Annotated in this window: 220 protein-coding genes, 1 pseudogene and 3 riboswitches (2 of these 224 only partly in view); of the genes and pseudogenes, 137 read left to right on the top strand and 84 right to left on the bottom strand. The window is 72.1% G+C overall.

Annotated elements, in window-relative coordinates; genetic code table 11:
* A protein-coding gene (locus AB0J97_RS22240; RefSeq protein ID WP_364091479.1) for a serine/threonine dehydratase crosses the window boundary here: on the top strand, positions 1–597 show its 3' portion. The gene continues 339 nt to the left of window position 1, outside the view; 597 of the gene's 936 nt are visible here — the last part of the coding sequence; the start codon falls outside the window, past its left edge; it ends in the stop codon at positions 595–597.
* 13 nt (positions 598–610) lie between these two features.
* Here AB0J97_RS22240 and panB read toward each other — a convergent pair whose 3' ends face one another.
* On the bottom strand, positions 611–1,438 hold the full coding sequence (gene panB, locus AB0J97_RS22235; protein ID WP_357700782.1) for a 3-methyl-2-oxobutanoate hydroxymethyltransferase: 828 nt from the start codon (positions 1,436–1,438) through the stop codon (positions 611–613).
* Positions 1,439–1,571: 133 nt separating this feature from the next.
* Here panB and AB0J97_RS22230 point away from each other — a divergent pair, with 133 nt between their 5' ends.
* The 3 genes from AB0J97_RS22230 to AB0J97_RS22220 all read left to right on the top strand — a co-directional run bounded on the left by AB0J97_RS22230 (position 1,572) and on the right by AB0J97_RS22220 (position 5,217).
* Positions 1,572–2,798, top strand: a complete 1,227-nt coding sequence (locus tag AB0J97_RS22230) for an MFS transporter (protein WP_364091476.1) — start codon at positions 1,572–1,574, stop codon at positions 2,796–2,798.
* 252 nt (positions 2,799–3,050) lie between these two features.
* Positions 3,051–4,592: an MFS transporter gene (locus tag AB0J97_RS22225; RefSeq protein ID WP_364091474.1), complete on the top strand. Its 1,542-nt coding sequence runs from the start codon at positions 3,051–3,053 to the stop codon at positions 4,590–4,592.
* Positions 4,593–4,599: 7 nt separating this feature from the next.
* Positions 4,600–5,217: a TetR/AcrR family transcriptional regulator gene (locus tag AB0J97_RS22220; protein WP_364091472.1), complete on the top strand. Its 618-nt coding sequence runs from the start codon at positions 4,600–4,602 to the stop codon at positions 5,215–5,217.
* Positions 5,218–5,255: 38 nt separating this feature from the next.
* Here the strand turns inward: AB0J97_RS22220 and AB0J97_RS22215 are convergent, their stop codons facing one another.
* The 5 genes from AB0J97_RS22215 to AB0J97_RS22195 form a co-directional block, all read right to left on the bottom strand.
* Positions 5,256–6,365: a DNA alkylation repair protein gene (locus AB0J97_RS22215; RefSeq protein ID WP_364091471.1), complete on the bottom strand. Its 1,110-nt coding sequence runs from the start codon at positions 6,363–6,365 to the stop codon at positions 5,256–5,258.
* Positions 6,366–6,449: 84 nt separating this feature from the next.
* Positions 6,450–8,219, bottom strand: coding sequence for an NAD+ synthase (locus AB0J97_RS22210; RefSeq protein ID WP_364091469.1), 1,770 nt, complete (start codon positions 8,217–8,219; stop codon positions 6,450–6,452).
* A gap of 32 nt (positions 8,220–8,251) precedes the next feature.
* Positions 8,252–9,718 (bottom strand): BTAD domain-containing putative transcriptional regulator, encoded by a 1,467-nt coding sequence (locus AB0J97_RS22205; protein WP_364091467.1) that lies wholly within the window; start codon positions 9,716–9,718, stop codon positions 8,252–8,254.
* A gap of 49 nt (positions 9,719–9,767) precedes the next feature.
* Positions 9,768–11,648 carry an ATP-binding protein gene (locus AB0J97_RS22200; RefSeq protein ID WP_364091465.1) on the bottom strand — a complete coding sequence of 627 codons (1,881 nt, stop codon included), beginning with the start codon at positions 11,646–11,648 and terminating at the stop codon, positions 9,768–9,770.
* Positions 11,649–11,753: 105 nt separating this feature from the next.
* Positions 11,754–12,956 (bottom strand): MFS transporter, encoded by a 1,203-nt coding sequence (locus tag AB0J97_RS22195; RefSeq protein ID WP_364091464.1) that lies wholly within the window; start codon positions 12,954–12,956, stop codon positions 11,754–11,756.
* Between the two features lie 58 nt (positions 12,957–13,014).
* On the opposite strand from AB0J97_RS22195, the gene AB0J97_RS22190 reads away from it, so the two are divergent.
* Positions 13,015–13,980 (top strand): DUF5937 family protein, encoded by a 966-nt coding sequence (locus tag AB0J97_RS22190; protein WP_364091462.1) that lies wholly within the window; start codon positions 13,015–13,017, stop codon positions 13,978–13,980.
* 27 nt (positions 13,981–14,007) lie between these two features.
* On the opposite strand, the gene AB0J97_RS22185 is transcribed toward AB0J97_RS22190, so the two are convergent.
* Both AB0J97_RS22185 and AB0J97_RS22180 read right to left on the bottom strand, forming a co-directional pair.
* Positions 14,008–14,988: a terpene synthase family protein gene (locus AB0J97_RS22185; protein WP_357700762.1), complete on the bottom strand. Its 981-nt coding sequence runs from the start codon at positions 14,986–14,988 to the stop codon at positions 14,008–14,010.
* An 8-nt stretch (positions 14,989–14,996) separates the two neighbouring features.
* Positions 14,997–15,542, bottom strand: coding sequence for a hypothetical protein (locus AB0J97_RS22180; RefSeq protein WP_364091460.1), 546 nt, complete (start codon positions 15,540–15,542; stop codon positions 14,997–14,999).
* Between the two features lie 152 nt (positions 15,543–15,694).
* Here AB0J97_RS22180 and AB0J97_RS22175 point away from each other — a divergent pair, with 152 nt between their 5' ends.
* Positions 15,695–17,056 (top strand): glutamine synthetase family protein, encoded by a 1,362-nt coding sequence (locus tag AB0J97_RS22175; protein ID WP_357700758.1) that lies wholly within the window; start codon positions 15,695–15,697, stop codon positions 17,054–17,056.
* A 23-nt stretch (positions 17,057–17,079) separates the two neighbouring features.
* Here AB0J97_RS22175 and AB0J97_RS22170 read toward each other — a convergent pair whose 3' ends face one another.
* Both AB0J97_RS22170 and AB0J97_RS22165 read right to left on the bottom strand, forming a co-directional pair.
* The gene (locus tag AB0J97_RS22170) at positions 17,080–17,424 is read right to left on the bottom strand and encodes a YciI family protein (protein ID WP_357700756.1); all 345 of its coding nucleotides are present in this window, start codon (positions 17,422–17,424) and stop codon (positions 17,080–17,082) included.
* A gap of 184 nt (positions 17,425–17,608) precedes the next feature.
* A complete protein-coding gene (locus AB0J97_RS22165; protein WP_364091456.1) occupies positions 17,609–18,202 on the bottom strand; it encodes an AAA family ATPase in 594 nt (197 codons plus the stop codon).
* Between the two features lie 444 nt (positions 18,203–18,646).
* Between AB0J97_RS22165 and AB0J97_RS22160 the strand changes: the two genes are divergently transcribed.
* Positions 18,647–19,360 (top strand): hypothetical protein, encoded by a 714-nt coding sequence (locus AB0J97_RS22160; protein ID WP_364091454.1) that lies wholly within the window; start codon positions 18,647–18,649, stop codon positions 19,358–19,360.
* 82 nt (positions 19,361–19,442) lie between these two features.
* Here the strand turns inward: AB0J97_RS22160 and AB0J97_RS22155 are convergent, their stop codons facing one another.
* A complete protein-coding gene (locus AB0J97_RS22155) occupies positions 19,443–20,291 on the bottom strand; it encodes an alpha/beta hydrolase (protein WP_357700750.1) in 849 nt (282 codons plus the stop codon).
* Positions 20,292–20,398: 107 nt separating this feature from the next.
* On the opposite strand from AB0J97_RS22155, the gene AB0J97_RS22150 reads away from it, so the two are divergent.
* On the top strand, positions 20,399–21,085 hold the full coding sequence (locus tag AB0J97_RS22150) for a type 1 glutamine amidotransferase (RefSeq protein WP_364091452.1): 687 nt from the start codon (positions 20,399–20,401) through the stop codon (positions 21,083–21,085).
* Positions 21,086–21,180: 95 nt separating this feature from the next.
* On the opposite strand, the gene AB0J97_RS22145 is transcribed toward AB0J97_RS22150, so the two are convergent.
* Positions 21,181–21,744: an HXXEE domain-containing protein gene (locus AB0J97_RS22145; protein WP_364091450.1), complete on the bottom strand. Its 564-nt coding sequence runs from the start codon at positions 21,742–21,744 to the stop codon at positions 21,181–21,183.
* 82 nt (positions 21,745–21,826) lie between these two features.
* Between AB0J97_RS22145 and AB0J97_RS22140 the strand changes: the two genes are divergently transcribed.
* The gene (locus AB0J97_RS22140; RefSeq protein WP_364091449.1) at positions 21,827–24,748 is read left to right on the top strand and encodes a bifunctional [glutamine synthetase] adenylyltransferase/[glutamine synthetase]-adenylyl-L-tyrosine phosphorylase; all 2,922 of its coding nucleotides are present in this window, start codon (positions 21,827–21,829) and stop codon (positions 24,746–24,748) included.
* A gap of 33 nt (positions 24,749–24,781) precedes the next feature.
* A complete protein-coding gene (locus AB0J97_RS22135; protein WP_364091447.1) occupies positions 24,782–25,825 on the top strand; it encodes a hypothetical protein in 1,044 nt (347 codons plus the stop codon).
* Positions 25,826–25,838: 13 nt separating this feature from the next.
* Here the strand turns inward: AB0J97_RS22135 and AB0J97_RS22130 are convergent, their stop codons facing one another.
* The gene (locus AB0J97_RS22130; RefSeq protein WP_364091445.1) at positions 25,839–26,666 is read right to left on the bottom strand and encodes a LysR family transcriptional regulator; all 828 of its coding nucleotides are present in this window, start codon (positions 26,664–26,666) and stop codon (positions 25,839–25,841) included.
* Positions 26,667–26,749: 83 nt separating this feature from the next.
* On the opposite strand from AB0J97_RS22130, the gene AB0J97_RS22125 reads away from it, so the two are divergent.
* Positions 26,750–28,024, top strand: coding sequence for an MFS transporter (locus AB0J97_RS22125; protein ID WP_364091443.1), 1,275 nt, complete (start codon positions 26,750–26,752; stop codon positions 28,022–28,024).
* A 43-nt stretch (positions 28,025–28,067) separates the two neighbouring features.
* On the top strand, positions 28,068–28,754 hold the full coding sequence (locus AB0J97_RS22120; protein WP_364091441.1) for a phenylalanine--tRNA ligase beta subunit-related protein: 687 nt from the start codon (positions 28,068–28,070) through the stop codon (positions 28,752–28,754).
* Positions 28,755–28,784: 30 nt separating this feature from the next.
* On the opposite strand, the gene AB0J97_RS22115 is transcribed toward AB0J97_RS22120, so the two are convergent.
* From AB0J97_RS22115 to AB0J97_RS22105, 3 genes are all read right to left on the bottom strand, one after another.
* Positions 28,785–29,018, bottom strand: coding sequence for a hypothetical protein (locus AB0J97_RS22115; protein ID WP_357700734.1), 234 nt, complete (start codon positions 29,016–29,018; stop codon positions 28,785–28,787).
* 181 nt (positions 29,019–29,199) lie between these two features.
* Entirely contained in the window at positions 29,200–30,624 is a 1,425-nt protein-coding gene (glnA, locus tag AB0J97_RS22110) for a type I glutamate--ammonia ligase (RefSeq protein ID WP_357700733.1), read from the bottom strand.
* Between the two features lie 95 nt (positions 30,625–30,719).
* Positions 30,720–31,736 carry a hypothetical protein gene (locus AB0J97_RS22105; RefSeq protein ID WP_364091438.1) on the bottom strand — a complete coding sequence of 339 codons (1,017 nt, stop codon included), beginning with the start codon at positions 31,734–31,736 and terminating at the stop codon, positions 30,720–30,722.
* 77 nt (positions 31,737–31,813) lie between these two features.
* Here AB0J97_RS22105 and AB0J97_RS22100 point away from each other — a divergent pair, with 77 nt between their 5' ends.
* From AB0J97_RS22100 to AB0J97_RS22085, 4 genes are read left to right on the top strand one after another with little or no spacing between them, the layout of a single operon-like run.
* Positions 31,814–32,275: an RDD family protein gene (locus AB0J97_RS22100; protein ID WP_357700729.1), complete on the top strand. Its 462-nt coding sequence runs from the start codon at positions 31,814–31,816 to the stop codon at positions 32,273–32,275.
* Positions 32,272–33,447 carry an MFS transporter gene (locus AB0J97_RS22095; protein ID WP_364091435.1) on the top strand — a complete coding sequence of 392 codons (1,176 nt, stop codon included), beginning with the start codon at positions 32,272–32,274 and terminating at the stop codon, positions 33,445–33,447. The genes AB0J97_RS22100 and AB0J97_RS22095 overlap by 4 nt, the downstream gene beginning before the upstream one ends.
* A 48-nt stretch (positions 33,448–33,495) precedes the next feature.
* On the top strand, positions 33,496–34,122 hold the full coding sequence (locus AB0J97_RS22090) for a helix-turn-helix domain-containing protein (RefSeq protein WP_364091434.1): 627 nt from the start codon (positions 33,496–33,498) through the stop codon (positions 34,120–34,122).
* The gene (locus AB0J97_RS22085) at positions 34,119–35,057 is read left to right on the top strand and encodes a hypothetical protein (protein ID WP_364091432.1); all 939 of its coding nucleotides are present in this window, start codon (positions 34,119–34,121) and stop codon (positions 35,055–35,057) included. The genes AB0J97_RS22090 and AB0J97_RS22085 overlap by 4 nt, the downstream gene beginning before the upstream one ends.
* Here AB0J97_RS22085 and AB0J97_RS22080 read toward each other — a convergent pair.
* The 14 genes from AB0J97_RS22080 to AB0J97_RS22015 all read right to left on the bottom strand — a co-directional run bounded on the left by AB0J97_RS22080 (position 35,038) and on the right by AB0J97_RS22015 (position 50,120).
* The gene (locus AB0J97_RS22080; protein ID WP_364091430.1) at positions 35,038–35,802 is read right to left on the bottom strand and encodes a class I SAM-dependent methyltransferase; all 765 of its coding nucleotides are present in this window, start codon (positions 35,800–35,802) and stop codon (positions 35,038–35,040) included. The two genes, AB0J97_RS22085 and AB0J97_RS22080, sit on opposite strands and share 20 nt — an antisense overlap.
* Positions 35,802–36,482 carry a DUF4191 domain-containing protein gene (locus AB0J97_RS22075; protein WP_352323051.1) on the bottom strand — a complete coding sequence of 227 codons (681 nt, stop codon included), beginning with the start codon at positions 36,480–36,482 and terminating at the stop codon, positions 35,802–35,804. Before AB0J97_RS22075 ends, AB0J97_RS22080 begins: the two co-directional genes overlap by 1 nt.
* A gap of 57 nt (positions 36,483–36,539) precedes the next feature.
* Positions 36,540–38,882 carry a glycoside hydrolase family 3 C-terminal domain-containing protein gene (locus AB0J97_RS22070; RefSeq protein ID WP_364091426.1) on the bottom strand — a complete coding sequence of 781 codons (2,343 nt, stop codon included), beginning with the start codon at positions 38,880–38,882 and terminating at the stop codon, positions 36,540–36,542.
* Positions 38,883–38,949: 67 nt separating this feature from the next.
* Positions 38,950–39,759, bottom strand: coding sequence for an alpha/beta hydrolase (locus AB0J97_RS22065; RefSeq protein WP_364091424.1), 810 nt, complete (start codon positions 39,757–39,759; stop codon positions 38,950–38,952).
* Positions 39,738–40,121 (bottom strand): VOC family protein, encoded by a 384-nt coding sequence (locus AB0J97_RS22060; protein ID WP_357700714.1) that lies wholly within the window; start codon positions 40,119–40,121, stop codon positions 39,738–39,740. The genes AB0J97_RS22065 and AB0J97_RS22060 overlap by 22 nt, the downstream gene beginning before the upstream one ends.
* 97 nt (positions 40,122–40,218) lie before the next feature.
* Positions 40,219–41,175: a helix-turn-helix domain-containing protein gene (locus AB0J97_RS22055; protein ID WP_364091422.1), complete on the bottom strand. Its 957-nt coding sequence runs from the start codon at positions 41,173–41,175 to the stop codon at positions 40,219–40,221.
* Between the two features lie 87 nt (positions 41,176–41,262).
* Positions 41,263–42,192, bottom strand: coding sequence for a lipoyl synthase (gene lipA / locus AB0J97_RS22050; protein WP_357700710.1), 930 nt, complete (start codon positions 42,190–42,192; stop codon positions 41,263–41,265).
* Positions 42,193–42,234: 42 nt separating this feature from the next.
* The gene (locus AB0J97_RS22045) at positions 42,235–43,218 is read right to left on the bottom strand and encodes a M48 family metallopeptidase (RefSeq protein WP_364091419.1); all 984 of its coding nucleotides are present in this window, start codon (positions 43,216–43,218) and stop codon (positions 42,235–42,237) included.
* Between the two features lie 58 nt (positions 43,219–43,276).
* Entirely contained in the window at positions 43,277–43,969 is a 693-nt protein-coding gene (lipB, locus tag AB0J97_RS22040; RefSeq protein WP_364091417.1) for a lipoyl(octanoyl) transferase LipB, read from the bottom strand.
* Positions 43,970–44,006: 37 nt separating this feature from the next.
* Positions 44,007–44,744 (bottom strand): peptidase E, encoded by a 738-nt coding sequence (locus AB0J97_RS22035; RefSeq protein WP_364091415.1) that lies wholly within the window; start codon positions 44,742–44,744, stop codon positions 44,007–44,009.
* Between the two features lie 36 nt (positions 44,745–44,780).
* Positions 44,781–45,674 carry a TIGR01777 family oxidoreductase gene (locus tag AB0J97_RS22030; protein WP_364091413.1) on the bottom strand — a complete coding sequence of 298 codons (894 nt, stop codon included), beginning with the start codon at positions 45,672–45,674 and terminating at the stop codon, positions 44,781–44,783.
* A gap of 67 nt (positions 45,675–45,741) precedes the next feature.
* Positions 45,742–47,196: a 2-oxoglutarate dehydrogenase, E2 component, dihydrolipoamide succinyltransferase gene (gene sucB, locus AB0J97_RS22025; RefSeq protein ID WP_364091411.1), complete on the bottom strand. Its 1,455-nt coding sequence runs from the start codon at positions 47,194–47,196 to the stop codon at positions 45,742–45,744.
* A gap of 38 nt (positions 47,197–47,234) precedes the next feature.
* Positions 47,235–48,599, bottom strand: a complete 1,365-nt coding sequence (gene lpdA, locus AB0J97_RS22020) for a dihydrolipoyl dehydrogenase (protein WP_357700698.1) — start codon at positions 48,597–48,599, stop codon at positions 47,235–47,237.
* 51 nt (positions 48,600–48,650) lie between these two features.
* Entirely contained in the window at positions 48,651–50,120 is a 1,470-nt protein-coding gene (locus AB0J97_RS22015) for a leucyl aminopeptidase (RefSeq protein ID WP_357700697.1), read from the bottom strand.
* A 105-nt stretch (positions 50,121–50,225) separates the two neighbouring features.
* On the opposite strand from AB0J97_RS22015, the gene AB0J97_RS22010 reads away from it, so the two are divergent.
* The 3 genes from AB0J97_RS22010 to AB0J97_RS22000 are packed head-to-tail and all read left to right on the top strand — an operon-like array spanning position 50,226 to position 52,419.
* Positions 50,226–50,573: a GntR family transcriptional regulator gene (locus AB0J97_RS22010; protein WP_357700696.1), complete on the top strand. Its 348-nt coding sequence runs from the start codon at positions 50,226–50,228 to the stop codon at positions 50,571–50,573.
* Positions 50,570–51,535: a hypothetical protein gene (locus AB0J97_RS22005; RefSeq protein ID WP_364091409.1), complete on the top strand. Its 966-nt coding sequence runs from the start codon at positions 50,570–50,572 to the stop codon at positions 51,533–51,535. The genes AB0J97_RS22010 and AB0J97_RS22005 overlap by 4 nt, the downstream gene beginning before the upstream one ends.
* The gene (locus AB0J97_RS22000) at positions 51,532–52,419 is read left to right on the top strand and encodes a CPBP family intramembrane glutamic endopeptidase (RefSeq protein ID WP_364091407.1); all 888 of its coding nucleotides are present in this window, start codon (positions 51,532–51,534) and stop codon (positions 52,417–52,419) included. Before AB0J97_RS22005 ends, AB0J97_RS22000 begins: the two co-directional genes overlap by 4 nt.
* A gap of 42 nt (positions 52,420–52,461) precedes the next feature.
* Here AB0J97_RS22000 and AB0J97_RS21995 read toward each other — a convergent pair whose 3' ends face one another.
* Positions 52,462–53,205 carry an adenosylcobinamide-GDP ribazoletransferase gene (locus AB0J97_RS21995; RefSeq protein ID WP_364091405.1) on the bottom strand — a complete coding sequence of 248 codons (744 nt, stop codon included), beginning with the start codon at positions 53,203–53,205 and terminating at the stop codon, positions 52,462–52,464.
* 35 nt (positions 53,206–53,240) lie between these two features.
* Between AB0J97_RS21995 and AB0J97_RS21990 the strand changes: the two genes are divergently transcribed.
* Positions 53,241–54,041, top strand: coding sequence for an ATP-binding cassette domain-containing protein (locus tag AB0J97_RS21990; RefSeq protein WP_357700688.1), 801 nt, complete (start codon positions 53,241–53,243; stop codon positions 54,039–54,041).
* Between the two features lie 39 nt (positions 54,042–54,080).
* On the opposite strand, the gene AB0J97_RS21985 is transcribed toward AB0J97_RS21990, so the two are convergent.
* Positions 54,081–55,064, bottom strand: a complete 984-nt coding sequence (locus AB0J97_RS21985) for a bifunctional adenosylcobinamide kinase/adenosylcobinamide-phosphate guanylyltransferase (protein WP_364091403.1) — start codon at positions 55,062–55,064, stop codon at positions 54,081–54,083.
* Positions 55,065–55,268: 204 nt separating this feature from the next.
* Here AB0J97_RS21985 and AB0J97_RS21980 point away from each other — a divergent pair, with 204 nt between their 5' ends.
* A complete protein-coding gene (locus AB0J97_RS21980; protein WP_357700684.1) occupies positions 55,269–55,475 on the top strand; it encodes a hypothetical protein in 207 nt (68 codons plus the stop codon).
* A gap of 61 nt (positions 55,476–55,536) precedes the next feature.
* Here the strand turns inward: AB0J97_RS21980 and AB0J97_RS21975 are convergent, their stop codons facing one another.
* Positions 55,537–56,535 (bottom strand): aldo/keto reductase family protein, encoded by a 999-nt coding sequence (locus AB0J97_RS21975; protein WP_364091400.1) that lies wholly within the window; start codon positions 56,533–56,535, stop codon positions 55,537–55,539.
* A gap of 56 nt (positions 56,536–56,591) precedes the next feature.
* Here AB0J97_RS21975 and AB0J97_RS21970 point away from each other — a divergent pair, with 56 nt between their 5' ends.
* Complete coding sequence (locus tag AB0J97_RS21970; RefSeq protein ID WP_364091397.1) at positions 56,592–57,530, top strand: hypothetical protein; 939 nt, start codon at positions 56,592–56,594, stop codon at positions 57,528–57,530.
* A 110-nt stretch (positions 57,531–57,640) separates the two neighbouring features.
* Here the strand turns inward: AB0J97_RS21970 and AB0J97_RS21965 are convergent, their stop codons facing one another.
* Positions 57,641–58,225: a DUF3043 domain-containing protein gene (locus AB0J97_RS21965; RefSeq protein WP_357700678.1), complete on the bottom strand. Its 585-nt coding sequence runs from the start codon at positions 58,223–58,225 to the stop codon at positions 57,641–57,643.
* Between the two features lie 151 nt (positions 58,226–58,376).
* Here AB0J97_RS21965 and AB0J97_RS21960 point away from each other — a divergent pair, with 151 nt between their 5' ends.
* From AB0J97_RS21960 to AB0J97_RS21935, 6 genes are all read left to right on the top strand, one after another.
* Positions 58,377–59,180: a PspA/IM30 family protein gene (locus AB0J97_RS21960; RefSeq protein ID WP_357700676.1), complete on the top strand. Its 804-nt coding sequence runs from the start codon at positions 58,377–58,379 to the stop codon at positions 59,178–59,180.
* Positions 59,177–59,455 carry a hypothetical protein gene (locus AB0J97_RS21955; RefSeq protein ID WP_357700674.1) on the top strand — a complete coding sequence of 93 codons (279 nt, stop codon included), beginning with the start codon at positions 59,177–59,179 and terminating at the stop codon, positions 59,453–59,455. The genes AB0J97_RS21960 and AB0J97_RS21955 overlap by 4 nt, the downstream gene beginning before the upstream one ends.
* 5 nt (positions 59,456–59,460) lie before the next feature.
* Entirely contained in the window at positions 59,461–60,360 is a 900-nt protein-coding gene (htpX, locus tag AB0J97_RS21950; protein WP_357700672.1) for a zinc metalloprotease HtpX, read from the top strand.
* A 6-nt stretch (positions 60,361–60,366) separates the two neighbouring features.
* Positions 60,367–60,924, top strand: coding sequence for a hypothetical protein (locus AB0J97_RS21945; protein WP_357700670.1), 558 nt, complete (start codon positions 60,367–60,369; stop codon positions 60,922–60,924).
* Between the two features lie 25 nt (positions 60,925–60,949).
* Positions 60,950–62,293, top strand: coding sequence for an alpha/beta fold hydrolase (locus AB0J97_RS21940; protein ID WP_357700668.1), 1,344 nt, complete (start codon positions 60,950–60,952; stop codon positions 62,291–62,293).
* A gap of 66 nt (positions 62,294–62,359) precedes the next feature.
* The gene (locus tag AB0J97_RS21935; RefSeq protein WP_364091393.1) at positions 62,360–62,962 is read left to right on the top strand and encodes an SIMPL domain-containing protein; all 603 of its coding nucleotides are present in this window, start codon (positions 62,360–62,362) and stop codon (positions 62,960–62,962) included.
* Between the two features lie 81 nt (positions 62,963–63,043).
* Here AB0J97_RS21935 and nadA read toward each other — a convergent pair whose 3' ends face one another.
* Complete coding sequence (gene nadA / locus AB0J97_RS21930) at positions 63,044–64,201, bottom strand: quinolinate synthase NadA (RefSeq protein ID WP_364091391.1); 1,158 nt, start codon at positions 64,199–64,201, stop codon at positions 63,044–63,046.
* Positions 64,202–64,358: 157 nt separating this feature from the next.
* On the opposite strand from nadA, the gene erpA reads away from it, so the two are divergent.
* Positions 64,359–64,712 carry an iron-sulfur cluster insertion protein ErpA gene (erpA, locus tag AB0J97_RS21925; protein WP_125630793.1) on the top strand — a complete coding sequence of 118 codons (354 nt, stop codon included), beginning with the start codon at positions 64,359–64,361 and terminating at the stop codon, positions 64,710–64,712.
* 108 nt (positions 64,713–64,820) lie between these two features.
* The gene (locus tag AB0J97_RS21920; protein WP_357700662.1) at positions 64,821–65,807 is read left to right on the top strand and encodes a carbohydrate kinase family protein; all 987 of its coding nucleotides are present in this window, start codon (positions 64,821–64,823) and stop codon (positions 65,805–65,807) included.
* A 53-nt stretch (positions 65,808–65,860) separates the two neighbouring features.
* Here the strand turns inward: AB0J97_RS21920 and AB0J97_RS21915 are convergent, their stop codons facing one another.
* Genes AB0J97_RS21915 through AB0J97_RS21905 form a run of 3 tightly spaced genes read right to left on the bottom strand, consistent with a single transcriptional unit; the run spans position 65,861 to position 67,727 of the window.
* Positions 65,861–66,289 (bottom strand): CBS domain-containing protein, encoded by a 429-nt coding sequence (locus AB0J97_RS21915; protein ID WP_364091388.1) that lies wholly within the window; start codon positions 66,287–66,289, stop codon positions 65,861–65,863.
* 53 nt (positions 66,290–66,342) lie between these two features.
* The gene (locus tag AB0J97_RS21910; RefSeq protein WP_352353344.1) at positions 66,343–66,588 is read right to left on the bottom strand and encodes a sulfurtransferase TusA family protein; all 246 of its coding nucleotides are present in this window, start codon (positions 66,586–66,588) and stop codon (positions 66,343–66,345) included.
* Entirely contained in the window at positions 66,585–67,727 is a 1,143-nt protein-coding gene (locus AB0J97_RS21905) for an aminotransferase class V-fold PLP-dependent enzyme (protein ID WP_364091386.1), read from the bottom strand. Before AB0J97_RS21905 ends, AB0J97_RS21910 begins: the two co-directional genes overlap by 4 nt.
* Positions 67,728–67,868: 141 nt before the next feature.
* On the opposite strand from AB0J97_RS21905, the gene AB0J97_RS21900 reads away from it, so the two are divergent.
* The 4 genes from AB0J97_RS21900 to AB0J97_RS21885 all read left to right on the top strand — a co-directional run bounded on the left by AB0J97_RS21900 (position 67,869) and on the right by AB0J97_RS21885 (position 72,121).
* The gene (locus tag AB0J97_RS21900; RefSeq protein WP_364091384.1) at positions 67,869–68,702 is read left to right on the top strand and encodes a cytochrome c oxidase subunit II; all 834 of its coding nucleotides are present in this window, start codon (positions 67,869–67,871) and stop codon (positions 68,700–68,702) included.
* On the top strand, positions 68,699–70,360 hold the full coding sequence (gene ctaD, locus AB0J97_RS21895) for a cytochrome c oxidase subunit I (protein ID WP_364091382.1): 1,662 nt from the start codon (positions 68,699–68,701) through the stop codon (positions 70,358–70,360). Before AB0J97_RS21900 ends, ctaD begins: the two co-directional genes overlap by 4 nt.
* Positions 70,360–70,773 carry a cytochrome c oxidase subunit 4 gene (locus tag AB0J97_RS21890; protein WP_352353336.1) on the top strand — a complete coding sequence of 138 codons (414 nt, stop codon included), beginning with the start codon at positions 70,360–70,362 and terminating at the stop codon, positions 70,771–70,773. The genes ctaD and AB0J97_RS21890 overlap by 1 nt, the downstream gene beginning before the upstream one ends.
* A 178-nt stretch (positions 70,774–70,951) precedes the next feature.
* Positions 70,952–72,121 (top strand): Ig-like domain-containing protein, encoded by a 1,170-nt coding sequence (locus AB0J97_RS21885; RefSeq protein WP_357700651.1) that lies wholly within the window; start codon positions 70,952–70,954, stop codon positions 72,119–72,121.
* A gap of 109 nt (positions 72,122–72,230) precedes the next feature.
* Here the strand turns inward: AB0J97_RS21885 and trpD are convergent, their stop codons facing one another.
* Both trpD and AB0J97_RS21875 read right to left on the bottom strand, forming a co-directional pair.
* Entirely contained in the window at positions 72,231–73,277 is a 1,047-nt protein-coding gene (gene trpD, locus AB0J97_RS21880; RefSeq protein WP_357700648.1) for an anthranilate phosphoribosyltransferase, read from the bottom strand.
* Between the two features lie 6 nt (positions 73,278–73,283).
* Complete coding sequence (locus tag AB0J97_RS21875) at positions 73,284–73,682, bottom strand: hypothetical protein (protein WP_364091499.1); 399 nt, start codon at positions 73,680–73,682, stop codon at positions 73,284–73,286.
* A gap of 207 nt (positions 73,683–73,889) precedes the next feature.
* Between AB0J97_RS21875 and AB0J97_RS21870 the strand changes: the two genes are divergently transcribed.
* The 4 genes from AB0J97_RS21870 to AB0J97_RS21855 are packed head-to-tail and all read left to right on the top strand — an operon-like array spanning position 73,890 to position 78,122.
* Entirely contained in the window at positions 73,890–74,540 is a 651-nt protein-coding gene (locus AB0J97_RS21870) for a heme-copper oxidase subunit III (protein WP_357700646.1), read from the top strand.
* Positions 74,541–74,554: 14 nt separating this feature from the next.
* Positions 74,555–75,364 (top strand): c-type cytochrome, encoded by an 810-nt coding sequence (locus AB0J97_RS21865; protein ID WP_357700645.1) that lies wholly within the window; start codon positions 74,555–74,557, stop codon positions 75,362–75,364.
* On the top strand, positions 75,361–76,476 hold the full coding sequence (locus tag AB0J97_RS21860; RefSeq protein WP_364091378.1) for a Rieske 2Fe-2S domain-containing protein: 1,116 nt from the start codon (positions 75,361–75,363) through the stop codon (positions 76,474–76,476). Before AB0J97_RS21865 ends, AB0J97_RS21860 begins: the two co-directional genes overlap by 4 nt.
* Positions 76,473–78,122: a ubiquinol-cytochrome c reductase cytochrome b subunit gene (locus AB0J97_RS21855; RefSeq protein ID WP_364091376.1), complete on the top strand. Its 1,650-nt coding sequence runs from the start codon at positions 76,473–76,475 to the stop codon at positions 78,120–78,122. Before AB0J97_RS21860 ends, AB0J97_RS21855 begins: the two co-directional genes overlap by 4 nt.
* 228 nt (positions 78,123–78,350) lie before the next feature.
* Here AB0J97_RS21855 and AB0J97_RS21850 read toward each other — a convergent pair whose 3' ends face one another.
* Positions 78,351–78,638 (bottom strand): Lrp/AsnC ligand binding domain-containing protein, encoded by a 288-nt coding sequence (locus AB0J97_RS21850; protein ID WP_357700639.1) that lies wholly within the window; start codon positions 78,636–78,638, stop codon positions 78,351–78,353.
* A 17-nt stretch (positions 78,639–78,655) separates the two neighbouring features.
* The gene (locus tag AB0J97_RS21845; RefSeq protein ID WP_357700637.1) at positions 78,656–80,380 is read right to left on the bottom strand and encodes a DEDD exonuclease domain-containing protein; all 1,725 of its coding nucleotides are present in this window, start codon (positions 80,378–80,380) and stop codon (positions 78,656–78,658) included.
* Positions 80,381–80,561: 181 nt separating this feature from the next.
* On the opposite strand from AB0J97_RS21845, the gene AB0J97_RS21840 reads away from it, so the two are divergent.
* The 3 genes from AB0J97_RS21840 to AB0J97_RS21830 all read left to right on the top strand — a co-directional run bounded on the left by AB0J97_RS21840 (position 80,562) and on the right by AB0J97_RS21830 (position 85,212).
* Complete coding sequence (locus AB0J97_RS21840) at positions 80,562–82,070, top strand: serine/threonine-protein kinase (RefSeq protein ID WP_364091373.1); 1,509 nt, start codon at positions 80,562–80,564, stop codon at positions 82,068–82,070.
* On the top strand, positions 82,060–83,499 hold the full coding sequence (locus AB0J97_RS21835; RefSeq protein WP_364091371.1) for a serine/threonine-protein kinase: 1,440 nt from the start codon (positions 82,060–82,062) through the stop codon (positions 83,497–83,499). The genes AB0J97_RS21840 and AB0J97_RS21835 overlap by 11 nt, the downstream gene beginning before the upstream one ends.
* Positions 83,500–83,568: 69 nt before the next feature.
* Positions 83,569–85,212 carry a hypothetical protein gene (locus AB0J97_RS21830; protein ID WP_364091369.1) on the top strand — a complete coding sequence of 548 codons (1,644 nt, stop codon included), beginning with the start codon at positions 83,569–83,571 and terminating at the stop codon, positions 85,210–85,212.
* Between the two features lie 192 nt (positions 85,213–85,404).
* Here AB0J97_RS21830 and AB0J97_RS21825 read toward each other — a convergent pair whose 3' ends face one another.
* From AB0J97_RS21825 to AB0J97_RS21815, 3 genes are read right to left on the bottom strand one after another with little or no spacing between them, the layout of a single operon-like run.
* The gene (locus AB0J97_RS21825; RefSeq protein WP_364091367.1) at positions 85,405–86,913 is read right to left on the bottom strand and encodes a PH domain-containing protein; all 1,509 of its coding nucleotides are present in this window, start codon (positions 86,911–86,913) and stop codon (positions 85,405–85,407) included.
* The gene (locus AB0J97_RS21820; protein ID WP_364091365.1) at positions 86,910–87,401 is read right to left on the bottom strand and encodes a PH domain-containing protein; all 492 of its coding nucleotides are present in this window, start codon (positions 87,399–87,401) and stop codon (positions 86,910–86,912) included. The genes AB0J97_RS21825 and AB0J97_RS21820 overlap by 4 nt, the downstream gene beginning before the upstream one ends.
* Complete coding sequence (locus AB0J97_RS21815; RefSeq protein ID WP_364091363.1) at positions 87,398–87,637, bottom strand: hypothetical protein; 240 nt, start codon at positions 87,635–87,637, stop codon at positions 87,398–87,400. The genes AB0J97_RS21820 and AB0J97_RS21815 overlap by 4 nt, the downstream gene beginning before the upstream one ends.
* Positions 87,638–87,747: 110 nt before the next feature.
* On the opposite strand from AB0J97_RS21815, the gene AB0J97_RS21810 reads away from it, so the two are divergent.
* Both AB0J97_RS21810 and AB0J97_RS21805 read left to right on the top strand, forming a co-directional pair.
* Positions 87,748–88,971, top strand: a complete 1,224-nt coding sequence (locus AB0J97_RS21810) for a histidine kinase (protein WP_357700623.1) — start codon at positions 87,748–87,750, stop codon at positions 88,969–88,971.
* A 14-nt stretch (positions 88,972–88,985) separates the two neighbouring features.
* Entirely contained in the window at positions 88,986–89,642 is a 657-nt protein-coding gene (locus AB0J97_RS21805; RefSeq protein ID WP_364091361.1) for a response regulator transcription factor, read from the top strand.
* Here the strand turns inward: AB0J97_RS21805 and AB0J97_RS21800 are convergent.
* Positions 89,632–90,711, bottom strand: a complete 1,080-nt coding sequence (locus tag AB0J97_RS21800) for a phosphotransferase family protein (protein WP_364091359.1) — start codon at positions 90,709–90,711, stop codon at positions 89,632–89,634. The two genes, AB0J97_RS21805 and AB0J97_RS21800, sit on opposite strands and share 11 nt — an antisense overlap.
* A gap of 144 nt (positions 90,712–90,855) precedes the next feature.
* Here AB0J97_RS21800 and AB0J97_RS21795 point away from each other — a divergent pair, with 144 nt between their 5' ends.
* From AB0J97_RS21795 to AB0J97_RS21770, 6 genes are all read left to right on the top strand, one after another.
* The gene (locus tag AB0J97_RS21795; protein WP_364091357.1) at positions 90,856–92,178 is read left to right on the top strand and encodes an NYN domain-containing protein; all 1,323 of its coding nucleotides are present in this window, start codon (positions 90,856–90,858) and stop codon (positions 92,176–92,178) included.
* A 132-nt stretch (positions 92,179–92,310) separates the two neighbouring features.
* Positions 92,311–93,237: an NlpC/P60 family protein gene (locus AB0J97_RS21790; RefSeq protein WP_364091355.1), complete on the top strand. Its 927-nt coding sequence runs from the start codon at positions 92,311–92,313 to the stop codon at positions 93,235–93,237.
* A gap of 395 nt (positions 93,238–93,632) precedes the next feature.
* Positions 93,633–93,795, top strand: a riboswitch (cyclic di-AMP (ydaO/yuaA leader).
* Positions 93,796–93,925: 130 nt separating this feature from the next.
* Positions 93,926–94,408: a C40 family peptidase gene (locus AB0J97_RS21785; protein ID WP_364091353.1), complete on the top strand. Its 483-nt coding sequence runs from the start codon at positions 93,926–93,928 to the stop codon at positions 94,406–94,408.
* A gap of 153 nt (positions 94,409–94,561) precedes the next feature.
* Positions 94,562–95,392 (top strand): hypothetical protein, encoded by an 831-nt coding sequence (locus AB0J97_RS21780; protein ID WP_364091351.1) that lies wholly within the window; start codon positions 94,562–94,564, stop codon positions 95,390–95,392.
* A gap of 11 nt (positions 95,393–95,403) precedes the next feature.
* On the top strand, positions 95,404–97,278 hold the full coding sequence (locus AB0J97_RS21775; RefSeq protein WP_364091349.1) for a M48 family metalloprotease: 1,875 nt from the start codon (positions 95,404–95,406) through the stop codon (positions 97,276–97,278).
* On the top strand, positions 97,275–98,360 hold the full coding sequence (locus AB0J97_RS21770) for a glycosyltransferase family 4 protein (RefSeq protein WP_364091347.1): 1,086 nt from the start codon (positions 97,275–97,277) through the stop codon (positions 98,358–98,360). The genes AB0J97_RS21775 and AB0J97_RS21770 overlap by 4 nt, the downstream gene beginning before the upstream one ends.
* Before the next feature lie 8 nt (positions 98,361–98,368).
* On the opposite strand, the gene AB0J97_RS21765 is transcribed toward AB0J97_RS21770, so the two are convergent.
* Genes AB0J97_RS21765 through AB0J97_RS21755 form a run of 3 tightly spaced genes read right to left on the bottom strand, consistent with a single transcriptional unit; the run spans position 98,369 to position 101,441 of the window.
* On the bottom strand, positions 98,369–99,286 hold the full coding sequence (locus AB0J97_RS21765) for a carbohydrate ABC transporter permease (protein ID WP_364091345.1): 918 nt from the start codon (positions 99,284–99,286) through the stop codon (positions 98,369–98,371).
* Positions 99,283–100,155: a sugar ABC transporter permease gene (locus AB0J97_RS21760; RefSeq protein ID WP_364091343.1), complete on the bottom strand. Its 873-nt coding sequence runs from the start codon at positions 100,153–100,155 to the stop codon at positions 99,283–99,285. Before AB0J97_RS21760 ends, AB0J97_RS21765 begins: the two co-directional genes overlap by 4 nt.
* Positions 100,155–101,441 carry an ABC transporter substrate-binding protein gene (locus AB0J97_RS21755; RefSeq protein WP_364091341.1) on the bottom strand — a complete coding sequence of 429 codons (1,287 nt, stop codon included), beginning with the start codon at positions 101,439–101,441 and terminating at the stop codon, positions 100,155–100,157. Before AB0J97_RS21755 ends, AB0J97_RS21760 begins: the two co-directional genes overlap by 1 nt.
* A 183-nt stretch (positions 101,442–101,624) precedes the next feature.
* Here AB0J97_RS21755 and AB0J97_RS21750 point away from each other — a divergent pair, with 183 nt between their 5' ends.
* Positions 101,625–102,407 carry a DeoR/GlpR family DNA-binding transcription regulator gene (locus tag AB0J97_RS21750; protein WP_364091339.1) on the top strand — a complete coding sequence of 261 codons (783 nt, stop codon included), beginning with the start codon at positions 101,625–101,627 and terminating at the stop codon, positions 102,405–102,407.
* Positions 102,408–102,450: 43 nt separating this feature from the next.
* Here the strand turns inward: AB0J97_RS21750 and AB0J97_RS21745 are convergent, their stop codons facing one another.
* A complete protein-coding gene (locus AB0J97_RS21745; protein ID WP_364091337.1) occupies positions 102,451–103,344 on the bottom strand; it encodes an aldo/keto reductase in 894 nt (297 codons plus the stop codon).
* Between the two features lie 59 nt (positions 103,345–103,403).
* Here AB0J97_RS21745 and AB0J97_RS21740 point away from each other — a divergent pair, with 59 nt between their 5' ends.
* Positions 103,404–103,772, top strand: a complete 369-nt coding sequence (locus AB0J97_RS21740; protein WP_364091335.1) for a MerR family transcriptional regulator — start codon at positions 103,404–103,406, stop codon at positions 103,770–103,772.
* A gap of 4 nt (positions 103,773–103,776) precedes the next feature.
* Here AB0J97_RS21740 and AB0J97_RS21735 read toward each other — a convergent pair whose 3' ends face one another.
* Complete coding sequence (locus AB0J97_RS21735) at positions 103,777–105,522, bottom strand: AMP-dependent synthetase/ligase (RefSeq protein ID WP_364091333.1); 1,746 nt, start codon at positions 105,520–105,522, stop codon at positions 103,777–103,779.
* 128 nt (positions 105,523–105,650) lie between these two features.
* Here AB0J97_RS21735 and AB0J97_RS21730 point away from each other — a divergent pair, with 128 nt between their 5' ends.
* From AB0J97_RS21730 to AB0J97_RS21700, 7 genes are all read left to right on the top strand, one after another.
* Complete coding sequence (locus tag AB0J97_RS21730; protein ID WP_357700594.1) at positions 105,651–106,418, top strand: metallophosphoesterase; 768 nt, start codon at positions 105,651–105,653, stop codon at positions 106,416–106,418.
* 61 nt (positions 106,419–106,479) lie between these two features.
* Positions 106,480–106,923, top strand: coding sequence for an SRPBCC family protein (locus tag AB0J97_RS21725; protein WP_357700592.1), 444 nt, complete (start codon positions 106,480–106,482; stop codon positions 106,921–106,923).
* Positions 106,920–108,083 carry an ArsA family ATPase gene (locus AB0J97_RS21720; RefSeq protein WP_357700590.1) on the top strand — a complete coding sequence of 388 codons (1,164 nt, stop codon included), beginning with the start codon at positions 106,920–106,922 and terminating at the stop codon, positions 108,081–108,083. Before AB0J97_RS21725 ends, AB0J97_RS21720 begins: the two co-directional genes overlap by 4 nt.
* Positions 108,084–108,122: 39 nt before the next feature.
* Complete coding sequence (locus AB0J97_RS21715) at positions 108,123–108,518, top strand: DUF5304 family protein (protein WP_364091330.1); 396 nt, start codon at positions 108,123–108,125, stop codon at positions 108,516–108,518.
* Between the two features lie 13 nt (positions 108,519–108,531).
* A complete protein-coding gene (locus AB0J97_RS21710; RefSeq protein WP_357700588.1) occupies positions 108,532–109,464 on the top strand; it encodes an ROK family glucokinase in 933 nt (310 codons plus the stop codon).
* Between the two features lie 39 nt (positions 109,465–109,503).
* Positions 109,504–110,163 (top strand): endonuclease/exonuclease/phosphatase family protein, encoded by a 660-nt coding sequence (locus AB0J97_RS21705; protein ID WP_364091328.1) that lies wholly within the window; start codon positions 109,504–109,506, stop codon positions 110,161–110,163.
* Positions 110,164–110,200: 37 nt separating this feature from the next.
* Positions 110,201–111,307, top strand: coding sequence for a hypothetical protein (locus AB0J97_RS21700; RefSeq protein ID WP_364091326.1), 1,107 nt, complete (start codon positions 110,201–110,203; stop codon positions 111,305–111,307).
* A 36-nt stretch (positions 111,308–111,343) separates the two neighbouring features.
* Here the strand turns inward: AB0J97_RS21700 and AB0J97_RS21695 are convergent, their stop codons facing one another.
* Together AB0J97_RS21695 and AB0J97_RS21690 are read right to left on the bottom strand one after the other, a co-directional pair.
* A complete protein-coding gene (locus tag AB0J97_RS21695; protein WP_364091324.1) occupies positions 111,344–111,820 on the bottom strand; it encodes a hypothetical protein in 477 nt (158 codons plus the stop codon).
* A 46-nt stretch (positions 111,821–111,866) separates the two neighbouring features.
* The gene (locus AB0J97_RS21690; RefSeq protein WP_357700581.1) at positions 111,867–112,625 is read right to left on the bottom strand and encodes an alpha/beta fold hydrolase; all 759 of its coding nucleotides are present in this window, start codon (positions 112,623–112,625) and stop codon (positions 111,867–111,869) included.
* A 147-nt stretch (positions 112,626–112,772) separates the two neighbouring features.
* Here AB0J97_RS21690 and AB0J97_RS21685 point away from each other — a divergent pair, with 147 nt between their 5' ends.
* Entirely contained in the window at positions 112,773–113,480 is a 708-nt protein-coding gene (locus AB0J97_RS21685; RefSeq protein WP_357700579.1) for a lysophospholipid acyltransferase family protein, read from the top strand.
* 20 nt (positions 113,481–113,500) lie between these two features.
* Here the strand turns inward: AB0J97_RS21685 and AB0J97_RS21680 are convergent, their stop codons facing one another.
* Entirely contained in the window at positions 113,501–113,956 is a 456-nt protein-coding gene (locus tag AB0J97_RS21680) for a MarR family transcriptional regulator (protein ID WP_364091320.1), read from the bottom strand.
* An 81-nt stretch (positions 113,957–114,037) separates the two neighbouring features.
* Here AB0J97_RS21680 and AB0J97_RS21675 point away from each other — a divergent pair, with 81 nt between their 5' ends.
* Positions 114,038–114,466, top strand: coding sequence for a DoxX family protein (locus AB0J97_RS21675; protein WP_357700575.1), 429 nt, complete (start codon positions 114,038–114,040; stop codon positions 114,464–114,466).
* A 77-nt stretch (positions 114,467–114,543) separates the two neighbouring features.
* Here AB0J97_RS21675 and mmuM read toward each other — a convergent pair whose 3' ends face one another.
* From mmuM to AB0J97_RS21660, 3 genes are all read right to left on the bottom strand, one after another.
* Positions 114,544–115,410, bottom strand: coding sequence for a homocysteine S-methyltransferase (gene mmuM, locus AB0J97_RS21670; RefSeq protein WP_364091318.1), 867 nt, complete (start codon positions 115,408–115,410; stop codon positions 114,544–114,546).
* Positions 115,411–115,815: 405 nt separating this feature from the next.
* The gene (locus AB0J97_RS21665) at positions 115,816–118,212 is read right to left on the bottom strand and encodes a VIT domain-containing protein (RefSeq protein ID WP_364091316.1); all 2,397 of its coding nucleotides are present in this window, start codon (positions 118,210–118,212) and stop codon (positions 115,816–115,818) included.
* Positions 118,209–118,853, bottom strand: coding sequence for a helix-turn-helix domain-containing protein (locus tag AB0J97_RS21660; protein WP_364091314.1), 645 nt, complete (start codon positions 118,851–118,853; stop codon positions 118,209–118,211). The genes AB0J97_RS21665 and AB0J97_RS21660 overlap by 4 nt, the downstream gene beginning before the upstream one ends.
* A gap of 116 nt (positions 118,854–118,969) precedes the next feature.
* On the opposite strand from AB0J97_RS21660, the gene AB0J97_RS21655 reads away from it, so the two are divergent.
* Both AB0J97_RS21655 and AB0J97_RS21650 read left to right on the top strand, forming a co-directional pair.
* Positions 118,970–119,437, top strand: coding sequence for a DNA starvation/stationary phase protection protein (locus AB0J97_RS21655; RefSeq protein WP_357700567.1), 468 nt, complete (start codon positions 118,970–118,972; stop codon positions 119,435–119,437).
* A 269-nt stretch (positions 119,438–119,706) separates the two neighbouring features.
* On the top strand, positions 119,707–120,729 hold the full coding sequence (locus AB0J97_RS21650) for an alkaline phosphatase PhoX (RefSeq protein ID WP_364091311.1): 1,023 nt from the start codon (positions 119,707–119,709) through the stop codon (positions 120,727–120,729).
* Positions 120,730–120,744: 15 nt separating this feature from the next.
* Here the strand turns inward: AB0J97_RS21650 and AB0J97_RS21645 are convergent, their stop codons facing one another.
* Entirely contained in the window at positions 120,745–121,338 is a 594-nt protein-coding gene (locus AB0J97_RS21645; RefSeq protein ID WP_364091309.1) for a TetR/AcrR family transcriptional regulator, read from the bottom strand.
* A gap of 135 nt (positions 121,339–121,473) precedes the next feature.
* Between AB0J97_RS21645 and AB0J97_RS21640 the strand changes: the two genes are divergently transcribed.
* On the top strand, positions 121,474–123,708 hold the full coding sequence (locus tag AB0J97_RS21640; protein ID WP_364091307.1) for an MMPL family transporter: 2,235 nt from the start codon (positions 121,474–121,476) through the stop codon (positions 123,706–123,708).
* Here AB0J97_RS21640 and AB0J97_RS21635 read toward each other — a convergent pair.
* Entirely contained in the window at positions 123,668–124,549 is an 882-nt protein-coding gene (locus AB0J97_RS21635; protein WP_364091306.1) for a helix-turn-helix domain-containing GNAT family N-acetyltransferase, read from the bottom strand. The two genes, AB0J97_RS21640 and AB0J97_RS21635, sit on opposite strands and share 41 nt — an antisense overlap.
* 94 nt (positions 124,550–124,643) lie before the next feature.
* Between AB0J97_RS21635 and AB0J97_RS21630 the strand changes: the two genes are divergently transcribed.
* Entirely contained in the window at positions 124,644–125,543 is a 900-nt protein-coding gene (locus tag AB0J97_RS21630; RefSeq protein ID WP_364091304.1) for a beta-propeller fold lactonase family protein, read from the top strand.
* A gap of 204 nt (positions 125,544–125,747) precedes the next feature.
* Positions 125,748–127,205 carry a N,N-dimethylformamidase beta subunit family domain-containing protein gene (locus AB0J97_RS21625; RefSeq protein ID WP_364091302.1) on the top strand — a complete coding sequence of 486 codons (1,458 nt, stop codon included), beginning with the start codon at positions 125,748–125,750 and terminating at the stop codon, positions 127,203–127,205.
* On the opposite strand, the gene AB0J97_RS21620 is transcribed toward AB0J97_RS21625, so the two are convergent.
* On the bottom strand, positions 127,162–127,887 hold the full coding sequence (locus AB0J97_RS21620) for a Clp protease N-terminal domain-containing protein (protein WP_364091300.1): 726 nt from the start codon (positions 127,885–127,887) through the stop codon (positions 127,162–127,164). The two genes, AB0J97_RS21625 and AB0J97_RS21620, sit on opposite strands and share 44 nt — an antisense overlap.
* Positions 127,888–128,060: 173 nt before the next feature.
* Here AB0J97_RS21620 and AB0J97_RS21615 point away from each other — a divergent pair, with 173 nt between their 5' ends.
* Positions 128,061–129,086 carry a 6-phosphofructokinase gene (locus AB0J97_RS21615; RefSeq protein ID WP_357705286.1) on the top strand — a complete coding sequence of 342 codons (1,026 nt, stop codon included), beginning with the start codon at positions 128,061–128,063 and terminating at the stop codon, positions 129,084–129,086.
* Between the two features lie 223 nt (positions 129,087–129,309).
* Here the strand turns inward: AB0J97_RS21615 and AB0J97_RS21610 are convergent, their stop codons facing one another.
* A complete protein-coding gene (locus tag AB0J97_RS21610) occupies positions 129,310–130,170 on the bottom strand; it encodes an MHYT domain-containing protein (RefSeq protein ID WP_364091298.1) in 861 nt (286 codons plus the stop codon).
* A gap of 114 nt (positions 130,171–130,284) precedes the next feature.
* Here AB0J97_RS21610 and AB0J97_RS21605 point away from each other — a divergent pair, with 114 nt between their 5' ends.
* The 3 genes from AB0J97_RS21605 (at position 130,285) to thiI (ending at position 133,341) form a co-directional block, all read left to right on the top strand.
* Entirely contained in the window at positions 130,285–131,412 is a 1,128-nt protein-coding gene (locus tag AB0J97_RS21605; RefSeq protein ID WP_364091296.1) for a DUF5931 domain-containing protein, read from the top strand.
* 9 nt (positions 131,413–131,421) lie between these two features.
* A complete protein-coding gene (locus tag AB0J97_RS21600; protein ID WP_364091294.1) occupies positions 131,422–132,078 on the top strand; it encodes a response regulator transcription factor in 657 nt (218 codons plus the stop codon).
* Positions 132,079–132,144: 66 nt separating this feature from the next.
* A complete protein-coding gene (gene thiI / locus AB0J97_RS21595) occupies positions 132,145–133,341 on the top strand; it encodes a tRNA uracil 4-sulfurtransferase ThiI (RefSeq protein WP_357705293.1) in 1,197 nt (398 codons plus the stop codon).
* Between the two features lies 1 nt (position 133,342).
* Here the strand turns inward: thiI and AB0J97_RS21590 are convergent, their stop codons facing one another.
* Positions 133,343–133,633 carry a YiaA/YiaB family inner membrane protein gene (locus AB0J97_RS21590; protein ID WP_364091291.1) on the bottom strand — a complete coding sequence of 97 codons (291 nt, stop codon included), beginning with the start codon at positions 133,631–133,633 and terminating at the stop codon, positions 133,343–133,345.
* Between the two features lie 156 nt (positions 133,634–133,789).
* Here AB0J97_RS21590 and AB0J97_RS21585 point away from each other — a divergent pair, with 156 nt between their 5' ends.
* From AB0J97_RS21585 to AB0J97_RS21575, 3 genes are all read left to right on the top strand, one after another.
* Positions 133,790–134,386: a molybdopterin-dependent oxidoreductase gene (locus AB0J97_RS21585; RefSeq protein WP_364091289.1), complete on the top strand. Its 597-nt coding sequence runs from the start codon at positions 133,790–133,792 to the stop codon at positions 134,384–134,386.
* Positions 134,387–134,441: 55 nt separating this feature from the next.
* Positions 134,442–135,581, top strand: coding sequence for a histidine kinase (locus AB0J97_RS21580; RefSeq protein ID WP_357705296.1), 1,140 nt, complete (start codon positions 134,442–134,444; stop codon positions 135,579–135,581).
* Positions 135,582–135,647: 66 nt separating this feature from the next.
* Positions 135,648–136,388, top strand: a complete 741-nt coding sequence (locus tag AB0J97_RS21575) for a LytTR family DNA-binding domain-containing protein (protein WP_357705297.1) — start codon at positions 135,648–135,650, stop codon at positions 136,386–136,388.
* A 583-nt stretch (positions 136,389–136,971) separates the two neighbouring features.
* On the opposite strand, the gene AB0J97_RS21570 is transcribed toward AB0J97_RS21575, so the two are convergent.
* Positions 136,972–137,814 carry a deoxyribonuclease IV gene (locus tag AB0J97_RS21570; RefSeq protein ID WP_364091286.1) on the bottom strand — a complete coding sequence of 281 codons (843 nt, stop codon included), beginning with the start codon at positions 137,812–137,814 and terminating at the stop codon, positions 136,972–136,974.
* Positions 137,815–137,959: 145 nt separating this feature from the next.
* Here AB0J97_RS21570 and uraD point away from each other — a divergent pair, with 145 nt between their 5' ends.
* Genes uraD through AB0J97_RS21535 form a run of 7 tightly spaced genes read left to right on the top strand, consistent with a single transcriptional unit; the run spans position 137,960 to position 142,618 of the window.
* The gene (gene uraD, locus AB0J97_RS21565) at positions 137,960–138,484 is read left to right on the top strand and encodes a 2-oxo-4-hydroxy-4-carboxy-5-ureidoimidazoline decarboxylase (RefSeq protein ID WP_364091284.1); all 525 of its coding nucleotides are present in this window, start codon (positions 137,960–137,962) and stop codon (positions 138,482–138,484) included.
* On the top strand, positions 138,481–138,780 hold the full coding sequence (gene uraH, locus AB0J97_RS21560; RefSeq protein WP_364091282.1) for a hydroxyisourate hydrolase: 300 nt from the start codon (positions 138,481–138,483) through the stop codon (positions 138,778–138,780). The genes uraD and uraH overlap by 4 nt, the downstream gene beginning before the upstream one ends.
* On the top strand, positions 138,781–139,644 hold the full coding sequence (pucL, locus tag AB0J97_RS21555; protein ID WP_357705301.1) for a factor-independent urate hydroxylase: 864 nt from the start codon (positions 138,781–138,783) through the stop codon (positions 139,642–139,644).
* 5 nt (positions 139,645–139,649) lie between these two features.
* On the top strand, positions 139,650–140,510 hold the full coding sequence (locus AB0J97_RS21550; protein WP_364091280.1) for an FAD binding domain-containing protein: 861 nt from the start codon (positions 139,650–139,652) through the stop codon (positions 140,508–140,510).
* Positions 140,510–140,980, top strand: coding sequence for a (2Fe-2S)-binding protein (locus AB0J97_RS21545; RefSeq protein ID WP_364091278.1), 471 nt, complete (start codon positions 140,510–140,512; stop codon positions 140,978–140,980). Before AB0J97_RS21550 ends, AB0J97_RS21545 begins: the two co-directional genes overlap by 1 nt.
* Positions 140,977–142,359 (top strand): 8-oxoguanine deaminase, encoded by a 1,383-nt coding sequence (locus tag AB0J97_RS21540; RefSeq protein WP_364091276.1) that lies wholly within the window; start codon positions 140,977–140,979, stop codon positions 142,357–142,359. Before AB0J97_RS21545 ends, AB0J97_RS21540 begins: the two co-directional genes overlap by 4 nt.
* Before the next feature lie 46 nt (positions 142,360–142,405).
* Positions 142,406–142,618: an EF-hand domain-containing protein gene (locus AB0J97_RS21535; RefSeq protein WP_357705305.1), complete on the top strand. Its 213-nt coding sequence runs from the start codon at positions 142,406–142,408 to the stop codon at positions 142,616–142,618.
* Positions 142,619–142,696: 78 nt separating this feature from the next.
* Here the strand turns inward: AB0J97_RS21535 and AB0J97_RS21530 are convergent, their stop codons facing one another.
* Positions 142,697–143,848: a winged helix DNA-binding domain-containing protein gene (locus AB0J97_RS21530; protein ID WP_364091274.1), complete on the bottom strand. Its 1,152-nt coding sequence runs from the start codon at positions 143,846–143,848 to the stop codon at positions 142,697–142,699.
* Between the two features lie 247 nt (positions 143,849–144,095).
* Here AB0J97_RS21530 and AB0J97_RS21525 point away from each other — a divergent pair, with 247 nt between their 5' ends.
* Genes AB0J97_RS21525 through alc form a run of 3 tightly spaced genes read left to right on the top strand, consistent with a single transcriptional unit; the run spans position 144,096 to position 147,493 of the window.
* The gene (locus tag AB0J97_RS21525; RefSeq protein ID WP_364091272.1) at positions 144,096–145,238 is read left to right on the top strand and encodes a glycerate kinase; all 1,143 of its coding nucleotides are present in this window, start codon (positions 144,096–144,098) and stop codon (positions 145,236–145,238) included.
* Positions 145,235–146,545, top strand: a complete 1,311-nt coding sequence (gene allB, locus AB0J97_RS21520) for an allantoinase AllB (protein WP_364091270.1) — start codon at positions 145,235–145,237, stop codon at positions 146,543–146,545. The genes AB0J97_RS21525 and allB overlap by 4 nt, the downstream gene beginning before the upstream one ends.
* The gene (alc, locus tag AB0J97_RS21515) at positions 146,546–147,493 is read left to right on the top strand and encodes an allantoicase (protein ID WP_364091268.1); all 948 of its coding nucleotides are present in this window, start codon (positions 146,546–146,548) and stop codon (positions 147,491–147,493) included.
* Positions 147,494–147,499: 6 nt separating this feature from the next.
* Here alc and pknB read toward each other — a convergent pair whose 3' ends face one another.
* From pknB to AB0J97_RS21495, 4 genes are all read right to left on the bottom strand, one after another.
* A complete protein-coding gene (pknB, locus tag AB0J97_RS21510; RefSeq protein ID WP_364091266.1) occupies positions 147,500–149,434 on the bottom strand; it encodes a Stk1 family PASTA domain-containing Ser/Thr kinase in 1,935 nt (644 codons plus the stop codon).
* Positions 149,435–149,602: 168 nt separating this feature from the next.
* A complete protein-coding gene (locus AB0J97_RS21505) occupies positions 149,603–150,358 on the bottom strand; it encodes a thiazole synthase (RefSeq protein WP_364091264.1) in 756 nt (251 codons plus the stop codon).
* A complete protein-coding gene (gene thiS, locus AB0J97_RS21500) occupies positions 150,351–150,551 on the bottom strand; it encodes a sulfur carrier protein ThiS (RefSeq protein ID WP_352331034.1) in 201 nt (66 codons plus the stop codon). Before thiS ends, AB0J97_RS21505 begins: the two co-directional genes overlap by 8 nt.
* Positions 150,548–152,167, bottom strand: coding sequence for an FAD-dependent oxidoreductase (locus AB0J97_RS21495; protein ID WP_364091262.1), 1,620 nt, complete (start codon positions 152,165–152,167; stop codon positions 150,548–150,550). Before AB0J97_RS21495 ends, thiS begins: the two co-directional genes overlap by 4 nt.
* Positions 152,157–152,273: riboswitch (TPP riboswitch) on the bottom strand. It overlaps the preceding gene by 11 nt.
* Positions 152,274–152,325: 52 nt before the next feature.
* On the opposite strand from AB0J97_RS21495, the gene AB0J97_RS21490 reads away from it, so the two are divergent.
* The 3 genes from AB0J97_RS21490 to thiE are packed head-to-tail and all read left to right on the top strand — an operon-like array spanning position 152,326 to position 154,531.
* Entirely contained in the window at positions 152,326–153,495 is a 1,170-nt protein-coding gene (locus tag AB0J97_RS21490; RefSeq protein ID WP_364091260.1) for an FAD-dependent oxidoreductase, read from the top strand.
* Positions 153,496–153,525: 30 nt separating this feature from the next.
* Entirely contained in the window at positions 153,526–153,900 is a 375-nt protein-coding gene (locus AB0J97_RS21485) for an Rv2175c family DNA-binding protein (protein ID WP_357705314.1), read from the top strand.
* Positions 153,878–154,531 (top strand): thiamine phosphate synthase, encoded by a 654-nt coding sequence (thiE, locus tag AB0J97_RS21480; RefSeq protein WP_364091258.1) that lies wholly within the window; start codon positions 153,878–153,880, stop codon positions 154,529–154,531. Before AB0J97_RS21485 ends, thiE begins: the two co-directional genes overlap by 23 nt.
* A 62-nt stretch (positions 154,532–154,593) precedes the next feature.
* On the opposite strand, the gene AB0J97_RS21475 is transcribed toward thiE, so the two are convergent.
* Positions 154,594–155,661: a polyprenyl synthetase family protein gene (locus AB0J97_RS21475; protein WP_364091256.1), complete on the bottom strand. Its 1,068-nt coding sequence runs from the start codon at positions 155,659–155,661 to the stop codon at positions 154,594–154,596.
* Positions 155,662–155,746: 85 nt separating this feature from the next.
* Between AB0J97_RS21475 and metF the strand changes: the two genes are divergently transcribed.
* Positions 155,747–156,667 (top strand): methylenetetrahydrofolate reductase [NAD(P)H], encoded by a 921-nt coding sequence (gene metF, locus AB0J97_RS21470; protein ID WP_357705317.1) that lies wholly within the window; start codon positions 155,747–155,749, stop codon positions 156,665–156,667.
* Positions 156,668–156,854: 187 nt separating this feature from the next.
* Here metF and AB0J97_RS21465 read toward each other — a convergent pair whose 3' ends face one another.
* Together AB0J97_RS21465 and AB0J97_RS21460 are read right to left on the bottom strand one after the other, a co-directional pair.
* Entirely contained in the window at positions 156,855–157,418 is a 564-nt protein-coding gene (locus AB0J97_RS21465; protein WP_357705318.1) for a GNAT family N-acetyltransferase, read from the bottom strand.
* A 10-nt stretch (positions 157,419–157,428) separates the two neighbouring features.
* Positions 157,429–157,905 (bottom strand): YbaK/EbsC family protein, encoded by a 477-nt coding sequence (locus tag AB0J97_RS21460; RefSeq protein WP_364091253.1) that lies wholly within the window; start codon positions 157,903–157,905, stop codon positions 157,429–157,431.
* A 99-nt stretch (positions 157,906–158,004) separates the two neighbouring features.
* Between AB0J97_RS21460 and AB0J97_RS21455 the strand changes: the two genes are divergently transcribed.
* Complete coding sequence (locus tag AB0J97_RS21455; protein ID WP_364091251.1) at positions 158,005–158,844, top strand: L,D-transpeptidase family protein; 840 nt, start codon at positions 158,005–158,007, stop codon at positions 158,842–158,844.
* A 158-nt stretch (positions 158,845–159,002) separates the two neighbouring features.
* A complete protein-coding gene (locus tag AB0J97_RS21450; RefSeq protein ID WP_364091249.1) occupies positions 159,003–160,631 on the top strand; it encodes a hypothetical protein in 1,629 nt (542 codons plus the stop codon).
* Here AB0J97_RS21450 and AB0J97_RS21445 read toward each other — a convergent pair.
* Together AB0J97_RS21445 and AB0J97_RS21440 are read right to left on the bottom strand one after the other, a co-directional pair.
* Positions 160,614–161,117: a hypothetical protein gene (locus tag AB0J97_RS21445; RefSeq protein WP_364091247.1), complete on the bottom strand. Its 504-nt coding sequence runs from the start codon at positions 161,115–161,117 to the stop codon at positions 160,614–160,616. The two genes, AB0J97_RS21450 and AB0J97_RS21445, sit on opposite strands and share 18 nt — an antisense overlap.
* Positions 161,118–161,240: 123 nt before the next feature.
* Positions 161,241–161,840 carry a helix-turn-helix domain-containing protein gene (locus tag AB0J97_RS21440; protein WP_364091245.1) on the bottom strand — a complete coding sequence of 200 codons (600 nt, stop codon included), beginning with the start codon at positions 161,838–161,840 and terminating at the stop codon, positions 161,241–161,243.
* Between the two features lie 90 nt (positions 161,841–161,930).
* Here AB0J97_RS21440 and AB0J97_RS21435 point away from each other — a divergent pair, with 90 nt between their 5' ends.
* The 3 genes from AB0J97_RS21435 to AB0J97_RS21425 all read left to right on the top strand — a co-directional run bounded on the left by AB0J97_RS21435 (position 161,931) and on the right by AB0J97_RS21425 (position 164,239).
* Entirely contained in the window at positions 161,931–163,103 is a 1,173-nt protein-coding gene (locus tag AB0J97_RS21435; RefSeq protein ID WP_364091242.1) for a cytochrome P450, read from the top strand.
* A gap of 6 nt (positions 163,104–163,109) precedes the next feature.
* Positions 163,110–163,301, top strand: coding sequence for a (4Fe-4S)-binding protein (locus AB0J97_RS21430; protein ID WP_357705325.1), 192 nt, complete (start codon positions 163,110–163,112; stop codon positions 163,299–163,301).
* A 551-nt stretch (positions 163,302–163,852) separates the two neighbouring features.
* Positions 163,853–164,239, top strand: coding sequence for an SAV_6107 family HEPN domain-containing protein (locus AB0J97_RS21425; protein ID WP_357705326.1), 387 nt, complete (start codon positions 163,853–163,855; stop codon positions 164,237–164,239).
* A gap of 290 nt (positions 164,240–164,529) precedes the next feature.
* On the opposite strand, the gene AB0J97_RS21420 is transcribed toward AB0J97_RS21425, so the two are convergent.
* The 8 genes from AB0J97_RS21420 to AB0J97_RS21385 form a co-directional block, all read right to left on the bottom strand.
* A complete protein-coding gene (locus tag AB0J97_RS21420) occupies positions 164,530–165,024 on the bottom strand; it encodes a transcriptional regulator (RefSeq protein WP_026214021.1) in 495 nt (164 codons plus the stop codon).
* Between the two features lie 300 nt (positions 165,025–165,324).
* Positions 165,325–166,191 (bottom strand): universal stress protein, encoded by an 867-nt coding sequence (locus AB0J97_RS21415; protein WP_364091238.1) that lies wholly within the window; start codon positions 166,189–166,191, stop codon positions 165,325–165,327.
* Position 166,192: 1 nt separating this feature from the next.
* The gene (locus AB0J97_RS21410) at positions 166,193–167,614 is read right to left on the bottom strand and encodes an amino acid permease (protein ID WP_364091234.1); all 1,422 of its coding nucleotides are present in this window, start codon (positions 167,612–167,614) and stop codon (positions 166,193–166,195) included.
* Positions 167,615–167,623: 9 nt separating this feature from the next.
* Entirely contained in the window at positions 167,624–168,559 is a 936-nt protein-coding gene (arcC, locus tag AB0J97_RS21405) for a carbamate kinase (protein WP_357705329.1), read from the bottom strand.
* Positions 168,560–169,564, bottom strand: coding sequence for an ornithine carbamoyltransferase (gene argF / locus AB0J97_RS21400; RefSeq protein WP_364091230.1), 1,005 nt, complete (start codon positions 169,562–169,564; stop codon positions 168,560–168,562). It abuts the gene before it with no gap.
* A 22-nt stretch (positions 169,565–169,586) separates the two neighbouring features.
* A complete protein-coding gene (locus tag AB0J97_RS21395) occupies positions 169,587–170,831 on the bottom strand; it encodes an arginine deiminase (RefSeq protein ID WP_364091227.1) in 1,245 nt (414 codons plus the stop codon).
* The gene (locus tag AB0J97_RS21390) at positions 170,828–172,243 is read right to left on the bottom strand and encodes an amino acid permease (protein WP_364091223.1); all 1,416 of its coding nucleotides are present in this window, start codon (positions 172,241–172,243) and stop codon (positions 170,828–170,830) included. Before AB0J97_RS21390 ends, AB0J97_RS21395 begins: the two co-directional genes overlap by 4 nt.
* A 104-nt stretch (positions 172,244–172,347) precedes the next feature.
* Positions 172,348–172,563, bottom strand: coding sequence for a DUF3040 domain-containing protein (locus AB0J97_RS21385; protein ID WP_364091220.1), 216 nt, complete (start codon positions 172,561–172,563; stop codon positions 172,348–172,350).
* A gap of 225 nt (positions 172,564–172,788) precedes the next feature.
* Between AB0J97_RS21385 and pyrR the strand changes: the two genes are divergently transcribed.
* The 36 genes from pyrR to AB0J97_RS21205 all read left to right on the top strand — a co-directional run bounded on the left by pyrR (position 172,789) and on the right by AB0J97_RS21205 (position 212,667).
* A complete protein-coding gene (gene pyrR, locus AB0J97_RS21380) occupies positions 172,789–173,334 on the top strand; it encodes a bifunctional pyr operon transcriptional regulator/uracil phosphoribosyltransferase PyrR (protein ID WP_357705334.1) in 546 nt (181 codons plus the stop codon).
* Entirely contained in the window at positions 173,331–174,248 is a 918-nt protein-coding gene (locus AB0J97_RS21375) for an aspartate carbamoyltransferase catalytic subunit (protein WP_352353188.1), read from the top strand. The genes pyrR and AB0J97_RS21375 overlap by 4 nt, the downstream gene beginning before the upstream one ends.
* A gap of 67 nt (positions 174,249–174,315) precedes the next feature.
* Positions 174,316–175,611: a dihydroorotase gene (locus tag AB0J97_RS21370; RefSeq protein WP_364091216.1), complete on the top strand. Its 1,296-nt coding sequence runs from the start codon at positions 174,316–174,318 to the stop codon at positions 175,609–175,611.
* Positions 175,608–176,714, top strand: a complete 1,107-nt coding sequence (gene carA, locus AB0J97_RS21365; RefSeq protein ID WP_364091214.1) for a glutamine-hydrolyzing carbamoyl-phosphate synthase small subunit — start codon at positions 175,608–175,610, stop codon at positions 176,712–176,714. Before AB0J97_RS21370 ends, carA begins: the two co-directional genes overlap by 4 nt.
* A complete protein-coding gene (gene carB / locus AB0J97_RS21360) occupies positions 176,701–179,988 on the top strand; it encodes a carbamoyl-phosphate synthase large subunit (protein ID WP_364091211.1) in 3,288 nt (1,095 codons plus the stop codon). The genes carA and carB overlap by 14 nt, the downstream gene beginning before the upstream one ends.
* A 22-nt stretch (positions 179,989–180,010) precedes the next feature.
* The gene (locus AB0J97_RS21355) at positions 180,011–180,877 is read left to right on the top strand and encodes a dihydroorotate dehydrogenase electron transfer subunit (RefSeq protein WP_364091497.1); all 867 of its coding nucleotides are present in this window, start codon (positions 180,011–180,013) and stop codon (positions 180,875–180,877) included.
* Positions 180,867–181,844, top strand: coding sequence for a dihydroorotate dehydrogenase (locus tag AB0J97_RS21350; RefSeq protein WP_357705340.1), 978 nt, complete (start codon positions 180,867–180,869; stop codon positions 181,842–181,844). Before AB0J97_RS21355 ends, AB0J97_RS21350 begins: the two co-directional genes overlap by 11 nt.
* Positions 181,841–182,539 carry an orotidine-5'-phosphate decarboxylase gene (pyrF, locus tag AB0J97_RS21345; RefSeq protein ID WP_357705341.1) on the top strand — a complete coding sequence of 233 codons (699 nt, stop codon included), beginning with the start codon at positions 181,841–181,843 and terminating at the stop codon, positions 182,537–182,539. Before AB0J97_RS21350 ends, pyrF begins: the two co-directional genes overlap by 4 nt.
* A gap of 424 nt (positions 182,540–182,963) precedes the next feature.
* The gene (mihF, locus tag AB0J97_RS21340) at positions 182,964–183,287 is read left to right on the top strand and encodes an integration host factor, actinobacterial type (protein ID WP_020541698.1); all 324 of its coding nucleotides are present in this window, start codon (positions 182,964–182,966) and stop codon (positions 183,285–183,287) included.
* A gap of 121 nt (positions 183,288–183,408) precedes the next feature.
* Positions 183,409–183,996, top strand: a complete 588-nt coding sequence (gmk, locus tag AB0J97_RS21335) for a guanylate kinase (protein ID WP_364091495.1) — start codon at positions 183,409–183,411, stop codon at positions 183,994–183,996.
* 5 nt (positions 183,997–184,001) lie between these two features.
* Positions 184,002–184,271, top strand: coding sequence for a DNA-directed RNA polymerase subunit omega (gene rpoZ / locus AB0J97_RS21330; RefSeq protein ID WP_043638590.1), 270 nt, complete (start codon positions 184,002–184,004; stop codon positions 184,269–184,271).
* A gap of 8 nt (positions 184,272–184,279) precedes the next feature.
* Positions 184,280–185,503: a bifunctional phosphopantothenoylcysteine decarboxylase/phosphopantothenate--cysteine ligase CoaBC gene (coaBC, locus tag AB0J97_RS21325; protein WP_364091206.1), complete on the top strand. Its 1,224-nt coding sequence runs from the start codon at positions 184,280–184,282 to the stop codon at positions 185,501–185,503.
* A 95-nt stretch (positions 185,504–185,598) separates the two neighbouring features.
* Entirely contained in the window at positions 185,599–185,922 is a 324-nt protein-coding gene (locus AB0J97_RS21320; protein ID WP_352322592.1) for a hypothetical protein, read from the top strand.
* 128 nt (positions 185,923–186,050) lie between these two features.
* Positions 186,051–187,241, top strand: a complete 1,191-nt coding sequence (metK, locus tag AB0J97_RS21315; RefSeq protein ID WP_357705344.1) for a methionine adenosyltransferase — start codon at positions 186,051–186,053, stop codon at positions 187,239–187,241.
* Between the two features lie 334 nt (positions 187,242–187,575).
* The gene (locus tag AB0J97_RS21310) at positions 187,576–189,999 is read left to right on the top strand and encodes a primosomal protein N' (protein WP_364091493.1); all 2,424 of its coding nucleotides are present in this window, start codon (positions 187,576–187,578) and stop codon (positions 189,997–189,999) included.
* Between the two features lie 49 nt (positions 190,000–190,048).
* Complete coding sequence (locus AB0J97_RS21305) at positions 190,049–191,536, top strand: hypothetical protein (protein WP_364091200.1); 1,488 nt, start codon at positions 190,049–190,051, stop codon at positions 191,534–191,536.
* Positions 191,537–191,573: 37 nt separating this feature from the next.
* A complete protein-coding gene (locus AB0J97_RS21300; RefSeq protein WP_357705346.1) occupies positions 191,574–192,929 on the top strand; it encodes a hypothetical protein in 1,356 nt (451 codons plus the stop codon).
* 28 nt (positions 192,930–192,957) lie between these two features.
* Positions 192,958–193,506 carry a peptide deformylase gene (def, locus tag AB0J97_RS21295; protein WP_357705347.1) on the top strand — a complete coding sequence of 183 codons (549 nt, stop codon included), beginning with the start codon at positions 192,958–192,960 and terminating at the stop codon, positions 193,504–193,506.
* A 2-nt stretch (positions 193,507–193,508) separates the two neighbouring features.
* Complete coding sequence (gene fmt / locus AB0J97_RS21290) at positions 193,509–194,438, top strand: methionyl-tRNA formyltransferase (protein WP_357705348.1); 930 nt, start codon at positions 193,509–193,511, stop codon at positions 194,436–194,438.
* Positions 194,425–195,882: a transcription antitermination factor NusB gene (locus AB0J97_RS21285; protein WP_364091195.1), complete on the top strand. Its 1,458-nt coding sequence runs from the start codon at positions 194,425–194,427 to the stop codon at positions 195,880–195,882. The genes fmt and AB0J97_RS21285 overlap by 14 nt, the downstream gene beginning before the upstream one ends.
* A gap of 120 nt (positions 195,883–196,002) precedes the next feature.
* Entirely contained in the window at positions 196,003–196,656 is a 654-nt protein-coding gene (rpe, locus tag AB0J97_RS21280; protein ID WP_357705349.1) for a ribulose-phosphate 3-epimerase, read from the top strand.
* A gap of 939 nt (positions 196,657–197,595) precedes the next feature.
* Positions 197,596–198,573 (top strand): ABC transporter permease, encoded by a 978-nt coding sequence (locus tag AB0J97_RS21275; RefSeq protein ID WP_357705350.1) that lies wholly within the window; start codon positions 197,596–197,598, stop codon positions 198,571–198,573.
* Positions 198,574–199,413 (top strand): ABC transporter permease, encoded by an 840-nt coding sequence (locus tag AB0J97_RS21270; protein WP_357705351.1) that lies wholly within the window; start codon positions 198,574–198,576, stop codon positions 199,411–199,413.
* Positions 199,410–201,479 (top strand): ABC transporter ATP-binding protein, encoded by a 2,070-nt coding sequence (locus AB0J97_RS21265; RefSeq protein ID WP_357705352.1) that lies wholly within the window; start codon positions 199,410–199,412, stop codon positions 201,477–201,479. The genes AB0J97_RS21270 and AB0J97_RS21265 overlap by 4 nt, the downstream gene beginning before the upstream one ends.
* Entirely contained in the window at positions 201,476–203,185 is a 1,710-nt protein-coding gene (locus tag AB0J97_RS21260; protein ID WP_357705353.1) for an ABC transporter family substrate-binding protein, read from the top strand. Before AB0J97_RS21265 ends, AB0J97_RS21260 begins: the two co-directional genes overlap by 4 nt.
* A gap of 95 nt (positions 203,186–203,280) precedes the next feature.
* Positions 203,281–204,090, top strand: coding sequence for an oxygenase MpaB family protein (locus AB0J97_RS21255; RefSeq protein WP_357705354.1), 810 nt, complete (start codon positions 203,281–203,283; stop codon positions 204,088–204,090).
* 77 nt (positions 204,091–204,167) lie between these two features.
* Positions 204,168–204,298, top strand: a riboswitch (FMN riboswitch).
* 105 nt (positions 204,299–204,403) lie between these two features.
* Positions 204,404–205,576, top strand: coding sequence for a bifunctional diaminohydroxyphosphoribosylaminopyrimidine deaminase/5-amino-6-(5-phosphoribosylamino)uracil reductase RibD (gene ribD, locus AB0J97_RS21250; RefSeq protein ID WP_357705355.1), 1,173 nt, complete (start codon positions 204,404–204,406; stop codon positions 205,574–205,576).
* Positions 205,576–206,166 carry a riboflavin synthase gene (locus AB0J97_RS21245; protein WP_364091187.1) on the top strand — a complete coding sequence of 197 codons (591 nt, stop codon included), beginning with the start codon at positions 205,576–205,578 and terminating at the stop codon, positions 206,164–206,166. Before ribD ends, AB0J97_RS21245 begins: the two co-directional genes overlap by 1 nt.
* Positions 206,163–206,807 carry a nicotinamide mononucleotide transporter family protein gene (locus AB0J97_RS21240; RefSeq protein ID WP_364091184.1) on the top strand — a complete coding sequence of 215 codons (645 nt, stop codon included), beginning with the start codon at positions 206,163–206,165 and terminating at the stop codon, positions 206,805–206,807. Before AB0J97_RS21245 ends, AB0J97_RS21240 begins: the two co-directional genes overlap by 4 nt.
* Positions 206,804–208,057 (top strand): bifunctional 3,4-dihydroxy-2-butanone-4-phosphate synthase/GTP cyclohydrolase II, encoded by a 1,254-nt coding sequence (locus AB0J97_RS21235; RefSeq protein ID WP_364091181.1) that lies wholly within the window; start codon positions 206,804–206,806, stop codon positions 208,055–208,057. The genes AB0J97_RS21240 and AB0J97_RS21235 overlap by 4 nt, the downstream gene beginning before the upstream one ends.
* Positions 208,054–208,521, top strand: coding sequence for a 6,7-dimethyl-8-ribityllumazine synthase (ribH, locus tag AB0J97_RS21230; RefSeq protein ID WP_357705359.1), 468 nt, complete (start codon positions 208,054–208,056; stop codon positions 208,519–208,521). The genes AB0J97_RS21235 and ribH overlap by 4 nt, the downstream gene beginning before the upstream one ends.
* 19 nt (positions 208,522–208,540) lie before the next feature.
* Positions 208,541–208,999: a PH domain-containing protein gene (locus AB0J97_RS21225; RefSeq protein WP_364091177.1), complete on the top strand. Its 459-nt coding sequence runs from the start codon at positions 208,541–208,543 to the stop codon at positions 208,997–208,999.
* Between the two features lie 100 nt (positions 209,000–209,099).
* Positions 209,100–209,966: a MoxR family ATPase gene (locus tag AB0J97_RS21220; RefSeq protein ID WP_357705361.1), complete on the top strand. Its 867-nt coding sequence runs from the start codon at positions 209,100–209,102 to the stop codon at positions 209,964–209,966.
* Entirely contained in the window at positions 209,959–211,032 is a 1,074-nt protein-coding gene (locus AB0J97_RS21215; RefSeq protein WP_364091174.1) for a VWA domain-containing protein, read from the top strand. The genes AB0J97_RS21220 and AB0J97_RS21215 overlap by 8 nt, the downstream gene beginning before the upstream one ends.
* Complete coding sequence (locus AB0J97_RS21210; protein WP_357705363.1) at positions 211,025–212,116, top strand: XdhC/CoxI family protein; 1,092 nt, start codon at positions 211,025–211,027, stop codon at positions 212,114–212,116. The genes AB0J97_RS21215 and AB0J97_RS21210 overlap by 8 nt, the downstream gene beginning before the upstream one ends.
* On the top strand, positions 212,113–212,667 hold the full coding sequence (locus tag AB0J97_RS21205; protein WP_357705364.1) for a nucleotidyltransferase family protein: 555 nt from the start codon (positions 212,113–212,115) through the stop codon (positions 212,665–212,667). The genes AB0J97_RS21210 and AB0J97_RS21205 overlap by 4 nt, the downstream gene beginning before the upstream one ends.
* A gap of 34 nt (positions 212,668–212,701) precedes the next feature.
* Here AB0J97_RS21205 and AB0J97_RS21200 read toward each other — a convergent pair whose 3' ends face one another.
* Positions 212,702–213,589: an endonuclease/exonuclease/phosphatase family protein gene (locus AB0J97_RS21200; RefSeq protein WP_364091170.1), complete on the bottom strand. Its 888-nt coding sequence runs from the start codon at positions 213,587–213,589 to the stop codon at positions 212,702–212,704.
* A 93-nt stretch (positions 213,590–213,682) separates the two neighbouring features.
* Here AB0J97_RS21200 and AB0J97_RS21195 point away from each other — a divergent pair, with 93 nt between their 5' ends.
* Together AB0J97_RS21195 and AB0J97_RS21190 are read left to right on the top strand one after the other, a co-directional pair.
* On the top strand, positions 213,683–214,723 hold the full coding sequence (locus tag AB0J97_RS21195; RefSeq protein ID WP_364091167.1) for an LLM class F420-dependent oxidoreductase: 1,041 nt from the start codon (positions 213,683–213,685) through the stop codon (positions 214,721–214,723).
* A 249-nt stretch (positions 214,724–214,972) separates the two neighbouring features.
* Complete coding sequence (locus AB0J97_RS21190; RefSeq protein WP_357705367.1) at positions 214,973–216,271, top strand: dicarboxylate/amino acid:cation symporter; 1,299 nt, start codon at positions 214,973–214,975, stop codon at positions 216,269–216,271.
* A gap of 43 nt (positions 216,272–216,314) precedes the next feature.
* On the opposite strand, the gene AB0J97_RS21185 is transcribed toward AB0J97_RS21190, so the two are convergent.
* Both AB0J97_RS21185 and AB0J97_RS21180 read right to left on the bottom strand, forming a co-directional pair.
* Positions 216,315–216,524, bottom strand: a complete 210-nt coding sequence (locus AB0J97_RS21185) for a helix-turn-helix transcriptional regulator (RefSeq protein ID WP_357705368.1) — start codon at positions 216,522–216,524, stop codon at positions 216,315–216,317.
* A complete protein-coding gene (locus AB0J97_RS21180; protein WP_364091163.1) occupies positions 216,524–216,820 on the bottom strand; it encodes a hypothetical protein in 297 nt (98 codons plus the stop codon). The genes AB0J97_RS21185 and AB0J97_RS21180 overlap by 1 nt, the downstream gene beginning before the upstream one ends.
* Before the next feature lie 357 nt (positions 216,821–217,177).
* Between AB0J97_RS21180 and AB0J97_RS21175 the strand changes: the two genes are divergently transcribed.
* From AB0J97_RS21175 to AB0J97_RS21140, 8 genes and pseudogenes are all read left to right on the top strand, one after another.
* A complete protein-coding gene (locus AB0J97_RS21175) occupies positions 217,178–218,860 on the top strand; it encodes a protein kinase (RefSeq protein ID WP_364091160.1) in 1,683 nt (560 codons plus the stop codon).
* Positions 218,861–219,079: 219 nt separating this feature from the next.
* Positions 219,080–220,159: an aminopeptidase P family protein gene (locus tag AB0J97_RS21170; RefSeq protein ID WP_364091157.1), complete on the top strand. Its 1,080-nt coding sequence runs from the start codon at positions 219,080–219,082 to the stop codon at positions 220,157–220,159.
* 25 nt (positions 220,160–220,184) lie between these two features.
* Positions 220,185–220,745 carry an elongation factor P gene (gene efp, locus AB0J97_RS21165; RefSeq protein ID WP_357705372.1) on the top strand — a complete coding sequence of 187 codons (561 nt, stop codon included), beginning with the start codon at positions 220,185–220,187 and terminating at the stop codon, positions 220,743–220,745.
* A 1-nt stretch (position 220,746) separates the two neighbouring features.
* On the top strand, positions 220,747–221,157 hold the full coding sequence (gene nusB / locus AB0J97_RS21160; RefSeq protein WP_357968019.1) for a transcription antitermination factor NusB: 411 nt from the start codon (positions 220,747–220,749) through the stop codon (positions 221,155–221,157).
* A gap of 219 nt (positions 221,158–221,376) precedes the next feature.
* Positions 221,377–221,664, top strand: a pseudogene (locus tag AB0J97_RS21155) (MmcQ/YjbR family DNA-binding protein); the annotation flags it as partial.
* Positions 221,665–221,808: 144 nt separating this feature from the next.
* Complete coding sequence (locus AB0J97_RS21150; RefSeq protein ID WP_357705420.1) at positions 221,809–222,564, top strand: methyltransferase domain-containing protein; 756 nt, start codon at positions 221,809–221,811, stop codon at positions 222,562–222,564.
* 32 nt (positions 222,565–222,596) lie between these two features.
* A complete protein-coding gene (gene dinB, locus AB0J97_RS21145; RefSeq protein WP_357705374.1) occupies positions 222,597–223,838 on the top strand; it encodes a DNA polymerase IV in 1,242 nt (413 codons plus the stop codon).
* 240 nt (positions 223,839–224,078) lie between these two features.
* Positions 224,079–224,418, top strand: the 5' portion of a protein-coding gene (locus AB0J97_RS21140) for a DUF3040 domain-containing protein (RefSeq protein WP_357705375.1). 56 nt of this gene lie beyond the right edge of the window; only the first 340 of its 396 coding nucleotides appear in the window; the start codon lies at positions 224,079–224,081; its stop codon lies beyond the right edge, outside the window.

The following is a 224,418-nucleotide window of genomic DNA, read 5'->3' as shown; positions in this document are numbered from 1 at the left end:
ACCGGGGCCATCTACTCCGAGGCCGCGGACGCCGCCGCCAAGCGCGCCGCCGAGACGGGCGCGCTGCCCGTGCACGCCTACGACCAGCCCGAGGTGCTGGCCGGGCAGGGCACGACCGGGCTGGAGATCATGGAGCAGACCGGGGGCGTGGACACGGTGGTGGTGGCCGTGGGCGGCGGCGGGCTCGCGGGCGGGATCACCCTGGGGGCCCGCGCCGGGGGTGACGCGCCGCGGATCGTGGCGGTGGAGCCGTACGCCATCCCGACGCTGCACGAGGCCCTGCGCGCGGGCCGTCCGGTGCCGGTGCAGGTGGGGGGCGTGGCGGCCGACGCGCTCGGCGCCACGCGGCTCGGCGCGCTGGCGTACGAGGTGCTGTCGGGGAGCGGGGTGGAGAGCGTCCTGGTGGAGGACGACGCGATCGTCGCGGCCCGCCGGACGTTGTGGGAGCGGCACCGGCTGGTGGCCGAGCCCGCCGGCGCGGCGGCGTACGCGGCGCTGCTGTCGGGCGCCTATCGGCCGTCGGAGGGGGAGCGGGTGGCCGTCGTGGTCTGCGGCTCCAACACCGACCCCGCCACGCTCTTCGGCGCGGCGGGGTGAATCGGTCCCGGGGTCAGCTGTAGGTGTGCTCGGGTGCCGGGAAGGCGCCCGAGGTTACCTCGTCGGCGAAGGCCCGCACCGCGCGGTCCATCTCCGAGGCCAGGTCGGAGTACTGCTTGACGAACTTGGCCGGACGCGGCGTCAGCCCCATCAGGTCCTGCCACACCAGCACCTGCGCGTCCGTGGACGGCCCGGCCCCGATGCCGACCGTGGGGACCGACAGCGACGTGGTCACCCGATGCGCCAGATCGGCCGGCACGCACTCCAGCACCACCGCGAACGCCCCCGCCCGCTCCAGGTCCTTGGCGTCGGCCATCAGCTCGTCGCCCGACTGGCCGCGCCCCTGCACCCGGTAGCCGCCGAACGCGTTGACCGACTGCGGCGTGAGCCCGAGGTGGGCCATGACCGGCACGCCCGCCGAGACCAGCGCCTCGACCTGCGGCAGCACCCGCCGCCCGCCCTCCAGCTTGACCGCGTGCGCCCCCGCCTCCTTCATGAACCTGGCCGCCGACTCCAGCGCCTGCTGCGGCGACCCCTGGTACGACCCGAACGGCAGGTCGGCCACCACGAGCGCCCGCGACGACCCCCGCACCACGGCCGCGGTGAGCGGGACGAGGTGGTCGAGGGTGACCGGCAGAGTGGAGTCGAAGCCGTAGACGACCATGGCCGCGGAGTCGCCGACCAGCAGGACGGGCACGCCCGCCTGGTCGAACACCCTGGCCGTCATGGCGTCGTAGGCGGTGACCATGGGCCACCGCTCCCCGCGCTCCTTGGCCGCCGCGAGGTCGCGGACGGTGACCCTGCGCCCTGATGCGCCGCCGTACAGCGTGGTCGAAGACATGGACACCTCCAGAAACGTCTCGAGGCGTCCCAGTGACGTCCCCGGACTCCTTCGATGATGTCATGGAGGGAAATCCAGTGGCGAAACTGTCGGTGCCTCTTGACACAATCGACGCGGAGGTAAACGACACACCATGGCTCTCGACCAATACCGCCGGCTCTTCCGGCTCCCAGGCGTCCGCACCCTGCTCCTGGTGGGGATGCTCGCGCGCGTCCCGGCCACCGCCATGGGGATGGCGCTCACCCTGCACGTGGTCTTCGGGCTGCGCCTGGGCTACGTCGAGGCGGGCGTGGTGACGATGGCCAGCACGGTCGGCATGGCGATCGGCTCGCCGTTGTCGGGCCGGTTCGTCGACCGCCACGGGGTGCGTCCCGTGCTCGTCGTCACCACCCTGGCCCAGGCGGTGTTCTGGTCGTGCGCCTGGGCGCTGCCGCTGCCCGCGCTGGCCGTGGCGGCGGCGGTCGCGGGCCTGCTCAACCTGCCGGTGTTCAGCCTGACCCGGCAGTCGCTGGCCGCGCTGGTCCCGCCGGAGCAGCGGCGCACCGGGTTCACGCTCGACTCGATGCTGGTCGAGCTGTCGTACATGACCGGTCCCGCGCTCGCCGCGGCCGGCATCACCACGCTGGGCAGCACGACCACGCTCGTCGTCATCGGCGTCGGCATCACGGCGGCGGGCATCGGCCTGATCGTCTTCAACCCGCCCACCCGGTCGGCGGTCGAGCTGGAGGAGCCGGTGGTGAAGGTGCCGCGCCGGCAGTGGCTCACGCCGGGGTTCGTCGCGCTGCTCGGCACGACGGCGGCGGCCACGTTCATCCTCACCGCGACCGAGCTGGGGCTGGTGGCCACCATCAACACCGCGGGCGAGACGCAGTGGGTCGGCCTCGCCGTGGCGATCTGGTGCCTCTACTCGCTGGTCGGCGGCTTCGTCTACGGCGGGCTGTCGCGTGGTTTCTCGCCCCTGGTGCTCATCGCGGGCATGGGCCTGCTGACCATCCCCGTGGGCCTGGCCGGGGCCGACTGGCGGTGGCTGATCCTGGCGATGCTGCCGGCCGGCCTGCTGTGCGCCCCGGCCCTGTCGTCCACGGTCGACGTGCTCAGCCGCTGGGTGCCCGCCGCGGCCAGGGGCGAGGCGATGGGCCTCCACGGCACCGCCCTGCTCATCGGCGGGGCCGCGTCCTCGCCCATCGCGGGGGCGATCATCGACGGCAGCGGGCCCACGTGGGCGTTCGTGGTGGCGGGGCTGGTCGGGGTGGTCATGGTGGTGGTCGCGCTGCCGATGTGGCGGCGGCGTCCGCCGGTCGCGGTCCTGTCGGCCCCGGTCGAGGAGCACGCCGTGCCTCCGGTGGTGACCAAGAGCTGACCCGGGGTGGTTCGAGCCCGCCGGCCTGAGGCCGGCGGGTCTGGTCAGCAGTGCCCGCGGCGACCGTTCGCGGGTCTGTCAGCAAGGTTCGCGAGGGCCTGTGCCGGGGTGCATCGGGGTTTCCCCGCTGTTTCCCTCCGCGCACTCCCTCCGTCAGGCGGAAGTTACGAAACGGGACCGTTGCGTATCGGAATCTCTTGCGATACGGTGTCGTTGCGAAACTCAGGCGTATCGAAATTAAGGACGATTTCCATGGACCCGAACGCAGGGCATCCACGCAGGTGGGGGATCCTGGGAGTGCTGGTGTTCAGCCTCCTGGCGGTCGTGCTGGACAACACGATCCTCAACGTGGCGATGAAGACCATCGCCGACCCCCGTGTCGGATTGGGCGCGACGCAGGGCCAGCTGGAGTGGGCGATCAACTCCTACACGCTGGTGTTCGCCGGGCTGTTGTTCACCTTCGGCGTGATCGGCGACCGTACCGGTCGCAAGCGCATGTTGTTCATCGGCATGGCGCTGTTCGGCCTGGCCTCGCTGGCCAGTGCCTACTCCCAGGACCCGATGCAGCTGATCTTCGCGCGGGCGGCGATGGGCATCGGCGGCGCGGCGATCATGCCGGCCACGCTGGCGATCATCTCCAACGTGTTCCCGCCCGGTGAGCGTGGCAAGGCGATCGGCATCTGGGCCGGTGGCGTGGGGCTCGCCGTGGCGATCGGCCCGATCACCGGCGGCCTGCTCATCGAGCACTTCTGGTGGGGCTCGGTCTTCCTGGTCAACGTGCCGATCGTGGTGATCAGCATGATCCTCATCGGCGTCGTCGTGCCCGAGTCGCGTGACCCGAAGCCGTCCAAGCTCGACCCGGTGGGCGTGGTGCTGTCGATCATCGGTCTGGTGGCGCTCGTCTACGGCATCATCCGCGGCGGCGACCTGGGCACCCTGGCGAGCGCGGAAGTGATCGTCCCGACGCTGCTCGGCCTGGTCGTGCTGGGCGTGTTCGTGTGGTGGGAGCGGCGCATCGACAACCCGGTGTTCGACGTGCGCAACTTCAGCAACGTACGGTTCAGCTCGGCCATCGGCATGATGGGCATCGTCTTCTTCGCGATGATGGGCGGGATGTTCTTCCTGACCTTCTACCTGCAGATCGTGCTGGGCTTCAGCCCGATCCAGGCGGGGGCCCTGATGATCCCGTTCGCCGCCGCGCAGCTCATCTTCGCGCCGCTCAGCCAGCGGGTGCACCAGCTCTTCGGCGCCAAGCTGTCGGCCACGGTCAGCATGCTCGTGGTGACCGCCGCGCTGGGCAGCTACGCCCTGATGGACGTGGACACGCCCGTGGTGCTGATCGAGATCATCTTCTTCGTCCAGGGCGCGGCGATGGCGAACATCATGCCGCCGGCGACCACCGCCATCATGGAGGCGCTGCCCAGGGAGAAGGCCGGCGTCGGCTCGGCCATGAGCAACACCGTCCGCCAGGTCGCCGGCGCGCTCGGCGTGGCCGTGCTCGGCTCGGTCCTGTCGAGCAGCTACCGCGGCGAGATCGCCTCGGCGCTGCCGGCCGGCGCCCCGCACGCCGCCGGTGAGTCCATCATGGCCACGATGGCCTTCGCCAGGCAGCTCGGCGAGCACGGCCAGGCGCTGATCAAGCCCGCCTTCACCGCGTTCGTCGACGGCATGCACGTCACGGCGATGGTCTCGGCCGTGATCGCCCTGGTGGGCGTCGCGGTGGTGGCCAAGTGGATGCCGGGCAAGGCGCGCCCGGTCCAGCAGGCGGAACAGAAGGAACCAGCGGTAGTGTGAGGCCGCGATGACGATCCAGGATTCAGGGGCTGCCCGCCCGGCGGGCCGTCCGCGCAGCGAGAAGGCCGAGAAGGCGATCATCGACGCGACCCTCGACCTGATCGGTGAGGGCATGGGGGTGTCGGAGCTGTCGATCGAGGCCATCGCGTCGAGGGCGGGCGTCGGGAAGACCACCATCTACCGGCGCTGGTCCAACAAGGAGGACCTGGTCGTCGACGCGCTCTCCACGCTGAAGGCGCCGCTCCCGCCGCTGTCCGGCACCTCCGTGCGCGACGACCTGATCTCCCTGCTCGACGCGATGCGCAGGGAGGCGGGCCAGGCCCGCACCCGCTGCGTGATGAACATCGCGATGAGCGAGGCCGATCGTTATCCGCGACTGATGGAACGCTTCGTGAAGCGGGCCGTCGAGCCGCGCAGGCAGGCACTGCGCTCGGTGATCGAGCGCGGCGTCGCCACCGGCGAGCTCAGGCCCGACCTCGACGTCGAGCTGGCGATGGCCCTGTTCTCCGGCACGATGATGTGGCAGTCGAAGTGGGGGCCGGCCGGAGACCTCCCGGCCGACCTGGCCGAACGCGTGGTCGACACGGTCCTGCTCGGACTGGCCGGAGACCGCGTCAGGCGCTGAGACGTCCGGGGTCTCCGGGTCTTCGTACCGGTGGTCCGCTACCCGATCGGCGAGGTGACCCCGCCGGGGGCGGCGGTCAGGGTGAAGGGCACGGTGGCCGCCACCCGGCCGTTGACGATGACGTCGAGCTCGCGCGGCCCGGGCGGCTCGTTGCGGGTGGTGACCGGGCGGAAGGAATGGCTCTTGCGCAGCGTGAACGCCGCCCCCTCGGCGGCGGCCACGCGCTCGCCCAGGTGGAAGACGCGACGCGAGCCCGCCCGGCGGACGGCGTACTTGAGCAGCAGCGGGCCCGGCGCGCCCGCCGTGACCGTGACGGTGAACGTCAGCCTGCCACCGACGGCGACCGTGTCGGACTCCAGGACGAGGGCCCGCGCCGAGCCGTTGCCCGGGGTGGCGCCCAGCAGTTCCAGCGCCTCGGGGTGCCCGGCACGCAGCAGCCCGCGGGCCGCGTGGCGCACGACCCGCTCGATGTGAGAGCCGCCGCCCGCGCGCCAGCGGGCCAGCACCGCGAGCGCCGTGTCGGGGTGGTCCTTGGCCAGGTCGTTGACGTGGTTGGCGACCGAGCGGCGGACGTATTCGCTCGGGTCGTCGCGCAGCAGGTCGAGCAGGGGCAGGGTGGGGCCGGGCGTCATCAGCCAGCCGACCCGGGAGGCCCACGGCAGGCGCGGCCGGGTGCCTTCCGAGGCCAGGCGGCGCAGGTGCTCGTCGGGGGACTCCGCCCAGCCGTACATGATCTTGAGGGCGTCGTCGCGGTGGCGGTCGAGAAGGGGGCGTACGGCGAACTCGCCCGTCGAGTACGGCGTGAGCGCCGCCAGCGTGGCCATCGCCGCCTCCAGATGGTCGAGCCCGTGGACGGCGGTGTGGTCGGTGACCGGCCAGCCGCTCCACAGGTCGAGCTCCCCGCGCGCGGCGCAGGCCCGCACCAGCTCGGCGGCCTGGGGGTAGGGCATCGGGAGGGCATGCTGGAAGGCGTCGTGGAGGGCGGCGGAGACGTGCCTGACGCGGTCCTTCAGCTCCAGCGGGGCGAGCCCGGCCAGGGCGCGCTCGGTGAACCGGGCCTGCGGGAACGAGGGCCACACGGCGGCCAGGCCGTCGGCGAGCACCGACACGGACCGGGCGTTGATCAGGTCTTTCAGCGGTTGTGCCACGGCCCCACCCTGCCAGCCGCCACCGACAATCCCACCGCCAGGCGCGACCCGCCCCCCTCGCGATGAGAGGGGCGGCCGGACGGGTCAGGTCGTCTCGCGCCAGCGGTTGGTGATGGGGAGGCGGCGGTCGCGGCCGAAGTTCTTCGGCGTGATCTTGGGGCCCGGCGGGTACTGGCGGCGCTTGTACTCCGCCAGGTCCACCAGCCGGATCACCCGCGTGACCAGCGCGGGGTCGTGCCCGGCCGCGATGAGCTCCTGCGAGCCCATGTCCTTCTCCACATAGTCGTCCAGCAGCCGGTCCAGCACCTCGTACGGCGGCAGCGAGTCGGTGTCGCGCTGGTCGGGGCGCAGCTCGGCGCTGGGCTCCTTGGTGATCGAGTTCTCCGGGATCGGCCGCTCGACGGACATGAGGAAGCCCTCGCAGGCGTGCGCGTTGCGCCACCTGGACAGCTCCCACACCATCGTCTTGGGCACGTCCTTGATCGGGGCGAAGCCGCCGGCGGAGTCGCCGTAGAGGGTGGAGTAGCCGGTGGCCAGCTCGCTCTTGTTCCCGGTGGTGAGCACCAGGTGGCCGTTCTGGTTCGACAGGCCCATGAGGATCATGCCGCGCACCCTGGCCTGGAGGTTCTCCGCGGCCAGGCCGGACAGCTCGATCTCCTTCTCGAAGGCCGTGACGATCTCGGCGATCGGCGCGATCCTGGAGTTGATGCCCTGCCTGGCCACCAGGTCCTCGGCGTCGGCCAGCGAGTGGTCGGAGGAGTGGCGCGAGGGCATGAGCACGACGTTCACCCGGGACGGGCCGATCGCGTCGGAGGCGATGGCCGCCGTCAGGGCCGAGTCGATGCCGCCCGACAGGCCCAGGATGACCGACTGGAAGCCGTTCTTGGCCACGTAGTCGCGTACCGCCAGCACCAGGGCCGAGTACACCTCGGCGTGCAGGTCGAGCCGCTCGGCGACGGGGGCGGGCTGCGCCGGGTAGGGCTCGACGGGCTCCTGCGACAGGACCCGGCGCTCGACGGTGATCGTGGTGCCGTCGAGCGCGTCGTGGGGGAACGTGCCGGGCTCGGCGTCGGAGACCGGCAGGTCGAGGTCGGCGACCAGCAGCTCCTCGCGGAACTGGCCGGCCCGCGCCACCAGCTCCCCCGAGGCGTCCACGATGATCGAGTCGCCGTCGAAGACCAGCTCGTCCTGCCCGCCGACCTGGTTGACGTAGGCGAGCGCGCAGCCGGCCTCGCGCGCCCTGCGGGCGACCAGCTCCAGCCGTACGTCGTCCTTCTCCTTCTCGTACGGCGAGGCGTTCGGCACGACCAGCAGCCCGGCGCCCGCCTGGCCGACGACGGACACCGGCCCGCCCTCCTGCCAGAGGTCCTCGCAGACCGCGATCGCCACGTCCACGCCGTGCAGCCGGACGATCGGCAGCCGGTCGCCGCGCACGAAGTAGCGGTACTCGTCGAACACGCCGTAGTTGGGCAGGTGGTGCTTGGCCGTGCGGACGACGACCTCGCCCTTGTGCAGCAGCGCGGCCGCGTCCAGCGGCGCGCCCTTGGGCTGGCCCACCCGGGGCGCCAGGCCGGCGCGGTCGACGTAGCCGACGACCACAGGGAGGTCGCCCAGTCCCTCGCGGTCGAGCCTGCGCGCCACCTCCTCCAGGGTCCTGATGCTCGCGTCCACGAAGGACGTGCGCAGCACCAGGTCCTCGACGGGGTAGCCGGTGAGGAACATCTCGGTGAAGACGACCAGGTGAGCGCCGCGCTCGGCGGCGTCACGGGTCCACGCGACCAGCCGCTCGGCGTTGGCGGCCAGGTCGCCGACGGTCGGGTTCGTCTGTGCCAGGGCTATGCGCAGTTGTGCCACGTCATTAGCCTAGTACGACCCGATTTTTATCGTCAAAGCGACGAAAAGTGTCCCTTGTCCCCTGGAGTGACCAGACCGGACTCGTAGGCCGCCATGACGAGCTGCGCCCGGTCGAACAGCCCCAGGTGGTCCAGCAGCGACTTCACCAGCACCGACACCTCCTCCTCGGGCAGCGCCAGCGTCTGGCCGATCTGCCGGTTCGTCAGCCCGCGTGCGACGAGTTTGAGCACGTCGAGCCGGGCGTCGGAGAGTCCGGCCAGCGCCGGCGGCGAGGCCGGGTCGGTGCGGCCGGCGAACGCCGAGATCAGCCGGGTGGTGACCGCCGGGTCGATGAGCGCGTCCCCGACGGCGGCGGCCCTGATCGCGGCCAGGAACTGCTCGGGGGCCGAGGTCTTCAGCACGAAGCCGCTGACGCCCGCGCGCAGCGCCGCGTACAGGTTCTCGTCGCTGCCGAACGTGGTCATCATGACGACCTTGGGCGGGCGTTCCCCGGCCAGGATGCGGCGGGCGGCGGCCAGGCCGTCCAGGTGCGGCATCTGGATGTCGAGCAGCACGACGTCCGGACGGTGCTCGCGTACGCCCGCGATGGCCTCCTCGCCGTTGGCCGCCTCGCCGGCCAGCGCCACGCCGTCCTCGCTGTCGAGCATGGCGCGCAGCCCCGCCCGTACGAGCGCCTGGTCGTCGGCCACCAGCACGCGCAGCACCCGCTCCCCGGCGGCGGCCGGAGCTGGGGTGGTGGACGGCGGGGGCGGCGGCTCCTCCAGCCGCTGGGCCAGCATGTCGGCCTCCAGCCGGCGCAGCCCGGCCGACAGGTCGAGCCCCAGCTCGTCCCGCCACACCGCGCGGGCCCGGCGCAGCGCGGCCAGCGCGTCACCCTGGCGGCCCATCCGGTACAGGGCGAGGGCCAGCAGCCGCCACGCCTCCTCGCGCAGCGGGTGGGCCGAGGCGTGCGCCTCCAGGTCGGCCACCAGGGAGGTGGCCCGGCCCAGCGTGAGCCCGGCGTCGGCGCGCCGCTCGACGGCGATCAGCCGCAGCTCCTCCAGCCTGCCCGCCTCGGTCGCCGCCCAGGTCAGTTCGGCGAACTCGGCCAGCGCCGGCCCGCGCCACAGCCCGAGCGCGCTCTCCATGGCGGCCCACACCTGCGGAGGTGGGCCCTCGGTCTTCACCAGGCTCTCGAACCGCCACGAGTCGACCTGCTCGGTCGCGGCCCGCAGCGCGTAGCCGGGCGCGGCCGAGACCAGCACCTCGGCCTCCTCGCGCGGCGCGCGGCCGGGCTCCAGCGCGCGCCGCAGCCGCGAGACGTAGCCCTGGATGGTGGACAGGGCCTGCGCGGGCGGATCGCCCGGCCACAGCTCGTCGATGAGCGTGTGCACGGGCACGGCCCGGCCGCCCGCCACGAGCAGACGGGCGAGCACCGCCCGCTGCCGTTGGCCGCCGAGGTCGAGGGGGACGCCGTCGCTCCAGGCGTGGAACGGTCCCAGTGCGGTGAATGTCAGCATGTCAGGGGTAAGCGTAGAGGGATAACACGTCCGGGGATATGGCGAATTGTCACAGGGGGAGTTCGGCGTGGACAACCGTGCCACCTCCCGGTCCCGTTCGTACGGCGCAGGTGCCCCCGAGTTCGGCCGCCCGTTCGCGCATCGAGCCCAGCCCGACGCCGGGCCGCGCGTCCGGCGGCAGGCCGATCCCGTCGTCGGCGACCGTGACGCGCAGGCGGTCGTCGCGGCGCAACGTCACCGTGATCCGCGAGGCGCGGGCGTGCTTGCGCGCGTTGGTGAGCGCCTCCTGCACGATGCGGTAGGCCGCGACCTCGACCGCGGCGGGCAGGCCGGTCAGCTCGCCCGACGTCTCGACCGGCGTCCCGGCCAGGTCCTCGATCGCGCCGGCCAGGCCCAGCTCGTCCAGGGCGGGCGGGCGCAGGCCGTAGACGAGCTGCCTGATGTCGCCGGTCACGGCGTCCATGCCGGCGCGCAGCCCGGCCAGCAGCCGGTCGGCCTGCTCGGGAGCGCTGTGCATGGTCAGCCGGGCGGCGTTGATCGACATGGCCATGCCGCTGAGCGACTGGCCGAGCCCGTCGTGCAGGTCGCGGCGCAGCCGCCGCCGTTCCTCCTCCCGCGCGGTCAGGATGCGCTCGCGTGAGCGTTGCAGCGCCGCCGTCAGCCGTACGGCGTGCGCGGCGTCGGCGATGTACGGCGTGATCGTGGCGATCACCCGCTCGTCGTGGGCCGCGGGGAACCTGCGCCGGTCCGTCGGCCCGATCAGCAGCAGCCCGACCGGTTCGCCGTGCCACACCAGCGGGACGGTCCTGGCCGCCGCGCCCACCACGCCGGACGTGGTGACCGCGCCGTCGGCCTCGACCGCGACGCCGGTCACCGACAGGCCCTCGCGCAGCACGTCGAGCGTGGCCAGCAGGCCGTGCACGGGGTCGGTGTGCTGGAGCCGGTGCCGCAGCCGCCGGGCCAGCGTGCCGGGCACGCCGGTGCTGCCGTACAGCAGGCGGTCCACGCCGCGTTGCAGGCCGCGGCGCATCGGCTGAAAGAACGCCCCGGCGAACAGGGCCGCGGGGATGCCGGCGATCCGGTCCACCTCCGACAGGAACACGCTGAGGGCCGCGCTGACCGCGACGTACACGAGGGTGATCACCATGGCCAGGCCGGTGCCCACCAGCGCCCTGCTGATCAGCGTGTCGATGCCGAACAGCCGGTAGCGCAGCACCGCCACGGCGATGGCCGCCGGGATCAGCGGGATGGCCAGCGAGGCCACCCACCAGACGTCCGCGCCGAGCATCCACGGCACCAGCAGGCCGGGCAGCGCCACCAGCAGCCACAGGAGCTGCCGCCGCTCGACCGCGTCGCCGCGCCGGAAACGCACGACCAGCGAGGCGAAGGCCAGCACCATGCTCGCCGAGAGCGTGGCGTGCCCGGCCTCCCGCAGTCCGGGCCGGTCGGCCAGCAGCCCGGCCCAGTCCAGCGCCTGCCCGGCCACGGCCAGCGCGATCACCGGCCGCCACCGCCGCGACGGCAGCCTGCCCACCGGGTACAGCAGGGGCAGCAGGACGCCGAGGGTCAGCTCGCAGACGTTCCAGGTCAGGTTGACGATCGGCCAGCGCGGGCCCGGCCCGCCGTCGAGCAGCTGGTAGAGGTTGGCCGACAGGATGTTGGCCGCCGCGCTCGTCCCGCCGAGGCACAGCAGCCAGCCGATGACCAGCCGCGGCCTGCTGTGCACGAGGATCGCGCCGAAGACGGGGAACGCCGTGCCCGCCATGTCCTCGGGCGCGAACGGCAGCGGCGTGTACGGCGACGGCGGCAACTGCGCGGTCACCCAGATGTCGGCCAGCTCCAGCACGACGGCGAACGTGGCGATCCCGATCGCGACGCGGGGCGTGGCCAGCCTCGTGCACGCCCGGCGCGCCCATCCTGCGTGGCGCATCCCACCATTTCCTTCCGTGATCGGCAGGAAATTATCGGGAATCAGCCAACATCCGATCAAAATTCTCTCAACGGCGGCGGATTCCGTGGACCGCCGCCCGCGACCTCAGGCCGCCGCCCGCCGCCGGATCGCCGGGCCGAGGGCCAGCATGCCCGCCGCCGAGACCAGCGCGACGCCGCCCACGCTGAACCACAACGTCTGCGACCCGGCCGCGAGCAGCGGCCCGCCCATCAGCGGCGCCAGCACCGAGGCCAGCGACCAGGCGAACCCGAACAGCCCCGAGTACCGGCCCCGCAGGTGCTCGGGGGCCAGCGCGGCCACGATCGTCCCGGAGATGCCCGCGGTGATGATCTCGCCCACGGTCCACACCCCGATCGTGACGGCCAGCCAGAACGTGGTGGTGACGAAGGCCGTCATCGCGAACCCGGCCCCCATGACCGCCAGGCCGAGCGCGAACGTGCGGGAGGCGTCCCTGCGTCCGAGCCAGCCGGAGACCAGCGGCTGCACGACGACGATGAGCACCCCGTTCAGGGCCATGGCCAGGCCGAACTGCGCCGGCGTCAGCTTCACCACCGACGTCATCGCGACCGGCAGCATGGTCACGGTCTGCAGGTAGACCAGCGCGTTGCCGAGCACCACTAGCGTGAAGGCGACCATCGCCCGGTCGCGCAGCACGACGCCGAACCCGCCGGACGACTCACGCGCCTGCGGCCTGGTCTCGGGCACCGCCCGCCACACCAGCGCGGCGAAGACCAGGCAGGAGACCGCGTCGATCCAGAACAGCCAGAGGAACCCGACGCTCGCCAGCCAGCCACCTGCCGTCATGCCGACCGCGTACCCCAGGTTGATCGCCCAGAACAGCAGCCCGTACGCGCGGGCCCGCTCCGCCGGGGACACCAGGTCGGCCACCAGGGCGCTGGACGCCGGCCGGTAGATGTCGATCACCAGCCCGAGCACGAACATGGACGCGACGATCGCCGGCAGCGAGCTGCTGTAGCCCAGCGCCAGCATGGTGGCGGCGGTGGCCAGCATGCCGCCCGACAGCGTGACCCGGCGGCCGACGCGGTCGGTGAGCACGCCCGCGAGGATCTGCGACAGCAGCGAGCCCGCGCCGTAGACGCCCATGACCAGGCCCACGGCGGTCACCGACATGCCGCGCGAGTGGGTCAGGTAGACGCCGGTGAACGGCATGACGAGGGTGCCCAGACGGTTGACCAGGGTGCCGCTCCACAGGGCCCAGAAGGGGCGCGGCAGTCCGCCGATCTGGGAACGGAGGAAGGAAGGCTTCTCAGCGACAGTGCTAGACACGGGTACAGGGTCAGGTCCCCGCGCTCGACGCGCCAACGATTTAGTGCACACTAAAAGCATGGCCGTCACCTGGGTCCTGAAGCCGGAGGACGTCGCGCGCATCCGGTTCGCGTTCTCGCCCATGTGGGAGCTGGTCGCGAGCCTGCGCACCCTCCAGGACCCCTCCAGGCAGTCGATCCACCTGCCGTGGATCAAGGCCGTGCGTCCCCGGCTGGCCCGGCTCGACCTGGACGAGCTGTTCGCGCTGGTGCCGCCGTCCGGCTACCTGGCCGACTTCATCACCCCGCCCCCGGAGACGCCGCTGCCCGATTTCGCGGCCGAGCTGGCGCTGGTCCGCGGCACGCCCCCCGAACGCGCCCGCTCGGAGGTCGCGACCATCGCCGGCACCGACCGGGCGCTGCTCGACCGGTTCACGGCCGACCCGGCGGCGGGCGTGGCCCGGGTGGCCGACGCGCTGGAGACGTACTGGCGGGAGTGCTTCGAGGAGTTCTGGCCGCGCGTCTACGGGCTGCTCGAACGCGACGTGCTGCGCCGCTCCCGCCAGCTCGCCCAGGGCGGGGCCAGGGAGCTGTTCGCCGGGCTCGGCCCCGCCGTGGAGTGGACGGGGGAGCAGCTGCTCATCGACCGGCCGTGGTGCCACGCGGGCGGCCTGCACGGCGACGGGCTGCTGCTGGTGCCGAGCGCGTTCTACTGGCCGTCGGTGGCCGTGATGTCAGCTCCGTACCAGTCGATGCTCGTCTACCCGGTGCTCGGCGTGGGCACGTTGTGGGAGCAGGGCCCGCCGCCCGCCCCCGGCGCGCTGGCCGCGCTCATCGGGCGCAGCCGGGCGCAGATCCTGCTCGCGCTGGCCGAGCCGAGCACCACCTCGGCGCTGGCCGCCCGGATGTCGCTCACCCCGGGCGCGGTCAGCCAGCACCTCGGGGTGCTCAGCGACGGCGGGCTGACGGTGGGCCTGCGCCTCGGCAAGCAGGTCGTCTACCGCAGGACGGCGGCGGGCGACATGCTCGCCGCAGCCTCACCCTGATCGGCTCCTGATCGGCTCCTGATCGGCTCACGTGTACCGGGACGTCTCCAGCAGCCAGTCCAGGTGGGCGCGGGGCGCGGCCAGGTAGGCGCAGGCGACCTTGCTGACGTCCCTGGCCGCCTTGGGCGGCAGGTCGTCCAGCGGCAGCCGCCGGGCCGCCCGGTTCATGTCCTGACATCGTCCGACGATCCGGTCGAGCACCCACGCGACGGCCTCGCGCTCGCCCAGCCCGAGCTGCCGGACCGCCAGCACGACCAGGTTGTGCACGTCGCCGCGCTCCTTGGGCCGCGAGGCCACGTCGTTGCACCAGGCCGTGACGTCGTTGCAGGCGTCCACCAGCTCGCGCCACGGCTCGCACTCGACCATCCAGGCCGGCACCTCGACCCGCAGGCACGGCTCGACCAGGTCGTACAGGTAGGGGCCGACCGTCCCCCTGCGCAGCGCCGGGTACTCCTCCAGCGTCGGCATGCGCCCGGCGGCCCGGTTGTCGGCCTCGGTGCGGCACGCGTCCGCCTGGCGTCGCAGGTTGACCGCGAACCTGGCCCGCCAGTGGTCGCTCATCCGCGCGCTGGTCACCCGCCACAGGTCGGCGAAGGCCGCCTCCAGCGGGTGCCGGGACGCGCCCTGGAGCATGCCGCCGAAGATGTCCAGCGTGCACGACCCCTCGTCCAGCTCGTCGTCGAGGTGGAACAGCCAGGTCAGCCATTGCGCGAACAGCGCGGCGGCGGCCGCGTCGAACTCGGCGAAGGCGCGCCCGGCCATCCGGTGGAAGCCCACCCCGGCGTCGGCGCGCAGGCCCGTCCGCCTGGCCCAGTCGATGACCGCGGCCTCGATGGCGTACACGGCGGGGTGCATCCGGCAGGGCGCCCCCATCGCCGGCACCCGCTCGACCAGCGGCAGCAGCGCCAGCGCGGGCGAGCCGCCCTTGCGCGGCAGCGGCAGCATCGGCTTCCAGTGCAGGACCGAGCGGAGCGCGGTGCGCACCGTGGCGAACACGGTGGTGCTCACGGCGGTGTTCACAGCGGTCCGAAGAGCCAGTTGCCCGCGGCGTTCGGGTCTGAGCTGCGGTAGTAGTCCTCGGCCGCGAGGACCAGCCCCTCGACGGTGAGCGCGCCTCTGCCCTCGCGGTCGAGCCGGTCGAAGGCCTCGTCCACGTCGTCGTAGGCGGTGCCGAACGCGCTCAGCATCGTACGGAACTCGCCCGGCCCGATCAGGCCGTCGCCGTCGCCGTCGCAGAGCTGGGCCACGGCCAGCGTCGCCGGCCGGAACACCGGCTTGTAGCGGTCGCCCGTGACGAACGCGGCCGTCATCCCGCCGCGGAAGTCGGTGCGGGCGATGCCGGAGTCGCCGTCGCGGTCGAGCGCCCGTGACAACGTCGACCAGATGCCGTCGAAGCTGTCGACGAGCCGGTTGCCGGTGACCGAGGTGGGGGACTCCCCGAAACCCACCAGCAGGCGCGCGCCCAGCCCCAGCAGGTCCTCCCGCTCGACGACGCCGTTGCCGTTCGCGTCGATGTGGTCGAACGCCCGATCGAGCTTGTGATTGAGCAGGTCGATAGCCACCAATGCCTCCCCCGAGACTCACTGCGTGATCACAGTAGATCTGGGCGGCCCCTTTGTCAGTGAGGCTCGCACCGGCACCCCCTGTAACGTGTGCGAAACACGGGCACGGCATGCTGGTAGAAGACCCGCACTGTCTTCAACGAGGGGACACCTTGGACCGCCAGCAGGAGTTCGTGCTCCGCACGCTAGAGGAACGCGACATCCGGTTCATCCGGCTCTGGTTCACCGACGTCCTCGGCTTCCTCAAGTCCGTCGCGATCGCGCCCGCCGAGCTGGAAGGCGCCTTCGCCGAGGGCATCGGCTTCGACGGCTCGGCGATCGAGGGCTTCGCCCGCGTCTACGAGTCCGACATGCTGGCCAAGCCCGACCCCTCCACGTTCCAGATCCTGCCCTGGCGCAGCGAGACGCCGGGCGCGGCGCGCATCTTCTGCGACATCCTCATGCCCGACGGCACCCCCTCGCACGCCGACCCGCGCTGGGTGCTCAAGCGCACGCTCGCCAAGTGCGCCGACATGGGCTTCACCTTCTACACCCACCCCGAGATCGAGTTCTTCCTGCTGAAGAACCGTCCCGAGGCCGGTCAGAAGCCCGAGCCGATCGACTCCGGCGGCTACTTCGACCACACGCCCCACAGCTCCGGCCACGACTTCCGGCGCCAGGCGATCATGATGCTGGAGTCGATGGGCATCTCCGTCGAGTTCAGCCACCACGAGGGCGCCCCCGGCCAGCAGGAGATCGACCTGCGCTACGCCGACGCGCTCACCACGGCCGACAACATCATGACGTTCCGGCTGATCATGAAGGAGGTGGCCCTGGAGCAGGGCATCTGGGCCTCGTTCATGCCCAAGCCGTTCACCGAGCACCCGGGCTCGGGCATGCACACGCACATGTCGCTGTTCGAGGGCGACCGCAACGCCTTCCACGAGGCCGGCACCGACTACCGGCTGTCGAAGATCGGCCGCTCGTTCATCGCCGGCCTGCTGCGGCACGCCGCCGAGATCACCGCCATCACCAACCAGTGGGTCAACTCCTACAAGCGGCTGTGGGGCGGCGCCGAGGCCATCGCGGGGCAGGGCGGCGAGGCGCCCTCCTACGTGTGCTGGGGGCACAACAACCGCTCGGCGCTGGTCCGGGTGCCCATGTACAAGCCGCACAAGGGCGGCTCGACCCGCATCGAGTTCCGGTCGCTCGACTCGGCGTGCAACCCGTACCTGGCCTTCGCGCTGGTGCTGGCCGCCGGGCTCAAGGGCATCGAGGAGAGCTACGAGCTGCCCCCGGCCGCCGAGGACAACGTCTGGACCCTGACCAGCGCCGAGCGCCGGGCGCTGGGCATCCAGCCGCTGCCCGGCTCGCTCGACGAGGCCATCGCCGTCATGGAGCGCAGCGAGCTGGTCGCCGAGACGCTGGGCGAGCACGTCTTCGACTTCTTCCTGCGCAACAAGCGGGCCGAGTGGCGCGAATACCGCCGTACGGTCACCGAGTTCGAGCTGGGCCGCTACCTGCCGGTGCTGTGAGGCCGGCCGGGGGAGACCCCGGCTCAGCCCTTGAACTCGCGCACCTCGACCGGGAGCACGCCCACGGCGCGCGCGAGCCGGCGCCCCCACTCCAGCGCGCCGTCCAGGTCGGGCGCCCGGATGACGGTGAACCCGCCGACGTGCTCCTTGCCCTCGGTGTAGGGGCCGTCGGTGGTGAACGTCTCGCCGGCGCGCATCCGGACCACCGACGCCTGCTCCGCCGGTGCCAGGCCGCCGGAGAAGACCCACACGCCGGCCGCGCGCATCTCCGACTCGACCGCGCCGATGTCGCGCATGATCGGCTCCAGGACCTCGGGCTCGGGCGGCGGGCCGTCGGGCTCGAACAGGGTCAGCAGGTACTGCTTCATGGCGGGTCCTCCCTCGATGTCCCCTCGATGTCCCCTCGATGTCCCCTCGATGTCCCCTCGATGTCCCCTCGATGTCCCCTCGATGTCCCCTCGGTGTCCCCTCGGTGTCCCCTCGGTGTCCCCTCGGTGTCCCCTCGGTGTCCCCTTGGCGTCTCCGCGGTGTCCCCTCGGCGGGACGTCGTCGTCAGTCGGCGGGGGCGCGGTCGGCGCTGTCGAAGACGATGTGCTCCAGCAGGTCGGCCTCGGCGCGGGTGACGACGTGCGCGCTGACGGCCGGGGCCGGGTCGCCGCCGGCCACCCGGGCCAGCAGGCTGTCCCAGTTGCGGCGGTGGCGGGCGAACGTGCGGGGCGCGACCACCCGTCCCCTGGCGTGCTGGCCGGCGACCGCCGCCGCCGGAGGCGCGTCGAGCAGCAGCAGGTGGAAGCTCGCCCGCTGCCTGCGGGCCAGCCAGGCGAACCCTTTCAGCACGTACGTGGCGCAGCCCCGGTTGTGCGCGAGGACCGCCTGCCCCTTGGCCAGCGCCTGGCTGACCCGGCTCACGTGGGTGGCGAACACCACCGCGCGGCGGACCGGCCGGGGAGCCCAGGTGATGCGGCCGGCCCAGTGGAGCCGCGACTGCCCCGAGTCGATCACCACGACCGCGTCGGCGACGACGGGCGCGCTCTCGGAGCCGTGAAGGCCGTAGAGGCGGCGCAGCAGCGTGGTCTTGCCGGCGCCGGGCAGCCCGGTCAGCACGACCAGCGACCCGGGCGGAAAACGTAACGTCGCCCGCTGCACAGACCCACCCCGCCCGATCGGTTCGCTTCGACCCCTGTCGCGCCAGCATAGGGCGCGCGGGCGGGCAGTGGGCGGGCACAGCGGCCGGAACGGTCCGACGGGATTCACCGGGAATGGGCTCGGGGCGGGGAAATCACGGGATAAGGTACTGCCGACGCCTTGATCGGCCTCACCCCGGAAACGCATCCGACTCCGGGTTGGGGCCGATTTTCGTTGTTCCTCACCCCCGAGTCACATCCGTGCCATGGACGGCGCCGACCCAGGGTGGGGATGGCAGGGGGTAGCCGGGGAAGTTTCGGCCACGCCTGTGGCGTTATGGCATGAGTCGGTCGGCGCTCAGGGGACCCCCAACATCGTGGTAATCCGGGAGTCCAGTAAAATCGGCCTACTCTTTACGATATTTCCGGACTTCTCGCCTGGTGGGGCGATATTGGAGGGTGTGGCATGACGACGGCTGCCCTGCAGACCGTGTTGACCGTTCCCGAGCGTTTCCGGGGCCCGGTGGGAGTCGCCAACGGCGGCTGGATCGCGGGCACCATGGCAGAGGCGCTGAACGGCGGCCGATCAGCGGTCGAGGTCACGCTGCACGCGCCCACGCCCCTGGAGACCGAGCTGCGCCTTGAGCACGTCGCCAACAGCGTCTCGCTGTCCGACGGCGACAAGGTCCTGGTCGAGGCCATCCCCGTCGCCGAGACCCTGACCGGGCCCGGCTTCGTGCCGTTCACCGACGCCGCCCGCGCCGAGGCCGGGTTCGTCGGCCTGAAGGCCCACCCGTTCGCCGAGTGCTTCGCCTGCGGCCTGCGCGAGCCGGGCGACGGCCTGCGCATCTTCCCCGGCCCGGTGGAGGGCTCCGACCTGGTGGCCGCCGGGTGGCGGGTGCCGTTCACGGTGAGCGGCGAGGACGGCGTCCCCGCCTCGATCGTGGGCGCGGTGCTCGACTGCATCACCGGCTGGGCGCACTTCGGCCCCGGTGAGTCGGCCCTGCTCGGCCGTCTGGTCGTGCAGATCAACGGCCCGGTGCTGCCGGGTGGCCGCTACTCCGTCGTGGCCCGTCCGACCGGCCGCGAGGGCCGCAAGATGTACGGCGAGAGCGGCATCTACGAGGGCGACGGCACCTTGGTGGCCGCCGCCCGCGCCACGTGGATCGCTCCACGCTGACCTGTGCCGACGACGGCCCTCCGAGCTCGGCTCGGGGGGCCGTTTCTCGTCCGAGGCGAAGACGGACGGCTCGCCGCAGCGGTCAGGACCCGGTGATCCGGGCCAGGACGGTCGTCACCGGCTCCTCGTCGAACAGGATCGTGTAGTGGTTGCAGTCGGGCACCAGCTCGTCGCGCAGGCCGGGCACGCGGGCCGTCCACGTCCGGGCGACCTCGTCGGGCAGCATGCCGGTGTCCTGGTCGAGCAGGCCGCGCGGCGCCCTGAGCAGGTGCAGCGGCGCCTTGATCGCGGCCAGCGCGGCGCCGATCTCGGCCGTCTCGGTGCGCATCCAGCGCCCGTCCGCCATCACGGCCTCGCCGACGGCCCGTGAGCGCATCGCGCCCTCGGGGCCGGTGAGGTCGTAGCGCACGTACGCCTCGACGTCCGGGCTCCAGTGGGCGGCGAAGGCCGGATGGGCCTTGAAGAAGTCCACGTACTCCTGGGGGGAGGCGAACGTCCGGCGCAGGCGGGCGAGCGCGGGCCCGAGCGTGGCCTCCAGGGCGGCGTCGGGGTCGACGCCCTCGGGCAGCGGGAGCGGGAGGCCGCCGTCCACCAGGACGACCCGGGCGAAGTCGCGGGCGGCCCCGGCCAGCACGGCCACGTACGCGCCCATCGAGTGGCCGGCCAGCACCGCGTCCGGGCCCGCGCCGACGTGCTCGGCGACGCGCAGGACGTCCTCGGCGTGCCGGGGCAGCCCGTACGGGCCGGGCAGGGAGGCGCTGTGCCCGCGGCCGCGCAGGTCCATCGCGATCAGTGACCACTCCTCGGGCAGCCGCCGCCCGACCGCGCCCCAGGCCATGAGCGAGGCGCTGATGCCGTGGACCGCGATGACCTTGCGGGGGCCGGTGCCGAACGTGGCGACGCGCAGCCCGTCCACTTCGTCGAATCTCATAGCCGGATCCTAGGGACCCGCCCGGCGCCGGGCACCCACCGCCCGCGGCTGTCCCGGCAACGGACGGATAGCCGCTTTTACGAAAAAAGGCGGATAAATTACCCGATATGCGCATCACCGTGATCGAGCACGAGGCCGGCGCCGGGCTCGGCCACCTGGCGGACTGGCTCGGCCCCACCTGCGACGTCGTCCGCCCCTACCTCGGCGACCCGGTCCCCTCACGGGCCGCCGACGGCCTGATCGTGCTCGGCGGCGCCGCGGCCGCCTGGGAGGACGAGCGCAGCCCCTGGCAGCCCGCCACCCGCGCCCTCCTGCGCCGCGCCGTGGACGAGGGCACCCCCACGCTCGGCATCTGCCTCGGCGCGCAGCTTCTCACCATGGCACTCGGCGGCACGGTCGAGCGCGGCGGGAACGGCCTGGAGGTGGGGGCGTGCGAGGTGGTCGCGCTGCCCGCCGCCGCCTCCGACCCGCTGCTGTCCGGCGTCCCGGCCAGGGCCACCGCCGTCCAGTACCACCAGGACGCCATGACGCGGCTGCCGGCGGGCGCGGTGCCGCTGATGACCGGCGCCCAGTACCCGAACCAGGCCTACCGGGTCGGCGAGCGCGCCTGGGCGTTGCAGTTCCACCCCGAGGCCACCCCGGAGATCTTCACCGCCTGGACGGCGGAGTCGGACCTGGAGTCGGCCGAGGACCTGAACGCCGCCGTCAAGGCCGCCGAGCCCGCCCTCGTCGCGACCTGGCGACCGGTCGCGCAGGCGTTCGCCCAGGTGGTCGAAGCCTCCCGCCCGGCCTGACAGCCACCCCGGGACCCACCGCCCCCACCCTGGAGCCCCCCACGCGGCCTGGCCGCCCGGCGCGGCTCGGGCCGGGGGCGAGCCGCCGGTGCGGGTCAGAACCAGCGGTCGCGGCCGAGACCGTCCGTGGGCGAGGACTCGGCGGCCCGGTCGTGGTGGCGGGTGAGCAGATGGGCGATCGCGTGCACGCCGCCCACCGTCAGAGGCAGCGCCGCGAGCCCGTACGCGGCAGACCGCCCCGGCGCCGCCACCACCCCCGCCCGCCGCAGCCGCCGCCACGCCCAGGCCGAGAACGGGATCACCACCAGCGGCGCCGTCACCACCCCCGGCGTGTACCCCCGCGTGGCGACGGCCTGCGCCACGTGGACGACCCCGTGCAGCCCGAACCCCGCCAGCACCGCCTGGAACGCCGGGCTGCGGCCCCCGCTGCGCGCCCCGAGCGCAGCGGCCCCCGCCACCACGCCGCCCATCAGCCCGATCGCCACGTTCACCCGCGCCTGCGACACCTCCAGCCGCTCCCACGGCACCCCCGGGTACAGCCGCTCCAGCCGGGGACGGGCCCGCCGCACCCATCCGGCCATGGTCGCCAGCTCCTCCGCGTCGTGCACGGCCCAGGCCGCCAGCATTCCCCAGGTCACCGCCGCGGACATCCGGCCCATGTCATCACCTCTCCGACAAAACGCAACGCTACGTTGCGTTGCACTCTACGGCTTCCGGGCCGCCACCTGTCAAGATGAGCAGGTGCCCAGGATCGAATCGACCGCCGCACGCCTCGCCAAGCTCGGCTTCGCCGACGGGGCCAGGGCCGCCCAGCTCCTCGACCGCACCCCGGCCGACCTCGACGACCTTCTGGAGTTCCTGGTCGCCGTGGCCGATCCCGACCTGGCCCTGGTCTCGCTGACCCGCCTGGCCGAGCGCGAGCCCGCCGTCCTCGACGCCGTGCGCGCCGACGACCGGCTCAGGGCGCGCCTGTTCGCCGTCCTCGGCGTCAGCGCCGCGCTCGGCGAGCACCTGGTGCGCCACCCCGGCCAGACGGCCCTGCTGGCCGAACCCGACCTGGGCGAGGCGCGGGCCGCGCTGCTGCGCGCCGTCGGCGCCGAGCCCGACGAGCCCGAGCCGCGCGCCGACGGCCCCGACCCGCTGGTGGCGCTGCGGGTGGCCTACCGGGGCCGCCTCATGCACCTGGCCGCCCGCGACCTCACCGGCCAGGCCACGCTCGCCGAGGTCATGGCCGAGCTGTCCGACCTGGCCGCCGCGGCGCTGGAGGCGGCCCTGGCGGTCGCCCGCGCCGAGGTCGACGACTCCGAGGCGCGCCTGGCGGTCATCGGCATGGGCAAGTGCGGCGCCCGGGAGCTCAACTACATCAGCGACGTCGACGTCGTCTTCGTCGCCGAGCCGCGCGAGGGCGCCGACGAGACCAAGGCGCTGCGCTCGGCCACCAGGCTGGCCCAGGCCATGATGCGGGCCTGCACGGCGGCCACCCAGGAGGGCCCGCTGTGGGAGGTCGACGCCGGCCTGCGCCCCGAGGGCCGGTCCGGCCCGCTGGTCCGCACCCTGGGCAGCCACCTGGCCTACTACCGCCGCTGGGCCAAGACCTGGGAGTTCCAGGCGCTGCTCAAGGCCAGGCCGGTGGCGGGCGACCCGGAGCTCGGCGAGTCCTACGTCCAGGCGGTCAACGACCTCGTCTGGACGGCCGCCACCCGCGAGCACTTCGTGGAGGACGTGCAGGCCATGCGCCGGCGCGTCGAGTCGCACGTGCGCGCCGAGGGGGAGCGGCAGCTCAAGCTGGGGCCCGGCGGGCTGCGCGATATCGAGTTCGCTGTCCAGCTGCTGCAACTCGTGCACGGCAGGCTCGACCCGCTGCTGCGCCGCCGGGCGACCCTCCCGGCCCTGGCCGCGCTCTCCCGCGGCGGCTACGTGGGCCGCGACGACTCACGCGGCCTCGCCGAGGCGTACACGTTCCTGCGCCAGGTCGAGCACCTGTTGCAGCTCCACCGGCTGCGGCGTACGCACCTGCTGCCCACCGACGAGGCCGACCTGCGCAGGCTCGGCCGCGCGCTGGGCATGCAGACCGACCCGGTGGGGGAGTTCACCGCCCGGTGGCGGCGGCACGCCATGGAGGCGCGGCGGCTGCACGAGAAGCTGTTCTACCGGCCGCTGCTCCAGGCCGTGGCCCGGCTGCCTGAGTCGGAGGCGCGGCTGTCCACGGCCGCGGCGGCGGCCCGGCTGGAGGCGCTGGGCTACGTCGATCCCAACGGCGCGCTGCGGCACATCGCGGCGCTGTCCACGGGCGTGTCCAGGCGCGCTGCCATCCAGCGCACGCTGCTGCCCGTCATGCTCGGCTGGTTCGCCGACACGCCCGACCCCGACGCGGCGCTGCTCGGCTTCCGGCAGGTCAGCGACAAGCTCGGCAGCACCCCGTGGTACCTGCGGCTGCTGCGCGACGAGACCGCGGTGGCCGCGCGGATGGCGCGGGTGCTCGGCACCGGCCGCTACGCCACCGGCCTGCTCATGCACGCCCCCGACGCGGTCGCGATGCTCGGCTCCGACCAGGAGCTGGCCGTCCGGCCGCCCGGGGCGCTGCGCGGCGAGGCGTCGGCGGCGGTGTCCCGGCACGCAGGAGAGCCGGAGACGGCGGTGGCGGCCGTGCGGGGGCTGCGCCGCAGGGAGCTGTTCCGCACCGCCGTCGCCGACATCTCGCAGCTCCTCGACATCGAGACCGTCGGCACGGCGCTGTCGTCGCTCAACGACGTGACCCTGCAGGCCGCGCTCGACGCCGCGCTGGCCAAGGCCCCGGACGTGACCCGGTTCGCGGTCATCGCCATGGGCCGGCTCGGCGGCATGGAGTGCTCGTACGCCAGCGACGCCGACGTGATGTTCGTGCACTCGCCGCTGCCCGGCGTCGAGGAGCGGGAGGCCACCGACGCCGCCTTCGCCGTGGCCAACGAGCTGCGCCGGCTGCTGTCGCTGCCCGCCCCCGACCCGCCGCTGCTCATCGACCCCGACCTGCGTCCGGAGGGCCGCCAGGGGCCGCTGGTGCGCACGCTGGCCTCCTACCGCGCCTACTACGCCCGCTGGTCGGCGCCGTGGGAGGCGCAGGCGCTGCTGCGCGCCCGCTTCTCGGCCGGCGACGCCGCGCTCGGCGACGCGTTCATCTCCATGATCGACGAGCTGCGCTACCCGTCCGAGGGGTTGCGCGAGGACGCGATCAGGGAGATCAGGCGGCTCAAGGCGCGCATGGAGGCCGAACGGCTGCCGCGCGGCGCCGATCCCGCCCTGCACACCAAGCTCGGCCCCGGCGGGTTGTCGGACGTGGAGTGGGTGGCCCAGCTCCTCCAGCTCTGCCACGCGGGCGGCGTGCCGGCCCTGCGCACCACCCGGACGATCGGGGCGCTGCGCGCGGCGGCGGCCGAGGGGCTGCTCGACCCGGCCGACGAGCTGGTGCTGGCCGAGGCGTGGCGCTTCGCCTCGCGCGTCCGCGACGCGATCATGCTGGTCAGGGGCAGGCCCGGCGACAGCGTGCCGGCCGACGCGGGGGAGCGCAGGCTCATCGCCCGTACGCTCGGCTACCCGCCGGACGGCTCGGAGGACTTCCTCGACGACTACCGCCGCGTCACCCGCCGCGCCCGCCGGGTCGTGGACCGCGTCTTCTACGGGGGTTGATCCCGGTCCTCGCCGGGGTGTATCAAGGCGCAGGTGTTATCCGTTTACGTGGACCTGGCCCTCGGCCTGGTGGTGTCGTTCCTGCTGCTTTCGCTGCTGGTGAGCGGGGTCAACGAGGCGTTCGTGCGCCTGCTCGCCATCCGCAGCAAGTTCCTGTGGGCCTACCTCAGGGACACCCTCGACGGCGCCGACGCGCAGGGCAGGTCGTGGCTGCCCGCCAAGCTGCGCGACGTGTTCGCCGCACTGCCGTTCACCCGCGATCCCCGGCCGGCCCACAGCGACCAGCCCGCGCCCGCCGAGCCCGGCACGCTGCCGGTCGCCGAGCCAAAGGCGCAGGACGCCATGGTCAAGCTGCTGTACGAGCGCGTCCAGGAGATCGACCATCCGACCAAGGGCCGTACGAGCATCGCGAACATCCCGCCGGGGCGCTTCGCCGTCGCCCTGATGGAGATGGCGGCCGCCGAGCCCGGGGGCGTCGAGGGCCTCCTGGCCAAGCTCAAGGAGATGGGCAGCCCCCTGTACGGCCACCTGCGCGGCGTCTGGGAGACCGCGCAGCGCGACCTCGACCGGTTCAGGCAGGGCGTCGAGACCTGGTTCGACGGCGAGATGGAACGCCTGTCGATGTTGTACAAGCGCTACGTCAAGTGGGTGGTGGCCGTCCTCGGCCTCCTGGTGACCCTGCTGTTCACCATGGACGGCCTGGAGTACGGCAAGACGCTGCTGCGCGACAACGCCTTCCGCGCCTCGGTGACCGCCGTGGCCGAGGCGGGCCCGGCGGCGTACGACGAGCTCAAGGCCCGATGCGGCCGGTCCGACCCGGTGCCGTGCATCACCGAGACGCTCAGCGAGCCCGCGATGGTCCAGATGCTCCAGCACGCGCTGGTCAGCATCGCCATCCCGGCCGAGGGCGACCCCACGCTCCACTGGAACGGCGCCGCCTGGTGGAACCGGCTCACCACCCCCAGCCACTGGCCCGGCTTCCTGCTGACGTACGTGGCCCTGCTGTTCGGCGCCCCCTTCTGGTGGGACGTGTTCCGCCGCATCACCGGCATCAGGTCCCGGCGCAAGGACCAGTGAGGGGAGCGGCGGGTCAGGCGCTCATGGCGTACAGCACGTCGCGCAGGGACTCCTCGCGGCCGCGCAGCCAGACCAGGCGCAGGGCCAGCGCGGGCGCCCGGCAGTCGAGCTCGACCAGCGCGCCGGAGTCGAGGTCGGAGCCCAGGGCGAAGTCGGGCAGCAGCGCCTGCCCGAAGCCCTGCCTGGCCCACTCGCGGGCGGTGGCGATGCTGGTCAGCTCCCGGCGCGGCACGGCCGGGCCGAACGTCTGGTCGGCCGCGAGCCGGATCGAGCAGCCGGGCGGGCTCACCAGCAGCGGCTCGCGCTCGCCGTCGGGCGCGGCGACCAGCGACAGCGCGACCTCGCCGACGTCGAGGAAGTCCATGCCGGGCGGCGGGGTGAACCCGAGGCCGCCGATCCGGGGGCCGAGGTCCAGCAGCAGCGCCGCGTCCAGGTCGCCGGAGGCCACCTGGGCCAGCAGGTCGCGCCGCATCAGGGAGCGTACGTCCACGTCCAGGTCGGGGCGGCGTTCGGACAGGCGGCGCAGCACGGAGGGCAGCCGGGCGGCGGCCAGCATCTCCAGCGCGCCGACGCGCACCCGGCGGCGCCGGCCGGTGACCGCGCGGCGCACCTCCTCGGCGTGGTCGAGCAGGCCCTGCGCGCGGCCGAGCAGGGTGGCGCCGGCGTCGGTCAGCCGCATGCCCTGCGGTGTGCGCTCGAACAGCGCCACGCCGAGGCTGTCCTCCAGCCTGCGCACCTGCTCCGACACCGACGCGGGGGCCAGGCCGAGCGTGTTCGCCGCCCCGGTGACGGTGCCCGCGCCCGCCACCGCGACGAAGCCCCTCAACTGCCGCAAGTCCATATAAAGCAGCATAAGGTTTTCCCGAATGCCCCGTGCGGCGGCGCCTGTTGAGGGGAGAAGTCGCGTTTCAGCAGGCTGTGGGCATGCGAATGTTCGGCTTCTCCCTCGCCTACTTCCTGGTGATCCTCGACACGACCGTGCTGACGATCGCGCTGCCGGACCTGCGCGCCTCGCTCGGCGGCTCGCTGGCCGGGCAGCAGTGGGCGGTCAACGCCTACACCGTCGCCTTCGCCGCGTCGCTGCTCACCGGGGGCGCGGTGGCCGACCGGTTCGGCGCGGCCCGCGTCTTCAAGGCCGGGGTGGCGCTGTTCGGCGTGCTGTCGCTGCTCAGCGCGGCGGCGCCGGACCTGGGCGTGCTGGTCGCGCTGCGCGCCCTGCTCGGGGTGGCCGCGGCGCTGTGCACGGGCGGCTCGCTCGGCCTGCTCGCCGAGATGTACCCGGCGCCCGCCGTCCGCGCCCGCGCCACCGGCCTGTGGGCGGCGATCACCGGCTCGGCGCTCGCCGCCGGTCCCCTGCTCGGCGGTCTCCTGGTCGGCCTGTCCGGCTGGCGCGCCGTCTTCCTGGTCAACGTGCCCTTCGCCGTGACCAGCCTGCTGATCATGCGCGGCGTCGCCTCGCCGCGCGGCTCCCGCCGGATCGACTGGCAGGTCCAGGCGTTGGCCTGCGTGCTGCTCGGCCTGGTCGCCGAAGCCCTGATCGACTCCTCCGCGCTCGCCGCCGCGCTGGCCGTGGCCGTCCTGGTGGTCCTGGTGCTGGTGGAGCGCCGCAGCCACGCCCCCGCCCTGCCCGGCGGCCTGCTCGCCGCCACCTGGCCCGAGCTGCTGGCCGGTACGGTCGCCAACTTCGCCTTCTCCGGCGCGCTGTTCGTGCTCACCCTCCTCCTCCAGGACACCCGCCACCTGTCCCCGGTCGCCGCCGGGCTCGCCTTCCTGCCGCTCACGCTGCCCATGACGGTCAACCCGCTGCTCACCGGCCGCCTGGTGGCCCGCCACGGCCCGCGTCCGCCGATCCTGGGCGGCCTCGCCCTCCTCGCGACCGGCCTGGCCGGGGTCGCGCTCACCGACGTGTTGTGGCCCTGGCTGGTGGTCATGGGGTTCGGGCTGTCGTTCGTGCTCCCGGCGCTGATGGCGGGCATGGTGAACGCCGCCCCCGCGGGCACGGCGGGCACCGCGGGCGGCGTGCTGAACGCCTCCCGCCAGGTCGGCGCCACCCTCGGCGTCGCGGTGCTGGGCGTCGTCGGACGGCCCCTGCTCGTCGCGGCCGTCGTGACGGCGCTGGCGTTCGCCTGCTACGCCCTGGCCGCCGCCCGCGCCCGGCACGCCGCGAACGGGCGACGGGAGGCCGCCGCAGTATCGTGAGGCGCACCAGCGTGACGACCTGCGAGGTGACAGTGAGGTGACAGTGCGTTTCCAGCATTCCGACGACATCTGGCGGGACTTCCCCGACCTGGTGCCCTTCGCGCTCCACGTGGAGGGGGTCGACGCCGCCGCCCGCGTCGACGACCAGGTGGCCCGCTACTGCGACCTGGCCGCGCGGCGGGCCGGCCCCGAGAGCGAGCTGCCCGAGATCCAGGCGTGGCGGCGGGCGTTCACGCGGATGGGGCTCAAGCCGACGCAGTACCGGTGCGCGTCGGAGTCGCTGCTGCGCCGCTTCAGGAAGGAGGGCGCCCTGCCGCGCCTGCATCCCCTGATCGACCTGTGCAACGCGGTCTCGATCGCCTTCGCCGTCCCGGTGGCGGTGTTCGACGTCTCCCGGATCTCCGGCTTCGTGGAGGTGCGGTACGCCACGGGCGAGGAGACGTACCAGACCTTCTCCGGCGAGACGGAACATCCGGCCCCCGGAGAAGTGATCTTCGCTGACGCGGACGGCCGGGCGCACGCGCGCCGCTGGACCAACCGGCAGAGCGGCCTGTCGGCGGTCGGCGACACCACCACCGACGTGCTCATCGTGGCCGAGGCCCTGCACGAGACGGCCCGCGCCGACGTCGAACGCCTGGCCGCGGCCCTCTACGACGAGCTGACCGCCCTGTGGCCGGTGTCGCCGAAGTCGGAGATCCTCACGCCGTCGGCGCCGCGCTTCGACTTCTGACCACCGCCGGCCACGGGCGGTCTCCCCGGATCAGCAGGGCGTGAAGTAGACCTTCTGGGTGCCCGACAGGATGCCCCACTCACCGGCGGGCTGGCCGCAGCCGAACCAGCGCTGGCCGACGAGCTGGTCGCCGCTGAAGTAGGCGAAGACGACGAGGAGGTCGCCGCCGGGCGGGGGCGGCGGAATGGCGTGAGCCGGGGTGGAACCGAGACAGAGCGCGCCGGCGGCCAGCACCGCGGCTAACACCCCTCGTGTGATCCTCATGACGGTCCTCCAGACCGTTCGGGCGCGTTCGGCCGATGGCCGGTTGCGTGATCTGGGATCAAGGTAACCGCGTTCGGGGACGGCCGCCAGAGCCCTCCTGGCGCTGCCCCGGCCCCCGCACACGGAACGGCCCGGCGTCGCGAACGATCGCGGCCGGGCCGTCTCCGTCAAGCCTTCGACGTCACACGTCGTAGTACAGCTCGAACTCGTGCGGGTGCGGCCGCAGGCGGATCGGGTCGACCTCGTTCTCCCGCTTGTACGACACCCACGTCTCGATCAGGTCGGGCGTGAACACGCCGCCTTCGAGCAGGTAGTCGTGGTCGGCCTCCAGCGCGGCGAGCACCTCGGGCAGCGAGCCGGGCACCTGCGGAACCTGGCGGGCCTCCTCCGGCGGCAGCTCGTAGAGGTCCTTGTCGACCGGCTCCGGCGGCTCGATCTTGTTGCGGATGCCGTCGATCCCCGCCATCAGCATCGCCGCGAAGGCGAAGTACGGGTTGCACGACGGGTCGGGCACGCGGAACTCGATGCGCTTGGCCTTCGGGTTGGACCCCGTGATCGGGATGCGCACGCAGGCCGAGCGGTTGCGCTGGGAGTAGACCAGGTTGACCGGCGCCTCGTAGCCCGGGACCAGGCGGTGGTAGGAGTTGACCGTCGGGTTGGTGAAGGCCAGCAGCGACGGCGCGTGCCGCAGCAGGCCGCCGATGTAGTAGCGGGCGGTGTCGGACAGGCCCGCGTAGCCGACCTCGTCGTAGAACAGCGGCGAGCCGTCCTTCCACAGCGACTGGTGGCAGTGCATGCCGGAGCCGTTGTCACCGAAGATCGGCTTGGGCATGAACGTGACGGTGTGGCCGTACTCCAGGGCGGTGCTCTTGATGACGTACTTGTAGAGCATCAGGTTGTCGGCCGTCTTGAGCAGCGTGCCGAACTTGAAGTCGATCTCGGCCTGGCCCGCCGTGCCGACCTCGTGGTGCTGCATCTCGACGTCGATGCCGCACTCGATGAGGTTGCGCACCATCTCCGAGCGCAGGTCGGTGAAGTGGTCCATCGGCGGGACCGGGAAGTAGCCGCCCTTGTAGCGCGGCTTGTAGCCCAGGTTGCCGCCCTCGGCCCGCTTGCCGGTGTTCCAGGCGCCCTCGATGGAGTCGATGTAGTAGTAGCCGGCGTTCGCCTTCGTCTCGAAGCGCACGTCGTCGAAGATGTAGAACTCGGCCTCCGGCCCGAAGTAGGCCGTGTCGGCGATGCCGGTGCCCTTGAGGTACTCCTCGGCCTTGCGCGCCACGTTGCGCGGGTCGCGGCTGTAGGCCTCGCCGGTCAGCGGGTCGTGCACGAAGAAGTTGAGGTTGAGCGTCTTGTGCTGGCGGAACGGGTCGAGCACCGCGCTGGACGGGTCGGGCAGCAGCAGCATGTCCGACTCGTGGATCGCCTGGAAGCCGCGGATGGACGAGCCGTCGAACATGAGCCCGTCGGTGAAGACGTTCGCGCCGAAGTTCTCAACCGGGAAGGTGAAGTGGTGCGTCGTCCCCGGCAGGTCGGTGAACCTGACATCGACGAACTGCACCCCTTCGTCACTGATGAACTTCAGGACGTCGTCGGCGGAGTTGAACACTCTCGAACCTCCCTGAGGGACTGGCCATCATGCCGACGCTAGGTCGCGGCCGTTTCCGTACGGTGTCTCGATTGTTTCGCATGTGTTACGCAGGGTCACGTCTCCTCGGACGTGTCGCAGCCCCCGTCGGAAACCGATCGTTCCTCCAGCTCGTAGGGGTCGGTGGCCGGGCCGCTCGGCGCGACGGAACCGGGCGGGTCGTCCTCGTAGACGGGATGGACGAAGCCGTCTTTGGTGCCGCACCTGGCCGGGGTGTGACTCATGCCCCACTCCACGTACGCGGCCGTCCGGCCCTCCGAGCGGTACAACCGCACCTCGCCGGTGAGGTGCGAGACCAGCCGCATGGTGGTGGACGGCTCGCCGGGACGGCGCACGGCGTAGACGGCCAGGTAGTTCACCGCGACCTTGACGCCGCGCAGGCCGTCCTCCCGGAAGGTGCCCAGGCGGGCGGTGCCGTTGACCTTGATCACGTCGCCGACCGGCTCGGCGCTGCCGGGGGCGAAGCTGTTGACCAGGTCGCGGCTGTCGTACTTCTTGCCGCCCAGCTCCTCGTAGAACAACTCGCGCTGGTCGGCGTCGAGCAGCCCGGCGAACGCCTTGGGCCTGCCTCCCAGCAGCGTCTCGCGGTCGAGGAGGGCCGCCGCGAGCAGGGCGCGGGTGCGCTTCAGCCCCTTGGCCACGTCCGCCTTCGACAGGCCGCCCAGCGCCTTGGCCTCCGGCATCACGAAGCCCGCGGCGCCGTCGGCGTAGCGCTCGGCGGGCGAGCCGGCGAAGGGGTTGTCGGTCCGTGCGGGATTCGCGAGGACCGGCAGGCCCTCCAGGCCCGGGTTCGCGCCGAGCCGGTCGGGGCGATAGATGATCATGAGGCCCGCGGCGCTCACGACCACGCCCAGCACGATCAGCGCGACCGACATGCGTCCGAGCCTGCGCGAACCGGGGCCGGCGGGTAAGCGCTCCGGCCGCGGCGGGCGTGGCGCGCGTTGTGGCGGGGCGCCCGCCCTGGCCTCCCTGGCCTGCCTGGCGGCCGACGAGCGCATCCTGCGGCGCTCGCCCTCGTCGATCTGCGCGACCACCTCGTTGAAGCGCGCGTCAAGGTCATCCCCGTGTGGCATGGCGACCATGATGGCGGGGGCAGGGCGCGGTTGGGTCACGACGCCGACCGGCCCGGGGGCCGGATACCGTTGAAGGCATGAGCAGCAATGAGCCTCGGTGGACGCAGACCTGGCTGGGCGGCGTCCGGTCCGCCGGGATCGACCTCGGATACCCGGGTGAGCGTCTCGGGCTGCCCGAGGAGGGCAGCGGATCGGTCGCCGGGTGGGGGCGCAGGATCGCCGCGCTCGCGATCGACTGGATGATCTGCACCTGGTTCGTCGTGCAGCTGCTGCTCAGGATGAACCCGGCCGAGTCCCCGTGGGCGCCCGTGGCGGTGTTCGCGCTGCAATACCTGCTGCTCGTCGGCTTCATGGGCCAGACGTTCGGCCACCGGCTGGCCGGCATCCGCGTCGCCGCCATGGACGGCGGCGCACCGCGCCTGCTGCCCGTGCTGGTGCGCACCGTGCTGCTGGGCCTGGCCCTGCCGGCCCTGATCTGGGACCGCGACCACCGCGGGGTGCACGACCGGGTGTCCAACACCGTGGTCGTCCGGATGTGACGACCTCCGGGGCGGGCCGGTGGTTCGGCCCGCTCATGGTGGCGGCGGTGTGCGTGCAGGCGGCGACGTTCGCGGCCCGTCCGATGGTGAGCTACCGGGCCATCGAGATCGGCGCCGGCAACCTCGGCATCGGGCTCGTCACCGCCGGTTTCTCGCTGCTCCCGCTCTTCGCGGCCGTCTCCGTGGGCCGCTGGGTGGACGCCTCCGGCGAGCGTGGCGCGGCCCTGCTGGGCGCCGCGCTGATCACCGGCAGCGCCCTGGCGCTGGCCGTGGCCCGTTCGCTGTGGGCGCTGGTGCTGCTCAACGCGGTGTTCGGGCTCGGGCACCTGCTGTCCGTCGTCGCCCAGCAGGCCGTCATCGCCAACCGGGTCGCCGCCGGAGGCCACGACCGCGCCTATGCGCGCTTCACCGTCTTCACCTCGCTCGGCCAGCTCGCCGGGCCGTCCGCCGCGGCCCTGGTGGCGGGCCGCACCGCTTCCGGGGGCGCGGCCCAGGTGGGGCCCGCCCTCGCCGTGGCGGCCGGGTTCGGGCTGGTGGCGGGGCTGGCGAGCCTGCGCACCGGCGGTCCCGGCCCGGCCCGGGGGCGGGCCGCCGTCCGGCGCTTCCCGCTGCGGGGCACGCTCGGCCAGGAGGGCATGTGGCAGGCCCTGATGACGAGCCTGGCCACCGTGTCCACGCTCGACCTGGTGCTGGCGTACCTGCCGGCCTGGGGGGAGAGCCGCGGCGCCGGGGTGGTCGCGGTCGGCGCGCTGCTGGCGCTGCGGGCCGCCGCCACCATGGCGAGCAGGCTCGCCATGGAACGCCTGGTCCTGCGGTACGGCCGCCGCGCCGTCCTGGTGACCAGCACCGTCGTGGCCGCGGTCACCGTCGCCGCGCTGCCCCTGTGCGGGCCGGCCGCCGCGGTGCCGGTCGTCGCGCTGATGGGGCTCGCGCTGGGGCTGGGCCAGCCGCTGACGTTGTCGTGGGTGGCCGGACGCGCGCGGGCGGGCGAGCGCGGCACGGCGCTCGCGCTGCGCCTGACCGGCAGCCGGCTGGGCCAGGTGCTGGTGCCGGCCCTGGCGGGCGTGGTGGCGGGCGCGACCGGCGTGCTCGGCGTCTTCACGCTCAGCGCCGCCATGCTGGCCGCCACCGCCGGTCTGGCCGCCCGCGCGCCGATGAGCACCGCGGAGTAGAAACCATACCGGGTTGGAAAACGTACCGGGTATGGTTATGGTGGTCCCATGATGGCGGGGCTCAGGGAGCGCAAGAAGGAGCAGACCCGGCGGCGCATCGCGGAGACGGCTCTGCGGCTGTTCGCCGAGCGCGGCTACGACGCGGTGACGGTCAACGAGATCGCCGAGGCGGCCGGGGTCGCGAAGGTCACGCTGTTCGCGTACTTCCCCAGCAAGGAGTGCCTGGCGCTCGACGGCGTGTCGGAGGACCCGGCCGCGATCGTGGCGGGCCGCGGGCCGGGCCGCTCGCCGCTCGGCGCGCTGCGCGAGCACTACCGGTCGATGGCCGCCCGGGGCGCCGGGGAGGTCGACGTGGAGGGGCTGCTGACCCGGGTCCGGGTGATCGCGGCCACCCCGGCGCTGCTGGCCGCCGTCCAGCAGGTGCACGCGGGGGAGCGGTACGAGCTGGCCGCGGCGCTGGCCGAGGCCGCGGGCGCGCCCGCGGACGACCTGACCGCCCGGCTCATGGCGGCCCAGATCACCGGCGCGATCACCACGTTGCAGGAGGCGTTCTTCCACCGGCTCGTCTCGGGGGCCTCGCTGGAGGAGGCGGGCCGGCTGCTGGCCGGTGACGTCGAGACGGCCTTCGACCTCCTCGAACACGGCTTTTCATCCACTAAAAGGGGAAAATCATGAAAAAAGGGATTAACTATGACACCGGGTTCTTGAACGGCCCCCAGCTCACCCGTCGCACCCTCGACCCCGACGTCGTCGCCCGCGAGATGCGGGTGATCGCCGACGAGCTCCACTGCACGGCCGTCCGCGTGTCCGGCGGCGACCCCGAACGGCTGTCCGTCGCGGCCGAGCGGGCGGCGGCGGCCGGCCTGGAGGTGTGGTTCGCGCCCTTCCCCGTCGACGCCACCCCGGAGGAGGCCGTCGCCCTCTACGCCGACTGCGCGGCCCGCGCCGAGGACCTGCGCCGCGGCGGCGCGGAGGTCGTGCTGGTCGCCGGGTGCGAGACCAGCGCGTTCTGCCACGGCTTCATCCCCGGCGCCACGTACGGCGAGCGCCTGGCGGCCATGACGACGGCCGACCTCGCCTGGTGGCAGTCGCTGGCCGAGATCGTGCCCCGCTTCAACGTCTTCCTGGCCGAGGCCGCCGCGACGGTCAGGGCCGGGTTCGGCGGCCGGCTCACGTACGCGTCGGGCCCCTGGGAGCTGATCGACTGGACGCCGTTCGACATCGTCGGCGTCGACGCCTACCGCGCCGCCTACAACGCCGCGGACTTCCCCGCGGAGCTGCGCGCCCACTTCACCCACGGCAAGCCGGTGGCCGCCACCGAGTTCGGCACCTGCGCCTACAAGGGCGCGGGGGAGCGCGGCGGCTCGGCGTACATGGTGCCCGAGGGGGCCGTCCCGGACGAGGGCGAGCAGGTCCGCTACCTGACCGAGCTGCTCGACGTCTTCGAGGCCGAGGGCCTGGACGCCGCGTTCTGGTTCACCTTCGCCGCCTACCACCGGCGCGGCGCCGACGACCTCGGCTCCTACGGCGTGGTCAGGATGCTCGACGAGACCCGCTGGGAGCCCAAGGAGGTCTTCGCCGCGATGGCGGCTAGGTATTCGCGCACGTGAAGATGGCCGTGCCGGGCAGGTGACGGCCGCGCAGCGGGCTCCAGCCGCCCCACGCCCGCTCGTGACCCTGCGGCCACTCCGGCTCCAGCAGGCCGGTGAGGGTCAGCCCGGAGGCGGCCAGCAGGCCGATCCAGTCGCCCATCGTGCGGTGGTGCTCGACGTAGGAGGCGGAGCCGTCGTCGTCCCGCTCGACGTAGGGCGAGCGGTCGAAGTAGGAGCGGTCGGAGGTGAGCCCGCGCGGGCCGGGGTCGTCGGGGAAGGCCCACCGGATCGGGTGGCTCACCGAGAACACGAACCGGCCGCCCGGCCTCAGCACCCTGCGCACCTCGCGGAAGACCGCCAGCGGGTCGGCCACGAACGGCAGCGCCCCGTACGCCGAGCACGCCAGGTCGAAGGCGCCGGACGCGAACGGCAGCGACTCGGCGTCGGCCTGGGCCACGGGGACGCGCAGGCCGGTGTCGAGGTCGATGCGCCGGGAGTGGCGCAACTGCCGGTGGGAGATGTCGAAGGCGGCCACCCGTGCCCCCTGCGTCACCAGCCACCGCGCGCACTGCGCCGCGCCGCAGCCGATCTCCAGCACGTGCCGGCCGCGCACCTCGCCCAGGAGGTGCGCGTCGGCCTCGTCGACGCCCTCGGGACACCAGACGAACCCGGTGTCCCGCAGGAAGCCGCCGTGCTCGACCTGGTAGTCGTCGGCGTTGCCGTCCCACCAGAGGCGGTTGGCCCGCGAGGAGACCGACAGCACTAGCGCATCTTCGGGCCGCGCGGCATGCGGGCCCCCTTGGGCATCGGGCCCTTCGGCATCGGCAGGTTCTTCGGCAGCGAGCGCAGCCGGTCCTTGACCTCGTTGACCGAGGGCTTCTTCAGGTTGCGCGGCAGCTTCATGATGTGCCGCTGGAGCTTGGCGATCGGCACCTGGCCCTCGCCGTCGCCGCACTGGATGTCGTAGATCTCGACGCCCAGCACCACGCGCGCGACCCGCTTCTTCTCGGCCGCGAGCATCTTGGCCACCCGGTTGCCGGGGCCCTCGGAGACCAGCACGACCCCCGGGAAGCCGACGACGAGGTGCACCAGGTCCTGGTCACGGTTGACGGCGATGGCCGGGGTGACCTGCCAGTTGCCCCGCATGCCCTGCAGCACCGCGGCGGCGGCGCCGGTCTGGCCGTGCAGGATCGAGTACTGGGCCTTCTGGGCGAGCTGGCCGAAGACGACCAGCCCGACGGTGAGCGCGGCCAGGACGCCGATGAACACCGAATACCACAGGTAGTCCGTGACCAGGCCGATCACGACGACCACAGCCAGCGTGCCCACCGCCGAGAGGAAGACGATGGGCATCCCCTTGGGATTGGCCTGCTTGATGATCTGCGCGATCATGCGGAGCTGCTTGATGCGCCCCGGCTTCTCTGGATCCTCGGACTTTGCCATGCTCAGAAGGATACAAACCAACTGGTGCACTATGGAAAACGCGACCGGCCTTTGTCGCTAGATCTTCACCGTGATCGACAGCCTGGGGTCCGCGACGTGGTGCGACGCCTGGAGCGTGTACTCGCCCTCGACCGTGCGCCAGCCGTCCCGCCACACCTGGAAGGCGCGTTCGGGCAGGAAGACGGTCGTGATCACGGTCTCTCCCGGCCCGGCCTCGACCACGTCGAACCCGGCCAGACAGCGTTCGGCGCCCTGGCCGAGATAGATCTGCACGACCTCGCGGCCGAAGCGGTCGCCGGTGTTGGTCAGCGCGACGGTCACGGTGCCGCCCTCGGCGGCGATCGAGTCGTAGCTCCAGGTCGTGTAGCCGAGCCCGTGGCCGAACCAGAAGGCCGGAACCCGCCCTGACCGCTCCCAGGCCCGGTACCCGATGGACGTGCCCTCGTCGTAGGCCACAGCGCCGTCCACGGGGGTGACGTCGGTGACGGGGGCGTCCTGGAGCGTCCGCGGCCACGTGGTGGGCAGGCGTCCGCCGGGCTCGGCGTGGCCGGACAGCACGTCGGCCAGCGCCGACCCGGCCTCCTGCCCGGGGAACCAGGTCAGCAGCACGGCCGCGACCTCGTCCGCCCATGGCATCTCCACCGGTGAGCCCGCGTTGACCACGACCACCGTGCGCGGGTTGGCCGCGGCCACGGCGCGGATCAGCTCGTCCTGGCGGCCGGGGAGCGCGAGGTCCGCGCGGTCGAAGCCCTCGCTCTCGACCTCGGGCGTCGTCGAGGCCACGACCACCGCCACGTCACTGTCCGCCGCCAGCCGCACGGCCTCGGCGATCAGCTCGTCCGGGCCCGGCGCCGGGTCGGCGTGGCCCAGCGTGTACGCCACGAACGCCATGCCACCGAAGGCCCCCGCCGGATGCGTCACGCTCAGCTCGTACGGCTCGCCCGCGGCCATCTCGACGGCGAACCGCCGCTCCGGCGGCGCCAGGAACGCGGCCGCCGGATCGCCGCCCTCCAGCTCGATCGCCGCGTCGAAGACGGTCTCGCCGTTCACCGTGACGGTGAAGTGGCCCACGCCCGCCACCGACAGCTCGTGCCGGCCCGACCTGCCCGGCGTGTACGCCGCCCGCAGCCGTACCGCCCCGAGCCGCTCGCCGTCCACGTCCGGCGGCAACTGGCCGATCCACCGCGCCTCGGCCGCCGCCAGCGGATGCTCGGCCAGCAGGCCGCCGTCGCCGTCGAGGAACTGCGCCACGACCGGGCAGGCCAGCGGGGCCAGCCGGATGCGCGGGTCGGTCCCGACGGCGTGGCGGACCTCGACGCCCTCCAGCGCGCCCAGCCCCGCCAGCGGGGAGACGACCCGGTCGGGGAAGACCTGGGCGCTGCCGCCGCCCATGACCCGGGCCTCGTCCGCGGCCGAGCCGATGAGCGCCAGCGTGCGCACGTCCCGCAGCGGCAGCACGCCGTCGTTGGTGAGCAGCGTGAACCCGCGCACGGCCACCTCGCGGGCCAGCGCGACGCCGTCGATCACGCCGGGCTCGGGCCGGTCGCCGCCGCCGAGCGCGCCGGTGCGCCGGGCGAGCCGCAGGATGCGCCGCACCTTGTCGTCGATCACCGACTCGGGCACCCGCCCCTCCCGTACGGCGGCCTCCAGCTTCTCCCCCCAAGGGCCGAACGGTCCGGGCATGGCCACGTCGGTCCCGCCCAGGGCGGCGGCCTCGGTGCTGCGCACGGCCGTCCAGTCGGACACGACGAGCCCGTCGAACCCCCACTCGTCCTTGAGCACGCCGTTGACCAGGTCGGAGTGCTCGGTCATGGTGGTGCCGTTCACCGAGTTGTAAGCCGTCATCAGCCCCCAGGCGCCGGCCCGCACGACCCGCTCGAACGGCTGCAGGTAGACCTCGCGCAACGCCTTCTCGCCGACCTCGACGTTCACGGTGAAGCGGTCGGTCTCGAAGTCGTTGGCCACGAAGTGCTTGGGCGTGGTGGCCACGCCGCCCTCCTGCACGCCCTCGACGTAGGCCGCGCCGATCTCGCCCGTCAGGTACGGGTCCTCCGAGAAGCACTCGAAGTGCCGGCCGCCCAGCGGGGAGCGGTGCAGGTTGATCGTGGGCGCGAGCAGCACGTGCACGCCCTTGCGCCGGGCCTCCTGGGCCAGCAGCGCGCCGGCCCGCCGGACGAGGCCCACGTCCCAGGTGGCCGCGAGCGCGGTCGGGCTCGGCAGCGCGATCGACGGGTCGGCGGAGGTCCACTGCTCGCCGCGGACGCCGATCGGGCCGTCGCTCATCACGAGCCGGTCCAGGCCGATCTCGGGGATCGCCGGAAGGGACCACATGCCGGCGCCGGTGAGCAGGCGGATCTTGGTGGGGAGGTCGAGCCGGTTGATCAGTTCGTCGAGTTCCACGGCATCAGTGTTTCCCAGAAAACCGAGTGACCGATAGGTTTGTGACCTTTACGTTACGCAAAGGCTGTCATCGGGCGAAGAACTCCAGCAACTCGGGCACCAGCGCCTCCGGCGTCACGGCGTGGGCCTGATCCTCCAGCACCCGGTGCCGCGCCCCCGGCACGGCCGCCGTGACCGCCCGCGCCGCGGCCGCCATCCACCGGGGGCTGCGCTCGCCGCTCAGGACGAGCAGCGGCTGCGCGATCGCGGCCAGCGCGGCGGCCGGCAGCCGGTTGCCCGGCCCGAGGACGGCGGCCTCGTAGGCCAGCGTGCGGGCCACGCCCTTGAGGTGCGCCCACGACGCGTCGGCCCGCATCGCGGCCACGGCCTCGGCCGGCACCTCGGCCGCCTCCACCATGAACCGCTCGACCGCCTCCTCCCACCGGCCGGCGTCGACCAGCGACTCAAGCTGCGCGGCGAAGTCGTCCGGCAGCGGGGGAGCGTCGTCGTCCACGTGGTAGGGCGGCTCCCACACCGCCACCCGGGTGATCCCGAGGCCCCGCGCGGCGGCCTCCAGCACGAGCGCCGCGCCGGACGAGCCCCCGAACACCATGGCCGTCCCGCCCGCCGCGCCGATCACCGCCGCCAGGTCCTCGATCTCCCGCTCTACCGCGTACGGACGGGTGTCGCCGCTGCCGCCCCGGCCCCTGCGGTCGTAGTCGAGGACCCTGAACCAGGGCGACAGGGCGGCGGCCACGCCCGCCAGTGTCGGGTGCGACCGGTCGCCGAACGCGCCGTTGACCAGCACGACCGCCGGCCCGGCGCCGTAGCCGTCGAAGGCGAGGACGGTGCCGTCCGCCGAGGTGACCCGGCCGCTCACGCGGGCTGGACCAGGCACAGGGCCTCCCAGTGGTGCCCGTCGAGGTCGGCGAAGCCGCGCTGGTAGCGGAACCCGGCCTCCTGCGGCACGCCGGCCGGGGTGGCGCCGAGCGCGAGCGCCTTGTCCACCAGTTCGTCCACCTGGGCCGGGTTCTCCATGCCGAGCACCACGATGGCCTCGGTGCTGGTGGCGGCGTCGGCGATCTCCTTGCTGACGTACGTGGCGAACGTCGGCTCGGTGAGCAGCATCACCTGCGTCTGCTCGTTGATCAGGATCGAGGCCATGCCCTCGGCCATGCCGTACATGGTGAAGCCGAGCTCGGTGAAGAACTTCTGCGACCGGTCCAGGTCCTTCACCGGCAGGTTGAGGAAGAGCTGCATGTCGTGGTCCTTAGCGTTCTGAGGTGTTTTGCGACACCCTCAGTCTGCTCACCGCGCCCCCGCGCGTCTTGGATCCCAGCGCCAGGGAAGTTGACGATCAGCGCACGGGATCGGCGCGCCGGAACTCGGCGGGCGGCATCCCGTACGCCCGCTTGAACAGCCTGCTGAAGTGCGCCGAGTCGGGCAGCCCCCACCGGGCCCCGACCTCGCTCACCGGCACGTGGCGGGCGGCGAGCAGGTCGGCGCGGCAGCGCTCCAGCCGCCGGTGCCTGATCCAGGCGGCCACCGTCGTGTTCTCGGACTGGAACAGCCGGTGCAGGTGACGCACCGAGACGTGGTGCGCCTCGGCCACCATGGCCGGGTCGAGGTCGGGCCACCCCAGACGCTGGTCGATGAAGGCGCGCACGCGCACCAGCAGCGCGCGGCGGCGGGCGTCCTCGGGCACCGCGTCGGCCCGCTCCGCGCGCTCGGCCAGGGCCGTGGTGACCAGGTCCATCACCACCGTCGCCAGCCTGGCCGCGCTGGCCGGGGTGTAGTCGTCGTAGTCCTGGGTGACCCGGCGCAGCAGCGGCACGGCCAGCGCGCCGGCGCCGTCACGCGCCGAGACGGGCACCGCGGTCAGCCGGGCCATGTCGTCGTACGGCAGCGGCAGCAGCTCGTGCGGGAAGCTGAACACCGCGAGCTGCACGGCCGAGTCGTAGGCCACCTCGTAGGGCCGAGTGAAGTCGTAGACGGCGAACTCGCCCTTGCCCAAACGGATCTCGCGGCCGTCCTGGCGCAACACCGGGTTGCCAGAGACGGCCAGCACGGCCCGGTAGAGCTCGGGGTTGTCACGGTGGATCAGCCGCGCGGTGCGGTGGACGCTGTGCGGCGTGGACGTGCGCACCCGGCCCACGCCCACCGGGCCTAATTGCCCCAGCTCGATCTCGCCCCGCAGCGGCGCGCCGGAGTCGATGCGCAGGTCGAGCGGGCCGAGCGTGTCGCAGACGATGCCGCGCCAGGCGTCGTGGCGGCTGCGCGCGGGCAGATCGCTCGTGCGGATCACGGTCGCCATCGCCTCGCCCCTTCCTCGGCCGCCCTGCCATGCTAGGGACGCGAAAAGCCCCGGGCAAACCGCCCGGGGCTCCGCTCGCGGCGTGGATCAGGTGGTCTGACGGGCCGCGATGGCCTGCTGGTAGAGCCTGCCCGCGCGGTAGGACGAGCGCACCAGCGGGCCGGACAGCACGCCGGCGAACCCGATCGCCTCGGCCTCGGCCTGCAGCTCGACGAACTCCTCCGGCTTGACCCAGCGCTCCACCGGGTGGTGGCGCGGCGTGGGACGCAGGTATTGAGTGATCGTCAGCAGGTCGGTGCCGGCGGCGTGCAGGTCGCGCATCGCCTCGACGACCTCTTCGCGGGTCTCGCCCATGCCCAGGATCAGGTTGGACTTGGTGACCAGCCCGGCCTCGCGGGCCGTCGTGATCACCCCGAGCGAGCGCTCGTAGCGGAAGGCCGGGCGGATGCGCTTGAAGATGCGCGGCACCGTCTCCACGTTGTGGGCGAACACCTCGGGCTTGCTGGAGAAGACCTCCTCCAGCTGGTCGCGGTTGCCGTTGAAGTCGGGCACCAGCAGCTCGACGCCGCAGCCGGGCAGCAGGGTGTGGATCTGCCGCGCGGTCTCGGCGTAGAGCCAGGCGCCGCCGTCGGGCAGGTCGTCGCGGGCCACGCCGGTCACGGTCGCGTAGCGCAGGCCCATCTGCTGGACGGACTCGGCGACCCGGCGCGGCTCGTCGCGGTCGTATTCCTTGGGCTTGCCCGTGTCGATCTGGCAGAAGTCGCACCGGCGCGTGCACTGGTCGCCGCCGATGAGGAAGGTCGCCTCGCGATCTTCCCAGCACTCGTAGATGTTGGGACAGCCCGCCTCTTCACAGACCGTGTGCAGGCCCTCCCGGCGCACGAGCGATTTCAGCTCGGTGTATTCGGGGCCCGTCTTCAGCTTGGTCTTGATCCACGGGGGCTTGCGCTCGATAGGGGTCTCGGCGTTACGCACCTCCAGGCGGAGGAGCTTTCTGCCATCAGGAGCAACGGTCACCCGTCCAGCTTACGTCCGCCGCCGAACCGGACCGGTCGAGGGTCAGGTGATCAGGCCGAAGCCGCGGATCGCCCTGGTGTAGTGGCGCGTCAGCTCCTCGTCGATCAGCGCGGACCCGGCGGTGCCCAGCAGCTCCGAGTGCGGCGCCGAGGTGAGCACGCCGTCGTCGGTGAGCTGGTGGCGGGTCAGCGCGCCCTGCCGGATCGCCGTGACGCTCTCGCCGCGCAGCGCCGCGGCCTGCATCGGCGCCAGGTAGCCGCCGGCGGCCAGGTCGCGCAGCTCGGCCAGCTCGTGCTCGGACACGACCCGCCGCGCGATCGCCTCCCGCCGCTCCTCGGTACGGGGACGCCCGGCGCGGGCCAGCCCCGTCAGTGCGTACTCCACCAGCAGCACCGGGCCGCCCAGCACCCGCCCGATCAGCCGGCCGATGGCCCCCACCGCCTCGTACGTCGTGCCGGTCTGGTCGATCGGGCCCAGCGAGGACCTGGCGATCGCGGCCTGGGCCTCCTCCCTGACCTTCAGCGGAGCGCTCGACCCGAGCAGCGCGTCGTGCCAGGCGGCCAGCGTGTACAGCGCGCCGTCCACGATCAGCTCCTCGCCGACCGGCGTGCGCGCGTACGCGGTGGCCAGCAGCGCCACCCGTTGCCGCGGGGGCAGGGCCAGCCACAACGGCAGCCCGACGACCAGCACCGGCGTGCGCGGCAGGCCCACATGGTCGTAGACCGTCTCGGTGGCCAGGTCCCGGACCGCGATCTTGCGCGGCCTCTTGACGCGGGCCCGGTCGGCCACGCGGTCGGCCAGGGCGTACAGCTCACCGGCAGCGGCGCGGTCGAGCACCTCGGCGTCGGCCGGCAGCCGGGGAAGGCGCGGTCGCAGCGCCCATCCCACGGCCAGGCTCACGCCGCCGACCAGCCACGCGACGAGGGAGCCGAGATTCGTCAGCACGACCCACGCGCCCAGCGCGAGGAAGGCCAGCGTGAGCAGGTGAACCAGGAGCGCGAGGACGAGAGCGGCAGATCGCTTCACACGGGCGATACTAAGCCGGAAAGATCCACATTCGACCGCTGTTTCGATGCCGATTCGGTCACCTGCGCAGCAGATCCTCCTCGTGCAGGTCGAACGGCTCCCTGCCGAGCGCCTCGGCCAGCCGCTTCTCGGCGATCGGGACGACCTCCTCGACCACGATCCGGCGGCCGGTCTCCGCCGACAGCGAGGAGACCCCCGCGTCGGCCAGCCCGCACGGCGTGATCCGGTTGAACCACCGGGGGTCGTTGGCGCAGTTGAGCGCGAACCCGTGCATGGTCACGCCGCGCGCGACGCGGATGCCGACCGCGCCGAGCTGCCGGTCGGGCAGCCCCAGGGCGGCGTCGCCGGCCGCCCACACCCCCGGACGCCCCGGCACCCGCCGCCCGGTGACGCCGAAGTCGGCGCACACCTGGATCATCGTCTCCTCAAGGGCACAGACGTAACGGGTCACGTCGGTCACGGCGACGATGGGGTAGGCGACGAGCTGACCGGGGCCGTGCCAGGTGACCCGGCCGCCCCGGTCGACGTCGACGACGGGGGTGCCGTCGTCGGGACGGTCGCCGGGCAGGGTGCGCCTGCCCGCGGTGTAGACGGGCGCGTGCTCCAGGATCAGGACGGCGTCGCCCAGCTCACCGGCGACCCGCTTGCCGTGCATCCAGCGCTGCAACGACCAGGCTTGCTCGTAGGGGACGTCCACACCAAGGCGGACGACGGCCAGCGCGTGGGGATCGTCCCCGTGGATGGGGCGCATGAGCCTATTGTGCCGTTCCCTCACCCTGTCAGGGTAATCAGGAGGTCAACAGGCGTGGCTCGATCCTGAACTCCTTGACGCCGTTGGAGCCGTCGTACTCCAGCCGGTACGCGTAGGCGCGCGGGTCGACGGTGACCGCCTGGATGAACTCGGTGCCCACGTAGTGCAGGGCCACGCCCTCGTCGGCGGCGTACCCGCCGGGCAGCTCGCCCGAGGCGACCGACTCCTGCAGCAGCGGGCGGCGCTGCGGCTCGGCGTTGTAGTGGACCCCGCACGAGTACGGCAGCAGCCCGAGCCCGTCGGCCCACGGACGCAGCGCCGGGCCGAAGGAGTCGGTGTTGCCGCCCACGTGCCAGCACAGCGCGCCCGCGCTCTGCCCGGACAGCACCACGCCCGCCCGCCAGGCCTCCTCGAAGACCTCGTCGAGGCCGTGCAGCCGCCACAACGCCATCAGGTTGGCCACGCTGCCGCCGCTGACGTAGATCATGTCCTGTTCGAGCGCCCACGACCGCGCGTCCTCGACGTTGGGCATGGGGAAGACGGTCAGGTGGCTCAGCTCGACGTCCCAGCCGGAGAAGGCGCCGTACATCTTCAGCAGCCAGTCGGAGGAGTCGCCGACCGCGGTGGCGACCAGGCCGAGCTTGGGGCGGTCCTGGCCGGTCAGGTCGAGGCCGTACCGCAGCAACCCGCTCGCCTCGATGAAGTTGTGACGCTCGCTCGGGCGGAACGACCCGCCCCCGATCGCCAGAATGTGCGACTGCCCTGACCTGCTCATGTCGGATCTCCTGCGTGCTGAAGGACGAACGGCACCCTACAGTACGGCGCGCAGCGCCTCGTCGAGACGGGTATGCGTGAAGCCGTAGCCGCTGTCAAGCAGTTTCCGCGGAATCATCCGATGGCTCGGCAGCAGCCCCGCGCGAGCGAATTCGCCCACCCCGATGGACAGCGCGAACGCCGGCACAGGCATGGGGACAGTGCCTTTACGCAGGCATTTACCCAGAGTCCGAGTGAATTCTTCGTTGGTGACCGGAGAAGGCGCCCCAAGATTCACCGGACCCCCGATTTCCCGATTTTTCAGGATATGTAGGGCGGCGGCCACCCAATCGTCCTGCGAGATCCACGACCAGTACTGCCGGCCCGTCCCCAGCGGCGCGCCCAGCCCGATCCGGAAGATCGGCAACATGCGCCCGAGCGCCCCGCCGTGCGGGCTCAGCACCATCGCCGTACGCAGCAGGGCGACCCGGCAGCCGGCCTCGGCGGCCCGCCCGGCCTCCCGCTCCCAGCGCTCGCACAGCTCGGCCAGGAACCCCTTGCCCCTGCCCTGGCTCTCGTCGATCTCGCGGCTGCCGGTGTCGCCGTAGAAGTCGACCCCGGAGGCCGACAGCAGCACCGGGGGCGGGCTGCCGAGCGCGCGCAGGGCGTCGACCAGCAGCCGGGTGCCCTCGACGCGGCTGCGCACCAGCTCCCGCTTGTAGGCGGTGGTCCAGCGCCGGTCGCCGACCGAGGCTCCGGCCAGGTGCACCACGCCCTCGGCCCCTTCGAGCGCGGCCCGGTCGATCACCCCCGCCGACGGGTCCCAGAAGGCCTCTCCCGGCCCCGCCGGCTCCCGCCGGACCAGCCGGACGACCTCCTGCCCCTCGTCCCGCAGCGCCCCGACCAGCGCCGTACCGAGCAGGCCCGACGCGCCGGTCACGATGATCGCCATGGCCCCACAGTACGCCAAAGGCCGGGCGGCCCCCCGCAGGAGCCGCCCGGCCTGTCAGACGCGATGACTACGCGAGCCCGAGCTGGGCCTCGAAGCGGCCCTCCTCCAGGCGACGCTTGATCGTCGTCAGGAAGCGGGCGGCGTCGGCGCCGTCGACCAGGCGGTGGTCGTAGGTGAGCGCCAGGTAGACCATCGACCGCACCGCGATGACCTCGCCCTCGGGCGTGTCGAGCACGACGGGCCGCTTGACGACCGCGCCGGTGCCGAGCATGCCCACCTGCGGCTGGTTGAGGATCGGCGTGTCGAACAGCGCGCCACGGCTGCCGGTGTTGGTCAGCGTGAACGTGCCGCCGGTGATCTCGTCGGGCGTCACCTGGTTGTTGCGGGTGCGCTCGGCCAGGTCGGTGACCTTGCGGGCGATGCCGGCGAGGTTGAGGTCGCCGGCGTTCTTGACGACCGCCGCGAGCAGGCCGCGCTCGGTGTCGACCGCCATGCCCAGGTTCTCCACGTCGAAGTACGTGACCTCGTTGGTCTCGTTGTTGATCGTGGCGTTGAGCTTCGGGTGCTGCTTGAGCGCCTCGACGGTGGCCATCGCGAAGAACGGGGTGAAGGTCAGCTTCACGCCCTCGCGACGGAAGAAGTCGTCCTTCGCCCGCGCCCGGAGCTGGGCGATCTTCGTGACGTCGACCTCGACGACCGACGTGAGCTGCGCCGCGGTCTGCAGCGACTCGACCATGCGCTTGGCGATGGTCTGACGCAGCCGCGTCATCTTCTCGGTACGGCCGCGCAGCGTCGTGTCGACCTCGACCGGCTCCGGCGCGGCGGCGACCGGGGCCTGGGCGGCGGCCGGGGCCGGCGCTGCGGCGGCCGGCTGGGCTGCCGGAGCCGCGGCCGGGGCGGCGGCCTTCTCGCGCTGGGACTTGGCGGCCTCCAGCACGTCCTGCTTGCGGATGCGGCCGCCGACGCCGGTGCCGCTGATCGCGTCGAGGTTGACGCCGTGCTCGTTGGCGAGCTTGCGCACCAGCGGCGTCACGTAGGGGCTGTCGCCCGAGGACGGCAGCGGCGTGGGCTCGGCCGCGACCGGCGCCTGCTGCGGAGCCGGAGCCTGCGGGGCCGGAGCCTGCGGGGCGGGGGCCGGGGCCGGGGCCGGGGCCGGGGCGGCCTGCTGGGGAGCGGGCTGGGCCGGGGCCGGCTGCGGGATGGAGGAGGCCGGGGGAGCCGGGGCGGGCTCGGGCTCCGGCTCGGGAGCGGCCTGCGGGGCGGGGGCGGCGGCGCCCGGCTGGGCGTTCTCGTCGATGATGGCGAGCTCGGCGCCGACCTCGACCGTCTCGTCCTCAGCCACGACGATCTTGGTGAGCACACCCGCGGAAGGCGACGGGATCTCGGTGTCGACCTTGTCGGTCGAGACCTCGAGGAGCGGCTCGTCGGCCTCGACGCGCTCGCCCTCCTTCTTCAGCCAACGGGTTACCGTGCCCTCGGTCACGCTCTCGCCGAGCTGGGGCATCTGTACGGAGACCGGCATCGTTATTCTTCTCTCGCGTTCTGATCTCGAGGGCTGGACTAGTTGTGTACGTGCAACGGCTTGCCGGCCAGGGCCAGCATCGCCTCACCGACTGCCTCGGACTGGGTCGGATGTGCATGGATGAGCTGGGCGACCTCTGCGGGCAGCGCCTCCCAGTTGTAGATCAGCTGGCCTTCCGTGACGAGCTCGCCGATGCGCCGGCCCACCATGTGGACGCCGACGACCGGCCCGTCCTTCTGGGCGATCACCTTCACCGCCCCGGAGGTGCCGAGGATCTGGCTCTTGGGGTTGCCCGCCAGGTCGTAGACCTGCTCGACGATCTCGATGCCGCGCTCGGCGGCCTGCGCCGACGTGATGCCGACCGAGGCGACCTCGGGGTCGGAGTAGGTGATGCGGGGCACGCCCGCGTAGTCGATCGGCGGCGGGTTGAGGCCGGCGATGTGCTCGGCCACCAGGATGCCCTCGGCGAACCCGGCGTGGGCCAGTTGCAGCGTGGGGATCAGGTCGCCGATGGCGTAGACGCCCGGGACGGAGGTCTGGCAGTGCTCGTCGACCACGACCGCGCCGCGCTCGACGGTCACGCCCTGCTCCTCGAAGCCCATGCCGGACGACACCGCGCCGCGGCCGACCGCGACGAGCAGGAGCTCGGCGTCGAGGGTCTTGCCGTTGGCCAGGGTGACGACGACGCCGGTCTCGGTGGTCTTGGCGGAGTCGAAGAAGACGCCCAGCTCGTACTTGATGCCGCGGCGGCGGAAGGCCCGCTCCAGCAGCTTGGAGCTGGACTCCTCCTCGGTCGGCAGCAGGTGCGGCAGCGCCTCGACGATCGTGACCTCGGCGCCGAACGAGCGGTAGACGCTGGCCAGCTCGACGCCGATCACGCCGCCGCCCAGGACGATCACCGACGACGGCACGCGGTCCATCTTCAGGGTGTGCTCGCTGGTGATGATCCGCTCGCCGTCGATCTCCAGGCCGGGCAGCGTGCGGGGGGCCGAGCCGGTGGCCAGCACGAGGTTGGCGCCCTCGTAGACCTCCGAGCCCACCTGCACGCTGCGCGGGCCCACCAGACGGCCCTCGCCCTCGACCACCGTCACGCCCGCGCCCTTGAGCAGGCCCTGGACGCCCTTCCAGGCACGCGTGACGATCTTGTCCTTGAACGCGTGCACGCCCTGGACGTCGATGCCCTCGAAGCTCGCCTTGACGCCGAAGGACGCGCTCTCGCGGGTCTCGTCGGCGACCTCGGCGGAGTGCAGCAGGGCCTTCGTGGGGATGCATCCCCTGTGGAGGCAGGTGCCGCCGATCTTGTCCTTTTCGATGAGGACGACCGACTTGCCCAGCTCGGCCGCCCGGAGCGCGCAGGCGTAACCGCCGCTGCCGCCACCTAGGACGACGATGTCATAGGCCACAGGAAGGCTCCTTGTCGGGGTGTTCGTGATGCCGTCATCTTTTCATTTGTTTCAGATGCTCGCGTGCCGCTCTGCGAGTCCGATGAGGGTGCGGGTGATCGCGCCGGTGCCGCCCTTGGGGGTGTAGCCGTACGGCTCGCCCTTGTTGTAGGCGGGTCCGGCGATGTCGAGGTGCGCCCAGCGAACCCCGTCGGGCACGAACTCCTTGAGGAAGATGCCCGCGGTGAGCATGCCGCCGAAGCGCTCGGGGTGGAGGTTGGCGATGTCGGCGATCGGCGAGTCGAGGCCCTTGCGCAGCTCCTCCGGCAGCGGCATGCCCCAGGCGCCCTCGCCGGCGGCGGTGGCGGCCTCGACGACCAGCTCCCTGACGGCGTCGTCGTTGGCCATGACGCCCGCGGTGCGCCAGCCGAGCGCGACGATCTGGGCGCCGGTCAGCGTGGCGATGTCGACGATCAGGTCGGGGGAGTCCTCGGCGGCGCGCGCGATGCCGTCCATGAGCACCAGGCGGCCCTCGGCGTCGGTGTCGAGCACCTCGACCGTCTTGCCGCTGTAGCTGTGGATGACGTCGGAGGGACGCTGGGCGGTGCCGCTCGGCATGTTCTCGGCCAGGCAGAGGTAGCCGACGGCGTTGACCGGCAGGCCGAGCCTGGCGATGCCGATCAGCGCGCCGAGCACGGCGCCCGCGCCGCCCATGTCGGACTTCATCCAGTCCATGGCGGCCGACGGCTTGAGCGACAGGCCACCGGAGTCGAACGTGATGCCCTTGCCCACGAACGCCAGCGTCTTGGCGGCGTCGGGGTGGCTGTAGGCGACGCGGACCAGGCGCGGCGGGTTGACCGAGCCCTGGCCGACGCCGACCAGGCCGCCGTAGCCGCCGTCCTTGAGCTGCTTCTCGTCGAGCACCTCGACGGTCAGCCCGGCCTTGGCGCCCTCCTGCTCGGCGAGCTCGGCGAACTTGGCCGGCCACAGGTCGGACGGCGGCGTGTTGACCAGGTCGCGGACCAGCGCGACCGACTCGGCCAGCACCCCGGCCCGCTCGGCGACGGACTCGGCCTGCCCGGACAGGACGGTGATCTCGGCGACGGGCGCCTTCTGGCCCTCGCCCGTGCGGTAGCGGTCGAAGCCGTACGCGCCGAGCAGCGCGCCCAGCGCGACGGCCTCGGCCTGGGCGTCGTCGTCGGCGGGCAGGGCCAGCGCGGCGCGCGCGGTGCCGGCCAGCGACCGGACGGCGGCTCCGGCCGCGCGGCGAAGGGACTCGTGGTCGGACGACTCGCCCAGGCCGACGGCGACGAGCACCGGGGCCGTGACGTTGCCGAAGGTGGGCAGCTTGGCGACCTCTCCGGGTTTGCCGGAGAAGCCGAGGGAGCTGAGGGAGGCGGAGAGGTTGCCGCCGAAGGCCGCGTCGAGGGACTCAGCGCCCGTGGCCGGGCGGGGGCCGTTCTGGCCGGGCCGGAAGCCGACGATCAGGGCATCGGTGTCGACAGAGACTGGGTCTGCTGAGTTCAGCCGCACAGTGGTCACGTAAACCGATGCTATCCACGGTTTCTGCGTACTCACAAACAGGGGTTCATCCTACAAATGCTGGTCGCGCGCATTCCGTTTCTTGGTGCTAGTGTCATTAGCATCATGTTGCTCGCGCTCGATCTCAACGACGCACGGCCCCTCCACGAACAGGTGTCCGGCGCCATCCGCCGTGCCATCGGCGAGGGCTCCTACGCGCCCGGTGACCGCCTTCCGCCGGCCCGCGACCTCGCCAGGGTGCTCGGCATCAACCCCAACACCGTGCTGCGCGCGCTGCGCGACCTGCGCGACGAGGGGCTGCTGGAGTTCAGGCGGGGGCGCGGGGTCAGCGTCGCGGGCCGGGCCGACGGGCGCGCGCTGCTCGTGCAGCGGGCCCGCGAGCTGCTGGAGGAGGCCGAGAGGCACGGCTACCGCCGTGAGGACCTCATCACCATCCTGGAGGATCTGCCATGAACCCACGAGTCGCCGCCGCGGCGTGGGGCGCGGCCGTCACCGCCGCCCTGGTCCTTGGCCCGATGGCGCTGCGCGACCGGCTGCCCGAACCGCTGGCCACCCACTGGAACGCGGGAGGCGTCGACCACTCGGCCTCCTTCCAGGCCCACGTGCTGACGGTGGCCGCGGTGTGGACCTTGGTGTGGGTCGCGCTGCTGGCCGTCGCCGCGCGCGGCTGGGCGCTGCGGCACAGGAACGGGCGGGCGCTGTGGTGGGGCGGGCTGTTCGGCGGCGGGGTCCTGGTGCTCGGCACCCAGGCCTTCACCCTGTCGGCCAACCTCGACGTGCCCGACTGGACGGCCGCGAGCCTCTCCGGCTGGCAGGTCCCGCTGGTCGTCGTCGGGTCGCTCGGCGTGGGCGTGCTCGCGGGCTACCTCGGCAGGGGCGCGCCCGACCCCGTCCAGGCCGTGCAGCCGCCCCCGGCGATGCGCCTGCGGCCCGGCCGGCGCACGGTCTGGGTCAGCCGTCTGGTCAACCCGTGGCTGGTCGCGCTGGCGCTCGTGGCCGCGGCGGCCGTCGCGGTGCTCTGCGGGCTGCGCCTGGCCGGCGCGGTCTCGGCCGCGACGCTGGCCTCGGCCCTGCCCGGGGCCGTGATCGCGATGGTCGTCGGGCTGGCGACCGCCGGCCTGACCGTACGGGTCGGCGGCGACGCGCTCGTCATCGGCTTCGGCCCGCTCGGCTTCCCGGCGCGCAGGATCCCGCTGTCGAAGATCGACCGGGCCTGGACGGAGGTCCGCAGGCCGAGCGAGGTCGGCGGCTGGGGCTTCCGCGGCATCCCGGGCATGGCCACCATCATGCTGCGCGGCGGTGAGTGCCTGGTCGTCGGCTACCGCTCCGGCGGCCGGCTGGCGATCAGCATCGACGACGCCGAGAGCGGCGCGTCCCTCATCAACGCCCTCGTCGCGGAGCGTGTCCGGTCATGAGAAAGCAGCTCGCCGTCTTCCTCGTCCTCGCGTTCGGGCTGTCCTGGCTGGTGGCGCTGCCCATCTGGCTCGGCGCCGGTCTCGCCTCGCCCGCGGCCAAGGGGCTGGCCGCCGTCATGATGTTCACCCCCACCGCCGGGGTGCTCGGCGTGTGGGCGCTGTCCCGCGCGCCCTGGCGGCGGTGGGCCGCCGAGACCGGCCTGACGCTGGGGGAGAGCAAGGGCCGCACCGGCCGGTACGTGCTCGCCGCCTGGCTGGGCGTGCCGCTGCTGATCGCCGTCTGCGCCGGGCTCAGTACCGCGGTCGGGCTGTTCCCGCTCGACCTCGACCGGTTCAGCCTCTACCGAGCCACGCTCGAAGCCGCGGGCGTGCGGCCGCCGGCCGACCCGGGCCCGGCCCTCTACCTGCAGATCGCCATCGGCGTGCTGGCGGGCCCGGTGCTCAACGCCATCCCGGCGCTGGGCGAGGAGTGGGGCTGGCGCGGCTGGCTGCTGCCGCGGCTGTCGTCCACGTACGGGGCGATCGGCGGCCTGGCGCTGTCCGGCGCGATCTGGGGGCTGTGGCACGCCCCGCTCACCCTGCTCGGCTACAACTACCCGAGCCTCGGGTCGTGGGCGGCGCTGCAGTTCATCGGCTTCTGCGTGCTGGCCGGGATCGCGGTGGGCTGGCTGCGGCTGCGTACGGGCAGCGTGTGGCCCTGCGTGGTCGCGCACGGCTCGCTGAACGCGGTCCTTCCGGCCGTGCTGCTGCTCGGGGACGCCGCGGCCCCGCCCGACACGGCGGTGTCCGGGCTCACCGGGCTGGTCGGGTGGGTCCCGCTCGCCCTGCTCTGCGTGATCCTCCTCCGCACCCTCCGGACCCGCGCCCCGCAGCCGGTCGCCTGACCCGTACCCCTGCCTCCGTGGCCGCGTGGGCGAGCCGCTGGGTCAGCCCAGGATCGCGCACACCACGAGCGCGGCCGCCGTACCGGTCTCCACCAGCGCGCCGAGCACGTCGCCGGTGACGCCGCCGAGCCGCCGCCGGGCGTGCCGGAGCAGCAGCAGCGCCGCCCCGAGCCCGGCCGCCAGCGCGAACGGCGGCGCCCACGTCCCGGCCGCCAGCCCGAGTCCGGCGCTCACCGCGAGGGCGGCCAGCGTGGCGAGCCACGCCGCCGGAGCGCTCACGGTGCCCGCCACCATCGCCCCGAGCCCGCCCGGACGGGCGGCGGGCACGCTCGCCCGGCAGGCCCAGGCGAGCGCCAGCCGCCCGGCCACGCAGGCGGTCACCAGGGCGGCGTAACCGGCCCCGGTCAGCGCCGCCGCCTGGACGAGCAGCGTCAGGACCAGCGTCATCACCCCGAACGGCCCGATGTCCGACTTTTTCATGATGTCGAGGGCCGCGTCGGCGGGCTTGCCGCTGCCCAGGCCGTCGGCGAGGTCGGCCAGCCCGTCCAGGTGCAGCCCGCGGGTGAGCGCGGCCAGCAGCGCGAGCGCGAGCCCCGCGCCCAGCAGCGGCGGCCCAGGAAGCAGCAGCGCCAGGCCCGCCACCGCGCCGAGCCCCAGCCCGACCGCCGGAGCCGCCACCATGGCCCACCCGGCGACCTCCCGATCGACCCGTTCGACCCGCACGGGAACGGCGCTGAGCGTGCCGATCGCGAGGCGCAGCCCATGGGTCAGCTCAGCAAGCCGCATAACGACCGATCCTAGGGCCGACTAATGTGGCGGGAATGCACGTGCTTGAACTCGAAGGTGTAGCTGTCCGGGTTGTCGGCAAAACGCTGCTCGACGCCATCGACTGGCAGGTGGAGTACGGCGACCACTGGGTGATCCTCGGCCCCAACGGCGCGGGCAAGACCACCCTGCTCTCCCTGGCCGGAGCGGTCCGCCACCCGAGCGAGGGCACGGTCAGCGTGCTCGGCCACCGGCTCGGCCGGATCGACCTGCGGGAGCTGCGCCGCCACATCGGCCTGGTCGCGGCGAGCCAGCGGCTGGTCGACGAGGAACTGATGGAGCAGGAGGGCGCCACCGCCCACACGGTCGTCCTGACCGGCCACACCGGCACCAGCGTCCCGCTGTGGGACAAGTACGGCGACGCCGAGCGCGAACGCGCCGGCCGCCTGCTGGCCGACCTGGGCTGCAAGGACCTGGCCGAGCGGCCGTTCCGGGTGTGCTCGCAAGGGGAGCGGGCCCGGGTCAGGGTGGCCAGGGCGCTCATGGCCGAGCCCGCCGTGCTGCTGCTCGACGAGCCGTTCGCCGGGCTCGACCTGCCGGCGCGCGAGGACCTCATCACCGCGGTCGAGCACCTGGCCGCCACCCGGCCCGTCCTGACCACGGTCACGGTGACCCACCACCTGGAGGAGGTGCCCGCGACCACCACGCACGCGCTGCTCATGCGCGACTCGCGGCTGCTGGCCGCGGGGCCGGTGTCGGAGGTGCTCACGGCCGGCAACCTGTCCGACTGCTTCGGCCGGCCGCTGCAGGTGGACCGCCTCGACGGCCGCTGGTACGCCAGAGCCGTCCGCCCGTAAGGCTCTTCTTCCTGAGGTCGTGGACTCCCGCTCGCGGGGTCAGAGCTCCAGGGGGCGTCCGGCGACCACCAGGGCGACGTACTCGGACTCGGCGGCGAGCCGTTCGTTGAGCCTGCCGAGCGCGTCCCTGAAGGCCCGTCCGGCGGACGTGGCGGGCACCACGCCCATCCCCACCTCGTCCGAGACCGCCACGAGCGGCACCGGCGTGCCCCGCCACGCCGCGACGAGCTCCGCGCAGCGCCGCTCGACCGGCGCGCGGTCGCCGTCCCATGCCCCGTGCTCGTCGAACACCGCCGCCAGCCACGTGCCCAGCCCGTCGATCAGCAAGGGCGTGCTCGCCGCGCCGATGACACCCGCCAGGTCCGTGGTCTCGACCGTGTCCCAGTGCGCGGGCCGCCGTTCCTTGTGCGCCCGCACCCGCGCCGCCCACTCGCCGTCCGCCGCGCCGTCGCCGCCGGTGGCGACGTAGGTGACGTACGGCTCGGCCGCCAGCCGCAGCTCCGCCTCGGCCGACTTGCCCGACCTGGACCCGCCGAGCAGCAACGCCCGGCGCGGCGGCGTCCCGCGTACCGTCCGGCCGCTCTCCAGGACCGTCCCGTCCGGCACGGCCACCGCCCCCCACAGCCGCAGCCGCCTGGCCAGCTCCTCCTCCGACCTGATCCGGTGGTCCAGCCACGCGGCCACCACCGTGGTGCGGTCGTCGGCCAGCCCGGCCCGGCGCAGCTCGCCGAGCCGCTGCGGGCGGTCGAGCAGGTCGAGCACGACGACGTCGTACCGCGCGGGACCGTCGGCGGGGGGCTCGCGGCCCGGCGGCAGGCACAGGACGGCCTCGGCCCCGGCCCCCGCCAGCCCGAGCCCGTCGCCGAACGCGCCGTCGCCGGTGAAGGGGAAACGGGCCACGTCGTCCACGACCAGGTCGAAGGGGCGGCGACCGTGGCGGGGGAGCCGGGCGCAGGAGGCGCACGCGCACCCGTCCGCGGGCCATCCCGCCTCACCCGCGGTCCCGGAGAGAAGAAGCTTCACCGCCCAGAGGCTACGCGCCCGGACAAGAACCGCCCGCCAGGCCGCACACGACGACGAGCCGGATGGCCACCCCCAGGACGACCCCGCCGGCCCCGCCGCGACACGGCACGCGCGCGGCCTCGATGGACTTCCTAGCTCGGGAGTAGGGTTCCAGTGCCGTCGGAGGGAAAGCGCCGGCGAACCCGCGGAGAAGGAGCGTATGGCATGACATGGCGGTGGCGTTATGAAGATGCAAATGGTGGTGAGGTGACGGACCGCCCTTTGCCGCGAGAGATTTTTCCGAGTCAGGCCGATGCGGAGTCCTGGCTCGGGGAGAACTGGCGCGACCTGCTCGAATCCGGAGTCGAGCAGGTCGCGCTGCTCGACGAGGACCGCGTCGAATACACCGGGATGTCATTGCGTCCGGAGTGATCCGGGAAAAGGAAGAACCCCTTGAGCGCATCGCGGCTCAAGGGGTTCTCGTCACCTCGGGTCAAGGACGGGTGGCCGGGCTCACCGTCTTGGCCGGGTCGCGCTCCACGACCGTGCCGAGCACGTCGTCGATGCGCTTGAGCACCTCGACCTCCAGCTTGACGCCGGCCGCCTTGACGTTGTCGCGCACCTGCTCGGGGCGGGTGGCGCCGACGATGGCGCTGGAGACGTTCGGGTTCTGCAGCACCCAGGCGACGGCCAGCTGGGCCATGGTCAGGCCGAGGTCGTCGGCGATCGGCTTGAGCTCCTGCACGCGGGTGAGCACGTCGTCGTTCAGGTAACGCGCGATCATGGCGCTGCCGCTCGCGTCGGTCGCCCGCGAGCCCTGCGGCGGCTGCTGGCCGGGCAGGTACTTGCCGGTGAGCACGCCCTGCGCGATCGGCGACCAGACGATCTGGCCGACGCCCTCACGCTCGCTCAGCGGCACGACCTCCGACTCGATGACCCGCCACAACATCGAGTACTGGGGCTGGTTCGACACGATCCGGTCGAAGCCCATCTCGTCGGCGATCTTCAGCGCCCGGCCGATCTGCTCGGCCGTCCACTCGCTGACGCCGACGTAGAGCACCTTGCCCTGCCGTACGAGGTCGTCGAACGTCTTGAGCGTCTCCTCAAGGGGCGTCTCGTTGTCGAAGCGGTGGGCCTGGTACAGGTCGACGTAGTCGGTCTGGAGGCGGCGCAGCGAGGCGTTGATCGACTCGGTGATGTGCTTGCGGGACAGCCCGCGGTCGTTCTTGCCGGGGCCGGTGGGCCAGTAGACCTTGGTGAAGATCTCCAGCGACTCCCTGCGGACGCCCTTGAGCGCCCGGCCGAGCACCTCCTCGGCTTTCGTCCCCGCGTAGACGTCCGCGGTGTCGAAGGTGGTGATGCCCTCGTCGAGCGCCGCCTGCACGCACAGCTTGGCGGCGTCCTCCTCGACCTGGGAGCCGTGGGTGAGCCAGTTGCCGTAGCTGATCTCGCTGACCAGGAGACCGCTGCGGCCGAGGTGTCGGAATTCCATACGTTCGACCTTAGAGCGTCACATGAGCCGATTCGTTTCGGGATAGGGTGCGCGACGTGCTCAAGCTCGTCCGCCAGGCTCTCACCGCGGCCGTCCTGATCGCCCTCGCGGTGCGGTTGCGCCGCCGTGCCCGTCTGCCGCGGGCCGAGCCGCCGCCGTCCGTCCCCGCGCCGGCACGGCGGGCCCGAGGTGCGGGAACGGTCCTGTCGTGGCTGGTCATCGCGGTCGTCGTGGCCCTGACGCTGGGGTTCGCCCTGATGGGTACGTCGGTGCAGCGCGGCGCCCCGGCCCTCGTGCGCGCCGTCGCCGAGCAGCAGGAGCCGCTCCCGGTCCACACCGGGAACGCGACGCCCGTGGAGCCTCCGGCCGACCCTGTGGCGACCGGCGAGCCGACTCCGGCCGCGTCCGCCGCCCAGGCCCCCAACTGCGCGCCCCGGCGCCGCCCGATCGACCCCCGCAGGGTCGCGCCCGACGTCAAGCGGGCCGTGGACGGCCAGTGGCGGCGCATCGAACGCTGGCTCAGGCGCAACGCCCCCCGCACCTACCGCACGCTCGGCGGCCCGGTCAGGGCGCGCACGATCGCCGTGGCCGAGTCGCAGATGGGCGTGGACTTCCCGGACGCCCTGCGCGCCTCCCTGCTGCGTCACAACGGCGCGCGCGGGGCCGGCGTGCTGGGCTTCCGCTCCGGGGCGCGCCAGCAGCTCACCGTCCGCGGCATCAGGGACGCCTGGCGCGAGATGTGCGCCCGCCGGCCGGCCGGCACCTGGGACGGCCTGCTGATCCCGTTCCTGTCCTACACCGCCTCCGACGGCACTACGGCGTACGCCACCGTCAGCTCCGCCGACGGGACGGTGTCCGGGGCCACGAGCAGGCGGCTGCGGTCGTCGTACACGCTGCTGCGGACCGTCGCCGACGCCCTCGAACGCGGCGGGACGATCGACGGCCGCCGCCCGGTCGTCACCCGCGGCCACCTGCGCTGGAAACCGGCACGCTGAAGGCGGGCCGGAAAGTGGTGAGGAGGAAGCACGAGTGCCCACCACCGGACGGTGATGGGCACGCGGGCGTCGCCGATAGGCCATTTTCCCGAAAAATCGGGAAAACAGGGCTACTTCTTGGGCGGTGCGGGCTTGCCGCCCGGAAGCACCGTGGGCGGCGGGAACCGCAGCTTGCGGATCTGCAAAGCCCGCATCGCCGCGTAGAAGCCGACGCCCTTGACGCTCTCGTTGGGAAGCTTGGCCGCGACCTCCTTCTTCACCTTCCACGCCACGTAGACGGAGGTGAACAGGACGCCGACCATCATGATCGGCCAGCCGACCGCGATCACGATGTTGAGCACCTGCGCGCGGACCTCGATCGGCCACGGCACCCAGGTCGCCAGCAGGATCAGTAGCGAGAACGGCAGGAAGTACTGGCTCGGCAGGCGCCGCGAGTCGACCCAGTCGCGCGCGAACTTGCGCGCCGGACCCTTGTCGCGAACGGGGAGAAAACGCTCGTCACCTGCGAGCATGCCCTTGCGGGCCCGGTCGCGCTCGGCGGCCTGCTTGGTCCGCATCTGCCGATAGGCCTCCTTGCGGTCCTTCGGCGCGGAGACCGGCTGGCGTCGTCTGCCCTCGGCATCCCGGCGCTTGGGTGTGGGACGACCTTTACCCTGGGGCTTAGGATCGTCAACGGGGACGGGGGTGTCGTCCACGGAGGTTTGGGATCGGCGTCGCAACACACGTCAACCCTACCTGGACTGCAACTTAGTGACGCCCCCGTGCGTTATGCGTAGGGTAATCCCAAGGCGGCTGCGCTGCATTGGGTGAACACCAGCACGACCTAGAAGGGGACGGCCGACGCGCATGAGCGTGATGAAGAGACTTTCGATGATCTTCAAGTCCAAGGCCAACAAGGCCCTGGACAAGATGGAGGATCCGCGCGAGACGCTTGACTACTCCTATCAGCGGCAGCTCGAGTTGCTGCAGAAGGTGCGTCGAGGGGTGGCCGACGTGGCCACCTCGCGCAAGCGGGTAGAACTGCAGATCAACGGCCTGGAGGCCCAGGCCAGGCGCTACGAGGACCAGGGCCGCAAGGCGCTGTCCGTCGGGCGCGAGGACCTCGCGCGTGAGGCCCTGCAGCGGCGGTCCAATCTGCAGGGGCAGATGGCCGACCTCAAGGTCCAGCACGACAACCTGCAGGCCGAGGAGGAGAAGCTGACCACGGCTTCCCAGCGGCTGCAGGCCAAGGTCGACTCCTTCCGCACGAAGAAGGAGACGATCAAGGCGACCTACACCGCCGCCGAGGCCCAGACGCGCATCAACGAGGCGTTCTCCGGCATCTCGGAGGAGATGGGCGACGTCGGCCTGGCGATCCAGCGCGCCGAGGACAAGACGGCGCAGATGCAGGCCCGCGCGGGCGCGATCGACGAGCTGCTGGCCAGCGGCGCGCTCGACGACTTCAGCGGCACCCGCGGCGACGACATCCAGGCCGAGCTCGACCGCATGGGCGGCGGCATGGACGTCGAGCTGGAGCTGGCCCGGATGAAGTCCGAGCTGGGCCAGGGCCCGGCGCCCAAGAGCGCCATCGAGCAGGGGCAGCCCCAGCAGCAGGCCCAGCCGCAGCAGGGTCACACCCAGCAGCTGCGTCAGCCCGGGGAGAACGCATGATCGTCAGAATCATGGGCGAGGGCCAGGTCGAGATCTCGCCGGACGACATCACGGTGCTCAACGAGCTCGACAGCGAGCTTGAGGCCGCCATCGAGACCGGTGACGAGAAGGCCTTCCGCGTCAAGCTGCACGCGTTGCTCGACAAGGTGCGCCATGTGGGCAAGGCGCTTCCCGACGACAGCCTTGAGCCGTCAGAGCTGATCCTTCCCCCCGCGGACGCCTCGATCGAGGAGGTCCGGGAGATGCTGGGCGACCAAGGCCTCATTCCGGGCTGATCCCCGTGGGCACGCGGTTCGCGTCCGACAGCGGCCTGACCCGCCGCATGGTCGTGACGATGTTCCTGCTGGGGCTGCTGTACGTGGTGTTCGTCGGGGTGCTGATCGCCCTCGGCGTGCGCGCCCTGACCGTGCTGGTGCTCGCCGGGGGGCTGCTGCTGGTGCAGTACTTCCTGTCCGACCGCATCGCCCTGTTCGCGATGCACGGACGGGAGGTCTCCCCACAGGAGGCCCCCGAGCTCCACGGCCTGATCGACCGGCTGTGCGCGCTGGCCGACATGCCCAAGCCACGGGTGGCGATCGCCGACTCCGACGTCCCCAACGCCTTCGCCACCGGCCGCAACCAGAAGCGGGCCGTCGTCTGCGTGACGACGGGCATCCTGCGCCGCCTGGAGCCGCAGGAGCTCGAAGGCGTCCTGGCCCACGAGCTGTCGCACGTCGCCCACCGCGACGTCGCCGTCATGACGATCGCCTCGTTCCTGGGCATCGTCGCGGGCCTCATGACGAGGTTCGCCCTGTACGCCGGCTTCGGCGGGCGGCGGGACAACGGCCAGGGCGGCATACCGGTCGGGCTGATCATCATGCTCGTCTCGATCGTCGTGTACGCCGTCAGCTTCCTGCTCACCAGAGCCCTGTCGCGCTATCGCGAGCTGGCCGCCGACCGGGCCGGAGCCCTGCTCACGCAGCGTCCATCGGCCCTGGCCAGCGCGTTGACCAAGGTCACCGGCGACATGGCGCGCATCCCGACGACCGACCTGCGCGAGGCGGCGCCGTTCAACGCCTTCTACTTCGCCCCGGCTCTGGCCAGGGGGGAGACGCTGGCGAACCTGTTCTCGACGCACCCGCCGCTGGAACGCCGGCTGGAACTCCTCGCGTCCATCTCCAAGCAGCTCGGAAGGGGCTGAGGCCGCATGGGCTGGCTCGACTCGCTGCTGGGCCGGTCCAAGCCGGTCAAGCCCAACCTCGACGCGCTGTTCGCGCTGCCGTCCGCGGCCGTGACGCTCCAGGCCGCGACCGGTCTCGTCCCCACCGGTCTCGGCTCGGTGTCGTTCAGGGCCGCGGAGGGCGGCGCGTTCGCCACGCTGGAGAGCGACGTCAAGGCGCTGCTCGGCGGGCGCGTCGAGGAGTCCGACGACGGCTACGGCTACACCTGGCTGCTGGTCCGCCGCACGCCGGACGCCGTCGGCGACCTGGTCACCGAGCTGCACGCGGTCAACTCCTCGCTGGAGTCGGCCGGGTTCGGGCCCTCGTTGCTGTGCTCGCTGGTGTCGTTCGCCGATCCCGGCGGGAAGCGGCTGGCGGTTGTGTACCTGTACAAGCGCGGCACGTTCTACCCGTTCGCGCCGCTGCCCGGGAACAGGCGTGACAACGCCCTCGAACTGCAGGTCCGAGGGGCTCTGGAGGGCGAGCTGCCACTGGAGGCCGACCTCAGCCGATGGTTCCCGGTATGGGGTGCTCCGGGCCTTTGACCACGGCTGGTGATGTAATCATCACGTGGAGCGAAGGTTGTTCATCGCCGCGGCATCGGCGCTCATCGTGGCGGCCGTGCTGTACAGCGCGTGGATCACCGGCCAGTTCACCACGCCCGCCGTGGACAGGACCGACGGTTACGTCAGCGAGCTGGCCGCCCGCGACCAGCCCTGGACGCGCCTGTTCCGGGTCAGCGACGTGCTGTCCGGGCTGGCCTGCCTGGCGGCCGTGGCGACGCTGCCGAGGGTGGCGCGCGAGTGGGCGGGCTGGCTCGCGCTGGCCGCGTTCGGGCTGCTGACGGTCGTCTCCGGCCTGATCCCGCTCGACTGCGCCGTGCTCAGCGACCCCACCTGCGTCGGCGACGGGATCGCCCACCGGCTCCACATGGTGGCCGGCGCGCTGGCCATGACGGCCGTGCTGACCGCCATGGCGCTGCTGTCGGCGCGCTGGCGCTCATGGGTGTCGTGGCTGTTCACCGGCCTGAGCGCGGGGGCCACCGGGCTCATGCTGGTGGCCCTGGCCGCCGGGCGGCTCGCCGGCGTCGCGCACCGGATCCAGCTCACGATGATCGCCGTCTGGGTGGTGTACGTGGCGCTCAGGCTGCTCGTCCACGACGGCGAGGAGGCCCACTGCGGCCCCCCGCACGTCGTCGACCAGGGCGCGGGCCCCGGCGTGCTCATCACGGCGGGCCTCGGCGGCGCCTGGTTCCACTGGGACGCCGTGGCCGCCGGGCTGGCCGCCTGCCACCGGGTCGTGCGCTTCGACCGGCCGGGGCTCGGGCTCAGCCCGCCGGCGACCGACCGGCCCACCCTGTACGCCGAGGTGGCCCGGCTGGCCGCGCTGGCCCCCTCGCACCCGTCCCAGGTCACCCTGGTGGCGCACGGCCTGTCCTGCTGGCACGCCGAGGCCTTCGCCCGGCTGCACCCGTTGTGCGTGGCCAAGCTCGTCCTGGTGGACCCGAGCCCGCCGCCCGGACGCCGGCCGCTCGCGCTCGCCGCCGTCCTGGGCGCGTGGCTGCCCGCGCTGGGCGGCACGTGGGGCGCGAACGTGCTGGCCCGGCTGGCCGGACCGCCGGCGCACCGCCTGGTCACGGGCACGGGCGACCCGTTCGGCGTGTACCGCATGGGCAAGGTGCCCGCGGCGGTGGCGGGGGAGTGGCTGGCCCGCCGCGACATGGCCGCCGACCTCCGCAGCATCAGGGCCGGTCACCCTTTTCCCGACATCCCGGTCACCGTACTCGGCGCCGGCGCCCGGGACGCCCGCCAGGAGCGCCTGGCGGGCTACCTCGACGCCAAGCTCGTCCTGCTGCCCGGCTCGGGGCGCCGGATCGAGCTGGACGATCCAGGGTCGATCGTGGACGCCGTGTGACACGGCCGTAGGCGGGGGCAGGACACGCCCGTAGGATCGAGGCGAACCCAGTCGAGGGGGGCAGGCGTGGACATCTCCGTCGTCGGTGAGGGCAGCGTGCAGGCCGCGCCCGACGTCCTGCGGTTGCTGGCGGGCGTCGAGGTGCGCAGGTCGTCGGCGTCCGAGGCGTTCACAGCGGTCAGGGCCGCCGCGGCCCGGCTGGCCGACGCGCTGGCCGGGGCCGGGATCGCGGCCCACGACGTGCGCACGGTCGAGCTCTCACTCGGCCCCGAGTACGAGGTCTACCCGAAGGTCTCCGCCTACCGGGCGGCCCAGGGCGTCGAGGTGGTCGTCAGGGACCTGTCGCGGGCCGACGCCGTCATCGACACGGTCGCCGGCGTGGGCGAGGAGGCCCGGCTCAACGGCGTGACCTTCGAGCTGTCCGACCCGGCGGCCGTCCTCGGCGAGGCCAGGACCGGCGCCTTCAGGGACGCCGCGGCCAAGGCCGCCCAGTACGCCGAGCTGGCCGGACGCCCGCTCGGGCCGGTCGTGTCGATCTCCGAGGAGGTCCGGGGAGGCGGCCCCCAGCCGCTGTTCGCGATGGCCGCGGCGGCCGACGCCGGCTCCTCGGTCAGCCCGGGCCGCCAGACCCTGACGGTGAACGTCCGCGTCGGCTACGACTTCGCCTGACGGCGGCATGAGCACGCCGGCCCGCGGCGAGGGCGGGCGCTCCTCGCCACGGGCCGGGTCCCTCCCCGCAAGGGGAGGGCGTTACGGGAGGGCCAGCATGCGGTCCAGGGCGACCCTGGCCCAGTGGGCGGTGTCCTCGTCCACCGTGATCCGGTTGACGACGTCGCCCAGGACGAGCGACTCCAGGGCCCACACCAGGTGCGGCAGGTCGATCCGGTTCATGGTGGAGCAGTAGCAGACCGTGCGGTCCAGGAACGAGACGTTCTTGTCGGGGAACATGGTGGCCAGCCGCTTGACCAGGTTCAGCTCGGTGCCGATGGCCCAGCTCGAACCGGCGGGAGCGGCCTGGAGGGTCTTGATGATGTGCTCGGTCGAGCCCACGTGGTCGGCCTTGAGCACCACCTCGTGCCGGCACTCGGGGTGGACGAGCACGTTCACGCCGGGGATGCGCGCGCGCACGTCGTCGACGGACTCGGCCGTGAAGCGGCCGTGCACCGAGCAGTGGCCCTTCCACAGGATCATCCGCGCCCGGTCGAGCTGCTCGCGGGTCAGCCCGCCGCCGGGGCGGTGGGGGTTCCAGACCACGCAGTCCTCCAGCGACATGCCCATCTCCAGGACCGCCGTGTTGCGCCCGAGGTGCTGGTCGGGCAGGAACAGCACCTTGCGGCCCTGCTCGAACGCCCAGTCGAGGGCCCTCTTGGCGTTGGAGGAGGTGCACACCACGCCGCCGTTGCGCCCGCAGAACGCCTTGATGTCGGCGCTGGAGTTCATGTACGTGACGGGGACCACCTCGCCGGCCAGACCGGCGTCCTCAAGCGCCTCCCAGCACTCCTCCACCTGGTCGAACGTGGCCATGTCGGCCATGGAGCACCCGGCGGCGAGGTCGGGCAGCACCACCTTCTGGGCGTCGCCGGTCAGGATGTCGGCGGACTCGGCCATGAAGTGCACGCCGCAGAAGACGATGAACTCCGCCTCGGGCCGCGCGGCGGCCTGCTGGGCGAGCTTGAAGGAGTCGCCCGTCACGTCGGCGAACTGGATGACCTCGTCGCGCTGGTAGTGGTGGCCCAGCACGAACAGGCGGTCGCCCAGCGCCTCCTTGGCCTTGCGGGCGCGCTCGACCAGGTCAGGGTCGGACGCGGGCGGCAGCTCGCCGGGACACTCGACGCCCTTCTCGCTGTGCGGATCGGCGCCCTGCCCGAGGACGAAGAGCGGCAGACCGGTCTGGGTGGCCATCGCCATACCCCCTTATCGTCGTTTTGACGATACTCACTATGACACACGGACGAATGTGGTTATTCCGGGGGTAGGGGACCCGGGAATGTGTGGCATGGGCGAGGTGTTGGTAGCGTCATCAGTAGGACGTCGGAATCAGACAGCCGGGTTAGGGAGTCAGCAGATGACGGTTGAGAGCAGCGAGACCACGACGCAGGGCCTGATCCTGACTGACGCGGCCGCCGCGAAGGTCAAGAGCCTGCTGGAGCAGCAGGGCGAGGAGGGTCTGCAGCTGAGGGTCGCCGTGCAGCCGGGTGGTTGCTCCGGCCTGCGCTACCAGCTCTTCTTCGACGACCGTTCCATGGACGGTGACGTGGTGACGGACTTCGGCGGCGTCAGTGTGGTCACCGACCGCATGAGCGCCCCGTACCTGCTGGGCGCCAGCATCGACTTCGTCGACACGATCGAGAAGCAGGGCTTCACCATCGACAACCCCAACGCCACCGGCTCCTGTGCCTGTGGCGACTCGTTCAACTAAGGGGTCACGGCTTCGGTCCGTGGGGTCCCGCCCGCCTTTGTGCGAGCGGGACCTTCGCGTATTCTCGGGGGGCTCATTGGCCTGCTGACAACGAGGAAGAAGAATCCCGTGCGCATCGCCGTAACCGGCTCCATCGCGACTGACCACCTGATGACGTTCCCAGGAAGCTTCGGCGACCAGCTCATCGCCGAGCAACTCGACCGGGTGTCGCTCTCGTTCCTGGTCGACGACCTTCAGATCCGTCGTGGCGGTTGCGCGGCCAACATCGCCTTCGGCATGGGCTGCCTCGGCCTCAAGCCGATCCTGGTGGGCGCCGTCGGCAACGACTTCGCCGACTACCGCTCCTGGCTGGAGCGCCACGGCGTCGACTGCGAGTCCGTGCACATCTCCGAGACGCAGCACACCGCGCGTTTCCTGTGCACCACCGACGAGCACCACAACCAGATCGCCTCCTTCTACACCGGGGCGATGGCCGAGGCGCGGCTGATCGAGCTGCAGCCGGTCGCCACCCGGCTCGGCGGGCTCGACCTGGTGCTGATCAGCCCCAACGACCCCGACGCGATGCTGCGGCACACCGACGAGTGCCGCCAGCGCGGCATCCCCTTCGCCGCCGACATCTCCCAGCAGCTCGCCCGCATGGCGGACGAGCAGATCAGGCAGCTCGTCGACGGCGCCGCCTACCTGTTCTCCAACGACTACGAGAAGGGGCTCATCGAGCAGAAGACCGGCTGGTCCGACGAGGAGATCCTCGACCGGGTCGGCGTCCGGATCACCACGCTCGGCCCCAAGGGCGCGGTCATCGACCGCAAGGGCGAGCCCTCCATCCAGGTCGCCCCGGCCCCCGAGCGGGGCAAGGCCGACCCCACGGGCGTCGGCGACGCCTTCCGCGCCGGCTTCCTGTCCGGCCTGGCCTGGGGCCTGCCGCTGGAGCGCTGCGGCCAGATCGGCAACCTCACGGCCACGCACGTGCTGGAGCGCGTCGGCGGCCAGGAGTACGAGCTGGGGCAGAAGGTCTTCCTGGAGCGCTTCTCGGCCGCCTACGGCGCCGAGGCCGCGGCCGAGATCGCCGACCACGTGCGCTGCTACCACCCCTGACAGCCGTACGCCCCGCCCGCCGTACGGCGTGGCGGGGCGATCCCGCGCCGGCGTCAGCGGCTGGCGTACACCCGGTGCACGAACTCGGCGAGCTGGTCGTCGGGCAGGCAGCGGGCGAGGTCGGCCTCGCTGATCATGCCGACGATGCGGTCGCCCTCCAGCACGGGCAGCCGTTTGATCTGGTTCTCCTCCATGCGCGTCAGCGCCTCCTGCACGGTGGCGTCCGCCGGGACCCAGACCAGGCCGGTCGCCAGCTCGCCCGCCGTCACCTGCGCCGGGTCGTGACCGGCCGCGACGCACTTGATCACGATGTCGCGGTCGGTGATGATGCCCGTCACCCGGTCGTCGGGTCCGCACACGGGCAGCGCGCCCACGTTGCTGTGGCGCATCATCTGCGCCGCCCGGTCGAGCGTCTCGTGCGCGGCGATGCACTCCGCGCCCGTGCTCATCACGTCGCGGGCGGTCTCGTTCGCCTTGGCCATGTCTCCCCCGAATGGTCGAAGTGCCCTCAGGGGAGGGCCCTACCCACAAACCATCAGTAGTTGCGCATCACGTGGATGGCCCAGCCGCCCTCGGGCAGCTCGTACGAGGCCACATGGCGGTGGGACTTCAGCCGGCACCACGCCGGCACGTCGGTGTAGGCCGCCGGATCGTCGGCCAGCACCGCCACCACGGCGTTGAGCGGCACGTGGTTGATCTGCTCGGCGAGCATGATGATCGGGATCGGGCACTTCTTCCCGAGCGCGTCGATCGTCAATGACGGCTGAGTTACCTCGGTCATGCGACTCCTGCGTCGTGCCGGATGCGGCGTACCAGCTCGGGCAGCACGGCCAGGAACCGGTCGACCTCGGCGGCGGACGTGCCCCTGGGCAGCGACACCCGGACGTTCCCGTGCGTCAGCACGCCCATCGCTTCGAGGACGTGCGATGGACGAAGCGTACTAGCGGTGCACGAGCTTCCGGACGATACGGCGAATCCGGCCTTGTCCAGCTCGGTGAGCAGCGCCTCGCCGTCGACATAGAGGCAGGAGAAGGTCACGATGTGGGGCGCCCGGCCGACCGGGTCGCCGATCACCTCGACGTCCGGCACGATCTTCGGGACGGTCTCCCTGATCCTGGCGACGAGCGTGGACAGCCGCGCCTGCTCCTGGGCCGCCTCGGCGCTCATCGCCCGCAGCGCCGCCGCCGCGGCCACGATGCCCGGCACGTTCTCGAACCCCGGCACCCGCCGCCGCTCCCGCTCGTCCTCGGGCAGGAACGAGCGGAAACGGGTGCCCTTGCGCACCGCCAGCACGCCCACCCCGGCCGGACCGCCCCACTTGTGGGCGCTCGCGGTCAGCACCGACCAGCCGGGCGGGATCGGCATGCGGCCCGCGGTCTGGGCCGCGTCGACCAGCAGCGGCACCCCGTGGGCCCGGCACGCGGCGGCGGCCTCGGCGACCGGCTGCACCGTGCCGACCTCGTGGTTGGCCGTCTGCAGGCAGGCCAGCGCGGTGCCGGGAGCCGCGACCGCCCGCGCGAACGCGTCGAGGTCGACCCGGCCCTCGAGATTCACGCCCACGGTCTCGACCGTGCCGCCGTCGCGTTCGTGCACGCCGGCCGCGTGCAGCACGCTGGAGTGCTCGACCGCACCCGTGACCAGATGACGCCCGACCCTGCGCCTGCCGTGTAGGGTGCCGAGCACGCCGAGATGCGCGGCCTGCGTGCCGGACGAGGTGAACGACACCTCGTCGGGGCGCGCGCCGAGCGCCTCGGCCACCTCCGTGCGGGCCTGCTCCAGCAGCAGGTGAGCGCGGCGGGCCTGGGTGTACAGTCTCGCGGGGTCGGCCCAGCCGACGTCGATCGCCGCCAGCAGCGCCTCGCGTGCCTGAGGGTGCAGCGGCTCGCTCGAGGCCGCGTCGAAATACGCCACGAGACACATCGTCCCACTTGCGGCGCCATCGAGGGGTCGCGCGGTAGGGCGGGACACCTGCACGCTAATGTGTCTGCAATCAGCTGTGCATTTGGAATACGAGCACCCAAGGGAAAGACTCTTGGGCTTCATCTGTGGGGTAGGCGATCCGTGAGTCCGACTCGCCGTACGACGCGGCGTTCGTTGGCCCGGCGCAGGGTGCCGCGCGCCGCCGCTTTGGCGTTGCTGCTGGCCACTGCTACGGCGTGTGCTAATGACGTTCCCAAGTTCGACTGGTCCAACGGCCTGCTGCCCGAGGGCGTGACCGAGCAGGCCAAGGTCGTTCAGCATCTGTGGAACGGGGCCTGGATCGCCGCACTCGCCACGGGCGTCGTCGTCATCGTCCTGATCGTCTGGGCCGCGATCTTCCACCGCAAGCGCAAGGGGAAGGCCGAGCTGCCGCCCCAGGTGCGCTACAACCTGCCGATCGAGATCCTCTACACGGTGGTCCCGCTCGTCATGGTGTCGGTGTTCTTCTTCTTCACCGCCCGCGACAGCAAGGTCCTCACGGACGTCGCAGGCGACGCGCCCGTCAAGGTCAAGGTCGAGGCGTACCAGTGGAGCTGGCGCTTCACCACGACCTACAACGGCAAGACGTTGCAGCCCGTGCCCGGCATGCCGGTGAGCGACTACCGCAACGGCCCCGAGCTGATCCTGCCGACCAACACCAAGGTCGAGTTCGACCTGTCGACCGATGACGTGATCCACTCGTTCTGGGTGCCCGAGTTCCTGTTCAAGCGGGACATCATCCCCGGCATCCCGGAGGGCAACCCCGGGCGCAAGTTCGAGATCAAGACCCTCGGCGACGACCGCGCGGGCATCTACGCCGGCCGGTGCGCCGAGCTGTGCGGTGTCGACCACAGCCGGATGTTGTTCAAGGTGAAGCTCGTCAAGCAGGCTGAGTTCGACAAGTACATCGCGACCCAGGCTGGAAGTGCCCAGTGACCGCCATCCAAGAACCGCTTCGCGCACCGGTCCGGCCCGTCACCAAGGGCCAGATCATCGCCAAGTGGCTGTCCTCGACTGATCACAAGATCATCGGACACCTGTACCTGATCACGTCGTTCGCCTTCTTCCTGATCGGCGGCGTCATGGCGCTGATCATGAGGGCCGAGCTGGCGCAGCCCGGGCTGCAGATCACCAGCAACGAGCAGTTCAACCAGCTGTTCACCATGCACGGCACGATCATGCTGCTGATGTTCGCGACGCCGCTGTTCGCCGGCTTCGCCAACGAGCTGATGCCGCTCCAGATCGGCGCCCCCGACGTGGCCTTCCCGCGTCTGAACATGGTCAGCTACTGGCTCTACCTGTTCGGCAGCATCATCGCCGTGTCCGGCTTCCTCACGCCGGGCGGCGCGGCCTCCTTCGGCTGGTTCGCCTACACGCCGCTGTCGAACGCGATCCACTCGCCCGGCATCGGCGGCGACCTGTGGATCATGGGCCTGGCCCTGTCGGGCCTCGGCACGATCCTCGGCTCGGTGAACTTCATCACCACGATCATCTGCATGCGCGCCCCCGGCATGACCATGTTCCGCATGCCGATCTTCACCTGGAACGTCCTGCTGACCAGCATGCTCGTGCTGATGGCCTTCCCCGTGCTGGCCGCCGCGCTGCTGGCCCTGGAGGCCGACCGGAAGCTGGGCACGCACATCTTCGACCCGGCCAACGGCGGGCCTATCCTGTGGCAGCACCTGTTCTGGTTCTTCGGCCATCCCGAGGTCTACATCATCGCGCTGCCCTTCTTCGGCATCGTGACCGAGGTCCTGCCGGTCTTCAGCCGTAAGCCGATCTTCGGCTACATCGGCCTGGTCGGCGCCACCATCGCGATCGCCGGTCTGTCCATCACGGTCTGGGCGCACCACATGTTCCCGACCGGGCAGGTCCTGCTGCCGTTCTTCTCGTTCATGACGTTCCTCATCGCGGTGCCGACGGGCGTGAAGTTCTTCAACTGGATCGGCACGATGTGGCGGGGTCACCTGTCGTTCGAGTCGCCGATGTTGTTCTCGGTCGGCTTCCTGATCACGTTCCTGCTCGGCGGCCTGACCGGCGTCATCCTGGCCTCGCCGCCGCTCGACTTCCAGATCAGCGACACCTACTTCGTCGTCGCCCACTTCCACTACGTGGTCTTCGGCACGGTCGTGTTCGCCATGTTCGCCGGCTTCTACTTCTGGTGGCCCAAGTTCACCGGCAAGATGCTCGACGACAAGCTGGGCAAGGTGCACTTCTGGTTGCTGTTCATCGGCTTCCACACCACCTTCCTCGTCCAGCACTGGCTGGGCATGATCGGCTTCCCGCGGCGTTACGCCGACTACAGCGCGGCCGACGGCTTCACCGACCTGAACATGATCTCGTCGGTCGGCGCGTTCATCCTGGGCGCCTCGACGCTGCCGTTCTTCTACAACGTCTGGAAGACCTGGCGTTCGGCGCCCAAGGTCACCGTCGACGACCCCTGGGGCTACGGCGGCTCGCTCGAATGGGCGACCTCCTGCCCGCCGCCGCGGCACAACTTCACCTCGCTGCCGCGGATCCGGTCCGAGCGCCCGGCGTTCGACCTGCACTACCCGCACATGTCCGCCAAGTCCGCCCAGGAGGTGGAGGCCTGATGAAGGTCCAGGGTTGGCTGTTCCTGCTGTGCGGCCTGTTCTTCGCCGGTGTCGACGTCGGCTACTGGTTCTGGACGAAGGCCGCGACCGGTCACGGTGAGCCCGTCGGCACCACCGCCATGGCGATCTCGGTCGGCTTCGCCTTCATGGTGGGCTACTACCTGATGTTCACCGCGCGGCGCATCGGTGCCCAGCCGGAGGACGACAAGCAGGCCGACATCAGCGACGGCGCGGGCGAGATCGGCTTCTTCAGCCCGAGCAGCTGGTGGCCGCTGTTCCTGTGCCTGGCGGCGGCCTTCGCCTTCGCCGGGTTCGTGATCGGGTTCTGGATGTTCCTGATCGGCGTGTTCCTGATCATCATGGCCATGATCGGGTTCGTGTTCCAGTACTACCGGGGCAACTTCTCGCACTGAGAAACCCCTAGCACCTCGAAGCGGGCGTCTCTCCCATAGGGGAGGACGCCCGCTTTTTCGTGTTCTTTACCAGGTGGCGGATGTCGTGAATAGATCACTCAGGGTAATAAGGGAGGAGAAGGTTGGATCTTGGGCGAGGGGGGCACTCGTGAGGCGCTTGGCGAACGGATCGGCAGGCTTGTTGGCCTTGGCCCTGCTCACGGCGTGCTCGCTGAGCGGCGAGGCCAACGAGACGAAGGAACTGGCCGCCGTCGCGCGGCAGCCGGCGGTGGCGATCACGCCGCAGGACAAGGCCGTGAACGTGGCCACCGACCAGGCCGTGGTGGTCTCCGCCCACGGCGGCACGATCAAGAGCGTCCGGGTGGACGGCGGCAAGGCCGGGCGGCTCAAGGGCGTCCTGAGCGGCGATGGCACCCGCTGGCGCAGCACGGCCACCGCCCGGCCCAGCGCCGGCTACACGGTCACCGTCGTCAGCGTGGACGCCTCGGGCAAGCAGAGCGAGACCTCCAGCACGTTCACCACGGTCAAGGGCGACAAGACGTTCGACATCCAGACGGTCACCCCCAACAGGGACGACACCGGGCTGACGGTCGGCATCGGCATGCCCGTCATGATCGCCTTCGACAAGCCCGTGAGCGACCGGGTGGCCGTCGAGCGCAACCTCACCATCCGCAGCTCCAAGCCGGTGGAGGGGGCCTGGCACTGGTTCGACGACAGCCACGTGGACTTCCGGCCGGAGGACTACTGGCCGGCGTACACGAAGGTCCGCCTGGAGGCGAAGCTGGCCGGGGTGCGCGGCGGCCCGGGCCTGTACGGCAAGCGCGACGTCACCCTCGACTTCAAGATCGGCCGTGCCCAGATCACCAAGGGCACCACCGACGAGCACGTGCTGACGGTCCGTCGCGACGGCAAGCGCATCCGCACCATGCCGATGAGCGCCGGACAGGGCGGCCAGTGGAAGTACTACACCACCTCGGGCGTGCACCTGGCGATGTCGAGGGAGCCGGTGACCGTCATGACCTCGCCCGGCATCGGCCCGGGCCAGTCCGGCTACTACCAGCTCACCGTCTACAACACCGTGCGCATCTCCAACAGCGGCGAGTACGTGCACAGCGCGCCCTGGTCGGTCGGCTCGCAGGGCAACTCCAACGTCAGCCACGGCTGCGTGAACGTCAGCCCGGAGGACGCGGCCTGGTTCATCAAGAACACCCTGATCGGGGACCCGATCATCATCACGGGGTCGCCGCGGAAGCTGGAGCCCACCAACGGGTGGGGACACTGGCAGGAGAACTGGAAGGAATGGCTCAAGTGGAGCACGCTCAAGGACGGCCCGAGCATCACCTTCTGACCGGGTGACCGCCGCACGGCCCTGAGCAGGCCGTGAAGGCGCTGCCAGGGCTTTCGTGCACCACGGTACCGCCAGAAGACGTGAGCGCGCCTCAGGGGCGCGCTCACGGTCACGACGGGCGGTAGGAGCTGCTGACCTCGACCCAGCGGCGCAGCGTGTCGGAGGCCAGGCCGGAGTCGACGGCCTGCCTGGCGCGCTCGTAGCCCTTGAGCATCGCCGAGTCGAGGTCGTCGCCGGCGCCGTCGTGGGCGACCAGTGCGGCGGCGGCGTTGAGCAGGACGGCGTCGCGCACCGGCCCCTGCTTGCCGCCCAGCAGGTCGTGCACGGCCTGGGCGTTGAACTGCACGTCGCCACCGCGCAGCGCGCCCGCGTCGGCCCTGGGGATGCCCAGCACCGCGGGGTCGAACCTGGCCTCGGTGGCCGTGCCGTCGCGGACCACCCACACCGTGGAGGTGCCGGTGATGGTCAGCTCGTCGAGCCCGTCGTCGCCGCGGAACACCAGCGCCGACACGCCGCGCTCGGCGAAGACCCCGGCGATGACGGGCAGCATCCGGGCGTCGTAGACGCCGATGGCCTGGGCGCTGGGCCGGGCCGGGTTGGTCAGCGGGCCCAGGAAGTTGAAGACCGTCGGGACGCCGATCTCCTTGCGCGCCGGCCCGGCGAAGCGCAGCGCCGGGTGGTAGACGGGGGCGAAGCAGAAGGCGATGCCCGCCTCGCGCGCCACCCGCGCGGTCTGCTCCGGCGTCAGGTCGAGCCTGATGCCCATGTGCTCCAGGACGTCGGCGGCGCCGCACAGGGAGGACGCCGACCGGTTGCCGTGCTTGACGACCCGGGCGCCGGCCGCGGCGGCCACGATGGCGGCCATCGTGGAGACGTTGACGGTGTGGGCGCGGTCGCCGCCCGTGCCCACGACGTCGAGGACGGGCCCCTCGACCGTCAGCGGGGTGGAGAACTCCAGCATCGTCCGGGCCAGACCCACCACCTCGGCCACCGTCTCGCCCTTGGCGCGCAGGGCCAGCGCGAAGCCCGCGATCTGGGCGGAGGTGGCATTGCCTGAGAAGATCTCCCGCATCGCCCAGGCCGCTTCGTCGGCCGTCAGATGCTCGCCGGAAAGGAGCGCGGAGAACAGGGCGGGCCAGGTCGTCCGGGAGTCCATGAGCACCTACTTCGCGTTGAGTCGGGTGGCGGAACGGCGGCGCATCAGGTCGGCCACGGTGTCGGCCAGGACCATGGGCTCGATGGGCTGCGGCACGACGGCGTCGGCCTTGGACCAGTCGGCCAGCCAGCGGTCGTCGCGCCTGGCGATGATCAGGCAGACGGGCGGGCAGTCGTAGACCTCGTCCTTGGCCTGACGGGAGACGCCCATGCCGCCGGCGGGCTGGGTCTCGCCGTCGAGGACCGCCACGTCGATCTCGCCGGAGCCGAGCCACTGGTGGACCTTGGGCTCGGTGGCGCACTCGATGATCTCGACGAGGGGCACATCGGCCGCCGGCCGCCGGCCGATCGCCTGGCGGACCTCGGCCCGGGTGGTGGCGTCGTCGCTGTAGACGAGGACCCTCATCGTGTCGTCGGTGCTCCCAGAGGACGTCACTTTCGCGCTCACTATCGCTCGAAGCTGTATGGTCACCTGGATCGTACCGTTGCGTCGGGATGCAATCCCAGGCCACCGGGTCTGACAGGCGTTTTGTCCCAATTATCCCAGGTTGATGGCCGGTTTGTTCCTCCTAACGGGGGGTCGTTGGCCGGACCGAACACCGGAGCCGCAATAATGCTGCCCGTGGCGACAGCATCCGCAATAACTTCGACGACGACAGCACAGTCGTACCGACGGCCGAACCTGGTCAGTGTCGGGACGATCGTCTGGCTGTCCTCTGAGCTCATGTTCTTCGCGGCGCTGTTCGCGATGTACTTCACCATCCGGTCGGTGAGCGAGGGGAAGGGCATCGAGTGGGGCCCTGCCTTCCTTCCTGCAGGCATTGAGGCAGAAGGCGCTCACCTGAACATCCCGTTCGCGACGGTCAACACGATCATCCTGGTCCTGTCGAGTGTGACGTGCCAGCTTGGCGTGTGGGCCGCGGAGAAGGGGCAGGTCGGCAAGCTCCGCTTCTGGTACTTCGTCAGCTTCCTGATGGGCGCGGTCTTCGTCGCCGGTCAGCTGTACGAGTACGGCGAGCTGGCGTCAGAGGGCGCGACCCTGTCCGCTAACGCCTACACCTCGGTGTTCTACCTGACGACGGGCTTCCACGGCCTGCACGTGACCGGTGGCCTGATCGCGTTCCTGTTCATGCTGGGACGCACGTACGCCGCGAAGCGCTTTACGCATGAGCAGGCCACCAGCGCGATCGTCGTGTCCTACTACTGGCACTTCGTAGACGTCGTCTGGATCGGTCTTTTCGCGACCATCTACATCATTCGTTAAGGAACGGGATCTCTGTGACTAGGATCACCGCTTGGCGGCGGCATCCCCTCGCGAGATACGCCGTCCTGATTTTGGCGTTGGCGCTGGTCGGGATGGTATACGCCGCCTTTGTCCAGGCGGGCAAGCCTGCGGACGCGGCGCTGGCGGCAGGCAAGGTCGACGACGTGGCCGAGGGCAAAAGCCTGTTCGTGGCCCACTGCTCAAGCTGCCACGGCATGAACGCGGAGGGCACCAACACCGCCCCCACGCTCGTCGGCGTCGGCGCCGCGGCGGTCGACTTCCAGATGAGCACCGGCCGCATGCCCGCCGCCAACCCCGGCCCGCAGGCGCCCCGCAAGCGTCCGGCGCCGTGGGTCAACGAGGAGTCGACCCGGCAGATCGCCGCCTACGTGCAGTCGCTGGGTGGCGGCCCGCAGGTGCCGGGCAAGGAGCAGGTCGACCCGAAGCTCGGCGACGCCGGCAAGGGCGGCGAGCTGTTCCGGGCCAACTGCATCCAGTGCCACAACTGGGCGGGCGCCGGCGGTGCCCTGACGCAGGGCAAGTACGCGCCCAACCTGAACGAGTCGTCGCCGACGCAGATCTACGAGGCGATGGTCACCGGCCCGCAGGCGATGCCGGTCTTCAACGATTCGACGATCACGCCTGAAGAGAAGCGCAGCATGATCGCGTACATCACCCAGGTCCGTGAGCAGAAGGACCCCGGAGGGTTCGGCCTCGGGCGCATCGGCCCGGTCACCGAAGGTCTCGTAGCGTTCGTGGCGGGCATCGCCGCGCTCGCCCTCGCCGCCATCTGGATCACCGCGAAGAAGCGACAGAAGTCATGACAGACAACGAGCACGAGATCGAGCAGCCGGACGAACGCGTGCCCAAGCGCGTCATCGGCACTCCCGCGGCCGGCACGTCGATGCTGGGCGCCGCTGAGACCGAAGAGGTCGCGGACCGCGACGTCCCGGGCGTGACGCTGCAGGACGAGACCAAGGCCGGCAAGGCCGAGAAGATCGTGGCGCTCTGCTTCGCGATCACGTTCCTGGCCGGGATCGCCTTCCTCATCTCCTACGTGGTGTTCCAGGTGGGCAGCCCGGAGGCGACGGGCGTCTCCAACCTCGCCCTCGGCGGCACGCTGACCCTCGCCGTCCTCGGCCTCGCGGTCGGCATCGTGGTCTGGGTCCGCCAGATCATGCCGAAGTACGCGCTGGTCCAGGAGCGCCACTCGATGGCCTCGGACGAGGACGACCGCGAGGTCGTCTCCGAGACGTTCCTGCAGGGCGCCAACGAGAGCGGGTTCGTCAAGCGCAAGCTGATGCGCCGCACGCTGCTGCTGGCCGCCGCGCCGCTCGGCCTGGTGCCGCTGGTGCTGCTGCGCGACCTCGACAACTCCAAGATGCCCGCGGCGAAGTTCAACAAGCTGCTGCGCCACACCGTCTGGGGTGAGAAGACCAAGGAGGGCAAGCCGCTGCGCCTGGTCGTCGAGGGCACCGGCCAGCCGATCCGCGCGGCCGACTTCAACTCGCCCGGCGGCATCCTGTCCGTGGTGCCCGAGGGCTACCAGCACGACCTCAACGCGCTCGCCAAGGCCACGCTGATCCTGATCAAGTTCCGTCCGGAGGAGCTCAAGAGCGGCGTCAGGCAGAACTGGACGCACGACGGCATCGTCGCCTACTCCAAGATCTGCACGCACGTCGGCTGCCCGGCGGCGCTCTACGAGCAGACCACCCACCACATCCTGTGCCCGTGCCACCAGTCGACGTTCGACGCGGCCGACGGCGCGAAGGTCATCTTCGGTCCGGCCGCCAGGCCGCTGCCCCAGCTGCCCATCACGGTCGACGGCGAGGGCTATCTGATCGCCAAGGGTGACTTCGACGTACCCGTCGGTCCCAGCTACTGGGAACGCGGCGACGCCGAGGCCGAGGCCAGGGAGAAGGGAGGCCAGGCATGAGCGACATGAACGCCGTACCGAAGGCCATCGCCGGGCCGTCGAACTTCCTCGACGAGCGTCTGGGCGGGGCCAACTTCCTCAAGCGCAACCTGCGCAAGATCTTCCCCGACCACTGGTCGTTCCTGCTGGGTGAGATCGCGCTCTACTCGTTCATCATCCTGCTGCTGACCGGTACGTTCCTGACGCTGTGGTTCAAGCCGAGCATGGGCGAGGTCGCCTATGACGGCTCGTACGCGCCGCTCAAGGGCGTCATGATGTCGGAGGCCTACGCGTCGTCGCTGGAGATCAGCTTCGACGTCCGGGGTGGTCTGCTGATGAGGCAGATGCACCACTGGGCGGCCCTCCTCTTCGTGGCCGGCATGACGGTCCACATGCTGCGGGTGTTCTTCACCGGCGCCTACCGCAAGCCGCGCGAGCTCAACTGGATCATCGGCGTGCTGCTGCTGACCCTGGCGCTGGCCGAGGGCCTGACCGGCTACTCCCTCCCCGACGACCTGCTCTCCGGCGCCGGTCTGCGGATCACCGAGGGTGTGGCGATCTCGCTGCCGCTGGTGGGCACGTACATCACGTTCTTCCTGTTCGGCGGGGAGTATCCGGGCGGCGACGTCGTATCCCGGTTCTACTCGCTGCACATCCTGCTCATCCCGGGCATCCTGCTGGCGCTGGTCTCGGCTCACATGGTGCTCATGTGGGTGCAGAAGCACACGCAGATGCCGGGCAAGGGGCGTACCAACAAGAACGTGGTGGGCGCGCCGTTCTACCCGGCCTTCATGGCCAAGGCGGGCGCCTACTTCCTGTTCACGCTCGCCGTGGTGTCGGGCCTGGCGACGTTCGCGCAGATCAACCCGATCTGGCTGTTCGGGCCGTACACACCGGCGGACGTGTCCGCCGGTTCGCAGCCCGACTGGTACATGGGCTTCCTCGAAGGCTCGCTGCGGCTCATGCCGCCGTGGGAGTGGAACCTGTTCGGCACGGCCCACGCGGGCACCCTGCCGCTGAGCGTGATCATCCCGGCGCTGGTGCCGATGGGCATCATCATGACCGGTCTCGCGCTCTACCCGTTCATCGAACGGTGGGTGACCGGCGACCACCGCGAGCACCACGTCGCCGACCGTCCGCGCAACAACCCCCACCGCACCTCGATCGGCATCTCGGCGATGACGTTCTACGGTGTGCTGTGGCTGCTCGGCGCCAACGACGAGATCTCGGCCAACTTCCACGTCAGCCTCAACTGGACGACGTACATCGGCCGGGTGCTGGTCTTCGTCGCGCCGGCGCTGGCCTACCTGATCACCTACCGCATGTGCCTCGGCCTGCAGCGCAGCGACGCCGCGGTCATCGGGCACGGTGTGGAGTCGGGTGTCATCAAGCGGCTGCCGCACGGTGAGTTCATCGAGGTGCACACGCCGCCGTCCGACGACATCGAGGCCCACCTGCGGGGCAAGGAGGCGGTGCCGGCCCTGCCCGTGGACGAGGACGCCTCCGGCATCCCGCCCAAGGGCATGCGCGGCCCGCTCGGCAGGCTTCGCGGCAAGATGTCCCAGGCGTACGGCGGGGAGAAGATCCCGCTCGACGACGGGCACCACGAGGAGCACGGCGAGCACGCCGCCATCGGTTCCGGCGACGACCGGAGCCTCACCCACTAGGGGTGTACGTGCATGATCGGCCCGGACGGGATGACCCGTCCGGGCCGTTTCGCGTTCCGGGCCGGCCGCGGGGAGGACGGGCAGGTTCCTGCTCCCGGCCCGCGGCCTGAGGGGGTGGGCCGGAGGCGTACGGGGCGGCGGCCGTCCGTTCGGGCCGGGAAACGCCTCGGGCCCGGCCGGGGGACGGCCGGGCCCGGGAACGGACGCGAGGGTGGCGGGGGAGCGGGGTCAGTCGGTCTCGGTGAAGCCGATCGAGAAGGCGGCGTCGAGGTCGTGCTTGGAGTAGGTGCGGAAGGCGATGTGGGTCTCGGTGTGCTCGACGCCGTCGACCTTGTTGACCCGCCCGGGGATGACCTCGGCCACCTCCTCGTAACGGGCGACCCTGACCATGGCGAGCAGATCCCATTCGCCGGTGATGGAGTAGACCTCGCTGACCCCGTCGATCTCGGCGATCGTCTGGGCGACCTCCGGGATCCGGTCTACCTCGGCCTTGATGTGGACAATTGCCGTGACCATGCATTAACTGTATCCGGTCATCGCAAAGGCCGTCCCTCGCGGTCGCGACGCTGATCAAGGCCGCGATAGGCCAGATCGATGCGGGCCTTGTGGCGGGCCGCGCCCCGGGCGGGCATCGACCACACGCCGTCGACCTCGACCAGCCGCACGCCCGGCGACTCCAGCCAGCGGAGAATGCACTCGGTCTCCTCGGCGCTGGCCGCGTGGACCGGGCCGGGGCCCGGGATGACGGCCTCCGCCATCGCCTTGAGCGAGGCGACGAAGGGCGTGGGATGGGCGCCCTTCGGCATCACGCCCGCCGCGGCCAGGCGGCCGTAGCGGACCACGTGGATGTCCCAGCCGCCGTCGAAGGCCGGGCTGGCGGCCACCAGCTCGGGGAGGCGGGTGACGGCGGTCAGGCGCTGCATGCGGGCCGCCGCCCGGACGAACGCGGCCAGCCGGTCGCGGTCGACGGAGGCCTCCTCGTAGCGCTGCTCGACCGACAGGCGCTCCATGCGGGCCGACACGGCCGTGAAGACGAGCGAGGCGTCGGAGGTCATGGCCCGGCGCGCGCTCTCGACGTGCACGGAGTATTCCTCGGGGCTCTCGTTGCCCGCGCAGGGCGCGCCGCAGCGGCCCATCTCGTGCAGGACGCAGGCGGCCCGCCGGGTGCGCAGGCTGATCGGCTGGGTGCACTGGCGCAGCGGCACGGCCTCGTGCAGGGCGATGCGGGCCTCGTCGGCCAGGCGGGTGCTGCTGAACGGGCCGAGGTAGGTGGCGTCGTCGTCCTTCAGCTCGCGCACGATCGACAGGCGGGGGAAGGGGCCGGCGGTGAGCTTGAGCCAGACCATCTTCTCCGGGAAGCGTGAGCGGCGGTTGTAGCGCGGCTTGGCGCCGCCGATCAGCCGCAGCTCCCTGACCTCGGCCTCCAGCGCGGTCGCGCAGACGACGTGGCGCACGCGCTCGGCGATGCCGATCATCTCGCGGATGCGCGGGCGGGTCTCGGCGGCCGTGAAGTAGGAGCGCACGCGGTTGCGCAGATTGGTGCTCTTGCCGATGTAGAGCACCTCGCCGCGTTCGTCCTCGAAGAAGTAGACGCCCGGCGCGTGCGGGACGGACTCGGCCAGGTGGCGCTTGCGCTGCTGCTCGGGCGTGGGGGCGCGGACGAACGACTTCAGCTCTTCGAGCGTGTGGACCTGGAAGGAGCCGGCCCGCTCGATCAGCCCGTGGAGCACGTCGACGGTGGCCCTGGCGTCCTGGAGGGCGCGGTGGCACGGCTCGGTGGGGCTGCGGAAGAACCGGGCGAGGGTGGACAGCTTGGCGTTGGGCGTCTCGTCGCGGGTCAGCACCCGCCGGGCCAGGTCGACGGTGTCGACGACCGGGTTGGCCGGCGGGGGATAGCCGTGGGCGGCGCAGGCGGCCTTGACGAAGCGGGTGTCGAAGCTCGCGTTGTGGGCCACCAGCGTGGAGCCCCTGATGAACTCCAGGAAGCTCGGCAGCACCGCCTCGATGCGCGGGGCGGCCATCACCATGGCGTCGGTGATGCCGGTCAGCACCGAGATGAACGGCGGGATCGGCCCGCCCGGGTCGACCAGGGTGGAGAACTCGCCCAGCACCTCACCCGCCCGCACCTTGACCGCGCCGATCTCGGTGATCGAGTCTTCGGCCGGCGAGCCGCCGGTGGTCTCCAGGTCGAACACGACGAACGTGACGTCGCTGAGGGGGGTGCCTAGCTCGTCGAGGGTGCCTTGTACCGCGTCCACGTTCCAAGACCATAGAGAGGGGGTCCGACAGTTACTCCGGCGGACCACGCCGGAAGGCGTGTCGGAGCGCGCCGGAATGGCAGGTGGGGACGCGGTGAGGGTGGGCGGGAAGGGCGAAGCGGGCGAACGGGAAATGTGCTCGAATAACCATCTTTCTTGATCCTTAGTTACCCTTCCCTTTATGTCCGCGGGAAGACTTGCCGGCCGCTACGCCCTGCTGCGCCCACTCGGCGCCGGCGGCATGGGGAAGGTGTGGCTGGCCAAGGACGAGATGCTCGACCGCGAGGTCGCGGTCAAGGAGCTCACGCTGCCCGAGGGCATCCCGCCCAAGGAGCGCGCCCACGCGGTCACCAGGGCCGTGCGCGAGGCGCAGGCCACCGCCCGGCTGCGCCATCCCGGCATCGTGGCGCTGCACGACGTCATCGTCGAGCACGAGCGGCCGTGGCTGGTCATGGAGCTGCTGCGGGGCCGTACGCTGGCCGAGACCGTCCGCGAGTTCGGGCCCATGCCTCCCGAGTACGCCGCCCGCGTCGGCGCCGACGTCCTGGAGGCGTTGCTGGCCGCCCACGCCCAGGGGTTGCAGCACCGCGACGTGAAGCCGGGCAACGTGTACCTGACCGACAGCGGCAGGGTGGTGCTGACCGACTTCGGCATCGCCCGGCAGGAGGGGCAGGCCACGCTCACCGAGCAGGGGCTGATGATCGGCTCGCCCGGGTTCATCGCGCCCGAGCGGCTGGAGGGCGAGCCCGGCGGCCCGGCCAGCGACCTGTGGTCGCTCGGCGCGACCCTGTTCGCCGCGGTGACCGGCGGCAACGCCTACCAGGGCTCGGTCGCCGAGCGGGTCAGGGCGACCGTGACGCAGCCGGTGCCGGTCGCGCCGGGTCCGCTCGGGCCGCTGCTGGCCGCCATGATGGCGCGTCACCCGGGCGCCCGTCCCGATGCGCGCAACGTCGTGCACGCGCTCAGGCAGGTGGCCGCGGGCGGTCAGCCGCCGGTCCCGGCGGCCGGTGAGCAGGCGACCGCTCCCCGCCGGGTCGGCCGGCGTGGCCGGCCGCTGCTGGTGTGGAGCGCGGCCGGGGCCGTGCTCGTCGTCGCCGCCGCGGCCACCGGCTTCTTCCTGCTGCGCGACGACGTCGGCGGCGGGACGCCGACCGCGTTCACCGTGCCGTTGGACGTGTGCACCCTGCTGACCCCGCAGGACGTCGGCGGCCTGCTGCGCACCCAGAGCCCGCCCAAGGCTCAGCCGGACGGCGACGAGGTGGGCCCGGAGTGCGGCTGGCCGGTCGCGGGCACCGGGGTGGGCCTGCAGGTGCAGAAGGACTCCGACACCGTCGATCCGTGGTCGATGACCGCCGACACCGCCCGCACCCTGTTCCAGAACCAGAAGCGCTACTGGGCCAAGTACGACCAGGTCGACTGGACCTGGCCCGAGATCGGCGTCAAGACCGACATGCGCTCCACGCGCACCCCCGTCCACGATCTGAAGGGGCTGGGCGAGGAGGCGTTCGCGTTCGAGCTGAAGGGCAGGACGGGCCGCGTCCACTCCGCCCACGTCTACTACCGGATCGCCAACCTGGTGGTGGCCGTCGAGTACGCCACCCTGGGCGACAAGCCGACCGACGAGGACGTCCGGCAGGCGGCGATCAAGGCGGCCAGGGCGAGCGAGCAGGCGTTGCGCCGTGCGAGGTGACCACTACCTGCTGGCCGGCCGATACCGGCTGGTCGAGCAGCTCGGGCAGGGCGGCGCGGGCACGGTGTGGCGGGCGCTGGACGAGACGCTCGACCGCGAGGTCGCCGTCAAGCAGGTGCGGGTGCCGCCGGGGCTCAGCCCCCACCAGCGGGCCGAGTTCGCCGGCCGCGCCATCCACGAGGCCAGGTCGGCCGGACGCCTGCGCGACCCGGCCATCGTGCTCGTGCACGACGTGGTGCTCGACGGCGACCAGCCGTGGATCATCATGGACCTGGTCACCGGCCGGTCCCTGGACAAGGTGATCAAGGAGAACGGCCCGCTGCCGCCGCCGTACGCGGCCCGCATCGGGCTCCAGGTGCTGTCGGCGCTGGAGGTCGCGCACGCCCACGGCATCCTCCACCATGACGTCAAGCCGGCCAACATCCTGCTCGACGCCGACGGCTCGGCCATGCTGACCGACTTCGGCATCGCCGTCCCCATGGACGGCCAGGGCGACGGGGGTGTCGGCAGCGGCTCGCCCGGTTACATGGCTCCCGAGCGGCTCAACGAGCAGGCGCCGGGACCGGCGTCCGACCTGTGGTCGCTGGGCGCGAGCCTGTACACCGCCGTGGAGGGGCGGGCGCCGTTCGAGCGGCAGTTTCCCGCGGCGGTCGCGGCGGCGGTGCTGCTGCACGAGCCGCCCTTCCCCGCGCGGGCGGGCCGCGAGTTCGGCGGGCTGCTCATGGCGATGCTGGCCAAGGAGCCCGCCGCCCGTCCCACGGCGGCCCAGGTCCGGGAGGTGCTCAGCGGCGCGCCGGTGCGCTCGGGTCCGATCCCCGTGCGCCGGCGGCGGTGGCTGCTGCCGGTGGCGGTCGCGTCCGGCGTCGCGGTGCTGGGCGCGGGCGGCTGGTACGCCGTCGGCGCGGCGCAACCCGAGACCGGCCGCTACGCCGCCGCCCCCGACCCCTGCCGCCTGCTCAGCGACGCCCAGGCCGCCGAGCTGATGCGGGGCGCCGTCCGGCGCAGCGCCACGCGGGACGGCGAGTGCCAGTGGGTCGCCGGCCTGGAGGAGCGGCAGGGCCGGCGGATCACCGTCCGCACCTGGATCGAGAGGCCCGACGGCGGCCTCGGCGGGCCGCAGGTGGCGTTGCGCCGGTTCACCAGCGAGAAGGGCACCAGGAGCGCGGCCGAGGGCACCCGGGCGCGGGTGGCCGTCGGCGAGGTCGGCGACGTCGCGGGGGTGGGGGAGGCGGCGTTCGTGCAGCACCGGTTCGAGCTGTTGATGTCCTCCAGCGCGGTCGGCCGGTTCGACAGCACCGTGCTCTTCCGTTCCAGCAACCTGCTCGGCGAGGTGGTCTGGCACCGCGACGAGGTGTCGGTCAAGGCGCCGGTCGACAAGGAGACGGCGCTGCGGGTCGCCCGGCTGGTCTCCGGGGCACTGCCGCGATGACCGTCCAGCGCACCGCACGGGCGTTATCACCATGTGTCCCCGCAAGTCAGGGCAAGCTCAGGAGTGCCAGTGAATCCCGGTAGCGAGTACGAGCCGCCGACCACCCCTCATCCGGTGCCGGGCCGGCGGTTCGAGCCGCCGTCCGGGCCGCAGCAGGGTTCGCAGCAGGGTTCGCAGTGGGGTTCGCAGTGGGGGCCGCCGCAGGAGCCGCGGTGGGCGCCGCCGGCGCTGCCGCCCACCGGGCCGATGGGGAGGCCGCCCGGCCCGCCCACTGGTCCGCCCGGACGCCGGCCGGCGTGGTTGACGCCCGTGCTCGCCGCGGCCCTCGTGGTGGTCGTGGCCGCGGGCGGCGTGGGGGCCTACCTCCTGATCTCCGACAGGGGCTCCGGGGGGACGGCGGCCGGGCCGTCGTCGTCCTCGTCGTCCTCGTCGGCGGCGCACTCCGCGGTCCCGGCCGCCGCCGCGACGGGCCCGGACGTGTGCTCGATGCTGCCCCAGGACGAGGCGGAACGGCTGGCGCCCGGCGCGACGGTGGCCAAGTCGTCCAGGGACTCCGACTACACGGTCACCTTCGCCTGCAACTGGCAGAACCAGCGCATCTCGTTCGGCGAGTTCTGGCGCAGCAGGGAGATCGACGTCAAGATCGACCAGCACAAGGGCGAGGGGGCCAAGACCGGCCGCTCGATGGCCCAGAGCTCTTACGAGATGGACTACCGGGGCGCCAAGTACGGCGCCACCGCCAAGCCCTCGCTCGACCCCGACGAGAAGGAGTACGTCTCCCCGGTCAAGGACGTGACCGGCGTGGGCGAGGGCGCGTTCGCCCAGTACACCTGGCGGCGCGACGGCAAGCTGTTGTGGTACTCCTTCGGCAAGGCCCACGCCCAGGTCGGGGACATGACGATCGAGGTCAAGTTCCAGGCCGGGCAGCAGCGCAAGGACGCCCGGATCCTGTCCAACGAGAGCACCAGGTCCATCACGGAGGACAACGCGATCCGCGAGGTCAGCGGCCTGATCGGGTACTTCGCCAAGGGGGTGGCCGCCTGGCAGGCGCAGCACCCCGGCGTGCTGGCCAAGCCCGACCAGGCCCAGGTCACCCAGAGCCCGACCGCCCGCCCGACGCCGTCGCCCACGGTCCTGGCCGCCTTCCCACCCGCCTGCCAGGCCGTCACGGAGGCCGCCACCCGCCTGGTGCCGAAGCCGACGACGAGGGCGCGCGCCACCGAGTCGGGCAACGACGACGAGACCGAGTGCCGCTGGCTCAACCTCGACCTGCCGGGCACGGCCGGGAACGTCAAGATCCGCAGCATGCTGATCAGCACCCACCGCTTCACCAACCGGGCGGGCGCGATCGACCCGGGCGCGGCCAAGGCGTACTACGCCGGCGAGCGCGGCGGCGACAAGAACACCGAGAAGTCGACCATCGGCGGCATCACCTGGGGCGAGGTGCGCGACCTCGAAGGGCTCGGCGAGCAGGCGTACAGCCAGTTCGTGCAGACCAGGCAGGGCGACGTGTCGGCCTCCAGCGGCACGGTGATCGCCCGTACCGGCGCACTGGTGGTCAGGGTCGACTACTCCGGCGCCGAACGGCCCGAGAGCGAGCCGGCGAACTCGCCCAAGGTCAAGCTCATGCCGCAGAAGGAAGCGCAGGAGGGGGCGCTCACCCTGGCCCGGGCGTACCTGGCCGAACTGGTCAAGCAGCCGGTCGGAAGCTGAGCCCGCGCGCGGCGCGACGCCGCCGGTCCTCGCGTGCCGCGCGGGGACCGGCTCTCTGACAGGAGATCCGCGTCAACAGTTAACAGGGCTGCAACTCGGTTGCAAGCGGGACAAATAGCGTTGTTGACCAGCAAGCCGCCGGGCCGCGCGATCACGCTTGTCCGCTACAGGGGCATGGGCAGCCGTGGTGGATCACGCGGCCTGCCGCTCGCCACCCGGCTCGCGGATCAGGAACGGCTCCAGCAGGCCCGGCACCGCGTGTGCCGCCAGGTCGAGCCCGGCGCCGCGGCCCACGTCCAGGATCTCGTAGTGGCCGCCGCCCGCGGCCGTGCAGGCCGAGACGGTCAGCAGGCCCGAGCGCCGCTGGAAGAACGACTGGCGGAACGTCCAGCCGGTGATGCCGGCCCGGTCCAGCGCCACCGTACGGCGGACGAGCGCGCCGCGGCGCATGACCAGGTGCCGCCGGCCCAGCGCGTGCCCGAGACCGCGACGGCTCTCGGCGGCCAGCCACAACCCCGCCGGGAGCCCCAGGACGGGCGCCGCCCAGAGCCACCCGCGCGGCCACGACGCGGGCAGCAGCCACCAGGCGAGCCCGGCGCACGCCGCCAGCACGACCGTCGTCGCCAGCGCCCGCACCACCCGCCGCCGCCCGGCCGCCGCCGGATGCGGGACGAGCGGCGCGCCCATGACGGAGCCCAGGGGCGGGCCTGTGAGGGCGGCGGCGATGCGGGTCGCCTCGGCGCGGGGGAGCGGGGGCGTGAGCGCGGCCACGTCCTCGGTCTCGTCGTCCTTCTTGGCCAGCCCGGTCGTGACGGCCTTGACGCGGGCGCCGCCGCCCAGCCGCAGCAGCAGCGGTTCGCTGATCTCGACGCCGCGCAGCCGCCGTTCCTCCAGGGTCAGCGAGCGCGTGGTCAGCAGCCCCCGGCGCAGCCTGAGCCGGCCGGGCTCGCGGTCCAGGCGGTAGCGGCCCCAGGACTCGGCGTACAGCAGGAACGCACCGAGCGCGCCGACGGCCGCGTTGAGCGCCAGGAGCAGCGGGACCGCGAGCCAGGGCTGCGTGCTCACCCAGTCCCACAGGCCGGTCGCCGCCCGGTCGGAGAAGTCCTTGAGCCCGACGGCGCCGAGCGCCTTGTAGGCCGCGCCCAGGACCACCGCGGCGCCGGTGAACGTCCAGATCGACAGGGGCGCGTACCGGATCCAGGACCAGCGCAGCTCGGCCAGGGGGCCGTCCGCGGGCGCGGGCGCGTCCTGGCGCAGCAGCGTACGGCGCAGCATCTCGGCCGAGTGCCGGTCCAGGGCGTCCAGCGCCAGCTCGGAGCCCTCGGCCGCGTGCTCGCCGGTGCCCACCTTGACCACGGTCAGGCCGAACGCCCGGCGTACCGGGTCGGCCCGCAGGTCCACGCTGCGCACCCGGTCCAGCGGGATCGAGCGGTGCTGCCGGACGGTCACGCCCGAGCGCAGTTCGAGCCGGTCGGCGGTGAGCCGCCAGGACGTCGTACGCAGCCGGGCCTCCTCGTAGGCCACCGCCCCGGCCACGATCAGCACGGCGGCCCCCGCGCACGCGGCGACGACGCCGCCCAGGCCCCAGTCCTGGCCCACCAGGAACCGCGCCAGCCCGGCCGCCGCGCCCGCGACCAGTGCGAGCGACCTGGCCGCCGCGTTCCACAGGCTCCGGCGCGACAGGCGCTGCCAGCCGGTCACGTCGCGTCCCCGGGCGTCGCCTGGGTGCGCGCGGTGAGCAGTTCGGCCAGCTCCGCGGCGAGCGCGTGGTCCAGCGCCGTGATCTTGACCGCCCCGGCGGAGGAGGCGGTGGTCACCGTGACGTCGGCCAGCCCGAACAGCCGCTGCACCGGCCCCCGCTCGGTGTCGACCTGCTGGATCCTGGACATCGGCGCCACCTTCCACGTGTGCGTCAGCCACCCCTGGCGGACGTAGACCGCCTCGTCGGTGACCTCCCACCGCTGCACCCGGTAGGCCGCCCGCGGCTCGACGAGCGCCACCAGCAGGCACGCCACCGCGAACGCCCCCGCCGCCGCCCCCAGCCCCGGCGTACGGGGCGTGAACGCCACGTACGCGCCCACGGCCGCGGCCGCCACCGGGACCATGAGGACGAGCCACTGCACCGTCCACCACGCCACCGCCCGGCGGTCGGGCCGGTGCCGCGGCGGACGCAACACGGTCCCGCTCATCGTCCCTCCTCCGCCTGGCCCGACGCCCTAGCCACAGAGCCGGCCACCGCCAGCAGCGCGAACCCGAGCACCCCGATCACGACGGCCGCGAAGATCTCGTAACCGTCGAGGAACGGCAGCACGTTGACCACGAGCAGGCCGTGCGCCCATCCCCACCAGCCGAACAAGGTGTTGAGCAGGCCGCCGATCCCCTGCAGGACCAGCAGCCAGCCGAAGACCTCCACCACCGCTTTCATGCCTCCACCCTCGCCGCCGGGGCGGCCCGCCCGCCTCGGCCATCGGTCTGCGGCGACATCGACTTTGGTCGCTGTCGGGCGGTCCTCGGCAGGGCATAACCTCGACGAATGTGAGAGAGCTGCGGGGGGAGGGCGATCCGGCCCTGGAATACCGGTGGGCGTTGCCGTCCACGCTGCTCGGCGACGGCCGCGGGCGGCGGGTACGGCGCTCGACCCTCGACTGGCTCTCCGACATCGCGCTGTTCCTGCTGGCCTGCGGCCTGACGTTCATCAGCCTGGAGGAGATCCGGAACGAGCCCGAGCCGCTGCTGGCCGTCGAGCAGATCGTGGGGGCGCTGGCGTGCGCGGGGGTGTGGCTGCGGCGGCGCTGGCCGGTGGCGTTCGCGCTGGTGACGACCCTGCTGTCGTCCTATCTGGAGCTGGTCGGCGGGGCCTCGCTGGTGGCGCTGTTCACCGTGGCGGTGCACCGGCCGTTCAAGGTGTCCGGGCCGGTCGCGCTGCTGTCGCTGGTCACTCTGGCCCCGTACGTGCTGCTGCGGCCCCAGGAGGACCTGACGCCGCTGTGGGGGGCGGCGTTCGGGGTGACGATCGTGGTGGCCGTGTACGGCTGGGGCATCGTCATCCGGGCCAGGCGGCAGCTCGTCTGGTCGCTGCGGCAGCGGGCCGAGACCGCCGCCGAGGACGCCAAGCGGCTCGAACGCGAGCGCATCGCCCGCGAGATGCACGACGTGCTGGCCCACCGCATCTCGATGCTCAGCCTGCACGCCGGGGCGCTGGAGTTCCGGCCGGACGCGCCCGCCGAGGAGGTCGCCAGGGCGGCGGGCGCGATCAGGAGCAACGCCCACCTGGCGCTCCAGGACCTGCGCGAGGTGATCGGCGTGCTGCGCCACACCCCGCCCGGCGCCGCCGACCCGGTGCCCGACCGGCCGCAGCCGACGCTGGCCGACCTGCCCGCGCTGGTCGAGGAGTGCCGCCAGGCGGGCATGGACGTACGCTTCGACCTGGGCGCCGCGGACGGCGTCCCCGAGGGGCTGGGCCGTAACGTCTACCGCATCGTGCAGGAGGCGCTCACCAACGCGCGCAAGCACGCGGGCGGCGCGCCGGTGGCGGTGGCCGTGGCGGGGGAGCGGGGCGAGGGCGTCTCGGCGGAGGTGCGCAACCCGGTGTGGACGCGGCACGGGCCGCGCATGCCGGGCGCGGGCGCCGGACTCATCGGGCTGACCGAACGGGCCGAGCTGGCAGGCGGACGGCTGGAGCACGGCGTGACGGACGGCGAGTTCCGCGTCCACGCCTGGCTGCCGTGGCCGCACGAGAAGGACGGGGACCGGGGTTGAACGACGGAGGGCTGATGGACGCGCCGATCAAGGTGCTGATCGTGGACGACGACGCGATGGTGCGGGCCGGGCTGTCGATGATCCTCGGCGGGGCCGCCGACATCGAGATCGTGGGCGAGGCGGCCGACGGGGCCGAGGTGCCGCCGCGGGTGGCCGAGCACCGGCCGCACGTCGTCCTGATGGACATCCGCATGCCGGGCGTCGACGGGCTCACCGCGACCGAGGCGCTGCGCCGCACCGCCTCGCCGCCCGAGGTCGTGGTGCTGACCACGTTCCACGCCGACGCCCAGGTCGTGCGGGCGCTGCGCGCGGGGGCGGCCGGGTTCCTGCTGAAGGACATCCCGCCCGGCGACCTGGTCGACGCCATCAGGAGGGTGGCCGCGGGCGAGCCGATCCTGTCGCCGGCGGTGACGCGGCAGCTCATCGCGCACGTGTCCGACGGGGGCGGGCGCGACCGTACCGAGCGGGCGCGGGGGCTGCTCGGGCGGCTGAGCGAGCGGGAGCGCGAGGTGGCGCTGGCGGTGGGGCAGGGCAGGTCGAACGCCGAGATCGGGCGCGAGCTGTTCATGAGCGTGCCCACGGTCAAGGCGCACGTCTCGCGCATCCTGACCAAGCTCGACCTGAACAACCGGGTGCAGGTCGCGCTGCTGGTCTACGACGCTAGCGGGTGAGCAGCTCCTCGATGGCGGCCCGGTGGAGCACCAGGTCGTCGGGGTCGTCCGGCATGGGCTGCTCGCCGAAGTGGATCCGGCGCTGCCACACCCTGGCCATGATGATGCCGTGGCGGAGGGCGGCGTACATTTCGTAGAAGTCGAGGTCTCGGGGCTCGTAGCCAGTTATTTCGCAATATTTCTGGCATACGTCGGCGCGGTGCATGAAGTCCGGCATGCCGGGCAGGCCCATCGTGACCGCGAGGTCCTGGAAGAAGCGGTGCAGGAAGATCATCCAGGAGACGTCCAGCTCGCGCGGGCCCACGGCGGCCATCTCCCAGTCGAGCACCGCCACCGGCGTGAAGTCCCGGTACATGATGTTGCCGATCCTGGCGTCTCCCCAGGTCAGGACGTCGGGGCCGGGGTCGTCCGGCCAGTGTGAGGCCAGCCAGTCGAAGGCCCGCTCCAGCACGGGGATCGGCCGCTCGCCGTGCGCCCACCGGTAGTAGGCGCGTTGGGCCTCGACGTGGGCGCGCAGGCCGTCCCTGCCGCCGGGGGCGAGCGGGCCGAGCACCGCGACGTCCTCGCCCGTGCACGGCGTCTCGTGCAGCGCGGCCATGAGCCCGACGCTCGCGTCCTGCAACCGGCGCCGGTCGCCGGGGGAGGCGTCGTGCAGCCAGCCCCCGAACGTGTACGGCATGACATCGGGCGGCACGTCCCCCTCGGCCTGCTCCATGACGAAGAACGGCGTCCCGAGCGGCGCCGGGTCGGGCTCGAACCAGAGCGGCCTGGGCGCTGGGATTCCAGCTTTCTCCCTGGCCAGTCGCATGATCTCGAACTGGGCGCGCAGATCGTAGGAGGGGAACACCGGAACGGCTTCCTTCGCAGGTGCGAGCCTGGCCACGCACCGCCGGGTCTCCTCGCCCCACGTGGCGGTGAAGAACAGCGTCTCGCTCGACATGCCGTTGCCGGAAGGGCGCGAGAGCTCCGAGACCGCGGCGTCCCCGCCGACCCGGCCGCGCAGCCAGCCGGACGCGCGCTCGCGCAGTTCCTCCAGGTCACGCGTGGACGTGCGCATCTGTTCCGTCACCGCTCACCTCCGCGCCGCACGGCTGCCCCGGCTCAGTCGTATACCCCCTACCAAGCGCTTGTCTAGGTTCAAGGGACCGTTACGGTCAGGTACGCAAGAGCCGTACCCTTGTCTGAAAGGGCATGTCACGAAGGGACAAGTGGGATGAGTTCAGCGGGTGAAGGCCTGTCTCGCCCGCTTCCCGAGCAGGTGCGCCTCAACGTCGTCGACCTGGCGGCGCAGGTTCTCGGCACCATGCCCGCGGTCTCCGTGCCGCCGCCGCTGCGCGGCATCGCCAAGTTCGACCCGCGCAAACGCGCCAAGCTGGGCAGCGCGCCGATCGCCGCGCAACTGGAGAACGACAAGAAGTTCCGCGAACTGGTCGCCGAGTCCGTCGCCGCCGGATGGCCCGAGCTGGTCGCCGCCCTGGCCGAGGGGAGCGTGCCGCCCGCCGCCGACCCCGTGCTGGTGGCGGCCGCAGCTTATCTCACCAGGCCGCCCGGCTGGGCGGAGATGATCGAAACCGCCCGCGCCGACCTGGAGCAGTCCGCGGTGGCGGCCGAGGGCTCCGAGCGCGAGGAGGCGGTGACCCGGCTGCGCGAGCAGCTCGCCGCGCAGAAGACCGCCGCCAAGGAGGAGGCCGACCGGCTGCGCGAGCAGATCAAGGCGGCCCGCGCCGAGAACTCCGACCTGCGGCGCAAGCTCCACGACGCCCGCGAGCGGGCCAAGGCCGCCGGCCGCAGGGCCGAGGAGATGGAGCAGGCCGCCGACGACGCCCGGCACGCCGCCTCCACGGCCGGCAACGCGGGCGAGGCCGAGCTGCGCCGCCTGCGCGAGCGGCTGGCCGACGTGGAGAGGCAGCTCGAAGCCTCCCGCCGGGCCGCCCGCGAGGGCCGCAGCATCGAGGACGCCCGCATCAGGGTGCTGCTCGACGCGCTCCAGGACGCCTCGGCCGGGCTGCGCAGGGAGCTGGCGCTGCCCACCACGATCAGCAAGCCCGCCGACTCGGTCGCGGCCAGCACCGGCGAGCGTCCCGGGGTGCGCGGCGTGCCGGCGCGGGCCCTGGCCGACGACGACCCGCAGCTCCTCGACCAGCTCCTGGCGCTGCCGCAGGTCCATCTGATCATCGACGGCTACAACGTCACCAAGACCGGCTACGGCACGTTCACCCTCGCCGACCAGCGCAACCGGCTGATGACCGGCCTCGGCGGCCTGGTCGCGCAGACCCGCGTCGAGGTGACGGTGGTCTTCGACGGTGCAGAGCTCAACGCGCCCGTGCAGGTGGTGGCGCCGCGCGGGGTGCGGGTGCTGTTCAGCGCGCCGGGGGAGATCGCCGACGACCTCATCCGCCGGCTCGTCCGCGCCGAGCCGCCCGGCCGGGCCATCGCCGTCGTCTCCTCCGACCGGGAGGTGGCCGAGTCCGTCCGCCGGATGGGCGCCAGACCCGTTCCGTCGGGTCTGCTGCTGCGCCGGTTGGGCCGCGCATAAGTTACGAATTAGCACTATTGGCGAGACCCCACTCGCCACTTCTGTACTATTTCGCCCCAGGTGTAATCCCTGGGAGGCGACGCTGTGAGGTTTGGCCGGGTCACGTTGGCGGCGGGTCTCGCGATCGGGCTGATGACGGTCCCGATGGGTGCGGCGCTCGCTGATCCCAAGCCCACTCTCAAGCAGGCCAAGGCCAAGCTGGAGAAGCTGAACGACAAGGCCGACAAGGTCGTCGACCGGTACAACACGGCGACCGAGGAGTACAAGAAGGCCAAGAACGCCTACACCAAGCTGAACGACCGCTACAAGCAGAAGCTGCAGACGGTCGCCGACCTGCGGGCCGACATCATCAGGGCGGCGGTGGACTCGTACAAGCTGGGCGGGGACGTCGCGTCCCTGCCGGGCTTGATGGGCGCGGACGACCCCGAGAACCTGCTGGCCGGGATGGCCATGGCCGGGCAGCTCTCGCGCGAGCGGCTGGAGAAGCTGGCCGCCTTCGACCGCGAGAACAAGGGGCTCAAGGTCGAGCGCGACAACGCCGAGACCGCCCTGGCGGACGCCGACAAGGAGCGGGACGCGGTCCAGAAGGAGCGCGCCGAGGTCCTGAAGCTGGTCGGCGAGCAGAAGAAGCTCCTGGACAAGCTGGGGGCCTACAACCCGGGCAACCCCAACAGCACCGGCATCAAGTACACCGGTCCCGCCTCGGGCAACGCGGCCGCCGTTCTGCGCTTCGCCTTCGCCCAGGTCGGCAAGCCGTACATCTTCGGGGGCACGGGCCCGCGCGGCTACGACTGCTCAGGGCTGACCCAGGCCGCCTGGCGCGCGGCCGGCGTCTCGTTGCCGCGTACGACGTGGCAGCAGTGGGCCTGGGGCTCCGGACGCAAGGTGGACATCAAGGACCTCCAGCCCGGGGACCTCATCTTCAGCGAGGGGCTGGGGCACGTCAGCATCTACGCGGGCGGGGGCAAGATCGTCCACGCGCCGCAGACGGGCGACGTCGTGAAGGTCGTCCGGCTCTCGGACTACCGCCGCCCGCTGGTCGGAGCCATCCGCCCCTGACCTCCGGTCCACCGGGACTCCTCCCGACACTCGCCCTCGGCCGCCCGTCTCGCAGGCCGCAGGGACCACCGGCGTGCCCGCTCGGCCCGCCGGTGGGACGAAGGGGACAAAAGGTGTCAAAGGGCCCTGACAAGCGCCTGCGTCAGGAAGTGTGAGAAGGGTCACATTTAGGTAACGGAGCCTGTGGCTCCAGCAGGGGTTTCGTCCCTTACTCGTGCCTTTATTTGATCTTTACAACCTGACTCCCCCTTTGCACTTTCTTGACCCCTCGGCGTAGTTTCTGGCGTCGCGGTCGGCAAGCCATGCGAGCCGCGAATCGACATCGGAACCCCCGATGTGGACCACATAAAAATCCGTCGGTCGCCGCCGATATCCCCATTCAGGCATATCAATCGAGTGGCGACCTGCCGAGTCCGTGCAGCCAGGAGGCACGGAGCCGGGGACCCAAAGATCCCGTCATCCCCCGGGATCAGGGGTGAATCGGCGCGTTCAGCGCCGTAGGGCGACTTCCAGGCCCGAATCCGTCAGCTAACCCGGTAGGCGTTCGTGGAAGACACAAGGAGAAATCCTGTCTACCTCCCTGCATAACCCCCGTCTGTCCCGTCTCGCCCTGAAGGGCGCCGCACTCACGATGACCGTGACGGCCGGAGGTGCGGTTCTCCATGCCGTGCCGGCCGGGGCGCAGACGGTGAGCGAATCGGCCGTCAGGCTCACCGCGGTGTCCAGCACCGCCGAGACGGCCACCACCAGGTCGGCCAAGGCGGCGAAGAGCGCCAGGTCGGCCAAGGCGGCGAAGGCCGCCAGGCAGAAGGTGAGGGCCCACAAGGCCGTCGCCGTCGCCAAGCACCAGATCGGCGACCCGTACCGGTACGGGGCCACGGGTCCTGGTGCGTTCGACTGCTCCGGACTCGTCCAGTACGCCTGGAAGAAGGCCGGGGTGCGACTCCCGCGCGTGACGAGCAGCCAGTTCGCCCGCATTCGGCACAAGGTCTCCTGGCGGAAGCTCAAGCCGGGCGACCTGATGTTCTTCAACGGGCTGGGCCACGTCGGCATGTACGTCGGCCACGGCAAGATGATCCATTCGCCGAGGACCGGCGAACGGGTGCGCATCGACAAACTGGGCGGATGGCGGAAGTCGTCGTTCGTCGGCGCGGTGCGTCCCGGCGCGTGACAACAGGCCCCGCCCGGACCCTCCCCGGTCCGGGCCGGGGCCTGTCGCATGTCCGGCTTCCTGCTGCGAACCGCAGGTCCCGCCTTGCGGAGAGGGCGTGGGCCCGGTCTCGTGAAGGGGGCGTGCGGGCCGCGGGCCGACTAGCATCGGGCCGTGTCCTCGCAGGTGCGTCCGTCCCTCCGCGGTCCGCGTCTGCTCCTGCCCGTCCTGCTGCTGGCGGCGGTTCTCGTGGTCGCCGACGCGCCGCCCGGCGCCGTCCTGCCCGCCGGGGCGCGCGATCTGTGGGCCGGCGGCGGTCAGGTGGTCCGCGGCGGACGGTCCGTGGTCGTGGGGCATCGCGCCGAGCCCGGCGTGCTCGCCGATCTCGCCCGGCGCGCCGACCTCGCCGGTCGGCGGGTGTCCGCGCTGCTCGGCCGGCCGGTACGCGCGCTGGTCGTCGTACCGGACTCCGACGCCGAGGCGGCCGGGCTGGCGGGCACGGGCCCGCTGGACGGGCTGGCCGCGGTGGCCGACGGCCCGAGGGTGATCATCGTCCCCGGCTCCTTCGCGCGGCTCACCCCCACCGGACGCGACGTCGTCCTCACCCACGAGCTCACGCACGTCGCCGCGGGCACCGACCGGCTGCCCGTCTGGCTCTACGAAGGATTCGCCGACTACGTGGCCTACCGCGACGCCGGACTCCCCGTCAGGACGGCCGCCGCCGAACTCGCCGCCGAAGTACGGGCCGGCCGGCTGCCGAGCGAGTTGCCCGGAGCCGCGGCTTTCGCCCCCACGGCAGCCGACCCCGGACGGCTCGCGCGGGCGTACCAGGAGGCCTGGATGGCGTGTCGCTTCCTCGCAGACCGGTTCGGTGACGGGACCCTGGTACGGCTCTACCGTGATGCCCGCGTGGCCGGCGTCGATCAGGCGCTCGCCTCCGTGGGGCTGACCGCCGAGACACTGGCGGCACGGTGGCGCGAGTACGTACGAGAGCAGCTCGCGTGAAGGGGAGGCAGATGAGCGAGCGGAACGACCCGCCCCGGGAGGGGGACGAGCCCGCGGGAGCGGTCGCCAGAGGGGCCGACGAGCCCGGTACGGCGGTCGCGGCGGGCCACGGTGGCGGTGTGGCCATCAGGGACGACGAGGACGGGCGCCCCGGCGACGGCGGCCCGCCGGAACCCTCCGGCACCACCGAACCCCCTGAGTCCCCAGGTCACCCCGACGACCCGGACGACCCGGACACCTCCGGTCCCACCCCCGGCGAACGCCCCGACGCGGACGCCGACCCCGACACCGAGGACCCCCGCCACCTCCATCCCCCCACCCCCGACGAGCGCCCCCACGCGAAGGACGCCGAGAACCCCGCCGAGAACCCCGCCGAGAACCCCGCCGAGAACTCCGCCGAGAGCGCGGACGCCCCGGGCAAGCCCGGCAAGGGCCGAGGCGACGGCAAGGGCGGCAAGGGCGGCAAGCGTGGCAAGGGTGGTAAAGGCGGAAAGGACGGCGCGGGCCGCCCCGGCGACCCGTCGGACAGCACCACCACCCCCGAGGACGCCCCCGACGACGCCGACCCCCGTCCCGGCCCCGGCGACCTGGTAGGAACGGCGGAACACCTGATCGCCCGAGAACGGCAACGCGCCGAATCCCGCTCCAGGCGCGCCGCCGGCATCGCCCTGGCCCTGGTCGGCGGCGTGATCCTGGCCGTGGCCGCGTTCACCACCCCGTGGCGGGTCCTGGCCGCCGGCGCGCCCGCCGTCACCCCCGACCCCGCCCGCGACTTCAGCGCCGCCCAGATCGCCAGGGCGCAGGCGTTCGACGCCGCCACCTCCCTGCCCGGCTACATCTCGCTCGGCATCACGGTCCTGTTCGCCGGGCTGCTGGTCCTGACGCCGTTCGTGGCGAAGGTGCTGGGGGTGCTCAGGGGCCCGTGGTGGGTGCGGGTGGTCCTCGGCGTGGTGGTGCTCACCGCGATCACCGAGGTGCTGCGGTGGCCGCTCGGCATGTGGTTCGAGACGATCCTGCGCGACTACGGCCTGTCCACCCAGGACTGGGCGGGCTGGACCGTCGACCGGCTCAAGAACACCGGCGTCGGCGTGGTGCTGCTGTCCGTCATGCTGCTCGCCCTGGTGGCGCTGGCGCGCAAGGTGCGCCGCTGGTGGATCCCGGCCGCCGTGGGCGCGTTCGCGCTCACGCTGGGCGTGTCGTACGTCTACCCGGTGGTGTTCGAGCCGCTGTTCAACGACTTCACCTCCATGCCGCAGGGCTCGCTGCGGTCGGACCTGCTGGCCATGGCCGAGCGGGACGGCGTCCCGGTCAAGGACGTGCTGGTCGCCGACGCCTCGCGGCGCACCACGGCGCTCAACGCGTACGTGTCGGGCTTCGGGGCCACGCGCCGGATCGTCGTCTACGACACGCTGCTGAAGGCGCCGGAGTCGGAGGTCGAGCTGGTGGTCGCGCACGAGCTGGGCCACGCCAAGCACGCCGACGTGCTCGACGGCACCCTGCTCGGCGGCCTGCTGGCCGGGTGGGGCACGATCGTCCTGTTCCTGCTGGTCGGCCCGCTGCGGCGGCGTACGGGGATCGCCTCGGTCGCCGACCCGCGGGCGATCGGCGTGCTCATGGGCCTGATGACCCTGGGCTCGATGGTCACCGACCCGGCCCAGAACCTGATCACGCGGCACGTGGAGGCGCGGGCCGACGTGCACGCCCTCGACCTCACCAGGGACCCGGCCACGTTCGTCGCGATGCAAAAACGCCTGGCCATAACCAACATTTCCGACTTGTCGCCGGATGCGGTGGAATATGTGCTCTATGCCTCCCATCCCTCCACCCCCGAGCGCATCGCCCTGGCCCGGTCGTGGGCGAAGCTGAACGGCGTCCCCGAACCGTGACCAACGTGGTCTTCGTGACGAACGACTTCCCGCCCAGACCGGGCGGCATCCAGTCGTTCGTGCACGGACTCGCGCTCCGCACACCGGGTGTGGCGGTCTACGCCCCCACCTGGCCGGGGTGCGAGGAGTTCGACCGGCGTCAGCCGTACCGGGTCGTACGGCACCCGACGCGGCTGATGCTGCCCACTCCGGCCGTCGCGCGCACGGCGGCCGGGCTGGTGGCCGAGCACCGCGCCGAGACCGTGGTCTTCGGCGCGGCCGCGCCGCTCGGCCTGCTCGCGCCGCGCCTGCGCGCGGCGGGCGCGCGGCGGGTGGTGATGCTCACCCACGGCCACGAGGCGTCGTGGGCGGGCGCGCCGGGCTTCCGTTCGGTGCTGCGCAGGATCGGCGCGCACGCCGACGTGGTCACCTACCTGGGCGACTACACGCGCGAGCGCCTGGCGGCGGCGATCCCCGCGCACAAGCTCGTACGCCTGGCGCCCGGCGTCGACGCCGGCCAGTTCCACCCGCGGGCCGCCAAGGCGGCGCTGGGCCTCGACGGCCGGCCGGTGGTCGCCTGCGTGTCCAGGCTGGTCCCGCGCAAGGGCCAGGACCAGCTCATCCGGGCCTGGCCCCGCGTGCTGCGCGCGGTGCCGGGCGCGGTGCTGCTGCTGGTGGGCGGCGGCCCGTACCGGTCGCGGCTGGAGCGCATGGCGGGCGGCCGCGAGTCGATCAGGTTCACCGGTACGGTCCCCGCCGCGAGCCTGCCCGGCTACTACGCGGCGGCGGACGTCTTCGCCATGCCCTGCCGCACCCGCTGGAACGGCGTGGACGTCGAGGGCCTCGGGATCGTCTTCCTGGAGGCGTCGGCGACCGGCCTGCCGGTGGTCGCGGGCAACTCCGGCGGCGCGCCGGACGCCGTACGCCCGGGGGAGACCGGCCTGGTCGTGGACGGCGAGGACGTCGCGGACGTCGCCCAGGCCGTTGTCGACCTGCTCGCCGACCCGGCGCGGGCGCGCAAGATGGGCGCGTGCGGCCGGGACTGGATCACCCGCGAGTGGACGTGGGACCAGGTCGCCACCCGCTTCCATGCCCTTCTCTGAGCCCTCCTCTAACCTTTGGTGGACCCCAGCGTGAGCCCGGCGACGAACTGCTTGTGCAGGAGCTGGAAGACGATCAGCGTGGGCAGCGCCACCAGCACGGACCCGGCCGCCAGCAGGTTGTAGTCGGTGAAGAACTGGCCGCGCAGGTTGTTCAGCGCCGAGGTCACCGGCAGCTTGTCGCCCGAGGACATCAGCACCAGCGCCCACAGGAAGTCGTTGTACATCCAGGTGAACTCCAGGGTGGCCAGCGCCGCCAGCACCGGCCGGCACAGCGGCAGCGTGAGCCGCCAGTAGCGCTTCCACACGCTCGCGCCGTCCACGAGGGCCGCCTCGGTGATCTCCTCGGGGATCGTCCGCATGAAGTTGGCGATGACGAAGACGCAGAAGCCGAACTGGAACGCCACGTGGATGAGGATCAGCCCGAGGTAGGAGTCGTAGAGCGACTGGGAGTCCGACAGCCAGGCGGGCAGCGGCACCAGCGTGTAGAGGGTGTAGAGCGGGGTGATGAGCACCTGCGGCGGCATCAGGTTCCCGGCGGTGAACACGATCAGCAGCACCTTGCGCCCGGGGACGCGCACCCGCGCGACGGCGAACGCCGTGAACGAGGCCAGGAACAGCGTCACCAGCAGCCCGGGGACGACGATGATCAGCGTGTTCAGGTAGTAGTGGGGCAGCTCGGCCTGGCTCCACGCCTTGGCGTAGTAGTCCAGCGTGAGATGCTCGGGCAGCGAGAAGTAGCCCAGCCTGGCCGTCTCCTCGTACGGCCGCAGCGAGGCGTAGAGCGACAGGGCCAGCGGCAGGAACCAGCCCAGCGCCACCAGCGCCAGGAAGGCGTGCAGCAGGATCCGCAGCGGCCGCACGGGCCGGCGCGCGGGCGCGCGCCGGCCCTGGGCCGGGGGAGCGGGGGCGGGCGCGGTGAGCGTCATCGCTCCTCCTTGAACAGCTGCGACAGGTACGTGACGATGAACCCCAGCGAGGTCGCCAGCAGGATCACGGCGATGGCCGAGCCGAAGCCGATGCGGCTGGCCTCGCCCACGATGTTCTCGGTGACCAGCACCGACAGCAGCTCCAGGCCGTTCCTGCCCTTGTTGACGGCGTAGACGATGTCGAACGCGCGCAGCGCCTCGATCACGGTGATGACCAGCACGATCACGTTGACCGGCCGCAGCGTCGGGAACACCACGCGGAAGAAGGCCTGCGCCTCGCTGGCCCCGTCGATGGCGGCGGCCTCCTTCAGCGCCGGGTCCACGGCCTTGAGCCCGGCCAGATAGATGATCATGACGTACCCGACGTGCCGCCAGCCGGCCGCGAGCATCACGACCCAGATGTTGATCGAACGGTCGCCCAGCCAGTCCACGGTCAGGCCGGTCACCGCGTTCAGCACGCCGTAGTCGGAGGAGTAGACGAGCTGCGCGATGAAGCCCACCACGGCCAGCGACAGCACGACCGGCATGTACAGCGCGCTCTGGTAGACCCGCGACAGCCGCAGCCGCCGGTCCAGCAGTACCGCGCAGAACAGCCCGAACGGCGTCGCGACCAGCCCCAGGAAGCCCAGCCACAGCACGTTGTTGCGCACGGCCGACCAGAACGGCGGGTAGGCGGTGGCCAGGTCGTGGTAGTTGCGCCCGCCCACCCACTCGATCGGCCCGATGCCGTTCCAGTCGGTGCCGGACAGCGCGGCGGAGGCCAGCGTGGGCCCCCAGATGAGGCCCACGTTGACGATGACGGCCATCCCCAGCCCGATGACCAGGACGGTCACGTCGCGGGCGGAGTAGCGACGGGTCTTGACGGTCATCAGCGGAAGAGGTTGGCCTTCTGCTTCTCGATGCTCACCAGCAGGGAGTCGATCTCGTCCGGCTTGCCGACGAACGCCTGGAGGGAGGGGATCATCACGGTCGAGGCGAAGTCCGGCCGGGTGTCGCGGTCGAGGAACTGCGCCAGGTGGGTGGCCTGGGAGACCAGCTCCGCGCCGCGCTTCTGCAGGGCGCTGTAGCCGCCGGTGTCGGCCTTGGAGCTGGCGGCGAGCGTGCCGGGGTCGAGCTTGGTCGCCTCGTTCTGGGAGGAGCCCTTGGCCAGGTGCCTGAGCAGGGCCTTGGCGCCGTCCACGTTCCTGGCCTTGGCCGAGATCATGTAGCCGTCGATGGGGGCGTCGATCGAGTCGGTGCCGTACGCGGGGTTGATCTCGGGGAAGGTGAAGAAGTCGAGGTCGTCGCGGTCGGCCTCGGGGAACTGCTGGGCGACGAACATGCCGAGCAGGATCATGCCGGTCTTCTTCTGCGCGAGCGACTGCCCGGCCTCCTGCCAGGTACGCCCGAGGGCGGCCGGCTGGTGGAACTCCATCAGCCCCCGCCAGGTGTCGAAGACCTGCTTGACCCGGGGGTCGGTCCACGACTCCTTGCCGGCCATGAGCGAGATGTGGAAGTCGTAGCCGTTCGTGCGCATGTTCAGGATGTCGAACGTGCCCATCGCCGGCCAGCCGTCCTTGTCGGCGAACGCGATCGGCACCAGCCCGTCGGCCTTCATCCTCCTGGCCAGGGCGGTGAACTCGTCCAGGGTTTTCGGCGGCTCGTACCCCTTGGCCCGCCACAGGCTCTTGCGGTAGAAGACGGCCCACGGATAGTAGGTGAACGGCACGAAGTACTGCTTGCCGTCGATGCCGGTCGACTGGTCCTTGAACGCCTGCGTGTAGTCGCCCCCGATCTCCTGCCACACGTCGGAGATGTCGGTCGCCAGGCCCTGCTGGGCGAAGAACTGCATCCGGTAGCCGGCGAACCAGGTGAACACGTCGTCGGGCGTGCCCTTGAGATAGCGGTTGATGTTCTCCTGGAACGTGTTGTGGTCGACCGTGTTGACCTTCGGGACGGCCTGGGTGAAGCCCTTGAGCACGGTCTCCAGGGCCTTCTTGGGGACCTCGTCGGAGGCGTTCGAGCCGATGGTGACCGTGCCGAGCCCGCCGCCGGACGACCTGCCGGGCGCGGTGGAGGGGCTGCCGGACCCGCAGCCGGCGAGCACGGCGGGCACGCCGAAGGCGGCGGCTCCGAGGAGTAGACGGCGGCGGGAGATCGGCATACGTCGGTCCATGGTGGTTCCTCCTTGCCGGACCCTTCAGATTCCCCCGAGTTCGCTCACACCCATTCATCGAAAGACGAACTGTCACGGCTGTCAACGCACTATTTCATGACGTTTTCGACGCATTCAGCAGGTCGATGTCATGTCATGATGCGAACGGGATGGTGTCGGAACCTGTTGGGATCTGGTGATGCGATGCTCGCCCCGCAGCGTCAGCAGGCGATCCTGGACCTCGTCCGGCAGAACGGCGGCGTCAGGGTCGTGGACCTGGTGCGCGCGTTCGGCGTCTCCGACATCACGATCCGGCGCGACCTGGAACTGCTGGCCGAGCGTGGCCTGCTGGCCAAGGTGCACGGCGGCGCGACCACCATCGGCTCCACCAACGAGCCCGGCTTCGCGGCCAAGTCCGTCCAGCAGGAGGAGGAGAAGCAGGCCATCGCCGGGCACGCCGCCGCGCTCGTACGTCCGGGCACGGCCGTGGCCCTGTCGGCCGGCACCACCACCTGGACGCTCGCCCACCACCTGGGCCAGGTCCCGGGGCTGACCGTCGTGACGAACTCCGTCCGGATCGCCGACGTCTTCCAGCACGCCGGCCGCCCCGACCAGACGGTCGTGCTCACCGGCGGCGTGCGCACCCCCTCGGACGCGCTCGTCGGCCCGGTCGCGGTCGCCGCGATCCGCCAGCTCAACGTGGACCTGCTGTTCCTGGGCGTGCACGGCATGACCGCCAGGGCGGGCTTCACCACGCCCAACATGATGGAGGCCGAGACCGACCGGGCGCTGGTCGAGGCGGCCTCCAGGCTCGTGGTGCTGGCCGACCACACCAAGTGGGGCACCGTCGGCATCAGCACGATCGCCCGGCTCGACGAGGCGGACGTGGTCGTCTCCGACACCGGCCTGCCGGAGGCGGCCAGACAGGCGCTGTCGGAGCGGGCGGGCCGGCTCGTCCTGGCACAGGCGCCGCCCGTCACCGGGTAGCGGGCCCGTCATCCGGCGACGGGCCCGCCTCCGGACGGCGGCCTCAAGCGACCGCCGCCGACAGCCGGTCGTACTGCTCGTCGGAGAGCTTGACCGACAGCGCCGCCACGTTCTCCTCCAGGTGGCCGATCGAGGAGGTGCCCGGGATCGGGATCACGGTGGGGGAGCGGCGCAGCAGCCAGGCCAGCGACGCCTGGGCCGGGGTGACGCCGATCTCGGCCGCCACCGCCGCCAGCGGCGTGCCGGGCCCGGCGTGGGAGCCCGCCGCGATCGGGAAGAAGGGCAGGAACGCGATGCCGTGCGCGGCGGCGTGGTCCACGACGTCCTCGTGCTGCCGGGTGGCCAGGTTGTACAGGTTCTGCACGGCCGCGACCGGCGTGATCTCCGCCGCCTGGCGCAGCTCCTCGGCGCTCACCTCCGACAGGCCGATGTGCCGGACCTTGCCCTCGTCCCTGAGCTGCTTGAGCGCGCCGACCTGGTCGGCGAGCGGGTAGGCGGGGTCGAGGCGGTGGAGCTGGAGCAGGTCGATGCGCTCCACCCGCAGCCGGCGCAGGCTCAGCTCGGCCTGCTGGCGCAGGTAGGCCGGGTGGCCGAGCGGCACCCACTCGGCGGGCGAGGGCCGCAGCACGCCGATCTTGGTGGCCACCGCCACGCCGTCCCCGTACGGGTGCAGCGCCTCGGCGATCAGCTCCTCGTTGGCGCCGAGCGCGTAGGAGTCGGCGGTGTCGAAGAGGTTCACCCCCAGCTCGGCCGCCCGGCGCAACACGGCCACGGCGCCCGCCCGGTCCGCCGGCGCCTCCCAGACGGGCGCCTCCAGGGCCGAGCGCGAAGGGTCGGGGGCGTCGGCCAGCCGCATCGACCCGTACCCGATCCGGCGCACCTCAAGGTCTCCGCCAATGGTGAACGTCTGTACAGTTTCGCGAGGAATTTCTCTCATGGACGTCACGCTAGAAGCTCACATGGATGTGAGATGCAAGCGGGTGTGAGGAGCATCACGTGAAGATCGGCGCTCTCTCGGCGGAGACCGGGGTCAGCCCCCGGTTGCTGCGTTACTACGAGGAGCAGGGCCTGCTGACCTCGTTCCGGGCCGACGGCGGTCACCGGCGCTACGGCACGGACGCGCCCGTCGTGGTCCGCCGCATCCGCACCCTCCTGGCCGCCGGCCTGCCGACCAAGGTCATCAAGGACGTGCTCCCGTGCGCCTCCGGCTCCGGCGACGTGCTGGACGCGTGCACCCTGGGCCAGCTGCGCGGCCGGCTCACCGGCCTGGACGAGCAGCTGGCCGAGCTCCAGGCCACCCGCCAGGCCCTGGCCGCGATCCTGACCGCGACCGAGCGGGCCGGCGAGCTGGTGGGGGCCGCCTGACGGCTCAGTGGCCGTAGAGCTCGTCGATCTCCTTGGCGTAGTCGCGCATCACCAGGTTGCGCTTGACCTTCAGCGTCGGCGTCAGGTGGCCGCTCTCCTCGGTGAGGTCGGCGTCGAGGATCGTGAACTTCTTGATCTGCTCGGCCTTCGACACCGTGCTGTTGGCCCGGTCGACGGCCTCCTGGACCTGCGCCAGGATCGCCGGGTCGGCGCGCAGCTCGGCCACGCTCCGGCCGGCGGGCGTCGCCTCGGGGTCGAGCGTGACCAGCGCGGCGACGAAGGGACGACCCTCGCCGACGATCATGGCCTGGGAGACCAGCGGGTGGGCGCGCAGCGCGTCCTCCAGCGGGCCGGGGGCGACGTTCTTGCCCGCGGCCGTCACCAGGATCTCCTTCTTGCGGCCGGTGATGCGCAGGTAGCCGTCGGCGTCGAGCTCGCCCACGTCGCCCGTGTGGTACCAGCCCTCGGCGTCGACCGCCTCGGCGGTGGCCGCGTCGTTCTTCCAGTAGCCGTGGAAGACGTTGCGGCCGCGGGCCAGGATCTCGCCGTCGTCGCCGATGCGGATCGAGACGCCGGGCAGCGGCTTGCCGACCGTGCCGATCTTGTTGGCGCCCGGCATGTTGACCGAGACGGGGGCGGAGGTCTCGGTCAGGCCGTAGCCCTCGAAGACCTCGATGCCGACGCCCCTGAAGAAGTGGCCGAGACGGTCGCCGAGCGCCGAGCCGCCGGAGACCGCGGCCGACAGCCGGCCGCCGGTGGCCGCGCGCAGCTTGGCGTAGACCAGCCGGTCGAACAGCAGGTGGCGCAGGCGCAGGCCGAGCGGCGCGCCGCCGGACGCCTCGGCCTTGCTCCAGGCCACCGCCACGTCGACGGCGCGGGCGAAGATCTTGCCCTTGCCGCCCGCGGCGGCCTTCTGCTCGGCGCCGTTGTAGACCTTCTCGAACACGCGCGGCACGCCCAGCAGGAACGTCGGCTTGAAGTCCTGGAGGTCGGGGGCGACGTTCTTCATGTTCGGGGTGTGCGCCATGATCGCGCCGGCCTCGACCAGCACCACCTGGATCATCCGCGCGAAGATGTGCGCGAGCGGCAGGAACAGCAGCGCCGCCGGGTCCTTGGAGCTGAACAGCGGCTCCAGCGGGCCGCGCAGCACGTTGAGCGCGGTGAACAGCAGGTTGTCGTGGGTGATCCGGCAGCCCTTGGGACGGCCGGTGGTGCCCGAGGTGTAGACGACGGTGGCCAGGTCGGCGGCGACGACCCGCTTCCTGCGCTCCTCAACGGCCGAGTCGGGCACGCCCTCGGCGTCGAGCCGCCCCTCGACCCGCCAGACGGCCTTCAGCTCGGGCGCGGCCTCCCGGACGGTCTCCTCGTGCGCGTCGAGCTCGACGAAGGCGGCCTTGGCCTCGCTGTCGGCCAGGATCCACCGGACCTGCTCCACCGACGAGGTCTCGTAGATCGGCACGGTGACCGCGCCCACGGACCAGAGGGCGTAGTCGACCAGCGTCCACTCGTAACGCGTGCGCGACATCAGCGCGACCCGGTCACCGTGCTCGATCCCGGCCGCGATGAGACCCCTGGCCACCTCGACCACCTGGTCGCGGAACTCGCCCGCGGTCACCACGGGCCAGCCGTCGTCGGTCTTGCGGCGCATGATCACGGTGCCGGGCTCCCGCTCGGCCCGGTCGAAGACCGTGTCCGGCAGGCTCGCTGAGGCAGGCACATCGACCAGGACGGGGACGCTGTACTCGCGCACGAACTTTCAACTCCTCTACAGGGACCGCCTGGACGTTACCGCCTTAAGTTACGCGTCGGTAGCATCGTCATGGGAGCGTTATGAAGGGCGTTCATCACGCTAGCAGCCGTCCCACCTAGGATTTCCCCATGAGGGTCCACGTGGTGAGTGACGTGCACGGCAGGGCCGACGCGCTGGCCCGGGCGGGCGACGGCGCCGACGCGCTGGTGTGCCTGGGCGACCTGATCCTCTTCATCGACTACGACGACCACTCCAACGGCATCTTCGCCGACCTGTTCGGCGCGGAGCGGGCCGCCGAGTTCATCGCCCTGCGCACGGCCAAGCGCTTCGACGAGGCCAGGGCCATGTCGGCGCGCCTGTGGGCCTCCCTCGACGGCGACCCCCGCGAGCACATCGAGCGCAACGTCCGCGCCCAGTACGCCACCCTCTTCGCCGCCATGCCCACCCCCGCCTACCTGACCTACGGCAACGTCGACATTCCCCGTCTGTGGCCCGACTACCTCAAACCGGGTCATCAGGTGCTCGACGGCCAGGTGGTGGAGATCGGCGGCCTGCGCTTCGGCTTCGTCGGCGGCGGCCTCAAGACCCCCTACCGCACCCCGTACGAGCTCGGCGACGACGAGTACGCCGCCAAGGTCGAGGCGATCGGCGAGGTCGACGTGCTGTGCTGCCACATCCCGCCCGCCCTGCCCGAGCTGCTCTACGACGTCGTGGCCAGGCGGTTCGAGCGCGGCAGCGAGGCCACGCTGGAGGCGATCCGGCGCACCCAGCCGCGCTACGCCCTGTTCGGCCACGTCCACCAGCCCCTCCACCGCCGCGCCCGCGTCGGCCGCACCGAGTGCGTGAACGTCGGCCACTTCCGTGGAAAGGGTGAGCCGTTCGTCCTGGAATGGTGAGCCAGGCGCCCGGTGACCGGCGCTCCGCCGCAACGGGCGGATTCTGCATTACGGTGGTCGCATGGCTGATCGCACCACTTCGAGCACCACCGTCGGCGCCGCCCGCGCCGAGGTCATGGCGGTCATCGCCGACTTCCCCGCCTACCCGGAATGGGCAGGTTCGATCAAGAGCGCCGAGGTCGTGGGCATGGGCCCCGACGGGCGCGCCGAGCGGGTGCGGTTCGTCCTCGACGCGGGCGTGATCAACGACACCTACACCCTCGCCTACACCTGGGAAGGCGACGAGGGCGTGCGCTGGCAGGTGGTCGAGCCGGGCAAGATGGTCGGCGACCTGCGCGGAAGTTACCAGCTTGCCGAGACGGGCAGAGGCACCGACGTGACGTACGAGCTCACCGTCGACCTCACGGTGCCCATGATCGGGATGATCAAGCGCAAGGCCGAGAAGGTGATCGTGGACACCGCGCTCAAGGGCCTGAAGAAGCGCGTAGAGGGCCGTCCCCGGTGAGCCCCCGGGTCCTGCTCTTCACCGGCAAGGGCGGCGTGGGCAAGACCACCGCCGCCGCCGCGACCGCCACACTGGCCGCCGAGCGCGGGCTCAAGACGCTGATCGTCTCCACCGACACCGCCCACTCGCTGGCCGACGCGCTCGCCGTCGAGCCCGGCGAGATCGCGCCGGGCCTCCACCTGCACCAGGTCGACACGCAGAAGACGCTGGAGCGCCACTGGGGAGAGCTGCAGCACTACGCCAGGGGCGTGCTCACCGAGCTGGGCCTCGACGAGATCACCTCCGAGGAGATCACCGTGCTGCCCGGCGCCGAGGAGGTCATCGCCCTCCTCGAACTGCGCGAGCACGCCCGCCACGGCGCCTGGGACGTCATCGTGATCGACTGCGCCCCCACCGCCGAGACGCTGCGGCTGCTGGCCCTGCCCGAGGCGCTCGACTGGCACGTCACCAGGCTCATGCCGGTCGGCCGCAAGCTCGTCAAGGTCGTCTCGCCGTTCATGCGCAGCGTGGCCCGGGTCAGCGCGCCCGGCGAGGACGTCATGAGCGCCGCCGAGCGTTTCCACCGCGGCCTGATGGAGGTGCGCGAGCTGCTCACCGGCGACAGCGCGTCCGTGCGGCTCGTGCTCACCCCCGAGGCCGTGGTGCTCGCCGAGGCCAGGCGCACCCTCACCTCGCTCAACCTCTACGGCTACCGCGTCGACGCGGTCATCGCCAACCGCGTCTTCCCGGCCGGCGGCGCCGACGAGTGGCGGAGCAAGTGGGTGGACGCCCAGTCGCGGCTGCTGGCCGAGGCCGAGGAGTCGTTCGCGCCGCTGCCCATCCACACCATTCCGTACCTGCCCGCCGAGCCGGTCGGCCGGCGCGCGCTGGCCGAGGTGGGCGCCTCCGTCTACGGCGAGGCCGACCCGTTCGCGGCGCCCGCCGTCGAGCCGCCGCTGCGGCTGAGCGCCGACGAGCTGACGCTCGCCCTGCCCGGCGCCGACCGCGACGACGTCGACCTGGCCCGCAAGGGCGACGAGCTCATCATCACCGCCGGTCCGTACCGCAGGATCCTGGCGTTGCCGGCGGCGCTGGCCCGCAGGAGGATCGGCTCCGCCGTGCTCCGCGACGGCGTCCTGAGAATACGGTTCAGTGTGGGGAGCGAATCCGCCTCCGAATGAGTTGAGCAGGATGAGCGAACCGTACTCAGGGAGGGCCAGATGACCGAGAACAACGACAGGGATCCCATCGGCACCGTCGCCGACGAGGCCCGCAAGCTGTTCGACACGATCCAGGGGCGCGCCACGCGCCAGGTCGGCAAGACCGTCTACAACTCCTTCACGGGCGGCGGCGCCCGCAAGGAGAAGGACGTGTGGAGCGAGGCGGTGTCCGAGCCCCACGACGAGTACATCTGCCGCGCCTGCCCGGTGTGCCGGGCGATCGCGGCCCAGCGGGAGTCGGGCTCCGACGTGACCGGCCACCTGGTGGCCGCGGGCGGCGAGCTGTTCGCCGCGGTGCGCGGGGCGTTCGACGCGCTGAGCAGGCCCGCCCCCCGCGGGCCGCGCGACACCCGTGACCGCGATCGCGGCGACGTGGAACACATAGATCTGGGATAGGGAGACACGCGGCATGCTCACGATCGGTGTCGACATCGGCGGTACCAAGGTCGCCGCGGGCGTGGTCGACGACAACGGCGAGATCGTCGAACACACCCTCAGGCCGACCGCGGCCGACCGGCCCGACGTGGTCGCCGAGACGGTCGCGGACGTCGTCCGCGAGCTGTCACGCGACAGGGACGTCGAGGCGGTCGGCGTCGGCGCGGCCGGGTTCGTCGACGAGACCCGCTCGATCGTGCGTTTCGCCCCCAATCTCGCCTGGCGCGAGGAGCCGCTGCAGAAGAAGATCAGCGACCTGGTCGGCCTGCCCGTCGTGATCGAGAACGACGCCAACGCCATGGCCTGGGGCGAGACCACGTTCGGCGCCGGGCGCGGCCAGTCCCACGTGGTGTGCCTGACCCTCGGCACCGGCATCGGCGGCGGCATCGTCATCGACGGCGCCCTCTACCGCGGCCGCTGGGGCATGGGCGCCGAGCTCGGCCACATGCAGGTCGTGCCCGAGGGCCGGGTGTGCGGCTGCGGCAACCTCGGCTGCTGGGAGCAGTACGCCAGCGGCCAGGCCCTGGTCAAGGAGGCCAGGGAGATCGCGGCCCGGCAGCCCGAACGCGCCGAGATCCTGCTCGGCCTGTCCGGCGGCCGGATCGAGGGCGAGGAGGTCACCGAGGCCGCCCGGTTGGGCGACAAGGTCGCGCTGGCCGCCTTCCGCAGCCTGGCCGACTGGCTCGGGCAGGGCATGGCCGACCTGGCCGCCGTGCTCGATCCCGGCTGCTTCATCGTCGGCGGCGGCGTCTCGCGGGCCGCCGACCTGTTCCTGGACGAGGCCCGCGAGGTGTTCGCCAGGCAGCTCACCGGCCACGGCCACCGGCCGCTCGCCGAGATCCGGCTGGCCGAGCTGGGCGCGTCCGCGGGTGTGGTCGGGGCCGCCGACCTGGCCCGGCGGCGCTAGCGCGTGCTGGTCAGGGTCGCCTCGTACAACGTGCGGAGCATGCGTGACAGCGTGCCCGCGTTGCGCCGGGTGCTCGCCGCGATGCGGGCCGACCTGGTCTGCGTCCAGGAGGCGCCCAGGTTCGCCCGGTGGCGGGCCAGGCGCCGGGCCTTGGCCGAGGCCGGCGGGCTGCGCGTGGCCACGCCGGGGCGCGCCGGCGGCGTGTGCGTGCTGGCCGGGCCGCGGGTCCGGGTGCTGGAGGCGCGGCTCCACCGGCTCAAGGCGTTCCCCGGCCTGGAGCGGCGGGTGCTCGCCGTCGCCGTCGTCGAGATCGGCGGCGCGCGGCTGGCCGTCGGCTCGCTCCACCTCGACCTCCACCTCGCCGCCCGGCTGCGGCACGCGGGCGAGGCCATGTCCCTCATGGAACGGGCGGCCGCCGCGCACGACGCCGCGATCGTGGTCGGCGCCGACGTCAACGAGCGGCGTCACCAGCCGGCCTGGCGTTTCCTGGCCGCCCGGCTCACCGACTGCCACGCCGTCGCGCCCTCGGGCGACGGGCTGACCTTCCCCGCCGCGCGGCCCGCCGAGCGCATCGACGCGGTGTTCGCCGCGCGCGGGACGAGCGTCCTGTCCTGCGGCGGAGTGGCGGCCGGGAACGCCGATCTGGCCGGGGCCAGCGACCATCTGCCGGTGCTCGCGGAGTTGCAGGTTGGACTCTGACGGGCGAGCCGCCCGGGGCAGCCCGTAGCATTTGCTCATGACCCGTCGCTCTCAGCGGCGTGCGCTCTCCGTCCTTCTGGCGACGTCCGTGGCCTTGCCGCAGGTCACGCCCGCCGCGCATGCCGAGCCCCGTCCCGCCGCCGAGGCGTGGCAGAAATCGACGAGCGCGCGCCTCGACGCGGACGGCTCGCTCTCCGACGTGCTCGCCGTCTCGCCGGGCGACGTGTGGGCGGTCGGCCAGCAGGAGATCTGGGACGTCTGGAAGAACCGCGGCACGATCCGCCACTGGAACGGCACCGCCTGGAGCGAGGTGGCCGTGCGCGACGCCACCGCCGCCGGCAACCTGCGCGGCCTGGCCGCCGCCGGCGCCTCCGACGTGTGGGCGGTCGGCGACGGGCACGACGGCCTGCCCTACCTGGCCCACGGCGACGTCACCGGCTTCGACCGGGTCCGGCCGCAGGGGCTGCACGCCGGCGACTGGCTGGGCGGCATCGACGCCAAGCAGGGCCGGGTGGTCGCGGTCGGCAGCCGGGAGAAGTACGGGCTCATCCTCACCGGCCAGGGCAACAGCTGGACCGTCCAGCAGACCAAGGAGAAGGGCGCGCTCTACGCGGTCGCCTCGGGCTTCGCCGTCGGCGACACCGGCGGCGCGCCGCTGATCATGCACTACACGTCGGGGGCCTGGAAGTCGATGTCCGTGCCCGCCGTCCCCGGCGGCTACCTGCGCGACATCCAGGTCGACAGCTCCAAGCGCGCGGTGGCCGTGGGCGGCGTCTACCACGGCCCGGGCGAGATCTCGCCGCTCGTGCTCACCTGGAACGGCAAGCGCTGGCAGCGCCTGGCGATCCCGGCCACCGGCGCCCGCCTCTACGGCGTCACCGGCGACGGCAAGGGCCGCTACTGGATGACCGGCTACGACCCCGAGCAGGCGGCCCAGCCGTTCGTGATGCGCTGCGAGAAGGACGCCTGCCAGATCATCCGCGGCGCCGCCGAGAAGGGCCGCGACAGCGTGCGCCTCCAGGCGGTGGCCTACCTGGCCGGCAAGGGCGCGCTGTGGGCGGTCGGCCACGCGGTCGACACGGCCGACCGCTACTCCGACGTGGTGGAGTCCTTCGCCCCCCGCACCACCACGGCCAAGTCGTAACGGACCGGGTCGCGAGGGCCGCCCCACAGGGCGGCCCTACAGGACGGCGCCGTCGTCCCAGCCGGAGTCGTTGGGCGGGCCGTCGCCCATGCGCACCACCAGCGCCACGAACCCGCCGATGAACGCCGCCACCGCGGTGAACAGCGCCCAGCCCTCCATCTGCCAGCTCGCCATCGCGGCCACCAGCAGGTAGGCGGGCCCGCCGAACAGGGCCACCCACGCCAGCTTGGTGGGCAGGTCGAGCTTGGGCAGCGGCGGCGGGGGCGGGGGCTCGAAGTGCCCCTCGTCCTCGTCGTCGTCCCGGTTGTGGTCGGGTTCGTGGTCGGACTCGCGGTCGGGCTCGTCCTGGTCGAGTTCGAGCTCCTCGGAGGGTTTGACCACCCTGCGGGTGGGCTCGGCGGGCACGTTCTCGCTGTCCGGCCATGGCTGGTCGGCCGAGTCGTGCTCGGCTGTGTCGTTGAAGGACGCGACGATCTGCCGCCAGACCTCGTCCTCGTCACTCTGGGGCGTCACCTAGATGGGCCTCTCCGCAGCGATCGCGACTTCCCCCTGGGTGCGATCAGTCCCTCTGCAAGGGTACCGAGGCATGTGTCCGGATGAAGTCGAGGCTACCGGCAAAGATCCTGTCGGCATCGTTGTCAAGCGTCGCAACATGGTAGCTATCGGTAAGCTCCTCGATCGTGGCCTGCGGGACCTTCTGGCGAATGATCGCCACACTCGTCGGTTTCACCACGTGGTCGTCGCGGCTGTGGAAGACCAGCAGCGGCTGGGTGACCTTCGCCAGGTCGGCCCGCACCAGCGACCACAGCCCCGGCAGCGACGCGGCCGCCTTGACGGGCGTGCGGGCGTAGGCCAGCTCGGTCACGCCGGGCTTCTTGACGTCGTTGGCGACACCGGGCACCGACGGCAGGAACCACTTCAGCAGCGGCGCCAGCCTCAGCAGCGGCACGTCCACGGCGATGGACGGGTTGACCACCACCACGCCCCCGACCGCGTCCCCGTGCACCTCGGCCAGCCGCAGCGCCAGGCAGCCGCCCAGCGACAGGCCCGCCACGAACACCTCCGCGCAACGCCCCTGGAGGTCGGCGAACGCCTTCTCCACCTCGGCGTACCAGTCTTCCCAGCGGGTGCGGTTCATCTCCTGCCACGTGGTGCCGTGGCCCGGCTGGCGGGGGAGCGACACGCTGACCCCGTGACCGGCCAGGTACTCGGCCCACGGCCGCAACGACTGCGGCGTGCCGGTGAACCCGTGGCAGAGCAGCACACCGACCTGACCCGCTTGGTGGTGGTAGGGCTCCGCGCCTGGCATGAGCGGCATAACAGCTCCTCCACGCAATTTCATCCCGGATCTGCCCGATCGTCGCACGTTCCGGGGTGATTGTGCGAGAGCTGATGTAGTTGCATCTCGCCAGGGATGGGAAGATGACTCTGCTCCATCATGATGTCCTGCGGAAGAGGTGGCCGGGTGTTCTACTGGGTGGTCAAGGCCATCTTGAAGCCGATCCTCATGCTCTTCCGTCCGTGGACGGAGGGGGGCGACAACGTACCCAAGCAGGGGCCCGCGATCCTGGCCGGAAACCATCTCTCCTTCGCCGACCACTTCTTCGGCCCGCTGCAGATCCGCCGCAAGGTGATCTCGCTCGGCAAGGCCGACTACTTCACCGGCACCGGCCTCAAGGGCTTCTTCACCCGGCTGTTCTTCAGCGGCGTCGGCACCGTGCCGATCGACCGCTCCGGCGGCAAGGCCAGCGAGGCCGCGCTCCGCACCGGCCTGCGCATCCTGCGCGAGGGCAACATCCTGGGCATCTACCCCGAGGGCACGCGTTCGCCCGACGGCCGCCTGTACAAGGGCAAGACCGGCGTGGCCCGGCTCGCGCTGGAGTCGCGCGTGCCGGTCATCCCGTGGGCCATGGTCAACACCTACGAGATGATGCCGCCCGGGCGGCTGTTCCCCAAGCTCGGCATCCGTCCGGGCGTCAGGTTCGGCAAGCCGCTCGACTTCTCCCGCTACTACGGCATGGAGGACGACCGGCTGGTCCTGCGCGCGGTCACCGACGAGATCATGTACGCGCTGATGGAGCTGTCCGGCCAGGAGTACGTCGACAAGTACGCCGCCAGCGCCAGGGTCGAGATGGAACGCGCCGCCCGCGCCGCCGCCAAGGCCGCCTCCTAAGAGGCGGGCCCGCTTTCCCGTCAGGTCCTGAGGGCCTGTTCGCTCTTCGTCATCGCGCTGGTCAGTGAGGTCAGTTCCGCGCTGCTGAGCCGGTCGATCAGGTAGTCCCGCACGACCGCCACGTGGCCGGGCGCGACGCGTTCCAGGCAGCGCTCGCCCGCCTCGGTGAGCACGGCCAGCACCCCGCGGTCGTCGGAGGGGCAGGTGGTGCGCTCCACCAGCCCCGCCTTCTCCAACTGGGTGATCTGGTACGTCAGCGCGCTCTTCGACACCACCACGCCCCGGGCCAGCTCGGTCATGCGCATCTGACGGCCGGGCGCGTCCGACAGCCGCGCCAGGATCTCGTACTGCGGGTGTGTCAGCCCGGCCGCGGCCTTGAGTTGCTCCTCGATGCGCCGTTCGAGCAGGTGGGAGGCCGACAGGAAGGCGCGCCAGGCGGCCATCTCCGTCTCGTCGAGCCAGCGGGTGTCCGTCACGTCCCAAGTGTACTTGTTGTTCAGTTTTGAACTACCGGTAGAGTGGTTGTTCAAATCTGAACGACTCCATCTGGGGGTTCCATGATCGACCGGGCGCGTCCCATCGCTCTGCTGCTGGCCAGGATCGCCGTCGGGGTGATCTTCCTGGTGCACGGCTACCAGAAGTTCGCCGACATGGGCATCGCGGGCACCACGAAGTTCTTCGAGTCCGCGGGCATCCCGCTGGCCGGGCTGGCCGCGCCCGCCGTGGCCGTGCTGGAGGTGGTCGGCGGCATCGCGCTGATCCTCGGCGTCGCCCTGCCGGTCGCGGGCACGCTGCTGGCCCTGAACATGATCGGCGCGGTGGTGTTCGTCCACGGCGCCAACGGCTTCGGCGCGGGCGACGGGGGTTACGAGTTCGTCCTCGCCCTGGCGGCGGCGAGCCTGGCGGTGGGCTTCACCGGGGGCGGCGCCCTGTCCCTCGACACCGTCCTCGACCGCCGCCGCACCACCGCCCCGGTGACCGTCTAGAGACCGTCCCGTCCGGCCGCCTCACGGCCTTCGCGTGCGCCTTCTTCGGTGTGGCGTGCGCGAGGGCCCCGCGGCGCTCAGGTCAGGTGGGCGCGGATCTGCCTGATGTGGTCGGGGGTCGTACGGCAGCAGCCGCCGATCAGCGATGCCCCGGCGCGCTCCCACTCCTTGGCGGCCAGGCCGTACTCCACCGGGTCGGACAGGCCCAGCCAGCGGCGCCGCCCGGCGTCCCACGTCTCGCCGGAGTTGGGGTAGACCACGACGGGCAGGCCGCCGGACAGGCGGGCGACCAGGCCGGGGATGTGCCGCGGCGCCGTGCAGTTGACGCCCACCGCCACCACCTGCGGGTTGCCCGAGAACAGCGCGGCGGCCCGGTCGATCGGGGTGCCGTCGTTGATGTGCTCGGCGTCGCGGCAGGAGAAGCTCACCCACGCCTTGACCTCCGGCGTGGCGGCCAGCAGCCTGGCAAGCGCGCGCGCCTCGGCGTAGGACGGGATGGTCTCGCAGGCCAGCAGGTCGGCGCCGGCGGCGGCCAGGATCTCCCAGCGCGGACGGTGCCAGGCCAGCAGGCCGTCCTCGTCGAGGTCGTAGTCGCCGGTGTACTCGGCGCCGTTGGCCAGGTAGGCGCCGTAGGGGCCGACCGAGGCTGCCACCAGGCCGTGACCGGCCTCGTCGCGGGCCTGCCCGGCCAGCTCGACCGACAGCCTGATCAGCCGCTCGGCCTCGGACCGGTCGAGCCCCCGCCGCTGGAAGCCGGGGATGGTGGCCTGGTAGCTCGCCGTGGTCGCCACGTCGGCGCCCGCCGCGTAGTAGTCGGCGTGCACCCGCCTGATCAGCTCGGGCTGCTCCAGCAGCAGGCGCGCCGACCAGAGCTCGTCGCGCAGATCCGCGCCGAGCGACTCCAGATGCGTGGACAGGCCGCCGTCCAGGACGAGTGTGCTCACCCGTCCAGAATAGGAGGCCGCGGGCGATGATGGCGCACGAGAATGGCACGCCTTTTCCTGGGGGCGTCCGAATATCGCGGCGAAGATATCGCGCAGCGTGAAATTCATAATGCTCGCGCGAGGATTCGGGTGGCGTCCGCGTCACGGGAGGCCGGTCGGCGGGCGGGAGTGCGCTGCGGCGTATTGCGCGGAGATCGCGCGTTATCGGGCTGATTGTTCGTCGAAATCGGCAAAGACTGTTGGATTCCCGGGTTCGGGGCGAACGGCGGCTTTGAAAGGGATGCCGCGCGGCATGGCCGGCCGCCTTCTCGTGATTCTCCAGGAGTGTTCCCGGGGGGCTGTTCCACCGCCCGCCCGGCGTCACGCGTGGCAGCGCCGCGTGATTCCGCAGCGCTGCCACAGGTGTCAGCGGCGTTTCCAGAAGGGGCCGCGGCGCGTTCCTGAGCCGGGGTCCCCCGGAAGGGCGGGACCGGCGGCGTCGTCGGCGGACCCTGGGGCACCGCCGGTGAGGCCGGTGAGGAGGTCGACGGCGTGGTCGTGCAGGGCCCGGAGGTCCGTGCCCGGACGCTCGGCCGCCTCCAGGTCGCGGGCCAGCGCCGTCAGAGCCTCGTTCCCGCCCAGGTACGCCGCCAGCGCCGCCAGCCGGGAGCCCAGGTCGGCCAGGTACAGCGCGTCCGGTACGCGCATCGCCGTGAGCCGGTCCAGTTCGGCCTTCAGCTGCGGCCTGACCGACTCCAGCCGGTGCGCCGGACGCGGTGACACCGGAGGCGCGAACTTCGGCGAGCCCCCGAACCCCGACCCACCGGAACCCGGCGCGGGCGGCGGCGGACCGGCGGGGCCGCCGGCCGAGGGCGGCGCCGGGAAGGGGGCCTCGGCCGAGGAGGCGGCGGGCCCGCCGCCGGCCGGCGGGGCGAAGCCCTGAGGCATCATGCGGGGAGCGCTGGCCGGACGGGCCATCGTCATGGCCTGCGCCACGAACCCTCCGCCCATGGACGGGTTCGGCGGCAGCTCCCACCCGCTCGGCGGCTCGACCGGCTGGATGACCCGATGCTCGGGCCCGCCCTCCGCGACCTGCCGGGTGTCGATCGCCACGTACGCCGTGAACCTGCACAGCACGCCGTTCTCCAGCGAGACCCCCACGATCCGCGACTCCAGACCGTGCTCGCCCATGGCGTACCGGTCCTCCAGCTCGCGCAGGTGGGCGCGGGCCCAGACGGCACGGAGGGCGGGACCGTCCGTGGTCACCCCCGTGACCCGCTCCTCCCACGGCCCCGCGGCCGACGTCCCGCGTACGGTGACGGCCTCGGCGCCCTCGCGGCACCGCCCGTACACCCGGAGCGGCACGCCCGGGAAGATCGAGCCGAGATGGGTGACGGTGTCCGGGTCGGTCTCCAGCCCCTTCAGGGACAGGTCCGTCACCAGCGGCGCGCCGATCCTGCGGTGGATCTGCTCCATCGCCGCGTCGAGCCGGTCCTCGGACTCCACCAGCTCGCACCGGCCCGCGCCCAGCCCGGCGAGCCTGCCGAGGAACCCGGCGTTCACCGCCCGGTCGATCCCGACCGTGTGCACCCGCATCGCCGACAGCGCGCCGCCGGTCTGCTCCAGGATCTGGTCCTCGTTGCCCACCTGGCCGTCGGTGACCAGCACCAGCACCCGCTCCCTGTCGCCGGGCGCGCCGAGCAGCGCGATGGCGCGGCGCAGCGGTTCGAGCAGTTCGGTGCCGCCGCGCGCGTCGACCCGCGCGAGGTGCTCGACCGCCCGGTACCGGTTGCGGTCGGACGCCTCCACCAGCCCCTCGAACGCCGCCTCGACCACCGAGTCGAACGTCAGCACGTCGAAGCGGTCGTGCGCGGTCAGCGTGTCGACGATGCGCGCCGCCGCCCGCCGCGCCGCGACCATCTTCCAGCCGCCCATGCTGCCCGAACGGTCGAGCAGCAGCACCACGTCCCGCGGCGTGCGGGCGGCCTGGAGCGCGGGCGGGACGACGGTGAGCGCGAACGTCCCCCGGCCGTCGAACTGCAGCGACGTGGACGCCTCGAACGACAGGCGCAGCACGAAGTCGCGGTCGAGCCGCTCGCCCGGACGCAGCCGTACGGTGTGGTTCTCCTCCTCGACCACGTGCAGGCTGGAGGCCAGCTCCCGCAGGTCGAGGCCGGAGGCGTCGACGCGGGCGGTGAGCGAGAGGCGCACCGGGCTGGGGAAGCCGGGCAGCAGCACCGGCGGCGTGATCCTGGACGCGTCGGGCACGGCGTCGGTGTCCGGCGCGACCCCGGACCCCGCCGGGTCGCCGTCGAGCGGGGTGCCCGGGACGTACCGCGGGGCCACGACGAGCGGGAAGCGGAACGTCGCCGCGCCGTCCTCGTAGGGGAGGGGCTGGCTCATGCTCAGCCTGACCGAGACGCGTTCGCCGGGCAGGATGTTGCCCACCCTGATCGTGAACACGTCGGGCCGGTCCTCCTCGGCGATGGCCGCCCGCCTGCCCTCGCGCAACGCCTGGTCGTAGTCGGCCCTGGCCTGGCCGCGCTCCTTCAGCACGCCCTCCACGACCCGGTCGTCGGCCTCCATCCTGAACCCCGTCACCGCCGCCCGGTCGGGCAGCGGGAAGACGTAGGTCGCCTCCAGCGTGACGTCGAACGGGTTGCGGAACCCCTGCTCGACCTCGACCCCGGCGATGAGCCCGGCGATGTCGGCGTGGACGTCCACGCTCTCCAGCGGCAGGTTGCCGCGCTCGGTCAGCAGCGCGCCGAACCCGGCGTCCGGCACCGGCAGGCACCGTGCGGGCTCCAGCGAAGTGATCTTCACAGCAGTCTCCTCTCTACGAGCACCGCGAGCAGCGGTCCCGCCGCCGCCAGCACCGCCTGGACGTCCTCCTCGGACGGAGGCCGCCCACCGTCCCACACGACCCGCACGCCGTCGCCGAGCGCGATCCCCGAGACCGCGCCTCCGGCGGCGTGCCCGCCCGTGTCCCCGGCCGCCGGTCGTGGCGCGGCTTCGGGGCCCCCCGGTTCTTGGACGGCGGCCGGGGCGGGACGGCTCGGCCGGTCGGCCCAGAACCGCCCCCGTCCCGCGTCGCCGCCGCCGTCCGGGCCGCCCGGTGGGGGACGCCGGACCGCCGGGCCCAGGGGCGGCGCGTCGGTCAGGCCGGCGGCCGTCGCCAGCGTCGTGTTCGTCGCCCCGGCCAGGGCCGTCTGGATCTCCGCGATCGAGTGCCCCGCGGCCTGCATGCGCTTGACGGCCACCAGTTGCAGCAGGTGCCGCCGGCCGTAGCGGGCGATCCTGCCGCGCCGGGTCAGGGGCGGGTCCACGAGGCCGATGGTGGTGTACCACCTGATCAGGCGCTCCCCGGGCACATCGCGGACCCGGCCGTTGACCGGCTGCGCGCCGGCGCGCAGCGCGTGCGCCGCGTGCTCGGCCAGCTCGCCGATGGTCCAGGTGTCGCTCATACCTCCACAATGACACTGTCACTATTGCACTGTCAATGACGGAAAGATCGGAAGAATCGAGCCCCGAGTGACGTTGTAAAAGGGGAAAAGCACTACTGAAGGGGAGGAAATACGACATGGCTACGATCACCGGTCCGCTCTCGGGTGACGCCAAGAACACTGTCGCCGAAGCCCTGCAGGGCGCCCTTGTCGATCTGATCGATCTGTCGCTGATCGCCAAGCAGGCGCACTGGAACCTCGTCGGCCCCCATTTCCGCCCGATTCACCTCCAGCTTGACGAGCTGACCGACCTGGCCCGTACCCATATGGACACCATCGCCGAACGCGCCGTCGCCCTCGGCGTGAACCCCGACGGACGATCGGCGACCGTCGCCAAGTCCACCCAGCTCCAGCAGCCCGAGCGCGGCTGGCTGGAGGACGGCAAGGTCGTGGCGACCGTCACCGACATCCTCGACGGCATCAGCAAGCGCATGTACGAGCGCATCCGCGCCACCGACGAGGCCGACCCCGTCAGCCAGGACCTGCTCATCGCCGTGACGCAGGACATCGACAAGCAGCACTGGATGTTCCAGGCCCAGCGCTGACCGCAGGCCGACCGCGCGACCGAAAGGCCCGGGCACGAGCCCGGGCCTTCGCGCGTCCGGGCCTTTGTGCGTCCGGGCCTTTGTGCGTTCGGGTGGGGAAGTGGGCGATCTTCCGCGCAGTGGGTACGGACTGTCACGCATCGTCCAGCAACCGCCGACGATCTCCCGCCGCGACGGAGCGCGGGGTTTGCGCAGAGTTTGATGTCGCGAGTCCTTGCCATTCATGTCGATGCGGTCGACTAGCGTGGCACCTAGAGGGAGGCCCCACGATGTCCCACAAGACTCTCCTCCGCACGGGCCCGCTCTTGCAGGGCGGCATCAGCCCGTACGGGCCGCTCACGCCGGCGTCCGCCGACGGGCTCGCGCTGCCGCCGGGCTTCACCGGCCGGGTCGTGGCCCGCTCCGGTGACAAGGTGGCCGGGCTCACCTGGCACGCGGCGCCCGACGGCGGCGCCTGTTTCCCCGACGGCGCCGGCTGGATCTACGTGTCCAACTCCGAGCTGCCCCTGCTCGGCGGCGCCTCCGCGGTGCGCTTCCAGGCCGACGGCACGGTCGCCGACGCCTACCGCATCCTGTCCGGCACCGACCTCAACTGCGCGGGCGGCGCCACGCCGTGGCACACCTGGCTGTCGTGCGAGCTCGGCGACCGCGGCCGCGTCTTCGAGTGCGACCCTTACGGCGCCCGCGCCGCCCGTCCCCGCCTGGCCATGGGCCGCTTCAGGCACGAGGCCGCCGCCTGCGACCCCGAGCGGCGCGTCGTCTACATGACCGAGGACGAGCAGGACGGCTGCTTCTACCGGTTCCGGCCCGGCGACTGGGGCGACCTGACCGAGGGCACGCTGGAGGTGCTGTGCGCGTCGGGCGGATGGCGGCCGGTGCCGTCCCCGGCCGCGCTGCTCACCGCGGCCCGCCACCAGGTCGAGGACGCCCGCCACTTCAACGGCGGCGACGGCTGCCACTACGCGGGCGGCGTCTGCTACTTCACCACCAAGGGCGACACCGGCCTGTGGGCCTACGACGCGCAGACCTCCACGCTCGACCGGCTGTGCGAGGGCGTGCGCGCGATCACGGCCGCGCCCTCGGGCGACCTCTACGTGGCCAGGGAGACGACGGAGATCGATGTCATCGCCCCCGACCGGGCCGTCACGCCGTTCCTGCGGCTCACCGGGCACGACGGGGCCGAGCTCACCGGGCTGGCGTTCTCGCCGAGGGGCGACCGGCTCTACTTCTCGGCCAGGCGCGGCCGCACCGAGGGCCACACCTTCGAGGTCGGCGGCCCCTTCCGCCCCTGACCGGACGTCCGCGGCTCAGGCCAGGTAGCGGACCAGCATCAGCTTCAGCTCGGCCACGAGCTCCGCGCCGTGCTCCGGCGTCGCCGGCCCCAGCATGGGCAGCACCGCCTTCACCATGGCCAGCGCCATCGTGGCGTTGAGCCGCGCCCGCTCCTGCGGCAGCTCGGGCGAACGCCGCCGCAGCAGCGCGGCGATCCGCTCGGCCAGCGCCGCGTGCATGCGCTGCGAGGCTGCCGCGAGCCGGTCGCCGGTGGCCGTCCCGTACAGCAGCGACCAGTACGCCGGCGACTCGGCCTTGAACGCCACGCTCTCGTCCACGAGCTGCCCCACCAGGGCCTCCAGCGGGACGTCCGGGGTGACCTCCGCCAGCCGGGCCGCCCAGAACTCCTCCCGGTCGTCGGTGTACCGGGACACCAGGCCGTCCAGGATCTCCTCCTTGTTCCGGAAGAACTGGTACAGCGACCCGGGGGAGAGCCCGGCCCGCGCGGCGACCTGGTTCGTCGTCAGGTCCGGATAGCCGATCTCGGCGATCACCGACTCCGCGGCGTCGAGGATCTCGGCCATCCGCTTCAGGCCGCGCGCCTGCCTGCGGACCGTGCGTTCAGGCATGGGCCACTCCGTTGACAAATGCGAGCATTTACTTGTATTTCTGGGTTCGACAGCGAAACACGAGCAGTTTACCGAGTTTCCAGCGGGAGATCCCATGCGAACCTGCCCATCCGGCCCGGCGCGGGCGGTGCCCCCGTGGCCGTGAACGTCACCACGCGGGGCCCGCGCGCCACCGCCGCAGAGCCGCCGCTGCGCAGGCTGGGGCACCTCCTCGTCCGTCGCCGCCGGGTCGTGCTGGCCCTGGCCGCGCTCGTCCTGGTCGTCGCGGGCGTCCTGGCCGCCGGCACGGTCTCCCGCCTCTCCCTGGCCCGCTTCGAGGCGCCCGGCTCGGCGTCCGACCGGGCCCAGGCCGAGCTCGTACGGCGGTTCGGCACCGGCAGCCCCGACCTGGTCTTCCTGGTCACCACCAGGTCGGGCACCGTCGACGACGCCGCGGCCGAGTCGGCGGGCCGCGCGCTCACCGAGCGGATCGGCCGGGCGCCGGGCGTCGCGGAGTCGTCCTCGTACTGGACCAGGGGCAGGCCCGCCACCCTGCGCAGCCAGGACGGCAGGCACGCGCTGATCGTGGTACGCGTCCCCGGCGACGCCGACCACGTGCGCACGCGGGTGCTGCCCGCGCTCGTGCCGCGCATCGTCGGCGACCAGGGCCCCTTCCGGGTACGGGCCGGGGGAGGGGAGGAGGTGTTCCGCGAGACCGTGCCGCTGGCCAGGCAGGACTTCGTCCGGGCCGAGCTGGTCGTCTTCCCGCTGGCGTTCGTGCTGCTGTGGCTCTACCAGCGGCGCGTGACGGCCGCCCTGGTGCCGATCCTGGCCGGGGTGGCGGCCATGGTGGTCGGCCTGGCCCTGCTGCGCGGCGTGCTGATGTTCGCGGACGTCTCCACCTTCGCCCTGAACCTCACCCTCGCCATGGGCCTCGGGCTCGGCATCGACTACTGCCTGTTCGTCGTCCAGCGTTTCCGCGAGGAGGTCGCCGCGGGGCGCGACCGCCCGGCGGCCGTCGCCGGAGCCGTCGAGCACGCCGGGCGGACCGTGCTGTTCAGCGGCCTCACCGTGGCCGCCTCGCTGGCCGTGCTGTTCGCGCTGCCCTTCGACTTCCTGCGTTCCTTCGCCTACGCGGGCATCGCGGTCGTCGCCGGCGGCCTGTTCGCGGCGGTGGTCGTGCTGCCCGCCGTGCTGGCCTCGATCGGCGGCACGATGGTGCCCCGGACGCGGCGGCGCGGCGCGGGACTCTGGCGTGGGAGGCGGCGCGCTTCCGGCGCCGGGTCCTGGCCAGGACGTGCCGGGCCGTCCGGGTTCTGGGACGGCCTGGCCGCCCGGGTCATGCGCCGGCCGGTGTTGTCCGGCGGTCTGGCGGCCGCGCTGCTGCTGGTGCTCGCCTCGCCGTTCCTCGGCCTGCGCTTCGGTGCGGCCGACGACCGCATCCTGCCGCCGGAGGCGTCTTCGCGGCAGACCCAGGAGGTCATCCGGCGGGCCTTCCCGGCGGAGGAGACCGACGCCATCCAGATCATCTCGACGGGAGCGGCGCGGGCCGCCGACGTCTCGGCGTACGCGGTGCGGCTCTCGCGGGTTCTCGGGGTCGCCCAGGTCGACTCCGCCGCCGGCGCTCACGTGGCGGGGCGGCGCGTCGGCGACGGCGACCCGGCCCGCTTCCGCGGGGAGGGCGCCTGGCTGTCGGTGGTGCCGTCCGCGAAGGCGCTGGCCGGTGACCCCGTCCGGCTGGTGGAGTCCGTACGGGCCGTGCCGCCGCCGTTCGAGGTGCTGGTCGGCGGCTATCCCGCCGAGCTGGCCGACTACCGCGCCTCGGTCGTGGACCGCCTGCCGCTGGTGCTCACGCTCATGCTGGGCGTCACGTTCGCCGTGCTGTTCCTGATGACCGGCAGCCTGGTCCTGCCGCTCAAGGCGACCCTGCTGAACGTGCTCAGCCTCGGCGTCATGTTCGGCGCCGTCGTCTGGGTCTTCCAGGAGGGCCACCTGTCGGGCCTGCTCGGCTTCACCCCGACCGGCACGCTCGACCCGAGCATCCCGATCCTCATGCTCTGCGTCGCCTACGGCCTGTCGATGGACTACGAGGTCTTCCTGCTGTCCAGGATCAAGGAGGAGCACGACAGGACGGGCGACACCGTGGAGGCCGTGGCCGCCGGCATGCGGCGCGGCGCGCCCCTGATCACCGCGGCGGGCGGCATCCTGGCGCTCACCTTCGCCGCCTACGCCACCGCGCGCGTGGCGTTCGTGCAGATGCTCGGGGTCGGCATGGCGGTGGCGGTGCTGGCGGACGCCACCGTGATCAGGGCGGTGCTGGTGCCGAGCCTGATGCGCCTGGCCGGGCCGCTCAACTGGTGGCCACGGGGCCGGGCCGGGCGGGCACGGTGAGATCGAGCGACCACATCTCCTCGGTGACCTCGGCGCCGTTCTCCAGGCCCCGTTCGGCCGACTCCAGCTCGAACCCGGCCGCCTGGTAGATGCGCCGCGCGCTCACCAGGCAGTCGCGGGTCCACAACGTGATCCGCCGGTAGCCGCGCGCCCTGGCGTGGCGCAGGCACTCGGCCACCAGGCGCCGGCCGATCCCGAGCCCCCGCGCCGACGGCTCGACCAGCAACATGCGCAGCTTGGCCGTCGTGTCGTCCTGGTGCACGCAGAACACGCATCCGGCGCGCTCGCCGTCGACCTCGGCGATCCAGCCGGCGTCGCGGGCGGGGTCGTAGGCGCCCACGATCCTGGCCACGAGCTGCTCGAACTCGGTGCCCCAGCCGTACTCCTCGCTGTAGAGGGCGCCGTGTCGGTAGGCGACCCAGCCCAGGTCGCCCGTCCGCGGGGGCCTGATCACGTACGAGCGCTCGGAGGGCTCGCCGAGCAGCCGCCTGATCGTCGCCATGCCGCCGACCAGCAGCGCCTGGTCCTCCTCGGGCAGGCCGCCGAGCAGGCGCTCGATCTCCTCGGCCGATCGGCGGTCGAGCCCGGCGAAGGTCGCGGCGCCGGCCTCGGTCAGCCGTACGAGCTGCTTGCGGGCGTCGGCGGCCGACCGCTCGCGCGACACCAGGCCGTCGCCCTCGAACCGGGCCAGGATCCGGCTCAGGTAGCCCGCGTCGAGGTCGAGCAGGCCGCGCAGCTCGCCGGTCTCCATGCTCTCGGCGTGCGCCAGCTCGAACAGCACCCGGACTTCCGTCAGCGAGTAGGGCGAGTCGAGCATGCCTGCCTGGAGGACGCCGATCACTTTCGTATAGAACCGGTTGAAGGCTCTGATCTCAGAAACCCTTGCCTCCGTCAACGAATTCATTGCTCTAGTCAACCATAAGAAGGATCCCGTTGTGAACCTGTACATAGGCGGCTACGGCCCCGGCATCGTGACCGCGGACGGCGAGCTGACCCGCGTGGCCTCGCCGTCGTTCCTGGCCGCGCACCCGACCCTGCCGGTGTTGTACGCGGTGGGCGAGTTGCGGCGCGGCTGGCTCACCGCCTTCACCATGGACGGCGGCCTGTCCCCGCTGGACGAACGCTCCAGCGACGGCGACAGCCCCTGCCACCTGGCGGTCCACCCCTCGGGGACCCTGCTGGCCGTGGCCAACTACGGCGACGGCACCGCGGGCCTGCACCACCTGGACGAGAGGGGGGCCTTCGCCGGCGACCCGATCGTCCTGAGGCACGAGGGCTCGGGCCCCGACCCCGACCGCCAGGCCGGCCCGCACGCCCACATGTGCGTCTTCCACGAGGACGTCCTGCACGTCTCCGACCTGGGCACCGACGAGATTCGCCGCTACCGCCTGGACGGCTCCCCGCTCGACCCGATCACCTTGGCCCCCGGCACCGGCCCCCGCCACTTCGCCTTCGCCGGCGACCGCCTGTACGTGGCCGGCGAGCTGGACGGCACCGTGACCCTCGTCGAGGGCGAGCGCCGCACCGTCGTCCCCGCCTCGCGCGCCGGGGGCGACAACGCGCCCTCCCACCTGCAGCTCGACGGCGACCTGGTCTACGTCGCCAACCGCGGGCCCGACACGGTCTCGGTGCTGCGCGCCGCCGACCTGACCCCGGTGGCCGAGGTGCCCTCGGGCGGCGACTGGCCCCGGCACTTCGCCATCGCGGGCGACCGCCTGTACGTCGCCAACCAGAACTCCGGCCAGGTGACCGTGTTCACGCTGGACGACGGGGTGCCCGAGCCGGCCGGGCGGTCGTACGAGGTGCCCAGCCCGTCCTGCGTGCTGCCCGCCTAGGAGGGCGCGGGCCTGTGCGGGGAGGCGGGCCCGTGTAAGAAGTTGACCAAGTGGTGGGCCCGGCCCCCCCGGCCCCCCCCAAGGCCCGGGGGGGCGAGTTCATTGTCTACGACGCCCCCCGTTGGCCGGACGGGCCCCCCCCCCGGGGGGGGCCTGCCCCCCCCGGGGGGCCCCGCCCCCCCCCGGGCCCACCACGATGGCCGGGTGCGCAAGATCCTGTCGCTCCTCGCCCTGCTGATCGCCGTCCTGCCCGCCGCCGGGTGCGGCGGCGCCCCCGTGCGGCCGGTGCCGTCCGCGGCGCCCGCGCCGCCCGCGCCGACGCCCTCGGAACCGGGCCGCCCGTCGCCGCCGCCGGTGAACGCGGGGGAGTCGTGGCGGATCACCACCCGCGGGGCCGAGCACGAGATCGAGGGCTACGCCGACCACGTGAGCGTGCTGCCCGGCGAGCGCTTCGCCCTGCATGTCTCCACCACCGCCCCGCGCTTCACCGCCGCCGCCTTCAGGATGGGCGCGCACCCGGCGAAGGTGTGGGAGTCCTCCCAGGTCAAGGGCGTACGCCAGCCCCCGGCCAGGACCGTGGACCGCATGGTGACCGCCGCGCACTGGAAGCCCTCGCTCACCGTGGACACCCGAGGCTGGACGGAGGGCGCGTACCTGATCAGGCTGGACGCCTCGACCGGCGCCCAGCGGTACGTGCCGATCACCGTGCGCTCGGCCTCGACCCGGGGCCGCGTGGTGGTGGTGAACGCGGTCACCACCTGGCAGGCGTACAACCTGTGGGGCGGGCGCAGCCTGTATCTCGGTCCCGGCGGCTTCGCCGACCGCTCGCGCGAGGTCACCTTCGATCGCCCGTACGACGGCGCCGGCGCCCGCCTGTTCCTCGACTTCGAGCAGTCGGCGCTGGACGTGGCCGAGCGCAGCGGCGTGCCCCTGGCCTACCTCACGAGCCTCGACCTCGGCCCCGGCGTGCTGGACGGCGCCAAGGCCGTGCTCTCGCTGGGCCACGACGAGTACTGGTCGCCCGCGATGCGCACGGCCGTCACCCGGGCCAGGGACAGCGGGACGAACCTTGCCTTCCTCGGCGCGAACGCCGTCTACTGGCGGATCGCGATCAAGGGCAGGACGGTCGCCTGCGACAAGGAACGGCTGTGCCCGCTGTGGCGGGACTCCCGCCCGGAGAGCGCCCTGGTGGGGCAGATGTACGACTGCTTCCCCGCCCAGGGCGCCTACACGGTCACCAGGCCCGGTCACTGGATCTTCGCCGGCACCCGGGGGCGGCGCTTCCCCGGCATGGTCGGCCCGGAGAGCGACAAGGTCTCGCGCGGCTCGCCGAAGGACGTCGAGGTGCTGGCCGACTCGTCGTTCTCGTGCGGGGGACGGGCGACGACGTCGCAGAGCACGTACTACACCGCGCCGAGCGGGGCCGGGGTGTTCGCGTCCGGCACAATGCGCTGGGTGTGCGCGATGCGCGGCAAGCGGTGCGGTCACGGCGTCCCCGAGTCCGCGGCCGCCTTCACCCGCCGCGCGACGGCGAACGTGCTGACCCGCTTCGCGGCGGGCCCCGCCGGCACGCCCCGGGAGGCAGCCCTGAAGGCCCCCGGGAAGGCCCCCGGGAAGGCTAGGAGCGGCGCTCGCGCAGGATCGCCTCCAGCCGCTTCCTGATCTCCTGCTCGGCCGCATCCTTGCGCACGCCGAGGTCGGCGAGGGCCTGCACCACCGGGCCCTCCTCCAGGGAGAGCACGCCGAGCAGCAGGTGCTCGGTGCCGACGTAGTTGTGCCCGAGCCGCAGCGCCTCCCGCAGGGTCAGCTCCAGCGCCTTGGCGCTCTGCGCGGCGAACGGCAGGGTGACGGGCGACTGCCCGCCGCCCGGCCCCATGGCTGCCGTGACGGCCTCCCTGACCGCCTCGGCGGACGCGCCGAGGGTGGCCATGGTCGAGGCGGCCAGCGCCTCCGGCACGTGCAGCAGCCCGAGCACCAGGTGCCCGACCTCGATGTGGTCGTGCCCCGACAGCCGCGCCTCCTCCTGCGACTTGACCACCGCGACCCGCGCCTTGTCGGTGTAACGGGCGTAGTTGCGCAGGTCGTCGGCGAGCGAGCTGCCCTCCTTGACCACGAACCGCTTCTGCGCGGCCTGTTTGGTGACGCCCATGCTGCGGCCGATGTCGGTCCAGGAGGCGCCGGAGTGGCGGGCGTTGTCCACGAAGTGGCCGATCAGGTGGTCGGCCACCTCGCCGAGGTGCTCGCCGAGCGTCACGGCGTCGGTGAGTTGGCCGAGCGGGTCGCCGTCCGGGTGGCGGCTCTTGATGGCGGCGATGAGGTCGTCGAGACGTACGGTTCCATCCATGCGTCAACCATAGGTTGACGTTCCCTATTCGTCAACCCTTGGTTGACGAAAGGGGTTCCTCTTCGGAAATGATCTGCGCCTGGCGTTTGGTCTAGACCACTGTGCACCCCGGCAGGCACAATGCGAGCTGTCACCGAGCAATGGTTCGTGAACCCCATCGGGAGGAACCCGCCATGCGTATAGGAGTGCTCACCGGAGGCGGAGACTGTCCGGGTCTCAACGCCGTCATCAGGGCCGTGGTGCGTAAGGGGGTGAGCGCGTACGGCCATGAGTTCGTGGGGTTCCGCGACGGCTGGCGCGGCCCCCTCGAAGGCGACACGATGCCGCTCGACATCCAGGCCGTACGAGGCATCCTGCCGCGGGGCGGCACCATTCTCGGATCCTCCCGGACCAACCCGATCAAGATCCAGGGCGGCGTCGACCGCATCAAGGAGAACCTCCTCGCCACCGGCGTCGACGCCCTGATCGCCATCGGCGGCGAGGACACGCTCGGCGTGGCCAAGCAGCTCTACGACCGCGACGTGAACGTCGTGGGCGTGCCCAAGACCATCGACAACGACCTGTCCGGCACCGACTACACCTTCGGCTTCGACACCGCGGTCAACATCGCGATGGAGGCCATCGACCGGCTGCACACCACCGCCGAGTCCCACCACCGCGCGCTGATCTGCGAGGTCATGGGCCGTCACGCGGGCTGGATCGCGCTGCACGCGGGCATGGCCGGCGGCGCCAACGTGATCCTCATCCCCGAGAAGCCCTTCGACATCGACCGGGTCTGCGAGTACGTCGAGTCCCGCTTCCGCACCCGCTATTCGCCGATCATCGTCGTGGCCGAGGGTGCCCACCCGATCGAGGGCCAGATGGAGCTGCAGACCGGCACCCTCGACGCGTTCGGGCACGTCCGGCTCGGCGGCGTCGGCGAGGTGCTGGCCAAGGAGATCGAGAAGCGCACCGGCAAGGAGGCCCGGACGACCGTGCTCGGGCACATCCAGCGCGGCGGCACCCCGACGGCCTACGACCGGGTGCTGGCCACCAGGTTCGGCCTCCAGGCGATCGACGCCGCGCACGAGGGCGACTACGGCAAGATGGTCGCCCTGCGCGGCACCGACATCGTCCGGGTCGGGCTCGACGAGGCGACGGCCGAGCTGAAGACCGTGCCGGTGTCCCGGTACTCCGAGGCCGAGGTCTTCTTCGGCTGAGGTGTTCTTCGGCTGGGTGAAAGCGGCTTGCAAGCGCCCGGCCGTACCTTCTGGACAGCGGGGTTACCGCTTACAACCCCCCTCGGGGTACGGCTTGGGGCGCAGCGAGTCGGCGGCCCACTTCGCGCCGCAAGCCGTACCCAGGAGATAGCTCAACCGCGGGGCGCGCCGGGGAGATCCACCTCCGGCGCGCCCTCGTCGCGTTCACGGGGAGCGTCCGGGCTCAGCGGCGGGGCGTCCGCATCATCTGCTGCTGCGGGCGGGGGGCGGCCGGGGGCGCGGGGTAGGCCAGGCGCTGCTGCTGGGCGGTACGCCGGCGCAGCTCCAGGCGGGCGACCATCTCGGCGTCCTCGTGCAGTTCCTCCTCCGAGGGCGCGAGGATCACCATGAGCAGCATGGTCAGCGTGATCAGGCTGATCACGGTCATGAGGGGGACGAGGAAGTCCAGGGCGTCGGCGCCGGTGACCATGCCGGGCTCGGCGTCGACGGAGACCCGCATGGCGTACATGCCGGTGTAGTGCATGCCCGAGACGGCCACGCCCATGACCATCGCCGCGCCGGTGATCCAGACCGTCCTCTTGACCCGCAGGGTGAACCAGAGCGCGGCGGTCGCGGCCACGACGGCGATGACCACGGACGCGGCCACGGTCGTGCGGTCGTAGGAGACGTGGGCGCTCATGTTCATGGCGTACATGCCGAGGTAGTGCATGCTGGCCACGCCGAGCCCGGTGAGCAGGCCGCCGCCGAGCAGCGCCAGGGCCCGGCCGCGGCCGTAGGACACCAGGAACAGCCCGGTGCCGACCACCACGATGGCCACGGCGGCCGAGGCGACGGTGAGCGGCACGTCGTACTTGATCTGCGTGCCCTCCACCGCGAAGCCCATCATGCCGACGAAGTGCATGACCCAGATCCCGGTGCCGCCTATGGAGATCGCCGCGCCGATCAGCCAGCGCATCCGCGACGCGCCGCGGCTCGCGTGGGCCTGGGCGGTCAGCCGCAGTCCGAGCATCGAACCCAGGCACGACATCAGGTACGCGAGCAGCGGAGTGAGCGGTCCGTGGGTGAAATGATTAACAGCGGTCATATATCGACATTCCTTGTGATTAGGGGTTCACGGATTGTGTCATCCGCCCTGTCCCTATCGCATGGATAACGCAACTATCTGTCAACCGCCGTGTCGGAAACATGAAAAGGTCTCATGAGCATCGAGGGGCCCTTCTGGCGGGCGATCGCGGTCTTCCGCGTCGCGTCGCTGCTGTACGCCGTCGTGCTGATGGCCCAGCACCGCGGGTACGAGGAGCCGGTCATCGGCTGGCTGGTGATCGCCCTGATGACCCTGTGGACGGCCGGGGCCACGTACGCGTACTCGGTCGAGGGGCTGCGCGGATGGCCGCTGCCGGCCATCGACCTGCTGGTGGCCCTGGCCTGCCTGCTGGCCTCGCCGTACGTCGAGGGCGCCCGGCAGGGCGCGGCGGGCACCATGCCCGTGCCCGCCACCTGGATCGCGGCGCCCGTCCTGGCCTGGGCCGTGTACGGCGGCAGGCGCGCGGGCGCGGTGGCGGCGGCCGTCGTCGCCGCCGCGGACCTGTGGCTGCGCGTGCGCGCCCCGGACGCGCCCGTGATGATCAACGGCGCCGTCCTGCTGTTCCTGTCAGGAGTGGTGGTCGGACACGTGGCCCGGCTGGCCAAGGAGGCCGAGGAGCGCATGCAGCGCGCGGCCGAGATGGAGGCGGCCCAGCGCGAACGCGACCGGCTGGCCCGCGACCTGCACGACTCCGTCCTCCAGGTGCTGGCCCTGGTCCAGCGGCGCGGCCGGCAGATCGGCGGCGAGGCGGCCGAGCTGGGCCGCCTCGCCGGCGAGCAGGAGGCCGCGCTGCGCGAGCTCATCGCCGCCCGCCCGGCCCCGACCGGCTCCACCGACCTGCGCTCCCTGCTCATGCGGCACGGCTCGCCGCTGGTGACGGTCTCCACCCCGGCCACGCCGCTCGTCCTGCCCACCCCGGCGGCCGAGGGCGTGGCGGCCGCGGTCGGGGCCGCCCTGGACAACGTGCGCAGGCACTGCGGCCTGGACGCGCGGGCCTGGGTGTTCGCCGAGTCCTGCGACGACGTGGTCATGGTGACCGTCCGGGACGAGGGGCCCGGCATCCCCGAGGGCCGCCTGGAGCGGGCCGCCGCCGAGGGCCGCCTGGGCGTCGCCCAGTCCATCCGCGGACGCGTCGCCGACCTGGGCGGGACGGTCGCCGTCACCTCCGCGCGGTCGGGGACCGAGATCGAGATCAGCCTGCCCGCCGAGCGGACGCGGAAAGGCGCGGGCGGCCCCGGTTAGAGTGGCGTCATGGTGCGGGTCATGGTCGTGGACGACCATCCCATGTGGCGCGACGGCGTGGCCAGGGATCTGTCCGAGGCGGGCTACGACGTCGTGGCGGTGGTGGGGGAGGGGCGGCAGGCGATCCGGGCGGCCGGGGCCGTACGTCCCGAGGTCGTGGTGCTGGATCTGCACCTGCCCGACATGTCCGGGGCCGAGGTGGCCGCCGGCCTGGCCGGGGCCGACCCGGCGCCGAAGGTCCTGGTGTTGTCGGCCAGCGCCGAGCAGGATGACGTGCTGGCCGCGGTCAAGGCCGGCGCGTCCGGATATCTGGTGAAGTCGGCGAGCCGGGAGGAGTTCCTCGACGCCGTCCGCCGCACCGCCGACGGCGACGCCGTCTTCACGCCGGGCCTGGCCGGGCTGGTCCTCGGAGAGTACCGGCGGCTGGCCGCGAGTCCGGCCGCAGCCGGCCGCGCGGGCGACGACGGGCCGAGGCTGACCGAGCGCGAGACGGAGGTGCTCAGGCTGGTCGCCAAGGGCCTGACCTACCGGCAGGTGGCCGACCGCCTGGTGCTCTCGCACCGCACGGTCCAGAACCACGTGCAGAACACGCTGAGCAAGCTCCAGTTGCACAACCGGGTGGAACTGGTCCGATATGCGATCGAGCAGGGCCTCGACGCGGACTAAACTCGATGGGTCGCGGCGTTGCCTTCCTACGGCCGCGCTTTCCCCGTCTTCCCCGGAGGTTCCACCATGACGATGTCCGCCCTGGGCGAGCCATGCGTTCTGCTCAAGCTGGGCGAGATCGTCCTCAAGGGCAAGAACCGTGAGCTGTTCGAGCGTCGCCTGATCGACAACATCCGCTTCGCGCTCCAGGATCTCGGCCTCAAGACGGACGTGCGCAGACGCCACGGCGTCGTCGCGATCTTCCTGCCCGAGGGTTCGGGCGTCGAGCAGGCCGAGGCGGTGGCCCGGCGGGTCGCCGACGTGCCCGGCCTGGTGTGGATCCACCAGACCTGGCGGGTGGCCAAAGACCCCGACAGCGTGCTCAAGGCCGCCCTGGAGCTGATCCGCGACCGCGAGGAGGTCGCCCGCGGGGCCCGCTTCGCCGTGCGCTCCCGCCGCCGCGACAAGCGCTTCCCGCTGCGCTCCAACGAGCTCGACCGGCTCGTCGGCGGCGCGATCAACGACGAGTACCACCTGCCCGTCGACCTGAAGAACCCCGAGCTGACCGTGCACATCGAGGTCGACAGGGACGAGGTGTTCGTCTTCACCGACGGCATCCCGGGCCAGGGCGGCCTGCCGGTCGGCAGCAGCGGCCGGGCGCTGGTGCTCATGTCGGGCGGCATCGACTCGCCGGTGGCGGCCTACCGGATGATGAAGCGCGGCCTCCACGTCGACTTCCTGCACTTCTCCGGCATCCCGTTCACCACCTCCGAGTCGATCTACAAGGCGTACGCGCTGGTCAGGAAGCTCGACAGGTTCCAGGGCAGGTCGCGGCTGTGGGTGGTGCCGTTCGGCAAGGCGCAGCAGTCGATCCGCAACTCGGGCCAGGACCGCCTGGCGGTGATCGCCCAGCGGCGGCTCATGCTGAAGACGGCCGAGGAGGTCGCCCACCGCATCCGCGCCGGTGCCCTGATCACCGGCGACGCGCTCGGCCAGGTCTCCTCCCAGACGCTGGCCAACATCACCGCCCAGGACAACGCGGTCGACCTGCCGATCCTGCGCCCGCTCGTGGGCTGGGACAAGACCGAGATCATGGCCGAGGCCCGGCGCATCGGCACGCTGGAGATCTCGGAGCTGCCCGACGAGGACTGCTGCTCCCTGCTGGCTCCCAAGCGCGCCGAGACCCGGGCCAAGATCGAGGACCTCAAGCAGATCGAGAAGCGGCTCGACGCCGAGGAGCTGTGCGTGCAGCTCGCCGACTCGATCCAGGAGTACACGCTGTAGGTCAGGCCGCGTCGACCTTGAACGGGTCGTGCTCGGCCAGCAGCTTGTCCAGCCTGGCCTGGTCCACGCGGTTGGTGACCTCCGCCAGCTCCTGCCGGTCGCGGACGACCTTGCACAGGTTGACCGTGGAGGTGACCACGTACAGCAGGCCGAGCGCGAGGAAGGCCCGGATCCAGCCGGAGGCCGGCAGGTAGATCAGGGCGATCACCACGGACGACACGGCGACGGCGAACGACAGGATCGCCTGGGCGTAGAACGCGGTGGTCTGCGTGGTACGGATGGGCTTGGTCATGAGCTCATGGTGATCCCGCAGGCCAGGCCGCCGCATGAGGTGTCGTACTCAGGTTACTCCTGAGTACGACAAGGCCGGGCCCCAGCCCCGGGCGCGGGGCTTGGCCGGGCCGATGGCAGGATGGCCCAAGACGCGAGATCGGTGAGGGGAGTGATCGTGGAGGAGTCGCGCCTGCCTCCAGGCCAGTACGTCCCGCGCGGCCGCCCCGTGATCCACTACGGCAGGGTGCCCTCGTTCAAGCCGGACAGCTGGGACTTCCGCGTCTTCGGGGCCACGGCCTCCGGCGAGGAGCACTGTCTGACCTGGGCGGACTTCGAGAAGCTGCCCCGGGACACGCGCATCGCCGACTTCCACTGCGTGACCAAGTTCTCCCTCATGGCCAACGAGTGGCGGGGCGTCACCCCGGCCACGATCATGGAGCTGGCGCCGCCCGACCCCGGCGTGCGTCACGTCATGATCTGGGCCGAGTACGGCTACAGCGCCAACCTCCGCATGTCCGACTTCGCCGCCCCCGACACCCTGCTCGCCACGGAGCTGGACGAGAAGCCGCTCAGCCCCGACCGCGGTTACCCCGTGCGCATCGTGGTCCCCCACCTGTACGCCTGGAAGAGCGTCAAATGGGTGCGGGCCATCGAATATCTCCTGGAGGACCGGCGAGGTTTCTGGGAGGAGCGCGGGTACCACAACCTGGCCGACCCCTGGCGCGAACAGCGTTACTCCTACCAGGAGGAACCCGGCCAGGGTCCACCCTAGACTTCACTCCGGGTTTCCACCCGAACACGGCCGGTTATTGGCTACGGTTTTGCGCATGCAGACCACCGCATGCGTGGCGCTCTCCCTTCTGACCTTCGTCCTCGGCTACGCCTGTGCCAGGGCGCGCCGCCGGCCGCTTCCCGGAGGCGGCGGCAAGGACGAGGCGACCTTCACCGCGTTGCACGTCGCGGGGCTGGCCGCGCCCGCCCTGCGTACCGGGCTCGACCGCGACTCGGCGCGCAAGGCCGTACGCCACCTGCACACGCTGCTCGGCACCCGGGCGGTCGCGATCACCTCCATCGACGCCGCGCTCGCCTGGGACGGCCCGTGCACCGACGACGTGCTCACCTACGCCCGCACCACCCTGGCCGCCGGGCGGGCGCAGGTGTTCGCCGGGCGGCCGTACGGGGCCGTGGTCGTGCCGCTGACCGTCGACGGCACGGTCGTGGGCACGCTGGCCGCCTTCGACGAGGAGGTCAGCGCGACGCTCGTGCGTACCGTGACCGAGCTGGGCCGCTGGGTGTCGGGGCAGCTCGAACTGGCCGACCTCGACGCCTCGCGGCGGCGGGCGCTGGAGGCCGAGATGCGCGCGCTGCGCGCCCAGATCTCGCCCCACTTCGTCTACAACGCGCTGACCACGATCGCCTCGTTCGTCCGCACGAACCCCAAGCGCGCCCGCGAGCTGCTGCTCGACTTCGCCGACTTCTCCCGCTACGCCCTGCGCAGGGCCCACGACTTCACCACCCTGGCCGACGAGCTGACCTGCGTCGACCGGTACCTGCTGCTGGAACGCGCCCGCTTCGGCGACAAGCTGCGCTTCAGCATGCAGGTCGCGCCCGAGGTGCTGCCGGTGCCGGTGCCCTTCCTGTGCCTCCAGCCGCTGGTGGAGAACGCCATCAAGCACGGCATGCGCGGCCGGCGCGGCGGCGGCGAGGTGCGGGTCGTGGTCCGCGACGCCGGCCCCGAGGCCCACATCACCGTCGAGGACGACGGCACCGGCATGGACCCCGAGTGCGCCAGGCGCATGCTCGACGGCGAACCGGCCCGCGAGGGCGGCGGCATCGGCCTGGCCAACGTCGACCTGCGCATGCGCCAGATCTACGGCGACGGCTACGGCCTCGTCGTGGAGACCGCGCTCGGCGCCGGCACGAGGGTGCGACTGCGCGTCCCGAAGACGCAATTTAGCTCATTGTAGTCTTTTCCTTACGCTGGGCTGGCGTGTCGCGGCTGACCTTTGCTTTCATACGGGAGCGTGGAGGCCATGCTGAGGGTCCTGGCAGTCGACGACGAGGTGCCCGCTCTTGAGGAACTCGCCTATCTGCTGCGCCAGGACACCAGAATCGAACACGTCGCGACCGCGGCCGACGGCGTCACCGCGCTGCAGGACATGGTGCAGATGATCGGCGGCGGCGAGCGGCTCGACGGGATCTTCCTCGACATCCGGATGCCGGGCCTCGGCGGGCTCGACCTCGCCCGGCTGGTCGGCGGCTTTCCCAGCCCGCCCAAGCTGGTGTTCGTCACGGCGCACGAGGAGTGCGCGGTGCAGGCGTTCGAGCTGGAGGCCGTCGACTACCTGCTCAAGCCGGTCCGGGCCGAGCGGCTGTCGGAGGCCGTCAGGCGGCTGGAGGCGGCCTCCGCGCCGCCCGCCGAGCCGAGCCAGGACGACGTCATCCCGGTCGAGCTGGGCGGCCGCACCAGGTTCGTGCCGCAGCAGGCCGTCTGGTTCGCCGAGGCCAAGGGCGACTACGTGCGGCTGCACACCGGCGACGGCAGCTACCTCGTCCGCATGTCGCTGGCCGCGCTCGAACGCCGCTGGTCGGAGGCGGGGTTCATCCGCGTCCACCGCAGCACGCTGGTCTCGGCGCGGCACGTCAGCGAGCTGCGTTTCGAGGGCGGCCGGGTCACGCTCACCGTCGGCACCGAGACGCTTCAGGTCAGCCGGCGTCACAGCCGCCAGGTGCGCGAGCAGCTCGTCCGCCAGCATCGCGGCGTCTTCTCCTGACCCTCGCCCGGCACGAACGGGCGGGCGGGCGTGAAGCAGGGCGTGCCGGCGGCCGGTCCACGGCCGGTCGCCGAGCCCGTCGCGGCTGCCCGATGGTAAAAGTTTTCCCAGGTCACATGGGTCGGACGCGGTGCGGGCAGGGCCCGGCCGCGTCGCGCTGCCTCCGTGGAGAACCCAGGAAGCAACCGTTCGTCGCCGGTGGGTGACCGTTCACCGGGCGGACACCCTCCGTATGTCGATGACTACAGACCGTTCAGCGAGCTGACCGTGAACGGGGTGTCTCCTACAAGATCGCGACCGTAGTGTTTCGGCATCGGAAGCCACCCGGCGCATCGGGGGGGGACGGGCCGCGAGGCCCAAGCAAGGGCCTGATGCGTCGGCTTCACCGGTGACCAACCAGGTCACCACGGCTGTCGGGCCCTTGACCGGGGGGTAGGGCCCGCCTGCCGATCACGTGAAGGGGCGCCTGCGGAGGCCACGGACCCCGGCCCCGCGATCCGGCCTTCGGGGGCGGCCGGATCGCGAAAGCAGGCGCCCCTCTCACGATCAGGAACCAGGCACCCGTCACCGGGGGAACGCCGGATCAGCCCTCGTCGCGAAGCTTCTTCAGCAGCTCGATGTCCTCGCGGTGCCTGTCGGCCTTGCCGGGCGTCTCGATGCAGAAGGGCACCCCCGCCACCGCCGGATGCCGCATGATCTCGGCGAACGGCTCCGCGCCGATGTGGCCCGCGCCGATGTTCTCGTGACGGTCCTTCTTGGCCCCGCACACGTCCTTCGAGTCGTTGGCGTGGATGAGCTTGAGCCGGCCGGGCGCGAGGGCGTGCAGCGCGTCGAACGTCTCCCGCACCCCGCCCTCGGCGGCCAGGTCGTGGCCGGCGGCGAAGGCGTGGCAGGTGTCGAGGCAGACGCAGGCCCGCGGGTGCCAGTCGAGCGCCGCGAGATAGGGCTCCAGGTCCTGGACGGTCGCGCAGAGCATCGCGCCCTGGCCCGCCATGGGCTCCAGCAGCAGGTCGGGGCCGCCCTCGGGGACCTCGTCGAGCAGCGGCAGCAGCGTCTCGCGCACCTGGCGCAGCGCGTCGTCGCGCGACTGGGTGACGGCCGAGCCGGTGTGGACGACGACGCCCTTGGCGCCGGTCTCGACCCCGCGCCGCAGCCCGTGGCGGACGACCGCGATGGAGTTGGCCAGCGTCTCGGGGTTGGGCGAGCCGAAGTTCACCAGGTACGGCACGTGGATGAAGGCGGTGACGCCGGACTCGGCCAGCTTGGCGTCCTCGGCGGGTTTGCCGTCGTTGAGCGCCCAGCCGCGCGGGTTGGTGACGAACACCTGGATCATCTCGGCGCCGATCTCGGCCATGTACTTCAGGCCGCCGGTCGCCAGGCCGCCGGTGACGGACACGTGCCCGCCGATCAGGGATGTCAAGGTCATGATGGCTCCCAGTGTAGGCGCAGCTCAGCGGCGTCCCGGCCGGGGCCGGGTTGGAGCATGACACGAAAAGTCCTGGCCATCCCGTTGCGTACTTGGGAGTTCTCACGGATGGACCGGGGAGCAGGCCCCTGTGTGTACTGCTGACATGCCCAACTCCTTGGCCCGGTTCAACCGGCGGCCGCGTGAGGAGGCGGAGGCCGAGCTGCTGGCCTGCTGCGCCTCCCGCGCCTTCGCCGCGGCGGTGGCCGCCCGCAGGCCCTACGCCGGCCGCGAACGGCTCGCCGAGGCCGCCGAGACCGCGGTGCGCGAGCTGAAGTGGCCCGACGTGCTGGAGGCGCTGGCGGCCCACCCGCGGATCGGGGAACGCCCGTCCGGGGACGGCCGGGAGTCGCGCTGGTCGCGCGAGGAGCAGGCGGGCGCGCACGAGGACACCTCCGAGGAGGCGTCGGAGCTGCGGGCCGCGCTGGCCGCGGGCAACCGTGCGTACGAGGAGCGTTTCGGGCACGTCTACCTGGTGTGCGCGACCGGCCTGAGCGGGGCCGAGCTGCTGGCCCGGCTGCGCGCCCGGCTGGGCAACGACGAGGAGGGCGAGCGCGGCGTCGTCCGCGACGAGCTGGCGAAGATCACCCGGCTCCGGCTGGGGAAGCTCATGGAAGAGGAGGGGAGATGAGCTTCTCGACACACGTCCTGGACGCGGTCGCGGGCCGGCCGGCCGCCGGGCTCCGCGTCCGGCTGGAGCGCGAGGGCCGCGTGCTCGCCCGGGGCAGCACCGACGCCGACGGCCGGATCACGGGCTGGGACACCGAGGAGGGCATGCACCGGGTCGTCTTCGACACCGGCGGCTACCTGGCCGACACCTTCTACCCCGAGGTCGTCATCGCCTTCACCGTCACCGACCCCGGCGCGCACCACCACGTGCCGCTGCTGCTCAGCCCGTACGCCTACTCCACCTACCGAGGGAGCTAGATGACCGTCAAGCTCGGCCCCAACCGCTACGGCAAGGCGGAGACCAGGCTCGTCCACGTGGTCAGGGACGGAGACGTCCACCACGTCAAGGACGTCAACGTCAGCTCCTCGCTGTCGGGCGACATGGAACAGGTGCACAGGAACGGCGACAACGCCGCCGTCCTGCCCACCGACACGCAGAAGAACACCGTCTACGCCTTCGCCAGGAAGCACGGCGTCGGCGAGATCGAGGACTTCGCCCTCTTACTGGCCCGCCACTACGTCTCGGCGCACGCCTCCATCCACCACGCGCGGGTGGAGATCGAGGAGTACGCCTGGAACCGCATCCCCGGCCGGTCGCTGCACTCCTTCGTGCGCGACGGCGGCGAGGTGCGCACGTGCGTCGTCCACCACGACCGGGACGGCCGCACTACCGTCGTGTCCGGCCTGAAGGACCTGGTCGTGCTGAACTCGACCGGCTCGGAGTTCCACGGCTACCTCGTGGACGAGTACACCACCCTCCAGCCGACGACCGACCGCGTCCTGGCCACCGCGGTCACCGCGCAATGGCGGCACACCGGGACGGGGGAGCGCCCGCCGTACGCGCGGGTGCGCGAGGGCCTGCTGGACGCGTTCGCGCAGACGTACAGCCTGTCGTTGCAGCAGACCCTCTACGCGATGGGCGAGCGGGTGCTGACGACCTGCCCGCAGGTCTGCGAGGTCAGGTTCGCGCTGCCGAACAAGCACCACTTCCTGGTCGACCTGTCGCCGTTCGGCCTGGACAACGAGAACGAGGTCTTCTACGCCGCCGACCGCCCCTACGGGCTGATCGAGGGCAGCGTGCTGCGCGAGGACGCGCCGGACGCGGGATTCGCCTGGGAGTGAGGACGATGGACTTCTTGCGGCCCACCACGTGGGCTGAGGCGCTGGCCGCCAAGGCGGACCGGCCCGGCGCGCTGCCCGTCCAGGGCGGCACGGACGTGATGGTGGAGATCAACTTCGACGTGCGCAGGCCGGAGGCGCTGCTCGACCTCAACCAGGTGGCCGAGCTGCGCGAATGGGGCATGACCGACGGGGTCTGCCGGATCGGGGCGGGGGTGACGTACGCGACGGTCGTCGACGAGCTGGACGGCATGCTGCCGGGCCTCGCGCAGGCCGCGCGCACGGTCGGCTCGCCGCAGATCCGCAACCGCGGCACGGTCGCCGGGAACCTCGGCGCGGCCTCGCCCGCGGGCGACAGCCACCCGCCGCTGCTGGCGGCGGGCGCGGTCGTCGAGGCCGAGTCGCGCGACCGGGGCATCCGCCTGATCCCCGCGCACGAGTTCTACCTCGGGGTCAAGCGCAACGCCCTGGAACCGGACGAGCTGATCAGGGCCGTGCGCGTCGGGCCCGCCCCGGGACCCCAGTACTTCTCCAAGGTCGGCACGCGCAACGCCATGGTGATCGCGGTGTGCTCGTTCGCGGTCGCGTTGCACCCCGGCGAGCGGCGGGTGGGCACCGGGATCGGCTCGGCCGCGCCCACGCCGCGCCGCGCCCTGGAGGCCGAGGCCCTGCTGGCCGCGGAGCTGGACTGGGACGCGCCGCTCGCCCCCGCGCTGCTGGCCCGCTTCGGCGAGCTGTGCGCGGCCGCCGCCGCGCCGATCGACGACGTGCGCGGCACGGCCGCCTACCGGGTGCACGCCGTCGGCGTGATGGCCCGGCGCACGCTCACCTGGGCCTGGAACGACCACCTCGCGAGGAGGGCCGCCTGATGCGCCTCAACGTCACCGTCAACGGCCGCGACCAGTGCGTGGACGACATCTGGGAGGGGGAGAGCCTGCTGTACGTCCTGCGCGAGCGGATCGGGCTCCCCGGCTCCAAGAACGCCTGCGAGCAGGGCGAATGCGGCTCGTGCACGGTCTATCTCGACGGGCTGCCGGTCTGCTCGTGCCTGGTCGCCGCCGGGCAGGCCGAGGGGCGGCGGGTGCGCACGGTCGAGGGGCTGGCCGAGGGCGACCGGCTCGACCCGGTGCAGGAGGCGTTCGTCGAGTGCGGGGCCGTGCAGTGCGGCTTCTGCACCCCCGGGCTCGTCGTACAGGCCCACGACCTGGTCGAACGCGTGCCCCGGCCCTCCGACGCCGAGATCCGCGAGGCCCTGGCGGGGAACCTGTGCCGCTGCACCGGCTACGAGAAGATCCTCGACGCGGTACGGCTGGCCGCCGCGCGGAAGGCGGCCCGATGACCCTGCTGATCGAGAACGCGCACATCGCGCCCGTCGTCGGCCCCGAGATCCCCTCCGGCCACATCGTGGTCGAGGGCGACCGGATCGCCGCGCTCGGCCCCGGCCCCGCGCCCGCGACCCCAGGCGCCCGGCGCGTGGACGGCTCCGGCTGCCTGGCCACGCCCGGCCTGGTCAACACCCACCACCACCTCTACCAGTGGGCCTCGCAGGGGCTGGCCCAGGACGCCACCCTGTTCGAGTGGCTGGTGGCTCTCTACGATGTGTGGGCCGCCATGGACGCCGAGGTCGTCAGAGGCGCGGCCACGGCCGGGCTCGGCTGGCTGGCGACGGGCGGGTGCACCACCTCCAGCGACCACCACTACGTCTTCCCCAAGGGCAGGGGCGACCTGTTCGCGGCCGGGGTCGAGGCCGCGCGGGAGATCGGCGTCCGCTTCCACCCGGCGCGCGGCTCGATGGACCGCGGCCGGTCGCACGGCGGGCTGCCGCCGGACGAGGTGGTCGAGGAGCTCGACAACGCCCTGGCCGCGACCGCCGAGGCGGTGGACGCCCACCACGACCCGTCGCCGTCCTCGATGGTGCGGGTCGCGGTCGCGCCGTGCTCGCCGTTCTCGGCCAGCGCGGAGCTGATGACCCAGTCGGCCGCCCTGGCCAGGGACAAGGGCGTGCGCCTGCACACCCACCTGGCCGAGACCCTCGACGAGGACGAGCACTGCATGGAGCAGTTCGGTCTGCGTCCGGTCGACTACATGGACAAGCTCGGCTGGCTCGGGCCCGACGTGTGGCTCGCGCACGCCGTGCACCTCAGCGACGCCGACATCGCCAAGCTGGCCCGCACCGGCACGGGCGCGGCCCACTGTCCCTCCTCCAACGGCCGCCTGGGCGCGGGCATCGCCCGGGTGTCGGAGATGTTGCGCCGGGGCGCGAACGTCGGCCTCGGCGTGGACGGCAGCGCCTCCTCCGAGCTGACCTCACCGGCCGGGGAGATGCGGCAGGCCCTGCTGTTCCAGCGGGCCAGGTACGGCCCCCGCGCGCTGTCGGCCCGTCAGGCGCTGGAGCTGGCCACCCTCGGCGGGGCGCGCAACCTGGGCCGCGAGGCCGAGCTCGGCTCGCTGGAGCCCGGCAAGCTGGCCGACGTCGTCCTGTGGCGGACCGGCGGGCCCTTCACCGCCGCCGTGGCCGACCCGGTGTGCGCGCTGGTGTTCGGGCCGCCGCCGCCGGTGGCCCGCGTCCTGGTCGGCGGCCGGACCGTGGTCGAGGACGGCGAGCTGCGGACGACGTCCCACGACGCGGCCGGTCGGGCGGGCGCCGACGCCCACCGCAGGCTCATGCGGCTGGCGGCCGAACGCGGGCTCTCGGCGGAGAGGGAGATCCATCACTAAGGTGTGAATGTCCGGAACGTGGCATCCAGCACTGAAAGGCGGTCCCGTGTCGGCAGAACTCCCCGGCGAGCGGCTGGCGCAGCTCAGAAGCACCTTCGCCGAGATCGACACCGACGGCGACGGCTTCGTCAGCGAGGCCGAGCTGAAGCGGCACTTCCCCGACCTGCCCGCCGAGGCCCTCGGCGCGCTGAGCCAGGAGGCCGACACCGACCAGGACGGGCGTTACTCGCTGGAGGAGTTCATCCGCCTGGTCGCCTGACGCCCTCGGGCGCGCCGCCTACGCCGACGGCGCGCTCCAGAGGGCGCTCCGACAGCGCCGCGCCTCGGCGGCGGCGGCCTACTCCGACAGGGCGCGCTCCAGGGGCGTGCGGAAGCGAGGGGTGATCCGTGCGCCGCCGAGCCAGGAGGCCAGACCGGCGATCTCGGCCTCCACGGCGGTCACGGCGTCGGAGCCCACGTCGGTGAGCGCCCGCCACACGATCTCGCCGCCGGGACGCTGCCCCCAGCCGCCGACGACCCGGCCGTCCCACCACACGGTCGGGCCGACGTTGCCGCTGCGGTCGAACAGCTCGGCCCGGTGCTCCTTCGGCAGGTACCAGTCGCGGCCCTGCCAGCCCATCGGCGTCGGGTCGAGGGCGGGCAGCAGCGCCGCCCACGGCTCGGGCTCGGGCGTCTCGTCCAGGTCGCCGGGCAGGACGTACCCGGGGCCCTCGTCCAGCTCGACCTCGACCGCGCCGACGGCGGCCAGCGCGGCGCGCACCTCGCGCAGCGTCCAGCCGGTCCACCACTTGACGTCGGCCTCCGTGCCGGGGCCGAACGCGGCCAGCCAGCGGCGTACCAGCTCCGCCTGGGCCTGCGGGACGGCCAGGTCGTCCATGGGCGGGGCGACGGCCCACAGGTGCTGCGTGCTCGTCCAGGAGCCGGACGGGCGGCCCTGCCGGACGAGCCGGCCCTCCATGCCCATCAGCGTGATCAGCCGCTGCCCGACGCTGTGCACGGCCTCGTACGGCTTGCCCACGGCCACCCGGAACTGCTCGCGCAGCCGCGGCTCCAGCACCCCCAGCCGGGCCGCCGTAGCCGTGCCCTCCTCGGCCAGGACGCGCAGCACCGACGACTCCACCTCCGCCAGCCACGGCTCGTCCCAGCCGCCGGCCGCGGTGAGCTCCTTGACCAGCGCCCTGCGCACCCTCGTGGCGACCGCGAGCGTGGAGGAGTGGTGCACGACGGGCACCAGCGCGGCCGGGACCACGAACACCGTGCGCCGCATCCCGTGCATGCGCACCAGCGTGCGGTCCTCGTACAGGGCCCGCTCGACCGGCGCCGGGCCGGGGGCGGTGAGCCGCGCGCCCGCCGACAGGAACACGGTCGCCGGGTCGGTCGCGTGCAGCGCCACCACGGAGGCCGTCGCCTCCTCCGGGCTCGCCGCCTTGGCCGCCAGGCTGTGGCGCACGCCCAGACGACGCCGCCGCTCCCGCTCAGAAATGCGCATGAAAAGCCTCCTTACGGGATGTGAGCCTAGTTGGAGGATCAAACACCTCAGAACCCGTCAAGACCGCTCAGATTCGCGGCTGCTTCAGGGAGGCTGTTCGCTGAGGGCACCCACCCTGGGCCGCCCTCGGTCAGGGGCCTGATGTGATGATGAGTCACGCCTTCCTGCCCGCTCGCACCGGGCAGGAAGGCGTGTCCGGCCATTGTTCAGCATCTTGTGGGAGTTCGTAGTGGTTAAGCAGGTTCTGGTGGCACCCGACAAGTTCAAGGGCTCCCTCACCGCCGCCGAGGTCGCGGCGCGGGTGTCGGCCGGGCTCGGGGTGCCCACGGTCGAGCTGCCGGTCGCCGACGGCGGCGACGGCACCGTCGAGGCGGCCGTGGCCTGCGGGTTCGACCGCGTCACAGCGGAGGTCACCGGGCCCACCGGCGAACGCGTGACCGCGGCCTACGCCTGGCGGGCCGCGGATGGCACGCCGACGGCGGTGGTCGAGCTGGCCGAGGCGTCCGGGCTGCGGCGGCTGCCCGCCGGGCTCGCCCCGCTGACCGCCACCTCCTACGGCACCGGAGAGCTGATCGCCGACGCCCTGCGCAGGGGGGCGCGGCGAATCGTCCTCGGGCTGGGCGGCAGCGCCTGCACCGACGGGGGAGCGGGCATGGTCCGGGCGCTCGGCGCGCGCCTGCTCGACGACGACGGCGCCGAGCTGCCCGACGGCGGCGCCGCGCTGCGCGGGCTGGCCCGCATCGACCTGTCCGGGTTCGCCGACGTCGCCGGGGTGGAGTTCGTCGTGGCCGGCGACGTGGACAACCCGCTGCTCGGCCCGCACGGAGCCGCCGCCGTCTACGGGCCGCAGAAGGGCGCCACCCCCGACGACGTCAAGGTGCTGGAGGCCGGGCTGTCCCGGCTGGCCGCGGTCGCCACGCAGACCCACGGCCTGGTCGGCGCGGTCGAGCACGACGACACCCCGCGCGCCATGGGCGTGGCCGGAGCCCCCGGGGCGGGCGCGGCGGGCGGCGTCGGGTTCGCGGCGCTGGCCTTTCTCCACGCCGAGCTGCGTCCCGGCATCGAATACCTGCTCGACCTGCTCGGCTTCGGCGCGCTCGTCCAGGGCGCGCGGCTGGTGATCACCGGTGAGGGGTCGCTCGACGAGCAGTCCCTGCGCGGCAAGGCGCCGATCGGCGTGGCCCAGGCCGCGGCCAGGGCGGGCGTGCCGGTCGTCGCGGTCTGCGGCCGGCGCACCCTCGGCGACACCGAGCTCAAGGACGCCGGCATCGAGGCCGCCTACGCCCTGACCGATCTGGAGCCCGACCCGGCCCGCTGCATGGCCGAGGCGGGTCCGCTGCTCGAACGCCTGGCCGCTCGCGTGGCGGCCGACCATCTGGAGGGCAGATGACCGCTTACGACGTCGTCGTCCGCTCCCGCCGGGCCGTCACGCCCGAGGGGGAGCGGGCGGTGGCCGTGGCCGTGCGGGGCGAGCGCATCGAGGCCCTGTACGACTACGACGCGCCCCTCGATGCCGTCGAGGACGTCGACCTGCGTGACCTGGCCTTGCTGCCCGGCCTGGTGGACACGCATGTGCACGTCAACGAGCCGGGCCGTACGCATTGGGAGGGGTTCGCCTCGGCGACCAGGGCGGCCGCCGCCGGCGGGGTGACCACGATCGTGGACATGCCGCTCAACTCCGTGCCGCCCACCGTCAGCGTGGAGGCGCTGGAGGTCAAGTTGCGGGCCGCGCGCGGGCAGTGCCACGTGGACGTGGGGTTCTGGGGCGGGGCGGTCCCGGGCAACCTCAAGGAGCTGCGGCCGTTGCACGAACGCGGCGTGCGGGGTTTCAAGTGCTTCATGTCGCCGTCGGGTGTGGAGGAGTTCCCACCGCTGGGCACGGCGGAGCTGCGGGCGGTGCTGGCGGAGGTGGCCGGGTTCGGCGGGCTCGTCGTCGTGCACGCCGAGGACCCGGAGCTGCTGGCCGAGCCGGGCGGGCCGACGTACCGGGAGTTCCTGGAGTCGCGGCCGGGGGCGGCCGAGGCCAGTGCGGTGGCGCGGGTCGTCGCGCTGGCCGCGCAGACCGGGGCGCGGGTGCACGTCCTGCACGTCTCCAGCGCCGAGTGCCTGGAGGTGCTGGCGCGGGCCCAAGCCGAGGGGGTGGCGGTCACGGCCGAGACCTGCCCGCACTATCTGACGCTGGAGGCCGAGCAGGTGCCCGAGGGGCGCACGGCCTACAAGTGCTGCCCGCCCATCCGGTCGCGGGCCAACCGCGAGCTGCTGTGGGAGGGCCTGGCCGGCGGTGTGCTGAGCTGTGTGGTCTCCGACCACTCGCCCTCGCCCGCCGATCTGAAGGTGCCCGACTTCGCCGCCGCCTGGGGTGGGGTCGCCTCTCTCCAGGTGGGTCTGTCGGCGGTGTGGACGGAGGCCGCCCGGCGCGGTCACACCCTGGCCGACGTCGTCGGCTGGATGTCGTCGGCGCCGGCCGCGCTGGCCGCGATCCTCGGCAAGGGCGCGATCGGTCCCGGTAACGACGCCGACCTGGTCGCCTTCGACCCCGGCGCCGACAACCCGGTGGACGCCGCCCGCCTGCACCACCGTAATCCCGTCACCCCGTACCACGGCCGGGTGCTCAAGGGCGTCGTCCTGACCACCTGGCTGCGCGGCCGTCCCGTGGACACGCAGCCGCACGGCCGCCTCATCTTGGGAGAACAGTAGATGTCCGGCTTCACCACCCTGCCCGACCTGGCCCTGCGCACCCTCGGCGGTTCGGTCGTCGCGGCCAGCGACGAGTCGTTCGCCGAGAAGGAGAGCCTGATCAGGCCGGGTCGTCCCGGGTTCCGTGCCGAGACGTTCGGCAACAAGGGGCAGGTGTACGACGGGTGGGAGACCCGCCGCCGTCGCACGCCCGGCCATGACTGGGCGCTGGTGCGGCTGGGCCTGCCGGGGGTGATCCGCGGTGTGGTGATCGACACGGCCTGGTTCAAGGGCAACTACCCGCCGCACGCGTCGGTCGAGGCCGCCGCCGTGCCCGGCCATCCCTCAGCGGCCGAGCTGGCCGCCGCCGACTGGACGGAGATCGTCCCCAGGACGGGGCTCAAGGGCGACGCCGAGCATCACGTCGAGGTCACCGGCGACGACACCCGGTACACCCACGTACGGCTGAACATGTACCCCGACGGCGGCATCGCCCGCCTGCGCGTGCACGGCGAGGTACGCCCCGACCTGTCGGTCTACGACGGCCTGAGCCTCGACCTGGCCGCGCTGCAGAACGGCGGCCTGGTCACCGCCTGTTCTGATGCGTTCTACTCCGCGCCCAACAATGTCATCGCTCCCGGGCTGGCCCGGCATCAGGCCGAGGGCTGGGAGACCGCGCGCCGCCGGGAGCCGGGCAACGACTGGCTGCTGATCCGCCTGGCCGGGCCGGGCCTGGTGCGCCTGGCCGAGATCGACACCACGAACCTGATCTTCAATGCCCCCGGCCACGTGGCGCTCACCGGGCTGTCCGGCGGACGTGAGATCGGGCTGCTGCCCAAGACCCGGTTGCAGCCCGACCTGCCCCACCGCTTCCGCCTCGACCACTCCGAACCGGTCACCCACGTCCGGGTCGACATCTACCCGGACGGCGGGCTGGCCAGGGTCCGCCTGCACGGCCACCTGGCCTGAGGAGGGCTACTGCCAGAGGTAGACGGTGGCGCCGGGCGGTCGCTCGCTGTTCGGTAACGGCCGCTGGTACTGGACGACGCCGCCGTTGGCCAGCCGGCTGACCCGGACGTGGAAGCCCAGCGACTCCAGCTCCGACTTGGCGTCCTTGACGTTCTTGCCGATGACCGCGGGCACCAGGCGGAAGTCCTGGTCGTCGCGGGCCTCGTTGTCGCCCTTGAACCAGTCCCAGAAGTCGGTCTGGCAGCGCGCCACCGTGATCATGGCGGGCGTGCCCTTGTCGACCTCGGACTTGGCCTTGGGCGCCTGGGCGATGACCGTGCAGGGCTCGGCGTCGTCGTCGACCTCGTTGACCTGCACCTGGAAGCCCTGGCCGCCCAGGTAGGCGGCGGCCTCGTCCTTCGGCATGCCGGTCACGTCGGGCATCACCATGCCGGCGCTCACGAAGATGCCGACCTTCGCGCCCTCCTTGACCTTCTCGCCCGCCTCGGGGGAGCTGCGGATCACCTTGTTCCGCTCGACCTCGGCGCTGGGCAGGCGCTTGACGCTGCCCACGGTGAGCCCGGCCTCGGCGATCTTGACGCGGGCCTCGTCGCTGGTCAGCCCCTTGACGCTGGGGACGATCACCCGCTTGGGGCCGAGCGAGGGCACCAGCGTGATCGTGCCGCCGCTCTCCAGCTCGGTCTTGCCCTCGGGGTCGGTACGCAGCACCAGCCCCTCGGCGGTGTCCTCGTCGTACTCGCCCGCGACCTTGTGGATCTTGAAGCCCTTGCTCGTGGCGGTCCGCTCGGCGACCACCATGTTCTGGCCGACCAGGTCGGGCACCGGCACCATCTTGGTCTGGGAGAAGTACCAGCCGGTCACCGCCACCGCGACCACCATGACCGCGGCGAGGGTGACCAGGAACCAGTTGGGCTTGAACGAGCGCGTGGACGGCGGCGGCGACACCGGCGGCACCGGCGGCGCCATCTCGGCGCGCGGCTGGATCAGCGTGTGGGCGGGCGCGGCCATCGGCATCGACGGGGCGCCCGCGCCGCTCGGACGCGGCGGGATCGACTGGTTGAACACCGCCGTCATGGCCGGCGGGGTGCTCAGCCGGGGCAACATGCGATGGGCCTCGACCGCCTGGACGAGCATCGCCGTGGCGTCGTTGGGGCGGTCGTGCGGCTCGCGGGCCGTGGCGTGCGCGACGAGCGTGTCGATCAGCGGCGGCACCTCGGGCACCAGCGCCGACGGCGGCGGCACCGTGTCGTGGACGTGCCGGTAGGCCACCGACATCGGCGTCTCGCCGTCGTAGGGCTGCTGCCCGGTCACCAGCTCGAACAGCATGATGCCCGCGGCGTAGACGTCGCTGCGCACGTCGGCGCCGCCGGTGGTGACCTGCTCGGGCGACATGTAGCCGATCGTGCCGATCATCACGCCGGTACGGGTCTGGTTGGTCGCCTCGATGGCCCTGGCCAGCCCGAAGTCGACGACCTTGACCCGGCCGTCGTCGGTCATCAGCACGTTCTCGGGCTTCACGTCGCGGTGGACCATCCCGGCCTGGTGGGCCGCGCCCAGGGCGGCGAGCACCGGGATCATGATCTCCAGTGCCTCGCGGGCGGGCAGCCTGCCGCGCTCGCGCAGGATGTCGCGGAGCGTGCGGCCCGGCACGTACTCCATCGACAGGTAGACGACGTCGGTGTCGGTGCCCTGGTCGAAGACGTGCACCACGTTGGGGTGGGACAGACTCGCGACCGACTTGGCCTCACCGATGAACCTGCGGACGAAGGCCGGGTCCTCGGCGAGCGAGGAGTGCATGACCTTCAGCGCGACAGTGCGGTCCAGCCGGACGTCGAGCGCCAGGTAGACGGTCGCCATACCGCCCCGGGCGATCCGGCTCTCGATGCGGTAGCGCCCATCGAGGAGCCGCCCGACCAGGGGGTCCGCAGTCGTCTTATCCACCACCCCCCTGAGTTTACGGGCGTTTTGGCACCGGCAGGGCCCGCGCGCCCGAAACCGATGCGGAGACGTTCCCAGGAGAGCGGCCCCGACCGGCGGGAGGACCCGGCGCGAGCCGAGCCCTCCGAGGGATCTGAGGGGGATCCTACGCGGCGAACTTCCGGCGGGCCCCTACGGGGTCGTCGGCGAGGACGCCTCCGCGTAGCGGCGGCGCGGGATCCTGCCCGCCTGCCGCGCCTGGCGCCCCGCCGCCACGGCCGCCCTCATCGCCGAGGCCATGAGCTCGGGCCGCTGCGCGCGGGTCACCGCCGTGGCCAGCAGCACCGCGTCGCAGCCCAGCTCCATGGCCAGGGCGGCGTCGCTGGCCGTGCCGATGCCCGCGTCGAGGATCACCGGAACCGCGGCGGCCTCCACGATGAGCTCGATGTTGTGCGGGTTCCTGATGCCGAGGCCCGACCCGATCGGCGCGCCCAGGGGCATCACGGCCGCGCAGCCAACCTGCTCCAGCCGCCGCGCCAGCGCCGGGTCGTCGCCGATGTACGGCAGCACCACGAACCCGTCGGCCACCAGCCGCTCGGCCGCGTCGAACGTCTCGATCGGGTCGGGCAGCAGCGTGCGCTCGTCGGAGATGACCTCTAGCTTGACCCAGTTCGTCCCCAGGGCCTCGCGGGCCAGCCGGGCCGTCAGGACGGCCTCGCCCGCGGTGAAGCAGCCCGCGGTGTTGGGCAGCACCTTGATGTCGCGGCGGCGCAGCACGTCGAGGACCGAGCCGCGGGCGCCGGGGTCGAGCCGCCGCATGGCCACCGTGGTCAGCTCGGTGCCCGAGGCGGCCAGCGCCTGGTCGAGCACCTCCAGGGAGGGCGCGCCGCCGGTGCCCATGATGAGCCGGGAGGAGAACTTCTCCCCGGCGATGATCAGCTCATCCACCCTGCACCGCCGTCAGCACCTCGACGCGGTCGCGGTCGCCGAGCGCCGTCGTCTCCCACGAGCTGCGCGTCACCACCTCGTCGTTCACGGCCACCGCGACCCCGGTGGTGGCGGTGGTCAGCGTCCGTACGGCCTGGGCCACGGTGGTGCCGTCGGCCACCTCGTGCGCGGCGCCGTTGATCGTCACAATCATGAAATATCCCGAAATCTCGCGGGCGAGCACAGCGCGGCCAGCTCGCCCTCCTCACCCGTCAGAATCCCCACACCCGGCAACGACCCCGCCCCGCGTGACGCCACCCCTGAGGACGCGGCCGCCCCTGAAGACGCCGCCCCTGAGGACGCGGGCCCACCTGGAGACGCTGTCCCTCGGGACGCTGCCGCCCCTGAAGACGCCGCCCCTGAGGGCGTTGGCCCCTTGGGGGCTGCCCCTGAGGGCGGCGTCACCGTGGTGGGGGTCGCAGGGGACGGCGTCGCCCCGGCAGGTGTCGTGAGGGTTGCTGTGACCAGGGCCGCCGTGAGGGGGGCCAGCAGGACCCCGCCCCGGTGGTGGCCGGTCGCCAGCACCAGCCCGGGAGCCTCGCCCGGCCCGATGATCGGCAGGTTGTCGGGGGTGCCCGGCCGCAGCCCGGCGACCACGTCGGCGACCTCCAGCTCGGTGACGCCCGGCACCAGCTCCCTGGCGTCCCGCAGCAGCTCGTAGAGCCCGCCGGCGGTCACCCGGGTGTCGAACCCCAGCTCCTCCTGCGTGGCCCCGAGCACCAGCTCGCCGTCGCCCCTGGGGACGAGGTAGACGGGGGCGCCGTGCACCATCCCGCGTACGCACCGCCCGAGCAGCGGCTGCGGCGAGCGCAACCGCATGATCTGTCCCTTGATCGGCCGTACCGGCACGCCGGCCAGCTCTCCGCTCCACGCCCCGGCGGCCAGCACCACGCGATCGGCCGCGATCTCCCGCACGGCGGCGCCAGGCTGACCCGGGTCGGGTTCGAGGCGCACACCGATCACGGCACCCGCCGCGGCCCCGGTGCCAACGCCGCTCCCAGTGTCGCCGTCGCGCAGCAGCCCGGTCGCCCGCGCCCGCACCAGGGGCACGCCCAGCCGGTCGAGCGCGGCCAGCAGCGCCGCCGTGACGCGGCGCGGGTCGACCCAGGCGTCGCCGGGGGCCAGCAGCCCGCCGCGCACCGACGGGGCCAGCATGGGCTCCAGGCGGCGGCACTCGCGCCCGGTCAGCCGCTCCACCCGGAGCCCCAGCTTGTCCATGAACGCCGCCAGGTCGTCGAGCGCCGCGAGGTCGTCGGCCCCGAAGGCGACGTCGAGCGTGCCGTCGGCGCGCAGGTCGAGTCCCCGGCGCGCGGCCTCCATCGACCCCGCCTCCCCGGCCACCCGCCCGAACCCGCCGCCGAACCCCGAGCCGGTCTCACTGCCGAACCCCGCGCCGGTCCCCGAGCCGGTCTCACTGCCGAACCCCGCGCCGAAGCCCGAGCCGGTGCCACCGCCGAACCCCGCGCCGAAGCCCGAGCCGGTCCCACCGGCGGGCCCTGTGGCGAAGCCCGCGGCGGACCCGTCGTCCAGCCCCGCGTCGGCGGCCAGCTCGGCCGCGAAGGACGGCCACCGGCTCAGCGACGCGGCCCCCAGCCGCAGCAGCGGCTCCTCGGTGTAGGCGACCTCGCTGACGGGGGCGAGCATCCCGGCCGCCGCGTAGGAGGCCCCGCGGCCCGGGGCCGGGTCGACCACCGTGACGGGCGACCCCGCACGGGCCAGCCGCCAGGCGATCGACAACCCGACGACCCCGCCGCCCACGATCACATTCATCCGCGCTCCCTTCGCCGGCATGATCCGGATCAGGTGTCTTGCGGTCGAAGGCCCGTTCAAGCCTTCCTCTCAGCCCGGTGACGGCCGGACTCCCGCGCGTCTTGCCCTCCCAGCCTACGGCCTCGGTGCGACGCGCCGGCACGGCCCCCGTTATGGTCATGAACGTGAACCATGTCGTAGTGGTGGGAGCGGGCCTGGCCGGGCTGCGGAGCGCCGAGGCGCTGCGCGGGCGCGGCTTCACCGGACGGATCACGCTGATCGGCCAGGAGCGCCATCGGCCCTACGACCGCCCGCCTCTGTCCAAGGCCGTCCTGTCGGGCGCCGCCGACTCCAGCTTCCTGGAGGCCGACCTCGATGCGCTGGAGATCGACTTCTGGCCCGGCGTCACCGCCAAGGCTCTTCGCCGGGGCGTCCTGGAGACGACCGAGGGCGAGCTCGGCCATGACGGCCTGGTGATCGCCACCGGCGCCGAGCCGATCACCGTGCCCGGCGACGGCCCCCAGCACGTCCTGCGCACCCTCGACGACGCCCACGAGCTGCGCGCCGGGCTGGTGGCCGGGGCGCACGTCGCGATCATCGGCGCGGGCTGGATCGGCGCCGAGGTCGCCACCGCCGCCCGCAAGGCCGGTTGCACGGTGACCGTGATCGAGGCCGGCCCCACCCCGCTGGCCAACGCCGTGGGCCCGGAGATCGGCGCCCGCACCCTGCACTGGTACGACGGCATCGACCTGCGCCTGAACACCATGGTCGACGAGGTGGACGAGGGCGGCGTACGGCTGGTGGGCGGCGAGTTCGTCCAGGCCCACGTGGTCGTCACCGGCATCGGCGTGCGGCCCGCCATCGAATGGCTGGCCGGTTCCGACATCGACCTGCACAACGGCGTCGTCACCGACGAGCACCTGCGCACGTCCATGCCGGGTGTGGTCGCGGCCGGCGACTGCGCCGCCTGGTGGTCGCGCCGCTACGGCACCCGGCTCCGCGTCGAGCACTGGGACACCGCGCTCGGCTCGCCCGAGGTCGCCGCCGCGACCCTGCTGGGCGAGGAGGCCGTCTACGATCCGGCGCCCTACTTCTGGTCCGAGCAGTTCGGTCACATGGTCCAGTACATCGGCCACCATCCCTCCGGCGACCGCCTGGTCTACCGGGGCGAGCCCGAGGGCAAGTGGTCGGCCGTCTGGCTGACCTCGGGCGACACCCTCGCCGCTGTGCTCGCCGTCGACCGGCCCCGGGACTACGTGCAGGGCCGTAGGATCATCGAAGGCGGTCACCGCCTCGACACAGAACGCCTGGTAGATCCAGAGGTCCCCCTACGGGATTGTGTTGTTTGAGCAAGGACGGCATGTGGTAGTTGTGGTTTCGTGACGCTTTCTGTTGCACAGATCGACCGGGAGACCGACCAGCTCGTCGACGAGTGGCTCACTCTCCCCGAAGTGGCCTCACGCCTCGACCTTTCGATCGGGCGGGCCAAGCAACTCCTCAAGGACCACAAGCTGCTCGGCGTACGCCGCGGCGGCGGCGGGCCGCAGGTGCCCGCGGTGTTCCTCGACGGGAAGGACGTGATGAAGGGCCTGCCCGGCACACTGACCGTGTTGCTCGACGCCGGCTACGACGACGTGGAGTCGCTGCGCTGGCTCTTCACCCCAGACGAGTCCCTGCCGGGGTCGCCCATCGAGGCGATCAAGGCCGGCCGTCACACGGAGGTCAAGCGGCGTGCCCAGGCCCTCGGTTTCTGAGGCCCGCCTCTATCTCTGCACCGACGGCCGCCGCGACCGCGACGACCTGGCAGAGTTCCTCGATGCGGTGCTGGCCGGCGGCGTGGACATCATCCAGCTGCGGGAGAAGGGCCTGGAGGCACGCGAAGAACTCGCGCTCCTGGAAGTCTTCCGCGACGCCTGCGACCGGCACGGCAAGCTGCTGGCCGTCAACGACCGGGCGGACATCGCCTACGCCGCCCGGCCCGACGTGCTCCACCTGGGGCAGGACGACCTTCCCGTGACGGTCGCGCGAGAGATACTCGGCGACGACATCGTCATCGGCCGGTCCACCCACTCCATCGCCGAGGCGTCCGCCGCGGCCGTGGAGGAGGGCGTCGACTACTTCTGCTGCGGCCCGATCTGGCCCACGCCGACCAAGCCGGGCCGCCACGCGCCCGGCCCGGCGCTGCTGCGGCACGCCGCGTCGCTGGGGTCGGCCTCGGACCCGGAATCGCCGCGGCCGTGGTTCGGGATCGGCGGCATCGACCTCGCCAACCTCGACGAGGTCATGTCGTACGGCGTGAGCCGCGTGGTGGTCGTACGCGCGATCACCGACGCGGAGGACCCGGGGGCGGCGGCGGCCGAGTTCGCCAAGCGCCTGAGCCCCTGAACCGACCGGGCGCCCGTCCTCGACGGGCGCCCCAGGCCAGGTGCCCGGCCAGAGTGCCGGGGTCAGGTCTTGCGGGACGTCGCGGCGATGGCCAGCTCGGTCAGCGCCGTGCGCGCCTCGGCGGTGACGGGCGCCTCGTCGAGCGCGGTCAGGGCGTCGGCGAGATAGCCGGCGATCAGGTCTTCGCACTCCCGCAGCGCGCCGGTGTCCGTGATGATCTCGCGCAGGGTGGTCACCCCGTCCTCGTCGAGCGCGGGGTCGCCGAGCAGCCTGCGCACCGTCGCGGCCGACTCCGGCGTGGCCGCGGCCAGGGTACGGGCCACCAGCATCGTGCGCTTGCCCTCCCGCAGGTCGTCGCCGGCCGGCTTGCCGGTCTGGGCCGGGTCGCCGAACACGCCGAGGATGTCGTCCCTGAGCTGGAAGGCGATGCCGACGCGGCGGCCGTAGCCGGTGCACAGCTCGTCCATCCACGGCTCCAGGGCGGCGGCGGCGAGCACCAGGCCGAGCCGGAGCGGCTGCTCCACCGAGTACTTGCCGCTCTTGAACAGCGCCACCCGCAGCGCCGACTCGAAGGTGTTCTCGCCGTGGGCCTGCTCCAGCAGGTCGAGGTACTGGCCGCACATCAGCTCGGTGCGCATGTGGTCGTGGACGGGCTGGGCGGCGGCCAGCGACGCCGGCGGCAGGCCGCTGGTGCGCCACATCTCGCCCGACCACACCAGCAGCAGGTTGCCCAGCAGGATCGCGGCGCCCTCGCCGAACTGGTCGGCCGAGCCGTGCCAGCCCTCCTTCTCGTGCAGGGTCTGGAAGCGGCGGTGGGCGGCCGGCATGCCCCTGCGCAGGTCGCTCTTGTCCATCACGTCGTCGTGCACGAGCGCGCTGGCCTGCAACAGCTCCAGCGACGCGGCGGCGGTGAAGATCTCGGGCACGTCGGTGCCGCCCGCGCCGCGCCAGCCCCAGTAGCAGAACGCGGGACGCAGGCGCTTGCCGCCGGCCAGCAGGTCGCCCGCGGCGGTGCGCAGCGGTTCGAGTTCGGCGTCGCCCGAGGCGGGCAGTTGCCGTTCGACGAACTCCCCCAAGGCGCGCTCCACCTGGGTGCGCAGGGCGTCCATGCTCGCGGCGTCAGTGGTCATGCCTTGAGACTAGTGGGCGCGGACTCGGGTTCGGGTCCCCGGTCTAGGGGCGGTCGACCCGGACACCGGCCTGTACGCTTGGTGCATGGCGCTTGGTCGACCCTCCGTCCTGCCCGATCGTGTCCCCACCGTCCGCGAGCTGCTCGCCACCGGTGGCCGGTCGTTCTCCTTCGAGTTCTTCCCCCCGAAGACCGACGAGGGCGAGCGGCAGCTCTGGAAGGCGATCAGGGAGCTGGAGTCGCTGCGGCCCACGTTCGTCTCGGTGACCTACGGCGCCGGCGGCTCGACCCGCGACCGCACGGTCGACATCGTCGAGCGCCTGGCCCACGACACCACGCTCACCCCTGTGGCGCACTTCACGGCGGTCAACCACTCGCTGCGTGAGCTGCGTCACCTGGTCGGCCGCTTCGCCGACGCGGGCGTGCGCAACATCCTGGCCGTGCGCGGCGATCCGCCCGGCGACCCGACCGCCGAGTGGGTGCGCCACCCCGAGGGCGTGCTCTACGCCGAGGAGCTGGTGCGGCTCATCCGGCAGGCGGGTGAGTTCTGCGTGGGCGTGGCGGCGTTCCCGTACAAGCATCCGCGATCGCCGTCCGTCGAGTCCGACACCGACTACTTCGTGCGCAAGTGCCGCGCGGGCGCCGACTACGCGATCACCCAGATGTTCTTCCAGGCCGACGACTACCTGCGGCTGCGCGACCGGGTGGCGGCCCAGGGCTGTGACACGCCGATCATCCCGTGCATCATGCCGGTCACCCAGATGAGCACGATCGCGCGTTCGGAGCAGCTGTCGGGGGCGCCGTTCCCGTCCGACGTGGCGGCCCGCTTCGAGGCGGTCGCCGACGACCCGGCCGCGGTGCGGGCGCTGGGCATCGAGCACGGCGCGGAGCTGTGCCAGCGGCTGCTCGACGAGGGCGCGCCCGGGATCCACTTCATCACGTTCAACCGGTCCAGCGCGTCGCGCGAGGTGTTCCAGCGCCTGACGCCGGTCGCCGCCACCGCCTGACCCCGTACAAACGCCCCGTACAAAGCGGTGCCCGTCACCCGCCCGCAGGGGGACCGGGCGGGTGACGAGCAAGGGGTGGTATCCGGTAGGTAACGTGTCCGTCACTTTCTGTCACCAAGATGCCCGGCGGCATGCTCAGGCAAACCCGTCAAGCCCAGGGCTTTACCCGCGGTGACGTGCGACGCGTTCAGTCGAGGGGGAGTGGGCGGCCCACGATGGCGTACTCCTCGTGGCCGCCGGGGAAGACGAAGCGGGTCAGCAGGTCGGTGAAGCCCAGGCCGGCGTAGAGGTGGCGGGCGGCCGTGGGGCGGTCGTGGGTGGACAGCACGGCCGAGCGTTCGGGGCGGCCGGCGCACAGGGTCCTGATCATGGCCCGGCCGATGCCCTTGCCCTGGTGATCGGGGTGCACGTGGATCTCGGCCAGCTCGAACGCGTGGCCCATCCAGGCGTGCGCGGCCTCCTCGCCGGCCTCGTCGGCCAGCGCCCTGCTCACCACGTCGTGCCACCACTGGCCGGTCGCGCCGCGGAATCCGTAGGCGAAGCCGACGATCCGGGGGCGTTCCGTGCCGGTCGGGTCCCGCAGCTCTGCGAAATAGCACTGGAAATGGGGATATGTCCCGTGATTTCGCATGATGGTCTTGCGGCCGGAGATCTGCTCGGGGGGCGGGTTCATCGCCGCCGTGTAGATGTCGATCACCGTGTCCAGGCGCTCGGTGAACTCGGCCGGGCCCGCCCCGCGAAACTCGATCACCCGTCGCACATTACTCGACGTCGACCGCGGTGCCCCCGGTGATCGTCACCAGCTCCTCGAACGTCGTCGGGAAGACCGTCAGCGGGTGGCCGCCGGCCGCCCACACCACGTCGTGCTTGCTCAGCCAGTTGTCCACGAGGGTGCGGACCGGGGCCGGATGGCCGACCGGGGCCACGCCGCCGATCGGCTGACCGGTCGCGGCCCGGACGAACTCCGGCGTGGCCCGGCGCACCCGGGCGACGCCCGCCGTACGGGCGATGAGCTCGACGTCCACCCGGTGGGCGCCGCTGGTCAGGACCAGCAGCGGCGCGCCGCCGGCGTCGAAGATCAGGCTGTTGGCGATCGCCCCCACCTCGCAGCCGAGCTGGGCGGCCGCGGTCGCCGCGGTCGGCGCCTTCTCGGGCAGGACGACGATCTCCCCGGCGGCCCCCACCGCGCGCAGGGCGGCCTCCACGACGACGGCGTTCGCCGGCAACTTCTCAGACATGAGGACACTCTAAACAGGTTGACCGCCTTATTACCTGTTCGTGGTGGGTGGTGTAGGGTCCATCGATCCGGAGTGTTCGTGACAAAAGAGGTGGTACCGGTGGGGGCTCGACGGCTGCCCGGAGTGGCTGCTCTTCTGACGGCTGGGGCCGTCGTACTCACGGGCTGCGCGCAGACGGTCACACCCGCCGCGCCGACCGGCCTGATCGGTACGGCGAGCACCCCCGGCACCGCGGGGGCCAAGGCGGGCCCGGCGGCGGCATCCGTCACCGCACCCGTCACGGCGCCCGTATCGGCGCCGCGCAAGACGCTGAAACTGGGCGCCAAGGGCGAGTCCGTCACCTGGCTGCAGCGGCGGCTGACCGCCCTGGGCTACCTGCCCGGCAAGGCCGACGGCAGTTACGGCGGCACCACCCTCGCCGCCGTCTGGGCCTTCCAGAAGGTCAACGGCATCACCCCGACCAGCACGATCGCCCGCAGGACGTGGGAGGCGCTGGAACGGCCGAAGAGCCCGAAGGTCCTGGTGGCCAACGGCAAGCCGACCCGCGCAGAGGTCAACCTGACCAAGCAGATCATGGTCCTGTACGTCGGCGGCCAGGTACGGCTCATCACCCACGTCTCCTCCGGCAGCGGCGTCCCGTACTGCGAGACGACCGCCTGGCAGGGCAAGGAGCAGCGCTTCTGCGGCTCGGCCCGGACGCCGACCGGCGACTACCGCACGACCTGGCGCGCCGGCGGCTGGCACAAGTCCTACCTGGGGCAGCTCTACAACCCGATCTTCTTCAACGGCGGCATCGCCTTCCACGGCGCGCTGTCGGTGCCGCTCTCCCCGGCCTCGCACGGCTGCGTGCGCATGCCGATGAACGTGGCCGAGGTGCTGCCCGGACTGCTCGGCAAGGGCGTTCCGGTGCACGTGAGAGGTGCGTTCAGGCGCGCATAACGTCCGCATAACCGGATCCGGTGACGGCCGGGTTATCCGCCTCTTGCTGGACTTCCCCCGACTTCTAGGGGGATTCCATGGCGACGACGTCCATAGTTCGTGTTCCGGCCCCTGCTCCGCACGTGCGGCGCGGGGGCCGGTCGCTTCTGCGGTGGGCATTGGCGATCGGGTGGGTGGCGCAGGTCGTGCTGCGGCTGTGGTTGTACCGGCAGCACACCGGGCCCGTGGCCAACCCGGACGAGACCGGGTACCTGCTCGCCGCCCGGTGGCTGACCGGCGGGCCCGGGGCGGATCTGACCGGGTTCACCTTCTACCAGGGGGGTTATCCGCTGCTGCTGGCGCCGGTGTTCTGGGTCACGCGTGACCCGGTGGTGGCGTACCGGCTGGTGGTCGTGGTGGGGTCGATGGTGGCGGCGGGGGCGTTCCCGCTGGCGTACCTGCTGCTGCGGCGCCTGGGGGCGGGCCGTCGGGCGGCGATGGCCGCGGCGTTCGCGGGCGGGCTGTCGCCGTCGCTGCTGCTGTTCTCGGGGCTGGCGCTGGCCGACGCGATCCTGCCCACGCTCGTCCTGGCCTGGCTGGTCGCGCTGCACGACCTCGCGGCCAGAGGGTCGGCCGGGGCGGGGGTGCTGGCGGGCGGGCTCGCGGGGTTCGCCATGACGGTGCACCTGCGCGGCACCGTCGTCCTGGCGGTGACCGTACTGGCCATGCTGGCCATGACGGCGCTGCTCCCGGCGCGCCGCCGGGCGGCCGTGGCCGGGCTGGTGACCGCCGTGGTGGTCGCGGTCGCCGGGACGGTGCTGAACCGGGCGCTGTCCGCGGCGCTGTACCCCGGCGGGCCGCGTGACCTGTCGGGCATCCTGGCCGGACGGCTGGCCGGGCTCGACGGGCAGGCGTGGGCGCTGGCGGGGGCGGCCGGGCAGCTCTGGTACCTGGTCGTCGCGACCTGGGGGCTGGCCGGGGTGGGGATCGCGGGCGCGGTCGCCGTCGTGGCCAGGCGGTCCGCGCCGGGGCCGCGGCGTTTCCTCGCGGCCGTCCTGCTCGTCACGACCCTGGGCATCGCGTACGCCTCCTCGGCCGCGCTCCCCGACGAGCACCGGGTCGGCAACTACGCCTACGGCCGCTACCTGGCCTGCGTGGCGATCGCCTGGACGCTGGCCGGGCTGCTCGTGCTGGCCCGAGCCGGCCGCCGGGCCGTCGTGCGGCACGCCCTCGCGGCGGCCGGGCTGCTCGCGGTGACCGGCGGCGTGGTCGTCCGGTACGCGGGGGACCGGCTCCAGCGGTACGCGTTCATCGCCTTCGACTTCCCGGAGGTGATCTTCCTCACCCGGGTGCGGGACTCCTTCGACCTGGTCGCCGCCTCCGCCGTGACGCTCGCCCTGCTGGCGTGCCTGACGGGAGCGGCCCTCCTGACCGCCCGCAGGGCCTGGCCGGCGGTCGTGGCCGCGCTGGCGTTGACCAACGTCGTCTTCGCCGCCGATCTGGCGCCGAAGTCCGCGCCCGCCGCCGGGCCCGACTGGCTGCCCGTCCTCACCGGGCCAGGACGGGTGGCCGTGGACCGGCAGGTGAAGTGGAACGTCCGGGCCCTGCTGGCCTACCGCGTGTCCTGGACCGAGATCGAGCACTTCGACCGTACGCCGCCGGACGGCGTCTGCACCGCCGTCGTCCCGCCCGACGCGGGGCCGCCGCCCGAGGGGTGGACCGCGACCGGCGCGGGCGGCGCCCGGCAGGGCTGGACGACCTGGGTCGACGCCCGCTGCCCCGGCGGCACGTCACCGCGGGGGAGCTGAGGCCGTCCGTGCCTCGCTGTGCGCACGGACCATGCCCACCGCCTGGGCCAGGGCGGCCACCACCACCAGCAGGGAGGAGGCGTACTGCCACGGCGGGAGCGCGTCCTCGAAGGCGACATCGTCGTAGAACCCGGCCAGCCTCGGCGCGGGGTTGTAGACGGCCGCCATGACCCCGAGCGTGTACGGCAGGATGAGGACGCCCGACAACACCAGCAGCGCGCCGCGCCGCCGGGTCGCGCGGCGGAGCAGCAGGCCCACCACGGCGAGCCCCACGGCCGCCACGGCCGCCACCAGCGCGACGCCCCGCGTGATCCACCAGAGGTCCGAGCCCAGCGACGACAGCCCGCCGGACGTGATCCGGCCACCGGGGTCGCCGGCGCGCGCCTGCGAGGCCGTGCGGAGGGCCGCGTAGTTGACGGCCGCGTACGCCGCCACGAGGACCGGCCCCGACAGCAGCAGCACGAGAGTGCCCGTCCGTCCCCGCATCGATCCCCCTCGCGTCGCCGCCCCGTACGGCCGGTCCGTCCGCAGCCCGGCACCGCGCGGTCAGCCTGCCAGACGCGAGCCGTCGCGCGCCACCCCGGGACGCCGGGACGCCGGGGCCCCGGGTCAGCGGGGAAGGCCGTGGACGGCGACGTCGGCCGCGCGGCGGGCGGCGTCGCGGGCCTGCTCCACCGGGAGGCCGTCGATGAGCGTGGTCATCACGGCCAGCTTCACCGCGCCGATCAGCGACCCCACGGCCGCCGCCGCCTCGACCCGGTCGAGCCGGCCGGGGAAGGCCGCCGACAGCGCCGCCGCCAGCCGGAGCTGGCTGTCGAACAGCAGGTGCAGCGCCCGCGCCTGCAGCGGCGGCTCGCGCATGATGAGCTCCAGCCGCAGCGTCGACTGTTCCGACCAGCTCTCCCGGCCGTCGTCCGACGTCGACAGCGTGTCCTCGATGAAGTCGCGCAGCAGGTCGGCCGGCGTCTGGCCGGGAGCCGGCGCGGCCAGGTACGCCAGCGCGCGCTCGATCTGCTGCTCGGAGTCGTAGAAGAGCACGTCCTCCTTGCCGGCGAAGTAGCTGAAGAAAGTGCGGGTGGAGACCTCGGCGGCGGCGGCGATCTCCGCCAGCGTGGTCTCCTCGTAGCCCTTCTCACTGAACAGCCGGAGCGCGGCCTCGATCAGCGCCCGGCGCGTGCGCTGCTTCTTGCGCTCCCGCAGTCCTACCATGACGGAACTCTACACCGGTAAACGAATTTCATGCATTGAAATTTTGCATCGATTGAGGTTTTCTGGAGGGGAGCTCGGAAAGGAGCCAGCATGTCAGACCTGACCTTTCCCATCGCCCGCCAGCAGCCGTTCGATCCGCCTGAGGAAGCCACGGCCCTGCGACAACAGGGCGCCATGCACCGCCTGACCTTCGCCGACGGCCACCTCGGCTGGCTGGTCACCGGCTACTCGGCCGCCCGCTCGATCCTGGCCGACCCCCGCTTCAGCAACCGTCCGGAGCGGCTGCACCCCGTGGTGCCCGCCCGGATGCAGCTCCAGCGGGACGTGCCGCCCGGGTTCTTCCTGCGCATGGACGCGCCCGAGCACACGCGTTACCGCAAACTGCTCATGGGGCAGTTCACCGTCCGGCGGATGAAGGCGCTCGAACCCAGGATCGAGGAGATCACCCACTCCTGCCTGGACGCCCTGCAGGCCGCCGGGCCGCCCGCCGACCTGGTGGAGTCCTTCGCGCTGCCGATCCCGTCGCTGGTGATCTGCGAGCTGCTCGGGGTGCCGTACGAGGACCGCGTGGAGTTCCAGGAGGCCACCAAGATCCTGGTCAACCTGGAGACCAAGGCCGACGACGCCCTGGCCGCGTTCTCCAGGATCGGGGCGTACCTGTCGGAGCTGATCGGGCGCAAGCGGTCGGAGCCGGCCGACGACCTGCTCAGTGGGCTCGTCGAGGACCTGAACCACGAGGAGCTGACCGGGGTCGCGTTCCTGCTCCTGCTGGCCGGGCACGAGACGACCGCCAACATGCTGGGGCTGGGGACGTACGCGCTGCTCACCAACCCCGGCCAGCTCGCCGCCATGCGCGACGACCCGTCGGTGGTGGAGAACGGCGTGGAGGAGCTGCTGCGCTACCTCACGATCATCCATCTCGGCCCGGTGCGCAGCGCCCTGGAGGACGTCGAGGTCGAAGGTCACCTCGTCAGGGCGGGGGAGTCGATCGCCCTGCACCTGCCCACCGTGAACCGGGACCCCTCCCGCTTCCAGGACGCCGACCGCCTCGACCTCCAACGGCCGGCCGGCGGGCACCTGACGTTCGGCCACGGCATCCACCAGTGCCTCGGGCAGCAGCTCGCCCGGGCCGAGATGCGCATCGCGTACCCGGCGCTGCTGCGGCGCCTGCCTGGCCTACGCTTGGCCGTATCACCCGAGGAGGTGCCGATGCGCTCGGACATGAGCATCTATGGAGTGCACCGCCTCCCTGTCACTTGGTAGGTCACGATGAAGATCACAGCGGATACGACGGTGTGCATCGGGGCGGGCATGTGCGCCCTGACGGTGCCGGAGGTGTTCGACCAGAGTGAGGACGAGGGCACGGTGGTGCTGCTGCGCGAGGTGCCCGAGGAAGGGCAGGAGGAGGCCGTGCGGCGTGCGGTGTCCTTGTGCCCGTCGGGGGCCATCTCCGTCTCCTGAACCGCCCCCCGCCCGCCCCGCCGCCACCGCCTCCGGTGGCGGCGGTTTCGTGTGCGGCGGCCCGGGCCTCGTGGGGGCCTTCTGGGGGCCGGACGCCACCCGCAAGGGATCGCGCGCGAACAGGGTGACGTCACGCGCCGGATCGATCACTTCGATCCTTGGTCATCGAACCTGTGTTCGTGGAACAGGTTGACACCGAGCGTGATCGAAATTATGTTCGACCTAGTGGCGGTGAGGCTCGCGGCTCAACGTCACCCCAGGACCTGGTCGCGGGCCGTTCGCTTCCCCAAAGCGATCCCCGCGGCCGGGTTCCACGGGCGAAGGGCGCGTCCTCGTCGTCGGCGGAGACGAGTGGGCGTGTCCTGGCCGGACGGGGAGAGGGGAAGCTCCTCGTCCGGCCGGCTCGGCGGAAATGTCGGTGGCGTCTGCAAGTGTTGACCTCACCGGCGGAGACGCCGGCCGCCGCCCACGACTCCAAGGAGGCGCGCAAGATGGCACCACGGCCTAGAGAAACACCCGGGCCCCGGCTGTCGCCTGCGGTTCGGGCACACTTGACCGATTCACGTTCCTGCCTGGCGGAGGCGACCGCCGCCCGCACCCCGGCGTCCCGATACGTGGCCGCTCACCTGGCGGCTCTTCGGGCGGCTGCGGCGATCCTGGCCGCCCGTCCCCGTCCCATGGAGGGCCGCAGGCGCCGTCTGCGCAGCGCGTGGGAGTTGCTGCCCGAGGCCGAGCCCCACCTTGCCGAGTGGGCCGCCTACTTCTCCGTGAGCGCCGCCAAGCGCGCGGCCGCGGAGGCGGGCGTGGTCCGCGGCATCAGCGCGGCCGACGCCGCCGAGATCCTGGCCGAGGCCGAGACCTTCGTCTCCACGGTGGAAGAGCTGCTCGGCGTCCCCGTCCAGGCCCAGCTTCCCGTGGACGTCCCGCTGGCAGGCTGACCCCGCCGTCCGGCTCTCCGGGCGACGCCGCCGAGCGGAGAAGTGCGGGTGGCGGGGTCTAGCGGCGCGAAGAGGCAGGCAGGGCGGCTGTGGCCTTGACGCATGCCCAAAAGCGGGCGCGGCTTCGGTGGGCTCCCGGCGCTGTCGTTTCCCCGGGCGTTGTTCGTGATAGCGGGTTATCGGGGTAAAAGGGCGTAATGTCCGTGTATCGGGCCGAAGAATTCCCAGCCGGTACGGCGGAGGGCCCGCCAGGGGAATTGGCGAGCCCTCCGGTGGTGAAGCGGTAGGTCCTAGAACGACTCGACGGCCCGGCGCGCCTCGGCGTCGAGCACGCCCCAGCTGATGAGTTCCTCGGTCAACTCGCTGGGCGACTTGTCATAGATCACAGCCAACGAACGCAGGTCCTCCTGGCGGATCGACAGGACCTTGCCGTTGTAGTCGCCACGCTGGCTCTGAATGGTGGCGGCGTAACGGGCGAGCGCCCCGGCCTTCTCCTTCGGCAGTGTCGCCAGGCGCTCCAGGTCGATCACAAGCTTGGGAGTGGGCCCGAGCGGACTCGGAGCGGCGCCCCCGGGCAGCAGCTCGGAGACAGGCACTCCGTAGAAATCGGCAAGCTCGGCAAGCTTCTGCACGGTCACGGCTCGGTCGCCACGCTCGTAGGAGCCCACGACCACGGCTTTCCACCGGCCGCGCGACTTCTCTTCGACTCCATGCAGGGACAGCCCCTGCTGGGTGCGGATGGCGCGGAGTCTTGCACCCAGCGACTTTGCGTACTCAGACGGCATCGTGTGGCCCCCCGGCTCTCGTATGTAGCGCTCTCAGTAGATTGTGCTCCCTTGCGGCATATGCCCCAGCCACCGGGGGGTACAGTGCCAGGCTCGGCACCATCGGTAGCCGTGGCCCTGGGTTTACCCCAGAACGCCGCGCGGTGTGGTTACGCACAGTGACGGTAAAGGGGTGGGAGCCTAAGGTCAAGCTGATTGGAAAAAAGATGCCGAATCCGGTCCGGGAGGGAACGCAACAAACGCCCCTCTTGTACCGATGGCAACACTACTTCGTCATAGTTTGACGAGTGAAATCGAGCGTCAGGTCTCGCGGGTCAAAATCATGACCGGGCAGGTCGCGGCCTGGACGATCTTGATGGACGTGTCGCCCAGGAAGACCCGCCGCAGCGGCCCGGCGTCGCTGGAGGCGCACACGAGCAGTTCCCCGGGCAGCCAGGTGGTCGTGCCGAGCGCCTGTGCCACGTTCCGGCCCTCAAGGAGCTCCACCTCGACCTGGAGCCTGCGCCGCTGCCCCCGGGCCGCGGCACGCAGGTCCGCGGCGGCCTGGTCGCGCAGCCGGACGAGCATGTCCTCCTCGATCTGCACGCGACGGCCGGTCCTGACCACCAGCGTGACCAGCCGCAGCGGGATGTCCAGGGTGACCGCGGCCTTGGCCGCGCCCTTGACGGCGGCGTCGGCGCCGGGCCCGCGGCGGTAGGCGACCGTGATGCGCTCGAACGCGGCCGGCGGGTCGTCGCCGTAGCCGCGCGGGGCCAGCAGCACGGGCACCGGCGAGGAGTGCAGGAGCTGGTCGGCGGTGCTGCCGACGGTGATGCGGGACCGTCCGCCGCCGGGCGCCGAGCCGATCACCACGACGTCGGCGCCGCGCCTGCGGGCCACCTCCACCAGCCCGCGCCCGCTGCCCCTGTTGGTCTGGCGGACGTACTCGACCTGGTCGCCGGCCAGCTCGCGGGCCTGCGCGAGCGCGGTCTCGGCCTGCTCGCGCAGGTAGGAGCGCCAGGCGCCCTCGTCGGCGCGGGCGGGGCCCGGCGTGGTGGTCACGGGCGGCTGGACGGTCGCCACCGTCAGGCTCCCCCCGGTCTGCCGGGTCAGCAGAACGGCCAGCGCCAGCCCGTCCCTGCCGCGTGGCTCGGCGATGTACCCGGCCAGCACCTTCTCGAACTTCATGTCACCGCACCTCGGCACTCAGCCGCGAATGCCCGTAGCCGTACAGGAAATAGCAGATCAGGCCGACCAGCATCCACAGGCCGAAGGCGGCCCACGTGACGCCCGCCAGCCCGGCCATGACGATGACGCAGAAGACCGCGCCGAGCACCGGGGTGAGGGGGAAGAGCGGCGTACGGAAGCTGCGCGGCAGCTCGGGGCTGCGGTGGCGCAGGACCAGCACGCCGACGTTGACGATGAAGAAGGCGAACAGCGTGCCGATGCTGGTGGCCTCGGCGAGCTGGCCGAGCGGCACCAGCCCGGCCAGGACTGAGATGAACAGGGCCACGATCAGCGTGTTGGCGACCGGCACCTGGTGACGCGGGTTCACCCGCTGGAAGATCCGGGGGATGAGCCCGTCGCGGGACATCGCGAACAGGATGCGGGTCTGGCCGTAGATGACGGTGAGCACGACGCTGGCGATGGCGATCACCGCGCCGAAGGAGACGATCACGCCGGGCCAGGTGGCGCCGGTGGCCTGGTCGACGATCTGCGACAGGCTCGCCTCGGTGCTCTCCGGGGCGAACTCGGTCCACGGCTTGGCCCCGATGGCGGCCACGGCGACCAGGACGTACACAGCGGTGACGATGAGCAGGGACAGCAGGATGGCCAGGGGCAGGTCGCGCTTGGGGTTCCTGGCCTCCTCACCGGCGGTGGAGGCGGCGTCGAAGCCGATGTAGGAGAAGAACACCTGCGAGGCGGCGGCCGTGATCCCGGCCACCCCCAGGGGGGCGAACGGGGTGAAGTTCCCGGTCTGGAACGCCGTGAACGCCACCACGCAGAAGAACACCAGCACCGCGATCTTGATCAGCACGAACACCGCGTTGGCCCTGGCCGACTCCGAGGCCCCGTAGAGCAGCAGCCAGGTGGCCAGGAGCACGATGAGGATCGCGGTGACGTTGACGACGCCGCCGTCCTGGCCGGGGGAGCGGGTGATCGCCTCGGGCAGCGTCCAGCCGAACAGGCTGCGCAGGAACGCGTTGAGGTACTCGCCCCAGCCCACGGCCACGGCCGCGACGGACACGGCGTACTCCAGCATCAGGCACCAGCCGCACACCCAGGCCACCAGCTCGCCCAGCGTCGCGTACGCGTAGGAGTAGGACGACCCGGACACCGGGATCGTCCCGGCCAGCTCGGCGTACGACAGGGCCGAGAACAGCGCCGTGATCGCCGCCAGCACGAACGACAGCACCACCGCCGGCCCCGCCTTGGGCACCGCCTGGCCGAGGATGACGAAGATGCCGGTGCCGAGCGTGGCGCCGACGCTGAACAGCGTGAGCTGCCACAGCGTCATCGTGCGCCGCAGCTCGCCGCCCTCGCCCTGCCCGCCCTCGGCCACGATGCGCTCGGTCGGCTTGGTGCGCAGCAGCCGTGCGGCCAGTGTCACGTCGGTCTCCTAGAGGGTGCTCGTCAGCGGCCACATCCCGTTGGGCGTGACGATCGTGCCCGCGGAGCCGGCGAGTATGTCCGCCGCCTCGTCGAGCCTGCCGATGGCGGCCATGTCGCCGGTCGTCTCGACGAACCGGCACACCGCCTCGACCTTCGGCCCCATCGACCCGGCCGGGAAACGCAGCCCGCGCAGCTCGTGCGGGGTGGTGCAGGCGATCTCGGTCTGGCCCGGCGCGCCGAAGTCGCGGTACACCCGCGGGACGTCGGTCAGGATGAGGAAGGCGTCGCACTCCAGCGCCTCGGCCAGCATTGAGGCGGTCAGGTCCTTGTCGATGACGGCCTCGACGCCCGCCAGCCGGCCGCGGGCGTCGCGCACGACGGGGATGCCGCCGCCGCCCGCGCAGACCACCACGACGCCCTCGCGGATCATCTTGCGGATCAGCCGGGTCTCCACGATGCGCTGCGGCGTGGGCGAGGGCACGACGCGCCGCCAGCGGTCGCCGTCGGGCTTGACCGTCCAGCCGTACTCGGCGGCCAGCTTGCGGGCCTCGTCCTCCTCGTAGACCTGACCGACGAACTTGGTGGGGTCGTCGAAGGCCGGGTCGACGGCGCTGACCAGGGTCTGGGTGACCATGGCGAGCACCTGCCGGCCGGGCAGGGCGTTCTGCAGCGCCTGCTGCATCCAGTAGCCGATCATGCCCTGCGTCTGCGCGCCGAGCGTGTCGAAGGGGTAGGGGCGGCTCAGGTTCGGGTCCGCGGCGCTCTCCAGCGCCAGCATGCCGACCTGGGGGCCGTTCCCGTGGGTGATGACCAGCTCGTGCTCGCCGGCGAGCCGGGCCAGCGTCCTGACGGCGGTGGCGATGTTGTCCCTCTGCGCCTCGGCGTCCGGCTTCTGGCCGCGTTTGAGCACCGCGTTGCCGCCGAGTGCGACGATGACCCGCATTCAGTCCCCCAGGGTTGCGACCATGACCGCTTTGATGGTGTGCAGCCGGTTCTCGGCCTCGTCGAAGACGATGGAACGCGGCGACTCGAAGACCTCGTCGGTCACCTCCAGGGACTCCAGGCCGGTCCTGGCGTAGATGTCGGCGCCCACGCCGGTCTCCCGGTTGTGGAAGGCGGGCAGGCAGTGCATGAACTTCACGTCCGGATTGCCGGTGGCCCGGACGACGTCGTCGTTCACCTGGTACGGCAGCAGCAGCTCGATCCGCTCGTCCCACACCTCCTTCGGCTCGCCCATCGAGACCCACACGTCGGTGTAGAGGAAGTCGGCGCCCCTGACGCCCTCGGCCACGTCCTCGGTGATGGTGATCCGGGCGCCGGTGGACCTGGCCAGCTCCTCGGCGGGCCGCACCGCGAGGTCGCGGTCGGGCCGCAGCGCCGGCGGGGTGACCAGCCGGATGTCCAGGCCGAGCAGCGCGCCGGTGACCAGCAGCGAGTGGCCGGTGTTGTTGCGCGCGTCCCCGAGGTAGGCGAGGGACACCTCGCGCAGCGGCTTGTCGCTGTGCTCCCGGATGGTGAGCATGTCGGCCAGCATCTGCGTGGGGTGCCACTCGTCGGTCAGGCCGTTCCACACCGGCACGCCGGACAGCGCCGCCAGGTCCTCGACGTAGGACTGCTTGCTGCCCCGGTACTCGATGCCGTCGAACATCCGGCCCAGCACCCGCGCGGTGTCCTTGACCGACTCCTTGTGCCCGATGTGCGAGCCGGCCGGGTCGAGGTAGGTGACGTGCGCCCCCTGGTCGTGGGCGGCCACCTCGAACGCGCAGCGGGTGCGGGTCGAGGTCTTCTCGAAGATGAGCGCGATGTTCTTGCCGTGGAGCCGCTGCCGTTCGACCCCGGCGTACTTGGCGGCCTTCAGCTCTGCCGACAGGTGCAGCAGGAAGCCGAACTCCTCCGGCGTGAAGTCCAGTTCCTTGAGGAAACTGCGGTTGCGCAGGTTGAACGCCATGTCACCCCTTCTGGATGCCGTCCTAGATGCCGTCGCGCTCCAGCGGGCAGCTCATGCACCGCGGCCCGCCGCGTCCTCTGCCCAGCTCGCTGCCCCGGATCGTGATGACCTCGATGCCGTTGTCGCGCAGGTGGTTGTTCGTGGTGGTGTTGCGCTCGTAGGCGACGACGACGCCGGGCTCGACGGCCAGGCCGTTGCAGCCGTCGTCCCATTGCTCGCGTTCGGCGGCGTACACGTCCTGGTGGGGGGTCAGGACGGTGATGTCGTCCATGTCCAGGGCGTGGGCGATGGCCCTGTGCATGTCCTGGGGCGGGTGGTCGGTGACCCTGAGCTCCTTGGAGGTGTCGCCCGGCTCGATGGTGTACGCCGGCAACATCCCGAGCCCGGCGTACTTGGTGAACACCCCGACGTCGAGCATGGTCATGACCGTGTCCAGATGCATGAACGCGCGCGCCTTCGGCATGTCCAGCGCCACGATCCGGGTCGCGGATCCGGCGCTGAACAGCCGCTGGGCCAGCATCTCGACCGCCTGCGGCTGGGTGCGCTCGCTCATCCCGACCAGCACCGCGCCGCGCCCGATGACCAGCACGTCGCCGCCCTCCAGGGTGGCCGGCGCCATCGCGTGGCCGGGCAGCCAGCAGTGGAAGCCGCCCTCGTAGGGCCGGTCGAAGCCGGCGGCGAACATCGGGTGGAACCGGTAGACGGCCTCCAGGTTGACCGTCTCGCGCATGCGGGCCTTCTTGCGCATCGCGTTGATCGACACGCCGTCGTAGATCCAGCAGGAGGTGTCGCGGGTGAACAGGTGGTTGGGCAGCGGCGGCAGGATGAAGTCGTCGTCGGCGGTGGAGTGGAAGGCCACCGACTTGGGGTCGCAGCCCATCGCGACCAGCTCGCGCTTGGTGATGCCGCCGGTCAGGTGCACCTGGAGAGTGGTGGCGTCCATGCCGTCGAGGGTGTTGCGGATGTCGTCGATGGCGATCGGGCCGAGCCAGCGCTCGTCGATGACGGCGTCGAGGATGTGCTTGCGGGCCTCGGGGATGTCGACCACGTCGCGCAGCAGGTCGGCCAGCATGTGGACGACGATGCCGCGGTCGCGCAGCACCCGCTCGAACTCCTCGTGCTCCTCCACCGCGCGCTGCACCCACAGCACGTCGTCGAACAGGAAGGCGTCCTTGTTGCTCGGGGTCAGCCGTTTGAGGGCCAGTTCCGGCTTGTGCAGCAGGACCTGGCGCAGCCGGCCGACCTCTGAATCGACATGAAAGGTCATTTTTCAGATATCCCCTCAGCGCGGCGGACATCACGCGGTCCGTACTCGCCGTGCCTGGCCTTCAGCCAGATGTAGACGGGCACGCCGACCAACAACATGAGCGTCCCGCCGAGCACGGCCGGGGGCCCGGAGCCGTACGCCATCCAGAACGAGAACAGCAGCGCGAGCACCGCGACGGCCAGGTCGCGGGCCAGCCGCCCCCGGTCGATCCGCCGCTCCCGGGTCACCAGCCAGAACAGCTGCGCGGCGGCCGAGAAGAAGTACGGGATGACCGTGGTGAAGGAGGCCAGCAGCACGATCGTGTCGAAGGCGTTGGCGGAGGCGTAGCCCACCAGCAGCATGAGCGAGGTGAGGACGGTCCCGGCCAGGATGCCCGTCAGGGGCGCGCCGCGGCGGGTGACCACGGCGAAGGCGGGCGGGAACAAGCCGTCCTTGGAGGCGGCCAGCGGCATCTCGGCGACCAGCAGGGTCCAGCCGTTCAGCGCGCCGATGCCGGAGATCATGGCGCAGACCGCCATGAGCAGCCCGCCGCCGGTACCGCCGAACATGTGGTCGAGCGCGGCGGCGAACGGCGCGGTGGACCCGACGAGCTCCTCCTGCGGCACGGTGCCCATGACGGCGACCGTGCTGAGGATGTACATGACGGCGCAGGCCAGCACGCCGATGACGCTGGCCCGGCCGATGGTGCGGGCGGGGTCCCTGACCCGGTCGGCCGCGATGGCGGCGCTCTCCACGCCCGAGTAGATGAACAGCGTGACCGCCCCCGCCAGGGAGACGGCGGAGACCCAGCCGTCCCCGGTGGCGTTGAACGGGGGGTAGTTGTCCTGGTGCACGAAGAACAGGCCCACGACCGCCACGAACAGCAGCGGCGCGAACTTCAGGATCGTGGTGACCACCTGGAAGGCGGCCGCGTTGCGCACGCCGGCCAGGTTCACCACGGCCGGGATCCACAACCCGGTCAGGCCGATCAGGATCGGGCTGAGCGTGCCGCCCCAGTTGAGCCCGAACAGCCCGTGGGCCAGGTACTGGACGTAGCCCACCCACGCCACGGCGATGGCCGCGTTGCCGATCCACGCGGTCAGCCAGAACGACCAGGCGATCCAGAACCCGGCGAACTCCCCGAACGCCTCGCGGGCGTAGGCGTAGGGGCCGCCCGCCGCCGGGACGCGCCCGCCCAGGCGGCCGAAGACGATCGCCATCGCGATGGCGCCCGCGGTGACCAGGACCATGGAGACCAGGCTCACCGTCCCGAACGCCGCCAGCGAGGCGGGCAGCAGGAAGATGCCGGTGCCCACGACGTTCCCCATGACCAGCGCGACGGCCGCGCCGAGGCCCAGGCCGCCCGCGGCCGACGAGCGCGTCCCGCGCGCCGCCGTCCGCACGCCGTTCGAGGGCGGACGTGGTTCCCCCATGCGTGCCCCCCGCGCGAGTCCCCAGGAAGAGCCGCCGCCGAACGCGTACGGCCCTCGGGGACGTGCCCTACGCGAAGGACGCCGACACGGGGGTGGCGGGGGTTTTACCTGATCGCGGGGTGCGGCAGGGTGTCGGGCGAGCCCGACAGCAGCAGCACGACGGCGAAGACCGCCAGGCACAGCGCCATCAGCGCCAGCGGCCAGGCCAGCGACGCGGGGGCGCCGTGCCGGGACATGGCCGCGAACAGCTCGGGGTCCTCCTGCCGGACCTGCCGGGCGATGGCCTTGAGCACCGACTGCTCGCGTGCCGACAACGCCATGTGAAACCTCCCCCGAGAAGACTTAGAGGAGGTTTTATACCTGTATGTCGGCAATTGCCAAATTCGCTGGTGTGGCGGGACGAACGGCCGGTCAGGAGGGCCCGCCGCACCCGGAGGGCAGGGCGGGGTGCTCGCGTTGTACCAGGTAGTGCCTGGTACTGTGTGTCCCGACCAACACCCTTTTAAGACCCGTCCCGTGAGGCGGGAAAGGTGGTGAGATCCTCCATGTCCGATTCCAGGGCCGTGCTTGAAGGCCCGGACATCCACCGGGCGCTGACCCGTATCGCGCACGAGATCCTCGAACGCACCAAAGGCGCCGGTGACGTCGTCCTCCTCGGCATCCCGACCCGCGGCGCCACGCTCGCCCGCAGGCTCGGCGACCGAGTGGAGCAGTTCGAAGGGCTCAAGATCCCCGTCGGCTCGATCGACATCACGATGTACCGCGACGACCTGCGCAGCGGTCCCGTCCGCCCGCTCGGGCGCACCGAGCTGCCGCCCGACGGCATCGACGGCAAGGTGGTCGTCCTCGTCGACGACGTGCTCTACTCCGGCCGCACCGTCCGCGCCGCGCTCGACGCGCTCAACGACCTCGGCCGTCCCACCGCCGTGCAGCTCGCCACGCTGGTCGACCGCGGCCACCGCGAGCTGCCGATCCGCGCCGACTACGTGGGCAAGAACCTGCCCACCGCCAAGAGCGAGAAGGTCAAGGTCTACCTCTCCGAGATCGACGGCCGCGACGCCGTCCTGCTCATGAAGGAGGACGACAGATGAACCGGCATCTCATCTCGGCGGGCGACCTCACCAAGGACGACGCGCTGCTCATCCTCGACACCGCCGAGGAGCTGGCCAGGGTCTCGGAACGGTCCATCAAGAAGCTGCCCACGCTGCGCGGCCGCACGGTGGTCAACCTGTTCTTCGAGGACTCCACGCGCACCCGCATCTCCTTCGAGGCGGCGGCCAAGCGGCTCTCGGCCGACGTCATCAACTTCTCGGCCAAGGGGTCGAGCGTGTCCAAGGGCGAGTCGCTCAAGGACACCGCGCTCACCCTGGAGGCCATGGGCGCCGACGCCGTCGTCATCCGCCACGGCTCCTCCGGCGCGCCGCACCGGCTGGCCGGCTGGGTGCGCGGCAGCGTCGTCAACGCCGGCGACGGCACCCACGAGCACCCCACGCAGGCGCTGCTCGACGCCTTCTCCATGCGCCGCCGCCTCGGCGGGCTCGACGGGCGCCGGGTCACCATCGTCGGCGACGTCCTGCACAGCCGGGTCGCCCGCTCCAACGTGCTGCTGCTCAACACGCTCGGCGCCGAGGTCACCCTCGTCGCGCCGCCCACGCTGCTGCCCGTCTCGGTCGGCACCTGGCCGTGCGAGGTGTCCTACGACTTCGACGCCGTGCTGCCCAAGTCCGACGCGGTCATGATGCTGCGGGTGCAGAAGGAGCGGATGAACGCCGCCTACTTCCCCAGCGAGCGCGAGTACTCCCGCCGCTACGGCCTCGACCGCGACCGCTTCGCCAAGATGCCGGACGAGGCCATCGTCATGCACCCCGGGCCGATGAACCGGGGCATGGAGATCGCCGCCGAGGTGGCCGACTCGCCGCGCTCCACCATCGTGGAGCAGGTCGCCAACGGCGTGACCATCCGCATGGCCGTCCTGTACCTGCTGCTCGGGGGAGAGATCCAGTGAGTGAGCGGAGCGAACGAACCAGGAGGCACAGCATCATGATGATCGTCGTGCCGACGAAGGAGGCACGATGATCATCAAAAATGTCCGGATCCTCGGCGGGGAGCCGGTGGACATCCGGATCGCCGACGGGCGCATCGCCGAGATCGGCGCCGGCCTCGACGCCGGTCCCGGCGGCGAGACCGTCGAGGGCCGCGGCGCGATCGCGCTGCCCGGCCTGGTCGACCTGCACACCCACCTGCGCGAGCCCGGCCGCGAGGACGCCGAGACCGTCCAGACCGGCACCCAGTCCGCGGCGCGCGGAGGCTACACCGCCGTGCACGCCATGGCCAACACCTCGCCCGTCGCCGACACCGCCGGCGTGGTCGAGCAGGTCTGGCGGCTCGGCCGCGAGTTCGGCCACTGCGACGTGCAGCCGGTCGGCGCCGTCACCGTCGGCCTGGAGGGCAGGCAGCTCGCCGAGCTCGGCGCGATGGCCGACTCCGCCGCCCGCGTCCGGGTCTTCTCCGACGACGGCAAGTGCGTCAGCGACGCCGTGCTGATGCGCCGCGCCCTGGAGTACGTCAAGGCGTTCGACGGCGTCGTCGCCCAGCACGCCCAGGAGCCCAGGCTCACCGAGGGCGCCCAGATGAACGAGGGCGTCGTCTCCGGCAGGCTCGGCCTGACCGGCTGGCCGGCCGTGGCCGAGGAGGCGGTCATCGCCCGCGACTGCCTGCTGGCCGCGCACGTCGGCTCCCGCCTGCACGTCTGCCACGTCTCCACCGCCGGCTCGGTCGAGATCATCCGCTGGGCCAAGTCCAAGGGCTGGAACATCACCGCCGAGGTCACCCCTCACCACCTGCTCCTCACCGACGACCTCGTCGAGGAGTCCCCGGTCGGCGCCTACAACCCGATCTACAAGGTCAACCCGCCGCTGCGCACGCACGCCGACGTCCAGGCGCTGCGCGCCGCGCTGGCCGACGGCACCATCGACGTCGTCGCCACCGACCACGCCCCCCACCCGGTCGAGGACAAGGAGACCGAGTGGCCGGCCGCGGCCATGGGCATGATCGGCCTGGAGACGGCGCTGAGCGTCGTCCAGGAGGCCATGGTCGAGACCGGGCTGCTCGACTGGGCCGGGGTCGCCGAGCGCATGTCGCTCACCCCCGCCCGCATCGGCCGCCTGTCCGGCCACGGCAGGCCGCTGGAGCCGGGCGCGCCGGCCAACATCACGCTGTACGACCCGTCGGCCCGCACCGAGGTGGACCCCTCCGCCTACGCCTCCAAGAGCAGGAACACCCCGTACGAGGGGATGACGTTGCCCGGCCGGGTGGTCGCCACGTTCCTGCGCGGCACGCCGACCGTTCTCGAAGGGAAGCTGGTTTGAACACCGCGGTGCTCGTCCTGGAAGACGGCCGCGTCTTCCACGGAACCTCTTACGGCGCCGAAGGCGAGACGTTCGGCGAGATGGTCTTCAACACCGGCATGACCGGCTACCAGGAGACCCTCACCGACCCCTCCTACCACCGGCAGATCGTCGCCATGACGGCCCCGCACATCGGCAACACCGGCGTCAACGACGAGGACCCCGAGTCGGGCCGCGTCTGGGTCGCCGGGTACGTCGTGCGCGAGCCGTCCAGGATCGTCTCCAACTGGCGGGCCGACCGCTCGCTCGACGACTACCTCAAGCAGCAGGGCGTCGTCGGCATCGCCATCACCGGCACCCGCGCCCTGACCCGCCACCTGCGCGAGCGCGGCGCGATGCGGGCCGGCATCTTCTCGGACCCCTCCGCGACCGTCGACGAGCTCGTCGAGCGGGTGCGGAACTCGCCCGCCATGGAGGGCGCCGACCTGGCCGCCGAAGTGGCCACGGCCGAGCCCTACGTCGTGCCCGCCGTCGGCGCCAGGCGCTTCACCGTCGCCGCCGTCGACCTGGGCATCAAGGGCATGACCCCGCACCGCATGGCCGAGCGCGGCTGCGAGGTGCACGTGCTGCCCGCCACGGCCACGTACGAGCAGATCATGGCGGTCGAGCCCGACGGCGTGTTCTTCTCCAACGGCCCCGGCGACCCCGCCACCGCCGACGTGTCGGCCCTCCAGAGTGTCCTCGCGGCCAGGGTGCCGTTCTTCGGCATCTGCTTCGGCAACCAGCTCTTCGGCCGCGCGCTCGGCCTGTCCACGTACAAGCTGCGCTACGGCCACCGCGGCGTCAACCAGCCGGTCCAGGACGTGCGCACGGGCAAGGTCGAGATCTCGGCCCACAACCACGGGTTCGCGGTCGAGGCGCCGATCGGCGAGGCGTTCGAGACCCCGTACGGTCCGGCCGAGGTCAGCCACGTCAACCTCAACGACCGCTGTGTGGAGGGCCTGCGCCTGCTCGACGGGCGGGCCTTCAGCGTCCAGTACCACCCCGAGGCCGCCGCGGGTCCGCACGACGCCGCTTATCTCTTCGACGAGTTCTGTGAGGTCATGAGCCGTGCCCAAGCGTGAGGACATCCGGTCGGTCCTGGTGATCGGCTCCGGGCCGATCGTGATCGGCCAGGCGTGCGAGTTCGACTACTCGGGCACCCAGGCCTGCCGGGTGCTGCGGGCCGAGGGCTTCCGCGTCATCCTGGTCAACAGCAACCCGGCCACGATCATGACGGACCCGGAGTTCGCCGACGCCACGTACGTCGAGCCGATCACCCCCGAGTACGTCGAGAAGATCATCGCCAAGGAGCGCCCCGACGCGCTGCTGCCCACCCTGGGCGGCCAGACCGCGCTGAACACCGCGGTCGCCCTGCACGAGTCGGGCGTGCTGGAGAAGTACGAGGTCGAGCTGATCGGCGCCGACTTCGACGCGATCCAGGCGGGCGAGAACCGCGAGAAGTTCAAGGAGATCGTCGCCAAGGTCGCGCGCGAGCACGGGCTCAACGCCGAGTCGGCCAAATCGGTCATCTGCCACACGATGCAGGACTGCCTGGCCGCCGCCGGCGAGCTGGGCTACCCGCTGGTCGTACGGCCCAGCTTCACCATGGGCGGCGTCGGCTCCGGCTTCGCCTACGGCGAGGACGACCTGCGCCGCATCGCCGGCGCCGGCCTCGACGCCTCGCCGACCACCGAGGTGCTCCTGGAGGAGTCGATCCTCGGCTGGAAGGAGTACGAGCTGGAGGTCATGCGCGACAAGGCGGACAACGTCGTCATCGTCTGCTCCATCGAGAACATCGACCCGATGGGCGTGCACACCGGCGACAGCGTCACCGTCGCGCCCGCGCTGACCCTGACCGACCGCGAGTACCAGAACATGCGTGACGTCGCCATCGCGGTCATCCGCGAGGTCGGCGTCGACACCGGCGGCTGCAACATCCAGTTCGCCGTCGACCCGCGCACCGGGCGCATGATCGTCATCGAGATGAACCCGCGCGTCTCCCGCTCCAGCGCCCTGGCCTCCAAGGCCACCGGCTTCCCGATCGCCAAGATCGCCGCCAAGCTGGCCATCGGCTACACCCTCGACGAGATCCCCAACGACATCACCAAGGAGACCCCGGCCTCCTTCGAGCCGACGCTCGACTACATCGTGGTCAAGGTGCCGCGCTTCGCCTTCGAGAAGTTCCGCGGGGCCGACCGCACGCTGACCACGCACATGAAGTCCGTGGGCGAGGCCATGGCCATCGGCCGCTCCTTCACCGAGGCGCTGCAGAAGGCGCTGCGCTCGCTGGAGAAGAAGGACTCCGCCTTCACCTGGGCGGGGCCCGTCCAGGACAAGGACGAGCTGCTGGCGGCCTGCCGCACCCCGCACGACGGACGGCTGCGCACGATGCAGCAGGCCGTGCGGGCGGGCGCGACCGCGGCCGAGCTGTTCGAGGCCACCAGCGTCGACCCCTGGTTCCTCGACCAGCTCCTGCTGCTGGAGGAGGAGGCCCAGGAGATCGCCGCCGCGCCCGAGCTCACCGCCGGCGCGCTGACCCGCGCCAAGCACCACGGCTTCTCCGACGCGCAGATCGCCGAGATCCGCGGCGTCGAGGAGGCCCACGTGCGCGGGCTGCGCCACGCGCTCGGCGTGCGGCCGGTCTACAACACCGTCGACACCTGCGCCGCCGAGTTCGCCGCCAGGACGCCGTACCTGTACTCCACCTACGACGAGGAGACCGAGGTCCCCTACGGCGAGCGGGAGAAGGTCATCATCCTCGGCTCCGGGCCCAACCGCATCGGGCAGGGCATCGAGTTCGACTACGCGTGCGTGCACGCCTCGTTCGAGCTGTCGCGGGCCGGGTTCGAGACCGTCATGGTCAACTGCAACCCCGAGACCGTCTCCACCGACTACGACACCTCCGACCGGCTCTACTTCGAGCCGCTGACGCTGGAGGACGTCCTGGAGGTGGTGCACGCCGAGCAGCAGACCGGCCCGGTCGTGGGCGTGATCGTGCAGCTCGGCGGGCAGACGCCGCTCGGCCTGGCGCAGGCGCTCAAGGACGCCGGCGTGCCCGTGGTCGGCACCTCGCCCGAGTCGATCCACCTGGCCGAGGAGCGCGGCGCGTTCGGGCGGGTGCTGGCCGAGGCCGGCCTGCCCGCGCCCAAGCACGGCACCGCGCTGACGGTGCCGGAGGCGCTGGAGATCGCCGGCGAGATCGGCTACCCGGTGCTGGTGCGGCCCTCGTACGTGCTCGGCGGGGCCGGCATGGCCATCGTCTACGACGACAGAACGCTGACGACGTACATGGCGGCCCAGGAGGGCGGCCACCCGGTCCTGGTGGACAAGTTCCTCGACGAGGCCATCGAGATCGACGTGGACGCGCTCTACGACGGCGAGGAGCTGTTCCTCGGCGGCGTCATGGAGCACATCGAGGAGGCCGGCATCCACTCCGGCGACTCGGCCTGCGCGCTGCCGCCGCTGACGCTCGGCAGCCACGACGTCAAGCGCATCCGCGCCGCCACCGAGGCCATCGCCGCCGGGGTGGGCGTGCGCGGGCTCCTGAACGTCCAGTACGCCATGTCCGCCGGCGTCCTGTACGTCCTGGAGGCCAACCCGCGGGCGAGCCGTACCGTGCCGTTCGTGTCCAAGGCCACGGCCACGCCGCTGGCCAAGGCGGCGGCCCGGGTGATGCTCGGCTCCTCGATCGCCTCGCTGCGCGCGGAGGGCATGCTGCCGGCCACCGGCGACGGCGGCACGCTGCCGATGGAGGCGTCCATCGCGGTCAAGGAGGCCGTGCTGCCCTTCAACCGCTTCCGGGGCGTCGACATCGTGCTCGGGCCCGAGATGCGCTCCACGGGCGAGGTCATGGGCATCGACGCGTTCTTCGGCGTGGCGTACGCCAAGTCCCAGGCGGGCGCTTATGGGGAACTCCCGACCAAGGGACGCGCGTTCGTGTCCGTGGCCAACAGGGACAAGCGTGCGATGATCTTCCCTGTGAAGGCACTGGCCGACCTCGGCTTCGAGATCCTCGCCACCGAGGGCACGGCCGAGGTGCTGCGCCGCAACGGTGTCCATGCCAAGATCGTGCGAAAGCACAGCGAGGGGACCGGGCCCGGAGGTGAGCCTACGAGCGTGCAGGCGATTCTCGACGGCGAGGTGGACCTGATCGTCAACACGCCGTTCGGCAGCCCGGGCCAGTCCGGGCCGCGCCTGGACGGCTACGAGATCCGCACCGCGGCGGTGCTGCGCGGCATCCCGTGCATCACCACCGTCGCCGGGCTGGCCGCCGCGGCGGCCGGGATCCAGGCGATCGTCCGCGGCGACGTCGGGGTGCGTTCACTCCAGGAGCACGCACAGGCACTACGCGGCTGACCCGCGCGGGAGGTGAAGACGACTGGCCGGCACACCTGTGCAGGTGACGGGCACGGTGCTGACGACGCGCCGGGTCGACGCCTACCATGCGCTGACGGTGGTGGCGCCCGGCATCGCCGAGCGTTACCGCCCCGGCCACTTCGTCTCCGTGGCGGTCGGCGGGCCCCACACGTCGATGGTGACGCGCCGCGCGCTGTCCATCCATGACGTCAAGTCCGACTACGGCGGCACGGTCGAGCTCGTCTTCACCGCCGCCGGGCCGGGCACGTCCTGGCTGGCCGAGCGGCGCGCCCGCGACACGCTGGACCTGGTCGGGCCGCTCGGGAGGCCGTTCCCGCTGCCGCGCGACCCGGTCAACTGCGTGCTGGTCGGCGCCGAGTACGGCTCGGCCGTGCTGTTCCCGCTGGCCGACGCGCTGCTGGCGCGCGGCTGCCGGGTCGACTTCGTGCTCGGCGGCGCCGGGGCCGACCGCGTCTTCGGCGCCATGCGGGCCCGCCGCATCGCCGAGACGACGACCCTGACCACCGAGGACGGCTCGCTCGGCCTGCGCGGCAAGGTCACCGACGCGCTGCCCTCGGTGATCGCCGACACCCGGGCCGACGCCGTCTACGCCTGCGCGCCCATGCCGGCGCTGCGGGCGGTGACGGCGGTGGCGATGGAGTTCGACATCCCGGTGCAGGTGGCCGTCGAGGAGTCGATGGCCTGCGGCATCGGCGTGTGCATGACGTGCGTCATCCCGGTCATCGGCGACGACGGCGCGACCAGGATGGTCCGCGCCTGCGCGGAGGGGCCGGTGTTCCGGGGGGAGCGGGTGCGGTTCGAGGACGTGGGAACGATCCCGTTCGACGCGCTCGGCGCCCCCGGAGGCGGTGCACGACATGTCAGTTGATATGCGTACATTTCTGGCGCACGTGGAGCTGGGGAACCCGATCACCACGGCCGCCGGCTGCGCGGGCTCGGGCCAGGAGCTCGCCCAGTTCTTCGACCTCCACCGGCTCGGCGCGCTGACCACCCGGTCCGTCACCATGGCCCCGCGCGCGGGCCGTCCGACGCCGCGCATGGCCGAGACGCCCTCAGGCATGCTCAACGCCGTCGGGCTCCAGGGGCCGGGCATCGAGGCGTACCTGGAGCGCGAGCTGCCCTGGCTGGCCCAGCGCGGCATCAAGACCATCGTCTCGATCGGCGGCGGCACTGTCGCCGAGTACTCCGAGCTGGCCCGCAGGCTCGCCGACGCGCCCGGGGTGACCGCTCTGGAGGTCAACCTTTCTTGCCCGAACATGGAGGACCGAGGGCGTGTCTTCGCGCGTGAGGGCAGCGCCGCGGCCGAGGTGATCGCCTCGGTGCGCTCCATCATGCGCTACGACGTCCCCGTGGTGGCCAAGCTCGCGCCCGACGTGGCCGACATCGTCTCCGTCGCCCGCGCCTGCGTGGACGCCGGCGCGGACGCGCTGTCCATGATCAACAACCCGCTCGGCATGGCCATCGACACCGAGGCGCTGCGCCCCTCGCTGGCCGCCGTCACCGGAGGGCTGTCGGGGCCCGCCATCCTGCCCCTGGCCGTCCGCTGCGTGTGGCAGGTGCACGCGGCCCTGCCCGGGGTGCCGCTGATCGGCATGGGCGGCGTGATGACCGGCAGGGACGCCTTCCAGCTCATCCTGGCGGGCGCCTGCCTCGTCGGGGTGGGCACCGCCCTGTTCCACGACCCCTACGCGTGCCTGCGCATCGAGCGCGAGCTTGAGGACCTGCTGCGGGCCCGCGGCTTCCAACGCCTCGCCGACGCCGTCGGCCTGGCCCACCGACCGCCGGGGAGCGCTCCCCGGCACCTTCTGGCCGACTCCGAGGAGATCTCCCCTTGACGCCCGCACCCATCGCCGTCGCCCTCGACGCCCCCGACCTGGAGACCGCCGCCCGGTGGGCGAGCCTGGTGACGCCGCACGTCAGCACCATCAAGGTGGGCCTGGAGCTCTACCTGCGCTACGGCCCCGACGTGATCGCCTCCGTACGCGGCGCCAGCGGCGTGCAGATCTTCCTCGACCTCAAGCTGCACGACATCCCCAACACCGTCGCGGGCGCCGCCAAGGCCGTCTCCCGCCTGCGCCCGGCCATCCTGACCGTGCACGCGGCCGGCGGCGCGGCCATGATCCGGGCCGCGGTCGAGTCCGCGCCGCAGACCAAGATCGCCGCTGTGACGATCCTCACCTCGCTGAACGAGTCCGACCTCGACCGCATCGGCCTGGCCGGGCCCGCGGACGAGGCCGTGCGCCGCCTGGCGGCCCTGTCGGTCGAGGCCGGCGCCACGGCGCTGGTGTGCTCGCCCCACGAGGTCGCGGCGGTGCGGGCCGAGGTGGGGCCCGGCATCACCCTCATCACGCCCGGCGTGCGCCCTCAGGGGGCCGACGTGCAGGACCAGGTACGCGTGGCGACCCCCGAGCAGGCGCTGGCCGACGGCGCCGACCTGCTCGTGATCGGCCGCCCGATCACCGGCTCGGCGGACCCGGGAGCGGCCGCCGCCGCCATCGCCGCCTCGCTGCGCCGCACGACCGCCTCCTGACCCGGTTTCCCGGCCTGGTTCGCCCGGGCCGTTTCCGGGCCGGTCTTCCGGCGCGCGGGCGGGGCATGGCGGCAGGCGTCGCCGGACCGTCCGCACAGCCCTCGCTCACAAGATCGTAATGCATCCGGCGGGCGTTCGCGCACCCTTCCCGAATCGGGTTTCGGTCCTGGTCCGGCCCTGGTTTCGGACATGATCGGCCGACGCGCGGACGATCTTCGCCGTGTTCCGGGACGCCGTCCGGGCCGCTCGCGTGAAGCGGGAAGTGAGGGCGATTTGATCAGCAGTGGGTAATTTTACGCTCACGGACAGTGATGAAGTGGATTTTGTGAGGAGAGAAACCGCTCTTGACGTTGCTTAGGGGGCGATGACCAGCTAGTTTCCCTTCCCGTCCGAGTACATCGACAGAAATTCGAGGTGACCCGGCGTGGCTCTTCCTCCCCTGACCCCTGAGCAGCGCGCCGCAGCCCTTGAGAAGGCTGCCAAGGCCCGTAAAGAGCGTGCCGAGGTCAAGAACCGGCTCAAGCATGGCGCGGTTTCTCTGGCTGAGGTGCTCAAGGATGGGCAGACCGACGACGTCATCGGCAAGATGAAGGTGTCGGCACTGTTGGAATCGCTCCCCGGCGTGGGCAAGGTCCGCGCCAAGCAGCTCATGGAGCGGCTTGCCATCGCCGAGTCCCGCCGCGTGCGGGGTCTCGGTGCGAACCAGAGGGCCTCCCTCGAGCGCGAGTTCGGTGGCAACGAGAGCTAATCTCTGTTCCACAAGAAAGCGCAGGTTCAACGGGGGGTAGGAAGTGACCGAGAGGTCCTGGTCCGGCGAAGCAAGGGCCCACGAGGCAGTCGGATCGGGAGCGAAGGTCGGCTTCCTCCCCCTGAGCAAGAGGCGGCTGACGGTCCTGTCAGGGCCGTCGGGCGTCGGCAAGTCCACGGTCGTCGCCGAGCTCCGGCGGGCACACCCCGAGGTGTGGCTGTCGGTCTCGGTGACCACCAGGAGGCCCCGTCCCGGCGAGGTCAACGGGGTCCACTACTTCTTCGTCGACGGCGAGGAGTTCGACCGGCTCGTCGAGGCCGGCGAGCTGCTGGAGTGGGCGGAGTTCGCGGGCAACCGCTACGGCACCCCGCGCGAGGCGGTGCTGGACAAGCTCGCCCAGGGCGTCCCGACCGTCCTGGAGATCGACCTGGAAGGCGCCAGGCAGGTGCGTGGCACCATGCCGGACGCCCTGCTGGTCTTCCTGGCCCCCCCGACGTGGGAGGAGCTGGAGAAGCGGCTGCGCGGCCGCGGCACCGAGCCGGAGGACGTCATCGAGCGCCGGCTCCAGGCCGGACGGGTCGAGATGGCGGCCGAGTCGGAGTTCGACCTCACGCTGGTGAACACGAGTGTCCATGAAGTGTGCCACCGGCTGATAGCCTTGATGACTGACCCTCAGGGGGTCACCACCACCATCAACCGAGAGGTCTGACAATCGTGGCAGGCACCACCCCGGCCGCGGAGGGCATCACCAACCCGCCGATCGACGCGCTGCTCGACATCGTCGACAGCAAGTACTCCCTGGTGATCATGGGCGCCAAGCGCGCCCGCCAGATCAACGCCTACTACTCCCAGCTCGGCGAGGGCCTGCTGGAATACGTCGGGCCGCTGGTCGAGACGCACGCTCAGGAGAAGCCGCTGTCCATCGCGCTGCGCGAGGTCTCCGAGGGCCTGCTCAACGCCGAGCCCATCGAAGGCGCGGTCTGACCCCTTCGATGAAGGTCGTCCTCGGCGTCAGCGGCGGCATCGCCGCGTACAAGGCGTGTGAGCTGCTGCGGCTGTTCACCGAGTCAGGTCACGAGGTGCGGGTCGTGCCGACCCGCGAAGTCCTGCGGTTCGTGGGCGAGCCCACCTGGGCCGCCCTGTCGGGCAACCCCGTGACCGCCGACGTCTGGGACGACGTTCACGAGGTGCCCCACGTCCGCATCGGCCAGCGCGCCGATCTCGTCGTGGTGGCGCCGGCGACCGCCAACACCCTGGCCAAGGCGGCCCACGGGCTCGCCGACGACCTGCTGACCAACACGCTGCTGACGGCGCGCTGCCCGGTCGTGTTCGCCCCGGCCATGCACACCGAGATGTGGCAACATCCGGCCACCCGCGCCAACGTCGCGACCCTGCGCGAGCGCGGGGCCGTCGTGATCGACCCGGCCGTGGGGCGCCTCACCGGCGCCGACACCGGCCCCGGCCGCCTGCCCGACCCCGCCGAGATCTTCCAGGTCTGCCTGCGCGTGCTGCGCGGCAGGCCGCGCGACCTGGCCGGGCACAAGGTGGTGATCTCCGCCGGAGGCACCCGCGAGGCGATCGACCCGGTCCGCTTCATCGGCAACCGCTCGTCCGGGTTGCAGGGGTACGCCCTGGCCCGTACGGCGGTCGCGCGCGGCGCCGAGGTGACCGTCGTGGCCGCCAACGTCGCGCTTCCCGACCCCGCGGGGGCCACCGTGGTGCGGGTGGGGTCCACGGCCGAGCTGCGCGAGGCGGTGCTGGCCGCCTCGGAGAAGGCCGACGCCGTCGTCATGGCGGCCGCGGTGGCCGACTTCCGCCCGGCGTCCCGGCACGACACGAAGATCAAGAAGACCGACGGCGAGCCCGACCCCATCCACCTGACGAAGAACCCCGACATCCTGGCCGAGCTGGGCCTGCTGCGCCGCGAGTCCGGCACCGGCCCCCGGGTGATCGTCGGGTTCGCGGCCGAGACCGACGACGTGCTCGCCAACGGGCAGGCCAAGCTCGCCAGGAAGGGCTGCGACCTGCTGGTGGTCAACCAGGTGGGGGAGGGGCTGGCGTTCGGCACGCCCGACAACGCCGCCACCGTCCTCGTCGCCGGCGGCGATCCCGTCGAGGTGCCGCGCGGCCCCAAGGAGGACGTCGCCGACGCCGTCTGGGACCTGGTCGCGCCCCGCCTGTCCCAGCGCCCGATTTCGGCGGGAACGATTACCTGATCGCCAGTTGCGACACCCCGGACGCCTACCGATACTTGGGGGCAAAGGGGGACGGAATGCCGGTGGGTTCCGCTGTCAGGGATCGTTGCAGGAGATTGCTAGAGGACCAGGGAGGAATCCGTTACGTCTTCCCCGCGTTGTCCGTGGGGCCGACGGGAACGGGCCACTTCCTCATCGTCGTCACTGATTCGTCCGTCTCGGTGCTCACCACCAGGACCCTCCGGAGTGACCGGCCGGTCGCGGTGTTCGCCACGTATCCGAGGCACACCAGGCTCGGGCCGATCCTGCCCGGACCGTTCATCGAGCTCGGCAACACCGTGTTCGAGTTCGACGAGGAGTACGCGGCGGTGGTGTCCGCGGCCGACGCCGAGGTCTTCGCGCCGGAGACGCTGCCCCCCGATCCCCTCCCCGACCTGTGACCGGACACGGACACGGGACGGTTTCGCGACCGGGCGCCGGGTAGGGCTAGACTTCGGCGAGGCCCTGGCGTGTACTTCCGTCCCGGGCCCAACATCCGTCAGCAGCCGCTGCATGAGGAGCCACTGAGTTGTCACGTCGCCTGTTCACCTCCGAGTCGGTCACCGAAGGCCACCCGGACAAGATCGCCGACCAGATCAGTGACGCGATTCTCGACGCCATGCTCAAGGACGACCCCAAGAGCCGGGTCGCCGTCGAGACGCTGATCACTACCGGCCAGGTCCACGTCGCAGGCGAGGTCACGACCGAGACCTACGTCGACATCCCCGGCGTCATCCGGGAGAAGATCCTGGAGATCGGCTACGACGCCTCCCACAAGGGCTTCGACGGCGCCTCCTGCGGCGTGTCGGTGTCCATCGGCGCGCAGTCGCCCGACATCGCCCAGGGCGTCGACGACGCCTACGAGCACCGCGTGGGCGGCGGCGACGCCGACGAGCTCGACCGCCAGGGCGCCGGCGACCAGGGCCTGATGTTCGGCTACGCCTGCCGCGAGACGCCCGAGCTGATGCCGCTGCCGATCACGCTCGCGCACCGGCTCGCCCAGCGCCTGTCCGAGGTCCGCAAGACCGGCAAGGTTCCCTACCTGCGCCCCGACGGCAAGACCCAGGTCACCATCGAGTACGACGGCGACAAGCCCGTCCGCCTCGACACCGTGGTCGTCTCCACCCAGCACGCGGCCGAGATCGACCTCAAGGAGATGCTCGCCCCCGACATCAAGGAGCACGTGGTCGACCCCGTGCTCGACGGGCTGGAGATCGAGACCGAGGGCTACCGGCTGCTGGTCAACCCGACTGGCCGCTTCGAGATCGGCGGCCCGATGGGCGACGCCGGCCTGACCGGTCGCAAGATCATCATCGACACCTACGGCGGCATGGCCCGCCACGGCGGTGGCGCGTTCTCGGGCAAGGACCCGTCCAAGGTCGACCGTTCGGCGGCGTACGCGATGCGCTGGGTGGCCAAGAACGTCGTCGCGGCGGGGCTGGCCGACCGGTGCGAGGTGCAGGTCGCGTACGCGATCGGCAAGGCTCAGCCGGTGGGCCTGTTCGTGGAGTGCTTCGGCACCGAGAAGCTGCCGGTGGAGCAGATCCAGGCGGCCGTGCTGCGCGTCTTCGACCTGCGTCCGGCGGCCATCATCCGCGACCTCGACCTGCTGCGCCCGATCTACTCCGAGACCGCCGCTTACGGGCACTTCGGCCGTGAGGGCTTCTCCTGGGAGTCCACCGACCGCGCCGAGGCCCTTCGGACGGCTGCCGGTCTCTGACCTCTCCCGGTTCTTGTTCGACGCAGGTGCCGTATCCGGCCCATCGGGGCGTGGATGCGGCACTTGTCGTCGGCTGAGGTCGGTGTGAGGCGGGCCTGAGGCGGGTTCTGCTCGGCTGTCCGTCTCTTCGCTGAGGGCGGGTTCGCCTTCGGGGGCTCGGTCGCAGGTCCTGGTGGATCTCGGGTGTCCGGCGTCCTGCGGTGTGGTCTGCCTGCATGCCTGTTGTCGTGTGCTCCTCTTCACGGTCGAGCCGGCGTGGGGATGGCGGCGCGCGGGGTCTGGTAGACGTTAGTGCGTGACCCACTCCGACGACGCCCTTCTGCCGCTCGACGCCGTGCGGCCACCGGCGTCGTCCAAGGACACCAAGGGGGCCGTGGTCGCGGCGCCCGAGCGGCCGGTGGCGCGAGTGGTCGTGGACAGCCCGCTGCCGCACCTCGACCGTCTCTTCGACTACCTGGTGCCCGCCGCCATGCACGAGGCGGCCCGGCCCGGGGTGCGGGTGCGCGTCCGGTTCGCGGGCAAGCTGATCGACGCGTTCCTGCTGGAGCGGGTGGACGAGAGCGATCACGAGGGCAAGCTGACCCCGCTGGAACGGGTGGTCTCTCCCGAGCAGGTGCTCACGCCGGAGATCGCGGGTCTGGCCCGCGCCGTGGCCGACCGTTACGCGGGCACTCTGACCGACGTGCTCCGCCTGGCCGTCCCGCCGCGCCATGCCAAGGCCGAGGCCGAGGTCCCGCCCCCCGCCGGCCCGGCTCCTGGCTCCTCCCACGAGGCCGGCTCGCCGGACACCGTCGAGGAGACGCCCGGCGGTGCGGGTGACATCGGGGAGCAGCGGGCAGCCGACGGCGACCCCGGCGTCGTGGGCGGCGGTTCCGCGGGCGAGGGCCGCGGGGACGCCTCGGAGCGTGCGGGGGAGGGGCGTGAGAGCGCCTGGGACGCCTATCCGACCGGGCCGTCCTTCCTTGACGCGCTGCGCCACGGTCGCGCCCCACGCGCCGTGTGGTCGGCGCTGCCCGGCGCCACGGGCTGGGCCGGGGCCATGGCGGAGGCGGTGCTCGCGACGCTGGAGGGCGGGCGGGGAGCGGTCCTCGTCGTCCCCGACGGCAAGGACGTCGCGCTGGCGGACGCCGAGTTCGAGCGGCTGCTCGGCCCGGGCAGGCATGTGGCGCTCACGGCCGACCTGGGTCCCGCCGAGCGCTACAGGCGGTGGCTGAAGGTCCTCAGAGGCCAGGTACGCGCGGTCGTGGGCACGCGGGCCGCCATGTTCGCCCCCGTGGCCGATCTCGGCCTGGTGGCCATCTGGGACGACGGCGACGACCTGCACGCCGAACGCCTGGCCCCCTACCCCCACGCCCGGGAGGTCCTCGGCCTGCGTGCCCACCGGACCGGCGCGGCCATGCTGATCGGCGGCTACGCGCGTACGGCCGAGGCCACCCAGCTCGTCGCGACGCGCTGGGCCAGGCCGATCGTGGCCGCCCGCACCATGATCAGGACCGTGGCCCCGCGGGTGCGTCCCGCCGGTGAGGACGCCGAGCTGGCCAAGGACCAGGCGGCCCGGCAGGCGAGGCTGCCCAGCCTGGCCTGGCGGGCGCTGCGGCAGGGGCTGGAGAGCGGGCCGGTGCTGGTGCAGGTGCCCAGGCGCGGTTACCTGCCGGCGCTGGCCTGCCGCCACTGCCGTGCCCCGGCGCGGTGCGTCCTGCCGCCCACCAGGATCGCTCCGTACCTCGCCGCACCACCGGCCCCCGCCGCCGCGCCGACACCCGTCCGGGGTGGCGCGGGAGCGCCTGCCGGGGCCGAGGGGCGGGGCGGGCCGTTGCCGGTCGCCGGGGAGGCGCTCATCCTGTCGGCGGCGGCGTCCGGGGCGGTCCCGCTCGGCCTGCCCCTGCACGTGCCGGGGACAGGCGCCGGGGCTCTGCCGCCCGCCGTCGACGGGATGGCCGGGATGGCCGGGATGCCGGAAGGGGCCGCGGCGCACGGCGGCGGTGAGTCGCTGTGCCATGGGCCGCTGGCGCTCAGGGCCGGGCACGCCGCCCCCTACTGCCGCTGGTGCGGCCGGGTCGACGCCGACTGGCGATGCCCGTCCTGCGGCAGCCCCCGCCTGCGGGCGGTCGTCACGGGGGCCAGGCGCACCGCGGAGGAGCTGGGCCGGGCCTTCCCGTCGGTGCCGGTGCGGACCTCGGGCCGGGACGGCGTGCTGGCCCGCGTGCCCGCCGCCCGCGCCCTGGTGGTCGCCACGCCCGGCGCCGAGCCCGTGGCCGAGGGCGGTTACGCGGCGGCCGTCCTGCTCGACGGGTGGGCGCTGCTGGGCCGGGCCGACCTGCGGGCGGGGGAGGAGACGCTGCGCCGGTGGATGAACGCCGCCGCGCTGCTGCGGCCGTCCGCCGAGCTGGTGGTGCTCGGGGACGCCGGGCTGCCCTCCGTCCAGGCGCTGCTGCGGTGGGACCCGATCACGCACGCCGAACGCGAACTGGGCGACCGGGCCGAGCTGGGCTTCCCGCCCGCGGTGCGGATGGCGACGCTGACGGGTTCGGCCAGTGCCGTGCGGCAGATGCTCGACGAGGTACGCCTCCCGCCCGACGCCCAGGTGCTCGGCCCCGTCCCCGTGGACGAGTCCGGCCTGGAACGGGCCATGATCCGGGTACGGCGCGGCGGCGGGGCGGCGTTGTCGGCCGCGCTCAAGGGGGCCAGTGGGGTGCGTGCGGCGCGTAAGACACCAGATGTCGTGAGGGTGAGTGTCGACCCACTCGACCTGATTTAGACCGTTTCCCCGATTCGCTCATCTGTTGGTCAGCCGTTAGCGTGCCCCTGTGTCGATCGAATGGGTGAACCAGGCCATCGACGACCTGCGCGCATGGGGGCGCGCGCGGGAAGTCGAGGTGGACGCGGACGAGGTCCGCCTGCTCTGCGACTACGCCAGCGACTACCTCGACGTCGACGAACTGAGCGACTTCACGCCGGAGACCTTCGACGAGCTGCTGCTGTCCATCTATCCGCGCAAGGTGATCGCGCCGCCCGAGAGCGCGCCCGAGACCGTGGCGGCCGCCCGCACTCTGGTCGACTACCTCGGCGACGCCGGCCATGTCGGCCCGGACACCGTGGCGGGCATGCGCGCGCGGCTCGACGAGATCGCTCCGCGCATGCCCGAGGCCCTGGCCGACACGGCCAACTTCGGCATGGCCAAGAGCCTGTTCAGCTCGATCGGGCCCGAGTCGCTCGAACAGGCGGTGCCGGTGCCGTCCGGGGAGCTGCCCGACCTGGGCGAGGCGCCCTGCGACTGTCCGGGCTGCACCCCGCTGCCCGCCGTGCGGCTGGCCTCGGAGGAGGAGCTGGCCGAGGCGCTGCGGGCCGTTCCGGGGCTGGCCGGCGGCCCGCCCCCGGGCGACCCGGGCGACCCGGGCGACGGCGGGCCGCTGCGCGCCTGGGCCGAGACCGTGGCCCGCCTGCTGGAGGACGACACCGGCGGCGAGATCACCGGCCACGCCGAGCTCGACGAGGGGCTCTACGACCTGTTCGACATGCTCTACCGCCTCCAGGCGCCGGTGCCGCTCCAGGTCGTCGCCGACTACCTGGAGGAGGTCTCCGGCGAGGGCGGCGTCGACGTGGGCGGAGCGCTCGACCGGCTGGCCGGGTGGGGCATGGTCCGCCTCACCGGCGAGGCCGCCGAGCTGACGCCCCTGGCGGTGTGGGGGCTGCGCGAGCACTACCTCTCGCTCGGCCTCGACGCCCCGATCGCCCCCGACCTGGGCGAGGCCGACGCGCGCGGCCTGATCGAAGGGCTGCTCGAAGGGCTGCCCGCCGAGCTGGCCGAGCAGGACATCTCCCGCTGGCTGTCCGGCCGCGCGGCGGGCGAGGCGGCGGCCGAGCTGCTGACCGCCGCCTCCGGCGCGCCCGCCGTGGCCCGCGGCATCGCGATCACCATCGTCGACCGGCTGGGCGCGGAGGCCGAGCCACAGGTCCGCGAGCACCTCGACGACCAGGAGCTGCGCCCGCACGTCATACACTGGCTGGCCGCACGTGGTCTCGGCGCGCCGCCGCTCACCCAGGAGGAGTTGCTCTGGGTCAGCGTCGACATGCTCGCCCTGGCGATGCCGGCCGCTCGGGAGGATCCGGAGATCTTCGCCGAGAACATGGCGGCGTCCGGTCCGCCGGCCCACCTCATCGAGGAGATGTGGCGGGTCGACCACCCCGACGTGGTCGAGGTTCTGGAGCTGCTCGGACGCTCCATCCCCGACGACACGGTGGCCAAGGCGGCGCGCAAGGCGGCGTTCAAGGCACGCTCCCGGGCCATCCGTTGAGTACGCCCTTGTGACTGCTGTGCAGTAAGTTTCGTGGGTGGCAAACAACGTCTTCGACCTCGCCGAGCTGCGCAAGCTGATCGATGAGCAGGCCGCCGTGCCTCCACGGCCACCTGAGGAGACCTCTGTGGAGCACGAGGCGCTGACCTTCCCGCCCGTCCTGCTGGCGAGCGACGCCGAGCTGGCCCGGGCGGTGCCCGCGGTGCCGCTCGTCGCCGACGCCATCCGCCTGACCGCCTGGACGGGCAGCCGCGAGGTGGGCGCCGACGGCATGCTGGGAGAGTCCGACGCCAGGGCCGCCGCGGAAGAGCTGGGGCTCCAGGAGTCCCGGATGCGGCTGATCTGGATCGTCGCGGTCAACACCGGCCTGCTGCGCATCCTCGGCGGCCGGGCCTCGCGCGGCCCGCTGTCGATGCAGCTCACGGTCGAGGCCACGCTGGAGTTCTGGGACGGCGTGGTGATGGACGTCCTCGACCGCGCCGACGAGGGCCTGACCGGCTCGGCCGTGGTCGACGACCACCTGGCCGAGATGCTGGCCACGATCTACTCGGTGCGCTCGGGCGTGGCCGTGGGCAACCTGGCCAGGGGCATCCTGCAGTCGCACGAGGTGGCCTGCGCGCCGGGCCAGGTCGAGATGCGCAGGCTGGCCGCCGCGCTGCCGGCCGAGCTGCTGGAGGCGGTGTCGCTGCTGACGTACTGCGGGCTGGTCGAGCAGACCGAGGCCGGGCGCACGGCGCTCACCCCGCTCGGGGTGTGGGCCGTCCGGCGCGACCTGCTGCGCGAGGGCCACGACGCGCCCACCGCCGCCGAGGTGCAGGTCTTCGCCGACCTGTCGGCCGCCGAGCTGGTCGAGGCGCTGGTGAGGGGCACGGCCACGCAGAGCGCCGTGGCGGGCTGGCTGGAGCGCCGGCCGCCCGAGGCGGCCGCGCGCGACCTGATCGAGATCGCCGCCTCCGGCACCGCCGGGCAGCGCGGCGCGGTCGGCGCCATCCTGGAGGAGCTCGGCCCGGAGGCCGAGCAGCCCGTGCGGCAGGCGCTCGACCACCCGCTCACGCGCCGCTACGCCGCCTCCTGGCTGCACATCCGCGACCTGGAGGCCCCGCCGCTCAGCGCCGAGGACCACACCTGGATCGCGGTCGACAACCTCGCCGCGCTCATGCACCTGTCGGGCCCGGCCGCCGGCCGCCTCGACATGCCCGAGCCGGGCGAAGACCTGATCAAGCTCGTCGGCGAGATGCCCGCGGTCGGCCATCCCGACACGCTGGCCGTGCTCGACATGCTCGCCGGCACCCACGACGACCGGGCGGTGGCCAAGGCGGCGCGCAAGGCCGCGATGAAGGCTCGTTCCCTGGGCACGACCGGCCGCCGGCCCACCGCCGGTAAACTGGGCTGATCAACGTTCGAGAACAGGAGTGAGCCCCTTGGCGATCCAGTCGATCCGGCTGTTCGGAGATCCGGTGCTGCGCACCGCGGCGGCCCCGGTCGTCGACTTCGACAAGGAGCTGCGCAAGCTGGTCAAGGACCTCACCGACACGATGATGGACGCCCCGGGCGCGGGCCTGGCGGCTCCGCAGATCGGCGTCGGCCTGCGGGTGTTCACCTACTACGTCGACGACCAGCTCGGCCACCTCATCAACCCCGACCTCGACCTGTCCTCCGACCTCGACGAGGACGGCGAGGAGGGCTGCCTGTCCTTCCCCGGCCTGAGCTACCCGACGCCGCGCGCCGTCCGCGCCGTGGCCAAGGGCTTCGACATGCACGGCGAGCCGGTCACGCTGGAGGGCACCGACCTGATGGCCCGCTGCTTCCAGCACGAGACCGACCACCTCGACGGCATCCTGTTCATCGACCGCATGGACCCCAAGCAGCGCAAGCTGGCCATGAAGGCCATCCGCGAGGCCGAGTGGAGCGGCCTGTCCGCCCCCGTGATCAAGATGTCGCCGCACGCCACCGGCGGAAGGGCGCTCTGACGATGCGGCTGGTCTTCGCGGGCACACCCGAGACGGCGCTGCCGTCGTTGCGCATGCTGATCGACTCGCCGCGGCACGAGGTCGTGGCCGTCGTCACCCGTCCCGACGCCCAGTCCGGGAGGGGGCGCAAGGTCCACCCCTCGCCGGTGGCCGAGCTCGCGGAGGAGGCCGGCATCGAGGTGCTGCGCCCGGCCAAGGTCGGCGATCCCGCCTTCCTCGACACGCTGCGCGCGCTGGAGCCCGACTGCTGCCCGGTGGTGGCCTACGGCGCGCTGCTGCCGCAGTCGGCGCTCGACGTGCCCCGCCACGGCTGGATCAACCTGCACTTCTCGGTGCTGCCCGCCTGGCGCGGCGCGGCGCCCGTCCAGCACGCGGTGCTGCACGGCGACGAGATCACCGGCGCGACCACGTTCCAGATCGTCAAGGAGCTCGACGCGGGCCCGGTCTACGGGGTCGTCACCGAGGAGATCCTGACCCACGACACCAGCGGCTCCCTCCTCGAACGCCTGTCGGTCTCCGGCGCCGGCCTGCTGGCCGCCACGCTCGACGGCGTCGAGGACGGCGCGCTGGAGGCCCGTCCCCAGCCGCTCGACGGCGTCACCACCGCGCCCAAGATCAACGTCACCGACGCGCGGGTCGACTGGTCCAAGCCCGCCATGCGGGTCGACCGCCTGATCCGCGCCTGCACCCCCGCTCCGGGGGCGTGGAGCGAGTTCAGGGGCCAGCGGGTCAAGCTCGGCCCGGCCAAGGTCGCCGTCCAGGCCGACCGGCTCGCGCCCGGCCGGATCGTCGCCACGAAGAGCGCCGTGCTCGTCGGCACCGCCACCGACCCCGTCGAGCTGGGCGAGGTGCAGCCGCAGGGCAAGCGGGCGATGGGCGCGGTCGAGTGGGCGCGCGGCGTCCGGATCGCGGGTGACGATGCCTTCGCGTGACCGGGGCGGCCCCACGGGCACCAAGCCCCGCGGCGCCGGCCGTCCCCGCCGCCCCGCCCGCGACCACGCCCGCAACGCCGCCTTCGACCTGCTGCGGGCCGTCGACGAGCGCGACGCCTACGCCAACCTGCTGCTGCCGCGCCTGCTGCGCGAGCGCGACATCCGGGGGCGCGACGCGGCGCTGGCCACCGAGCTGGCCTACGGCACGCTGCGCGGCCTCGGCACCTACGACGCCATCATCGAGATGTGCAGCGACCGGGCGCCCGACCCGGCCGTGCGCGACGCCCTGCGGCTGGGGGCCCACCAGCTCCTGCGCATGCGCGTCCCGCCGCACGCCGCCGTCGGCACCACCGTCGATCTCGTCCGCCTGCGCATCGGCCAGGGCGCGGCCAAGTTCGTCAACGCCGTGCTGCGCAAGATCGGCTCACGCGAGCTGGAGGACTGGATCCCCATCGTCGCGCCCGACGCCGAGAAGGACCCCGTCGGCCACCTGGCCGTCGCCTACGGACATCCCCGGTGGATCGTCTCGGCCTTCCGCGACGCGCTGGGCGGCGGCGGGGAGCTGGCCGACCTGCTCGACGCCGACAACGTCCGTCCGCTGGTGACCCTGGTCGCGCGGCCGGGGCGCAGCTCGGTGGCGGAGCTGGCCGAGTCGGGGGCCGATCCCGGCCGCTACTCGCCGTACGCGGCCTACCTGCGCGAGGGCGATCCCGGGCAGATCGAGGCCGTGGCCGAGACGCGCGCGGCCGTCCAGGACGAAGCCAGCCAGCTCGTGGCGCTGGCCCTGACCCGGGTGCCGCTGGAGGGCGAGGACGAGCTCTGGCTCGACATGTGCGCCGGGCCGGGCGGCAAGGCGGGCCTGCTCGACGCCGTCGCCACCTACGGCGACCTGGCGGGCCTCGACGGCGAGCGCCGCGACGGTCTCGACGGCGCCGGGGTGGCGTTCCCGGGCGGGGCCCGGGTGCTGGCCGCCGACGTGCAGTACCACCGGGCGCGGCTGGTCTGGCAGACCACCAGGACCGCCTCGGTGGTCACCGCCGACGGCACCGAGCCCGCCTGGCGGCCCGGGGTGTTCGACCGGGTGATGCTCGACGCCCCCTGCACGGGGCTGGGCGCGCTGCGGCGGCGTCCGGAGGCCCGGTGGCGGCGCGACCCGGCCAGCATCGCCGAGCTGGGCGCGTTGCAGCGGCGGCTGCTCGGCACGGCCCTCGACGCCGTGCGTCCGGGTGGCGTGGTGGCGTACGTGACGTGCTCGCCGCACCTGGCCGAGACGCGCGTCGTGGTCGGTGACGTCATGGGCCGCAGGGGCGACGTGGAGCAGCTCGACGCGCGCGACTACCTGCCGGAGGCCGAGGGGCTCGGCGACGGCCCGCACGCGCAGTTCTGGCCGCACCGCCACGGCACCGACGCCATGTTCCTCGCCCTCCTCCGCAAACGCCTTTGACCTCGGGGCCGCCCGCGCGATGGCGCAGGGGGGAGGGCCGTCCGGGGTCCTGAACCTCCGGGGCGGCGTCGTGGGAGGGGCGTTCGGGGTGGATCGGGCGGTTCAATAGACTGGCGCATCATGGCCGTACAGATCTCGCCCAGCATCCTCGCCGCCGACTTCGCGCGGCTGGCCGACGAGGCCGCCGCCGTGCCGAACGCCGACTGGCTGCACGTGGATGTCATGGACTACCACTTCGTGCCCAATCTCACCCTCGGGCTGCCCGTGGTCGAGTCCCTCCGCAAGGCAACGCAGACCCCTCTCGACTGCCATCTCATGATCGCCGACCCCGACCGCTGGGCCCCCCAGTACGCCGAGGCCGGGGCGGGCAGCGTGACCATCCACGCGGAGGCGTCCAAGGCGCCGGTGCGGACGTTGCGCGAGATCCGGTCGCTCGGCGCCCGGGCGGGGCTCGCGCTCAACCCGGCCACGGCCGTGGAGCCGTTCGAGGGGCTGTTCGGCGAGGTCGACATGCTGCTGCTGATGACGGTGGAGCCGGGGTTCGGGGGGCAGAAGTTCCTCGACATGGTGCTGCCGAAGGTGCGGGCGGCGCGGGCGATGATCGAGCGGCACGGCGGGTCGGTCTGGCTCCAGGTCGACGGCGGCGTGACGGCCGAGACGATCGAGCGCTGCGCCGAGGCGGGCGCCGACGTGTTCGTGGCCGGCAGCGCCGTCTACGGGGCCGACGACCCGGTCGCCGCCATCGACGCCCTGCGCGCCGCCGCCACCCGCTGACCTTCCCCCGCCACGGCGCGTCCCCCCGCCACGGCGCGTCCCCCCGCCACGGGTGCGTCCCTTCCGCGCCACGGGCGTGCTCGCGCACTCCCGTGGTGCCCCCGTCCCTTCAAGAGCGCCCCACGGGTGCTGCACGTCGGCACCAGACCCGCGCCGGGCCCGGCGGCACCACAGCCGCGCCCGGCCCGGTGCAGCACCAGGGCCGTGCCTGGCCTGGGGGTGTGGCATCAAGGGCGCGCTCGGCGAGGTGCGGTAACGCGTCTACGGGACGCGGTGCGAGGCCCAGCTTCAGGGGCGCGGGTCGGGTGGCCGTCGGGAGAACCGGGCCTGCCGCTTCGTGCGGGCGTGTGGCGCTTCCCTACGGGCGTGGGGCGCTGTGGGAGGACCTCGGTGTCGCGGACGGGCGTTCGGCCGCGGTGGATGGACGCCCCCGCGCGGCCGGCGGTTCGTCGGGCGCGGGGTGGTGAGCGGAGCGTGAGCGCGTGGCGATCGTCCTGGGGACGGCTCCGGGGCGGGCGGCAGCGTGCCCTCAGACCGATCCACTTCGGCCGCCCACCTGAGATCAAAAGCCGCGACATCACGAAATTTCAATCCCTACCCTATTGATCAGTATGACGTGCGTCACTTTGAGATTGGGTTATTTTTTGTCAGGATTCTGTGACATAGCCTGATCCGATAGCGCGCGTTACCGATCTTGATAGCTCGCGTTTCCCCAGGTCAATCCCCTTATCGACCCTTGATCACCGGCGGGGCACCACCATGCGAAGTGACCTTTCTGTTATGTCGAACTATTGCTGACTGTGATGTTTGGCTAGATATCCTGCGTTTTGATCGCCGTTCCGCGTCATCACTTTTCGCGGCGTAAGACGGTCTTTTACCATTGCGGGGGTCTTCTCCTACCGGGGTTTCCGGGCCCTCGTTCAGTGCGAACGGAGGGTAATGGGCAAGTACCTGCTGCGCAGGTTGGCGATCAATCTGATCCTGGTCGCGATCGCGGCCAGCCTGGCCTACATGCTCGCCGCGACGACCATGAACCCTCGCGGTGCGTACGAGGGCCGCCAGCCTCCTGTCGCCGAGGAAGTCATCGACGCCACGCTCGACGCCTACAACCTCAACGACAAGACGCCCGTCCTGGAGCGCTACGGAACCTGGGTCAAGGGCGTCGTCACCGGGGACTTCGGCAAGACCTGGAACGGCGGTTCGGTCAACGACGAGATGGGCCGGCGGATCTCCGTCAGCCTCCGGCTGCTGCTGGTCGGCACGATCGTGGGATTCGTCCTGGGAGTGGCGCTCGGCGCGTTGTCGGCGATCAAGCAATATCGGATCACCGACCGGGTGATCGGTGTCGGCTCGTTCGTGATCATGGCGGTGCCGGTGTTCGTGCTGGCCACGCTGCTGGCGATCAGCGCCTACAACCTCAACCGAGGGCTCGGCTTCACGCTGATCGAGTTCACCGGCGAGTACAACCCCAAGCTGTCCGGCTGGGACCAGTTCACCAACCGGCTGAACCACCTGATCCTGCCGACCATCTCGCTCAGCCTGGGCTCGATCGCCTTCTACAGCCGCATCCAGCGCAACATGATGCTCGACGTGCTCGGCCAGGACTTCGTCCGCACGGCGATGGCCAAGGGCCTGCGGCGCAGGACGGCCCTGATCAAGCACGCGCTTCGTACCGCGCTGATCCCCGCGGCGACGTACTTCGCCTTCGCCTTCGGGACCATGCTCACCGGCGCCACCTTCACCGAGAAGATCTTCGCCTGGAACGGCATGGGCGCCTGGCTGGTCGACTCGATCAACCAGAACGACGTGAACTCGGTCGCCGCGGTCAGCATGTTCGCCTCCGTCTGCGTCCTGTTCGCCGGCTTCCTGTCGGACCTGCTGGTGGCGGCCCTCGACCCACGAGTGAGGGTGAGCTAAGTGCGTTCCAAGGTTGTTCTCGGGCGGATGCTGCGCAACCGGCAGGCCCGCTACGGCTTCATCGCCCTCGTGCTGCTGGTGGCGCTGGCCTACATCGGTCCCCTCTTCGGCGCCTACGACTGGACGGACAAGGACTTCCTGTCCTTCCTGTCTGCGCCGTCGTCCGACCACTGGTGGGGCACCACCACGATCGGCCAGGACATGTACGCCGTCACCCTGCGCGGCATGCAGAAGTCGATCATCATCGGCCTGCTCGTGGCGCTCATCTCGACCGGCCTGGCCGCCGTGGTCGGCGCCTTCGCCGGGTACTTCGGCGGCTGGGTGGACCGCGTCCTCATGTGGGGCGTGGACCTGCTCCTCGTCCTGCCCAGCTTCCTGATCATCGCGATCGCCTCGCCGCGCCTGCGCGGCGCCTCCTGGCTCTGGTTCGTGGTCCTGCTGGCGGCGTTCGCCTGGATGATCACCTCCAGGGTGGTCCGCAGCATGACGCTCTCGCTCCGTGAGCGCGAGTACGTGCAGGCGGCCGTCTACATGGGCATCCCCCGCTGGAAGATCATTTTCCGGCACATCGTGCCGAACCTGTCCTCCTTGCTGATCATCGACGCCACGCTGAACGTCAGCGGCGCGGTCATCGGCGAGGCCGCGCTGTCCTTCTTCGGCTTCGGCATCCAGCCGCCCGACGTCTCGCTCGGCACGCTGATCGCCGAAGGCTCCCGCAACGCCACCGGCTACCCCTGGCTGTTCGCCTTCCCCGCCGGGCTCCTGGTGCTGCTGGTGCTGAGCATCAACCTCATCGGAGACGGCCTGCGCGACGCACTCGACCCGGGGAGCAACTCATGAGCATCCTGGAGGTCCAAGACCTCACCGTGACCTTCCCCGGCGGCATCGAAGCCGTCCGCGGCGTCAGCTACGAGGTCGGCCGCGGCGAGGTCCTGGGCATCGTGGGCGAGTCCGGTTCGGGCAAGTCCGTGACGTCCCTGGCGATCATGGGTCTGCTGCCGCGCAACGCCCAGATCAGCGGCTCGGTCAAGCTCCACGGCCAGGAGCTGATCGGGATGAAGGAAGAGGACCTGGTCAAGGTCCGCGGCAAGTCGATGAGCATGATCTTCCAGGATCCGCTGTCGGCCTTCACGCCCGTCTACACGATCGGCGACCAGATCTCCGAGGCGCTGCGCGTCCACCAGAAGCTGGGCAAGGACAAGGCCGCCAAGCGCGCCGTCGAACTGCTCGACCTGGTCGGCATCCCGCACCCGGACGTGCGCGCCAAGGCGTTCCCGCACGAGTTCTCCGGCGGCATGCGGCAGCGCGCGATGATCGCCATGGCCATCGCCAACGACCCCGACCTGCTGATCTGCGACGAGCCCACCACCGCGCTCGACGTGACCATCCAGGCCCAGGTGCTGGAGGTGCTCAAGACCGCCCAGCGCGAGACGGGCGCCGGCATCGTCATGATCACGCACGACCTGGGCGTCGTCGCGGGCATGGCCGACCGGGTGCTGGTCATGTACGCCGGCAAGCCGGTCGAGCAGGGCAACGTCGACGACATCTACTACCGGCCGCGGATGCCGTACACGATGGGGCTGCTCGCCTCGATCCCCAGGATCGACGGCGAGGAGGGGCCGCTGGTGCCGATCGAGGGCAACCCGCCCTCCCCGGCGGCGCTGCCGCCGGGCTGCCCGTTCGCGCCGCGCTGCCCGATGAAGATCGACTCGTGCGACGACGAGGAGCCGCCGCTCACCGACGTCGGCGGCGGCAGGCACGTGGCCTGCATCCGCTCCCGCGAGATCGAGTACAAGGGCCTGACCGGCGCGGACGTGTTCCCGGTCCCGGTCATCCCGGTCAGCGAGGTGGTCCGCGTGCCGCGCGAGCAGCGCGCGACCGTGCTGGAGCTCGACAACCTCATCCGGCACTACCCGCTGATGAAGGGCGCGGTGTTCAAGCGCCGCGTCGGCACCGTGCACGCCGTGGACGGCATCAGCTTCGACATCGCCGAGGGCGAGACGCTGGCCCTGGTCGGCGAGTCGGGCTGCGGCAAGACCACGACGCTGCAGCAGATCATGCAGCTCGCCCCGCCGCAGAGCGGCCGGATCGTCGTGCTCGGCCAGGACAGCGCCAAGCTCGGCCCGTCCGGGCGCAAGGCGCTCAGGGGCGACCTGCAGATCGTCTTCCAGGACCCGATGGCGGCGCTCGACCCGCGCATGCCGGTCGGCGACATCGTCGCCGAGCCGCTGCGCGCCCACGGGCGCAAGAACGTCAAGGAGCGGGTCGCCGAGCTGCTCGAACTGGTGGGCCTGGCGCCGGAGTACGCCGAGCGTTACCCGCAGAGCTTCTCCGGCGGCCAGCGCCAGCGCATCGGCATCGCCCGCGCGCTGGCCCTGGAGCCCAAGCTGCTGGTCCTGGACGAGCCGGTCTCGGCTCTCGACGTGTCCATCCAGGCCGGTGTCATCAACCTGCTGGACCAGCTGAAGAACACCCTGGGGTTGTCGTACCTGTTCGTGGCGCACGACCTGGCCGTGGTCCGGCATCTGGCCGACCGCGTCGCGGTCATGTACCTCGGCAGGATCGCCGAGATCGGCACGGTCGAGGAGGTCTACGACCGCCCCGCCCACCCCTACACGCAGGCGCTGCTGTCAGCGATCCCGCTGCCCGACCCCGAGATGGAACGCACACGCAAGCGGATCCTGCTCGAAGGTGACCTGCCCAGCCCGGCCGACCCGCCATCGGGTTGCCGGTTCCGCACCCGCTGCCCCAAGTTCGCCCTGCTCACCGAGGCCGAACGCGGGCGCTGTGTGGACGAAGAGCCCTCGGTTGCCCGGCTCGCGAACGCCGTCGACCACGGCGCCGCCTGCCACTACGCGGAGGAAGTCGAGGTCATCACGGCCTCGGACGATCAGGAGGAAAAGTGAAGGTTCGTTACCGGGCGGCGGCGGGAATCGCCGTCCTCGCCATGGCCGCGGCGGCTTGTGGCGGTGGTGGCGGCGAGGCCAAGAAGCCGAGCGCCGAGCAGTCGCAGCAGGCTCAGCAGCAGATGTCGGAGACTCCGGGCATCTCGATCAACCCCGTCGCGTACGAGCAGGTCAAGGACGGCGGCACGCTCACCCTCTCGGTCGGCCAGTGGCCGAGCCAGTGGAACGGCAACCACGTCGACGGCAACCAGCGCGACACGGCGGACATGCTCGACTCGCTGATGCCGCAGCTGATGGTCGCCGACTCCGAGGCCAACTTCAAGGCCAACCCCGACTACCTCACCGACGTCAAGATGGACCTGTCGTCGGGCAAGCAGGTCGTCACCTACACGCTGAACGACAAGGCCCAGTGGTCGGACGGCACGCCGATCACCTGGAAGGACCTTGAGGCGGCGTGGAAGGCCAACAGCGGCAAGGACAAGAAGTTCAAGCCGGCCTCCACCGACGGCTGGGACCGCATCGAGTCGGTCACCAAGGGTGACTCCGACAAGGTCGCCATCGTGACGTACGCCAAGAACTACCCCGACTGGCAGGGGCAGTTCTCCCGTTCGCCGCACCTCTACCCGGCCTCCCACATGGAGACCCCGGAGAAGTACGAGAAGGACTACCTGCAGAAGATCCCGGTCACCGCCGGGCCCTTCAAGGTCGAGAGCATCAACGAGGGCACCAAGACCCTCACCGTGGTGCGCGACGACAAGTGGTGGGGCCGCAAGGCCAAGCTCGACAAGGTCATCTTCCGTACCATCGAGACGCCCGCCGCGCAGGTGAACGCCTTCGCCAACGGCGAGCTCGACGCCGTGGAGATCCCGCCGGGCAGCCCCGCCGACCTCAAGCGGGCCAAGGAAGTCCCGAACGTCGACGTCCGCAAGGCGCTCAGCCCGAACTGGCGGCACATCACCGTCAACAACCAGAGCGAGTTCCTGAAGGACAAGTCGGTCCGCCAGGCCGTCGCGTACGCGATCAACCGCGACGTGATCACGCAGTCCGACCTCAAGGACATGGACTGGCCGCTGCAGACGCTGGGCAACCACGTCTTCATGAACAACCACAAGGCGTACGTCGACAACTCCGGCGACCTGGGCAAGTACAACCTGCCCAAGGCCAAGGAGCTGCTCGACGCGGCCGGCTGGAAGCAGGAGGGCGACGTCCGCAAGAAGGACGGCAAGGAGTTCTCGCTGAACTTCGTCGTCCCGGCGGGCCTGCCGTACGCCAAGACCGAGGGTGAGCTCACCCAGGCGATGCTCAAGGAGGCCGGGATCAAGCTGACGATCCGCCCGGTCCCCGATGACAAGTTCTTCACCGACTTCATCATCAAGGGCGACTTCGACCTGGTGCCGTTCTCCTGGATCGGCACGCCGCTGCCGATGGGCTCCCTGCCGCAGATCTACAAGTCGGGCTCCGAGTCCAACTTCCCCAAGGGCAGCGACCCGGCGCTGGACGCCGCGATCGACGCCGCGGTCGGCGAGATGGACCCGACCAAGTCCGCCGAGCTGGCCAACGCCGCCGACAAGCTGATCTGGGACCAGGTGCACACCATCCCGCTGTACCAGCGTCCTGACATCCAGGCCACCAAGAAGACGCTGGCCAACTACGGCGCCTTCGGCTACCAGGCCGCCGACTACACGGCGATCGGCTTCACCGGCTGATCTCCGTACCGCACGACAGCCTCACGAAACCCCCGGCCGTTCTCGGCCGGGGGTTTTCGGCATGCTTCACCGCCTATATGGGTAACTGTTCACTTATGGACGACTATGGGATCTTCGGCCCCGAGTCGGTGACCTGGCGGGTGATGGGGGAGCCGATCCAGCTCGTCGGCGGTTTCCGCGCGCTGCTCATGCAGGGGCTGCACCCCAGGGCGATGCGCGGCGTGCTGCAGAACTCGGCGCTGCTCGACCCGGCGGAGGCGTGGGCGCGCTTCCTGCGGACCAGCGAGTTCGTCCGGGTGCGCACGTACGGCACGCACGCGGAGGTCGAGCGGGCCGGCCGCCGGGTGCGCGCGATCCACGCCAGGCTGACCGCCCATGATCCCGAGACCGGCGAGACCTACCGTCTGGACGACCCCGAGGCGCTGCGCTGGGTGCACGTCGGCGAGGTCGACTCCTACCTGACGGTCGCCCGTCGCGCCGGCGTGCGGTTGTCCGACGCCGACGCCGACCGCTTCGTCGCCGAGTGGCGGCGCGCCGCCGAGGTCGTGGGCCTGAGCGGGGACGACGTGCCGGGTTCGGTGGCCGAGCTGCGCGACTACATCGCCGCCCGGCGTCCCGAGCTGCGGCTGGTGCCCGAGGCCGCCCATCCGCTGCGGTTGTCGCTGCACACCCCGCTGCCCGGCGCGCTGTCCGCGCTGCGGCCCGCGGTGCCCGCGCTGACCGTGCTGGCCCTGGCCACGCTGCCGCGCTGGGCCCGCCGCCTGTACGGCCTGCCCGCCACGCCCGTCGGCGACCTGTGGGCCTCGGCCACGTTGCGGGCCCTGCACACCGGCATCGGCCTGGTCCCCGCGCAGGTCCGCTATGCCCCCTCGGCCCGCCGGGCGCGCAAGCTGATGGCTGCCTGAGCGAGCGCTTGTTCAAATAGCACGGGGGCGGTCGCGCTTTCCGTAAGCGGCATGGCAAACTGGTACAAGAAGAGAGCTAGCGTGCTCCGGGGTCGGTGAAAGTCCGAACCGGCGGTTACAGTCCGCGACCCGGCCGATGCCATCGGCCGGTTGACCTGGTGAAATTCCAGGACCGACGGTTAAAGTCCGGATGGGAGGAAGCGCGCGAGGTGTCCGGCGTCCCAGCCGGGCTCCTGACGTGGTGCCGTGCAGGCGCCCGAAAACCCCCCGGGGCCCGCCGTGGCTTGAAGCTACTGGCGAGTAGGAGACCCGGGTGGACATCTCAGCCGCCGACGCCGCGCACATGGCGCGCGCCGTCGAGCTGGCCGCGCGCGGACACGGCGGCACCAGCCCCAACCCCGTCGTCGGCTGCGTCGTGCTGTCGGCAGCCGGGCAGGTCGTGGGCGAGGGCTTCCACGCGTACGCGGGCGGGCCGCACGCCGAGGTCGTGGCGCTGGCCCAGGCGGGGGAGCGGGCGCGGGGCGGCACGGCGTACGTGACGCTGGAGCCCTGCGACCACACCGGCCGCACCGGGCCGTGCAGCCGGGCGCTGCTGGCCGCGGGCGTGGCCCGCGTGGTCGTCGCCGTGGCCGACCCCAACCCGAAGGCTGCCGGCGGCGCGGCCCGGCTGCGCGAGGCCGGGGTGAGTGTGACGCGGGGCGTGCTGAGCGAGGCGGCCGAGCGGGTCAACGAGGAATGGCTCACCTACGCCCGGCTCGGCAGGCCCCACGTGACCTGGAAGTTCGCCGCGACCCTCGACGGCAGGTCGGCCGCCGCCGACGGCACCAGCCAGTGGATCACCTCCCCGCAGGCGCGGGCCGACGTCCACCGGTTGCGCGCCGCCTCAGACGCGATCGTGGCCGGCGTCGGCACCGTGCTCGCCGACGACCCCCACCTCACCGTCCGCCTCCCCGAACCCGCGCACGACGCCGAGGAGGGCGACGCGGGGGCGCTGCTGGCGGGGAGCCCGCCGCTGGCCGGCCGGCCGCTGGGCGCCCGGCCCCCCCTGCGGGTCGTCGTGGACACCGAGGGCCGCACGCCGCCCACGGCCCGCGTCCTCGACGACGAGGCCCCCACGCTGGTCGCCGTGGCCGACGACGCCGGCACCGGGCTCAAGGCCGGCTTGCTGCGCCTGCCCCGCCACGAGCCGGGAGGCGGCCTGGACCTGCACGCCCTCCTACGCGAGCTGGCCGCCCGCGAGGTGGTCAGTGTGTTCCTGGAAGGCGGGCCCACCCTCGCCGGCGCGTTCCTGCGCCAGGGCCTGATCGACCGCGTGTACGCCTACCTCGCCCCCGCCCTCCTCGGCGAGGGCAGGGCCGCGCTCGGCCCGGCGGGCGTCGCCACGATCAGTGGCGTCCACCGCCTCACCTTCGACGAGTTTTCCCCCATCGGGCCGGATCTGCGGCTGACCGCGCGGCCCGCTCCGCATCAAGGCAGGGAGAAGTGATGTTCACCGGAATCATCGAGGAGAAGGGCGAAGTCGTCGCCATCGAGCCGGCGGGCGGCGGCGCCCGGCTGTCCGTCCACGGCCCGCTCGTCACCTTCGACGCCGCCCACGGGGACTCGATCGCCGTCAACGGCGTGTGCCTGACGGTCGTCGAGGTCAAGGACGACGTGTTCACCGTCGACGTCATCAGGGAGTCGCTCGACCGCAGCTCGCTCGGCGGCCTCACCGCGGGCTCGGCGGTCAACCTCGAACGGTCCGTACGCGCCGACCAGCGCCTCGGCGGCCACATCGTCCAGGGTCACGTCGACGGCACCGCCCGCCTGCTGTCCCGCGCCCCCGGCGAGAACTGGGACGACCTGCGCTTCTCCCTCCCCGCCCCGCTCAGCCGGTACGTGGCCGAGAAGGGTTCGATCGCGATCGACGGAATCAGCCTGACCGTCACGACGGTTGACGACGACAGCTTCGGCGTGAGCCTCATCCCGACCACGCTGAAGCTGACCACCATGGGCGACCGCCAGGTGGGCGACGTGGTGAACATCGAGGTCGACGTGATCGCCAAGTATGTGGAGAGGCTGGTGGGCACCCGATGAGCTGGGTGGACGCATCGATTGACATCCTCGGTCGGCCGGTGAAGTGGACCGACCTGATCGGCAACGTGTTCGCCCTCGCCACGGTGGCGTTCGCGATGCGCAAGTCCATGTGGACCTGGCCGGTGCAGTTCACCGGCTCGGTGTTGTTGTTCCTCGCCTCGATCAGCGCGCACGTCACCGGCAACGCGCTCAAGCAGGCCCTGTTCGCCGTGCTGGCCGTCTACGGGTGGTGGAAGTGGCGGCAGGGCACCCAGAAGCAGGCCCTGGCCGTCCGGCCCGCCACGGGCGGCGAGCGGTGGCGGATGCTGGCGGCGCTCGTGGTGGGCACCGTGGTGGTGACGATCCTGTTCAAGGCGTTCGACCTGTCGTGGTACCCGGGCGCGTCGGTGGCCGTGGTGGCCTCCGACGCCTACATCTTCGTCGGCGGCGCGGTCGCCACCTGGGCGCAGGGCCGGGCGCTGGTCGACTTCTGGGTCGTCTGGGTGCTGGTCGACCTGGTGGGCGTGCCGGTCGCGTTCAAGTCCGGCCTCTACGTCTCCGGCGCCGTCTACGGCGTGTTCTTCGTCATGGTCCTCACGGGCTTCGCCAAGTGGCTGCGCGAGTACCGCGCCGCCCGTCCCGAACTGGTGGCAGCAGCATGAACGACGGCATGGACGACATCAAGCTGGATCCGATCGAGCGCGCCATCGAGGACATCCGCCAGGGGCGTCCCGTCGTGGTCGTGGACGACGAGAACCGCGAGAACGAGGGCGACCTGATCTTCGCCGCCCAGAAGGCCACGCCGGAGCTGTGCACGTTCCTGATCCGGCACACCAGCGGCATGATCTGCGTGGCCATGGACGGCAAGGAGCTCGACCGGCTCGGCCTGCCGCTCATGGTGGCCCAGAACCGCGAACGCCTGCGCACCGCGTACACGGTCACCGTGGACGCCCGTGACGGCGTCACCACCGGCATCTCCGCCGCCGACCGCGCCAGGACCATCCGCACCCTCGCCGACTCGGCCACCGAGCCCAACGAGCTGGTCCGGCCCGGCCACGTCTTCCCGCTGCGCTACCGCGAGGGCGGCGTGCTGGCCCGGCGCGGCCACACCGAGGCGGCCGTCGACCTGGCCAGGCTCGCCGGGCTGTCGTCGGCGGGGGCGCTGGCCGAGGTGGTCAACGACGACGGCACCATGGCCAGGCTGCCCCAGCTGCGCCGCTTCGCCGACGAGCACGACCTGGCGCTGGTCTCCATCGAGCAGCTCGTCGACCACCGCCGCCGGGCCGAGAGCATGGTCACCAGGGTCGCCGAGACCCGGCTGCCCAACGCGTACGGCATGTGGCGGGCCTACGGCTACGCCAGCGCCCTCGACGGCGGCGAGCACGTCGCGCTCGTCTACGGCGACCTCGGCGGCGGCGAGAACATCCTGGTCAGGGCCCACTCCGAATGCCTGACCGGCGACGTGTTCGGCTCGCTGCGCTGCGACTGCGGCGTGCAGCTCGACCACGCCATGGGCGCCATCGCGCAGGAGGGCCGCGGCGTCGTCGTCTACCTGCGCGGCCACGAGGGCCGGGGCATCGGCCTGCTGGCCAAGCTCAAGGCCTACAGCCTCCAGGACAACGGCAGCGACACCGTCGACGCCAACGTCGAGCTGGGGCTGCCGGTGGACGCCCGCGAGTTCTCCAACGCCGGGCAGATCCTCGCCGACCTCGGGGTGCGCTCGGTGCGGCTGCTCACCAACAACCCGGCCAAGCTCAAGGGCATGGACGGCTACGGCATCAAGGTGCTCGGCCGCGAGCCCATGCCCGTGGCCCTGAACCCGCACAACGAACGGTACCTGGAGGCCAAGCGCGACCGGCTCGGCCACGACATCTCCTCCAGCGTCCCGCACGAGATCTCGGAGGCGTCATGAGTGGAGAAGGCCGTCCCGGCGTGGCCGTGGTGGACGCGGCCGGCCTGGTCGTGGGCGTGGTGGCGGCGAGCTGGCACGCCAAGATCACTGACCAGCTCGTGGCGCGGGCCGTGCAGGCGTGCGACGACAGCGGCGCCACCGCGACCGTGGTCCGCGTGGCCGGTTCGCTGGAGATCCCCGTCGTGGCGCAGGCCCTGGCCCGGCGCTGTGACGCGGTGGTCGCCCTCGGCGCGGTCATCAAGGGCGAGACCGCCCATTTCGACTACGTCTGCGACTCGGTCACCAGCGGGCTGACCCGCGTCTCGCTCGACGAGGAGACGCCCGTCGGCAACGGCGTGCTCACCTGCGAGACGATGGACCAGGCCCTCGACCGTTCCGGACTGCCCGGCAGCAAGGAGGACAAGGGTTACGAGTCGGCCATGGCCGCCCTGGAGACCGCACTCCTCCTGAGGGACCTCCACTGAGCTGCGGTAGGTTTCCCTCGTGCCCGAGCCCGTTACCCCGCCGCCCCTGCCCGTGACCTGGCGTCCCAGCCGGGGCCGGGTCGTGCCCTATGTCTTCGCCGCGCTGGTCGTGGCGGGGGCGGTCCTCATGGCGATCTTCATCGCCGACCCGTTCAAGCTGCCCGACCGGGTGGCGATCGTGGGCTTCGGCCTGGCGGTGGCGTACGTGCTCCACCTGCTGGGCCGGGTCCGGGTGGAGGCCGACGAGAAGGGCCTGACGATCGTCAACGCCCTGCGCGTCCACCGCTACACCTGGCCCGAGGTCATCGACGTGACCCTGCTGGTGGGCGACCCGTGGCCGAAGATCGACTTCTCCGACGGCCGGACGATCGGCGCCATGGGCATCCAGGGCTCGGAGAAGGCCCGCGCCCGCCGGGCCACGGCCGAGCTGGCCGCGCTGATCCGCGAACGCGGCGAGGCGGCCGAGTCCGGCGACTGAAACCCCCGGCGACTGAAACCCGGCGATGAAGGCGAGCCGATATCGCCGGACCGGGGTGGCGACGTAGCCTGAAGGCGTGCTGCGGCGGACAATCAGGGCAATGGACATCGAGTCGCCGGACAAGCTCACCGAGCTGCTCGACCGGCACGACTACCTGGCCGACCGAGGGCTGGCCACGGCCGCCTTCCTGGCGCTGCGGATGGGACGCCCGCTGTTCCTCGAAGGGGAGGCGGGCGTCGGCAAGACCGAGCTGGCCAAGACCCTGGCGACGCTGCTGAAGGCCCCGCTCATCCGGCTGCAGTGCTACGAGGGCCTCGACGCGTCCCAGGCCCTGTACGACTGGGACTTCGCCCGCCAGCTCCTCCACCTCAAGGCCGCCGAGGCCGCCGGGATCACCGACGCCGCCCGGCTGGAGGGGGAGATCTACGACCGCCGTTTCCTGATCGCCCGTCCGCTGCTGAAGGCCGTGGAGACCCAGCCGAGCGTGCTGCTGGTGGACGAGATCGACCGGGCCGACGACGAGTTCGAGGCGTTCCTGCTCGAAGTGCTCTCCGACTTCACCGTCTCCATCCCCGAGCTGGGCACGATCAGGGCGAAGACGCCCCCGGTGGTCGTGGTGACCTCCAACCGCACCCGCGAGGTGCACGACGCGCTCAAGCGGCGCTGCCTCTACCACTGGCTGGAGCACCCGAGCTTCGACCGCGAGGTCGCGATCCTGCTGCGCCGCCTGCCCGGCTGCACCGAGGAGCTGGCCCTGCAGGTCGCGAAGGCGGCCGAGCGGCTGCGGCGGGCGGACCTGGTCAAGCCGCCGGGCGTGGCCGAGACGCTCGACTGGACCGAGGCGCTGCTGACGCTCGGGGCCAGGGAGCTCGACCCCGACCTGGCCGCCGCCACGCTGGGCGCGGCCCTGAAGTACCGCGAGGACGTCGCCGCCGTCCTGGGGAACGGGCTGCTGTCGCATGGATGAGCTGGTCCGGACCGTGACGGGCTTCGTCAGGACGTTGCGCGCGGCCGGGGTGGACGCCGACCACGAACGTACGCGGAGCCTGTTCCAGGCCCTCGGCCACCTCGACGTCGAGGACCGGGACGAGGTCTACTGGGCCGGCCGGCTCACTCTGTGCGCCACGCCCGACGACCTGCCCCGCTACGACCGCTGCTTCGCCGCGTACTTCGGGGGGCGGCGGGCGACGGCGGCCCGTACCGGGACGACCAGCGTCACCAGGCACCTGGCGGCCGGCGACGGCGGCGGCACGGAAGAAGGCGAGGACGGCACGGCCCCGGCCACGGCCAGCCGCGCCGAGGTGCTGCGCCACCGGGACGTGGCCCGGCTCACCGAGGCCGAACGGGCCGAGGTGCACCGCATGCTGGCCCTGCTCAGGAACGGCCGGGCCGCGCGCCGCTCACGCCGTTTCAAGCAGGCGCACCGGGGCGGGCTGGACCGGCGTCGCACGGTGCGCGAGGCGCTGCGGACCGGCGAGGTGGCCCGGCTCCGGCGCCGGCGGCACACGACCAGGCCCCGGCGGGTGGTGCTGTTCGTGGACGTCAGCGGCTCGATGGCGCCCTACGCCGAGACCCTGCTGCGCTTCGCCCACGCGCTGGTCAGGAGCGAGCCGCGGGCCACGAGGGTCTACTCGGTCGGCACCCGGCTCACCGAGGTCACCGCCGGGCTGCGCCACCGCGACCCCGGCACGGCGCTGAACGAGGTGTCGGCGGCCATCCCCGACTGGAGCGGAGGAACCAGGCTCGGTGAGGAGTTCAAGGAATACCTGACCCGGCACAGCGCCCGGGGGGCGATCGTGGTCATCGCCTCCGACGGCTGGGAACGGGGTGACCCCGCGCTGCTGGGCGCCCAGCTCGCCAGGCTGGCCCGGCAGGCGTACCGGCTCATCTGGGTCAATCCACACAAGGGGTATGAGGACTACCAGCCGCTGACCGGGGGGATGCGGGCCGCCCTGCCGTATCTGGACGACCTGGTGGCCGGGCACAGTCTGGCCGCCTACGAGGAACTCAGCGAAAGGCTCGCCCATGCGTGACGTGCTCCCGGAGATCATGCGGTGGTGGAGGTCGGGGCTCAGGTTCGGGCTGGCGACCGTGGTGAGCACGTTCAGCAGCGCGCCGCGCCCGCCGGGGGCGGCGATGGCGGTGCGCGGTGACGAGGTGGTGGGCAGCGTGTCCGGCGGATGCGTCGAGGGCGCGGTCTTCGAGCTGGCCTCCGAGGCCGACACGCCCGTCCTGCAGCGCTACGGGGTCAGCGACGACGACGCCTTCGCCGTCGGCCTGACCTGCGGCGGCATCATCGACATCCTGGTCGAGCCGGTCTCCATCGAGACCTTCCCCGAGCTGGGCGAGATCGCCGCGTCGGTCGAGGCCCACCACCCGGTCGCCGTCGCCACGATCGTCTCCGGGCCCGGCACGATGGGCGCCCGCCGGATCGTCTGGCCCGACCGCTCCTCGGGCACCCTGGGCCTCGACCGCCTCGACGAGGCCGTGGACGACGACGCCCGCGGCATGCTCGCCCAGGGCCTGACCGGCATCAGGCACTACGGCGGCCGCGGCGAGCGGCGGCTGGACGACCTGTCGGTGTTCGTCCAGTCGTTCGCGCCGCCGCCGCGCATGCTGGTGTTCGGCGCGATCGACTTCGCCGCGGCCGTCGCCCGGGTGGGCAAGTTCCTCGGCTACCACGTCACCGTCTGCGACGCGCGGCCGGTCTTCGCCACCGCCAAGCGCTTCCCGGAGGCCGACGAGGTGGTGGTCAAGTGGCCGCACGACTACCTGGCCTCGGTGCAGGTGGACGAGCGCACGGTGATCTGCGTGCTGACCCACGACCCCAAGTTCGACGTCCCGCTGCTGGAGGTGGCCCTGCGGACGCGGGCGGGCTACATCGGCGCCATGGGTTCGCGCCGTACGCACGAGGACCGGCTGGCCCGCCTGCGCGAGTCCGGGCTCACCGAGGCCGAGCTGGCCCGGCTGAGATCGCCGATCGGCCTCGACCTGGGCGCCCGCACCCCGGAGGAGACGGCCGTGTCGATCGCCGCCGAGCTGATCCAGCTCCGGTGGGGCGGCTCGGGCCGGCCGCTGTCGCAGACCGGCGGGCGCATCCACGGGGAGTCCTCGTGATCGCCGGGCTGCTGCTCGCCGCGGGGGAGGGCGCCCGGCTGGGCACGCCCAAGGCGCTCGTGGAGTTCGGCGGCGAACGGCTGGTCGACCGCGGGGTGCGGCTGCTGGAGGAGGGCGGCTGCCATCCGGTGGTGGTCGTGCTCGGCGCGGCCACGGCGCAGGTGCGCGGGGCGGTCAGCGTGCGCAACCCGGACTGGCGCACCGGCATGGGCTCCTCGCTGCGGACCGGGCTGGCCGCGCTGCCGCCGGAGGCCGAGGCCGTGGTGGTCGCGCTGGTGGACCAGCCCCTCGTACGGGCCGGCGCGGTGCGGGCCCTGGCGGAGTCGGGGGCCGGGCTGGCGGTGGCCACGTACGGCGGGCGGCGGGCGAACCCGGTGCTGATCGCCCGCGAGCACTTCGCCGGGGTGGCGGAGCTGGCGGTGGGCGACGTGGGGGCGCGGGCGTTCATGAAGGCGCACCCCGAGCTGGTCACCGAGGTCGCCTGCGACGAGCACGGCGACCCGGCCGACATCGACACGCCGCAGGACCTGGACCTGCTGAAAGACCGCTAGACGCACGGCAGGACCCGGACCTGCTGGAAGGCCGTCAGAAGCGCAGGGAGGCGATGGCGGCGCGGTGGTCGCTGCCGGTGGCCGGCGCCACGCCCGCCTTGGTCGCCGTCATGCCCCTGAACAGGATGTGGTCGGGACGGGTGATGGGGAACTCGGCCGGCCAGGTGAAGCCGAACCCGTCGCCGGCCACGCTCTGGGCGTCGGTCAGCGGCGGGGTCAGCCCGCTCATGCCCCGGTCGGTGGTGGCGGTGTTGAGGTCGCCGAGCAGCAGGACGCGCTTGCTCGGATCGGCGTCGACGAGCTTGCGGGCGTGCGTCAGGGAGGCGTCGCGGGAGGCGGTGTGGCCGGGCCTGGCCGAGGCCAGGTGCATGACGTAGACGGTGACCTTGCCCTTGGGGGTGCTGACCACCGCGCGCAGCGCCCGCGGCCAGCCCATGCCGACGTCGAGGGGGCTGGTCTCGCTGAGCGGGTAGCGGCTCCACAGGCCGACCGTGCTGACCGGGTAGTGGTAGCGGAACATCTTGTTGAGCTGCTTGGCCGCAGGCCCGCCGGGTGTCAGCTCCTGCGCGGCCAGCAGGTCGAGGTCTTCGGCGATGGCCTTGACCGCCTCGCCGGACGCGCTGTTGCGCACGCCGACGTTGACCGTGCCGACGGCCAGGTCGCTGGGGCCGCCGGGCGACGTGGCCAGCAGCGTCGAGCCGAACATCGCCGCCCACACCAGGCCGGGCGCCAGCGCCGCGAGCGCGGCCGCCCTCGACCGCGCCAGGACGGCGAGCAGCAGCAGCAGCGGAACCGCCAGCCCCATCCACGGGAGCAGGCTCTCCAGGACGGGCGTGAACCCGCCGAGCGCCGGGATCAGCGAATGCCCCGCCAGGGCCAGGGCGACCGCTGCGGAGACGACGACGACCACCCGGCTCAGCACCCGAACCAGGCTAGTGCTTCGCCGCGCGACACGCCGACACGCTAACCTGTGGACGTCGCAACGGAACATCATTCGGTTCATCGGGAGCCCGGCATGCGCATCGGTATGGCACTCAACTACTCGGGCGGTTTCAAGGAGACGGTCGCCGAGCTGGCCGACTACGAGAAGGCGGGCCTCGACATCGTCTTCGTGGCCGAGGCGTACAGCTTCGACGCCGTCAGCCAGATGGGGTACATCGCGGCCAAGACCGAGCGGGTGCAGATCGCCTCGGGCATCCTGCCGATCTACTCCCGCACGCCGACGCTGCTCGCCATGACCGCCGCGGGCATGGACTTCGTCTCCGACGGGCGCTTCACGCTGGGCATCGGGACGTCGGGCCCGCAGGTCATCGAGGGGTTCCACGGGGTGCCGTACACCGCGCCGATCGGGCGTACCCGGGAGGTCATCGAGATCTGCCGCAAGGTGTGGCGGCGCGAGCGGCTGGAGCACGCCGGCCGCAACTACAACGTGCCGCTGCCCGCCGGGGAGGGCACCGGCCTGGGCAAGCCGCTGAAGATCATCAACCACCCGGTGCGCCCGCGCATCCCGATCGTGGTCGCCGCCATCGGCCCGAAGAACGTGGAGATGACCGCCGAGCTGGCCGAGGGCTGGGAACCGATCTTCTACTACCCGGAGAAGGCCGCGCAGGTGTGGGGCCCGTCGCTGGCCGCGGGCAAGGCCAGGCGCGACCCCGAGCTGGGCGAGCTGGACGTGATCGCCCAGGCGACGCTGGCCATCGGCGACGACGCGGCCGGGCTGCGCGAGTTCGGCCGGCCGATGGCGGCCCTGTACATCGGCGGCATGGGCGCCAAGGGCAAGAACTTCTACAACGACCTGGCCAGGCGCTACGGCTACGAGAAGGAGGCCGAGCAGATCCAGGACCTCTACCTGGAGGGCAAGAAGGACGAGGCCGCCGCGCTGGTCCCGGCCGAGCTGCTGGAGAACATGTCGCTGATCGGCAGCGAGGGCTTCGTGCGCGACCGGATCGCGGCGCTGAAGGAGTCGGGGGTGACGACGCTCAACGTCGCGCCGCTCGGCCGTACGCACGAGGAGCGCGTCCGCCTGCTGGAGAAGGTCAAGGAGCTGGTCGCCTGATCCACCGGGCTCCGGAAGGGGTGTGACGCACATCACAATGCGGAGCGGGAATATGCCCCGTTTCGCACGCTGTTGTACGTCCTCGTGAGGTTCTCTGTGGTTATCGTGCGGCTCGTCGAGCGTCTGCACGTGGATCTGTGCCGTCTGCACGGATCCCTCTGTCGCTGATCAGCGCGTCCCCGGACCCCCCTTCCTCACCTGCGTGCCCACCTTCGCTGTGGCATGCCTGACTTCCGGAGCCTTCCTCCCGTGAAGAGATTCACCTTCTCCCTTCAGCTTCTGCTCGGCCTCGCGGCCGGCATCGCCCTGGGGTTCGTCGCCAAGATCTGGGACGTGGCCTGGCTGGCCGAGACACTGACCCAGGTCGGCAAGCTCTTCGTCCAGCTGCTCAAGCTGGCCGTGCCGCCGCTGGTGTTCACCGCCGTGCTGGTCAGCGTGGCCAACCTGCGCAACGTCAACGGCGCGGCCCGCCTGGCCTCCAAGACCCTGCTCTGGTTCCTGATCACCGCTTTCATCTCCGTCGCCTTCGCGATCGCGCTCGGCCTGATCATCAACCCGGGTCAGGGCGTCACCCTCGACACCGGCGCCGCCAAGGCCGTCGACATGGAGGGCGCCGGCACCTGGCTCGACTTCGTCACCGGCATCCTGCCCACCAACATCGTCACGGCCTTCACCGAGGTGAACGTCCTCCAGATCGTCTTCCTGGGTGTCGTCCTCGGCGCGGCGGCCCTGGCCGTGGGGGAGAAGGCGGAGCCGTTCCTCAACCTCAGCCGTTCGGTGCTCGAACTGGTGCAGAAGGCCCTGTGGTGGGTCATCCGCCTGGCCCCGATCGGCACCGCCGGCCTCATCGGCAAGGCCGTGTCCACCTACGGCTGGGACCTGCTGGCCCCGCTGGCAAAGTTCAGCGTCGGCGTGTACATCGGTTGCTTCATCGTCCTGCTGGCCGTCTACCCGACGCTGCTGGCGGTCTGGGGCAAGGTCAACCCGATCACGTTCTTCCGTAACGCCTGGCCCGCCATCGAGCTGGCCTTCGTCTCCCGTTCCTCGGTCGGCACGCTGCCCCTGACCCAGCGCGTCACCGTCGAGCGCAACGGCGTGGACCGCGACTACGCCTCCTTCGCGGTGCCCTTCGGCGCCACCACCAAGATGGACGGCTGCGCCTCGGTCTACCCGGCGCTCGCCGCGATCTTCGTGGCCCAGGTGTTCGGCGTGCACCTCGGGGTGGGGGACTACCTGCTGATCGCGTTCGTCTCGGTCGTCGGCTCGGCCGCCACCGCGGGCCTGACCGGCGCGATCGTCATGCTGACGCTCACGCTCAGCACGCTGGGCCTGCCGCTCGAAGGCGTCGGCCTGCTGCTCGCCATCGACCCGATCCTCGACATGATCCGCACCGCGACCAACGTCGCGGGCCAGATGGTCGTCCCGGTCCTGGTGGCCCGCTCGGAGGGCCGCCTGGACGAGGCGGTGTTCAACGCGCCGCCGCAGCCGCTCGACGACGCCCCCGCCGCGGTCCGCCCGTCGCGCGGCCCGGAGCCCGCGACGGCCTGACCGATGTCGTTTCGAGGGCGGGTGGCCGTACGGCCGCCCGCCCTCAGTCGTAGGTCAGCAGGTCTCCCGGCTGGCAGCCGAGGGCCTCGCACAGCCGGGTCAAGGTGGAGAAGCGGATGGCCTTGGCGTGGCCGTTCTTGAGTATCGACAGGTTCACGACGGTGATCTCGACCTGGTGCGACAGCTCGGTGAGCGTCATGCCGCGCTGGGCGAGCAGTTCGTCCAGGCGTACCCGGATGGTGCCTTCGGGCATCAGATCGTGGCCTCGGCCTCGTCGAGCAGGACCACGCCCCGGCGGACGATCTCCGAGACCCCGAGCGCGCACAGGCCCGCCACGAGCCCTGCGGGCGGCGCGTCCGGCCGCGGGACGAAGGCCGGGCCGGTCGTCAGCAGCATGCCGGACAGTATGGCCTGCGCCGCCGTGCCGAGCACGGCCGACACGAGCGAACCGGTGATCAGGATCCAGCCCGGCCGGCGCAGGTGCCCGGCCGTCACGGCGGAGAACAGCGCCCGGTCTCCCGACCGCGCCCTGCGCAACGCGCGGACCACGGTGTACAGCGAGAGCAGCCCGGTCGCCGTGGGCGGCGCCCATTGCAGGAGGTAGAGCAGGGCCGCCGCGGGCGAGGGTCCCCGCGGGCGAGGGTCACGTCCGCCGCGGCACTGACGATCTCCACCCCCGGGACGGGGACCACGGGCGGCGTCACGCCGGCGATGCTCAGCACGACCTCAAGCCGATGGATCCACTTCGTTGCCGTAACGATAATCGTAAATAACGATATTCGTTATGTCGAGGGGTGGCCGGCGCTGTGTGGCGCGGGGTGTGAAGTGTGGATCATGGGGCGGCGGGGGCCGGAGGGCCCTATGGTTGGTCGGAAATAACCCACTTTTCGAGTTTTTGGCGGGGATATGTCCGACGCTACGCCTTCGATGGTCGCCGACCGGTACCGGCTTGACGAGCTCATCGGCAGCGGTCCGATGGGTGAGGTGTGGCGGGCCTACGACACCCGCGCCGACTGGGTCGTGGCCGTGAAGATCCTGGGCGCGGGGGCGGCCGGCGAGGCCGCCAGGGAGGCGCTGAAGCAGCACGCCCAGGCGGTGGCCAGGGTGATCCACCCCAACGTGGCCATGGTCCTCGACGTGGGCGACCAGGACGGCGCCCCCTTCCTCGTGACCGAGTTCCTCACCGGGACCAGCCTGGGTGAGGACCTGGCGGCCGAGGGGCCCCTGCGGATCGTCGAGGTCTGCGACCTGGTCGGCCAGGCCGCCGCCGGGCTGGACGCCGCCCACCGCGCCGGGGTCTTCCACGGGCAGATCGACTCCGGCAGCTTCCGGCGGGCGGCCAGCGGGGTGCTGAAGGTCGTCGGGTTCGGGCTCCCGGACGAGGAGCCGTCCCAGGCCGAACGCCGCTACCTGGCCCCCGAACGGGCCTCCGGCCGTCCCGCCACGGCCGCCGCCGACCTGTACGCCCTCGGCGCCGTCTGCTACGAACTCCTCTGCGGCCGCCCGCCCGGTTCCACCCCTGACCTGCCGGTAACCGGCATGCGGGCCCTCCCCGGCCAGACCCCCGGAACCACGGGCCCCGGCAGCCCGGCCCCCGGAAGCACGACCCCCGGGACTGCGGGTCCCGAGACTTCGGGCCCTGGAAGCACGGCGCCAGGGAGTGCGGGTCCCGGGGGCGCGGGGCCCGGGAGTGGCGGGCACGGCGTCGTCCCGCCCAGTGCGCTCCGGCCCGAGATCCCCGCCGAGCTGGACCGGCTCGTCCTCGCCATGCTCGCGCCCGACCCCGCCAGGCGTCCCTCCGGCGGCGAGGCCATCCGCCGGGCCCTGGCCGCCATCGCCCGCCCCGGCGCGGCCCCGGGCGCGGCCCCCGCCGCCGGAAACGCCGCCGGAAGCCCTGTCGGCGCCCCGGCCGGCGCGCAGGCGGGATGGCCGGGCGACACCCAGGTGTACGACTTCAACGGCGTCCCGCGCGCCGGCGACACCGCCGTCTACGAGTCCGCCGACCTGGACCCCGCACCTCCGCGCACCGGCAACAAGCTGCTGGTCCAGATGGGGATCGCTGTCGCGGTCATCGCCGTCGTGACCGTCGGCATGGTGATGTGGCTGGGCTCCGGCAAGGAGACCCCGGCGGCCGGGCCGAGCGCGAGCACGTCGCCCACGGCCGTCCTGTCCCCGGCCATCACCTTCACCGCCGGTCCGGCCCCCGAGGAGCCAGACCCCACGCCCACCGACCTCGCCCCCACCGACCTCACCCCGGGCGACATCGCCACCGGCCTGGTCCAGACCGTCGGCCCCAAGACGACCCTGAGCGCCGACCGGCCCCCGGCGGGCGGCTGGGACTACTGGCTGATCAAGTTCGACCAGACGCTGACCTCCCAGGAGAAGATCGGCGACATCGACCCCAAGGTCGCCGAGAAGGCCCACGACAAGCTCAGGAAGGCCGCCAGGAAGCTCCAGGAGGGCCAGTTCAAGCCTGCCCGCAACGAGATCGCCCACGTCTACGAGGACTTGCGCCGCGCCCAGAGCAAGGGCGAGGCCCCCTTGTCAGGCCCGCTCGCCTCGTTCCTGAACGACTTCGCCCTCAACTGACCACCCCCACCCGACCGCCCACACCTGACCGCCCACACCTGACCGCCCACACCTGACCGCCCACACCTGACCGCCCACACCTGACCGCCCACACCTGACCGCCCACACCTGACCGCCCACGCCCGGACGGGCCCTCCGGTCCAGCCTCTCCCGAGCGGGCTCTTGATCGGGTTCTCGGCCGGGGTGGGGGAGGGGCGGGGGCGCGCGTACATTGGCGGGATGACCATCGACTACCCGGCGCGCCGCGCACGCCTGGCCGCGGCGCTGCCGGCGCACGAGGTGCCCGCGCTCCTCGTCACCTCCCCCGTCAACGTCCGCTACCTCACCGGGCTGGTCAGCTCGAACGCGGCCGTCCTGGTCAGGGCCGACGGCTCGGCGCTGCTGGCGACCGACAACCGCTACATCGACATGACCCGCGCCCTGGACGTCACCGCGGTCGAGGCCCCCGACGTGGCCGGCAGGCTCGCCGAGCCGGGCGCGGGCATCGAGGCCGCCGCCATGAGCGTGGCCACCTTCCGCCGCCTGAACGCGGGTCTGAACGCGGGCCTGAACGCGGGCGGAGGCGAGGGCGGGGGCCTGGTGCCGCTCGGCCCGCTGGTCGAGGAACTGCGCGCGGTCAAGGACGAGGCGGAACTGGAGCTCATCCGCACCGCCTGCGCCCTGACCGACCAGGCCTTCGCCGACGTGCTCCCGCTGATCGCGCCGGGCCTCACCGAACGCGCCGTGGCCCGCCTGCTCGACAACCGCATGACCGAGCTGGGCGCCGACAAGCCCGCGTTCGACACGATCGTCGCCGCCGGCGAGAACGGCGCGATCCCGCACCACGCCCCCACCGACCGCGAGCTGCGCGCCGGCGACCTGGTCACCATGGACTTCGGCGCCCGATACCACGGCTACCACGCCGACATGACCAGGACGGTCTGCCTCGGTGAGCCCGCGGACTGGCAGCGCGACCTCTACGACCTGGTCAGACGCGCCCAGCGGGCCGGCCGCCACGCCCTGACCCCGGGAGCCGAGGCCAAGGACGTCGACGCCGCCGCACGCGGCCTGATCGCGGCAGCCGGGCACGGCGACCACTTCCGGCACGGCCTGGGCCACGGCGTCGGCCTGGAGATCCACGAGGACCCGTTCCTGGGCCCCTCCAGGACCGGTAGACTAGAGGATCGAGTTCCGATCACCGTCGAGCCGGGGATCTACCTCCCCGAGCGGGGCGGGGTTCGCATCGAGGACACCCTCGTGACACGTGAGGGCGGTCCGGAACTTTTCACCAAGACGACCAAGGAGCTGCTCGTCCTTTAGAGCGGCCACACGCGGGAGAGAACGAGTGGCGACGACCAACGACCTCAAGAACGGCATGGTGCTGAAGCTCGAGGGCGGTGAGCTCTGGAGCGTTGTCGAGTTCCAGCACGTCAAGCCGGGCAAGGGCGGCGCGTTCGTGCGTACCAAGCTCAAGAACGTGCTCTCCGGCAAGGTCGTCGACAAGACCTTCAACGCCGGCGTGAAGGTCGACGTGGCCAACGTCGACAAGCGCGAGATGCAGTACTCCTACAAGGACGGCGACGACTTCGTGTTCATGGACACCGAGACCTACGACATGGTCAACGTGCCCGCCCGCACCGTCGGCACCGCCGCCAACTACATGCTGGAGAACACCCTCGCCACGATCGCCTTCAACGAGGGCTCCGCGCTCTACGTCGACCTGGCCGCCGCCGTCGAGCTGACGATCTCCAACACCGAGCCCGGCCTGCAGGGCGACCGCTCGACCGGCGGCACCAAGCCCGCCACGCTGGAGACCGGCGCCGAGATCAAGGTGCCGCTGTTCATCACGACCGGCGAGAAGGTCAAGGTCGACACCCGTAGCGGCGAATACCTCGGCCGGGCCTGAGGTGTCTGCACGCGGCAAAGCACGCAGGCGCGCCCTTGACATCCTCTTCGAGGCCGAGCTGCGCTCGGAGGACCCGCTGCGGATCCTCGCCGAGCGCGTGGAGCGGCAGGAGCCGCCGGTCAACGAGTACACCTCGACCATCGTCGAGGGCGTCGCCCGCCACCACGCCCGCATCGACGAGCTGATCACCACCTACTCCGAGGGCTGGACGCTCGACCGCATGCCCGCGGTCGACCGCAACCTGCTGCGCGGTGGCACGTACGAGCTGCTGTGGATGCCCGACGTGCCGGAGGGCGTGGTCATCAGCGAGTGGGTGCACCTGGCGGGTGAGCTGTCGACCGACGAGTCGCCGCAGTTCATCAACGGGCTGCTGGCCCGGTTCAAGCAACTCAAGCCAAGCCTCACCCTTTAGACAAAGGCCGCGAAGGCCGTTTTGAGGTACGTTCCACTCACACGCGGCCCGTACGGCTCGCGAGAGACGAGGGAAGGCGCGCCGTCGTGGGGTCGGACCGCCTTCCGGGCGAGGCCCCCGGCCTGTCCGCGGGCCCCGAGCCGGTCCGGGGAAGTGGCGCGTCACCAGCCGCGACGCGCCCTTTTCCGGCCCCCGTCCGCCCGTGGCAGCATCAGGTCCATGGTGACCGAAGACGAGGCGCGCGCCCTGGCCCTGGCGCTCCCCGAGACCGCCGAGAAGCCCATGTACGGCACGCCCGCCTTCTACGTGCGCGGCCGGTGGTTCGCGCGGATCACGGAGGAGGGCGGCGTGCTCGTCGCGCCCGTGGGCGGCGAGGAGCTCAAGCACGAGCTGATCGCCGCCGCCCCCGGCACGTTCTTCACCACGTCCCACTACGACGGGCACGCCGCGGTGCTGGTGCGCCTGGCGGCCGTGGCGGCCGGCGAGCTGGCCGAGCTGCTGACCGACGCCTGGCGGCTGAGGGCGCCCAAGAGGGTGGCGGCGGCGTTCGACGGTCAGGTCCGGCCTGCGGGCGACGGCGCGTACGGCGTAGGCTGGGCCCGTCCGCACAGGGCGAGGGCCGCCCGCGGAGGAGAGAGAGGCGAGCCGACGTTGCGAGCAGAAGGCGTCACCACGAAGACCCCGGCGGTGCGCACCGCCGTCGTCTGGGGCGCGTTGCGCTCGGTGCTGGCCGAGCGGGCCCAGGCCGTCGGCCGTGACGCGCTCGACATCGTCGACGCCGGCGGGGGCACCGGAGGGTTCGCCGTGCCGCTGGCCGAGCTGGGCCACACCGTCACCGTCGTCGACCCCAGCCCCGACTCGCTGGCCGCGCTGGAGCGCCGGGCCAAGGAGAAGGGCGTGGGCGTGCGCGGCCTGCAGGGCGACACCGCCGACCTCGGCGACCTGCTCGACCGCGACAGCGCCGACCTGGTCCTGTGCCACAGCGTCCTGGAGTACGTCGACGACCCGACCGCCGCGCTGGCCGCCGTGGCCGGGCTGCTGCGTCCGGGCGGCGCCGTCAGCGTCCTGGCCGCCAACCCCGTCGCCAGCGCGATCCACCGGGCGCTGGCCGGGCAGTTCGACGAGGCGAGGGCCGTCCTGGCCGACCCGCGCGGCACGTGGGGCGACCGCGACCCCACGCCCAGGCGCTTCACCGCCGAGACCCTGTCGCAGCTGCTGACCGCCACGGGCTTCACCGTCGGCGCGGTCCACGGGGTGCGGGTCTTCGCCGACCTGGTGCCCAGCAGGCTCGTCGACGGCGAGCCCGGCGCGGCCGACGCGCTCGTGGCTCTGGAGCAGGCCGCCGCCGTCCACCCCGTGCTGCGGGACGTCGCCACGCAGGTGCACGTCCTCGGCCGCCGCCCCTAGTCTGGAACGTCTGTTCGGATAGAATCGACGGCGTGTCCCGCAAGCAGATCACAGGCATCGGCCCCGCGCCGCGGACCGGGGCCGATGACAGCGGCTGCCCGATTCTCCATGTCGACATGGACGCCTTCTTCGCCAGCGTCGAGCTGCTCGACCGGCCGGAGCTGCGGGGCCGCCCGGTGATCGTCGGCTCGCCGGCCGGGCGCGGCGTTGTGCTCAGCGCCACCTACGAGGCCAGGGCCGTCGGCGTCCACTCGGCGATGCCGATGAGCCGGGCGCGCCGGCTGTGCCCGCAGGCCACGATCATCCCGCCCAGCCACGGCAAGTACTCCGAGGTCTCCCGGGGCGTCATGGAGATCTTCCACTCGATCACCCCGCTGGTCGAGCCGATCGCCTCCGACGAGGCGTTCCTCGACGTCGGCGGCGCCCGGCGGCGGCTCGGCCCGCCCGCGGCGATCGCCGCCATGATCAGGGAACAGGTCCTCGACCGCTACGGCATCACCTGCTCGGTGGGGGTGGCCGGCAGCAAATTCGTGGCAAAGCTGGCCTCCAAGCAGTGCAAGCCCGACGGGTTGCTGGTGGTGCCCGAGGGCGAGGTGGTCGACTTCCTCCATCCGCTGCCGGTCTCGGCGCTGTGGGGCGTGGGGGAGCGCACCGAGCAGTCCCTCGTACGGCTCGGCATCCGCACGGTCGGCGACCTGGCCAGGGTGCCCCTGAACACGCTCCAGCGCGAGCTCGGGCAGGCCGTCGGCGGCCACCTGGCGACGCTGGCCTGGGGGCGCGACGAGCGTCCGGTGACCGCGCACGTGCCCGACAAGAGCATCGGCAACGAGGAGACCTTCGCGGCCGACGTCGACGACCCCGAGGTGATCCGGCGCGAGCTGTTGCGCCTGGCCGAGCGCGTGGCGGCCCGCATGCGTAAGGGCGGACACGTGGGCAGAACTGTAAGTGTGAAGCTGCGCCGGGCCGATTTCACCACGATCACCAGGTCGCGCACCCTGCGGGAGCCGACCGACGTGGCCCAGGTGATCTACGCCACCGCCTGCGAGCTGTTCGAGGCCGCCGGTCTCCAGCGCGTGCGCCTGCGCCTGGTCGGGGTCCGGATGGAGAACCTCCGCCCGGCCGGCGAGGCCACCCACCAACTCGGTCTGGGCGAGCGCGAGACCGGCTGGCGCGAGGCCGAACAGGCGATGGACAAGGCGATCCGGAGATTTGGGCCCGATGCGGTGCTCCCGGCGTCGCTGGTACGTGGCAAGCTTGATGAAATAGAGACATGACGCCCATGTCCTACTCGATCGGTCAGTCGGGTAGGAGAAGGATGTCGCGATTTTGGGGAGAGGGGTGAGAGATGGTCCACAATGGAGCCATGACGTCACCTCCGGTTTGGTCTGCGTTGGACGTTTGCTTTCGCCTACGTCTACAGCCTCGTATTCTGGGGATAACCGACCGCGAGGTTCGGACACCCCGTGTCGTCCGTTGCCGTCTTCCCCGTCCTGGGGCTGTCCTTGGGAGGCGCCGTGCCGCTCTCTGAGCACGAGCAGCGCTTGCTCGACCAGATCGAGCAGGCCCTCTACGCCGAGGACCCGAAGTGGGCCAACACCGTACGGATCAGTGACCCGCGCAGCCATTACAAGCGTCGCCTGATCAAAGCCTCCATCGGCTTTGCCCTCGGCGTCGTCATCATGATGGTCGGCGTGGTCATGAGTCAGATCCCGCTCGGCGTCGGCGGTTTCGTGGTCATGCTCGCCGCGTGTCTGTGGGGTCTGTCCAGCTGGAAGCGCATGAACGGATTCGGCGACTCCCCGCCGGCTCCGGGCGCGGGCGCCCCGGGCAGGCAGCCCCGGCGCGCCAACCGGG

The organism is Nonomuraea sp. NPDC049607 (assembly GCF_040675375.1).
Classification (GTDB): Bacteria; Actinomycetota; Actinomycetes; order Streptosporangiales; family Streptosporangiaceae; genus Nonomuraea.
The sequence above is the reverse complement of the archived record's forward strand: the minus strand, read 5'-3'. Positions and strand labels throughout refer to the sequence as shown.

What these genes read in the sequence shown, in the direction of transcription:
- panB (WP_357700782.1), bottom strand. Translation starts at nt 1,438, where the DNA reads ATGTCTTCGACCACGCTGTACGGCGGCGCATCAGGGCGCAGGGTCACC.
- AB0J97_RS22230 (WP_364091476.1), top strand. Translation starts at nt 1,572, where the DNA reads ATGGCTCTCGACCAATACCGCCGGCTCTTCCGGCTCCCAGGCGTCCGC.
- AB0J97_RS22225 (WP_364091474.1), top strand. Translation starts at nt 3,051, where the DNA reads ATGGACCCGAACGCAGGGCATCCACGCAGGTGGGGGATCCTGGGAGTG.
- AB0J97_RS22220 (WP_364091472.1), top strand. Translation starts at nt 4,600, where the DNA reads ATGACGATCCAGGATTCAGGGGCTGCCCGCCCGGCGGGCCGTCCGCGC.
- AB0J97_RS22205 (WP_364091467.1), bottom strand. Translation starts at nt 9,718, where the DNA reads ATGCTGACATTCACCGCACTGGGACCGTTCCACGCCTGGAGCGACGGC.
- AB0J97_RS22200 (WP_364091465.1), bottom strand. Translation starts at nt 11,648, where the DNA reads ATGCGCCACGCAGGATGGGCGCGCCGGGCGTGCACGAGGCTGGCCACG.
- AB0J97_RS22190 (WP_364091462.1), top strand. Translation starts at nt 13,015, where the DNA reads ATGGCCGTCACCTGGGTCCTGAAGCCGGAGGACGTCGCGCGCATCCGG.
- AB0J97_RS22170 (WP_357700756.1), bottom strand. Translation starts at nt 17,424, where the DNA reads ATGAAGCAGTACCTGCTGACCCTGTTCGAGCCCGACGGCCCGCCGCCC.
- AB0J97_RS22160 (WP_364091454.1), top strand. Translation starts at nt 18,647, where the DNA reads ATGACGACGGCTGCCCTGCAGACCGTGTTGACCGTTCCCGAGCGTTTC.
- AB0J97_RS22155 (WP_357700750.1), bottom strand. Translation starts at nt 20,291, where the DNA reads ATGAGATTCGACGAAGTGGACGGGCTGCGCGTCGCCACGTTCGGCACC.
- AB0J97_RS22150 (WP_364091452.1), top strand. Translation starts at nt 20,399, where the DNA reads ATGCGCATCACCGTGATCGAGCACGAGGCCGGCGCCGGGCTCGGCCAC.
- AB0J97_RS22145 (WP_364091450.1), bottom strand. Translation starts at nt 21,744, where the DNA reads ATGGGCCGGATGTCCGCGGCGGTGACCTGGGGAATGCTGGCGGCCTGG.
- AB0J97_RS22130 (WP_364091445.1), bottom strand. Translation starts at nt 26,666, where the DNA reads ATGGACTTGCGGCAGTTGAGGGGCTTCGTCGCGGTGGCGGGCGCGGGC.
- AB0J97_RS22125 (WP_364091443.1), top strand. Translation starts at nt 26,750, where the DNA reads ATGCGAATGTTCGGCTTCTCCCTCGCCTACTTCCTGGTGATCCTCGAC.
- AB0J97_RS22115 (WP_357700734.1), bottom strand. Translation starts at nt 29,018, where the DNA reads ATGAGGATCACACGAGGGGTGTTAGCCGCGGTGCTGGCCGCCGGCGCG.
- AB0J97_RS22105 (WP_364091438.1), bottom strand. Translation starts at nt 31,736, where the DNA reads ATGCCACACGGGGATGACCTTGACGCGCGCTTCAACGAGGTGGTCGCG.
- AB0J97_RS22100 (WP_357700729.1), top strand. Translation starts at nt 31,814, where the DNA reads ATGAGCAGCAATGAGCCTCGGTGGACGCAGACCTGGCTGGGCGGCGTC.
- AB0J97_RS22090 (WP_364091434.1), top strand. Translation starts at nt 33,496, where the DNA reads ATGATGGCGGGGCTCAGGGAGCGCAAGAAGGAGCAGACCCGGCGGCGC.
- AB0J97_RS22085 (WP_364091432.1), top strand. Translation starts at nt 34,119, where the DNA reads ATGAAAAAAGGGATTAACTATGACACCGGGTTCTTGAACGGCCCCCAG.
- AB0J97_RS22075 (WP_352323051.1), bottom strand. Translation starts at nt 36,482, where the DNA reads ATGGCAAAGTCCGAGGATCCAGAGAAGCCGGGGCGCATCAAGCAGCTC.
- AB0J97_RS22060 (WP_357700714.1), bottom strand. Translation starts at nt 40,121, where the DNA reads ATGCAGCTCTTCCTCAACCTGCCGGTGAAGGACCTGGACCGGTCGCAG.
- AB0J97_RS22055 (WP_364091422.1), bottom strand. Translation starts at nt 41,175, where the DNA reads ATGGCGACCGTGATCCGCACGAGCGATCTGCCCGCGCGCAGCCGCCAC.
- lipB (WP_364091417.1), bottom strand. Translation starts at nt 43,969, where the DNA reads ATGCGCCCCATCCACGGGGACGATCCCCACGCGCTGGCCGTCGTCCGC.
- AB0J97_RS22035 (WP_364091415.1), bottom strand. Translation starts at nt 44,744, where the DNA reads ATGAGCAGGTCAGGGCAGTCGCACATTCTGGCGATCGGGGGCGGGTCG.
- AB0J97_RS22030 (WP_364091413.1), bottom strand. Translation starts at nt 45,674, where the DNA reads ATGGCGATCATCGTGACCGGCGCGTCGGGCCTGCTCGGTACGGCGCTG.
- sucB (WP_364091411.1), bottom strand. Translation starts at nt 47,196, where the DNA reads ATGCCGGTCTCCGTACAGATGCCCCAGCTCGGCGAGAGCGTGACCGAG.
- AB0J97_RS22010 (WP_357700696.1), top strand. Translation starts at nt 50,226, where the DNA reads ATGTTGCTCGCGCTCGATCTCAACGACGCACGGCCCCTCCACGAACAG.
- AB0J97_RS22005 (WP_364091409.1), top strand. Translation starts at nt 50,570, where the DNA reads ATGAACCCACGAGTCGCCGCCGCGGCGTGGGGCGCGGCCGTCACCGCC.
- AB0J97_RS22000 (WP_364091407.1), top strand. Translation starts at nt 51,532, where the DNA reads ATGAGAAAGCAGCTCGCCGTCTTCCTCGTCCTCGCGTTCGGGCTGTCC.
- AB0J97_RS21995 (WP_364091405.1), bottom strand. Translation starts at nt 53,205, where the DNA reads ATGCGGCTTGCTGAGCTGACCCATGGGCTGCGCCTCGCGATCGGCACG.
- AB0J97_RS21990 (WP_357700688.1), top strand. Translation starts at nt 53,241, where the DNA reads ATGCACGTGCTTGAACTCGAAGGTGTAGCTGTCCGGGTTGTCGGCAAA.
- AB0J97_RS21980 (WP_357700684.1), top strand. Translation starts at nt 55,269, where the DNA reads ATGACATGGCGGTGGCGTTATGAAGATGCAAATGGTGGTGAGGTGACG.
- AB0J97_RS21975 (WP_364091400.1), bottom strand. Translation starts at nt 56,535, where the DNA reads ATGGAATTCCGACACCTCGGCCGCAGCGGTCTCCTGGTCAGCGAGATC.
- AB0J97_RS21960 (WP_357700676.1), top strand. Translation starts at nt 58,377, where the DNA reads ATGAGCGTGATGAAGAGACTTTCGATGATCTTCAAGTCCAAGGCCAAC.
- AB0J97_RS21955 (WP_357700674.1), top strand. Translation starts at nt 59,177, where the DNA reads ATGATCGTCAGAATCATGGGCGAGGGCCAGGTCGAGATCTCGCCGGAC.
- AB0J97_RS21945 (WP_357700670.1), top strand. Translation starts at nt 60,367, where the DNA reads ATGGGCTGGCTCGACTCGCTGCTGGGCCGGTCCAAGCCGGTCAAGCCC.
- nadA (WP_364091391.1), bottom strand. Translation starts at nt 64,201, where the DNA reads ATGGCGATGGCCACCCAGACCGGTCTGCCGCTCTTCGTCCTCGGGCAG.
- erpA (WP_125630793.1), top strand. Translation starts at nt 64,359, where the DNA reads ATGACGGTTGAGAGCAGCGAGACCACGACGCAGGGCCTGATCCTGACT.
- AB0J97_RS21915 (WP_364091388.1), bottom strand. Translation starts at nt 66,289, where the DNA reads ATGGCCAAGGCGAACGAGACCGCCCGCGACGTGATGAGCACGGGCGCG.
- AB0J97_RS21910 (WP_352353344.1), bottom strand. Translation starts at nt 66,588, where the DNA reads ATGACCGAGGTAACTCAGCCGTCATTGACGATCGACGCGCTCGGGAAG.
- AB0J97_RS21905 (WP_364091386.1), bottom strand. Translation starts at nt 67,727, where the DNA reads ATGTGTCTCGTGGCGTATTTCGACGCGGCCTCGAGCGAGCCGCTGCAC.
- AB0J97_RS21890 (WP_352353336.1), top strand. Translation starts at nt 70,360, where the DNA reads ATGAAGGTCCAGGGTTGGCTGTTCCTGCTGTGCGGCCTGTTCTTCGCC.
- trpD (WP_357700648.1), bottom strand. Translation starts at nt 73,277, where the DNA reads ATGGACTCCCGGACGACCTGGCCCGCCCTGTTCTCCGCGCTCCTTTCC.
- AB0J97_RS21875 (WP_364091499.1), bottom strand. Translation starts at nt 73,682, where the DNA reads ATGAGGGTCCTCGTCTACAGCGACGACGCCACCACCCGGGCCGAGGTC.
- AB0J97_RS21870 (WP_357700646.1), top strand. Translation starts at nt 73,890, where the DNA reads ATGCTGCCCGTGGCGACAGCATCCGCAATAACTTCGACGACGACAGCA.
- AB0J97_RS21860 (WP_364091378.1), top strand. Translation starts at nt 75,361, where the DNA reads ATGACAGACAACGAGCACGAGATCGAGCAGCCGGACGAACGCGTGCCC.
- AB0J97_RS21855 (WP_364091376.1), top strand. Translation starts at nt 76,473, where the DNA reads ATGAGCGACATGAACGCCGTACCGAAGGCCATCGCCGGGCCGTCGAAC.
- AB0J97_RS21850 (WP_357700639.1), bottom strand. Translation starts at nt 78,638, where the DNA reads ATGGTCACGGCAATTGTCCACATCAAGGCCGAGGTAGACCGGATCCCG.
- AB0J97_RS21840 (WP_364091373.1), top strand. Translation starts at nt 80,562, where the DNA reads ATGTCCGCGGGAAGACTTGCCGGCCGCTACGCCCTGCTGCGCCCACTC.
- AB0J97_RS21820 (WP_364091365.1), bottom strand. Translation starts at nt 87,401, where the DNA reads ATGAGCGGGACCGTGTTGCGTCCGCCGCGGCACCGGCCCGACCGCCGG.
- AB0J97_RS21815 (WP_364091363.1), bottom strand. Translation starts at nt 87,637, where the DNA reads ATGAAAGCGGTGGTGGAGGTCTTCGGCTGGCTGCTGGTCCTGCAGGGG.
- AB0J97_RS21805 (WP_364091361.1), top strand. Translation starts at nt 88,986, where the DNA reads ATGGACGCGCCGATCAAGGTGCTGATCGTGGACGACGACGCGATGGTG.
- AB0J97_RS21795 (WP_364091357.1), top strand. Translation starts at nt 90,856, where the DNA reads ATGAGTTCAGCGGGTGAAGGCCTGTCTCGCCCGCTTCCCGAGCAGGTG.
- AB0J97_RS21790 (WP_364091355.1), top strand. Translation starts at nt 92,311, where the DNA reads ATGACGGTCCCGATGGGTGCGGCGCTCGCTGATCCCAAGCCCACTCTC.
- AB0J97_RS21775 (WP_364091349.1), top strand. Translation starts at nt 95,404, where the DNA reads ATGAGCGAGCGGAACGACCCGCCCCGGGAGGGGGACGAGCCCGCGGGA.
- AB0J97_RS21765 (WP_364091345.1), bottom strand. Translation starts at nt 99,286, where the DNA reads ATGACGCTCACCGCGCCCGCCCCCGCTCCCCCGGCCCAGGGCCGGCGC.
- AB0J97_RS21760 (WP_364091343.1), bottom strand. Translation starts at nt 100,155, where the DNA reads ATGACCGTCAAGACCCGTCGCTACTCCGCCCGCGACGTGACCGTCCTG.
- AB0J97_RS21755 (WP_364091341.1), bottom strand. Translation starts at nt 101,441, where the DNA reads ATGGACCGACGTATGCCGATCTCCCGCCGCCGTCTACTCCTCGGAGCC.
- AB0J97_RS21750 (WP_364091339.1), top strand. Translation starts at nt 101,625, where the DNA reads ATGCTCGCCCCGCAGCGTCAGCAGGCGATCCTGGACCTCGTCCGGCAG.
- AB0J97_RS21745 (WP_364091337.1), bottom strand. Translation starts at nt 103,344, where the DNA reads ATGAGAGAAATTCCTCGCGAAACTGTACAGACGTTCACCATTGGCGGA.
- AB0J97_RS21730 (WP_357700594.1), top strand. Translation starts at nt 105,651, where the DNA reads ATGAGGGTCCACGTGGTGAGTGACGTGCACGGCAGGGCCGACGCGCTG.
- AB0J97_RS21725 (WP_357700592.1), top strand. Translation starts at nt 106,480, where the DNA reads ATGGCTGATCGCACCACTTCGAGCACCACCGTCGGCGCCGCCCGCGCC.
- AB0J97_RS21715 (WP_364091330.1), top strand. Translation starts at nt 108,123, where the DNA reads ATGACCGAGAACAACGACAGGGATCCCATCGGCACCGTCGCCGACGAG.
- AB0J97_RS21710 (WP_357700588.1), top strand. Translation starts at nt 108,532, where the DNA reads ATGCTCACGATCGGTGTCGACATCGGCGGTACCAAGGTCGCCGCGGGC.
- AB0J97_RS21705 (WP_364091328.1), top strand. Translation starts at nt 109,504, where the DNA reads ATGCGTGACAGCGTGCCCGCGTTGCGCCGGGTGCTCGCCGCGATGCGG.
- AB0J97_RS21700 (WP_364091326.1), top strand. Translation starts at nt 110,201, where the DNA reads ATGACCCGTCGCTCTCAGCGGCGTGCGCTCTCCGTCCTTCTGGCGACG.
- AB0J97_RS21690 (WP_357700581.1), bottom strand. Translation starts at nt 112,625, where the DNA reads ATGCCGCTCATGCCAGGCGCGGAGCCCTACCACCACCAAGCGGGTCAG.
- AB0J97_RS21675 (WP_357700575.1), top strand. Translation starts at nt 114,038, where the DNA reads ATGATCGACCGGGCGCGTCCCATCGCTCTGCTGCTGGCCAGGATCGCC.
- AB0J97_RS21660 (WP_364091314.1), bottom strand. Translation starts at nt 118,853, where the DNA reads ATGAGCGACACCTGGACCATCGGCGAGCTGGCCGAGCACGCGGCGCAC.
- AB0J97_RS21655 (WP_357700567.1), top strand. Translation starts at nt 118,970, where the DNA reads ATGGCTACGATCACCGGTCCGCTCTCGGGTGACGCCAAGAACACTGTC.
- AB0J97_RS21650 (WP_364091311.1), top strand. Translation starts at nt 119,707, where the DNA reads ATGTCCCACAAGACTCTCCTCCGCACGGGCCCGCTCTTGCAGGGCGGC.
- AB0J97_RS21645 (WP_364091309.1), bottom strand. Translation starts at nt 121,338, where the DNA reads ATGCCTGAACGCACGGTCCGCAGGCAGGCGCGCGGCCTGAAGCGGATG.
- AB0J97_RS21620 (WP_364091300.1), bottom strand. Translation starts at nt 127,887, where the DNA reads ATGGATGGAACCGTACGTCTCGACGACCTCATCGCCGCCATCAAGAGC.
- AB0J97_RS21615 (WP_357705286.1), top strand. Translation starts at nt 128,061, where the DNA reads ATGCGTATAGGAGTGCTCACCGGAGGCGGAGACTGTCCGGGTCTCAAC.
- AB0J97_RS21610 (WP_364091298.1), bottom strand. Translation starts at nt 130,170, where the DNA reads ATGACCGCTGTTAATCATTTCACCCACGGACCGCTCACTCCGCTGCTC.
- AB0J97_RS21605 (WP_364091296.1), top strand. Translation starts at nt 130,285, where the DNA reads ATGAGCATCGAGGGGCCCTTCTGGCGGGCGATCGCGGTCTTCCGCGTC.
- AB0J97_RS21600 (WP_364091294.1), top strand. Translation starts at nt 131,422, where the DNA reads ATGGTGCGGGTCATGGTCGTGGACGACCATCCCATGTGGCGCGACGGC.
- thiI (WP_357705293.1), top strand. Translation starts at nt 132,145, where the DNA reads ATGACGATGTCCGCCCTGGGCGAGCCATGCGTTCTGCTCAAGCTGGGC.
- AB0J97_RS21590 (WP_364091291.1), bottom strand. Translation starts at nt 133,633, where the DNA reads ATGACCAAGCCCATCCGTACCACGCAGACCACCGCGTTCTACGCCCAG.
- AB0J97_RS21580 (WP_357705296.1), top strand. Translation starts at nt 134,442, where the DNA reads ATGCAGACCACCGCATGCGTGGCGCTCTCCCTTCTGACCTTCGTCCTC.
- AB0J97_RS21575 (WP_357705297.1), top strand. Translation starts at nt 135,648, where the DNA reads ATGCTGAGGGTCCTGGCAGTCGACGACGAGGTGCCCGCTCTTGAGGAA.
- AB0J97_RS21570 (WP_364091286.1), bottom strand. Translation starts at nt 137,814, where the DNA reads ATGACCTTGACATCCCTGATCGGCGGGCACGTGTCCGTCACCGGCGGC.
- uraD (WP_364091284.1), top strand. Translation starts at nt 137,960, where the DNA reads ATGCCCAACTCCTTGGCCCGGTTCAACCGGCGGCCGCGTGAGGAGGCG.
- uraH (WP_364091282.1), top strand. Translation starts at nt 138,481, where the DNA reads ATGAGCTTCTCGACACACGTCCTGGACGCGGTCGCGGGCCGGCCGGCC.
- pucL (WP_357705301.1), top strand. Translation starts at nt 138,781, where the DNA reads ATGACCGTCAAGCTCGGCCCCAACCGCTACGGCAAGGCGGAGACCAGG.
- AB0J97_RS21550 (WP_364091280.1), top strand. Translation starts at nt 139,650, where the DNA reads ATGGACTTCTTGCGGCCCACCACGTGGGCTGAGGCGCTGGCCGCCAAG.
- AB0J97_RS21545 (WP_364091278.1), top strand. Translation starts at nt 140,510, where the DNA reads ATGCGCCTCAACGTCACCGTCAACGGCCGCGACCAGTGCGTGGACGAC.
- AB0J97_RS21540 (WP_364091276.1), top strand. Translation starts at nt 140,977, where the DNA reads ATGACCCTGCTGATCGAGAACGCGCACATCGCGCCCGTCGTCGGCCCC.
- AB0J97_RS21530 (WP_364091274.1), bottom strand. Translation starts at nt 143,848, where the DNA reads ATGCGCATTTCTGAGCGGGAGCGGCGGCGTCGTCTGGGCGTGCGCCAC.
- allB (WP_364091270.1), top strand. Translation starts at nt 145,235, where the DNA reads ATGACCGCTTACGACGTCGTCGTCCGCTCCCGCCGGGCCGTCACGCCC.
- alc (WP_364091268.1), top strand. Translation starts at nt 146,546, where the DNA reads ATGTCCGGCTTCACCACCCTGCCCGACCTGGCCCTGCGCACCCTCGGC.
- thiS (WP_352331034.1), bottom strand. Translation starts at nt 150,551, where the DNA reads ATGATTGTGACGATCAACGGCGCCGCGCACGAGGTGGCCGACGGCACC.
- AB0J97_RS21495 (WP_364091262.1), bottom strand. Translation starts at nt 152,167, where the DNA reads ATGAATGTGATCGTGGGCGGCGGGGTCGTCGGGTTGTCGATCGCCTGG.
- AB0J97_RS21490 (WP_364091260.1), top strand. Translation starts at nt 152,326, where the DNA reads ATGAACGTGAACCATGTCGTAGTGGTGGGAGCGGGCCTGGCCGGGCTG.
- AB0J97_RS21475 (WP_364091256.1), bottom strand. Translation starts at nt 155,661, where the DNA reads ATGACCACTGACGCCGCGAGCATGGACGCCCTGCGCACCCAGGTGGAG.
- metF (WP_357705317.1), top strand. Translation starts at nt 155,747, where the DNA reads ATGGCGCTTGGTCGACCCTCCGTCCTGCCCGATCGTGTCCCCACCGTC.
- AB0J97_RS21460 (WP_364091253.1), bottom strand. Translation starts at nt 157,905, where the DNA reads ATGTCTGAGAAGTTGCCGGCGAACGCCGTCGTCGTGGAGGCCGCCCTG.
- AB0J97_RS21445 (WP_364091247.1), bottom strand. Translation starts at nt 161,117, where the DNA reads ATGCGGGGACGGACGGGCACTCTCGTGCTGCTGCTGTCGGGGCCGGTC.
- AB0J97_RS21440 (WP_364091245.1), bottom strand. Translation starts at nt 161,840, where the DNA reads ATGGTAGGACTGCGGGAGCGCAAGAAGCAGCGCACGCGCCGGGCGCTG.
- AB0J97_RS21435 (WP_364091242.1), top strand. Translation starts at nt 161,931, where the DNA reads ATGTCAGACCTGACCTTTCCCATCGCCCGCCAGCAGCCGTTCGATCCG.
- AB0J97_RS21430 (WP_357705325.1), top strand. Translation starts at nt 163,110, where the DNA reads ATGAAGATCACAGCGGATACGACGGTGTGCATCGGGGCGGGCATGTGC.
- AB0J97_RS21420 (WP_026214021.1), bottom strand. Translation starts at nt 165,024, where the DNA reads ATGCCGTCTGAGTACGCAAAGTCGCTGGGTGCAAGACTCCGCGCCATC.
- AB0J97_RS21415 (WP_364091238.1), bottom strand. Translation starts at nt 166,191, where the DNA reads ATGAAGTTCGAGAAGGTGCTGGCCGGGTACATCGCCGAGCCACGCGGC.
- arcC (WP_357705329.1), bottom strand. Translation starts at nt 168,559, where the DNA reads ATGCGGGTCATCGTCGCACTCGGCGGCAACGCGGTGCTCAAACGCGGC.
- argF (WP_364091230.1), bottom strand. Translation starts at nt 169,564, where the DNA reads ATGGCGTTCAACCTGCGCAACCGCAGTTTCCTCAAGGAACTGGACTTC.
- AB0J97_RS21395 (WP_364091227.1), bottom strand. Translation starts at nt 170,831, where the DNA reads ATGACCTTTCATGTCGATTCAGAGGTCGGCCGGCTGCGCCAGGTCCTG.
- AB0J97_RS21390 (WP_364091223.1), bottom strand. Translation starts at nt 172,243, where the DNA reads ATGGGGGAACCACGTCCGCCCTCGAACGGCGTGCGGACGGCGGCGCGC.
- AB0J97_RS21385 (WP_364091220.1), bottom strand. Translation starts at nt 172,563, where the DNA reads ATGGCGTTGTCGGCACGCGAGCAGTCGGTGCTCAAGGCCATCGCCCGG.
- pyrR (WP_357705334.1), top strand. Translation starts at nt 172,789, where the DNA reads ATGTCCGATTCCAGGGCCGTGCTTGAAGGCCCGGACATCCACCGGGCG.
- AB0J97_RS21375 (WP_352353188.1), top strand. Translation starts at nt 173,331, where the DNA reads ATGAACCGGCATCTCATCTCGGCGGGCGACCTCACCAAGGACGACGCG.
- AB0J97_RS21370 (WP_364091216.1), top strand. Translation starts at nt 174,316, where the DNA reads ATGATCATCAAAAATGTCCGGATCCTCGGCGGGGAGCCGGTGGACATC.
- AB0J97_RS21350 (WP_357705340.1), top strand. Translation starts at nt 180,867, where the DNA reads ATGTCAGTTGATATGCGTACATTTCTGGCGCACGTGGAGCTGGGGAAC.
- coaBC (WP_364091206.1), top strand. Translation starts at nt 184,280, where the DNA reads ATGAAGGTCGTCCTCGGCGTCAGCGGCGGCATCGCCGCGTACAAGGCG.
- fmt (WP_357705348.1), top strand. Translation starts at nt 193,509, where the DNA reads ATGCGGCTGGTCTTCGCGGGCACACCCGAGACGGCGCTGCCGTCGTTG.
- AB0J97_RS21285 (WP_364091195.1), top strand. Translation starts at nt 194,425, where the DNA reads ATGCCTTCGCGTGACCGGGGCGGCCCCACGGGCACCAAGCCCCGCGGC.
- rpe (WP_357705349.1), top strand. Translation starts at nt 196,003, where the DNA reads ATGGCCGTACAGATCTCGCCCAGCATCCTCGCCGCCGACTTCGCGCGG.
- AB0J97_RS21275 (WP_357705350.1), top strand. Translation starts at nt 197,596, where the DNA reads ATGGGCAAGTACCTGCTGCGCAGGTTGGCGATCAATCTGATCCTGGTC.
- AB0J97_RS21265 (WP_357705352.1), top strand. Translation starts at nt 199,410, where the DNA reads ATGAGCATCCTGGAGGTCCAAGACCTCACCGTGACCTTCCCCGGCGGC.
- AB0J97_RS21255 (WP_357705354.1), top strand. Translation starts at nt 203,281, where the DNA reads ATGGACGACTATGGGATCTTCGGCCCCGAGTCGGTGACCTGGCGGGTG.
- AB0J97_RS21245 (WP_364091187.1), top strand. Translation starts at nt 205,576, where the DNA reads ATGTTCACCGGAATCATCGAGGAGAAGGGCGAAGTCGTCGCCATCGAG.
- AB0J97_RS21240 (WP_364091184.1), top strand. Translation starts at nt 206,163, where the DNA reads ATGAGCTGGGTGGACGCATCGATTGACATCCTCGGTCGGCCGGTGAAG.
- AB0J97_RS21235 (WP_364091181.1), top strand. Translation starts at nt 206,804, where the DNA reads ATGAACGACGGCATGGACGACATCAAGCTGGATCCGATCGAGCGCGCC.
- ribH (WP_357705359.1), top strand. Translation starts at nt 208,054, where the DNA reads ATGAGTGGAGAAGGCCGTCCCGGCGTGGCCGTGGTGGACGCGGCCGGC.
- AB0J97_RS21220 (WP_357705361.1), top strand. Translation starts at nt 209,100, where the DNA reads ATGGACATCGAGTCGCCGGACAAGCTCACCGAGCTGCTCGACCGGCAC.
- AB0J97_RS21215 (WP_364091174.1), top strand. Translation starts at nt 209,959, where the DNA reads ATGGATGAGCTGGTCCGGACCGTGACGGGCTTCGTCAGGACGTTGCGC.
- AB0J97_RS21210 (WP_357705363.1), top strand. Translation starts at nt 211,025, where the DNA reads ATGCGTGACGTGCTCCCGGAGATCATGCGGTGGTGGAGGTCGGGGCTC.
- AB0J97_RS21195 (WP_364091167.1), top strand. Translation starts at nt 213,683, where the DNA reads ATGCGCATCGGTATGGCACTCAACTACTCGGGCGGTTTCAAGGAGACG.
- AB0J97_RS21185 (WP_357705368.1), bottom strand. Translation starts at nt 216,524, where the DNA reads ATGCCCGAAGGCACCATCCGGGTACGCCTGGACGAACTGCTCGCCCAG.
- AB0J97_RS21175 (WP_364091160.1), top strand. Translation starts at nt 217,178, where the DNA reads ATGTCCGACGCTACGCCTTCGATGGTCGCCGACCGGTACCGGCTTGAC.
- AB0J97_RS21170 (WP_364091157.1), top strand. Translation starts at nt 219,080, where the DNA reads ATGACCATCGACTACCCGGCGCGCCGCGCACGCCTGGCCGCGGCGCTG.